At 64.2% G+C, this 222039-nt stretch carries 215 protein-coding genes, 10 tRNA genes, 1 other RNA gene and 2 pseudogenes (1 of these 228 cut by a window edge); 109 read left to right on the plus strand and 119 right to left on the minus strand.

The features are described 5' to 3' along the window. Positions 1-33: 33 nt before the first annotated feature. The 9 genes from ACXAED_RS19210 to ACXAED_RS19250 all read right to left on the minus strand — a co-directional run bounded on the left by ACXAED_RS19210 (position 34) and on the right by ACXAED_RS19250 (position 10092). Positions 34-123: transfer RNA gene (locus ACXAED_RS19210), tRNA-Ser, on the minus strand. Between the two features lie 80 nt (positions 124-203). After that, positions 204-929, minus strand: coding sequence for an alanyl-tRNA editing protein (locus tag ACXAED_RS19215; protein ID WP_475052440.1), 726 nt, complete (start codon positions 927-929; stop codon positions 204-206). Continuing rightward, on the minus strand, positions 916-3408 hold the full coding sequence (locus tag ACXAED_RS19220; RefSeq protein WP_475052442.1) for a DUF3772 domain-containing protein: 2493 nt from the start codon (positions 3406-3408) through the stop codon (positions 916-918). Before ACXAED_RS19220 ends, ACXAED_RS19215 begins: the two co-directional genes overlap by 14 nt. Continuing rightward, complete coding sequence (locus ACXAED_RS19225; RefSeq protein WP_475052444.1) at positions 3405-4439, minus strand: cysteine synthase A; 1035 nt, start codon at positions 4437-4439, stop codon at positions 3405-3407. The genes ACXAED_RS19220 and ACXAED_RS19225 overlap by 4 nt, the downstream gene beginning before the upstream one ends. A 68-nt stretch (positions 4440-4507) precedes the next feature. After that, on the minus strand, positions 4508-5632 hold the full coding sequence (locus ACXAED_RS19230; protein ID WP_475052446.1) for an NUDIX domain-containing protein: 1125 nt from the start codon (positions 5630-5632) through the stop codon (positions 4508-4510). A gap of 30 nt (positions 5633-5662) precedes the next feature. Then, positions 5663-6103, minus strand: coding sequence for a TrgA family protein (locus tag ACXAED_RS19235; RefSeq protein WP_475052448.1), 441 nt, complete (start codon positions 6101-6103; stop codon positions 5663-5665). 29 nt (positions 6104-6132) lie between these two features. Further along, the gene (locus tag ACXAED_RS19240) at positions 6133-7338 is read right to left on the minus strand and encodes a class I SAM-dependent methyltransferase (protein WP_475052450.1); all 1206 of its coding nucleotides are present in this window, start codon (positions 7336-7338) and stop codon (positions 6133-6135) included. An 81-nt stretch (positions 7339-7419) separates the two neighbouring features. Then, positions 7420-8844 carry a cryptochrome/photolyase family protein gene (locus ACXAED_RS19245; RefSeq protein WP_475052453.1) on the minus strand — a complete coding sequence of 475 codons (1425 nt, stop codon included), beginning with the start codon at positions 8842-8844 and terminating at the stop codon, positions 7420-7422. Positions 8845-8868: 24 nt separating this feature from the next. Further along, positions 8869-10092 carry an aminotransferase class V-fold PLP-dependent enzyme gene (locus ACXAED_RS19250; protein ID WP_475052455.1) on the minus strand — a complete coding sequence of 408 codons (1224 nt, stop codon included), beginning with the start codon at positions 10090-10092 and terminating at the stop codon, positions 8869-8871. A 264-nt stretch (positions 10093-10356) separates the two neighbouring features. On the opposite strand from ACXAED_RS19250, the gene ACXAED_RS19255 reads away from it, so the two are divergent. Further along, a complete protein-coding gene (locus ACXAED_RS19255) occupies positions 10357-10737 on the plus strand; it encodes a VOC family protein (RefSeq protein ID WP_475052457.1) in 381 nt (126 codons plus the stop codon). Between the two features lie 56 nt (positions 10738-10793). On the opposite strand, the gene ACXAED_RS19260 is transcribed toward ACXAED_RS19255, so the two are convergent. The 6 genes from ACXAED_RS19260 to ACXAED_RS19285 form a co-directional block, all read right to left on the minus strand. Beyond that, on the minus strand, positions 10794-12434 hold the full coding sequence (locus ACXAED_RS19260) for a BCCT family transporter (protein WP_475052460.1): 1641 nt from the start codon (positions 12432-12434) through the stop codon (positions 10794-10796). A gap of 83 nt (positions 12435-12517) precedes the next feature. Next, positions 12518-12937, minus strand: coding sequence for a universal stress protein (locus ACXAED_RS19265; RefSeq protein WP_475052462.1), 420 nt, complete (start codon positions 12935-12937; stop codon positions 12518-12520). Between the two features lie 194 nt (positions 12938-13131). Next, the gene (acuI, locus tag ACXAED_RS19270; RefSeq protein WP_475052464.1) at positions 13132-14124 is read right to left on the minus strand and encodes an acryloyl-CoA reductase; all 993 of its coding nucleotides are present in this window, start codon (positions 14122-14124) and stop codon (positions 13132-13134) included. An 11-nt stretch (positions 14125-14135) separates the two neighbouring features. Then, entirely contained in the window at positions 14136-15239 is a 1104-nt protein-coding gene (locus ACXAED_RS19275) for a dimethylsulfoniopropionate demethylase (protein ID WP_475052466.1), read from the minus strand. A 69-nt stretch (positions 15240-15308) separates the two neighbouring features. Continuing rightward, a complete protein-coding gene (locus ACXAED_RS19280; RefSeq protein ID WP_475052468.1) occupies positions 15309-15941 on the minus strand; it encodes a DUF1326 domain-containing protein in 633 nt (210 codons plus the stop codon). Positions 15942-15956: 15 nt separating this feature from the next. Further along, on the minus strand, positions 15957-16727 hold the full coding sequence (locus ACXAED_RS19285) for a DUF2182 domain-containing protein (protein WP_475052470.1): 771 nt from the start codon (positions 16725-16727) through the stop codon (positions 15957-15959). Positions 16728-16852: 125 nt separating this feature from the next. Here ACXAED_RS19285 and ACXAED_RS19290 point away from each other — a divergent pair, with 125 nt between their 5' ends. From ACXAED_RS19290 to ACXAED_RS19320, 7 genes are all read left to right on the plus strand, one after another. After that, the gene (locus tag ACXAED_RS19290; protein ID WP_475052472.1) at positions 16853-17581 is read left to right on the plus strand and encodes a FadR/GntR family transcriptional regulator; all 729 of its coding nucleotides are present in this window, start codon (positions 16853-16855) and stop codon (positions 17579-17581) included. A gap of 12 nt (positions 17582-17593) precedes the next feature. Next, the gene (locus ACXAED_RS19295) at positions 17594-17854 is read left to right on the plus strand and encodes an aspartate aminotransferase (RefSeq protein WP_475052474.1); all 261 of its coding nucleotides are present in this window, start codon (positions 17594-17596) and stop codon (positions 17852-17854) included. A 127-nt stretch (positions 17855-17981) separates the two neighbouring features. Then, positions 17982-18331, plus strand: a transfer-messenger RNA (tmRNA) gene (ssrA, locus tag ACXAED_RS19300). 433 nt (positions 18332-18764) lie between these two features. Next, entirely contained in the window at positions 18765-19190 is a 426-nt protein-coding gene (locus tag ACXAED_RS19305) for a nuclear transport factor 2 family protein (protein ID WP_475052476.1), read from the plus strand. Positions 19191-19340: 150 nt separating this feature from the next. Beyond that, a complete protein-coding gene (locus tag ACXAED_RS19310) occupies positions 19341-20156 on the plus strand; it encodes a chromate resistance protein ChrB domain-containing protein (RefSeq protein WP_475052477.1) in 816 nt (271 codons plus the stop codon). Then, positions 20153-21424: a chromate efflux transporter gene (gene chrA, locus ACXAED_RS19315; protein ID WP_475052480.1), complete on the plus strand. Its 1272-nt coding sequence runs from the start codon at positions 20153-20155 to the stop codon at positions 21422-21424. Before ACXAED_RS19310 ends, chrA begins: the two co-directional genes overlap by 4 nt. A 119-nt stretch (positions 21425-21543) precedes the next feature. Continuing rightward, a complete protein-coding gene (locus tag ACXAED_RS19320) occupies positions 21544-22017 on the plus strand; it encodes an SspB family protein (protein ID WP_475052482.1) in 474 nt (157 codons plus the stop codon). Between the two features lie 61 nt (positions 22018-22078). Here the strand turns inward: ACXAED_RS19320 and ACXAED_RS19325 are convergent, their stop codons facing one another. Beyond that, positions 22079-22639 (minus strand): hypothetical protein, encoded by a 561-nt coding sequence (locus ACXAED_RS19325; protein ID WP_475052484.1) that lies wholly within the window; start codon positions 22637-22639, stop codon positions 22079-22081. A 203-nt stretch (positions 22640-22842) separates the two neighbouring features. On the opposite strand from ACXAED_RS19325, the gene fumC reads away from it, so the two are divergent. From fumC to ACXAED_RS19345, 4 genes are read left to right on the plus strand one after another with little or no spacing between them, the layout of a single operon-like run. Next, entirely contained in the window at positions 22843-24237 is a 1395-nt protein-coding gene (gene fumC, locus ACXAED_RS19330; RefSeq protein ID WP_475052486.1) for a class II fumarate hydratase, read from the plus strand. Then, positions 24237-24425: a DUF4169 family protein gene (locus ACXAED_RS19335; RefSeq protein WP_475052489.1), complete on the plus strand. Its 189-nt coding sequence runs from the start codon at positions 24237-24239 to the stop codon at positions 24423-24425. Before fumC ends, ACXAED_RS19335 begins: the two co-directional genes overlap by 1 nt. After that, positions 24422-24640: a ribbon-helix-helix domain-containing protein gene (locus ACXAED_RS19340; RefSeq protein ID WP_475052492.1), complete on the plus strand. Its 219-nt coding sequence runs from the start codon at positions 24422-24424 to the stop codon at positions 24638-24640. Before ACXAED_RS19335 ends, ACXAED_RS19340 begins: the two co-directional genes overlap by 4 nt. A 23-nt stretch (positions 24641-24663) precedes the next feature. Beyond that, complete coding sequence (locus ACXAED_RS19345; protein WP_475052494.1) at positions 24664-24891, plus strand: N-(5'-phosphoribosyl)anthranilate isomerase; 228 nt, start codon at positions 24664-24666, stop codon at positions 24889-24891. Between the two features lie 48 nt (positions 24892-24939). Here the strand turns inward: ACXAED_RS19345 and ACXAED_RS19350 are convergent, their stop codons facing one another. The 3 genes from ACXAED_RS19350 to ACXAED_RS19360 all read right to left on the minus strand — a co-directional run bounded on the left by ACXAED_RS19350 (position 24940) and on the right by ACXAED_RS19360 (position 28404). Then, positions 24940-26295: a cytochrome P450 gene (locus ACXAED_RS19350; protein WP_475052496.1), complete on the minus strand. Its 1356-nt coding sequence runs from the start codon at positions 26293-26295 to the stop codon at positions 24940-24942. Continuing rightward, positions 26292-27560, minus strand: a complete 1269-nt coding sequence (locus tag ACXAED_RS19355; protein ID WP_475052498.1) for a hypothetical protein — start codon at positions 27558-27560, stop codon at positions 26292-26294. The genes ACXAED_RS19350 and ACXAED_RS19355 overlap by 4 nt, the downstream gene beginning before the upstream one ends. A gap of 91 nt (positions 27561-27651) precedes the next feature. Then, positions 27652-28404: a cytochrome c biogenesis CcdA family protein gene (locus ACXAED_RS19360; protein ID WP_475052501.1), complete on the minus strand. Its 753-nt coding sequence runs from the start codon at positions 28402-28404 to the stop codon at positions 27652-27654. Positions 28405-28497: 93 nt separating this feature from the next. On the opposite strand from ACXAED_RS19360, the gene ACXAED_RS19365 reads away from it, so the two are divergent. Continuing rightward, a complete protein-coding gene (locus ACXAED_RS19365) occupies positions 28498-28731 on the plus strand; it encodes a sulfurtransferase TusA family protein (RefSeq protein WP_475053152.1) in 234 nt (77 codons plus the stop codon). A 202-nt stretch (positions 28732-28933) separates the two neighbouring features. Here the strand turns inward: ACXAED_RS19365 and ACXAED_RS19370 are convergent, their stop codons facing one another. The 6 genes from ACXAED_RS19370 to purC form a co-directional block, all read right to left on the minus strand. Then, positions 28934-31930: an Rne/Rng family ribonuclease gene (locus tag ACXAED_RS19370; protein WP_475052503.1), complete on the minus strand. Its 2997-nt coding sequence runs from the start codon at positions 31928-31930 to the stop codon at positions 28934-28936. A 586-nt stretch (positions 31931-32516) separates the two neighbouring features. Then, entirely contained in the window at positions 32517-33854 is a 1338-nt protein-coding gene (locus ACXAED_RS19375) for a sigma-54-dependent transcriptional regulator (protein ID WP_475052505.1), read from the minus strand. Between the two features lie 31 nt (positions 33855-33885). Then, positions 33886-35658 (minus strand): ATP-binding protein, encoded by a 1773-nt coding sequence (locus ACXAED_RS19380; RefSeq protein WP_475052508.1) that lies wholly within the window; start codon positions 35656-35658, stop codon positions 33886-33888. A gap of 36 nt (positions 35659-35694) precedes the next feature. Further along, positions 35695-36363 carry a phosphoribosylformylglycinamidine synthase subunit PurQ gene (gene purQ, locus ACXAED_RS19385; protein WP_475052511.1) on the minus strand — a complete coding sequence of 223 codons (669 nt, stop codon included), beginning with the start codon at positions 36361-36363 and terminating at the stop codon, positions 35695-35697. Further along, the gene (gene purS, locus ACXAED_RS19390; protein ID WP_027243772.1) at positions 36363-36593 is read right to left on the minus strand and encodes a phosphoribosylformylglycinamidine synthase subunit PurS; all 231 of its coding nucleotides are present in this window, start codon (positions 36591-36593) and stop codon (positions 36363-36365) included. The genes purQ and purS overlap by 1 nt, the downstream gene beginning before the upstream one ends. Before the next feature lie 103 nt (positions 36594-36696). Continuing rightward, positions 36697-37458, minus strand: a complete 762-nt coding sequence (gene purC / locus ACXAED_RS19395) for a phosphoribosylaminoimidazolesuccinocarboxamide synthase (RefSeq protein WP_475052514.1) — start codon at positions 37456-37458, stop codon at positions 36697-36699. A 272-nt stretch (positions 37459-37730) separates the two neighbouring features. On the opposite strand from purC, the gene ACXAED_RS19400 reads away from it, so the two are divergent. Together ACXAED_RS19400 and bmt are read left to right on the plus strand one after the other, a co-directional pair. Further along, the gene (locus ACXAED_RS19400; RefSeq protein WP_475052517.1) at positions 37731-38048 is read left to right on the plus strand and encodes a DUF1476 domain-containing protein; all 318 of its coding nucleotides are present in this window, start codon (positions 37731-37733) and stop codon (positions 38046-38048) included. A 264-nt stretch (positions 38049-38312) separates the two neighbouring features. Beyond that, positions 38313-39335 carry a betaine--homocysteine S-methyltransferase gene (bmt, locus tag ACXAED_RS19405; RefSeq protein ID WP_475052520.1) on the plus strand — a complete coding sequence of 341 codons (1023 nt, stop codon included), beginning with the start codon at positions 38313-38315 and terminating at the stop codon, positions 39333-39335. 176 nt (positions 39336-39511) lie between these two features. On the opposite strand, the gene ACXAED_RS19410 is transcribed toward bmt, so the two are convergent. Together ACXAED_RS19410 and ACXAED_RS19415 are read right to left on the minus strand one after the other, a co-directional pair. Further along, on the minus strand, positions 39512-39790 hold the full coding sequence (locus ACXAED_RS19410) for an acylphosphatase (protein WP_475052523.1): 279 nt from the start codon (positions 39788-39790) through the stop codon (positions 39512-39514). 73 nt (positions 39791-39863) lie between these two features. After that, the gene (locus ACXAED_RS19415; protein ID WP_475052525.1) at positions 39864-40943 is read right to left on the minus strand and encodes a PA0069 family radical SAM protein; all 1080 of its coding nucleotides are present in this window, start codon (positions 40941-40943) and stop codon (positions 39864-39866) included. A 223-nt stretch (positions 40944-41166) separates the two neighbouring features. Here ACXAED_RS19415 and ACXAED_RS19420 point away from each other — a divergent pair, with 223 nt between their 5' ends. Both ACXAED_RS19420 and ACXAED_RS19425 read left to right on the plus strand, forming a co-directional pair. After that, a complete protein-coding gene (locus ACXAED_RS19420; protein WP_475052528.1) occupies positions 41167-41865 on the plus strand; it encodes a corrinoid protein in 699 nt (232 codons plus the stop codon). A gap of 1 nt (position 41866) precedes the next feature. Beyond that, complete coding sequence (locus ACXAED_RS19425; RefSeq protein ID WP_475052530.1) at positions 41867-42577, plus strand: DUF1638 domain-containing protein; 711 nt, start codon at positions 41867-41869, stop codon at positions 42575-42577. 60 nt (positions 42578-42637) lie between these two features. Here the strand turns inward: ACXAED_RS19425 and ACXAED_RS19430 are convergent, their stop codons facing one another. Continuing rightward, positions 42638-43048 (minus strand): SufE family protein, encoded by a 411-nt coding sequence (locus ACXAED_RS19430; RefSeq protein ID WP_475052532.1) that lies wholly within the window; start codon positions 43046-43048, stop codon positions 42638-42640. A gap of 135 nt (positions 43049-43183) precedes the next feature. On the opposite strand from ACXAED_RS19430, the gene ACXAED_RS19435 reads away from it, so the two are divergent. After that, positions 43184-43696, plus strand: coding sequence for a hypothetical protein (locus tag ACXAED_RS19435; RefSeq protein WP_475052535.1), 513 nt, complete (start codon positions 43184-43186; stop codon positions 43694-43696). Between the two features lie 81 nt (positions 43697-43777). Here ACXAED_RS19435 and rnd read toward each other — a convergent pair whose 3' ends face one another. Continuing rightward, positions 43778-44935, minus strand: a complete 1158-nt coding sequence (rnd, locus tag ACXAED_RS19440) for a ribonuclease D (RefSeq protein WP_475052538.1) — start codon at positions 44933-44935, stop codon at positions 43778-43780. Between the two features lie 229 nt (positions 44936-45164). Here rnd and ACXAED_RS19445 point away from each other — a divergent pair, with 229 nt between their 5' ends. Continuing rightward, positions 45165-45350: a hypothetical protein gene (locus tag ACXAED_RS19445; protein ID WP_475052540.1), complete on the plus strand. Its 186-nt coding sequence runs from the start codon at positions 45165-45167 to the stop codon at positions 45348-45350. On the opposite strand, the gene purN is transcribed toward ACXAED_RS19445, so the two are convergent. Next, positions 45347-45943, minus strand: coding sequence for a phosphoribosylglycinamide formyltransferase (gene purN / locus ACXAED_RS19450; RefSeq protein WP_475052542.1), 597 nt, complete (start codon positions 45941-45943; stop codon positions 45347-45349). The genes ACXAED_RS19445 and purN overlap by 4 nt on opposite strands. Continuing rightward, positions 45940-46986, minus strand: a complete 1047-nt coding sequence (gene purM / locus ACXAED_RS19455) for a phosphoribosylformylglycinamidine cyclo-ligase (protein ID WP_475052545.1) — start codon at positions 46984-46986, stop codon at positions 45940-45942. The genes purN and purM overlap by 4 nt, the downstream gene beginning before the upstream one ends. Before the next feature lie 159 nt (positions 46987-47145). On the opposite strand from purM, the gene ACXAED_RS19460 reads away from it, so the two are divergent. Then, positions 47146-47221: transfer RNA gene (locus ACXAED_RS19460), tRNA-Ile, on the plus strand. 125 nt (positions 47222-47346) lie between these two features. Here ACXAED_RS19460 and ACXAED_RS19465 read toward each other — a convergent pair. Both ACXAED_RS19465 and ACXAED_RS19470 read right to left on the minus strand, forming a co-directional pair. Further along, positions 47347-47610: a spike base protein, RCAP_Rcc01079 family gene (locus ACXAED_RS19465; RefSeq protein ID WP_475052547.1), complete on the minus strand. Its 264-nt coding sequence runs from the start codon at positions 47608-47610 to the stop codon at positions 47347-47349. A gap of 155 nt (positions 47611-47765) precedes the next feature. Continuing rightward, a complete protein-coding gene (locus ACXAED_RS19470; protein WP_475052549.1) occupies positions 47766-49085 on the minus strand; it encodes an ATP-binding protein in 1320 nt (439 codons plus the stop codon). Positions 49086-49169: 84 nt separating this feature from the next. Here ACXAED_RS19470 and ACXAED_RS19475 point away from each other — a divergent pair. From ACXAED_RS19475 to ACXAED_RS19485, 3 genes and pseudogenes are all read left to right on the plus strand, one after another. Then, a pseudogene (locus ACXAED_RS19475) lies at positions 49170-50088 on the plus strand (MBL fold metallo-hydrolase). A gap of 69 nt (positions 50089-50157) precedes the next feature. Next, a tRNA-Asn gene (locus ACXAED_RS19480) sits at positions 50158-50232 on the plus strand. A 279-nt stretch (positions 50233-50511) separates the two neighbouring features. Continuing rightward, positions 50512-50586 (plus strand) — tRNA-Asn (locus tag ACXAED_RS19485). A gap of 120 nt (positions 50587-50706) precedes the next feature. On the opposite strand, the gene ACXAED_RS19490 is transcribed toward ACXAED_RS19485, so the two are convergent. Beyond that, on the minus strand, positions 50707-53190 hold the full coding sequence (locus tag ACXAED_RS19490) for an ATP-binding protein (RefSeq protein ID WP_475052552.1): 2484 nt from the start codon (positions 53188-53190) through the stop codon (positions 50707-50709). 25 nt (positions 53191-53215) lie between these two features. Further along, on the minus strand, positions 53216-53704 hold the full coding sequence (locus tag ACXAED_RS19495) for a putative pterin-binding protein (RefSeq protein WP_475053154.1): 489 nt from the start codon (positions 53702-53704) through the stop codon (positions 53216-53218). A gap of 320 nt (positions 53705-54024) precedes the next feature. On the opposite strand from ACXAED_RS19495, the gene ACXAED_RS19500 reads away from it, so the two are divergent. Next, positions 54025-54639: a response regulator gene (locus ACXAED_RS19500; protein WP_475052554.1), complete on the plus strand. Its 615-nt coding sequence runs from the start codon at positions 54025-54027 to the stop codon at positions 54637-54639. A gap of 27 nt (positions 54640-54666) precedes the next feature. Here the strand turns inward: ACXAED_RS19500 and ACXAED_RS19505 are convergent, their stop codons facing one another. Then, the gene (locus tag ACXAED_RS19505) at positions 54667-55896 is read right to left on the minus strand and encodes a cytochrome P450 (protein ID WP_475052555.1); all 1230 of its coding nucleotides are present in this window, start codon (positions 55894-55896) and stop codon (positions 54667-54669) included. A 170-nt stretch (positions 55897-56066) separates the two neighbouring features. Between ACXAED_RS19505 and ACXAED_RS19510 the strand changes: the two genes are divergently transcribed. From ACXAED_RS19510 to ACXAED_RS19520, 3 genes are all read left to right on the plus strand, one after another. After that, on the plus strand, positions 56067-56414 hold the full coding sequence (locus tag ACXAED_RS19510) for a TfoX/Sxy family DNA transformation protein (protein ID WP_475052557.1): 348 nt from the start codon (positions 56067-56069) through the stop codon (positions 56412-56414). A 130-nt stretch (positions 56415-56544) separates the two neighbouring features. Then, entirely contained in the window at positions 56545-56715 is a 171-nt protein-coding gene (locus ACXAED_RS19515; protein ID WP_008553983.1) for a YqaE/Pmp3 family membrane protein, read from the plus strand. Continuing rightward, positions 56708-57229 (plus strand): DUF4112 domain-containing protein, encoded by a 522-nt coding sequence (locus ACXAED_RS19520; RefSeq protein ID WP_475052559.1) that lies wholly within the window; start codon positions 56708-56710, stop codon positions 57227-57229. The genes ACXAED_RS19515 and ACXAED_RS19520 overlap by 8 nt, the downstream gene beginning before the upstream one ends. 61 nt (positions 57230-57290) lie before the next feature. Here ACXAED_RS19520 and ndk read toward each other — a convergent pair whose 3' ends face one another. Next, positions 57291-57713 carry a nucleoside-diphosphate kinase gene (gene ndk / locus ACXAED_RS19525; protein WP_475052560.1) on the minus strand — a complete coding sequence of 141 codons (423 nt, stop codon included), beginning with the start codon at positions 57711-57713 and terminating at the stop codon, positions 57291-57293. Positions 57714-57913: 200 nt separating this feature from the next. Here ndk and ACXAED_RS19530 point away from each other — a divergent pair, with 200 nt between their 5' ends. The 4 genes from ACXAED_RS19530 to ACXAED_RS19545 all read left to right on the plus strand — a co-directional run bounded on the left by ACXAED_RS19530 (position 57914) and on the right by ACXAED_RS19545 (position 61547). Further along, positions 57914-59770, plus strand: coding sequence for an ABC-F family ATP-binding cassette domain-containing protein (locus tag ACXAED_RS19530; RefSeq protein ID WP_475053156.1), 1857 nt, complete (start codon positions 57914-57916; stop codon positions 59768-59770). Then, positions 59767-60387 carry a MarC family protein gene (locus ACXAED_RS19535; protein WP_475052561.1) on the plus strand — a complete coding sequence of 207 codons (621 nt, stop codon included), beginning with the start codon at positions 59767-59769 and terminating at the stop codon, positions 60385-60387. Before ACXAED_RS19530 ends, ACXAED_RS19535 begins: the two co-directional genes overlap by 4 nt. 44 nt (positions 60388-60431) lie before the next feature. Further along, entirely contained in the window at positions 60432-61013 is a 582-nt protein-coding gene (locus ACXAED_RS19540; protein WP_475052562.1) for a retropepsin-like aspartic protease family protein, read from the plus strand. Between the two features lie 117 nt (positions 61014-61130). Next, positions 61131-61547 carry a globin domain-containing protein gene (locus tag ACXAED_RS19545; RefSeq protein WP_475052564.1) on the plus strand — a complete coding sequence of 139 codons (417 nt, stop codon included), beginning with the start codon at positions 61131-61133 and terminating at the stop codon, positions 61545-61547. 19 nt (positions 61548-61566) lie between these two features. Here the strand turns inward: ACXAED_RS19545 and ACXAED_RS19550 are convergent, their stop codons facing one another. From ACXAED_RS19550 to ACXAED_RS19560, 3 genes are all read right to left on the minus strand, one after another. Beyond that, positions 61567-62118, minus strand: coding sequence for a CHAP domain-containing protein (locus ACXAED_RS19550; RefSeq protein ID WP_475052566.1), 552 nt, complete (start codon positions 62116-62118; stop codon positions 61567-61569). Positions 62119-62254: 136 nt separating this feature from the next. Beyond that, positions 62255-62713 carry a DNA polymerase III subunit chi gene (locus tag ACXAED_RS19555; protein ID WP_475052567.1) on the minus strand — a complete coding sequence of 153 codons (459 nt, stop codon included), beginning with the start codon at positions 62711-62713 and terminating at the stop codon, positions 62255-62257. 6 nt (positions 62714-62719) lie between these two features. After that, on the minus strand, positions 62720-64195 hold the full coding sequence (locus ACXAED_RS19560; RefSeq protein WP_475052569.1) for a leucyl aminopeptidase: 1476 nt from the start codon (positions 64193-64195) through the stop codon (positions 62720-62722). A gap of 202 nt (positions 64196-64397) precedes the next feature. Between ACXAED_RS19560 and lptF the strand changes: the two genes are divergently transcribed. From lptF to ACXAED_RS19600, 8 genes are all read left to right on the plus strand, one after another. Beyond that, complete coding sequence (gene lptF / locus ACXAED_RS19565; protein ID WP_475052570.1) at positions 64398-65516, plus strand: LPS export ABC transporter permease LptF; 1119 nt, start codon at positions 64398-64400, stop codon at positions 65514-65516. Then, entirely contained in the window at positions 65513-66616 is a 1104-nt protein-coding gene (gene lptG, locus ACXAED_RS19570) for an LPS export ABC transporter permease LptG (RefSeq protein WP_475052571.1), read from the plus strand. Before lptF ends, lptG begins: the two co-directional genes overlap by 4 nt. Next, complete coding sequence (locus ACXAED_RS19575; protein WP_475052572.1) at positions 66600-68780, plus strand: LPS-assembly protein LptD; 2181 nt, start codon at positions 66600-66602, stop codon at positions 68778-68780. Before lptG ends, ACXAED_RS19575 begins: the two co-directional genes overlap by 17 nt. Then, positions 68765-70024 (plus strand): peptidylprolyl isomerase, encoded by a 1260-nt coding sequence (locus tag ACXAED_RS19580; RefSeq protein WP_475052574.1) that lies wholly within the window; start codon positions 68765-68767, stop codon positions 70022-70024. Before ACXAED_RS19575 ends, ACXAED_RS19580 begins: the two co-directional genes overlap by 16 nt. Further along, entirely contained in the window at positions 70021-70992 is a 972-nt protein-coding gene (gene pdxA, locus ACXAED_RS19585) for a 4-hydroxythreonine-4-phosphate dehydrogenase PdxA (protein WP_475052576.1), read from the plus strand. Before ACXAED_RS19580 ends, pdxA begins: the two co-directional genes overlap by 4 nt. Before the next feature lie 84 nt (positions 70993-71076). Further along, positions 71077-71919, plus strand: coding sequence for a 16S rRNA (adenine(1518)-N(6)/adenine(1519)-N(6))-dimethyltransferase RsmA (gene rsmA, locus ACXAED_RS19590; RefSeq protein WP_475052578.1), 843 nt, complete (start codon positions 71077-71079; stop codon positions 71917-71919). A gap of 38 nt (positions 71920-71957) precedes the next feature. Beyond that, positions 71958-72743 (plus strand): pyridoxine 5'-phosphate synthase, encoded by a 786-nt coding sequence (locus ACXAED_RS19595; protein WP_475052579.1) that lies wholly within the window; start codon positions 71958-71960, stop codon positions 72741-72743. 96 nt (positions 72744-72839) lie between these two features. Continuing rightward, positions 72840-73379, plus strand: coding sequence for a GNAT family N-acetyltransferase (locus ACXAED_RS19600; RefSeq protein ID WP_475052581.1), 540 nt, complete (start codon positions 72840-72842; stop codon positions 73377-73379). A 122-nt stretch (positions 73380-73501) separates the two neighbouring features. On the opposite strand, the gene ACXAED_RS19605 is transcribed toward ACXAED_RS19600, so the two are convergent. The 3 genes from ACXAED_RS19605 to prfA form a co-directional block, all read right to left on the minus strand. Further along, positions 73502-74182 (minus strand): DUF4167 domain-containing protein, encoded by a 681-nt coding sequence (locus tag ACXAED_RS19605; RefSeq protein ID WP_475052583.1) that lies wholly within the window; start codon positions 74180-74182, stop codon positions 73502-73504. A gap of 213 nt (positions 74183-74395) precedes the next feature. Beyond that, positions 74396-75247, minus strand: coding sequence for a peptide chain release factor N(5)-glutamine methyltransferase (gene prmC / locus ACXAED_RS19610; RefSeq protein ID WP_475052585.1), 852 nt, complete (start codon positions 75245-75247; stop codon positions 74396-74398). A 2-nt stretch (positions 75248-75249) separates the two neighbouring features. Then, positions 75250-76305 (minus strand): peptide chain release factor 1, encoded by a 1056-nt coding sequence (gene prfA / locus ACXAED_RS19615; RefSeq protein WP_475052586.1) that lies wholly within the window; start codon positions 76303-76305, stop codon positions 75250-75252. A 60-nt stretch (positions 76306-76365) separates the two neighbouring features. Between prfA and ACXAED_RS19620 the strand changes: the two genes are divergently transcribed. Further along, positions 76366-76665 (plus strand): hypothetical protein, encoded by a 300-nt coding sequence (locus tag ACXAED_RS19620; protein WP_475052589.1) that lies wholly within the window; start codon positions 76366-76368, stop codon positions 76663-76665. 43 nt (positions 76666-76708) lie between these two features. On the opposite strand, the gene ACXAED_RS19625 is transcribed toward ACXAED_RS19620, so the two are convergent. From ACXAED_RS19625 to ACXAED_RS19645, 5 genes are all read right to left on the minus strand, one after another. Beyond that, entirely contained in the window at positions 76709-77113 is a 405-nt protein-coding gene (locus ACXAED_RS19625; protein ID WP_475052591.1) for a hypothetical protein, read from the minus strand. Between the two features lie 300 nt (positions 77114-77413). Then, a complete protein-coding gene (locus ACXAED_RS19630; protein WP_475052593.1) occupies positions 77414-77854 on the minus strand; it encodes a DUF1499 domain-containing protein in 441 nt (146 codons plus the stop codon). A gap of 73 nt (positions 77855-77927) precedes the next feature. Then, entirely contained in the window at positions 77928-78875 is a 948-nt protein-coding gene (gene speB, locus ACXAED_RS19635) for an agmatinase (RefSeq protein WP_475052594.1), read from the minus strand. Then, positions 78868-79836, minus strand: a complete 969-nt coding sequence (speB, locus tag ACXAED_RS19640; protein ID WP_475052597.1) for an agmatinase — start codon at positions 79834-79836, stop codon at positions 78868-78870. The genes speB (ACXAED_RS19635) and speB (ACXAED_RS19640) overlap by 8 nt, the downstream gene beginning before the upstream one ends. 78 nt (positions 79837-79914) lie before the next feature. Then, a complete protein-coding gene (locus tag ACXAED_RS19645; RefSeq protein ID WP_475052600.1) occupies positions 79915-81081 on the minus strand; it encodes a M20 aminoacylase family protein in 1167 nt (388 codons plus the stop codon). A gap of 63 nt (positions 81082-81144) precedes the next feature. On the opposite strand from ACXAED_RS19645, the gene mazG reads away from it, so the two are divergent. The 4 genes from mazG to ACXAED_RS19665 all read left to right on the plus strand — a co-directional run bounded on the left by mazG (position 81145) and on the right by ACXAED_RS19665 (position 84023). Beyond that, positions 81145-81960, plus strand: coding sequence for a nucleoside triphosphate pyrophosphohydrolase (gene mazG / locus ACXAED_RS19650; RefSeq protein ID WP_475052602.1), 816 nt, complete (start codon positions 81145-81147; stop codon positions 81958-81960). A gap of 177 nt (positions 81961-82137) precedes the next feature. Further along, complete coding sequence (locus ACXAED_RS19655) at positions 82138-83079, plus strand: nucleoside hydrolase (RefSeq protein ID WP_475052605.1); 942 nt, start codon at positions 82138-82140, stop codon at positions 83077-83079. Next, positions 83076-83525: a GNAT family N-acetyltransferase gene (locus ACXAED_RS19660; RefSeq protein ID WP_475052608.1), complete on the plus strand. Its 450-nt coding sequence runs from the start codon at positions 83076-83078 to the stop codon at positions 83523-83525. The genes ACXAED_RS19655 and ACXAED_RS19660 overlap by 4 nt, the downstream gene beginning before the upstream one ends. 222 nt (positions 83526-83747) lie before the next feature. Further along, a complete protein-coding gene (locus ACXAED_RS19665; RefSeq protein ID WP_475052610.1) occupies positions 83748-84023 on the plus strand; it encodes a glycine zipper 2TM domain-containing protein in 276 nt (91 codons plus the stop codon). Between the two features lie 439 nt (positions 84024-84462). Here the strand turns inward: ACXAED_RS19665 and ACXAED_RS19670 are convergent, their stop codons facing one another. The 4 genes from ACXAED_RS19670 to ACXAED_RS19685 all read right to left on the minus strand — a co-directional run bounded on the left by ACXAED_RS19670 (position 84463) and on the right by ACXAED_RS19685 (position 87790). After that, entirely contained in the window at positions 84463-84627 is a 165-nt protein-coding gene (locus ACXAED_RS19670) for a hypothetical protein (RefSeq protein ID WP_475052611.1), read from the minus strand. Positions 84628-84877: 250 nt separating this feature from the next. Further along, a complete protein-coding gene (gene eno / locus ACXAED_RS19675) occupies positions 84878-86152 on the minus strand; it encodes a phosphopyruvate hydratase (protein WP_475052613.1) in 1275 nt (424 codons plus the stop codon). A 173-nt stretch (positions 86153-86325) separates the two neighbouring features. Continuing rightward, positions 86326-87219 carry a DMT family transporter gene (locus tag ACXAED_RS19680; RefSeq protein ID WP_475052615.1) on the minus strand — a complete coding sequence of 298 codons (894 nt, stop codon included), beginning with the start codon at positions 87217-87219 and terminating at the stop codon, positions 86326-86328. A gap of 157 nt (positions 87220-87376) precedes the next feature. After that, on the minus strand, positions 87377-87790 hold the full coding sequence (locus ACXAED_RS19685) for a Fur family transcriptional regulator (RefSeq protein ID WP_174146276.1): 414 nt from the start codon (positions 87788-87790) through the stop codon (positions 87377-87379). 350 nt (positions 87791-88140) lie between these two features. Between ACXAED_RS19685 and ACXAED_RS19690 the strand changes: the two genes are divergently transcribed. Then, complete coding sequence (locus ACXAED_RS19690; protein ID WP_475052618.1) at positions 88141-89460, plus strand: DEAD/DEAH box helicase; 1320 nt, start codon at positions 88141-88143, stop codon at positions 89458-89460. A gap of 255 nt (positions 89461-89715) precedes the next feature. On the opposite strand, the gene ACXAED_RS19695 is transcribed toward ACXAED_RS19690, so the two are convergent. Beyond that, positions 89716-90420, minus strand: coding sequence for an endonuclease/exonuclease/phosphatase family protein (locus tag ACXAED_RS19695; RefSeq protein WP_475052620.1), 705 nt, complete (start codon positions 90418-90420; stop codon positions 89716-89718). A gap of 156 nt (positions 90421-90576) precedes the next feature. Beyond that, the gene (locus ACXAED_RS19700; protein ID WP_475052621.1) at positions 90577-91995 is read right to left on the minus strand and encodes a protein adenylyltransferase SelO; all 1419 of its coding nucleotides are present in this window, start codon (positions 91993-91995) and stop codon (positions 90577-90579) included. A 57-nt stretch (positions 91996-92052) separates the two neighbouring features. Between ACXAED_RS19700 and ACXAED_RS19705 the strand changes: the two genes are divergently transcribed. Continuing rightward, complete coding sequence (locus ACXAED_RS19705; protein WP_475052623.1) at positions 92053-92472, plus strand: cupin domain-containing protein; 420 nt, start codon at positions 92053-92055, stop codon at positions 92470-92472. A gap of 43 nt (positions 92473-92515) precedes the next feature. Next, positions 92516-93406 (plus strand): fatty acid desaturase, encoded by an 891-nt coding sequence (locus tag ACXAED_RS19710; protein WP_475052625.1) that lies wholly within the window; start codon positions 92516-92518, stop codon positions 93404-93406. A gap of 82 nt (positions 93407-93488) precedes the next feature. Here ACXAED_RS19710 and ACXAED_RS19715 read toward each other — a convergent pair whose 3' ends face one another. Continuing rightward, entirely contained in the window at positions 93489-94598 is a 1110-nt protein-coding gene (locus ACXAED_RS19715) for an anhydro-N-acetylmuramic acid kinase (protein WP_475052627.1), read from the minus strand. Positions 94599-94741: 143 nt separating this feature from the next. On the opposite strand from ACXAED_RS19715, the gene tyrS reads away from it, so the two are divergent. Then, a complete protein-coding gene (gene tyrS / locus ACXAED_RS19720) occupies positions 94742-95998 on the plus strand; it encodes a tyrosine--tRNA ligase (protein WP_475052629.1) in 1257 nt (418 codons plus the stop codon). A 401-nt stretch (positions 95999-96399) separates the two neighbouring features. On the opposite strand, the gene ACXAED_RS19725 is transcribed toward tyrS, so the two are convergent. Further along, on the minus strand, positions 96400-96537 hold the full coding sequence (locus tag ACXAED_RS19725; RefSeq protein WP_475052631.1) for a hypothetical protein: 138 nt from the start codon (positions 96535-96537) through the stop codon (positions 96400-96402). A 46-nt stretch (positions 96538-96583) separates the two neighbouring features. Here ACXAED_RS19725 and ACXAED_RS19730 point away from each other — a divergent pair, with 46 nt between their 5' ends. From ACXAED_RS19730 to ACXAED_RS19740, 3 genes are all read left to right on the plus strand, one after another. Then, the gene (locus tag ACXAED_RS19730) at positions 96584-97510 is read left to right on the plus strand and encodes a GNAT family N-acetyltransferase (RefSeq protein ID WP_475052633.1); all 927 of its coding nucleotides are present in this window, start codon (positions 96584-96586) and stop codon (positions 97508-97510) included. A gap of 101 nt (positions 97511-97611) precedes the next feature. Further along, positions 97612-98367 carry a 3-hydroxyacyl-CoA dehydrogenase gene (locus ACXAED_RS19735; protein ID WP_475052634.1) on the plus strand — a complete coding sequence of 252 codons (756 nt, stop codon included), beginning with the start codon at positions 97612-97614 and terminating at the stop codon, positions 98365-98367. Between the two features lie 281 nt (positions 98368-98648). Then, positions 98649-99203 carry a sugar O-acetyltransferase gene (locus tag ACXAED_RS19740; RefSeq protein WP_475052637.1) on the plus strand — a complete coding sequence of 185 codons (555 nt, stop codon included), beginning with the start codon at positions 98649-98651 and terminating at the stop codon, positions 99201-99203. Positions 99204-99347: 144 nt separating this feature from the next. On the opposite strand, the gene ACXAED_RS19745 is transcribed toward ACXAED_RS19740, so the two are convergent. The 3 genes from ACXAED_RS19745 to ACXAED_RS19755 form a co-directional block, all read right to left on the minus strand. Next, positions 99348-101156 (minus strand): ABC-F family ATP-binding cassette domain-containing protein, encoded by a 1809-nt coding sequence (locus ACXAED_RS19745; protein ID WP_475052639.1) that lies wholly within the window; start codon positions 101154-101156, stop codon positions 99348-99350. A 69-nt stretch (positions 101157-101225) separates the two neighbouring features. Then, positions 101226-101966 carry a GNAT family N-acetyltransferase gene (locus tag ACXAED_RS19750; RefSeq protein ID WP_475053158.1) on the minus strand — a complete coding sequence of 247 codons (741 nt, stop codon included), beginning with the start codon at positions 101964-101966 and terminating at the stop codon, positions 101226-101228. An 80-nt stretch (positions 101967-102046) separates the two neighbouring features. Next, positions 102047-102520, minus strand: coding sequence for an outer membrane protein assembly factor BamE (locus tag ACXAED_RS19755; protein ID WP_475052641.1), 474 nt, complete (start codon positions 102518-102520; stop codon positions 102047-102049). A 100-nt stretch (positions 102521-102620) separates the two neighbouring features. Between ACXAED_RS19755 and ACXAED_RS19760 the strand changes: the two genes are divergently transcribed. From ACXAED_RS19760 to ACXAED_RS19795, 8 genes are all read left to right on the plus strand, one after another. Further along, positions 102621-103157: a YceD family protein gene (locus ACXAED_RS19760; protein WP_475052642.1), complete on the plus strand. Its 537-nt coding sequence runs from the start codon at positions 102621-102623 to the stop codon at positions 103155-103157. Positions 103158-103382: 225 nt separating this feature from the next. Continuing rightward, complete coding sequence (gene rpmF / locus ACXAED_RS19765; protein ID WP_008558107.1) at positions 103383-103589, plus strand: 50S ribosomal protein L32; 207 nt, start codon at positions 103383-103385, stop codon at positions 103587-103589. Between the two features lie 37 nt (positions 103590-103626). Further along, the gene (gene plsX, locus ACXAED_RS19770; protein WP_475052644.1) at positions 103627-104739 is read left to right on the plus strand and encodes a phosphate acyltransferase PlsX; all 1113 of its coding nucleotides are present in this window, start codon (positions 103627-103629) and stop codon (positions 104737-104739) included. Between the two features lie 16 nt (positions 104740-104755). Beyond that, positions 104756-105730 (plus strand): beta-ketoacyl-ACP synthase III, encoded by a 975-nt coding sequence (locus ACXAED_RS19775; RefSeq protein ID WP_475052647.1) that lies wholly within the window; start codon positions 104756-104758, stop codon positions 105728-105730. Between the two features lie 101 nt (positions 105731-105831). After that, on the plus strand, positions 105832-106134 hold the full coding sequence (gene ihfA, locus ACXAED_RS19780; RefSeq protein WP_008207184.1) for an integration host factor subunit alpha: 303 nt from the start codon (positions 105832-105834) through the stop codon (positions 106132-106134). Between the two features lie 16 nt (positions 106135-106150). Continuing rightward, positions 106151-108265 carry a MerR family transcriptional regulator gene (locus ACXAED_RS19785; RefSeq protein WP_475052650.1) on the plus strand — a complete coding sequence of 705 codons (2115 nt, stop codon included), beginning with the start codon at positions 106151-106153 and terminating at the stop codon, positions 108263-108265. A 149-nt stretch (positions 108266-108414) separates the two neighbouring features. Continuing rightward, a tRNA-Pro gene (locus ACXAED_RS19790) sits at positions 108415-108491 on the plus strand. 123 nt (positions 108492-108614) lie between these two features. Continuing rightward, positions 108615-109694, plus strand: a complete 1080-nt coding sequence (locus ACXAED_RS19795) for a 2'-deoxycytidine 5'-triphosphate deaminase (protein ID WP_475052651.1) — start codon at positions 108615-108617, stop codon at positions 109692-109694. 39 nt (positions 109695-109733) lie between these two features. Here the strand turns inward: ACXAED_RS19795 and ACXAED_RS19800 are convergent, their stop codons facing one another. Next, positions 109734-110231, minus strand: a complete 498-nt coding sequence (locus ACXAED_RS19800; protein WP_475052653.1) for an Lrp/AsnC family transcriptional regulator — start codon at positions 110229-110231, stop codon at positions 109734-109736. 104 nt (positions 110232-110335) lie between these two features. Between ACXAED_RS19800 and ACXAED_RS19805 the strand changes: the two genes are divergently transcribed. Beyond that, on the plus strand, positions 110336-111487 hold the full coding sequence (locus tag ACXAED_RS19805; RefSeq protein WP_475052655.1) for an MFS transporter: 1152 nt from the start codon (positions 110336-110338) through the stop codon (positions 111485-111487). Here the strand turns inward: ACXAED_RS19805 and ACXAED_RS19810 are convergent. The 8 genes from ACXAED_RS19810 to ACXAED_RS19845 form a co-directional block, all read right to left on the minus strand. After that, entirely contained in the window at positions 111462-111668 is a 207-nt protein-coding gene (locus ACXAED_RS19810) for a hypothetical protein (RefSeq protein WP_475052657.1), read from the minus strand. The genes ACXAED_RS19805 and ACXAED_RS19810 overlap by 26 nt on opposite strands. 126 nt (positions 111669-111794) lie before the next feature. Then, positions 111795-112478: an SMC-Scp complex subunit ScpB gene (scpB, locus tag ACXAED_RS19815; RefSeq protein ID WP_475052660.1), complete on the minus strand. Its 684-nt coding sequence runs from the start codon at positions 112476-112478 to the stop codon at positions 111795-111797. Next, positions 112478-113272: a segregation and condensation protein A gene (locus ACXAED_RS19820; RefSeq protein WP_475052662.1), complete on the minus strand. Its 795-nt coding sequence runs from the start codon at positions 113270-113272 to the stop codon at positions 112478-112480. Before ACXAED_RS19820 ends, scpB begins: the two co-directional genes overlap by 1 nt. Next, positions 113265-114269 carry a beta-N-acetylhexosaminidase gene (nagZ, locus tag ACXAED_RS19825; protein WP_475052663.1) on the minus strand — a complete coding sequence of 335 codons (1005 nt, stop codon included), beginning with the start codon at positions 114267-114269 and terminating at the stop codon, positions 113265-113267. Before nagZ ends, ACXAED_RS19820 begins: the two co-directional genes overlap by 8 nt. Before the next feature lie 117 nt (positions 114270-114386). Beyond that, positions 114387-115586, minus strand: a complete 1200-nt coding sequence (locus tag ACXAED_RS19830; RefSeq protein WP_475052666.1) for an SPOR domain-containing protein — start codon at positions 115584-115586, stop codon at positions 114387-114389. Positions 115587-115702: 116 nt separating this feature from the next. After that, the gene (argS, locus tag ACXAED_RS19835; protein ID WP_475052669.1) at positions 115703-117448 is read right to left on the minus strand and encodes an arginine--tRNA ligase; all 1746 of its coding nucleotides are present in this window, start codon (positions 117446-117448) and stop codon (positions 115703-115705) included. Between the two features lie 176 nt (positions 117449-117624). Beyond that, positions 117625-117924 carry a YciI family protein gene (locus ACXAED_RS19840; RefSeq protein WP_475052670.1) on the minus strand — a complete coding sequence of 100 codons (300 nt, stop codon included), beginning with the start codon at positions 117922-117924 and terminating at the stop codon, positions 117625-117627. 166 nt (positions 117925-118090) lie between these two features. Next, on the minus strand, positions 118091-119242 hold the full coding sequence (locus tag ACXAED_RS19845) for a deoxyguanosinetriphosphate triphosphohydrolase (protein WP_475053161.1): 1152 nt from the start codon (positions 119240-119242) through the stop codon (positions 118091-118093). A 102-nt stretch (positions 119243-119344) separates the two neighbouring features. On the opposite strand from ACXAED_RS19845, the gene ACXAED_RS19850 reads away from it, so the two are divergent. Then, positions 119345-119668 (plus strand): HesB/IscA family protein, encoded by a 324-nt coding sequence (locus ACXAED_RS19850; RefSeq protein ID WP_475052673.1) that lies wholly within the window; start codon positions 119345-119347, stop codon positions 119666-119668. An 87-nt stretch (positions 119669-119755) separates the two neighbouring features. Here ACXAED_RS19850 and ACXAED_RS19855 read toward each other — a convergent pair whose 3' ends face one another. From ACXAED_RS19855 to ACXAED_RS19865, 3 genes are all read right to left on the minus strand, one after another. After that, on the minus strand, positions 119756-120667 hold the full coding sequence (locus tag ACXAED_RS19855; protein ID WP_475052675.1) for a DMT family transporter: 912 nt from the start codon (positions 120665-120667) through the stop codon (positions 119756-119758). Further along, positions 120667-121728 carry a DUF6902 family protein gene (locus ACXAED_RS19860; protein ID WP_475052677.1) on the minus strand — a complete coding sequence of 354 codons (1062 nt, stop codon included), beginning with the start codon at positions 121726-121728 and terminating at the stop codon, positions 120667-120669. The genes ACXAED_RS19855 and ACXAED_RS19860 overlap by 1 nt, the downstream gene beginning before the upstream one ends. Positions 121729-121824: 96 nt before the next feature. Next, positions 121825-122430 (minus strand): hypothetical protein, encoded by a 606-nt coding sequence (locus ACXAED_RS19865; protein ID WP_475052679.1) that lies wholly within the window; start codon positions 122428-122430, stop codon positions 121825-121827. A 362-nt stretch (positions 122431-122792) separates the two neighbouring features. Between ACXAED_RS19865 and xth the strand changes: the two genes are divergently transcribed. Beyond that, entirely contained in the window at positions 122793-123599 is an 807-nt protein-coding gene (gene xth / locus ACXAED_RS19870; RefSeq protein WP_475052682.1) for an exodeoxyribonuclease III, read from the plus strand. A gap of 88 nt (positions 123600-123687) precedes the next feature. On the opposite strand, the gene ACXAED_RS19875 is transcribed toward xth, so the two are convergent. Together ACXAED_RS19875 and dksA are read right to left on the minus strand one after the other, a co-directional pair. Further along, positions 123688-124854: an FAD-dependent monooxygenase gene (locus ACXAED_RS19875; protein WP_475052684.1), complete on the minus strand. Its 1167-nt coding sequence runs from the start codon at positions 124852-124854 to the stop codon at positions 123688-123690. 102 nt (positions 124855-124956) lie between these two features. Then, positions 124957-125379 carry an RNA polymerase-binding protein DksA gene (dksA, locus tag ACXAED_RS19880; RefSeq protein ID WP_421053780.1) on the minus strand — a complete coding sequence of 141 codons (423 nt, stop codon included), beginning with the start codon at positions 125377-125379 and terminating at the stop codon, positions 124957-124959. Positions 125380-125565: 186 nt separating this feature from the next. Here dksA and ACXAED_RS19885 point away from each other — a divergent pair, with 186 nt between their 5' ends. The 4 genes from ACXAED_RS19885 (at position 125566) to ACXAED_RS19900 (ending at position 129408) form a co-directional block, all read left to right on the plus strand. Further along, complete coding sequence (locus ACXAED_RS19885; protein ID WP_475052687.1) at positions 125566-126405, plus strand: AAA family ATPase; 840 nt, start codon at positions 125566-125568, stop codon at positions 126403-126405. 262 nt (positions 126406-126667) lie between these two features. Further along, a complete protein-coding gene (locus ACXAED_RS19890) occupies positions 126668-128002 on the plus strand; it encodes a DUF2927 domain-containing protein (RefSeq protein WP_475052688.1) in 1335 nt (444 codons plus the stop codon). Positions 128003-128035: 33 nt separating this feature from the next. Beyond that, positions 128036-128203, plus strand: coding sequence for a hypothetical protein (locus ACXAED_RS19895; RefSeq protein ID WP_421053625.1), 168 nt, complete (start codon positions 128036-128038; stop codon positions 128201-128203). Positions 128204-128223: 20 nt separating this feature from the next. Next, positions 128224-129408, plus strand: coding sequence for a vWA domain-containing protein (locus tag ACXAED_RS19900; protein WP_475052689.1), 1185 nt, complete (start codon positions 128224-128226; stop codon positions 129406-129408). 217 nt (positions 129409-129625) lie between these two features. Here ACXAED_RS19900 and ACXAED_RS19905 read toward each other — a convergent pair whose 3' ends face one another. Beyond that, the gene (locus ACXAED_RS19905; protein WP_475052691.1) at positions 129626-129994 is read right to left on the minus strand and encodes a hypothetical protein; all 369 of its coding nucleotides are present in this window, start codon (positions 129992-129994) and stop codon (positions 129626-129628) included. A gap of 185 nt (positions 129995-130179) precedes the next feature. On the opposite strand from ACXAED_RS19905, the gene ACXAED_RS19910 reads away from it, so the two are divergent. From ACXAED_RS19910 to ACXAED_RS19930, 5 genes are all read left to right on the plus strand, one after another. After that, the gene (locus ACXAED_RS19910; protein ID WP_475052692.1) at positions 130180-131634 is read left to right on the plus strand and encodes an alkaline phosphatase D family protein; all 1455 of its coding nucleotides are present in this window, start codon (positions 130180-130182) and stop codon (positions 131632-131634) included. A gap of 201 nt (positions 131635-131835) precedes the next feature. Next, complete coding sequence (gene minC, locus ACXAED_RS19915) at positions 131836-132600, plus strand: septum site-determining protein MinC (RefSeq protein ID WP_475052694.1); 765 nt, start codon at positions 131836-131838, stop codon at positions 132598-132600. 26 nt (positions 132601-132626) lie between these two features. After that, a complete protein-coding gene (gene minD / locus ACXAED_RS19920; protein WP_475052697.1) occupies positions 132627-133475 on the plus strand; it encodes a septum site-determining protein MinD in 849 nt (282 codons plus the stop codon). A 3-nt stretch (positions 133476-133478) separates the two neighbouring features. Further along, positions 133479-133742, plus strand: coding sequence for a cell division topological specificity factor MinE (minE, locus tag ACXAED_RS19925; RefSeq protein ID WP_475052699.1), 264 nt, complete (start codon positions 133479-133481; stop codon positions 133740-133742). Between the two features lie 186 nt (positions 133743-133928). After that, positions 133929-135380 (plus strand): HD-GYP domain-containing protein, encoded by a 1452-nt coding sequence (locus ACXAED_RS19930; RefSeq protein ID WP_475052700.1) that lies wholly within the window; start codon positions 133929-133931, stop codon positions 135378-135380. Here ACXAED_RS19930 and ACXAED_RS19935 read toward each other — a convergent pair. Continuing rightward, on the minus strand, positions 135377-136549 hold the full coding sequence (locus ACXAED_RS19935; RefSeq protein WP_475052703.1) for a threonine/serine exporter family protein: 1173 nt from the start codon (positions 136547-136549) through the stop codon (positions 135377-135379). The genes ACXAED_RS19930 and ACXAED_RS19935 overlap by 4 nt on opposite strands. A gap of 161 nt (positions 136550-136710) precedes the next feature. Between ACXAED_RS19935 and ACXAED_RS19940 the strand changes: the two genes are divergently transcribed. Beyond that, positions 136711-137397 carry a M48 family metallopeptidase gene (locus ACXAED_RS19940; protein WP_475052705.1) on the plus strand — a complete coding sequence of 229 codons (687 nt, stop codon included), beginning with the start codon at positions 136711-136713 and terminating at the stop codon, positions 137395-137397. 75 nt (positions 137398-137472) lie between these two features. On the opposite strand, the gene ACXAED_RS19945 is transcribed toward ACXAED_RS19940, so the two are convergent. The 4 genes from ACXAED_RS19945 to ACXAED_RS19960 all read right to left on the minus strand — a co-directional run bounded on the left by ACXAED_RS19945 (position 137473) and on the right by ACXAED_RS19960 (position 142397). Further along, a complete protein-coding gene (locus tag ACXAED_RS19945; RefSeq protein WP_475052707.1) occupies positions 137473-138015 on the minus strand; it encodes an RSP_2648 family PIN domain-containing protein in 543 nt (180 codons plus the stop codon). 5 nt (positions 138016-138020) lie between these two features. After that, the gene (locus ACXAED_RS19950; RefSeq protein ID WP_475052708.1) at positions 138021-139235 is read right to left on the minus strand and encodes an RSP_2647 family RNA methyltransferase; all 1215 of its coding nucleotides are present in this window, start codon (positions 139233-139235) and stop codon (positions 138021-138023) included. Between the two features lie 101 nt (positions 139236-139336). Then, entirely contained in the window at positions 139337-139609 is a 273-nt protein-coding gene (locus tag ACXAED_RS19955) for a hypothetical protein (RefSeq protein ID WP_475052711.1), read from the minus strand. Beyond that, positions 139590-142397, minus strand: a complete 2808-nt coding sequence (locus tag ACXAED_RS19960; RefSeq protein WP_475052712.1) for a [protein-PII] uridylyltransferase family protein — start codon at positions 142395-142397, stop codon at positions 139590-139592. Before ACXAED_RS19960 ends, ACXAED_RS19955 begins: the two co-directional genes overlap by 20 nt. Positions 142398-142743: 346 nt before the next feature. On the opposite strand from ACXAED_RS19960, the gene ACXAED_RS19965 reads away from it, so the two are divergent. From ACXAED_RS19965 to ACXAED_RS19980, 4 genes are all read left to right on the plus strand, one after another. Next, a complete protein-coding gene (locus tag ACXAED_RS19965) occupies positions 142744-143205 on the plus strand; it encodes a DUF2852 domain-containing protein (RefSeq protein WP_475052714.1) in 462 nt (153 codons plus the stop codon). Between the two features lie 84 nt (positions 143206-143289). Continuing rightward, the gene (locus ACXAED_RS19970) at positions 143290-143721 is read left to right on the plus strand and encodes an RDD family protein (protein WP_475052716.1); all 432 of its coding nucleotides are present in this window, start codon (positions 143290-143292) and stop codon (positions 143719-143721) included. Positions 143722-143864: 143 nt separating this feature from the next. Further along, positions 143865-144689: an arginyltransferase gene (locus ACXAED_RS19975; protein ID WP_475052718.1), complete on the plus strand. Its 825-nt coding sequence runs from the start codon at positions 143865-143867 to the stop codon at positions 144687-144689. Continuing rightward, positions 144689-145072: a VOC family protein gene (locus ACXAED_RS19980; protein ID WP_475052720.1), complete on the plus strand. Its 384-nt coding sequence runs from the start codon at positions 144689-144691 to the stop codon at positions 145070-145072. The genes ACXAED_RS19975 and ACXAED_RS19980 overlap by 1 nt, the downstream gene beginning before the upstream one ends. 148 nt (positions 145073-145220) lie before the next feature. Here the strand turns inward: ACXAED_RS19980 and ACXAED_RS19985 are convergent, their stop codons facing one another. The 3 genes from ACXAED_RS19985 to ACXAED_RS19995 form a co-directional block, all read right to left on the minus strand. After that, positions 145221-147575 carry a TRAP transporter large permease gene (locus tag ACXAED_RS19985; RefSeq protein WP_475052722.1) on the minus strand — a complete coding sequence of 785 codons (2355 nt, stop codon included), beginning with the start codon at positions 147573-147575 and terminating at the stop codon, positions 145221-145223. A 14-nt stretch (positions 147576-147589) separates the two neighbouring features. Next, complete coding sequence (locus tag ACXAED_RS19990; RefSeq protein WP_475052723.1) at positions 147590-148516, minus strand: TRAP transporter small permease subunit; 927 nt, start codon at positions 148514-148516, stop codon at positions 147590-147592. Between the two features lie 141 nt (positions 148517-148657). Next, complete coding sequence (locus ACXAED_RS19995) at positions 148658-149740, minus strand: TRAP transporter substrate-binding protein (protein ID WP_475052726.1); 1083 nt, start codon at positions 149738-149740, stop codon at positions 148658-148660. Between the two features lie 283 nt (positions 149741-150023). Between ACXAED_RS19995 and ACXAED_RS20000 the strand changes: the two genes are divergently transcribed. Both ACXAED_RS20000 and ACXAED_RS20005 read left to right on the plus strand, forming a co-directional pair. Continuing rightward, complete coding sequence (locus tag ACXAED_RS20000; protein WP_475052728.1) at positions 150024-151451, plus strand: cache domain-containing protein; 1428 nt, start codon at positions 150024-150026, stop codon at positions 151449-151451. 61 nt (positions 151452-151512) lie between these two features. Beyond that, positions 151513-152157 carry a response regulator transcription factor gene (locus ACXAED_RS20005; RefSeq protein WP_475052729.1) on the plus strand — a complete coding sequence of 215 codons (645 nt, stop codon included), beginning with the start codon at positions 151513-151515 and terminating at the stop codon, positions 152155-152157. 27 nt (positions 152158-152184) lie between these two features. Here the strand turns inward: ACXAED_RS20005 and ACXAED_RS20010 are convergent, their stop codons facing one another. The 3 genes from ACXAED_RS20010 to ACXAED_RS20020 form a co-directional block, all read right to left on the minus strand. Further along, on the minus strand, positions 152185-153330 hold the full coding sequence (locus ACXAED_RS20010; RefSeq protein WP_475052731.1) for a lytic murein transglycosylase: 1146 nt from the start codon (positions 153328-153330) through the stop codon (positions 152185-152187). A gap of 120 nt (positions 153331-153450) precedes the next feature. After that, positions 153451-154452, minus strand: a complete 1002-nt coding sequence (locus ACXAED_RS20015; RefSeq protein WP_475052733.1) for a hypothetical protein — start codon at positions 154450-154452, stop codon at positions 153451-153453. 77 nt (positions 154453-154529) lie between these two features. Next, complete coding sequence (locus ACXAED_RS20020) at positions 154530-155381, minus strand: HalD/BesD family halogenase (RefSeq protein WP_475052734.1); 852 nt, start codon at positions 155379-155381, stop codon at positions 154530-154532. A 405-nt stretch (positions 155382-155786) separates the two neighbouring features. Here ACXAED_RS20020 and ACXAED_RS20025 point away from each other — a divergent pair, with 405 nt between their 5' ends. After that, entirely contained in the window at positions 155787-157538 is a 1752-nt protein-coding gene (locus ACXAED_RS20025; protein ID WP_475052736.1) for an acetolactate synthase 3 large subunit, read from the plus strand. Positions 157539-157627: 89 nt separating this feature from the next. After that, on the plus strand, positions 157628-158188 hold the full coding sequence (gene ilvN, locus ACXAED_RS20030) for an acetolactate synthase small subunit (RefSeq protein ID WP_475052738.1): 561 nt from the start codon (positions 157628-157630) through the stop codon (positions 158186-158188). A gap of 32 nt (positions 158189-158220) precedes the next feature. On the opposite strand, the gene ACXAED_RS20035 is transcribed toward ilvN, so the two are convergent. Beyond that, a complete protein-coding gene (locus tag ACXAED_RS20035) occupies positions 158221-158715 on the minus strand; it encodes a hypothetical protein (protein ID WP_475052740.1) in 495 nt (164 codons plus the stop codon). Positions 158716-158852: 137 nt separating this feature from the next. Here ACXAED_RS20035 and ACXAED_RS20040 point away from each other — a divergent pair, with 137 nt between their 5' ends. Then, positions 158853-159611 (plus strand): helix-turn-helix domain-containing protein, encoded by a 759-nt coding sequence (locus tag ACXAED_RS20040; protein WP_475052741.1) that lies wholly within the window; start codon positions 158853-158855, stop codon positions 159609-159611. A gap of 2 nt (positions 159612-159613) precedes the next feature. On the opposite strand, the gene ACXAED_RS20045 is transcribed toward ACXAED_RS20040, so the two are convergent. The 3 genes from ACXAED_RS20045 to prfB all read right to left on the minus strand — a co-directional run bounded on the left by ACXAED_RS20045 (position 159614) and on the right by prfB (position 163299). Then, positions 159614-160384 (minus strand): DUF2189 domain-containing protein, encoded by a 771-nt coding sequence (locus ACXAED_RS20045; RefSeq protein WP_475052742.1) that lies wholly within the window; start codon positions 160382-160384, stop codon positions 159614-159616. Between the two features lie 184 nt (positions 160385-160568). Further along, a complete protein-coding gene (locus tag ACXAED_RS20050; protein ID WP_475052743.1) occupies positions 160569-161972 on the minus strand; it encodes a calcium-binding protein in 1404 nt (467 codons plus the stop codon). Between the two features lie 199 nt (positions 161973-162171). Next, complete coding sequence (gene prfB / locus ACXAED_RS20055; RefSeq protein ID WP_475052744.1) at positions 162172-163299, minus strand: peptide chain release factor 2; 1128 nt, start codon at positions 163297-163299, stop codon at positions 162172-162174. Between the two features lie 228 nt (positions 163300-163527). On the opposite strand from prfB, the gene ACXAED_RS20060 reads away from it, so the two are divergent. After that, positions 163528-165507 carry a Hint domain-containing protein gene (locus ACXAED_RS20060; RefSeq protein WP_475052745.1) on the plus strand — a complete coding sequence of 660 codons (1980 nt, stop codon included), beginning with the start codon at positions 163528-163530 and terminating at the stop codon, positions 165505-165507. Here ACXAED_RS20060 and ACXAED_RS20065 read toward each other — a convergent pair. Further along, positions 165504-168005, minus strand: coding sequence for a penicillin-binding protein 1A (locus tag ACXAED_RS20065; RefSeq protein WP_475052748.1), 2502 nt, complete (start codon positions 168003-168005; stop codon positions 165504-165506). The two genes, ACXAED_RS20060 and ACXAED_RS20065, sit on opposite strands and share 4 nt — an antisense overlap. A gap of 328 nt (positions 168006-168333) precedes the next feature. Here ACXAED_RS20065 and ACXAED_RS20070 point away from each other — a divergent pair, with 328 nt between their 5' ends. Further along, positions 168334-169731: a nucleotidyl cyclase domain-containing protein gene (locus ACXAED_RS20070; protein ID WP_475052749.1), complete on the plus strand. Its 1398-nt coding sequence runs from the start codon at positions 168334-168336 to the stop codon at positions 169729-169731. 30 nt (positions 169732-169761) lie between these two features. Here the strand turns inward: ACXAED_RS20070 and ACXAED_RS20075 are convergent, their stop codons facing one another. From ACXAED_RS20075 to ACXAED_RS20085, 3 genes are all read right to left on the minus strand, one after another. After that, on the minus strand, positions 169762-170550 hold the full coding sequence (locus tag ACXAED_RS20075; protein ID WP_475052750.1) for a phosphodiesterase: 789 nt from the start codon (positions 170548-170550) through the stop codon (positions 169762-169764). A gap of 8 nt (positions 170551-170558) precedes the next feature. Beyond that, positions 170559-171791, minus strand: coding sequence for an N-acetylmuramoyl-L-alanine amidase (locus ACXAED_RS20080; RefSeq protein WP_475052752.1), 1233 nt, complete (start codon positions 171789-171791; stop codon positions 170559-170561). A gap of 92 nt (positions 171792-171883) precedes the next feature. After that, entirely contained in the window at positions 171884-173029 is a 1146-nt protein-coding gene (locus ACXAED_RS20085; protein WP_475052754.1) for a pyridoxal phosphate-dependent aminotransferase, read from the minus strand. A 22-nt stretch (positions 173030-173051) separates the two neighbouring features. Here ACXAED_RS20085 and ACXAED_RS20090 point away from each other — a divergent pair, with 22 nt between their 5' ends. Beyond that, entirely contained in the window at positions 173052-174407 is a 1356-nt protein-coding gene (locus ACXAED_RS20090) for a M48 family metalloprotease (RefSeq protein WP_475052755.1), read from the plus strand. Beyond that, entirely contained in the window at positions 174404-175168 is a 765-nt protein-coding gene (locus ACXAED_RS20095) for a DsbA family protein (RefSeq protein WP_475052758.1), read from the plus strand. Before ACXAED_RS20090 ends, ACXAED_RS20095 begins: the two co-directional genes overlap by 4 nt. 78 nt (positions 175169-175246) lie before the next feature. Here the strand turns inward: ACXAED_RS20095 and ispG are convergent, their stop codons facing one another. From ispG to hemA, 3 genes are all read right to left on the minus strand, one after another. After that, positions 175247-176368, minus strand: coding sequence for a flavodoxin-dependent (E)-4-hydroxy-3-methylbut-2-enyl-diphosphate synthase (gene ispG / locus ACXAED_RS20100; protein WP_475052760.1), 1122 nt, complete (start codon positions 176366-176368; stop codon positions 175247-175249). Positions 176369-176471: 103 nt separating this feature from the next. Next, positions 176472-177683 (minus strand): helix-turn-helix domain-containing protein, encoded by a 1212-nt coding sequence (locus tag ACXAED_RS20105; RefSeq protein WP_475052762.1) that lies wholly within the window; start codon positions 177681-177683, stop codon positions 176472-176474. A gap of 128 nt (positions 177684-177811) precedes the next feature. Beyond that, positions 177812-179047 (minus strand): 5-aminolevulinate synthase, encoded by a 1236-nt coding sequence (gene hemA, locus ACXAED_RS20110; RefSeq protein WP_475052763.1) that lies wholly within the window; start codon positions 179045-179047, stop codon positions 177812-177814. A gap of 388 nt (positions 179048-179435) precedes the next feature. Between hemA and ACXAED_RS20115 the strand changes: the two genes are divergently transcribed. From ACXAED_RS20115 to ACXAED_RS20130, 4 genes are all read left to right on the plus strand, one after another. After that, complete coding sequence (locus tag ACXAED_RS20115) at positions 179436-180827, plus strand: M20/M25/M40 family metallo-hydrolase (protein WP_475052765.1); 1392 nt, start codon at positions 179436-179438, stop codon at positions 180825-180827. 310 nt (positions 180828-181137) lie between these two features. Then, positions 181138-182016: an alpha/beta fold hydrolase gene (locus ACXAED_RS20120; RefSeq protein WP_475052767.1), complete on the plus strand. Its 879-nt coding sequence runs from the start codon at positions 181138-181140 to the stop codon at positions 182014-182016. A 125-nt stretch (positions 182017-182141) separates the two neighbouring features. After that, positions 182142-182363, plus strand: coding sequence for a hypothetical protein (locus tag ACXAED_RS20125; protein ID WP_475052768.1), 222 nt, complete (start codon positions 182142-182144; stop codon positions 182361-182363). Between the two features lie 57 nt (positions 182364-182420). Next, positions 182421-182810: a nuclear transport factor 2 family protein gene (locus ACXAED_RS20130; protein ID WP_475052770.1), complete on the plus strand. Its 390-nt coding sequence runs from the start codon at positions 182421-182423 to the stop codon at positions 182808-182810. Positions 182811-182880: 70 nt separating this feature from the next. Here the strand turns inward: ACXAED_RS20130 and ACXAED_RS20135 are convergent. From ACXAED_RS20135 to ACXAED_RS20150, 4 genes are all read right to left on the minus strand, one after another. Further along, positions 182881-182957 (minus strand) — tRNA-Asp (locus ACXAED_RS20135). 66 nt (positions 182958-183023) lie between these two features. After that, positions 183024-183100: transfer RNA gene (locus tag ACXAED_RS20140), tRNA-Asp, on the minus strand. A gap of 82 nt (positions 183101-183182) precedes the next feature. Beyond that, a tRNA-Asp gene (locus ACXAED_RS20145) sits at positions 183183-183259 on the minus strand. Positions 183260-183458: 199 nt separating this feature from the next. Beyond that, a tRNA-Val gene (locus ACXAED_RS20150) sits at positions 183459-183534 on the minus strand. A gap of 208 nt (positions 183535-183742) precedes the next feature. Here ACXAED_RS20150 and ACXAED_RS20155 point away from each other — a divergent pair. After that, positions 183743-184447 carry a hypothetical protein gene (locus ACXAED_RS20155; protein WP_475052773.1) on the plus strand — a complete coding sequence of 235 codons (705 nt, stop codon included), beginning with the start codon at positions 183743-183745 and terminating at the stop codon, positions 184445-184447. Positions 184448-184465: 18 nt separating this feature from the next. Here the strand turns inward: ACXAED_RS20155 and ACXAED_RS20160 are convergent, their stop codons facing one another. The 3 genes from ACXAED_RS20160 to ACXAED_RS20170 form a co-directional block, all read right to left on the minus strand. After that, positions 184466-185035 carry a histidine phosphatase family protein gene (locus tag ACXAED_RS20160; RefSeq protein ID WP_475052774.1) on the minus strand — a complete coding sequence of 190 codons (570 nt, stop codon included), beginning with the start codon at positions 185033-185035 and terminating at the stop codon, positions 184466-184468. Positions 185036-185150: 115 nt separating this feature from the next. Continuing rightward, positions 185151-185225, minus strand: a tRNA-Val gene (locus ACXAED_RS20165). A gap of 122 nt (positions 185226-185347) precedes the next feature. Further along, the gene (locus ACXAED_RS20170; RefSeq protein WP_475052776.1) at positions 185348-185803 is read right to left on the minus strand and encodes an Lrp/AsnC family transcriptional regulator; all 456 of its coding nucleotides are present in this window, start codon (positions 185801-185803) and stop codon (positions 185348-185350) included. A 132-nt stretch (positions 185804-185935) separates the two neighbouring features. Here ACXAED_RS20170 and ACXAED_RS20175 point away from each other — a divergent pair, with 132 nt between their 5' ends. Continuing rightward, positions 185936-186991, plus strand: a complete 1056-nt coding sequence (locus ACXAED_RS20175; RefSeq protein ID WP_475052778.1) for a Glu/Leu/Phe/Val family dehydrogenase — start codon at positions 185936-185938, stop codon at positions 186989-186991. A gap of 327 nt (positions 186992-187318) precedes the next feature. Here ACXAED_RS20175 and lon read toward each other — a convergent pair whose 3' ends face one another. From lon to tgt, 4 genes are all read right to left on the minus strand, one after another. Next, positions 187319-189730, minus strand: a complete 2412-nt coding sequence (gene lon / locus ACXAED_RS20180; RefSeq protein WP_475052781.1) for an endopeptidase La — start codon at positions 189728-189730, stop codon at positions 187319-187321. A 244-nt stretch (positions 189731-189974) separates the two neighbouring features. Continuing rightward, positions 189975-190634, minus strand: a complete 660-nt coding sequence (locus tag ACXAED_RS20185; RefSeq protein ID WP_475052782.1) for a hypothetical protein — start codon at positions 190632-190634, stop codon at positions 189975-189977. A 139-nt stretch (positions 190635-190773) separates the two neighbouring features. Then, on the minus strand, positions 190774-191859 hold the full coding sequence (locus ACXAED_RS20190; protein WP_475052783.1) for an alkene reductase: 1086 nt from the start codon (positions 191857-191859) through the stop codon (positions 190774-190776). Positions 191860-191997: 138 nt separating this feature from the next. Next, entirely contained in the window at positions 191998-193128 is a 1131-nt protein-coding gene (tgt, locus tag ACXAED_RS20195) for a tRNA guanosine(34) transglycosylase Tgt (protein ID WP_475052786.1), read from the minus strand. A 69-nt stretch (positions 193129-193197) separates the two neighbouring features. On the opposite strand from tgt, the gene rimK reads away from it, so the two are divergent. From rimK to ACXAED_RS20210, 3 genes are all read left to right on the plus strand, one after another. Further along, entirely contained in the window at positions 193198-194604 is a 1407-nt protein-coding gene (rimK, locus tag ACXAED_RS20200) for a 30S ribosomal protein S6--L-glutamate ligase (RefSeq protein ID WP_475052787.1), read from the plus strand. A 245-nt stretch (positions 194605-194849) separates the two neighbouring features. Beyond that, positions 194850-195740, plus strand: coding sequence for an SPFH domain-containing protein (locus ACXAED_RS20205; RefSeq protein ID WP_475052789.1), 891 nt, complete (start codon positions 194850-194852; stop codon positions 195738-195740). After that, a complete protein-coding gene (locus ACXAED_RS20210) occupies positions 195740-196018 on the plus strand; it encodes an NfeD family protein (RefSeq protein ID WP_475052791.1) in 279 nt (92 codons plus the stop codon). The genes ACXAED_RS20205 and ACXAED_RS20210 overlap by 1 nt, the downstream gene beginning before the upstream one ends. 49 nt (positions 196019-196067) lie before the next feature. Here ACXAED_RS20210 and ACXAED_RS20215 read toward each other — a convergent pair whose 3' ends face one another. Continuing rightward, on the minus strand, positions 196068-196829 hold the full coding sequence (locus ACXAED_RS20215; protein ID WP_475052793.1) for a hypothetical protein: 762 nt from the start codon (positions 196827-196829) through the stop codon (positions 196068-196070). 255 nt (positions 196830-197084) lie between these two features. Between ACXAED_RS20215 and ACXAED_RS20220 the strand changes: the two genes are divergently transcribed. The 4 genes from ACXAED_RS20220 (at position 197085) to tpiA (ending at position 200147) form a co-directional block, all read left to right on the plus strand. Then, positions 197085-197447: an SUF system Fe-S cluster assembly protein gene (locus ACXAED_RS20220; protein ID WP_027237183.1), complete on the plus strand. Its 363-nt coding sequence runs from the start codon at positions 197085-197087 to the stop codon at positions 197445-197447. Between the two features lie 103 nt (positions 197448-197550). After that, the gene (locus tag ACXAED_RS20225) at positions 197551-198756 is read left to right on the plus strand and encodes a glycerophosphodiester phosphodiesterase family protein (RefSeq protein WP_475052794.1); all 1206 of its coding nucleotides are present in this window, start codon (positions 197551-197553) and stop codon (positions 198754-198756) included. A 142-nt stretch (positions 198757-198898) separates the two neighbouring features. Continuing rightward, positions 198899-199258 (plus strand): HesB/IscA family protein, encoded by a 360-nt coding sequence (locus ACXAED_RS20230; RefSeq protein ID WP_475052796.1) that lies wholly within the window; start codon positions 198899-198901, stop codon positions 199256-199258. Between the two features lie 139 nt (positions 199259-199397). Beyond that, complete coding sequence (tpiA, locus tag ACXAED_RS20235; protein ID WP_475052799.1) at positions 199398-200147, plus strand: triose-phosphate isomerase; 750 nt, start codon at positions 199398-199400, stop codon at positions 200145-200147. A gap of 107 nt (positions 200148-200254) precedes the next feature. Here the strand turns inward: tpiA and ACXAED_RS20240 are convergent, their stop codons facing one another. The 5 genes from ACXAED_RS20240 to ACXAED_RS20260 form a co-directional block, all read right to left on the minus strand. After that, positions 200255-201631: a TRAP transporter large permease gene (locus ACXAED_RS20240; RefSeq protein WP_475052801.1), complete on the minus strand. Its 1377-nt coding sequence runs from the start codon at positions 201629-201631 to the stop codon at positions 200255-200257. Then, complete coding sequence (locus tag ACXAED_RS20245) at positions 201631-202308, minus strand: TRAP transporter small permease (RefSeq protein ID WP_475052802.1); 678 nt, start codon at positions 202306-202308, stop codon at positions 201631-201633. Before ACXAED_RS20245 ends, ACXAED_RS20240 begins: the two co-directional genes overlap by 1 nt. 102 nt (positions 202309-202410) lie before the next feature. Next, positions 202411-203412, minus strand: coding sequence for a DctP family TRAP transporter solute-binding subunit (locus ACXAED_RS20250; RefSeq protein WP_475052804.1), 1002 nt, complete (start codon positions 203410-203412; stop codon positions 202411-202413). Between the two features lie 693 nt (positions 203413-204105). Continuing rightward, entirely contained in the window at positions 204106-205335 is a 1230-nt protein-coding gene (locus ACXAED_RS20255) for a sigma-54-dependent transcriptional regulator (RefSeq protein ID WP_475052806.1), read from the minus strand. Next, a complete protein-coding gene (locus ACXAED_RS20260; protein ID WP_475052808.1) occupies positions 205332-207077 on the minus strand; it encodes an ATP-binding protein in 1746 nt (581 codons plus the stop codon). Before ACXAED_RS20260 ends, ACXAED_RS20255 begins: the two co-directional genes overlap by 4 nt. 59 nt (positions 207078-207136) lie before the next feature. On the opposite strand from ACXAED_RS20260, the gene ACXAED_RS20265 reads away from it, so the two are divergent. Further along, positions 207137-208321 (plus strand): cytochrome P450, encoded by a 1185-nt coding sequence (locus tag ACXAED_RS20265; protein WP_475052809.1) that lies wholly within the window; start codon positions 207137-207139, stop codon positions 208319-208321. A 175-nt stretch (positions 208322-208496) separates the two neighbouring features. Here ACXAED_RS20265 and ACXAED_RS20270 read toward each other — a convergent pair whose 3' ends face one another. Continuing rightward, the gene (locus ACXAED_RS20270; RefSeq protein WP_475052810.1) at positions 208497-209405 is read right to left on the minus strand and encodes a LysR substrate-binding domain-containing protein; all 909 of its coding nucleotides are present in this window, start codon (positions 209403-209405) and stop codon (positions 208497-208499) included. Between the two features lie 104 nt (positions 209406-209509). Between ACXAED_RS20270 and ACXAED_RS20275 the strand changes: the two genes are divergently transcribed. Further along, entirely contained in the window at positions 209510-209791 is a 282-nt protein-coding gene (locus tag ACXAED_RS20275; protein ID WP_475052811.1) for a hypothetical protein, read from the plus strand. Between the two features lie 63 nt (positions 209792-209854). Here ACXAED_RS20275 and ACXAED_RS20280 read toward each other — a convergent pair whose 3' ends face one another. Beyond that, on the minus strand, positions 209855-210322 hold the full coding sequence (locus ACXAED_RS20280) for an Lrp/AsnC family transcriptional regulator (RefSeq protein WP_421053554.1): 468 nt from the start codon (positions 210320-210322) through the stop codon (positions 209855-209857). A gap of 203 nt (positions 210323-210525) precedes the next feature. Between ACXAED_RS20280 and cobA the strand changes: the two genes are divergently transcribed. The 7 genes and pseudogenes from cobA to ACXAED_RS20315 all read left to right on the plus strand — a co-directional run bounded on the left by cobA (position 210526) and on the right by ACXAED_RS20315 (position 216113). Next, positions 210526-211290 (plus strand): uroporphyrinogen-III C-methyltransferase, encoded by a 765-nt coding sequence (gene cobA / locus ACXAED_RS20285; protein WP_475053164.1) that lies wholly within the window; start codon positions 210526-210528, stop codon positions 211288-211290. Then, positions 211290-211598 (plus strand): DUF2849 domain-containing protein, encoded by a 309-nt coding sequence (locus ACXAED_RS20290; protein ID WP_475052812.1) that lies wholly within the window; start codon positions 211290-211292, stop codon positions 211596-211598. Before cobA ends, ACXAED_RS20290 begins: the two co-directional genes overlap by 1 nt. Next, positions 211591-213255: a nitrite/sulfite reductase gene (locus ACXAED_RS20295; protein ID WP_475052815.1), complete on the plus strand. Its 1665-nt coding sequence runs from the start codon at positions 211591-211593 to the stop codon at positions 213253-213255. Before ACXAED_RS20290 ends, ACXAED_RS20295 begins: the two co-directional genes overlap by 8 nt. Before the next feature lie 4 nt (positions 213256-213259). Next, the gene (locus ACXAED_RS20300) at positions 213260-214021 is read left to right on the plus strand and encodes a phosphoadenylyl-sulfate reductase (RefSeq protein ID WP_475052816.1); all 762 of its coding nucleotides are present in this window, start codon (positions 213260-213262) and stop codon (positions 214019-214021) included. A 3-nt stretch (positions 214022-214024) separates the two neighbouring features. Further along, positions 214025-214417, plus strand: a pseudogene (locus tag ACXAED_RS20305) (DUF934 domain-containing protein); the annotation flags it as partial. Positions 214418-214565: 148 nt separating this feature from the next. Next, entirely contained in the window at positions 214566-215432 is an 867-nt protein-coding gene (locus ACXAED_RS20310) for a ferredoxin--NADP reductase (protein WP_475052818.1), read from the plus strand. A gap of 135 nt (positions 215433-215567) precedes the next feature. Further along, complete coding sequence (locus ACXAED_RS20315) at positions 215568-216113, plus strand: hypothetical protein (RefSeq protein ID WP_475052820.1); 546 nt, start codon at positions 215568-215570, stop codon at positions 216111-216113. 68 nt (positions 216114-216181) lie between these two features. Here ACXAED_RS20315 and ACXAED_RS20320 read toward each other — a convergent pair whose 3' ends face one another. After that, on the minus strand, positions 216182-216751 hold the full coding sequence (locus ACXAED_RS20320; protein WP_475052823.1) for a hypothetical protein: 570 nt from the start codon (positions 216749-216751) through the stop codon (positions 216182-216184). Positions 216752-217197: 446 nt separating this feature from the next. Here ACXAED_RS20320 and infC point away from each other — a divergent pair, with 446 nt between their 5' ends. Beyond that, entirely contained in the window at positions 217198-217659 is a 462-nt protein-coding gene (gene infC, locus ACXAED_RS20325) for a translation initiation factor IF-3 (RefSeq protein ID WP_475053166.1), read from the plus strand. A 127-nt stretch (positions 217660-217786) separates the two neighbouring features. Next, complete coding sequence (locus ACXAED_RS20330) at positions 217787-218428, plus strand: methyl-accepting chemotaxis protein (RefSeq protein WP_475052825.1); 642 nt, start codon at positions 217787-217789, stop codon at positions 218426-218428. Positions 218429-218482: 54 nt separating this feature from the next. Here ACXAED_RS20330 and ACXAED_RS20335 read toward each other — a convergent pair whose 3' ends face one another. From ACXAED_RS20335 to ACXAED_RS20345, 3 genes are all read right to left on the minus strand, one after another. Then, a complete protein-coding gene (locus ACXAED_RS20335; protein ID WP_475052827.1) occupies positions 218483-219271 on the minus strand; it encodes an FAD binding domain-containing protein in 789 nt (262 codons plus the stop codon). Between the two features lie 86 nt (positions 219272-219357). After that, the gene (locus ACXAED_RS20340) at positions 219358-221721 is read right to left on the minus strand and encodes a xanthine dehydrogenase family protein molybdopterin-binding subunit (RefSeq protein ID WP_475052828.1); all 2364 of its coding nucleotides are present in this window, start codon (positions 221719-221721) and stop codon (positions 219358-219360) included. 101 nt (positions 221722-221822) lie between these two features. Continuing rightward, positions 221823-222039 carry the 3' portion of a (2Fe-2S)-binding protein gene (locus ACXAED_RS20345; protein ID WP_421053542.1) on the minus strand. The gene runs 269 nt beyond the window's last position, so the window shows 217 of its 486 coding nt (coding positions 270-486); its start codon lies off the right edge, out of view; the stop codon is at positions 221823-221825.

Consider the following 222039-nt stretch of genomic DNA (forward strand, 5'->3'; position numbering starts at 1 on the left):
CCAGCCTGTTATCCAAACCTATTTGCGGGGTTATGGCGGAGAGACAGGGATTCGAACCCTGGAGACGGTTTCCCGCCTACACACTTTCCAGGCGTGCGCCTTCGACCACTCGGCCACCTCTCCGTTGAGGGGGCTTTTGAAGGATTGGAGGGGGAATTGCAAGAGCCGAAATGGCAAAAAATGCACCTTCCCCCCAATCTTTTTCAGACCTCCAAATGCAGGTAGACGCGTCGGTTCTGCTTGCCCTTTTTTTCCACCTTACCGAGGCGGATTTTCCCGATCTCGCCGGTGCGTTTGACGTGGGTGCCGCCGCAGGGCTGGAGATCAATCTGCTCATCTGCGGTGCCGATGCGCACCAGCCGCACCTGACCTGCGCCGCGCGGCGGTGAGACCGACATGGTTTTTACAAGCTGCGGATTGGCGTCGAGTTCGGCGTCGGTGATCCAGTCCTCACTCACCTCCAGATCGCGGTCGATCAGCGCCTGCAGCTGGTCCTGCAGCGCCTGCTTGTCTTCCGGTGCTTCGGGCATGTTGAAATCGAGCCGGCCCTTGGCTTCGCTGATCGAGCCGCCGGTGACCTCCAGCGGGATCACCACAGACAAGAGATGCAGCGCCGTGTGCACTCGCATGTGGCCGTAGCGGCGGTCCCAGTCGAGCACCTGGGTCACTGTGGTGCCCGCGGGAGGCAGGGCGGAGCCGTCCTGTGGCACAAGCACCACCGCGCCCTCATCCCCTTTGACCGTGGTGGCGATGGTGCACTGCCCTTCGGCCCACAACAGTTTGCCGCTGTCGCCGGGCTGGCCGCCACCGGTGGCATAGAACAGCGTGCGGTCCAGGATGATGCCGCCCTGCTCCGTATGGGCCAGGACCTCGGCCTCTGTCATGCGGGCATAGGCATCCTTGCGGAACAGCAGGTCACTTGTCGGCATCTGAATCTCCATCTCCGTCTCCATCGGCATCCTCGCCGGGGTCTTGCTGCAGATCGTCCAGATCCGGCTTCGGCGGAGCCTTGACGGGAGCGGCCGCGGGGGCGGAGGCCGGGGTGCTTGCCGGCTCCTCTGCGCCAGGGGCTGCCGTGGCCTGGGCCAGCGCCTCCGGGTTGCGGATCCAGATGTCGCGCTGCATGAAGGGGATCTCGATCCCTTCTTCCTGGAACCGTTTGGCGATTTCGTAGTTCATGTCGGATTTCACCGACAGCACCCAGTTCACGTCGCGCAGGATGGCGCGGATCTCGAAATCGAGGGAATCGGCGCCGAAGCCCTGGAACACCACCGAGGGCGCGGGGTTCAGCAGCACCATCGGATGGCCCTTGGCGATCTCGGCCAAGATCGCCTCTACCTTGCGCGGGTCGGTGCCATAGGCGACGCCCACCGGCACGATCACCCGGCCCACTGTGTTGCCGCGGGTGTAGTTGGTGACAGTGCCGGAGATCAGGTCGGAGTTCGGCACGATCACATCGGTGCGGTCGAAGGTCTCAATCCGGGTGGAGCGCACCGAGATGTCGCGGACATAGCCCATCAGCCCGCCGACCTCGATCCAGTCGCCCTTGGAGACCGGGCGTTCGATCAGCAGGATGATGCCGGAGACGAAGTTGGACACGATCGTCTGCAGGCCGAAACCGATGCCGACCGACAGCGCACCGGCGACGATGGCGAGCGATGAGAGGTCGAGTCCCGCCATAGAGATTGCAACCACCGCCGCCAGGAAGATGCCGACGTAGCCAAGCCCCGAGGTGATCGCGTTCTGGCCGCCCGGGTCGATCTTGGTTTTGGGCAGCAGCGAGTTGCGCAAGCTCCCCTGCACCAGACGCGTCAGCGCATAGCCAACGGCAAAAACCAGGGCAAAGGTCAGAAAGGCCGTGGGTGAAATCCGGGTGCCGCCGATCTGGAAGCCTTCCAGAAAACGCGACCACAGCTCTGTCAGGTCGGCCACCCGCGCGCCCCAGATCAGCGCCAGCAGCGGCAGTGCCAGGGTTACCAGCAGGAAGCCGATGATCACGGCAAACAGCGAATCCCGTGCCTCTGACCCTTTGCCGGACAGCCAGCCGTAGACGTCGCCCAGGAAGCGCTGCAGCACCAAGAGGGCGGCCAGCAGCGCCAAGGTGGAAACCGCCGGATAGATCAGCGCCTCAGCCGCGTTCACGTAGCCAAAGGCCGCCAGCACCGGCGACACAAAGCCCAGCAGATAGACGGCGCGGCGCACCAGCGTCATCACCCGGTTGGCACCGGCTGCGATGGCGCCATCGTCGTCGGTGTCGTCGTCGCTTTGCTGCTGGCGGCGTTTGGCGCCGATCCGGTGCAGGCGCAGCAGCACCAGCGCCGCGGCCATAATCAGCGGGAAGCTGGCGACCGCATGGGCCTCTGCCGGGATGCTGTCGATGTTCTCCATCAGGGTCAGCGCATCCTGCAGAACCAGGATCACCGCCAGGATATCGACCATCAGCCGGGTTTCATTGAGGCGCCCCTCCTGCACCGGCACCAGATCGTTTTCGATCCGGCCGGAGAACAGCTGGTTGCCCAGCCAGTGAAAAGAGAGGATCAGCAGCGCCCAGCCCGGCAGATAGTCCAGCAGCACGGAGCCGCGGAACCCGAGGATGCCGGACAGGTCCACCGCCGCCACCAGCAAGAGGATGCCGATAAACGGCAGGATCACCTCAAGCAGCGAGACGACAAAGCCCCAGACGCCGCGGCCGCTGCTGCCGAACTGGCGCAGGTAGTCGCCTGCTGCATGGGCCCAGGGCCGGCCGCGCAGCAGCAGCAGCGCGGAAGTCGCCAGCAGCAGAATCAAGGCGGGCAAGCTGTTCTGCACCCGCTCGGCAGTGGTGGCGCTGCCGATGCGCGAGGCGGTTTCATTCAGCAGTGAGCCGGCAGACCGCGACAGAGTGCGCCACGCACCGGGCCAGTTTTCAGGATTGAGCGGCGACGGCCCGCGCTCCAGCAGCTTGCGGGTGCGGCGTTCGCGGATGATCTTGTCAATTTCGGCGATCAGGCCGTTGGCGCGGCTGAAGGCTTCCTCCGCCACAATACGCGGAACCTTGAGGTCCTTCAGCTGCTGTTCCAGCGAACTGCGCAGCTGTGCGATGTCCTCGGGCTCGCTCTCGCCCTCTGCGGGCGGCTCGCCCAGGGCGGCAAGCTGGCCTTCCAGCGTCTGGAGGCGGTCGCCGTTTTCGGTGCGCGCGTCCAGGAAGTTCTGGCGGTAGCGCGCCAGCTCCTGGCGCAGGGTCTCCAGCGCGGCGCTGGAGGCCCGCCTGGCGTCAATCACGTCTTCCGCACGGTTCGCGGTCTTGAGCCAGTCCTGGTAAACAGCCCGGGATTCAGCATTCAGCTGCGCGAGGGCAGGCATAGCGAGGCCGGCCACAAGGGCCAGCCCCAGCAAAACAGTCCGCAACGCGGTTATGAAAGGTGTCATACGTCCTCAAAAACGCCGGGGATCGACGCAGGCGTATGGGTCATCCATTCCGGCACCGGCAGGTCTTTCTCCCGCAGGAAATCCGGATTGAACAGCTTGGACTGGTAGCGGGTGCCATAGTCGCACAGAACGGTGACGATGGTTTTGCCCGGGCCCATGTCCTTGGCCATGCGCACAGCGCCTGCAATGTTAATGCCAGAGGAGCCGCCCAGCACCAGGCCTTCCTCATGCAGCAGGTCAAAGACATACGGCAGCGCCTCGCCATCCGGCACCTGATAGCTGTAATCAGGCGTGAAGCCTTCCAGGTTCTTGGTGATCCGGCCCTGGCCGATGCCCTCAGTGATCGAACTGCCCTCAGAGGCCAGCTCGCCAGTGGTGTAATAGGAGTAAAGCGCAGCCCCCAGCGGATCGGCCAGTCCGATTTTCACGCCCTTGGGCTGCAGCGCTTCGGCCACGCCTGCCAGGGTGCCGCCAGAGCCCACGGCGCAGACAAAGCCATCAACCTTGCCGCCGGTCTGCTCCCAGATTTCCGGGCCGGTGGTTTCCACGTGGGCCTGGCGGTTGGCGACATTGTCGAACTGGTTGGCCCAGATCGCGCCATTCGGCTCCGTCTGAGCCAGTTTTTCCGCGAGGCGCTGGGAATAACGCACGTAGTTGTTGGGATTTTTGTAGGGCGCCGCAGGCACCTGGACCAGCTGGGCGCCCGCCAGGCGCAGCATGTCCTTCTTTTCTTCGGACTGGGTTTCCGGGATCACGATCACTGTCTTGAAACCCATCGACGCGCCCACCAGGGCCAGGCCGATGCCGGTGTTGCCGGCGGTGCCTTCAACAATGGTCCCGCCGGGCTTGAGCTGGCCGCGGGCCACCGCATCCTTGATGATATAGAGCGCCGCGCGGTCCTTGACCGACTGGCCCGGGTTCATGAATTCAGCCTTGCCCAGGATCTCGCAGCCGGTCTCTTCGCTGACGCGGTTCAGGCGGATAAGAGGTGTGTGGCCGATGGCATCAGCCAGATCACGTGCAATGCGCATGGTATCCCTTTCGATCTGTTCCCCAAGATGTAACCAAGCGTCCCGGCGTTCACAAGGCGGGAAGCGGCTCAGGAGAATGCGTTGCGCAGCCGGGTGCGGTGGCGTGCCAGCCACAGCGCGGCGGTGACCAGCGGCATGTCCTGATAGATCTGGCCGTCCACGCCCAGCATCAGCTCCTCATAACTGAGGATCTTGCTGCGGATATCTTCGCCCTCGCCCGCAATTCCGCCGCCGCCATTGAGATCAGAAAGATCCGATATACCAATGAAAACATGGATCAATTCAGCGAGTGCGCCGCTGGATGGATAGACTTGGGCCACCGGCTCAAGCCGCTGCACGGTCACCCCCGCCTCCTCCTGCGCTTCGCGGACCGCAGTCTCCTCGGGCGTCTCGCCCGGGTCGATCACACCCGCCACCGGTTCCCACATCCAGGGATGCGCTTCACCCATCATGAAGGGGGGTGCGCGGAATTGCTCCACAAGAAGAACCTGATCGCGGACCGGGTCATAGGGCAGCACCACCGCCGCATGGCCCGCCATCGAGGCACAGCGGTGCACCACCGGACTCATGCTGCCGTCGTAGCGGCGGAACTGCAGCTCCATCTCTTCCATCGCAAAGAAGTTCAGATGAGCGCGGGTGTGGCTGTGGACGATCACGTCCTTTGACAGGTCATGTTCCGGATCGCCCGGGCGCGCCTGGGCTGCCAGCCAGGCAGCGGCGCGGCGGCGGACAGAGGGGAAGCAGCGGGCCACCTCCTCAGCGGTCATACGGCCGTGGTAGGCCATCACTTCCTCAGCGGCGCGCAAAGACAGCGCGCCCCACTCCTGCACCCAGGCCGCCAGGTCCCAGGGCTCCGCCGTCTGCCACAGGCCGGGTTCGGGGAAATAGACCTCTGCCGGGGCGGTGCTGCCATCCTCCAGCTGCACGGTGACCGGTTTCAGCGCATAGCCAAAGCCGCCCTCGTAAAAGTTAAGTGCGTCCTGATCGGCGGGCGAAAGGTCCTGCACCAGAACGCCGTTGGCGGTGGCATCCGCACGCTCCTCGATCGCCGGAAACGGCTGCCCTGCGACCTGGTAGACCCCGTGCCCGGGCAATTTCGCAGCCTGCGCGTTCAGCGCTGAGCCGCTGCGGCCGAGTACCAGTTCGAGCAAAGGAAGATGGCGCAGCGTGCCAAAGAAGAAGAGATTAGCCACGGTCGGTAACCTGTTGTTAATGAATTATTATCAGCGCCAGCGGCGGGAAGCGTTTTCGGTCGCAAGCCCCGCCAGCACTCCGCCCACGGCCAGGGGCACCAGCACGGATGGCACAGCGATAACAAAGAAATAATCCAGCGCAATGACAAAGATCGCCGACAGCGCCTCAAACGGTCCGTCGTAGCGGTGGCGCATGGCGAGGCGGAACATCTCCCAAGCGCCCTGGATGAACAGCGCCCACAGAACCATCACCGCCATGCCGGTGATGCCGTTATTGACAGCCGGGACCAGGCCGCGGCCTGCCCGGCTGCCCATGAAAATCCAGCCGCAGAGCAGGCCCAGCACCACATTCACGTGCACGAAATAGCCGAAATCGGTGCCCTCCGGCATCAGCGGCATGACCAGGAAGGACACGAAAAACGCCACCAGGCCCAGGCAGATTGCGGCGGTCAGTCGGGCTCCGGTGGGCATATGCGGTCAGGTTCCGTGCGGCAGTTCAGTCAGCGATGAGCAACTGTAATCTGCGTCACGTCGCAATTTCCAGTCTTAAAGGCGGCCGCGCAGGAAGTGAGGTAAAAGTTCCACATCTTGTGGAACCGCTCGTCAAAGCCCATGCCGGAAATCTGGTCCCAGCGGGTGTTGAAGGTATCGTGCCAGCGGCGCAGGGTCTGGTTGTAGCTGTCGCCGAACTCGATCGAGCGCACGACGCCGAGGCCCGCCTTCTCCACCTGCTCGCGCAGCACCTTCGGTGACGGCAGCATACCGCCCGGGAAGATGTGCTTTTGGATAAAATCGACACCCTTGCGGTAGACCTCCCAGCGGCGGTCGGCGACGGTGATGATCTGCAAGGTGGCCTGGCCGCCGGGCTTCAGCCGGTCGCGGATGGTGCTGAAATAGGCGGGCCAGTATTTTTCGCCCACCGCCTCGAACATTTCGATCGAGGCGATGCCGTCGAACTGGCCGCGGCAGTCGCGGTAATCCTGCAACCGCAGCTCAACGCGGTCCGAAAGCCCTGCCTTTTCAAGTCTTTCGCGGGCAAACTTTAACTGTTCCTCACTGATCGTCAGCCCCGTGACCCGCAGCCCGCGCTGACCGGCAGCATATTCGGCAAAGCCGCCCCAGCCGCAGCCGATCTCCAGCACGTGGTCGCCGGGCTCCACGCCCATCTGGTCCACCATAGAGGCGTATTTGGCGGTCTGCGCCTTTTCCAAGCTGTCCTGGCCGCTTTGGAACAGGGCGCTGGAGTAGGTCATCGTGTCGTCCAGCCACAGGCCATAGAAGTCATTGCCCAGGTCGTAGTGATAGGAGATGTTCTTTTTCGCCTGGCGGCGGTGGTTGCGGTGGAGCCAGAAGCGGAACCGTTCATAAGCGCGCGCCAGGCCGCTGCCCGGGAAGCCGTCATAAACTGTGTTGGCCCCCATATGGACCAGATCCATGAAGGCTTGCAGATCCGAGGTGCTCCACCATCCTTCCAGGTAGGCGTCTGAAAAGCCCAGATCGCCTTCGCGGATCAGCCGGGCAAAGCAGTCCGGGTTGTGGATGTGCAGATCAGCCACTGGGCCAGGGTTGCGCCCTTTTGCGGAGAATACGCGGCCGTCCGGCAAGTGGATATCCAGCTGCCCGACTTCCATTGCCTTTATCCTGGCAAACACCGCTGCAAAGTAGCGCGGCAGGTTTTCCTGTCCCTCAGCGGACGTGAACTTCATACGCTTCCCCCTGTACGAAATACGGAAGTGCTACAGGGAAAAGCTAGGCCGCAGGGGGCTTTCTGGCAAGAAAACTGTGCGTTAGCGGTTTTCACGCACTTCGTGATAGGCCGTGAGCGCGCGTTCCCGGCCGGCCTGCAGGCTGACAACAGGCTCCGCGCGGGCACCGTCAGGCGCGAGGCGCCAGGACAGCGGCGTGGCGTCGAAAAAATCCAGTGCGGTTTGCGGCGGCTGTCCCTGGCCTTCGGCAATCCAGCGGCGGGTGTAGGTGCCGTCGGGGTCGAATTTCTCCAGCTGCCCCGACGGGTTGAAGACGCGGAAAAAGGGGGATGCATCGGGACCGGAGCCTGCAACCCATTGCCATCCCATGGCATTGGACGCCGGGTCCCAGTCCACCAAAGTATCCGCAAACCAGTCCATGCCGATTTTCCAGTGCGCCATCAGATGCTTGGTGAGAAAACTTGCGGCGATCATCCGGGCCCGGTTGTGCATCTTGCCGGTGACGTACAGCTCCCGCATGGCAGCATCGACAAAGCCGTAACCTGTCTGCCCGCGCTGCCAGGCCTGCACCTGCGGGGTGATGTCCTGCGACCAGGGGAAGGCCTGCCATTCCTCGCGCCAGCTGTCCGTCAGGATGTGCGGCGAGTTGTACATCAGGTGATAGGCAAACTCGCGCCAGACGATCTCTTTCAGGAAGTGTTCAGCCCCCTGGCTGCCGCGTTCCAGCGCTGCGCGGCCCTGGTGCCACATGCGGTGCGGGCTGATCTCGCCCCAAGCGAGGTTTTCCGACAGGCCGGAGGTGGCGTCCTCGCCCGGGAAATCGCGGCGGGCCTTATAGGCGTCCACCTTGTGTTCCAGGAACGCGCCCAGCCGGTCCTGTGCTGCCGCCTCTCCCACCCGGCAGTAACGGGCCACCACATCCGCGCCGCGGCGCATTGCGGCACCCATCTGCCAATCGGCCAAATCCTCACTGGCGGGCCAGCTGTCCGGTGCCTGCATTTTTGCTGGCGCGGGCCGCAGGCTGTCCGCATCGCGGCCCCGCACTGCCTTCCAGAACGGGGTGTAGACCTTGAACATGCCGCCGGCCTTGGTCTCTGCCGTCCAAGGTTCAAACAGCAGCCGGCCGCCGTGGGATCTGACCTCGACGCCCTGCTCCTTGAGCTGCTGCTTGATTTCGCTGTCCCGGGCGATGGCCTGCGGGTCGTAGAGACGGGTCCAGTGCACGGCCCCTGCCCCGGTTTCTTCGATCAGATCCCGCAACACCTCCAGCGCCTTGCCGCGGCGCAGGATCAGGCGGGAGCCTGCCTTGGCCAGTTGCCGCCCGAAGTGCTCCAGCCCCAGGCCGAGACGGAATTTGGGGGCGGCGCCCAGCGCCTCGTCCTGCGCGTCCAGAATGTAGACAGGCAGGACCGGGGCGCCGCTGCTGACGGCAGCCGTCAGGGCCGGGTTGTCACACAGGCGGAGATCCCGCCTGATCCACCAAATCACCGGGGGACGGCTGGTCATGTCGTTTTCCTTGTCCAGTTCGCGTTACAGCACCCGGTCCAGCGCGTCGATCAGCTTGGCGACCTCGGCTTCGGACGTGTAGTGGGTGAAGCTGATACGCAGCACGCCTTGGGCTGGATCAATGCCCATCCCCTCCAGCGCGCCGACGGCATAGAAATCGCCGCCGCCGGCCATGATGCCAAATTCTGCCAGCTGGGCGGCCACCGGTTCCGCGGCACGGTTCAGTGCCAGGGCAACCGTCGGCGCGCGGTTTTCGGCAGTGGACGGCCCCAGCAGGCGCACATCATTGCGGTCCTTCAGAGCGTCCAGCAGCGGCTGCAGCAGCTTCACTTCATGCGCGCGCATGAGGTCGTGGACAAAGGCGCCGGTTTCCGCGGCGCTGCCTGAGTGGCCATGATGGGACGCCAGCGCCTCAGCGTAATCCGCCATACCGGCAGCGGCCGCCACCTGGGCGTGGTCCGGGCCTGCCGGGGTGAAGCGTTTGTAGAGGCTACCGGCGTTGAAGTAATGCGCCTGGTTCGGCAGCAGCTCGCCCAGCGCCTTGCGGATCACCATGACGCCCTGATGCGGCCCATAGGTTTTGTAGGCGGAGAACAGGTAGATGTCCGCGCCCAGTTCGTCCACATTCGGCAGCCCGTGCGGCGCGTAGGAGACACCGTCGACGCAGACAAAGGCGCCTGCGGCATGGGCCATTGCGGTGATCTCTGCCACCGGGTTGATCTCCCCTACCACGTTGGAGCAATGCGGGAAGCAGACCAGGCGGACGTTTTCGTCCAGCAGAGTTTCCAGCTGCGCTAGGTCCAGATGGCCGGTCTGCGGGTCGATCTGCCATTCGCGGACCTCGATCCCCTCCTCTGCCAGCCGCCGCCAGGGGCCGCTGTTGGCCTCGTGGTCCTGGTTGGTGACGATGATGGCCTCGCCCGGTTTCATGAACTTCCTGAACGCCTGAGCCAGCACATAGGTGTTCTGGGTGGTCGAGGGGCCAAAGCTCAGCTCCTCTGCGGCAACGCCCATCAGGGCAGCCAGGCGGGCGCGAGCCTCGTCCATCTCCTCGCCCGCCAGGCGCGAGGCCTCATAGGGCGCGTAGGGCTGCACCTTGCGCTGGGTGTAAAACCGGGTGAGCCGGTCAATCACCTGGCGGCAGGTGTAAGAGCCGCCCGCGTTTTCAAAAAACGCCTGGCCCTGGAGGCTGGGTTCGGCAAAGGCCGGAAACTGGGCCCGGACGAAATCAATATCCAATGCAGTCATTGCAAATCTCTCCTCAATCGCTGCGGTCCGATGGGAAGGCCGGCACATGCCAGGGATCTCCCCGAACATGGCAGGTCTTCCAGCCGAGCCGCTCTCCCGCACAAGGATTGAGGGATCGCAGGCAGCCCTGCAAGGCGCAAAAGGCCGGGCAGGACGCAAGGGTCGTAGCGTACCGCCGGCGGTTCGGTCAAGCGGCAAGGCTGATGCCGGAAACTGTCATCAGGGCATGAGACTTTGCCCCCAGGCAAACATGGAGGATTAGACATGGCCTTTACTCCCAAGGATTTCCTGGTCTGGGGCGAGCTGCCCGTGAGCGATTTGGACGCGGCGGTGACGTTTTATTCCAAGGTCACCGGTGCCGATCTCAGCATCGACAACAGCGGGCCGAACCCGATGGCAATGTTCAAAACGGCAGATGAGGCATCCGGCATTGCGCTGCACCTTTATCCCGGCAAGCCCGCTGGCGACGGCCGCGGCCCGACCCTGCATCTGACCGCTGAGGGTGAGCTGGAGGATGTGATGGAACGGGTGACGGATGCGGGCGGCAAGGTGGTTTCAGAGACCATCGCCATCCCGCCGGGACGGTTCTTTTATGCCACCGATCCGGACGGCAATTCGCTGGGGTTCTTCAAATACAACGACTGACAAAAAAAGCCCCGGCTGCGCGGCCGGGGCGTTCCTATTTCCAGTGGCCAGAAGCCTCAGCGGGCCTCAGTCAACAGCCCGCGGAAGATTGCCCAGCACATCAGCAGCAGAACCACGGTGAACGGCAATCCGGTGGAGATCACCATGGCCTGCAGTGCCGCCAGACCGCCGCCCAGCAGCAGCACGATGGCCACGGCGCCCTCGAAGATGCACCAGAACACCCGCTGCGGCACCGGCGCGTCGACCTTGCCGCCTGCGGTGATCGTGTCGATCACCAGCGAGCCGGAGTCGGAAGAGGTCACGAAGAACACGACCACCAGCACGATCCCCACAAAGGAGGTGATCCCGGCCAGCGGCAGCTCTCCCAGCATCTTGAACAGCTTGAGTTCAAGCGACGCGTCCTGCGCGCCGGTGAAACCATCGGAGATCACCTGATGAATTGCGGTGCCGCCAAAGACGCTCATCCACAGCACGCAGACAAGGCTGGGGATCAGCAGCACGCAGATCACGAACTCCCGCACCGTGCGGCCACGGCTGACGCGGGCGATGAACATGCCCACAAACGGCGACCAGCTGATCCACCAGGCCCAGTAGAAGGCGGTCCAGCCCTGGCTGAAGTTCACGTCCTCGCGCCCGATCGGGTTCGACAATGCGGGCAGGTATTCGATGTAGGCCACCAGGCTGGTGGCAAACCCAGTCAGGATCGCCACGGTGGGTCCGGCCAGCAGCACGAAGACCAGCAGCAGGAAAGCCAGCCCCATGTTGATCTCCGACAGCACCTTCACGCCGCCGTCCAGGCCGCGCAGCACCGAGATCAGGGCAACTGCGGTAATCGCAGAAATCAGGATCACCTCTGTGGTGGCACCCATCGGCACCCCGAACAGCTCATTCAGACCGGCATTCGCCTGCGTCGCCCCGAACCCCAGCGAGGTGGCAAGACCGAACAGCGTGGCAAAAACCGCCAGGATGTCGATGATATGGCCGGTCCAGCCCCAGACACGCTCCCCGAAGATCGGGTAAAAGGCTGAGCGGATGGTGAGCGGCAGGCCCTTGTTATAAGTGAACAGCGCCAGCGCCAGTGCCACGATGGCGTAGATCGCCCAAGGGTGCAGCCCCCAGTGGAAGATCGTTGCCGCCATGCCCAGGCGCACAGCCTCCGCCTCATTCCCGGCAGCCGCGCCCAGCGGAGCCCAGTCGGTGCGGGCACCGCCGCCCTCCGGCACGGCCGTGCCGCCAAACGCGGTGGAGAAGTGGCTCATCGGCTCGCTGACGCCATAGAACATCAGGCCAATGCCCATACCCGCCGCGAACAGCATCGCGAACCAGCCCATATAGGTGTAATCCGGCGTTGCCTCATTGCCGCCCAGCCGCACGCTGCCCCAAGGGGAGACGATCAGAAACAGGCAGAACAGCACGAACAGATCTGCAGCGCCGAAGAAGAACCAGTCAAAGGTGCTGGTCACCGCCGGGCGCAGCCAGTTGAAGAATGTGCCCGCCTGCTCCGGCAGCGCCAGCGCGTAGAACACGAAGGCCACGATGACGAGGCCTGAGACCAGGAACACCGGGTTGTGAATGTCGACACCGAACGGGCCGATCTGGGTTTCGATATTATCCTGCCCGATCTCGTATTCGGTATCGATGATATCCGCTTCGCCTTCCGGGGCGGGGATACCCTGATTTGTGGTTTCGTCAGCCATTGCGGCCTCCTTCCCTGTAAACTTCGGCCCAATACTCTTTGAACCCGCAGGCAAACGCTTGCGCTTTCAAAGGACCCCCACGGTCAGCTTTCACGAACGACCAGCACCGATACCGGTGCCTTCTCGGCCACGCGCCCGCCGTGGGCGTGGAACAGATAGTCGCTCACGCTGGGAACATGGCTTGCCATCACGATCAGCCCGGCCCCGGTATCGCTGCAGGCCTTAACCAGGGTGGCATCCAGGTCCACCGCCGGATCGTGGCTGACAATGGCATGGCCCGAAGCGGTAATGCTGTGCTTGGCTGCCTGGCCGGACGCGAACTCATCGAGTTTTGCCGCATATTCCTGCGGGTTATGCGCCACTTTGCTGGGCTGGGGGGAGGTTACCCCCACGAAAATCACTTCTGCGTTGTAGAGATGCGCGAGATCCGATGCCATTTTCAGCGCCCGCTCAAGGCGGTCGGCGTGGGCCAGATCGACGGGCACCATGATTTTGGAATACACGGTCTCCCTCCTCTTGCTTCAAATTATATACACCGCCGGCGCGGGGCCGGGAGAGCACCGGGCGGAGCGCTGCAGAGGCCGCGCAATTGCGGCAATGCTCCGTCCCTCTGGTCCGCGGAAGAGCCGCGGCACACATGAAAAACGCGCGGACAGCGCCGCGCGTTCATCCGGTAGATGCAATTTATTATAAGGATTTAGGCGTTGACGTCCACCACGACGCGGCCCTTGACCTGGCCTTTGAGGATATCCGCACCCAGTTGCGGCAAGTCGCTGAGGGTGGCGGGCTGGATCATCGCGTCCAGCTTGTCCATCGGCAGGTCCTCGGCAATCCGCTGCCAGGCGCGGACACGGTTGTCGTAGGGCTGCATGACCGAGTCGATGCCCAGCAGGTTCACGCCGCGCAGCAGGAAGGGGATGACGGTTGCCGGCAGCCCGGCACCGCCTGCCAGGCCGACCGCCGCCACCGAGGCACCGTATTTCATCTGCCCCAGCACCCGCGCCAGCATGGCGCCGCCGACGGCGTCCACGCAGCCCGCCCAGGATTTGCTTTCCAGCGGCCGCTTGGTGGTCTCGTTGATCTCCTCGCGGGCCACGATCTGGGTTGCGCCAAGCGATTTCAGGTAGTCAGCGGTTTCCGGGCGGCCGGTGACACCAGCGACCTCATAGCCGAGGTTCGCGAGAATTGCGGTGGCGACCGACCCCACGCCGCCCGCGGCACCTGTGACCAGAACCGGTCCGTGGCCCGGCTCGAGGCCGTGGTCCTCAAGCGCCATCACCGCCAGCATCGCGGTGAAGCCTGCAGTGCCCACCGCCATCGCGTGGCGGGTATCAAGACCCTCGGGCAGCGGCACCAGCCAGTCCGCGCGCACATTGGCCTTTTGGCTGTAGCCGCCCCAATGGGCCTCGCCCACGCGCCAGCCAGTAAGCACCACCTTATCGCCCGGTTTGTACCGGTCATCCGAGGAGGCCTCGACGGTGCCGGCAAAGTCGATGCCCGGCACATGCGGGTACTTGCGCACCAGCCCGCCGCCCGGACCGATGCAGAGCCCGTCCTTATAGTTCACGGTGGAGTATTCCACCGCCACGGTCACCTCGCCCTCGGGCAGCTGATCCAGGCTGATCTGCTCGACCGCGGCAGAGGTCTTGCCGCTCTCTTCGTCCTTGTTCACAACCAATGCGTTGAACATCTGCCTTCTCCTTAAATCCAGAATGTGTCGCGCACGGAGGCTGTGCGCATACCGTCAGGTGTTTCCACCTCAAGTTTCGTGCCCGCATCCCAATGGGTCATGCGGATCATGCCGATTGAGACGTTGGTCTCAAAGTCCGGCGACCAGGCGGCGGAAGTCACCTGCCCCACCCGCTTGCCATTCGCAAAGGCAGGCCATGGCCGGTCGCAGCCTGGCACGGCATCGCCGTCAATCGCAATCGGGCGGATCTGCTGCACCGGCCCCTCCTTGGCCACCCGCAGCAGGGCGTCGCGGCCAATGCAGCCAATTGCCGTATGGGTGTTGCAGAACTTGCCCAGGCCGCATTCATGCGGGGTATTGTCGTCGGTCATGTCGTTGCCGTAACTCAGCAGACCGCCTTCGATCCGTTCGATCAGGTTGGGGCAGCCGGCCCGGACCTGCAGGTCCTCGCCTGCCTCAAACAGGCGGTTCCACAGCGGCATCCCAAGATCGCCGCCTTCGAGGTAGATCTCATAGCCGCCCTGCTTGGAATAGCCGGAGCGCGCGATCACCATGTCGCGGCCCTCGAACTGGAAGATGCCGAAGCGGAAGAAGCGGATCTTGCGCACCTCCTCGCCAAAGACACGGGCCATCAGGTCGTCCGCGCGGGGGCCTTGGATTGCGAGCGGCGAGACATCCGGCTCATCCACCAGCACATCCAGCCGCCAGCCGTTGGCAATGCCCTTGACCCATAACAGCAGATCGCTGTCGGCAATCGAGATCCACCAGCGGTCGTCGCTCAGCTTGACCGCCACCGGATCGTTCAGCATGCCGCCGGTCTCGTCGACGATGGGCACGTAGAAACACTGGCCTGCCGTCATGCCGCGCAGGTCCCGCGGTGTCAGCATCTGCATCAGCCGCCCGGCGTCGGGGCCGCGCAGCTCCACCTGGCGCTCGCAGGCAACGTCCCAAACCTGCACGTGGCGCTTCAGGTGGCGGTAGTCCGCTTCAACGCTTTCAAAGACAGTGGGCAACAGCATCCGGTTGTAGACCGTATAGGCCTTGACGCCGGCGGCTTCGACGCCTTCGGAAAACGGGGTGCGCCGAAGGCGGCGCGACGGGGAAATCAGGGCCATGGCTATTCCTCCCAGAACCATGTGCAGTATGCCCGGCGGCCGCAGACGAGCCGCCGCCGGAAAAGCCGCTTATTTCGGGCCGTGCCAGTCGATCTGGCAGATCTCGGCAGAACGGCCATCGAAATCCCAAACCCGGCCAAAGGCGCGGACGCGGCCTTTGGTGGCGGTGGCGACGGTGATGTCGGGGCCCATCCAGTATTCGGTGTTGGTGACGACGATGTCCTTGCCGTCCTTACCCTCAACCGGGACCACAGCGCCCTGGATCTTCTTGCCGACCATCAGGCGGCGCTCCTTGCCTTCGGTCTCGAAGGTGACCGGCGCGCGTTCGGCGCCCAGGAATTCGCCCACCAGCATGGAGAACAGCCCGGTGGTGCCGCGCGCCGCGCCCGAGAAGATCGCGACCAGGGCGTCATAGGCGTCTTCCGAGGCGCGGTCGTCGATATAGGCCGCCGCCTTCCAGTTGCCGCGGCCCATGTTGCCGGGGATCTCCAGGAACAGGCCGACGTTCAGGCCCGACAGGTCAACCCCGCCGTAATCGCCCGCGTCGATGCGCACACCCGCCCAGGCCTGGCAGTGGCCCTCGGTCGGCGGGTGCTTGCCCAGCGACACCACGCAGGGGCAGAACACGGTGCAGTTGCAGTTGAGGATCAGTTCCCCTTTGATTGTCCAGGGCACGGTGCCCGTAGCGGCGTCCAAGGCCATGTCTTAGTCTCCCTCTCAGATAATTCCTGCCGCCAGCGCCAGCGCCGCAATCACCAGCCCCGCTCCCAGCGGTTTGGTGATGTAGCGGCCCAGGTCCGGCAGCTTTTCCAAAATCATGATCACGGTGGCGAGGCCCATGAAGGCGATGTTCATGGTGCCGCCCGCGAATGCCAGCAGCATCAGCGCCCAGCAGCAGCCCAGGCACACCAGCCCCAGCCGCAGGCCGTTGCGCAGCGGGCCCTCGTCCCAGTGCTGCATAAAGAACACCAGCGGGCGGCGGCATTTGCTGAGGCAGGCTTCCTTCACCGGCGAAAACTGGTAGCCGCCCGCGATCAGCAGCAGCGCCGCCGACAGGTAGCGCGAGTTGCTGTCGCCGAAGGCAGTGAGCAGCTCTGCCTGAAACAGTCCCAGCTGTAGCACCGCCGCCAGCGCCGAAAAGCCCAGCCATACAGCCAGATAACCGCCCACCAGACGTGTGAAGCTGGTGTCCGGCGCGGTGTGGGACAGGTCCTCATAGGTGGCAAAGGCGGGCAGCGCAGTCGGCGCCATCATTGCCGCCGACATCAGCGCCCACATCACCAGCATCTTGCCAAAGCCCGCCGCATCCGGCGTCAGAGTGCAGAAATCGCGCCAGAAATCGGGGCCGTAGATGGCCCCCGCTTCGCGCAGTTCTGCTGGCACCGACATCGCATAGAGAAGAACCCACGCCCCCAGGATCAGCCCGAACAGGCCCAGCCAATGCCAGCCTCCCATGGTTCTGATCCGTTGTGCCAGAATGGCTTTCATGGCGCGCTCCGGGTAAGAGGGTCTGCGACTTACGTCTTGAGTTTTAAATGTCAGACTTTTAAATGTCAGACAAATGATTTCTTGCCGGGCCAGCTCCGGCATTACGCAGCGTCAGGATACCGGGTATGAAGATTGATCCCAACAGCTCCGCCGATCTTTCGGTTCAGATAGCCCAGGCGATCAAGGATGCCATCATTTCCGGCGAGCTGATTGTCGATGAGCGGCTGCCGTCGGAGGCGGAGCTGTCGGATCACTTTCAGGTGTCCCGCCCGACGGTGCGCGAGGCGCTGAAACGGCTGGCTGCGCAATCGCTAATCCGCACCCAGCGCGGCGCGGCGGGCGGTGCGTTCGTGAACCGGCTGAGCTTTGAAGACGCCTATTCGCAGCAGATCACCACGTCGACCTTGCTCCTCAGCATGAATGCGGTGAGTTTCGATACCGCCTGCGAGGCGCGCTACGCGCTGGAGCGTGCCTGTGCACCGCTGTCAGCCGAGCGCCGCAGTGCCGACCACCTGGCTACTATGCGGGCGGAGATCTTCCGCCAGGGGCAGCCGGGCCTGACCGATGAGGCCTTCTGCGCCTCTGACGTGGCGTTTCACCGGGCACTGGTGGATGGCGCGGGCAACCCGGTGCTTTCCTACCAGCTGGCCGGCGCTGTGGAGGCAATGCAGCCCTTGATGAACATGATCACCTTCACCGCCCGCGACCGGGAGGCGATCACCGGCCTGCATTCCCGCATTGCCGATGCCATCGAGGCAGGCGACGGCAGCGCAGCCGTCTCCGGCCTGCAGGACCTGGAGAGCGAGACCCGCAAGCTGGCCTCCGACGTCTTTGCCGCGCGGGCGCAAAGATAGGCAGTCAACACTTTGTTAACCACGACCCGGGACACTGGCGGCATGGTCAAACCCGGCTCTGCCCTCTCCCCCGATATCTGGCTGCGCGATATCTTCGCCTGCAAGGCGGTGCAGAACGGCCAGGTGCTTCGCCGCAAGATCCGCGATATCGAGCGCTATGCCGGGATGGAGGCCTTTCTGGCCGAAGTCCGCGCCCGCGGGTTTCAGGCAGTGCTGAACCGCGAGCAGGTTGTCGTATTCTGCAACAGCGCCCCGATCCGCAGACTGGTGTGACGGCACCGTTTTCCGGCGCGGAAAACGGCCAGAAATCCTGCGAGGATTTCTGGCGGCGCCAGCGGCGGCACAGCACCAGTTTTCCGCGCCGGAAAACTGGCCGGAATCCTCGCAGGATTCCGGTTGCCCCCTTTGCAACCGCACAGAAGCGCATTATATAGCTGCTGTTCCCTTGTGGAACTATGGACATAAACGCGCTCGTAATAAGCGGATCGGACCCGGGGGCGGTACCCGGCGGCTCCACCAAAATCCTTCGTTTGGGGATCATGGGGCCGAAACAGGATCGACGGACGTCTAAAGGGGTTTGCTTTGTCTCGGCGGGGTGCCACCGTACCGGCCCAAACAGTACAATTGCAAACGACAATCGTGCTCCGGTTGCTCTGGCTGCGTAAGCAGTTCGAGGAATCGAAATCTAAGCCCTTGCGCCTAGCCGCGTAAGGCGGGGTTCGCAGGTACCTGGCAACAGAAACCTGCACTTCCTCCACCATTGCAGGGAAAGGGCTTCGGCTGGTCTGCGGTGAATGCCTAAAAACTTTATGTTAGAGCTGTAAATCCTGCAGCCACAGGCTAGGATGCCGGAGTATGTACCGGAACCGGCCTGCAAGAAAACTGCCCATGCCATTGCCTGCGCGATGTTGAAATCCCGAAACTGCAACACCAGCCCGGCGAACCCGGAGTGTTCCCCCCGACCTGCTCTGCCGCCCCGCCGCCAGAAACACTGCGGCCAGCTGCCCTGCCCCACTGATGCCTGCCTGACCAGGCACGGCTTTACGCGACGAAAAGAATGACTCAGCCCCTCACCGAACCTGCAACTGAAACTGAAACTGAAACCATAATTACCCGCCGGGCCGCTGCCTCCGCACCCCAGACAGCCATGGCGGCGCCATTTGATCCGGCCAGCATGGCAGATATGCCTTTGACCCGTGTGCTTCACTACTGGTTCGAAGAAGTCTGGGGCAAAGGAAACCTGAATGCCGTTCCCGAAATCATGGGCCGCAACACGCTGATCTCCGGGGCTGTTTCTGCCTTGGCAGAACCGGAAAGCGATTACGGCGAGGTGGTCGCAGCGCTGCGCAACCTGCTGGGCCCGATCAAGGTGACCTTTACCCATGTGATGGAAACAGACGAATGGGTCTCTGTCCGGATGCTGGCCGCAACCAGCAATCCCCGCGACGGCGAGCCGTTTGAAATCACCGGCCAGGTCATGGCCCGGGTACAGGACGGCAGGATCACCGAGATGCACTCCAACATGGATTATTTTCGAATGTTCGAGAAACTGGGGCAATTGCCGCCAGAGGCCATGGCCATCTGCCTGACCGGTGAGCGGCTCAGGTAGCGGGCGCTTACTCTCTGCCGGCGGCGGCTCCCGGGCTTGACAGGGCTGCCCCGGCTGGTCTTTTTTAAAGACAGGGGGACAACCGCGAACGCCCCGTGAGGCGACAGCCCAAGGTTCGCATGTTAACCTTGCTTGCGAGGAGACATGCCCATGGCTGCCCCGAATGAAATCACCCCCGCCCAGCTGCTGCGCCTGATTGGCACTCCCAATGCGCCTGCGCTGGCCGATATCTGCACCGACGAAGACTTTGCAGCGGATCCCTATCTGATCCCGGGGTCCTTCAAGCATCCGCATTCGGATATCGAGGGACTCAAGGCCCGCCTGAACGGGCGGCGCTGTGTGGTGATCTGCCAGAAGGGCCTCAAATTGTCGCAAGGCGTGGCGGCTTGGCTGCGCAATGACGGGATCGCAGCGGAATACCTGCAGGGCGGCATGCACGCCTGGCGCGACCTGAGAGGCGCGCCGCGCCTGCCCTTCGAGGCCCTGCCCGCTCCAGTGGGCGGCAGAACCCTGTGGGTGACCCGGCACCGGCCCAAGATCGACCGTATCGCCTGCCCCTGGCTGATCCGCCGCTTTGCGGACCCGGAGGCGCGCTTTATGTTTGTCACGCCGTCTGAGGTGACAGCCGTAGCCGAACGCTTTGGCGCCACGCCATTCGATACCGAGGATGTGTTCTGGTCGCACCGGGGCGAACACTGCACCTTTGACACCATGCTGGACGAATTCGGCCTGCGCACGCCTGCGCTTGACACCCTGGCTCGGGTTGTGAGAGGCGCCGATACCAACCGGCACGATCTGGCACCCGAGGCAGCAGGGCTTCTCGCCCTTTCGGTGGGACTTTCGCGCCAGTACAAGGACGACCATCAGCAGCTTGAGGCAGGCATGACCCTTTATGACGCGCTGTACCGCTGGGCCCGCGATGGCCAGGGCGAAGGCCACGACTGGCCCGCGGACCGCAAGGCATGAGCCATCCCGGCTGGGCGGAGATGTTCCGTGTGTTCGGGCGCATCGGGGTGCTGAGCTTTGGCGGCCCGGCGGCGCAGATCGCGGTGATGCACAAGGAGCTGGTCGAGGACCGCCCGTGGCTGAGCGAGGAGAGTTTCCTGCGCGGCCTGTCCTTTTGCATGCTGCTGCCGGGGCCGGAGGCGATGCAGCTGGCCACCTATACCGGCTGGAAGATGCGCGGCACCGCCGGCGGGCTGCTGGCGGGGCTTCTGTTCGTTTTGCCGGGCGCGGCGGTGATTGCCCTGCTGGCCTGGCTCTATGTGCAATACGGCACCCTCCCCGCGGTGCAGTCGGCCTTTCTGGGCATCAAGGCCGCTGTTGTCGTCATCATCCTGCAAGCGCTGCGGCGGCTGGCGGCCAAGGCGCTGCGCCACAGGGTGTACTGGATGCTGGCCGGGTTCGGCTTTGCCGCGCTGTTCCTGCTCAACTTGCCATTTCCGCTGGTGGTGCTGGCCGCGGCGGTTACCGGATATTTGCGCAAGGCAGAAGACCCGGATCTGCCCGCCTCCGCCGCACCGTTTCAGGCGGCCAGCACACTGCGGACCATTGCCGTCTGGGGCAGCCTTTGGCTGCTGCCGCTGATCGCGCTCAGCCTGTCCGGCGCGGGCTTTCTGGCCGATGTCGGATGGTTCTTCTCCAAACTCGCCGTGGTGACCTTTGGCGGGGCATACGCGGTGCTGGCCTATATCAGTCAGACGGTGGTGAGCCAGTTCGGCTGGATCACTGCCGGGCAGATGATCGACGCGCTGGGATTGGCCGAGACCACCCCCGGCCCGCTGATTTTGGTCACGCAGTTCGTTGCCATGCTGTCGGGGCTGCTGCAGGACGGGCTGGGGCTGTTCCTGGCGGCGGGTGCCGTGGCGCTGTGGGCGACCTTCATGCCCTGTTTTCTGTGGATCTTTGCCGCCGCGCCTTATGTGGAACGCATAGCCGCGCACCCGCGGCTGGGCATGGCGCTGAAGGCGGTGACCGCCACGGTCGCGGGCGTGATCCTGAACCTGTCGGTCTGGTTCCTGATGCATGTGGCTTTTGCCGGAACGCAGGTGTTTGAGGCAGGCATCCTGCATGTTCCCGTCCCCGTCTGGGACAGCATGGACACGCGGGCCGTGCTGCTGGTTTTGCTGGCGCCGCTGGCCGCCTGGATCGTGCGCGGCAATATGCTGCTGCTGCTTGCCGCGATGGCCTGCGCCGGTTTAGCCATTGCGGAATTCCCGTTTGCAATCAGCTGACTGCGGCGGCCATCGGAGAGCCGCGCGCTTCCAAGAATTTTTTCGCTGACCGAAAGGGCGGTCTTTTGTTTCCGCCAGAATCTCTTATGCTTGGGAACAAATGAACAAGGGGTGACTGCATGTCCCGTGAAATCGACTATGGCAACCTGATGCACACTGCCATGCGCGGCCTGATCCGGACCGTGCTGCAGGACATCGCTGAGAACGGCTTGCCCGGTAACCACCACTTTTTCATCACCTTCGACACGGCACATCCGGATGTGGAACTGGCCGATTGGCTGTCCGACCGGTACCCGGGTGAAATGACCGTGGTCATGCAGCACTGGTTCGACAATCTGACTGTGGATGACGAGGGGTTTGCCGTCACGCTCAATTTCGGTGACTCGCCCGAGCCGCTCTATATTCCTTATGACGCTATCCGCACCTTCGTGGACCCGTCGGTGGAATTCGGCCTGCGTTTCGAAAGCGCCGATGAGGAGCCGGAAAGCTATGCAGCGGTGCCGGACGCCGACGAGGAGCAGGACAATGTCCAAGCTCCGGCCGAAGAAAAGAAAAATGCCGATATCGTTTCACTGGACAGCTTCCGCAAATAACGCGGAAGATCATCCCGGTTAACGTCAGGCGGCCTCGCAGGCCGCCTTTTTCTTGTCCGGATTACTGCCGGGCCAGGAAAGTGCTCAACTGCCGCCGGGGCTCGCCGTTCAGGCGCGAGGTATACTCCAGATCCAGACCGCCTTCGGCCAAAGTCCGGTCGTACTGCTGCATCTCGTAGTCGCCGTTGGGGTGGATATACAGCGAGAACACCGTCAGCTTATCGCCAGTGATCCGGCCCCAGACAAACGGCTCGCCCTCCATTGGATTGAGCGGCACCGAATGGCCAAAGACGTTGCGCGTCATGGCTGCGGAGAAGACACCGTTGCGGCCGCTGGGCAGGAATTCGATCTCATAAGTCTTGGATTTCCGGCGGCCGTCATCCTTTTCAGTGGTGGAGGTCCATTTGATGGTGAACCCCTTCTTCATTTCGCGGATCACAACACTCATGTCCCGGGGATCGGTGTCACCGTCAGCCTTCACGATCTCGACGCTGCCGGCGTATTCGCCGACAAAACGGGAAATATCGGCGCGCGCCCAATGCGGCAGCAGCAAGAGGGCCCCCGCCACAAGCGTAGCAGCTAGGCCCAATGGGATTCTGAGAGTTCGCAAATGCGTCGGCACGTCGCAATTCCTTCCGGATGTCCAAGCCTGCCCTCGCACTGTAATCATAGCATGGTTTCAGGCAATGGCATGTCTTGGATTGCGCCAATTCGGCACTATACCTGACCGCGTGATTGGCTATGCTGCGCGCAACTGGCCAATTGCACTGCAGCAGCGCGCAGGCTAAACGGCATACAATCGCATACGCAACGGAGAGAAGACGGATGTCCGAAACCCGCACCGAAACCGACAGCTTTGGCCCGCTTGAGGTCCCCGCAGACAAGTACTGGGGCGCGCAGACCCAGCGCTCGATCATGAACTTCCCGATCGGCTGGGAAAAGCAGCCGGTTGCCATCGTGCGCGCGCTTGGCGTGATCAAGCAGGCCTGCGCCATGGCAAACAAAGAGTCGGGCAAGCTGGACGCAAAGATCGCAGATGCCGTCATCCAGGCCGCCAGCGAAGTGGTCGCGGGCAAGTTCGACGACAACTTCCCGCTGGTCGTCTGGCAGACCGGCTCCGGCACGCAGTCCAACATGAATTCCAACGAGGTGATCGCCAACCGCGCGATTGAGATCCTGGGCGGCGTGATCGGCTCCAAGGATCCGGTGCACCCGAACGATCACTGCAACATGGGCCAGTCCTCCAACGACACCTTCCCCACCGCGATGCATATCGCCACCGCGATGATGGTGCGCGACGTGCTGGTGCCGGGCCTGACCAAGCTGGCCGAAGGGCTGGAAAAGAAGTCCGAAGAGTTCAAGGACATCATCAAGATCGGCCGCACCCACACCCAGGACGCGACCCCGCTGACCCTGGGCCAGGAATTCGGCGGTTACGCCCATCAGATCCGTCAGGGTCTGGCGCGGGTCGAGGCGGCGATGCCCGGCATCTACGAGCTGGCGCAGGGCGGCACCGCTGTCGGCACCGGCCTGAACACCCAGAAGGGCTGGGGCGAGACCGTTGCCGCCAACATGGCCGAGATCACCGGCCTGCCCTTTGTCACCGCACCCAACAAGTTCGAGGCGCTGGCGGCGCATGACGCCATGGTGTTCCTGTCCGGCGCGCTCGCGACCATTGCAGGCAGCTGCTACAAGATCGCCAACGACATCCGCTTCCTCGGCTCCGGTCCGCGCTCCGGTCTGGGCGAGCTGATCCTGCCGGAGAACGAACCCGGCTCCTCGATCATGCCGGGCAAGGTGAACCCGACCCAGGCAGAGGCGCTGACCCAGGTGGCGGCGCATGTGATGGGCAACGACGCGGCGATCAAGTTTGCTGGCTCCCAGGGCCATTTCGAGCTGAACGTCTACAACCCGATGATGTCCTACAACCTGCTGCAGTCGATCCAGCTGCTGGGCGATGCCGCGGACAGCTTCACCGAGCGGATGCTGAACGGCATCAAGGCCAACGAGCCGCGCATCGACAAGCTGATGAAGGAAAGCCTGATGCTGGTCACCGCGCTGGCGCCGACCATCGGTTACGACAACGCCACAACCGTTGCCAAGACCGCGCACAAGAACGGCACCACCTTGAAGGAAGAAGCAGTCAAGCTGGGCTTTGTCGATGAAGCCACCTTTGACGCGGTGGTGCGGCCTGAGCAGATGATCGGGCCCAAGGACTGATGGCAGGTTCCGGTTCAGGGCCGGTCAATCTGAACCGGTACAGAAAAGAAAAGGCGCGGGCCGAGAAAAAGGCCCGCTCTGACCAGAACGCTGTGACGTTTGGGCGGACCAAGGCGGAAAAAGACCTGGACAAGGCGCGCAACGCACAAGAGGTCAAACGCCTGGACGAGCACAAGCGCGACGAATGAATTCCCGGCCCAAGAAGCATTCCTTGACCCTGCGCGGGCACCGGACCTCGGTGTCTCTGGAAGATGACTTCTGGGACGCCTTCCGCGAGATCGCAGCCACAGAAGACCGGGCAATCAACGACTTGGCAGCCGAAATTGACGAAAGCCGCGGCGAGGACTGCGGGCTGGCCTCCGCCATCCGGCTGTTTGTGCTCCGGCGGTTAAGAGCGCGTTAACCGCAAATTGCAATCATCGGTTCATGCCGGTACCTGCCCCTCTCTCTGCTGACGCTTGGCTGCAGCAATTGTTCCGTTCCCAGGCGGCGGCCAAGGGTGGTGTCATCCGGCGGCAGAAGCGCGATATAGAACGGCTGCTCGGCTGGGAACGGTTTCGGCAAGAGTTGAAACACCGCGGATTCCATGCCGTGGAAAACGCAGGTCAGGTCGTAATTTTCTGCAATCAGGACGCCGTGCGTATCATTCAGTGACGCAAATTTCTTCGAAGAAATTTGCCAAGAAAATTCGAATTTTCTTGGCTACCGTTCCGACAGCTGCAGCCATATCCCGTTTTTAGACCGCACCGTAAGATGCGCTACCGGCACCGGCGCCTTGCCCGCCACCGGTTCGACGCGGAACCGGCGCAGGATCATCGACAGGACCAGCGGCCCCTCCACCATCGCGAACCCCGCCCCGGTGCAAACACGGGACCCGGCCGAGAACGGGATGTACGCGTCACGCTGGCATTGCTTGCCGTTCTCGGTTCCCCAGCGCGCCGGGTCGAACCCGTCCGGGTTCTCCCACAGTCGTTCGTGCCGGTGCAGGTGCCAGGGACTGAGGACCATCTGCGCGCCCTTGGGCACGTCACGGTTGCGGAAATGCTCGGGACATGTGGCCTCGCGCACCATCATCGGCACCGGCGGATACAGCCGCAGGGTTTCGCGGAACACGTCGCGGCTGATCTTCAGCCTGGAGACAGCGGCAAAGCTCTCGTCGTCCAACGCCGAAGCCTCTGCCGCCACCTTCTCCTGCCACTCAGGGTACAGCGCCATCAGATAGAGCGCCCAGGCTAGGGCAGAAGCGCTGGTTTCATGGCCCGCGAGAAAGAAGATCGCCACCTGATCGACCATTTCGGCAGTATCAAACGTGCTTCCGGTCTCCGGGTCGCGGGTGGTCATGATTTTGGTCGCCAGATCATCCGGCGCGCTGCCCGCCTTGATCGCCGCCATCCGTTCAGCCGTCAGTTGGGCAATCAGCCTCCGGATCGTCTCAGCGTTCCGGCGGGTGCCGCGGCGGAAGAACCGCGGCATCCAACTCGGCAGCGGCACGAAGGCGGCCAGGTTCAGCAAGGGCTGGCTGCGCTGGTAATCGCGGAACCGAATGAAGACCTGTCCGGCCACCTCATGCTCGATCGGAATTGAAAACAGCGTGCGGAAAATCACATCCGCCGCCGCGTGGGAGGTTTCCTCCTCGATCTCCACCGGTCCCGTCCGCCCTTCCAGCCGCTTGACTGCCGCCTCTGCCGCGGCGCGCATCGCCGGATAGGTATCCTTGAGCCGTCCCCCCTCAAACGCAGGATCAATGATCCGCCGCTGCCGCTTCCAGGCCTCGCCGTTGGTTAAAAACACGGAATTGCCGAGCAAGGGCTTCAGACCCTCGGCAATGCGGTCCGACTTGGGGAAATCGTCCGGACGCTCTTTCAGCAAGAGCTTCACCAGATCCGGCTGGTTGACCAGGAAGGAGCGGAAAAACGGGGTGCGGAACTCGGCCATCCAGGCGCGGTAGAGGCGCGCGGGCTGGGCCGAGAGGATGTCCTGCCGGAACAGCCTCACATAGCGCCACAGAGACACCCGGTCGGGGCGCGCCGGCGGTTTCGGCGGCAGCACTTGCGTCATTCCGCGGCCACCGACGTAAATTTCGACACCGGCACGTCGATCCGAGACTGCGAGGGTTTGCGGTCCCGGTAGCGTTCTGCCAGGGTCAGCGGCCCGGCGGTAATGCGGAAATAATCATAGTCGCCCGGCCGGTCGAAGGCGCAGAGATACTGGAAATGCAGCCGGAAGAAGCGCCAGCGCAGCTGCTGCCAACGCTCCGGGCTGAGGGTCTGGGTGAATGCGGCGGAGAACACCAGCGGCCAGCGTTTGCCCGCTGGCGCAACGCCGCTGACCGCGACCGGGTCGCACAGCGCAAAGGCGCAGCCGTCGCCCGGGGCGGTGACATCCACCCAGGCAAGCTCCTCGCGCTGAGACAGGTATTTCAGGTCAGCCCGCAAACGTTTGGCCTGCGGCAGGAAGGAGACCATTGGCACCACCTGCCCCAGTGTCAGGAACCCCAACGCCGGGCGGGTGTCCGGAACGCCCTCCCGGATCAGGTCCGCCAGCACCGACACGCCCACATGCGCGCCGGAGGAATGGCCGACGACCAGCACCTCATCCAGACTTTTGTCCTGCAAGGCCTCGGCAATCACAGAGCGGAATTCCCTCATCCGCGTTTCCATCTCCGGCGGGATCGCACCGCCGGCGGCCGCCGAATGCGCGTAGTCGTGCATCAGGTAATAGGCGAAGAACTTGCCATCGCGTTCCTTGAACCAGCGCAGCAGCGCATATCCGGCGCCAAGGCCCAAGGCCCAGCCCGGCAGCCATGTGAAAGTACCGCCAACCCCGGCCGCGACTGCAGCAAGACCAAAAGCATGGGCAACACCCCAGGCCAGCAGCAGCGCCAGCAGCGCCTGTAAGAGCAGCATTCCCACCGGGTAAAGCGCGGCAATCACCGGCCCCTTGCGCAGCCGCATCAGCCGCCTGAGCGCCCCGGTTGAGATATAGATCCAGGCGGTGCGCAACAGCTGCCAGTAGGTGCCAGGGATCGTCGCCTCCATGCTGCCGCGCACGATGTCGGACCAGACCAGCACTTCGATATCCGCCTCGGTCCTTTGCCCGTCCATCTCAGCAGCCGTGTGCCAGCCGTAGGGGCCTCTGGTCCGTTTGGGGGACAGCGTCAGGCTGTAGCCGGAAATCTGGGCCTGCGCGGCACCCTCCTTGCGGTAGAGCTCGCGGTAGCGGCGCGGGTGAATCGGGTCATAGCCGGGGATGTAGAACACCCGGCGTTTGCGTACCTGCTGAGGGTTGGAACCGATTTGATCCACGCTGTCCTGCTCTGACATTTCGAACGCAGACTAGCAGCGCAATCCGGCAAGAGTAAGGCCGGGAGGGGCAAAGAAAAAGGGGCCCTGAGGCCCCTTGGAAATCCCGGGCTCAGCCCAGTGTTGCCAGCGCCGGGAAGGTCTCCAGCAGCCACCAGGAGAAGGTGGTGAACAGGCCGGTGACCAGCATGATGCCGACAAACAGCAACAGGCCGCCCATAGCTTTTTCAATCACACCCATGTGGCGCTTCATCTTGTTCATCAGCGTCATCGAACGGTTGAGGAACATCGCCGCCAGCAGAAAGGGCACGCCAAGGCCCGCGGCATAAACGCCCAGCAGGATGGTGCCGCGGCTGACCGAAGCCTCCGATGCGGCCAGCGACAGGATCGCGCCCAGCTGCGGGCCGATGCAGGGGGTCCAGCCAAAGGCAAAGGCCAGCCCCAGAACATAGGCGCCCAGAGCGGAGCCGCCGGACTCGCCGGCCTCCATCCGCGCCTCGCGGTCCAGCAGCGGAATGCGGAAGACCGACAGGAAGTGCAGCCCGAAAATGATCACCACGACACCTGAGACTTGCGCAAAAAGTTCCTGATTTTGCAGCACAAATGCGCCGAAAGCCGAGGCCGTGAAGCCCAGCAGAAGGAACACCGTGGACAGCCCCAGCACGAAAAACAGCGCCGCAATGATGGCCTTGCGCCGCGCGGCGACCGTGCCCTGCATCTCGCCGATGGTGACGCCGCTCATATAGGCCAGGTAGGGCGGCACGATCGGCAGCACGCAAGGCGACAGGAAACTGATCACGCCGCCCAGCAGCGCCACCAGCATGGCAGGGAGCAGCCCTGCGTCGATGATCTCGATTCCAAACATGATCCACACTTATGCCAGCAGGCGGCCAACGTCACGGGGACGGCTGGTCACATCCTTGTGGACAGCATGAAACATCCCCCTTATCTGAACACCATGAGCGAGATCAAAGAGACCCTTGATGCAATCGGGCTGCTGTGCCCCCTGCCCGTCCTGAAGGCGCGCAAGCGGCTGAAATCGCTGCAGCCCGGCCATGTGCTGCAACTGCTGGCGGACGACCCGGCGGCTGTGATCGACGTGCCGCATTTCTGCAATGAAGCAGGGCATGAGTTCCTCGGCCACAGCGAAGGCGCAGGCCATCAGATCTACCTGATCCGCAAAGGCAGCTAGGCCGCAATCCCCACAACCGCCCGTGACTGGGAGCGCCGGAATTCTGCGAGAATTCCGGCTCGGAAAACACGTGTTTTCCGGGCGGTTTCCCGCGCAGGTAAACGATGGCCCGCGTCCAGTCAGGAGATCCGGAATTGCCGACAGCCTTGAATGAAAAAGGCAGGCCTGGCGGCCTGCCTTTTCCCTTACTCTTGTGCCTGGCTCAGCCGCCCATCGACCACCAGCCGCGGCGTTTCGGCTTGGGCGGGGCTGCCGGTTCCGGCTCAGCCGCGGCGCCAGCCATGGCAGGCTCCGGCTGCTTTTCCTCTTCCGCAGCGACGGGCTCCGGCTGGGCTTCTTCAACAGCGGCAGGCTGATCCTCCGCGGCTTCCGCAGCGGGTTCTTCAGCAGGCTGCTCTTCAGCCGCTTCGGCTGCTTCCGCAGGCTCCTCAGACGGTGCGGCATCTTCCACAGCGGCCAATTCTTCGGCCGGAGCGGCCTGTTCAGCTTCCGCAACGGGTTCCGCGTCCTTGGCGGCGGAGTCCTCGGCGCTGTCAGCTGCCGCTTGTTCCGCGGTCTCTTCAGCCGGAGCCTCCGCAGCAGCCTCTGCCACAGGTGCTTCGGCAGTTTCAGCCGCGACCGGTGCTTCCTCTGCGGCGGCTTCGGAACCTTCACCAGCTGCCGCGGTCTCTTCGCTGGCCTCCACGGCTTCCGCCTCAGCCTGCTTTGACTTCGGCTTGCGCGAGCGTGTCCGGGTGCGGGAGCGTTTCTTCTCCTTCACCTCTTCCGCGGCAGTTTCCTGAGCCTCTGCGGCCTCTTCCTTCGGCTGATCCTGATCTTCGGAAGTCTCGTCGCCGTTCTCGCCCGCCTGGGCCTGATCGCCGTTTCCGGACTTGCGGCGGCGGCGGCGGCGGCGCTTGCGCTTGGGCTTGTCATCCTGCGGCGCGGCTTCTTCAGCGGCCTCCGCGGCGACGGGCACCTCTTCCTCGTCCTGCTGCGCCTCGTCCGCGTCCACCTGATCCATGATCGAGGTGTCAACCGACACCACCGGAGCCGTGGCCGCAGGCACAGTGCGTGACGCGGTCTTGAATTTCTCCAGAACAAAATCCGGGCTCACCAGATGCGCGTCGCCTTCGATGCGCACGGACAGGCCGTAACGCGCCTCGATCTGGGCGATATGCTCGCGCTTCTGGTTCATCAGGAAGTTGGCGATGGACACCGGACAGCGCACCAGCACCTCGCGGGAGCGGCGGCGGGTGCCCTCTTCCTCGATCTGGCGCAGGATCGACAGCGCCATCGAGTTGTCCGAGCGGATCAGGCCGGTGCCGTGGCAATGCGGGCACGGCGCGGTGGTGGCCTCGATCATGCCGGGGCGCAGGCGCTGGCGCGACATTTCCATGAGGCCGAAGCCGGAGATCCGGCCCACCTGGATGCGGGCGCGGTCGGTCTTCAGCTTGTCCTTCATGCGCTTTTCGACGGCGGCGTTGTTCTTGCGCTCGTCCATGTCGATGAAGTCGATCACGATCAGGCCCGCGAGGTCGCGCAGACGCAGCTGGCGCGCCACCTCTTCGGCAGCCTCCAGGTTGGTCTTGAGCGCGGTTTCCTCGATCGAGGCTTCCTTGGTCGCACGGCCGGAGTTCACGTCGATCGCCACCAGCGCCTCGGTCACGCCGATCACGATGTAGCCGCCGGACTTCAGCTGCACCACCGGGTTGAACATGGCGCCCAAGTAGCTTTCGACCTGGTAACGGGCGAACAGCGGCAGCGCGTCCTGGTAGTGCTTCACGTTCTTCGCATGGGACGGCATGATCATTTTCATGAAGTCCTTGGCGATGCGGTAGCCGCGGTCGCCTTCCACCAGAACCTCGTCGATCTCGCGGTTATACAGGTCGCGGATCGAGCGTTTGATCAGGTCGCCCTCTTCGTAGATCTTGGCGGGCGCGATGGATTTCAGCGTCAGTTCGCGGATCTGTTCCCACAGGCGCTGCAGGTATTCGTAGTCGCGCTTGATCTCCGCCTTGGTGCGCTTGGCCCCGGCGGTGCGCACGATCAGGCCCGCGCCGGTCGGCACGTCCAGTTCAGAGGCGATGTCCTTGAGTTTCTTGCGGTCGGCAGCGTTGGTGATCTTGCGGGAGATGCCGCCGCCACGGGCGGTGTTGGGCATCAGCACGCAGTAACGGCCAGCGAGCGAAAGGTAGGTGGTCAGCGCCGCGCCCTTGTTGCCGCGCTCTTCCTTGACGACTTGCACCAGCAGCACCTGGCGCACCTTGATCACTTCCTGGATCTTGTAGCGGCGCGGCCGCGGTTTGCGCGGCGGACGGATGTCCTCGCTGTCGTCTTCGTCAGCGACAAATTCGATGGTTTCATCCTTGGTGGCCGCGTCGGCCCGGCGGGAGCCGCCGTTTTCATCGCCCTCGTCACCAGCAGCATCATCGCTGGCAGGCTCTGCCTTGGATTCTCCGGCGTCCGCTTCGGCCTCAGCCGCCGCAGGCGCTTCTCCGGTCGCTTCCGCAGTCTCTTCCTCTTCTGCGGCTGCCTTTTCAGCAGGAGCAGCCTCTTCAGCGGTCTCTTCCACCGCTTCTGCAGGCTCTTCGCCCGCTTCGGCAGGCGCGTCCGCCTCGGCGGGGGCTTCGGCCTCGTCCTCCGGCTCTTCCACCGGTGTTTCCGCGACGCGTTCCACCGGCGAGGAGCCTTCGGGCACCTCAGCCAGTTCCGCCGGGACATCCTCGGCTGCGGCACTGTCGCTCAGGTCGATGGTTTCCATCCCGGCAATCTCGCCGGTTTTCCCCTCGGAGACGTCAACTTCCTTGGTCTCCACTGCATCATCAGAGGAGGCCTTGGCCGCCTTGGCGGAAGACTTGGACCGGCGCGACCGCTTGGGCTTGGAGGGCTTTTCTTCCTCGTCTTCGTCGCGGGCGCGCATCGCCTCGGCGTAGGCGCGCTCTTCCTCCATCAGGGCCTCACGGTCCGCGACGGGGATCTGGTAATAGTCCGGATGGATTTCCGAGAACGCCAGGAAGCCATGGCGGTTGCCGCCATAGTCCACAAACGCCGCCTGCAGCGACGGTTCGACCCGGGTTACTTTTGCGAGGTAGATGTTGCCAGCAAGCTGGCGTTTGTTTTCGGATTCAAAGTCGAACTCCTCAACCTTGTTTCCATCGACCACCACAACGCGGGTTTCTTCCGCGTGGGTGGCGTCAATAAGCATCTTCTTTGCCATGTTTCCTTGGTGCACCTGCCCTGTGCGCCCGCAAGCTGTCTGCTTCCAGGCGGCCGCGCGCGTTTCGGGTGGTGTCTTGTCAGGGCGATCTGGGACGGCGCGGTGCAGCAGGTGGTCCCGGGGTCTGTGCCCGGCCTTCCTGCCTCAGTGCTCTTCGCTCTCGCGCGCGTCATCGCGGTTCTTCTCCGGCAGGCTGGCCGCAGCCTTCCCTGCCCTATAATCCCTGCGCCGGCTGTAATTCCGGCTCGGGCGCTACACTGCCCCCTTGGTCAAGGGGGCCAATCGGTCTGGCTGCAGCTTTCTCGGATCGTGCCGGACAAAAGCCGAAGCCAGCGAAACTCATCAGTACGGGGGAAGCCAATTGCCGGTTTCCGGCCCGTTGGGACAGCATAAGGCCTGTGGATAGGTAATGACAATGGTCATTCGTCACCGCAAAACCTGAAAATGAAATCAGATTGCCGGTATCCGGAATGTCGTTAATTTTCCGTTTAAATTCAGCACAAAACCGGAATTCCGCAGAAACCCCGGCTGAAAAAACGTGCTTTCCGGGCCGCTTTCCGTACCGGGAAACGGCCCGGAAGAGAGATCAGGCCAGATAATCCGAGCGCTGCAGGCCGTATTTCGCCATTTTCTCGTTCAGCGTCCGGCGCGGCAGGCACAGCTCGTCCATCACGCTGGCGATAGAGCCCTTGTGGCGGCGCATGGTGTTGTCGATCAGCATCCGTTCGAAGGCTTCGACGTATTCCTTCAGCGGCTTGCCTTCGGTGGTCATCACCGGCTGCATCTCCTCGTGATCGGACATCAGGAGGGACGCGATGGTGCCGGAGCCGCGGCGCGATTGCAGGACCGCGCGTTCGGCGATGTTGATCAGCTGACGGACGTTGCCGGGCCATGGCGCCTGCAAGAGCTGCGCCGCTTCCTGGGCGCTGACCTGCGGTGCATCGCAGCCGTATTCTTCGGAGAATTGCTCGCTGAGGCGGGTGAACAGTGTCAGGATATCCTCGCCGCGCTGGCGCAGCGGCGGCACGGTGATGCGCAGCGCGGCCAGACGGTAGAACAGGTCCGGGCGCAGCGCGTCCTCGCAGGTTTTGCCGGCTTCCTGCAAGTTGGAGATTGCAATGATCCGGGTCTCGGCAGGTGTTCCCTGCTCGTTGATCACGCTCAGCAGCTTGGCCTGGAGGGTTTCGGACAGCGCGTCAATGTCTTCCAGCACCAGGGTGCCGCCGCGGGCTTCCTCAATTGCGGGCAGCATGCTGTCTTCTGGCTGCATCGGGCCAAACAGGCGTTTGGACAGCGCCTCCTCTTCCAGAGCCGCACAGGACACAAGCACGAACTTCTTGCCCGCCCGGCTGCCGACCGCGTGCAGCGCGTGGGCGACCAGTGTCTTGCCGGTGCCGGTTTCACCGTCGATCAGCACGTGGCCATCGGCCTGGCCCAGGTCGAGGATATCCTCGCGCAGGCGCTCCATCACCGGGCTCTGGCCGATCAGCTTCTTCATGATCTGGGAGCCGTCCGACAGCTCGCGCCGCAGCGCCCGGTTGTCCAATGTCAGGCGGCGGGCGCCGGTAGCGCGCTTGGCCAGCTCCGACATGCGGTCCGGGTTGAAGGGCTTTTCGAGGAAGTCGAAGGCACCCACGCGCATCGCCTCCACCGCCATCGGGACATCGCCGTGGCCGGTGATCATGATCACCGGCAGCGCGCTGTCGGTGCCCATCAGTTTCTTGAGGAACTGCATGCCGTCCATACCCGGCATCTTGATGTCAGAGATCACAATACCCGGGTAATCCGGCCCCAGAACCTTGAGCGCTTCCTCGGCGCTGGAAAAGGTCTCCGTGTCATAGCCTGACAGCGCCAGCCACTGGCTGATCGACTGCCGCATATCCTGTTCATCATCAACGATCGCGATTTTCATAGCCTGGGCCATGCGCGTTCTCTCCTAATCACTCCGGGCCGCTTCACTCAGCAGCCTCTATACCGTCCACCAGGACCGGCAATTGCATCTCAAAGACCGCGCCGCCATTCTGGCCATTGCGGGCGGTCAGCCGTCCCCCAAGGTCGTTGACGATCCCCGAGGAGATGGCAAGACCCAAACCGACCCCGTCGCCGGGCTGCTTGGTGGTGTAGAAAGGCTCGAACAGATTGTCGAAGTCCTTGATCCCCCCTCCATTGTCGCGCACCGACAGCGTTGCCGTCTCACCGGCCGCCAGCAGAATTTCCACCTCAGGGTCCGCCACGGATTTGGTGGCGTCCAGCGCATTGCGCAAGAGGTTGACCATAACTTGCTCCAGGCGCATCCGGTCGCCCATCACCATAACAGGTTCTTCGGGCAAAATCCGGGTGATTTTCACATGCCGCTGACGCAGCTGCGGCTCCATCATCGACAGGCTGGATGCCAGCGCATCACCCAAGTTTACAGGGCTGAACGCATCGCCACCCTTGCGCGCGTAGGATTTGAGCTGACGGGTGATCGCGCCCATCCGCTCGATCAAATCGTCAATGCGCCCGAAGGAGGCCAAAGCCTCGTCCGGGCGGTTGCGGTTCAAGAGCAGGCGGGCGCCGGCCAGGTAGGTTTTCATCGCCGCCAGCGGCTGGTTCAGCTCGTGGCTGACGGCGGCCGACATCTCGCCCAAGGCGGCCAGTTTGGAGCTCTGCGCCAGGCTCTGTTCGGCCACGGCGAGGGTCTTTTGCATCCGTTCGCGCTCGGCGATTTCCCGCTGCAAGCGCGCATTCAATACGCGAAGCTCTGCCGACTCCCGCTGGAACAGCGCCATCCGCAGCGCGGTCTTGCGGCTCAGCGCATAGAAGGCCAGCGCCAGAAGGATCGCGAATCCCATGATTTCCAGTGCCAGCACGGCATTTACCCGCTCCCGCACCGACGAATAGGTGGTGAAGGACGCCATCCGCCAGCCCTGGAACGGCACCCGGGTCTCCAGCCGCATCACCGCCTCGCCTTGCAAATACGCGTCGGGCGGCAGCGCGGTCCAATCGGTGGTGGCGCGGATCGCCCGCTGGATCGCGCCTTCGGGCGTCTGCAGCGTCAGCGCATCGCCTTCCTTGAGACCGCGCCAGCGCGCCTCGGTCGCCAGGATGATGGTGCCGGTGCTGTCGGTAACCAGCACCGCGTCGGAAATGCCCGCCCAGGCACGTTCGAACTTCTGCAGGTCTACCTCGACCACAATCGCGCCCAGGACGCCGGTCGCATCAATGATGCGGCGCGAATAGGTAAAACGGTAGCCGCCGACCTCGCGCGGGATCACCGAGAACACTGTCGACTTGGCCCGCACGGCATCGACGAAATAGGCGGCATTGCGGTGGCTCTCGCCCAGCCGGTTGCGGTCGGTGGCCGCCACCGTCCGCCCGTCCTGCGCCAACAGCATGATGGAGGCCGCGCCGATCTCGTCAACAAAGGAAATCAACCGCTGGGTGGACAGGGAGAAATCGCTGGACTGCAGCGCCGAGATCAAGGTCTGGTCGCGTGCCAGCAGCTGCGGCACGATGGCGTGCTGGCGCAGCTCGCTGAGCAGGTTGCCGGAATAAAGCGCCAGCCGCAGCTCAGCCCGGTTGCGGGTGCTTTCGGTGAACCGGTGGGTCAGCGCCCGGTTGGTGGTCCAGACGGTGATCGCCGCGACCACCATGAACAGGACAAGCGCCAGCCGCGCCCGCCATGAGATCGTGCGGGAACCAGCCTTGGCCTTGCCTTTGGTCGTTTCAGAGCGCGGGGCGGTCATAACCAATACCTATTGCGGCCGCCCCGCATCCTCAAGTCACGCAGCGGTGACCATCCCCGCCAATGCGCGGAACACTGCCGCACCATCGGTGCCGCCATGGCCCTCATCCGCGGCCCGCTCGGGGTGCGGCATCATGCCGAGAACACGGCGGTTTTCCGACAGGATGCCGGCAATGTCCGCGACCGAGCCATTGGGGTTCTCTTCATAGGTGAAGGCCACCCGGTCCTGATCCTGCAGCGCCTTGACGGTGTCTGCATCGGCAAAATAATTGCCGTCGTGGTGGGCAATCGGCACCCCGATCACATCGCCCGCGCTGTAGCCTTGGGTAAACACGCTGTCAGCGGTCGCCACCTTGAGGTCCACAGTGCGGCAGATGTATTTGAGGCCCGCATTGCGCAGCAGCGCGCCCGGCAGCACGCCGGTCTCAGTGAGGATCTGAAAGCCGTTGCAAATGCCGATGGCATAGCCGCCGCGGTCCGCATGCGCGACCACCGCCTTGCAAATCGGCGACTGCGCCGCGATGGCGCCGCAGCGCAGGTAATCGCCATAAGAGAAACCGCCCGGCACCCCGACGATATCGACGCCCTCGGGCAGCGCGCTGTCCTTGTGCCAGACCATCGACACATCAAAGCCGGCCTGCTCGAAGGCCACCGCCAGATCGCGGTCGCAGTTCGAGCCGGGGAAGACTACTACCGCCGCCTTCATCACTGCATCTCGATGCTGTAGGATTCGATCACGGTGTTGGCCAGCAGCTTCTCGCACATGGCGGTCACGTCTGCCTCGGTGGCGCCTTCGGCCAGATCCAGGTCAATCACCTTGCCCTGGCGCACGCCTTCGACCTTGTCAAAGCCCAAGGCTCCCAGCGCGTGGCGCACAGCCTCGCCCTGCGGATCCAGAACCCCGTTCTTCAGCATCACATGCACCCGTGCCTTCATCGCATCATCCCTCAGGTTTTCGATGGCGAAGCCCCATCCAGGCTTCATCTTTCCAAAAATACTCAAAGACCCGCGGCGCGGTCAGGCGCAGCGGGTCCCGTTTTCAGTTCACCAGCGTCGGTTTGCCCGGCGCAGGCGGATTGTTCGGCATCACGCCCAGACGGCGCGCCACTTCGCTGTAAGCGTCGGTCAGGCTGCCCAGGTCGCGGCGGAACACGTCCTTGTCCAGCTTCTGGCCGGTCTTGATGTCCCACAGGCGGCAGCTGTCCGGGCTGATCTCATCGGCGATCACCAGGCGCTGGAAGTCGCCTTCATAGATACGGCCGATCTCGATCTTGAAGTCGACCAGGCGGATGCCCACGGCCAGAAACACGCCAGACAGGAAATCGTTCACGCGCAGCGCCAGGCTCAGGATGTCGTCCATGTCCTGCTGGCTGGCCCAGCCAAAGGCGGCGATGTGCTCTTCGGTGACCAGCGGGTCGCCCAGGGAGTTGTCCTTGTAGCAGTATTCAACGATCGGGCGCGGCAGCTGGGTGCCCTCGTCGATCCCGAGGCGCTTGGAGATGCTGCCGGCCGCATAGTTGCGCACGATGACCTCCAGCGGAATGATCTCGCAGCTGCGCACCAGCTGCTCGCGCATGTTCAGCCGCTTCAGGAAATGGGTCGGCACGCCGATCTGCGCCAGCCCCAGCATGAAGAACTCGCTGAGGATGTTGTTCAGGACTCCCTTGCCCTCGATCACGTCGTGCTTTTCGGCGTTGAAGGCGGTGGCGTCGTCCTTGAAATACTGCACGATGGTGCCCGGCTCCGGGCCTTCGTACAGTGTCTTTGCCTTGCCTTCGTAGATTTTCTTGCGGCGCGCCATTGGGAACCTTTCGGGTCATTGCCGGGAATCCGGCCCTGCGATGTGCCGCTCTCATAGTGCAAGGGGACCCCAGCCGCAAGCTTGCTGCACGGGCCTGCCGCGCCATGGCTGCCGCGGCGGCAGCCCCCGGACCGGACCAAGGACCCAGCCGGCCGCTGCCATGCCTAGGACAAATCCGCCCAAAGGCTTTGTCAGGCACTGTTTTTTCTTGCCCTGAGGGGCAATCATACTCCTATCATATCTAAGGTGCACAAGGTTAATGAGGATCAGCCATGACGACATTCGACGAACGCGAGCAGGCCTTTGAGGCCAAGTTTGCGCATGATGAGGAAATGCAGTTCAAGGCGCGGGCGCGCCGCAACAAGCTGGTGGGCTTGTGGGCGGCGGACCTTCTGGGAAAAACCGGCTCCTCCGCCAATGATTACGCCCAGTCCATTGTGGCCGCGGACCTCGAGGAAGCAGGCCATGAGGATGTGGTGCGCAAGCTCACCGGTGACCTGGGCAGCCAGGCCAGCGAGGAGCAGATCCGCCTGAAACTGCGGGAGCTGATGGTGCAGGCGCAGGAAGAAGTCCTCAGCGAAACCAGCTGAAGAGCCGTTGTGCGGCAAACGGCCTGACCGGCTGCCGCCGCCGGGCATGCACCGCTGCGGCACCGGCAAAGCTTCATTCGCCCGGGCCGCGCTGCAGACGGCGCCTGCTGCCCCTCACGCCGGGGCTGCAAGCCGCCGCGCCGGAAACTCATAATGAAGATGAACAAAATGAAATTGCCCTTGCCCGCCCGGCGTGAGACAGGGGAAACAAACCACTTTGCCGCCCGCCCCGCCGGGGCGGCCTGCTGACACGGGACAAAACCGATGACAAATACTTTCAAACAGCTGCTGGACACCAAGGACGTGCTGCTGGCGGATGGCGCGACCGGCACCAATCTGTTTGCCATGGGACTGCAGTCCGGCGATGCGCCGGAACTGTGGAACGTGGACGAACCCAAGAAGATCATGGCGCTCTACCAGGGCTCTGTCGATGCGGGCAGCGACCTGTTTCTGACCAACAGCTTCGGCGGCACTGCCGCGCGCCTGAAACTGCACGACGCGCAGGGCCGTGTGCGCGAGCTGAACCGCATCGCCGCCGAATTGGGCCGCGAGGTGGCCGACAAGGCTGAGCGCAAGATTGCCGTGGCCGGCTCCGTCGGTCCGACCGGTGAGATTTTTGAACCCGTCGGCGACATGTCCCATGCGCTGGCGGTTGAGATGTTCCACGAGCAGGCCGACGCTCTGAAAGAAGGCGGCGCCGATGTGCTGTGGCTGGAAACCATTTCCGCACCGGAGGAATTCCGCGCCGCAGCTGAGGCCTTCAAACTGGCGGACATGCCCTGGTGCGGCACCATGAGCTTTGACACCGCAGGCCGCACCATGATGGGGGTGACCTCGGCGGATCTGGCCCAGCTAGTGGAAGAATTCGACAACGGGCCGCTCGCCTTTGGCGCCAACTGCGGCACCGGCGCCTCCGACATCCTGCGCACCGTGCTGGGCTTTGCCGCCCAAGGCACAGAGCGTCCGATCATCTCCAAGGGCAATGCCGGCATTCCGAAATATGTCGACGGCCACATCCACTATGACGGCACGCCGGAACTGATGGGCGAATATGCGGTGATGGCCCGCGATTCCGGCGCCAAGATCATCGGCGGCTGCTGCGGCACCATGCCCGACCACCTGCGCCACATGCGCGCGGCGCTCGACAGCCGCCCGCGCGGCGACCGTCCGGCACTGGAACAGATCGTAGAGGTGCTGGGCCCCTTCACATCCGACAGCGACGGAACTGGGGACGATGCGAATGCAGGCGGCGAGCGCCGCTCCCGCCGCGGCCGGCGCCGCGCCTGAAGGCAGCCGTTGGCGAACTCCTGAAAGAACGGCGCCGCATGTCCGCATGCGGCGCCTTTTTCCGTTCAGACCGTTTTCCCTTTCTGTTGCAGCGTCCCGCAAGCATCCGGGCGCAGGTTCCTCCTCCCGGCGGCAGGTCTGTCTGCGCCGGCCTGCAAATCCCTGCCCGCTCCAGCCTAGCCGACAATACTAAAGCCGCTGATACCCGGCTCGGGATCAGTTCTCTCCGTCAGGACGTCCTTGACCGAGGCAGCGCCGGGGCCGCGCCCCATTCTGCGCACCATATCGGCAACGCTGGCAGCCGGCCCAATCAGCAGCGCCCGCACCGAGCCGTCCGGCTCATTGCGGATCCATCCCGACAGCCCATGGCGCACTGCTTCCGCCCTGGCCCAGGTGCGGAAAGCCACGCCCTGCACGCGCCCGGTAACGCGCGCCTTCACAGCTATAGAAGCCATTGGACACCTTCCTTCCCGTCATGAAGGGGTTCACTATAGCACAAAAGCGCCAGGCCGACTGTTCAAGAATGGATCAGAACAGCGCCAGCTGATCCCCTGGCTGCGGCGGCCGGGCAAACAGGCCGCTGCGCAGCTCCGCCGTCCGCTCCCTCAAGCCCAGACGTTTACAGGCCGCCTTGAACCGCTGCGCGATCATCTCAGCATAACGTCCCTCACCCCGCATCCGGTGGCCCCAGCGCGGGTCGTAATCGCGCCCGCCGTGCATCTCCCGCAGCCGCGCCATCACCTTGGCGGCCCGGCCCGGCTCATGCTCCGCCAGCCACTCCTGCCACAGTTCCGACACCTCCCGCGGCAGCCGCAGCATGATCCAGCTGGCGGCGTCCGCCCCGGCCTCCGCACCGGCCGCCAGCAGCGCCTCCAGCTCATGATCGGTCAATCCCGGCACGATGGGAGAGGTCATAACCCGCACCGGCACACCTGCTGCCGTCAGCCGCCGGATGGCGGCCAAGCGCCGCGCAGGCAATGGCGCCCGCGGTTCCATCCGGCGCGAAAGATCCGGATCCAGCGTGGTGACGGAGATCCCCACCCGCACCAGGCCCTTGGCCGCCATCGGTGCCAGGATATCCAGGTCCCGCTCGACCATTGCCCCCTTGGTCACGATCGCCACCGGGTGATTAAATGCCTCCAGCACCTCCAGGCAGGCGCGGGTGATGCCATAATCCCGCTCACACGGCTGATAGGGGTCGGTGTTGGTGCCAAGCGCCATAGTGGCCACCCTATAGCGCGGCGCCGACAGTTCCTGGCGCAGCACCTCGGCCGCATTGGGCCGGGCCACCAGCCGGGTTTCGAAATCCAGCCCCGGCGACAGCCCCAGATAGGTATGGGTCGGGCGGGCAAAGCAGTAGATGCAGCCATGCTCGCAACCGCGGTAGGGGTTGATAGACCGGTCGAACGGCAGGTCCGGCGACCGGTTATAGGTGATCAGCGACCGCGCCGTCTCCTGCCGCACTTCGGTGGGAATCACCGCGTCCGGCGCCTCCTGAAACCAGCCGTCATCCACCGCATCGCGCGCCATTTCAAAGCGGCCTGCCGCATTGCTGAGGCTGGCGCGCGCTTTGCGGCGTAACGTATCTGGCGTGAATTCCGGCTGCATGGGCGCAAAGTAACCGCACGCGAGGAACAAATAAAGAACAAATGGGCAAATTCGAAGATTTCCATGCGGAATCTTCATTATTCTTGCACCGAAATTGTCTCTATACGTCGGTTAGAACAGCGGCAATGTCGCAAATAATGCAGTCGGCAGGCGGCATTCTGTCACAAAAGCTTCTGAAATAGGCCAACACCGGGGGCTCCCCCCGTCAGCAAGGATTAGGCGCATGTCGGACGAAGAAGACATCATCCTCTCGGAACTCGATGACGAGGAACTTGTTCAGCAGATGTTTGACGACCTCTACGATGGTCTCAAAGAGGAAATCGAAGAAGGCGTGAACATCCTTCTGGAGCGCGGCTGGGTTCCCTACGACATCCTGACCAAGGCTCTGGTGGGCGGCATGACCATCGTCGGCGCCGACTTCCGCGACGGCATCCTGTTCGTTCCCGAAGTTCTGCTGGCGGCAAACGCGATGAAGGGCGGCATGGCCATCCTGAAGCCGCTGCTGGCCGAAACCGGCGCACCGCGCGTCGGCTCGATGGTGATCGGCACCGTCAAGGGCGACATTCACGACATCGGCAAGAACCTGGTTTCCATGATGATGGAAGGCGCAGGTTTCGAAGTCGTCGACATCGGCATCAACAACCCGGTCGAGAACTACCTGGAATTGCTGGAAGAGCATAAGCCCGACATCCTCGGCATGTCCGCTCTGCTGACCACCACCATGCCCTACATGAAGGTGGTGATCGACACCATGGTCGAACAGGGCCTGCGCGACGACTACATCGTGCTGGTGGGCGGCGCGCCGCTGAACGAAGAATTTGGCAAGGCGATCGGCGCCGACGGCTATTGCCGTGACGCAGCCGTCGCCGTGGAAATGGCCAAGGACTTCGTTGCGCGCAAGCACAACTCGATGAGCGCCTGATTTGGCACGCAAAGGACGCGCAGCCCGCCTGACAGAGCGGGCTGCCTTCCGCCCGCCCACCGGGCGGACGCTTGAGGAAAGCTCCCTCACCGAACAGGGTCTGGCTGCCCCTGAAAAGAAATCCGGCCGCATCCTGCTGATCGCCTGCGGCGCGCTTGCGCGCGAGATCCTTGATATCAAGGAGAAAAACGGGCTGGATCACATCGACCTCACCTGTCTGCCCGCCAAGCTGCACCTGTATCCGGAGCAGATCACCGATGCCGTCGATGGTGCCGTCGCCAAGCATTCAGCGGTCTATGACAAGATCTACGTGGTGTATGCCGACTGCGGCACCGGCGGCGCGCTGGAGCGCAAATGCGCAGAGCTCGGTGTTGAAATGGTCGCAGGCCCGCATTGCTATTCGTTCTTCGAGGGCAATGACACCTTTGCCAGACATGCCGATGAGGGCGAAATCACCGCCTTCTACCTGACCGACTTCCTGGTCAAGCAATTCGACGCCTTCGTCTGGCGCCCGATGGGTCTCGACAAGAACCCGGAGCTGCGGGACATGGTGTTCGGCAACTACACCAAGCTGGTCTACCAGTCGCAGATCAGCGACCCCAAGCTGGTGGAAAAGGCCCGCGGCTGCGCAGACCGCATGGGCCTCGATTTCGAGCACCGCCACACCGGCTACGGCGATCTGGAAACCGCCATTTCCCGCTGGAGCAAGTAGCCTTCATCTTTCCCGAAATACTCCGGGGAGCGCGAGGGGCCGGCCCCTCGCCCGCTATCCTCAGGCCTGCGCCATCGCGGTTTCGCGGATCCGCTCGATCATCGCCCTGAGACCATTGGAGCGCTGCGAGGACAGGTGCTCATTCAGCTCCAGCCGCCCCAGTTCTGCCTTGGCGTCCACGGACGCCACCTGCTGCAGGGTCAGCCCGTTGTACAGCTTGCGCAGCACCGCGATCAGGCCGCGCACAATCATTGCGTCGCTGTCGCCATCGAAGCGGAACACCCCGCCCTCGACCGTGGCATGCAGCCACACCTGGCTGGCGCAGCCGTCGACCTTGGTGGCGGGCACCTTCAGCGCGTCGTCCAGGCGCTCCATCGCCTTGCCCAGGTCGATCACATGGCGGTAGCGGTCCTCCCAGTCCTCCATGAACTCGAAGTCCTCCACGATCTCTTCAAAGGCGGCTGTGGCCATCGTCCGTCTATCCTCAAAATCCATATTCCGGGGCTGATCAGCACCTAAGCCCCTGCCCGCCTCATTTCAACAGCTTTTCAAGCTTCGGCCAATCGGGTAATCCCTTGCAAAGACATTTTGAATGGGCGGGGACAGATGCACAAACCATTGGCTCTCACATTGGCCTCAGCGCTGGTGCTGGCCGGCTGCGGCGGCTGGAAGGACTCGCGGGTCAACCCGTCTAACTGGTTCGGCCGGTCGGCCCCAGCAGAGGCCCGGGTGCCGGAAGGCACCAACCCGCTGCTGCCGCAGGAGAGCAATGCGCGCGGGATTTTCGCCAAGAAGCCGCCAGAGGACAAAAGCGTCCTGATCAGCCAGGTCACCGGGCTTCAAATCGAACGGACCGCCTCCGGAGCCATCATCCACGCGTCCGGCGTTGCCGCGCGCCAGGGGGCGTTTGATGTCGAGCTGCGCAAGTCAGAGACGGCAGAGGACGGTGTTCTGGCCTATGATTTCCGGGTGGTCTACCCGGAGGAGGCGACCCTGAAGGGCAGCGAGTTCAGCCGCACTCTGCACGCGGCCCGTACGCTGTCGAAGCAGGATCTTGAGGCCGTCAGCCTCGTCCGTGTAAACGGCGCGGAGAACGCACGGGAAAGCCGCCGCCGCTGACGCCGAGAGCTGCAGAATACCTTTAAACGGAAAACGCCCGCATCTGCGGGCGTTTCTTTTTTCAGGCATCGGAGTGCTGGATTAAAGTTCCACCACCTGCACCGCCTGCCCCTTGGCGGCGAGGCCGATCTTTCCGTCGCACAGCCGCAGCGCATCTTCGCCGAACACTTCACGGCGCCAGCCGCTGAGCGCCGGCACATCGCGCAGCCCCGCGGCAATGGCATCCAGATCGGCGCTTGGCGCGATCAGCTTGGCCGCCACGCCTTCGGCCTCGGTCTTGGCTTTCAGCAGCACCCGCAGCAGGTCCGCCAGCGCCGGGTTCACCTGCAGCTTCTCTTTGCTGCGGTCCAGACGGGGAAATTTCTCCGGCGGGCAGTTCACGCCCTTGGCCACCGCTTCCAGGATGCCCTCGGCAATCGCGCCCTTGCGGGCCTCCCGCAGCAGCAGACGGGAGCCGCCAAGTTCCGCCGCGGTGCGCGGCTTGGTCGAGGCCAGCTCCACCAGCGCATCATCCTTGAACACCCGGTTGCGCGGCACGTTGTTTGACTGCGCATAGGTTTCCCGGAACGCCGCCAGCTCGCGCACCACCGCCAGGAATTTGCCCGAGTTGGTCCGGGTCTTCACGCGCTTCCACGCGTCCTGCGGCTGGATGTCATAGGTCGCCGGGTCGGTCAGCACCTGCAGCTCTTCCGCCACCCAATGGGAGCGGCCGCTCTTCTCCAGCTCGGCTGCGAGGAATTCGTAGATCTTGCGCAGATGGGTCACATCCGCCAGCGCATAGGTCTTCTGCGCTTCGCTCAGCGGACGGCGCGACCAGTCAGTAAAGCGCGAGGTCTTGTCCAGCCCCTGCTTGACGATCTTGCGCACCAGCGTTTCATAGCCCGCCTGCTCGCCAAATCCGCAGACCATCGCTGCCACCTGGGTGTCAAACAGCGGCTTCGGAAACACGCTTGCCTCGACCCAGAATATCTCCAGATCCTGACGCGCGGCATGGAACACCTTGACCACATTTTCGTCGCGGAACAGCGCGTAAAGCGGCTCCAGTGAGATGCCATTGGCAAGGGGATCGACCAGAACCGCGTCGTTTTCACCGTCGCCGTTAAAGGCCAGCTGAATCAGGCAGAGCTTGGAATAATAGGTCCGCTCGCGCAGAAATTCGGTATCCACCGTGACGTAGGGATGCTGTGCAGCGGCATCGCAGAAGGCCTGCAGTTCTTCGGTGGTGGTCAGGGTTTTCATCAATTACCGCTTTTCAATCTCACGTGGGCCGGGCCGTGATACGCGCTTGTTCCGGGCAATGCAAACAGGTGCACCGGACACCGTGAATTTGTGCCGCAAGCAGCACAGCCACTGGTGCAGCAGGGCTAAACGCTTCACCCTTTGTGATGATATCCGCGCCAAACATTCATTTTTATGATGCAAGACCAGCCCCTAGATTGGGTGTGTATCGCAAATAGGAGAACCACCGATGACTGCACTCGACCATTCCCCCGCAGAACCCGCAGGAGTCACACCTTTTCGCGGTATGATTCCGCTTTTGGCTGCCGCTGCTTTGCTCGTACTGCTTGGCCTGATCGCACTTCTGGCACCTGCCCCGCAGCAAGATCCGCTGGACTGGCACGGCAACAGTGCAACCGTTCAGGACAGACGCTAAGGCAGCAGGACCGGGGTTTTGTCGCCAGCGGCAAACCGGCGCAGTACAGCCGGGTATAGTTTGTGCTCCTGCACCAGCACCCGCGCCGCCAGCGTGTCCGGCGTATCGCCCGGCAGAACCGGCACCCGCGCCTGGCCCAGGACCGGGCCGTCGTCCAGGCGCGGCGTCACCTCATGCACGGTGCAGCCATGCTCAGAATCGCCGGCCTCCAGCGCGCGGGCGTGCGTGTGCAAGCCCTTGTATTTCGGCAGCAAAGACGGGTGGATGTTCAGCATCCGGCCTTCGAACTGCGAGACGAACCCGGCGGTCAGAACCCGCATGAACCCGGCCAGGCAGACGATGTTCGCGCCCGCGTCGAAGATGGGTTTCACCAGCTCGGCCTCAAAGGCTTCCCGGTCGCCCTTGAACGGGCGGTGATCCACCACGGCCGTGGACACGCCCGCGGCGGCAGCCTTGGCCAGCCCGCCGGCATCAGCGTTGTTTGACAACACCAGACAGGGCCGCGCCGGGTGATCGCCGGTCATGCTCTCCAGCAGCGACACCATGTTGGAGCCGCCGCCGGAAATCAGGATCGCGACGCGTCTGTGGCTCACAGCAGCTTGCCTGCGTAGCGCATGCCGGCGCCTGCGGTGACGGTGCCCAGGCGGGCGACGGTCTCGCCCTCGGCTTCCAGCACCTTCGCCAGCTCATCGGCGCGGTCCGCGGAGACGGACAGGATCATGCCGATGCCGCAGTTGAAGGTCTTCAGCATCTCCGCTTCGGCAATGCCGCCGGTCTCCGCCATCCACTTGAACACGGGCGGGAGCTCCCAAGCGTTCAGGTCGATGTCGGCCCCCAGATCTTCGGGCAGCACGCGCGGCAGGTTTTCGGTCAGGCCGCCGCCGGTGATGTGGGCCAGCGCATGCACGCCCCCTGCCCGCACCGCCGACAGGCACTGCTTCACATACAAGCGAGTCGGGGTCAGCAGCGCCTCGCCCAGGGAGCCTTCGCCAAACGGGCAATCCGCATCCCAGCCCAGACCCGAGACCTCGACCAGCTTGCGCACCAGGGAATAGCCGTTGGAGTGCACACCGTCCGAAGCCAGCCCCAGCAGCACATCGCCTTCCACCACGCCTTCGGGCAGCGCGGTGCCGCGCTCCATCGCGCCGACGGCAAAGCCTGCAAGGTCAAAATCGCCCTCGGGGTACATGCCCGGCATCTCCGCGGTCTCGCCGCCGATCAGCGCGCAGCCGGAGCGCACGCAGCCCTCGGCGATGCCTTCGATGATGCGTGCGGCCACGTCGGTTTCCAGCTTGCCGGTGGCGAAATAGTCGAGGAAGAACAGCGGCTCAGCCCCTTGGCAGACCAGATCGTTCACACACATCGCCACCAGGTCGATGCCGACGCCATCCACCACACCGGTGTCGATGGCGATCCGCAGCTTAGTGCCGACGCCATCGGTGGCCCCCACCAGGATCGGGTCGTTGTAACCGGCGGCTTTCAGATCAAACAGAGCGCCGAAACCGCCCAGCCCGCTGGCCACGCCGGGGCGGTTGGTGCGCTTGGCGGCCGGCTTGATCCGGTCGACCAGGGCGTTGCCCGCATCAATGTCCACACCTGCGTCTGCATAGGTCAGGCCGTTCTTGCCGCTGGTCATCACTTGGCTCCTTCCAACACGTTGCGGCAGCCTTTAGCGCAAGGCGGAACAGAAGGAAACAAGCGATTGCATCCCGGCACAGAAGGCCGCGGTTGCGGCGCTGCAGTGCAATCGCCGCTTGACCTCCCGCCCGCCATTTTCTAACCACGGGACTATGGCGGGCCTGTAGCTCAACGGTTAGAGCAGAGCGCTCATAACGCTTTGGTTGCAGGTTCGAATCCTGCCGGGCCTACCACATCAGCTGCCACAACAAAGTTTGCGGGATAACGACGCCGCAGCGCCGGCGTGTCCGGTCCAGCGGCAAGACGCCTTGGCAAAGAGGAGAGCCAGCGCCAGCGTGCTACCGGACCAGGCTCACTCTCAGTACCATCCTGCAACGGTTGCGGTGGTGTTTGAGGCTTCCACACCGACAGCAGAAAACACGAATGTCTCCCCGGCCGTCACAGAATAGGTAATGACCGTTCCAGCCTCGTCACGCAGGCTGAGATCCCCGGACGCAAGCACTCGCAGCACCCGTGGCCGGACAGGCAGATCCACCCCGTCCTGCGGGGTAATGGCCAGGTGATGCGTGGCCGGGCTTTCCAGACCGCGGCGATGGCTGGTGAACGGGTCGATCTGAGGCATGAGAGAACTCCAAACTAAGTTTCGCTCCGGGGCAGGTTGGCCCGGGTCCAGAGTGATACCTGCAAAACAACAACATCAGGGAAAGCCGGCGTGCGGTGCGCCGCGGTCTCGCGCAACACCCAGATAGTCAGAGTACTGCCAGGGCGGCCTCAGGATCAGCGGGCGATGACGATATCCGCCTTCAGCCCGCCAAGGTCGGCGCTTTCCCCCAGCCGAAGCGTCCCGCCGTGCGCGCGCGCAGTATCCGCTACGATCGCCAGTCCGAGGCCGACACCGGAACCCCGGTTCTGGTTGCGCGCCGGATCCAGCCGGGTAAAGGGCCGGACCGCATCGCCGCGCTGTCCCGCAGGGATGCCCGGGCCGTCGTCCTCGACCCGGATGCGCAGTGACCGCTCCGTCAGCGCCACCGAAACCCGGGCCTTGGTACCGTAACGCACGGCATTGGATATCAGGTTCTCCACCGCCCGCCGCACCGGCTGGCGCCGCAGCATCACCTCTCCTGCCCCGCTCATCTCGCCCAGCGACACCTGGTTCTCCTGGCGCTGCCAGTCGCTGATAATGGTGCGCACCAGCTCATGCGGGTCCACCGGTTCCGGCTCGCTCACAGCTGCCCCGCGGGAGAAATCCAGGAAAGCGTCCAGCAGAGCGTGCATCTCATCCACGTCACGCAGCATCGGCGCCGCGTCCTCCTCGTCCAGCATCGCCAGTTCCAGCTTCATCCGGGTCAGTGGAGTGCGCAAATCATGACTCACCCCCGACAGCATCAGGGTGCGCTGTTCGATCTGCCGTTCGATCCGCGCCCGCATATCCAAAAACGCACTGCCGGCAGCGCGCACCTCGGTTGCTCCGCCGGGCGAATAAGGCTCCACCCGGCCGCGGCCAAAGGCTTCGGCGGCATTTGCCAGACGCTTGATCGGGCGCAGCTGGTTGCGCATATAAAGAAAAGAGATCAGCATCATGAGGAAGCCGAATAGCATCATGGTGACGATCAACTGATGGGGCGCTGCCGCGGTCAGGCGGCGGCGGTCAAAGCTCAGCTCCACCAGCCCGTGCGCGGTGTTGAAATAGACCAGCACCTTACGATCAGCCGGAAAGCGTGCGGCCAGGAACCCTGGCAAAGTCTTCTCCAGCTCGTCACGGACCACCCGGCCGGAGAATTCGATCAGGCTGAACTGGTCCTCAGGCAGCGGCGCACCGGGCGCCAGGTAGCGGGCTTCCATTTTCAGCGGCTGCAGCAGCGGCGCCATTTTCGTCAGCGCCGTCTCTTGATCCGGCGCCGAATCCGCCACCTGGCGCAAAAGTTCAAACTCGCGCTGTATGGTGGCGGTCATCTGCACCGTCACATCTTCCAGATCGCGCTTGATGAACACGACCGAGACCACGATCTGCAGCGCCACGATCGGCACCACCAGGATCAGGGCCGCCCGGGCATATAGGCTGCGCGGCATATATTGTTTGAGCCAATTGAAGGACATGGGCTAAGCCTATAGGGCGCCAGGAAAAGAGGAAAGCCGATCCTCCGGCGCATCAGTGCAGGAAAACAGCAGCGGGGCAAGACCATGCAGGCATCAGACGATTTCAACCCGCAGCCTGGCCTCGCCGTTGAGCTGGAGCCGGGCCTGCGCCGCATTCTGGCGCCGAACCCCTCTCCGATGACCTACCGCGGCACCAACACCTATCTGATCGGAACCGGCAGCCTGGCGGTGATCGACCCGGGCCCCGAACTCCGCGCAGCATCTGGAGGCGATTCTCGCCGCGGTCCGGCCAGGCCAGCAGATCACCCATATCATCGTGACCCACTGCCATCTGGATCACTCCCCCCTTGCGCGCGGCCTGAGCCAAGCCACCGGCGCGCCGGTTTTTGCCTTCGGGGGCGCGGACGCGGGACGCAGCGAGGTGATGTCCCGGCTGGCAGGCAGCGGGCTGGCCGGCGGCGGCGAAGGCATCGACACGGGGTTTGCGCCGGATATCACCGTTGGCGACGGTGAGGTCATCACCGGCGACGGCTGGGCGCTGGAAGTGATTCACACGCCCGGTCACCTCGGCAACCACATCGCGCTGGCATGGGGGGACGCCTGCTTTACCGCCGATCACGTGATGGGCTGGGCCAGTTCGCTGGTGTCGCCGCCGGATGGCGACCTCACCGATTTCATGGCCTCCTGCCGCCGCTTGCGCCAGTGCAGCTGGCGGGTGTTCCACCCCGGCCACGGCGCCCCGGTAACGGACCCTGCTGGGCGGCTCGACTGGCTGATCGCCCACCGGGAATCGCGCGAGGCCGCGATTCTGCAAGCACTGGCCGAGACCCCTGCCACTGCCCGCACGCTGGCGGAGCAGATCTATACCGAGACACCGCCCGCCCTGCTGAACGCGGCTGAGCGCAACGTGTTTGCCCATCTCGTGGACCTGAGCGGCCGCGGCCTGGCGGCAGCGCAGGGGGCCCTGTCAGCAGCTGCCGTCTTCGAGCGGCGCGGCGGCTGAATTTTTTTCAAAAAATGCCCTGCGCCCTCTGGACGCCCAATACGGGGGGCGCTATACGGCACGAACCGTTCCGGCGTAGCTCAGCGGTAGAGCAGTTGACTGTTAATCAATTGGTCGTAGGTTCGATCCCTACCGCCGGAGCCATTTCCAAAAGCACCTGAAAACAGCCTCTTAGGCTGTGACGCGTCCAGAAGGCGCGGCTTGTGGCCCTTTCTTCCTCCGATCCATACCCACGGCCTTTCCGCCCCGTTTGACCTGCACTTCCGGCATCTGCATTGCCTCCGCTGGCGGTGCTGCCGCAGCCGGTTTCCCGCCTCCGGCCGCCAGGCGCAGCCCGCCAGAAATCAGGCGCAAAAAAATCAGCCCAAAAGCAAAATTTCCTCTGGACGCCACAGGTTGGAACTCTTATACGACGCCTCACATTCCGGCGTAGCTCAGCGGTAGAGCAGTTGACTGTTAATCAATTGGTCGTAGGTTCGATCCCTACCGCCGGAGCCAGATTTCCAGGGGTCAAAGCAGCAATGCTTTGACCCCTTTTGGCTTCCGCATTGGCGCAGCTGCGCCGTATAGGTTTCCGTCGCTGTCCCGCGATACCACAGCAGAGCGGTTGGACCAGTTTCAGGAATGCAGATGCGGTACCAGGATCATTGCAGCACTGGCCCAGGCCTGCTGGAATGGAGCCAGCGGAGGGTTTTCTCCCAGTTCGGTTTTCTCAATGGCCAGCATTGCCGAGCGCAGATCCGACAACCCCAGGACCGCGGCTGAACCTGCCAGCCGGTGTGCTTCCTTGCGCTGGAGATCCTCCATCTCCGCAAACTCCTGGAGAATGTCCTGAAACTGATTCACCTCCTCACAGAAGGACACCAGGAAACTGCGTGCGCGGTCCTGCCCCAAAGCCTCGAAGAACTGGTGAATATCAAACTCGGTTCTGGGGAGCGCCTTGACCCCGTCTCCAGCCCGGCGAGCAATCACATCGGAAAGCTCGGCCTTGTTGACCGGCTTGGTCAGCACCTCGGCAAAGCCGGCCTCCAGAATGCGGGTGTGATCCTCTGCTGCTGCATGGGCGGTCAGCGCCACGATGTCTGTGCCTTCGGCCAGCTGCCCGGCACGGATGCGGCGCAGCGCCTCTATCCCGTCGACCTCGGGCATGCTGATGTCCATCAGAACCAGGTCGAACCTGCCTTCACTGGCGGCTTGCACCGCCTCGGCACCGCCCGGCACTGCGGTGACTTGGTGCCCTTCCTGGCCGAGCATGGTGGCCAGCAGCTCGCGATTGATGTCATTGTCTTCCGCGACCAGCAGCCGGCAACCGCCTTTATGCTGCGGCTTGTCCTGTTCGGTCTGGCGCGGCAGCGCTTTGGCCGCTGGCAGTGCAAGGGAAATCGTGAACAGGCTGCCCTCTCCCGGCTCGCTTTCGCAGGTGACAGTTCCTCCCATCGCCTCCACCAGGCGCTTGGTGATCGACAGCCCCAGCCCGGTGCCCTCGCTGCCCCGGCCATAGCTGGCATCCAGCGTGATGAAATCCTCGAAGATCCGGTCAAGATCCTCCGCTGCGATGCCCTGGCCGGTGTCCGCCACACTGAATTCCACCGTTTCACCGTCCGGCAGGCGCATCACATCGACGCTGACCGCGCCTTCGCTGGTGAATTTCAAGGCGTTGCCGATCAGGTTCAGAAGCACTTGCTGCACGGCGCGGGGGCGGCCGGCGACCACCGGTTTACCGCGCAAGCTGCAATGCAGAGACAAGTCGATTCCCCGGCCCTTGGCACTGGCCTGCTGGCTTTCCACCAAACCGCCGACCAATTCTTCCAGATCAAAGATCCGCAGCTTTTCCGAGTTGGCTCCGGATTCCAGCCGCGACAATTCCAACACGTCGTTGACATGATGCAGCAGCAGTTCACCCGATACCCGCATGGCCTGGAGATAGCGGCGCTGCTCTTGCGTCGGGCCGGTCCCCTCGATCAGGTCGAGGGCCCCCAGCACACCGGTCAGCGGTGTCCGCATCTCGTGGCTCATCACTGTCAGCAAGTTGTGCTTGGCCCGTTCGCCTGCCAATGCGTCGTCACGAGCGCGCCGCAACTCTTCCTCCACCGCAATCCGCTCAGAGATATCCCGCAGGAAACTGACAAACACGATGTCGGTGCCCGATTGGCTGACCGAGACCGAAAGCTCCACCGGGAAGAGTTCGCCGGACTTGCGGCGCGCCTCCAGCTGCAGCCGGCCCTTGCCTACAACCCGCGCTTGGCCGGTTTGCAGTAACCGCCTCATCCCGGCCTCGTGCGCCTCTTGCAAGTGGTCCGGCACAATCAGATTTACCATCGGCTGGCCGACAGCCTCTTCTCTGCTGTAGCCGAACACCGACTCCGCGGCACCGTTGAAAGCCTGAATCCGGCCGTCGGCGCCAACAACCAGGATGGCGTCAAGCGACGAGGCAATCATCGCCTCCATCCGCGCTGCGGCGCGGCTGCGTTCGATCGCCATTTGGCGGCCCTTGCGGTACAATCGCCCAAGCAGCAACGCCGCCAGCGCCAAGGCCAGCACCAGGGCCAGCACAACCCAGCCCAAGCGGGACAGAATGGTGAAGAGTTTCAGCCGTTTGTCCTTGGAATCGTCCACCTGCAGGACAACGCCGAACAGAGCCAGTTCGCGCACGTCAGCGCTGTTATCCTCCAGTTCCTCCGCAAGGTCCGGCAGACCGCGTAAAAGCGCCTGATCGCCGCTGTCCACCACCGACGCCATCCTGTCCAGCCGGTCCTGCATCTGCTGCAGCAGGCCTGTCCCAGCGGGGCTGCGGCGAAGATCTTCGAACAACGGGCTTTCGCGAAAGGTGGAGATCCGGCTGTAGTATATATCGAACTGGCGCCGCAGCCGGGGCAAATCCTCGGGTGCGCTGGCGGTCAGTACCGCAGTCTGCAGCTTGAGATGCTCTATCTCGGCCTGCGACAGGTTCCACTGCATGTTGTCGGTGGCCGCGGTCGACAGGCCGTCCAGTTCCTGCAGCACCTGATGGCCCAGCCGCACCGATTGCGCCGCCAGCGCCGCGGCAATCGCCAGCACCAGAGCCAGCACCCAGCGCGGCACCGATGGAAACCCGTGCAGCATCAGCAGCTTGCCCCCCGCCTGCCGGTCATTGCCGGATTACGATACGGTCCAGCTGCCAGATACTGCGCGAAAATACTTCTTCGGTCCGGTAGTCCGGGTTGCTGTCATAGGGGTATACCAACCAAAGCGGCCCCTTGTTGCGCAGCGACATTTCCGCGCCATTGCGCTCAAAAGCAACAATAGGCCCGCCTTCAACCGCGTCCGACACCGGAATTTCCACCGAATAATCGTTCACCGCATGCGCCACCATCTGGCCGCCGCTGACCCCCATCCGCTCCATCAGAACCGCCAGCGGCACGCCGGTGAACTGCTGCGGGCCGGTGGTCCAGATGGTCTCCGTCTCAAAGGTGACGGGCTCCAGCGCGCGCAGGTCCTCGATTGTGTATTGCGCCGCATAGTCTGACTGGCCGTCCATGCGTACTGACAGCAGCACCTGCGGATCATCACCTGCGGAAACCGCAGCCGCAAAAGCCAAAACCAGCATGGCAGCAAGCGCACCTGCCCGCGATATCATCTCTCTCATCTGCAGCTCTCCTCTTGCCTCAACAGATCTGCCGGAAGCATGCCACATTGGCGCGGCCCCGAAACCGGCACCGGAGGATAGGAACCTGACCTTCCTTAAAGGGTGCCCAGCCTCAAGCGTAGCGCCAGCACCCTAATGTTGGCTTACCGGTCACCGCCCGGCTGGCCTAATATCAATAATATTCCGCCAAGTTCACAGGAGCTGCAGCACAGTCTCCATTTCAGGCGCCCCCGCGTTCCAAGGTTGACAGTTTTGAAACACTTGCGGCTGTAGACTGGGACCGTGAGTTGCAGAACAGGTCCAGGGGCTTCATGCGAATTTTGCTGGCAGACGATCACGACATGGTTCGGGAAACGATCTCCGCCTACCTCCGGTCAGAGGGCGGCGCCGAGGTCGCGCTGGCCACTGATCTGCCCGGTGCAATCGAACAGATCTCCGGCGAGGGTCCGTTCGACCTGGTGCTGCTTGACTACAATATGCCGGGTATGATGGGGCTCGACGGGCTGGCCAGGGCGCTGGCGGCTAACGGCGGCAAGGGCGTGGCCATTCTGTCTGGAAGCGCGCCCGCAAGAACCGCGCAAGAGGCGCTGGGCGCCGGGGCAATCGGCTTCATCCCCAAGACGATGGGGGCGCAATCGCTGCTGAATGCGGTCCGCTTCATGAGCGCCGGCGAAATCTATGTACCGGTCGACCTGATGCGCGAAGAATCCGCGGCAAGCACCCACCCACTGGCCCAGAAGCTCAGCCCGCGGGAGCTGGAGGTGCTGAACGGGCTATGCCGCGGCTTGTCCAACAAGGAAATCGCCCGCGAACTGGACCTGCAGGAAGTGACCATCAAGCTGCATGTGCGCACCCTGTGCCGCAAGCTGGATGCCAAGAACCGCACCCAGGCAGCGCTCACCGCCAAGGAGGCCGGGCTGTTCTGACCCAAGCCATCGCCTGCCGAACCGTATTCAGAGCAAACTGGCCGGCAGAGCCGCGTAGCCCCTGAACCGGATACGTCCGCCGGGCACGCGGCCAGGCAGCAGGCGATACTCCGGGAAACGGCGCAGGAACCGTTCGATTGCGACCTTCCCCTCCAGCCGCGCCAGTGTCAGGCCGACGCAGACATGCGGGCCGCCAGCAAAGGCAAGATGCCGGTTCGGGCTTCGGGAAATGTCGAAAGTTTCAGGGTTTACAAAAACTTCAGGGTCGCGGTTGGCAGCGCCGATCACCAGATGCAGGTTGGTGCCCGCAGGCACGCGGTGTCCGCCGATCTCAACTTCTGCGGTGGTTTCCCGGTTGCCCAACTGGTTAGGGGAGCGGAACCGCAGCATCTCTTCTATCGCGGGTTTGATCAACTCCGGCGCCTCCATCAGCCGCCGCTTCTGCTCCGGATTGTCATGCAGCAGTGCCAGCCCGTTGCCGATCAGGTTGGTGGTGGTCTCATGGCCGGCATTCAGGATAAAAATGCAATTCTGGATAAGTTCGATCTCGCTCAAGGTGCCCTCTGCCCCCTCGCCGCGGATCAGCCGAGTCAGCACATCGGTTTCGATATCGCCAGGGCGGGCCCGGCGCCGGGCAATCAGACCGCTGAGGTAGTCCTTGAACTCCTCCACCGCCCGGTGCCCCGCCGCCAGATGCTCCTCGCTCAGCACAGGCTCCAGCGCGCCGAGGATGGCCAGCGACCAGTCCCTGAGCGGCGCACGCTCCGACATCGGCACATCCAGCAGGTTGCCTATGATCTGGATCGGGATGGAGGCGGCAAAATCCTCAATGAGATCCGCCTGATCCCTTCCGGCCATCTCCTCCAGCAAGTGATCCACCGTGGCAATCAGCCCCGGCTCCATCTTCGCAATCGCCCGCGGGGTCAGGGCCGAGGTCATGATCTTGCGCACCCGTGTGTGCAGAGGCGGATCGGAGAACACCAGCGAGGTGGTGTGATGCTCAAACAGCGGCGAGCCTGCGCCGTACTTGGGGGCAAACACCTTCTTCTTGTCCGAAGAAAACAGCGTGGTATCGCGGTAAATCCGGTCCAGATCGGCATGGCGGCAAATCAGAAGCGACCCGTCCGGCTGCGGCAGCACCGGAGCGTCACGCAGCAAGGCGTCGTAGAAGGGAAACGGATCCTCCGCAAATCCGGCTGGCGGGGCCGCCAGATCAAAACCCTCCACGTTCACAGATGCTTGCTGGCTTTCCTTCATCGCCGTTCTCCCCCGGTTCCGCTTGCCCTGCCCGCAAGGCTTGCGGCGGGAAATGCGACTGTCAATCAGGCGCGTCACCAAGGGACCCAGCGTCAGACAAGTCCTGCGCGGTTAACGAACACCGCGCTTTCCATCGTGACAACGCGGCCCGCACCCGATAGAAACAAACCATGAACACAGCTATTTCCTCCATCCGCAATCTTGGCCCTGCCTACGAGGAAGCCTGCCGCCGCGCTGGAATCGCCTCTGCCGAAGAGCTGCGCGCTATCGGTCCCGATGCAGCCTATGCACGGCTGCTGCAATCCGGCACCCGGCCGCATTTCATCGGCTACTATGTTCTGGTGATGGCTCTGCAGGGACGCCCTTGGAACGACTGCAAGGGCAAGGAAAAGGAGGAGCTGCGCAAGCGCTTTGACGCGATCAAGGCCGACGCCCGGCCGCAGCACAGCTCGAAGCTTCTGGCGGAATTGGACGCCATTGGCGTGCGCGCTGTGCCTGCTGATCTGAAGCCCCTGTAAGCTGCGACGCCCCCATCCGGCCAGCCTCCAAGAGAGGCCACCTGTCTTGCCGCTCCCACCCTTCATGCAACTTTTTCCCGGGTTCAGCCGTTAACCATGCAGGAATGAGTGCAACAGAAGGAGTTCCGGCATGGACCTGATCCGCATCATCTTCGCAGTTCTGCTGCCGCCGCTTGGCGTTTTTCTCCAGGTTGGTCTTGGCAAGCACTTCTGGCTGAACATTCTGCTGACCCTCCTGGGCTACATCCCCGGCATCGTGCACGCGGTCTGGGTCATCGCAAGGACGCCGAGCCATGCCTGATCTGCCGCAACACCACGAACAAAAGCTGCAATCGCTTGAGCGCCTGGCGCAGCGCATGGACCGGGCGTTCCGGATCCCTGGGCTCGGGTTGAGGGTCGGCTGGGACAGCATTGCCGGCCTGGTTCCGGGCATCGGGGACGCTCTGGCGCTGGCGCCCGCCGGCTACATCATCTACTCGGGCTACCAGATGGGCGCCTCCACCGGCACATTGGCCCGGATGGCGGCGAACACCGGCGTCGATGCCTTGATCGGCTCCGTGCCGCTGGTGGGTGACCTGTTCGACGTCGCGTGGAAATCTAACACGCGCAACACTGACCTGCTCCGCCGCCACCTGGAGGACCGCTCATCAAAGGGTGAGCCCCTGCCCAAGCGCCTTGGTCGCCGGGCGTTTTCGAAACTGACCGCACCGCGGGAACTGGGCCGCTCGCTGTCTTACGTGAAGAGCAGGCCCGTGCCGCCGCAGGATCAGCCCGCGATACGGCAGCATCCGCTGAACCGCTACCTCGATCCATGAAAAAAGGGGCTGCAAGCCTGAAGCTGCAGCCCCTTCCGGTGTCAGACGGTGATCCGATAGATCAGCCGACCAGCTCGATGCCGGAGAAGAAGTAAGCGATTTCCACGGCGGCGGTTTCCGGAGCGTCGGAACCGTGCACGGAGTTTTCGCCAACCAATTCAGCGAACTCGGCGCGGATGGTGCCGGCGGCAGCGTCTGCCGGGTTGGTGGCACCCATCACTTCGCGGTTCTTGGCAATGGCGTTTTCGCCTTCCAGGACCTGCACAACCACCGGAGCGGAGGACATGAACTCGCACAGTTCGTCGTAGAACGGACGCTCGGCGTGCACTTCGTAGAACTTGCCTGCCTGCTCCTTGGTCATGTGGATGCGCTTCTGCGCCACGATGCGCAGGCCGGCTTCTTCAAACTTGGCGTTGATCTTGCCGGTCAGGTTGCGACGGGTTGCATCGGGCTTGATGATCGAGAAAGTGCGTTCCAGAGCCATTTGGCATTCTCCTGATTGATGGGCCGCGGGGCGTATCCCCGGGCCGGAAACTCCGCGCGCCGCGTAACATGGCTGGAGGCGCTTGGGAAGACGTTTTCAGACCGCGCGCAGGCGCGCGTGCCTCCGGCGGGGGTATTTTCGGCAAGAGGAAGGCGGCAGGCCGATTGACAGCCTCCGGCACCTGCGCCACACCGCTGATCATGTTACGCATTCAGGACATCACCTATTCGGTCGAAGGCCGCCCGCTGATCGACAGCGCATCCGCCACCATTCCCACCGGCCACAAGGTTGGCCTGGTCGGGCGCAATGGCACCGGCAAGACCACGCTTTTCCGGCTGATCCGGGGCGAACTGGCGCTGGAGGGCGGCAGCATTTCCCTGCCTTCCAAGGCCCGCATCGGCGGTGTCGCGCAGGAGGTGCCCTCCTCCAATGTCTCGCTGACCGACACCGTGCTGGCCGCCGATACCGAGCGTGCAGCCCTGCTGGCCGAAGCTGACAGCGCCACCGACCCTGCGCGGATCGCCGAGATCCAGACCCGGCTGTCGGACATCGACGCCTGGTCGGCTGAAGCGCGCGCTGCCTCGATCTTGAAGGGCCTCGGTTTTGACGACGCGGACCAGAAACGCCCCTGCTCGGACTTCTCCGGCGGCTGGCGGATGCGGGTGGCGCTGGCCGCGGTGCTGTTTGCCCAGCCTGACCTCCTGCTGCTGGACGAGCCGACCAACTACCTCGACCTCGAGGGCGCGCTTTGGCTGGAAAGCTACCTGGCGAAATACCCGCATACGGTGGTGATCGTCAGCCATGACCGCGGCCTCTTGAATCGGGCGGTGGGGGCGATCCTGCACCTGGAGGACAGGAAGCTCACGCTCTACCAAGGCAATTACGATACATTTGCGGAAACCCGCACCGCGCGCCTGGCGGTTGCTGCGGCAGAGGCCAAGAAGCAGGAGGCGCGCCGCGCCCATCTGCAAAGCTTTGTCGACCGCTTCCGCTACAAGGCGTCCAAGGCGGTGCAGGCCCAGTCACGGCTCAAGATGATCGCCAAGATGAAGCCGATCACCACGCCGCAGGAGGCGGCGCTGCGCGCCTTCACTTTCCCGGAGCCGGAGGAAATGTCTCCGCCGATCATCCAAATCGAGGGCGGCATCACCGGCTACGGCGATACCGAAGTGCTGAAACGGCTGAATCTGCGGATCGACCAGGACGACCGCATCGCGCTCTTGGGCAAGAACGGCCAGGGCAAGTCGACCCTGTCGAAACTGCTGGCCGACCGGCTTCCGCTGATGGCGGGCAAGCTGACCCGGTCCTCCAAGCTGCGCATCGGCTATTTCGCCCAGCATCAGGTGGATGAGCTTTACGTCGATGAAACCCCGTTGGACCACCTGCGCCGCCTGCGCCCGGATGAGGCGCCCGCAAAGTGGCGTGCGCGGCTGGCAGGGTTCGGCCTTGGCGCTGCGCAGGCGGAAACCGAGGTCGGGCGGCTGTCCGGCGGCCAGAAGGCGCGGCTCAGCCTGCTTATCGCCACTATCGACGCGCCGCATATGCTGATCCTCGACGAGCCGACCAACCACCTGGACATCGAAAGCCGCGAGGCGCTGGTGGAGGCGCTGACGGCCTATTCCGGCGCGGTCATCCTGGTCAGCCACGATATGCACCTGCTGAGCCTCGTGGCGGACCGGCTGTGGCTGGTCTCGGAGGGCACCGTGAAACCCTATGATGGCGACCTGGAAAGCTACCGCACGCTGCTGCTGGCGCGGGAGAAGCCGGCAGCAAAGACCGATACGTCAAAGCCCGCCAAGCCCAAACGCGCCCCCCGCGATGTGCTGATCGCACTGCGCGCAGACGTTCGAAAGTCCGAGGCGCGGGTGGAAAAGCTCAGCGAAATGCGTGAAAAGCTTGACGAAAAGCTTGCCGACCCTAGCCTGTACGAACCGGGAAAAGCGTCGGATATGGCGGTCTGGCAGAAAAAGCACGCTGAATGCATCGAGGCGCTGGAGCGGGCTGAGGGCCTGTGGATGGACGCACTGGAGAAACTGGAGCAGGCCGAGGCGCAATGATCGACACCGCATTCCTGATCACTTCATTCGTCACCCTGTTCGTCATCGTCGACCCGATCGGCCTGACCCCGGTATTCCTGGCCCTGACCCAGGGCATGTCCACGTCGCAGCGGCGCACCATTGCGATCCGTGCCACGATCGTCGCAGCGATCCTGCTGGCGCTGTTTGCCGCGCTGGGAGAAGCGGTGCTGGGTTTCATCGGCATTTCCATGCCCGCTTTCCGCATTGCCGGCGGCGTGCTGTTGTTCCTGACGGCGCTGGACATGCTGTTCGAACGCCGCAACAAACGCCGCGAGGACCGCAGCGAAGAGGATGACTTCGACGACCCGTCGGTCTTTCCGCTGGCGATCCCGCTGATGGCCGGACCCGGCTCGATCGCCACGGTGATCCTTCTGACCGGCCAGCAGCCCGGCTTCACCGGCTTTGCGATGGTCATGGGCACGGTGCTGGCGGTGCTGGCGATCCTTCTGGTGATGTGCCTGTTTTCCGGCCTGTTCGAACGGCTGCTGGGTAAGACCGGCATCACGGTCGTCACCCGTCTGCTGGGAATGCTGCTGGCGGCGCTTTCGGTTCAGTTCGTGCTCGATGGGCTGCGCGCCTTCGGCTTTGCCGCCTAGCATACCGCCCTGGACCGCCTACATTCTGTTCAGGAGGTGCGCACATGGGCGACTATGAAATCGGGCGGTTCATCTATCTGGCGATCCTGTTGGTGGCAGTGGGATCCTGGGTTTTCGTGCAGAACCGCCAAAGCCTTGGCAAGACGCTGCAGATGTTTGCCGTCTGGGGCTTCATTTTCCTTGGCGTGATCGCCTCTTACGGGCTGTGGCATGACATCCGCCAGACTGTGCGCCCCCAGCAGAACGTTGCGGTGGATGCCGGCCGTGTCGAGGTGCCACGCGCACCGGACGGGCACTATTACCTGACCCTGGATGTGAACGGCGCTGCCATCGAGTTTCTGGTGGACACTGGCGCCAGCCAGGTCGTTCTGAATGAACGAGACGCCCGGCGCGCTGGAATCGATACCGAAAACCTCGCCTATCTCGGCCGGGCGCAAACAGCAAATGGCGAGGTGCGGACCGCCTCAGTCTGGATTGATGAAATGTCCCTGGGGGGCATTACCGACACCGGCGTGCGGGTTTGGGTCAACCAGGGGGCGCTGGATCAATCGCTGCTTGGAATGGGCTATCTCCAGCGCTGGTCCAGCATCGAGATCCGCAACGGCGCCCTGGTCCTGACGCGGTAGCCGCAGCAGACAGTCCAGCCCCGCAATTCGGGTTATTGAGCCGGATCAAGGAATTCCGGCTGCTTAGCTTCTAAGCTGGAGGGGAACTTCGGCACCAGAAAGGAGCAAGATATCCCCGTGACAGAAGAAGAACTGGAACAACTGAGAAATAGTTACAGCAAGCTGAAAGACGAGGCCGTCAGGGACCCCGCGTTCTTCTACGACGCATTGTTCCGTCACGCGCCTGAGCTGCGGCAGCTCTTTCGGGAAGACCTCGAAGGCCAAGGCATGAAATTCATGACAACGCTGGGCGTCATTCTTGCCAAGCTTGACGATAAATCAGCGGTCGATCCGCATTTCCAGGAGCTCGGCAAAAGGCATGCAAGCCTGGGGGTTCATGTCTCACACTTTGCACCGATGGAGGAAGCACTGGTGGATTCCCTGCGCAACGCGCTGGAAGAGGACTTCACTCCGGAACTCGAAACCCTGTGGCGAAAAGCCTTTGAGAAAATTTCCGGCCGCATGATCCAGCGCGGCGGCATTCAGAACAGCTGACAGCAGTCCGCCCCTTGCCTCATCCGGCGTCAGGATCCGCCGAAATGAAGCCGAGGATAGGATAAACCCGCCCGAAAGCGCCTGGGTTGCTTTCCAGCCGCACGGCGGACCAGTCATTGGCCGCCGACACATCAATGACTGCCATTCCCAGCGAGACTTTGTTGCGGTGCCAATTCGCGTGGTTGACCTCGATCCTGCGGGAATCTTCGACCTTGGACACCACCGCGACATGGCCCAGCGGGTTGGAGCGGGTTGCCTGAAAGGCCATCACTGCACCGGTCTGCGGTTGCTTTCCGCGGCTGAATTGACCCTTGGCCTGTGACCACCAGGTCTTGGCATTGCCGTAAATCTCGATGCCGCTGGCGTTGCGCGCAAATGGAACGCACCAGACACGCTTGCCCTTGGACCGCAGGGACTTCACTTCCTGAACCGCAAAATCCAGGCGCTCGACATCAACTTCTGTCCGGCTTACGGCCCCGCCCTGAGGGCCACCGCAATTTGCCAGCACAAGCAGCGCCGCCCCAACAACAGGCAGCAGCCGCGGCCGCAGAAACACACGCTTGAAAGTCATCTGTCCCCCCAGTGTTCTGGTACTATTGACCGGGAGGATTACTGTGCCACCCGCGATCACGCGAGTATTTCCTGCACAAATGAAATAAAACTAAACAAAACTGGCGGAATCCCGCCGATCACTTGGGCGGGGCGGCCTATTTTTCGGCCTTCTTTTCCCAGCGCCCGCTTTCTTCGGACCAGTACTGGGCGGAGCAACCGGCGTCCGTCAGGCTTTTCCATTGGGTGCGGGCATGCTGGACGGCCTCCGGGTCGGTGCCGTCGAAAAGGATGCAGACGCGGCTCAGCGCCTGCACTTCTTCGGCGCTGACGGCGGCTCCATCCACCGCCATCACGCAATCAGGGGCGTTGGCCGCCTCCGGTCCCGCGGTCAGCAGAACCGGCTGCAACGCATCATGGGGGCCGCCCGCCAGGCCATGGGCCAGAAAGCTCTCCTCTGGCCCCAGCCACAGACGGTCATCCAGCCAGGCCATGCGCTCGGGATCGCGCCCGCGCACCGCAATGCGCCAGCCCGCCCCGCGCGCCTTTTCCAGGAGGACCGGAAGGGTCTCTTCCAGCGGCCTGCGGGTCAGATGATAGAAATAGGCAGCCCCCATCTGTGTTTATTCCGCCTCGAACTTATCCGCGACCAGCCGGTTCAGAGCCATCACGCCCCAGCCTGTCGCCCCTTTGGGCGCATAAGACGTGTCCGATTTGACCGAGGCCACGCCCGCAATGTCCAGATGGATCCACGGCATATCGTCCTTGATGAACCGCTGCAGGAACTGCGCCGCGGTAATCGACCCTGCGGGCCGTCCGCCCACGTTCTTCATGTCAGCGATACGCGACTTCAGCTGGTCGTCATAGGCCTTGCCCAAGGGCATCCGCCAGGCGCCCTCATCCTCAGCGCTGGCGGCCTTCAAGAAGGCACTGCACAGATCATCGTCATTGGAAAACACACCGGCATTCTCATGCCCCAGGCCGATGATGATGGCGCCGGTCAGCGTCGCGAGATCAATCACTCCCGCCGGTTTGAACTGTTCCTGCGCGTACCAAAGCACATCGCACAGCACCAAACGGCCTTCGGCGTCGGTGTTGATGATCTCCACCGTGTCGCCCTTCATAGACTTCACCACGTCGCCCGGACGGGTGGCATTGCCCGACGGCATGTTTTCCACCAAGCCCACCAGACCGACAACATTGGCCTTGGCCTTGCGCAGGGCCAGCGCTTTCATGGTGCCGGTCACCACGCCTGCGCCGCCCATGTCCATGGTCATCTCTTCCATGCCGCCGGCGGGCTTCAGGGAGATGCCGCCGGTGTCGAACACCACGCCCTTGCCGACCAGCGCCAGCGGTGCTGCGTCCTTGGCGCCGCCTTTCCACTGCATCACCGCCACCTTGGAGGGGCTGTCAGAGCCTTGCCCGACGCTCAAGAGCGTGCGCATGCCCAGTTTTTCCAGGTCCGCCTCTTCCAGAATCTCGACCTCCAGGCCGATCTCTTTCATCTCCTCGATACGGCGGGCGAACTCCGTAGTGGTCAGCACATTGGCCGGTTCATTGATCAGATCGCGGGTCATGTGCACGCCCTCGGCGACCGCCAGAAGCGGTGCAGAAGCGGCTTCCACATCCGCCGGCGCCTTGCAGGCAATCACCACCTCGCCTTCAGGCTTGTCGTCTTTCGGCGACTTGTGGTTGTCAAACTCATAGCCCCGCAGCGCGATCCCCTGGGTCAGGTCGGCAGCCTTGTTCATGCCGCCGGCCATTACCGTCAGACGCTTGCCTGCGGCTCCCTTGGCCAGATTGGCGCCTGCCTTGCGCGCCTCCACCGGCGTCAGCTTGCGCGGCAGCACCAGCACGTCCAGCGCTTCCGCCTGCATCCCCGCAGGCCAGCTCACAGAGATCACGTCGCCGTTCTTGGCCTTCTTGAACCCCTCGGACTCGATCAGCCGGGCAATGGCGCCTTTGCTCAGCCGGTTGGCGCTACGCGCCGCCTGATCCATGCTGCCCTCAGGCGTGACCATCACCGCCACACGGCCGGTCATCTCTGCCAGCGCCTTGGGATCGTATTCGGCAAAACGGATCGGGGTAAGACTGCTCATTTTTCGCGAACTCCTGCTGGTATAATCTGATTGTTGGCTCAAGAGGTATCCTGCGCAGCGGCGCTTGGCCAGACCCGGCCGTTCGGTCCGCTGGTCCGCAATCCGCCGCCGATCCTGACGCCCGGCGAGAATGCAGTTTTCCCCGCCACGCAAATCCACTAAGGTCCGGCAAAACAACAATGGCAAGATCTGGGGGGATCGGGTGTCACGCTACGACAGATATGTGCTGTCACAGTATCTGCTCTTCTTCGGCTTCTTTGCCCTGATTCTGGTTGCCGTGTTCTGGGTCAACCGGGCCGTGGTGCTGTTCGACCGGCTGATCGGCAACGGCCAATCTGCGCTGGTGTTTCTGGAATTCACCGCCCTGACCCTGCCGAACCTGATCCGCATGGTGCTGCCGATTGCCGCCTTCGGCGCCTCGGTCTGGGTCACCAACCGGCTCAACAGCGAGAGCGAACTGACCGTGCTGCGCGCCACTGGCACCAGTCCCTGGCAGATGGCGCGGCCCGCCCTGGCCTTTGGCATCATCACCGCATTGATGATGTCAGCACTGACCCATTACCTGCTGCCTGCCTCGATCAGCCAGCTCGAGGTGCGCGAAAGCGAGGTCTCCCGAAATATCACCGCCAAGCTGCTGAGCGAGGGCGACTTCCTGCACCCGGCGGATGGCGTCACCTTTTACATCCGTCAGATCGACCCGGATGGTACCCTGAACGATGTCTTCCTGTCGGACCGCCGCGATCCGGAACTGACGGTGACCTACACCGGCGCCCGCGCCTTTCTGGTGCGTGACGAGAGCAGCGCGCATCTGATCATGGTGGAAGGCATGGCGCAGCGGCTGGACCACACGACGCAGCGGCTGTCGACCACGTTCTTTTCGGATTTCTCTTACGATATCAGCACTCTAGCGCAGCAAGCTGAGAACCCGGCCCGCAACATCCGTGCCATCCCAAGCCTTGAGCTGATGACCGGCACAGAGGCCATCGCCCGCACCGATGGCTATTCCGCAGGCGCCCAGGCGGAGGAACTGCACCTGCGCTTTGCCCGCGCGCTGGTTTGCGTGGCGGTGGCGCTGATCGGGTTTTCAACCCTGATGCTGGGCACCTTCTCCCGCTTCGGCGTCTGGCGTCAGGCCTTCCTGGCCTTTGTCGTGCTAATCTTTGTCGAGGGCCTGCGCGGGGTGGTGTCGGAGCCTGTATTGGATAACCCCAGCCTGTGGCCGCTGATCTACCTGCCGACCTTTCTGGGGATCGCGGTGGCGCTGGTCTTCCTGATCCTGGCGTCCCGCCCCAAGCGCATCCGGCAGGAGGCCCCCGCATGAAGCTGGATCTCTACTACGCGCGCCGCTTCCTGCAATGGTTTCTGGTGATCTGCGCGGTTCTGATGACGCTGGTGGTGCTGATCGACCTGAACGAGCAGATCCGCCGCTTCGAAGGCGCAGAGCTCGGCCTGCCGCAACTGGTTGGCCTCAGCCTGCTGAACATCCCGGCCGCGCTCAGCGAGTTCCTGCCGCTGATCATGATCCTCACCACCATCGTGCTGTTTGTCGGCCTCGCCCGCAGCAGCGAGCTGGTGGTGACCCGTGCCATTGGCCGCTCCGGCATTCGGGCACTGGCGGCGCCGGTGCTGGCGGCAGCCGCGATCGGCGGACTGGCGGTCACCATGCTGAACCCCATCGCGGCAGCCACTGCCAACCGCTATCAGGATCTGGCTGAGACCTACCACAATGGCGGACCCTCGGCGCTGTCGCTCAGCGGCGAGGGCCTGTGGCTGCGACAGGGCGGCGCCCGCGGACAGTCGGTCATCCATGCAAAAGGATACAGCGGCGATGCCGCCGACATCACCCTGCATGACGTGTCTATCCACGCCTATACCAACGCCGGGGGCCCGGTGCGCCGCATCATTGCCGAAAGTGCCCGGCTGGATGGCAGCAACTGGGTTTTGTTCAACGCCAAATCCTGGCCGCTTGCCGCTGGCATCAACCCGGAATCCGGTGCCGCTGCGCATGACGAACTGCAGCTGCCGACCACGCTGACCACCGACCGCATCCGCGACACGCTGGGCACTTCCAGCGGTATTTCGATCTACGACCTGCCCGCCACCATCCGCGAACTCTCCGCCGCGGGCTTCACCACCAAACGCTATGAGGTCCGGTATCAGGCGGAACTGGCCCGGCCGCTGTTCCTGATCGCCATGGTGCTGGTCGGCGCGTCCTTCACGATGCGGCACGCCCGCTTTGGAGGCACCGGCCTGGCGGTTCTGATGGCGGTGCTGTTGGGATTCGGGCTTTATTTTATCCGCAATTTCGCGCAAATCCTTGGCGAGAACGGGCAAATTCCGGTGGCGCTGGCCGCTTGGGCGCCGCCTGCCGCTGCAATATTGTTGACCTTGGGACTGCTTCTCCATGCCGAAGACGGGTAACCTGCGCCGGGCGCTGCTTCTTTCCGCCGTGCTGCCCTGGCTGGCGCTGACAGCCCCTGACCTGCAGGCGCAGACAGCAACGCCCCCTGATCCGGCGCAGCCCGCGATGCTGGTGGCCGATCAGGTCTTCATCACTCCGGACCGCACCTTGGTGGCTGAGGGCAACGTCGAGGCGTTCCAGGGCAATATCCGGCTGCGCGCCCGCAAAATCACCTTTGACCAGAGCACTGGCGCCCTGCAGATCGAAGGCCCGATCCGCATCGACCAGGATGGCGACATCACCATCCTGGCCAACGCCGCCGAGCTGGACCGCGACCTGCGCAACGGCCTGCTGACCGGAGCCCGCATGGTGTTCCAGCAGCAGCTTCAGCTGGCCTCGCTGCAAATGACCCGGGTCAGCGGCCGCTACACCCAGCTGTATAAGACCGCTGTCACCTCCTGCCATGTCTGCGACGACGGCCGCCCGCCGCTGTGGCAGATCCGGGCCGAGCGGGTCATCCATGACCAGCAGGAACGCCAGCTCTATTTCGAGAGCGCTCAGCTCAGGGTGCTGGATGTGCCGGTGTTCTATTTCCCGGCCATCCGCCTGCCAGACCCGTCGCTGGAGCGCGCCAGCGGGTTTCTGGTGCCGTCTGTGCGCTCGACCTCGAACCTCGGGACCGGGGTTAAGGTGCCGTATTTCTTCACTCTCGGCCCGCACCGCGATCTGACACTGGCCCCCTATATCTCTTCCAGCACCCAGACGCTGGATGTGCGCTACCGCCAGGCCTTCCGCCGCGGCAGGATCGAGTTCAACGCTGCCTACACGCGAGACGACCTGTTCTCCGGGGAGGACCGCGGGTACATCTTTGGCGATGGCCAGTTCGACCTTCCGCGCGACTTCCGCTTTACCTTCGACGTCAAGGCGGTCTCGGACGACGCCTATGTCGCCGACTACGGCCTGCCCGATCTGGACCGCCTGCGGTCCGAGGCGGTGCTGACCCGGTCCAAGCGCGACAGTCTGTTCCGCACCTCGCTCACCCACTACAAAACACTGCGCGAGAGCGAAGAGCAAAGCGATATCCCCTCCGGCATCGCAGAAGCCTTCTACCAGACCCGCTATTTCCCGGCCCTCACTGGCGGTGAACTGCGGCTGACGCTGCAGGGCCACGGCCACCACCGCAGCTCCAGCATTGAAGGCACCGCCACCGACAGCAACGGCCGAGACCTGTCCCGGCTGACCGCCGATATCGACTGGCGCCGCAGCTGGCGTTTGGGCAACGGTGTCCTCGCGGAATGGGAAATCGGCGCCGCCGGCGATGCTTTCCGCGCCTACGACGACGCCTTCTTCACCGAAGAGGTCACCCGCCTCACCCCGCGCAGCGCGCTGACCCTGCGCCTGCCGATGATCCGCCGCGAAGCCAGCGGGGCCAGCCAGTACCTGGAGCCGATCCTGCAGCTGGGATGGCGTGACGAGGGCGGCGGCAACGTGGTCAGCGAGGAAAGCCGCTTTGTCGAATTCGACCAGGGCAACCTTCTTTCGCTGTCGCGCTTCCCCTCGACCGATGCCCGCGAAGACGGGCTGACCCTTGTCTACGGCGCCAACTGGGCCCGCTATGCGCCCACCGGCTGGCAGGCCTATGCCACCGCGGGCCAGGTACTGCGCAGCGACGCCGACGGCCGGTTCACAAAAAGCTCCGGCCTGGGCGGCACCACATCGGATATCCTGCTGGCGGGCCAGATCAAATACGGCGACAGCCTGGCCATCTCGACCCGCGGCCTGCTGAACGGGTCATTGAACTTCTCCAAGGCCGAATTCCGCGGCGAATGGCACACCAGCCGCTCCAGCCTCTCCGGCACCTATCTGTGGCTCGGCACCGACCCGGAGGAAGACCGGGCCGAGGAAAGCTCCGAACTGTGGGTTGACGGACGCTATGACATCAACCCCAACTGGTCCGCCAGTGCCCGGCTGCGCTATGACATCGCCGGTGCCCAAGCTACCCGCGCGGGCCTCGGCGTGGCGTACAGCAATGAATGCGTGACGGTCGACCTTTCGGTCAACCGCCGCTATACCTCAACAACAAGTGTTGAGCCGACAACGGATTTCGGCTTTACCATCTCGCTGAGCGGGTTTTCCGTAAAAAGCGGCAGCAAACAGTACAGGCGGTCATGCAGCAAGACGTGAATACCCGGTTCCCGGCTCCTTTCCTTTCCCGTGCTCTCAAAACTGCCGCCGCGCTGGCGCTGGCAGCAGGGCTGGCCTGGAGCGGCCTGCCCGCGGGCGCACAGAACCTCTTTGCCCCGGCGGTCACCGTGAATGATCAGGTCATCACCCGGTATGAGCTGGAACAGCGCGCCCGCTTCCAGGCCGCACTGCGAGTGCCGGGCGATCCGCTGGAAACCGCCCGCGAAGAACTGATCAACGACCGTCTCAAACTGGATGTGCTGGAACAAGCAGGGATCGAACTCAGCGACGAAGACATCACTGCAGGCATGGAAGAACTGGCAGGACGCGCCAACCTGTCGCTCAACGACTTCGTCACCGCGCTGCAGCAGCAGGGTGTTTCGCCGCAGACACTGCGCGATTTCACCAAGGTCGGGCTCGGCTGGCGCGAGTACACCCGCGCCCGCTTTCTGTCCCGCGCCCGCCCCACGCCGGAAGAGATCGACCGCGCCATGGGCACGGCAGGCAGTGGCAGTGTCCAGGTGCTGCTGAGCGAATTCATCGTGCCGGTCAACGACCAGAACGCCGCCCAGGTCGAGGAACTGGTGGAGCAGGTCGCCCAGCTCAAGGGCTATGACAGTTTCTCCGCCGCTGCCGCCCAGTATTCAGCCGCCGGCAGCCGCAGCGACGGCGGCCGCCTGCCTTGGATGCCGCTGACCAAGCTGCCGCCGCAGCTGCAGGAGGTTGTGCTGGCGCTGCAGCCCGGTGAAATCTCCGAGCCGCTGCCGCTGCAGGGCGCCGTGGCGCTGTTCCAGATGCGCGGCCTGCGAGAGGTGGAAGGCGCTGCCCCGCGCTACACCGCGATTGAATATGCCACCTATTTCCTGCCCGGCGGGCGCACACCCGAGACCCTGGCCGCCGCGCAGCGTGTGGTGAACAGCGTCGACACCTGCCAAGACTTCTATGGTCTTGCGCAAGGGCAGGATCCATCTGTTCTGGCGGTTGAAAGCCTGCCGCCCTCTGAGATCCCCAGCGATGTCGCACTGGAACTGGCCAAGCTGGACCCGGGTGAAACCTCCACCGCACTGACCCGCAACAACGGCCAGACCCTGATGGTGCTGATGCTCTGCGGCCGCACCGCCGACCTCGGTGAAGGCGCCAACCGTGAAACCGTAGCCAATGCGCTCGTAGCACAGCGGATGACCTCTCTGGTCGACAGCTATCTGGAACAGCTGCGCGCGGATGCGCGGATCGACATCAAATGAGCCGGCCCGGGCCCATTGCCCTGAGCTGCGGCGAGCCCGCAGGCATCGGCCCGGAAATTGCCGTCAAGGCCTGGGACGCCCTGCGCGCCGCCTGCCCGTTCTTCTGGATCGGCGACCCGCGCCACCTTCCCGCAGGCACCCCCGTTCAGGAAATCGCCGCCCCCGCAGAGGCCGCGGCAGTCTGCGCCGACCACTTTCCGGCGCTCCCGTTCTCCTTCGGCGGCAGCGCGGTCAAGGGCACTGCCGACCCGGCCAACGCCGCCGGAGTGATCCAATCCGTTGAGACCGCCGTGCGGCTGGTCCAGCAGGGGGAAGCCTCTGCCATCTGTACCGCCCCCATCCACAAAAAAGCGCTGATTGACGGCGCAGGCTTTGCCTACCCCGGCCATACCGAGTTCCTCGCGTCTCTTGCGGGCCGGGACCGCGTGGTGATGATGCTGGCCAGCGAGCAATTGCGTGTGGTGCCCGCCACCATCCACATCGCGCTTGCCGACGTGCCCAAGGTGCTGACCACGGGCCTGCTGCGCGAAACCGTTGAGATCACAGCCGCCGGGCTGCGCGATCAATTCGGCATCAACTCCCCCCGCATCGCTGTCGCGGGACTGAACCCGCACGCGGGTGAAGGCGGCGCCATGGGATCTGAGGAACTGGACTGGATCAACGGCCTGATCAGCGAGATGCAGGACGAGGGGCTGGCGGTCACCGGCCCGCACCCCGCCGACACGATGTTCCATGCCGCTGCCCGCGCGCGCTACGACGCGGCGGTCTGCATGTACCACGACCAGGCACTGATCCCGATCAAGACACTGGACTTCGACCGCGGCGTCAACGTGACGCTGGGCCTGCCTTTCATCCGCACCTCACCCGACCACGGCACCGCCTTCGACATCGCGGGCACCGGCCAGGCCAACCCCTCCAGCCTCATCGAGGCGCTGAAACTGGCACAGGACATGGCGGCCAGCTCTTGAACCTTCTTCTTGCTGCAAATATCCCCGCCGGAGGCATGAAATCTCTGGCGCGCCCGTTCCGCCATGCGCCACAGTGGAGCTGACATGAGCGCCATCGACAATCTACCCCCGCTGCGCGAAGTGATCGCGACGCATCAGCTTTCGGCCCGCAAGTCGCTGGGCCAGAACTTTCTGCTGGACCTGAACTTGACGGCCAAGATCGCCCGCCAGGCAGGCGACCTGACCGGCTGCGACGTGCTCGAGATCGGCCCCGGCCCCGGCGGCCTGACCCGCGGCCTGCTGGCCGAAGGCGCGCGCCGGGTGCTGGCGGTGGAAAAAGACAGCCGCTGCCTGCCCGCGCTGCAGGAGATCGCGGAGGCCTATCCGGGCCGCTTTGAGGTGATCAACGGCGACGCGTTGGAGATCGACCCGCTCGAACACCTGACACCGCCGATCCGCATCGCCGCCAACCTGCCCTATAACGTCGGCACCGAACTGCTGGTGCGCTGGCTCACGCCCAAGGAATGGCCGCCGTTCTGGCAAAGCCTCACCCTGATGTTCCAGCGCGAGGTGGCTGAGCGCATCGTGGCGCAGCCCGGCTCAAAGGCCTATGGCCGTCTGGCGATCCTGGCCCAGTGGCGGACGGATGCGAAGATCGTGCTGTCACTGCCGCCCGGCGCCTTCACCCCGCCGCCCAAGGTGTCCAGCGCCGTGGTGCATTTGGACGCCCTGCCGGAGCCGCGCTTCCCGGCCGATGCCGCGATCCTGTCGCGTGTTGTCGCCGCCGCCTTCAACCAGCGCCGCAAGATGCTGCGCGCATCGCTCAAGGGGATTTCCCCCGATATCGAGGCGCATCTGACCGCCGTCGGCATCCCGCCGACCGAGCGTGCCGAACAGGTGAGCCTTGAGGCCTTCTGCGCGCTGGCCCGCGAACTGGCCAAGGCCTGAGCCTCTTCCCGAATTCCTTGCCGGAGCCCGATTACCCGATGACCCAACCGGTTACGCCCCGCCCGACCTTGCTGTCCGTGAACGTCAATGCTGTTGCCTACCTGCGCAACCGACGCGAGGTGCCCTGGCCCAACCTGATCGACATCGCCCGCGCCATCCTGCAGGCCGGTGCCCATGGCATCACTGTGCATCCGCGCCCGGATGAGCGGCATATCCGGTTTTCCGACCTGCCGGACCTCGCCCGCCTGATCGCCGATGAATTCCCGCAGGCGGAGTTCAACATCGAGGGCTACCCGACCCGCCATTTCATTGACCTGGTGCTGGAAAACAAACCGCATCAGGTGACGCTGGTACCCGACACGCCCGAACAATCCACCTCTGATCACGGCTGGGACTTTGCCGCCGATGGCGAAATGCTTCTGCCCATAGCTGAGGAGTTCAAGGCCGCGGGCATCCGGGTTTCCTATTTCGTGGACGCCAACCCGGCTGACCCGGCGCTGGCGCAGCAGGCTGGCGCAGACCGGATCGAATTCTACACCGGGCCTTACGCCAACCAGATCGCGCCTGACGCCATTCAGCAGGAACTGGCCGGGATCAAGGCCACCGCAGACGCCGCCCGCCAGCTTGGCGCAGAGGGCAGCAGCCCTGCGCTGATGATGAACGCAGGCCACGACCTGACCGTGGACAACCTGCCCGCCCTGCGCCAGGCCATTCCTGATCTGGCCGAGGTGTCCATCGGACACGCCCTCACCGCCGATGCGCTGATGCTGGGTTTCCCGGAAGCAGTACGCCGCTACCTGCGGGTGCTGGGCCACGAAGCTTGACTGCCTGGCGATGCAGCCGGCCCGGCGCTTGACGGCCCGCCCCCCGGCTGCCCTATGTTGCGTGCACCAGCCAGCCAACAGGCACAGGAGCAGCGGATGGAGTTTTCATCAGAATACCGCGGCCATACATCTGAAATCATCAGCCTTTTCCGGGCGGTTTTCGCCGCCTCTGAGGGCGAGGCCGAAGGCGATCTGATCGCGGGCCTTGTCCGCGATATCTTCGCCAAAACGCCGGAACAGGACTTTTTCGTCTATTCGGCTTGGGACGGCCATACGCTCATCGGCTGCATCATCTTTTCTCGTCTGCGTTACGATCAGGACAGCCGCACGGTGTTCATCCTGTCGCCCGTTGCCGTTTCAACCAGCCGGCAAAGGCAGGGCACCGGTCAGGCGCTGCTTAGGCATGGGCTGGACGAGATCCGTAAACAGGGCGTCGACGTTGCCGTCACCTATGGCGACCCCGGCTATTACAGCAAGGTTGGCTTCCGCCAGATTACCGAAGCGCAGGCCGCCGCCCCGCTGTCCCTGAATTTCCCGGAAGGATGGCTGGCGCAGCCCCTCAACGGCGAAGAGCTTGCCCCGTTGCGCGGCCCTTCGGCCTGTATCGAAGCCTTGAACAACCCCGATTACTGGTAGCGTCAGGTAAAGGCCGCGTCCGACGTCAGCGTTAGCTGCTGCAAACAAAACGCCTCCCGAAAAGAAAAATCCCCCGGGGCATCGGCTCCGGGGGACTTCTATCAAATTTGGTTCTGAACCGCTTATTCAGCCGCTTCCGCCGGACCGTCTTCGGTCTTGGGTTTGGGCTTAGCGCGCGAGCGGGTGGTCTTCTTCGCCGCGGGCTTGGCTTCCGCATCGCCGCCGTCTCCAGCCGGTGCCGCATCTTCGGCCTTGGGTGCGGGCTTGCGGGTCCGCGGCTTGCGGGCCGGGGCCTTTTTCGGTGTGGCCTCAGCCGGAGTGTCCGCAGGTGCAGACTGGCTTTCCGGGGTTTCCACCAGACCGCTGTCCGCGCCATTGCCGTTTTCGCCGCGCGGGTCGATCACCTCAGGCTGCGGCGAGCCTGCCGGATCCGCTGCCGGAGCAGCCGCCGCAGCTTCACGCTCCTGGCGCTCCAGGCGTTCGGCCCGCTCACGGTCGCGCTCGGCCTGGCGTTCGCGGTTCTGGCGCTCCTGCTCCTCGCGGCGCGCCTCGATTTCGCGCTGTGCCTCGTTCAGCATGCGCAGATAATGCTCTGCGTGCTGCTGGAAATTCTCCGCGGCAACCCGATCATTGCTCAGCTGCGCATCGCGGGCCAGCTGATTGTATTTGTCGATGATCTGCTGCGGCGTTCCGCGCACCTTGCCTTCGGGACCGGAGCTGTCAAACACGCGGTTGACAACATTGGCGCCATTGGGACGGTTCCGGTTCGACTTGGAACGTGAACGTGATTTGGACGATCTCATCTGCCTAACGTCAGCCTTGAGTTAATGCGCCGTAGACCCATTCGTGCGCGCCTCAGCGCCGGATCATCAGCTTTTTTGGGCTTGATGCCGCGGGAAGGCTTGCAAAGCTTTCTCCTCAAGCGGCTCCCTCTGAGTAACCATTTTACGGAGCCCCAGACAAGGGGCACAATAGTATTTTCTGAGTTTTTTCTTTCGAAATCGCGAATTTCCGCGTCAAATGCTGCTCTTCATGCTGGAATGCGCCCGCACCACCCGGTCGCGGCCGTCCAGATCCTGCAGTACGGCAATGCCGCTCAGCCCCGCCGTTTCCAGCAGCGCGCTGACAGCCTGCCCCTGCGTCGGGCCTATTTCCAGCAGCACCCTGCCGCCCGGCGCCAGGTGTTCCCCCACCTGAGCCGCAATCTGCCGGTATGCTCCCAGCCCGTCGCCGCCATCGGTCAGCGCAATACCCGGCTCATGCCCGCGCACCTCTGCCGACAGGTCTTCCATCTCGTCCAGCGCAATATAAGGCGGGTTGGAAACGATCAGGTCGAACTGCCCCTCGACCCCCTCGAACCAGTCCGATTGCTGAATATCAGCCCGCGCCTGGACCCGGTGCAGCACCGCATTCGCACTGGCCTGCAGGCAGGCAGCCTCGCTGATGTCCACACCCAGCCCGGTCGCCTCCTGCCGTTCCGCCAGCAGCGTCACCAGAATGCAGCCGGAGCCGACGCCGAGATCCAGGACCCGGCTATAGGGCTCCGCCAGCGCCGCCTCGATCAGGATCTCGGTCTCGGGCCGCGGGTCCAGCACATCGCGCGACACCTTGAAGCGGCGTCCATAGAACTCCCGCTCACCTATCAGATGCGAGACCGGAACACGCACGGCCCGCAGCGCAATCAGCTGCTCATAGCGTTCGGCCACTTCCGGCGCCAGCTCCTCAGGCGCGATCAGCGTGACCCGGCTGGCCTCGATCCGGGCCGCATGGGCCAGCAATACCCGCGCATCCCGCGCCGGGTCCTGAACCCCTGCCGCCCGCAGCCGCGCCGTTGCTGCCGCCATCGCCTGTGCCGCCGTCTCTGCCATGCCTACTGCCCCATCTCGGCCAAGAGCCGCGCCTGATTGTCCGCTGTCAGCGCGTCGATAACCTCATCCAGATCGCCGCCCATCACCTGATCCAGCTTGTAAAGCGTCAGATTGATACGGTGATCGGTCATCCTGCCCTGCGGGAAGTTGTAGGTGCGGATCCGCTCCGACCGGTCGCCGGAGCCCACCTGGCTCGCCCGGTCCGCCGAGCGTTCGCTGTCGATCCGCTGCCGCTCCATGTCATAGAGCCGCGTTTTCAGCACCTGCATGGCAATCTCGCGGTTGCGGTGCTGGGACTTCTCCGAGCTTGTCACCACGATCCCGCTCGGCAGGTGGGTGATCCTGACCGCCGAGTCGGTGGTGTTCACATGCTGCCCGCCCGCGCCCGAGGCCCGCATGGTGTCGATGCGGATGTCATTGGCATCAATATGGATATCCACGTCCTCAGCTTCCGGCAGCACGGCCACCGTCGCCGCTGAGGTATGGATGCGCCCGCCGCTTTCGGTCGCCGGCACCCGCTGCACCCGGTGCACGCCGGATTCATACTTCAGCCGGGCAAAGACATCCTCGCCCTTGATATGGGCTACCACCTCCTTGATGCCGCCCAGCTCGGTCGCCTGTTCCTCGATGATGTCGAACTTCCAGCCCTGCCCTTCGGCATAGCGCTGGTACATGCGCAAAAGGTCACCCGCAAACAGCGCCGCCTCATCGCCCCCCGTACCGGGGCGTATTTCCAGCATCGCCGGACGGCTGTCAGCCGCATCCTTGGGCAGCAAGGCCAGCTGCAAAGCGTGCTCGGCCTCAGGGATCGCCGCCTTCAGCGCCGGGATCTCCTCCGCCGCAAGATCCTTCATATCCGGGTCCGCCAGCATCAGCTCAGCCTCCTCCAGATCGCTCAGCAGCTTACGGTAGGCCGTGACCTGCTCCGCCACGGGGCGCAGATCGGAATACTCCTTGGCCAGCGCCGCAATATCCCCGCCCCCGGCGCCATCCGCCATCGCGGCTTCAAGATACTGAAACCGCTGCAGGATCTGTTCCAGCCGTTCTTCGGGAACCATGGGCGCGCCTATTCTTGTTCATGTTTTGGCCAATTTGCCCCCATGTGATATGCTAGAGCCATGCGACATGCCAGAGTCCTTATTGCCACAATCCTCCTCACTCTGCCCTGCATGGCACTGGCGGATGTGAAGGGTCCAGGCGGCAAAACCATCGATTGCTACTGCACAGATAAGTCCGGCGCCCGGGTCGAGCTGGGTGAGCTTCGCTGCCTGCAGGTGGACGGGCGCATGTTCATGGCGCAATGCCAGATGTCGCTGAACGTGCCGATGTGGCGCGAGGTGCAAAGCAGCTGCCTGTCGGCGTCGCTGGGGGAAGTGCCGGGGCTGTCGAGCGCACCGACGCAGGTGCCGCAGCTCTGATCCGACGTGCCGCCGACAGGCCCCGCAAGCAAGACGTCCTCGATCAATCCACAAACGGCGTGGAGCCGTCCCAACCCGAGCTGTTCGCCGCCGGTGTCACCACCGGGCCCGCCGCGGCTGGCTGCGCGGCCACGGTGTAGCTCTGCCCGGCGCCTGCCACGGCGAAGCCATCCGCTGCGGCCCCGCAGGAGCCCGAGAATATCTTGTAGTCCGGCGCAGATGGCAACACCCTGACACTGAAGTCCACGACCGGCTCATTGCCGCAGAAGTTATCAGCGGCATGCGACCTGATCTCTTCTGCCGTCCAGCCGGAACCGGCACTACCGCTGAACCGGCCGTTTCCGTCATCGTCGAACTGCAGCTCGTTGCTGGCAGGCACACCGCCGCAAGCCGCAAGAAACGCAAAGCAGGACAGTGACAAAGCAGGTTTGGCAAATTTGATAATCATGGAAATCTCTTCCTTAGTAAAACCAGCGATGCCGGCCAGCGAACACGAAATCCACCGCCTTTGGAAGGCCTAAGATCTTGTTTTCACATGACACCCTTGATGCGGCATATACAAACACACTCGAACACGCACGAATTGGCGTCTTCACGGGCAGCCCAGCCCCTGAATCGCTTCGCGGAAAAACCACTGGCTCTGCCGCCCCAGGCGGAAGAGCCCGCGCCGCGCCCAGCGCGGCGCCCGGCCCAACTGCGGGGGGCTTTTTCCAAAAGCCCGTGAGCAGGCGGGAGAACGCCCTGCCGGTTACTCGCTGGCCGAAGCCTCTTGCGGGGCCTCTTCCATCTCCGCCAGCCAGCCATTGATCCGCTCCTTGTTGGCGCCCAGGTCTGAGCGGCCAAAGCGCAGCCGGGCATAGACCTTCAGCAGATCGCCGTCCTGCGCCGCGGTGGTGTAGTCAGGAAACCCCAGCAATTGGGTGCGGGTAATATAGGTGGCCATCCCGTCGTCCGGGCCGCCCGCCAGAACGCTGGTGCGCGGCGCGGTGCTGGCGATCTGATGGAACCGCTCCAGCCCGTCCGGGCCGGTGCGCACCACCCGGAAAACGCCGCCGCGGAACTCCTTGTCCTCGGTGAACTCCGGCTGGGTGTTCCAATCCAGCGGATCACTGGGCGCCAGCCGGATGAACCCCAGCCCGGCGACCACAGCGGCCAGCACCAGCCAGCCAAACAGCATCAGCCGCTTCATTGCGGTTTCAAGGTCAACCCTTGCCTCCTCCCTGCGCGGCCCTCCCCCGGCCTTTTGCTTGAGGCCGGACCGCTTATCTCGTTGCCACCCCCGGCAGTACGCACAGCAGCTCATAGAGCAGGTTTGCGCCCACCAAGGCGGTGTTGCCCGAGGGATCATAGGGCGGCGACACCTCCACCAGGTCGCAGCCCACGATATTGACCCCCTTCAGGGACCGGATCAGCTCCAGCGCCTGAGGTGTTGTCAGCCCGCCGATTTCAGGCGTGCCGGTACCCGGCGCATAGGCCGGGTCAAGGCTATCAATATCATAGCTGACATAGACCGGCCTATTGCCGATATCGCGGCGAATTTCCGCACCCATCTGATGCAGCTGCCGCCCCCACAGCTCCTGCGCCGGGAAGTGCTGAAAGCCCCAGCTTTGCGCCTCGGTAAAGTCCGTTGCCGCATAGCCGGTGCCGCGGATGCCGATCTGATAAGTCTTATCCGGAACAATCAGCCCTTCCTCGAAGGCGCGGCGGAACACGGTGCCGTGGGTTTCGCGCTCGCCGAACATCTCGTCGTTCACATCCGCGTGGGCATCCACGTGCACCAGCGCAACGGGGCCGTATTTTTTTGCGATGGCGCGCAGGATTGGCAGGGTGATCGAATGATCACCGCCCATCGCCACCGGGATCACCCCGCCCGACAGAATCGCCTCATAGCTCTCCTGGATGATCCTCAGCGAATCCGGCAGCGAGAAGGTGTTGATCGCCAGATCGCCGATATCGGCAATGTTCAGGCTGTCGAACGGCGCCGCGCCGGTGGCCATGTTATAGGGCCGCAGCATCGCGCTTTCGGCGCGGATCTGCTTGGGGCCGAACCGTGTGCCCGACCGCCAAGAGGTGCCGATATCCATCGGAACCCCCAGAACCGCAACATCCAGGCCGTCCAGCGAGGTTGCCTGCGGCAGCCGCATAAAAGTGTTCGGTCCCGAAAACCGGGCCAGGTCATTTCCGCTGATCGGTTGATTGAAGTCAGTCATTGTCTCTCATGTTCCAGCCCAGAAGGCAGATGATCTCCGTCGCCACATGTGCCCCGGCAATAGCAGTTGCGCCGGTTGTGTCAAAGGGGGGAGAGACTTCCACCACGTCACCGCCCTTGATATTGATGCCGGCAATCTCCCGCATAATGCGCGCGGCCTGGGCCGAGGTCAGCCCGCCCCAGACCGGCGTGCCGGTGCCGGGCGCATAGGCCGGATCCAGGCAGTCGATGTCAAAGGTCAGGTAAGCGGGGCGGTCCCCCAGGATCGACTTGATCCGCTTTGCGGTCTCCATCGGTCCAATCTCATGCACGGTGGGGGCGTCGATGATATTGACCCCCAGCGTATCCTCATTGGTGGTGCGGATCCCCACCTGAACTGAGGTCTCTGGGTCCACGATCCCGGTCTTCACCGCCTTATAGAACATGGTGCCATGATCCACCCGGTCCATGTTGTCATCGGGCCAGGTGTCTGTATGCGCATCGAACTGCAGCAGTGAAATCGGCCCGTATTTCTCGGCATAGGCTTTCAGGATCGGAAAGCTGATATAGTGATCCCCGCCCAAGACGACAGAGGCCGTATCCGCCGCCAGAATGCCCCGGATATGCTCCGTCAGCGCCGCCGGAAACTCCGGCACATTGGCATGGTCAAAGGCGAGATCTCCGTAATCCGCAATCGCCAGCGTGCTCAGCGGTTTATGGGGCCAGCCGTAGGGCTCATCCGGGCTTTGCAGGGCAGAGGCTTCGCGGATCGCCCGCGGCCCCAGCCGGGTGCCGGGCCGGTTGGTCACCGCCTGGTCAAAGGGCACACCAGTGACGGCAATATCCACTCCGGTCAGATCCTTGGTGTACTTTCGGCGCAGAAAGGACGTCGCGCCGCCAAAGGTGATCTCGAAACTCAACCCCTTCAGATCCTCGCGGGTGAAGGCGTGATCGATCATGTGCTTTGCGTCTTCCAGTGCCATGACGGTGCGTCCCTGTTGTGAGAGTTCTTTGTTTGATCAAATACCCGCTGCGCAAGCGGGTGTCATCTGGCCTGGGTTTTACCCGCTCACCGGCTGGGCCCGCTCCACCAGCCGGGCAAAGAAGGAGGCTCCCACCGGCGAAATCTCATCGTTGAAGTCGTATTTCGGATGATGCAGCCCGGCGGTATCCCCCTGCCCCAGGAACAGGTAGGAGCCGGGCCGCGCCTGCAGCATGTAGGCAAAATCCTCCGCCCCCATCTCACGCCCGCCGTCCGGCTCGACATTGGCCTCACCCGAAATCTCCCTGGCCACATCAACCGCAAAGGCAGTCTTCTCTGCGTCATTGTACGTGGCCGGATAGCCGATCTCATAATCCAGCTCCGCCTCGACGCCATAGCTGGCCGCTTGCCCCGCCACGATCTCCTTCATCCGCCGCATCACCATCTTCTGCACCTCCGGGTTAAAGGTACGCACGGTGCCGTTGATATAGGCGGTTTCCGGGATCACGTTGTCGGTGCTGCCAGTGTGGATCTGGGTGACGGAAACAACCAGATCTTCCAGCGTATGGTGATTGCGCGACACAATGGTCTGGATCGCCTGGGCAATGCCGCAGGCCGCCATCACCGGGTCGCGGGTCTCATGCGGCATGGCGCCATGGCCGCCAACCCCCTGAATATGAATGTGGAAAGTATCGACCGCGGCCATCAGCGCCCCCGGCGTGGTCAGGAAATTCCCTACAGGCAGGCCCGGCGCATTGTGCAGCGCATAGACCTCACCGATACCGAAGCGCTCCATGATGCCTTCCTCGACCATGATGCGCGCGCCGCCAATTGCCTCTTCCGCGGGCTGGAAGATCAGCGCCGCCCGGCCCTTGAAGTTCCGCGTCTCCGCCAGGTATTTCGCTGCCCCCAGCAGCATCGTGGTATGCCCGTCGTGACCGCAGGCGTGCATGTTGCCTTCATGGCCCGAGACATACTCCACCCCGGTCTCCTCCGGGATCGGCAGCGCGTCCATGTCGGCGCGCAATCCGATGGTCGGCCCGTCCCCCTGCCCGTTGATGATCGCCACCATACCCGTCTGCGCGATCCCTTCATGAAGTTCATCCACTCCGAACTCCCGCAGCCGCTCCGCCACAAACGCCGCTGTCTTGGGCAGATCCAGCGCCAGTTCCGGGATCTGATGCAGATGCCGCCGCCAGGCCTTCATCTCCTCGGCGTAATCGGCAATACGGTTCACAACGGGCATTGGGGTGGACTCCTGCTCCAAACTCGGGATGATGCATCTGACACCGGAAAATGAGCAGCCGCAATGCAAGAAACAGACCTGATCCACGACGAAACCGCGGGCATCGAAAGGCTCCTGGAGATCATGGCGCGCCTGCGTGACCCGCAGACCGGCTGCCCCTGGGATATCGAACAGGATTTTGCCAGCATCGCCCCCTATACCATTGAAGAGGCTTATGAAGTTGCCGACGCGATCGAGCGCGAGGCCTGGGATGAACTGAAAGGCGAACTGGGCGACCTGCTGTTCCAATCCGTCTTCCACGCCAGGATGGCACAGGAGGCCGGCCACTTCACTTTCCAGGATGTGGTCACCACCATGTCCAACAAGATGGTCTCCCGCCACCCGCACGTGTTCGGCGACGAAAGCCGCGAGAAATCAGCCGAACAGCAGACCCGCGACTGGGAGGCGATCAAGGCCGCGGAGCGCGCAGGCAAGGAGCAGAAAGGCACGCTGGACGGCGTCGCCGTCGGCCTGCCCGCCCTCTTGCGCGCCTACAAGCTGCAGAAACGCGCCGCCCGCGTCGGCTTTGACTGGCCCACCGCTGACAACGTCATCGCCAAGATCACCGAGGAATGCGCCGAACTGGTCGAGGCCCGCGACAGCCTCTCCCAGGCGGAAGTCGAAGAAGAATTCGGCGACCTCCTGTTTGTGATGGCAAACCTGGGCCGCCATCTGGGTGTCGAGCCCGAAGCCGCACTGCGCGCCGCCAACGCCAAGTTCACCCGCCGGTTCCAGGGCGTCGAGGCCAAGCTTGCCGCCCGCGGCAAACGCCCCGAGGACAGTGACCTGGCCGAGATGGACGCGCTTTGGGACGAAGTCAAAGCAGACGAGCGCGCCTGAGCAATCCCCTCAGCTTCACCTTTCCTCAAATACTCAATTTCCGGCCGCCAGCGGCCGGGCAAGCCGCAAATTGCTGCCGCAGAAAACCTTAGGAAATTCGCACTGCCCCGCCAGTCGGCGGTTCAATCCCGGCCGAACTGCGCGTAGTGTCGTGGCTCACGAATTGCGGAGACAGCGATGAGCGCCAGGAAAATCATCATCGACACCGACCCGGGGCAGGATGATGCCGTCGCCATCCTGCTCGCGCTGGCCAGCCCTGACGAGCTGGATCTGCTGGGCATCACCTGTGTCGCGGGCAATGTGCCGCTGCCGCTCACCAGCAAGAACGCCCGCATCGTCTGCGAGGCCGCAGGCCACACGGATGTACCCGTCTTTGCGGGCAGCAAGGCGCCGCTTTACCGCCCGCTGATCACCGCGGAACATGTGCACGGCCAGACCGGCCTCGACGGGCCAGAGCTGTGGGAGCCGCAGATGCCGCTGGCCGGGGACAATGGCGTCGATTTCATCATCGAAACCCTGCGGGCGCATGAACCGGGCACCGTCACCCTCTGCACCCTGGGTCCGCTCACCAATGTCGCCGCCGCCTTCAACACCGCACCCGACATCATCGAACGGGTGCTGGAGATCGTGATGATGGGCGGCGCCTATTTTGAGGTGGGCAACATCACCCCGGCAGCCGAATTCAACATTTATGTCGATCCGGAAGCCGCTGAAATCGTGTTCAGATCCGGCGCGCCGATCACCGTTATGCCGCTCGACGTGACGCACAAGGTTCTGGCCACCAAGCCGCGAGTGGAGGCGATTCGCGCCCTCGGTACCCGCGTCGGCCATTTCACCGCTGAAATGCTCGATTTCTTCGAGCGCTTCGATGTGGAGAAATACGGCTCCGAAGGCGGCCCGCTGCATGATCCCTGCGTCATCGCCTGGCTGCTCAGGCCTGAACTCTTCTCCGGCCGCCATGTGAATGTGGAAATCGAAACCGCCTCCGCCCTCACGCTCGGCATGACAGTCGCAGACTGGTGGGGTGTCACGGACCGTACGCCCAACGCCTTGTTCATCGGTGATGCCGACGCGGACGGCTTCTTTGATCTTCTAACCGAAAGGCTCGCCCGCCTATGAGCGCCGCCCTGCATCTCGCCAAGCCTGAGCATCTGGATACCGTGCTGCCGCTGGTCGCCGCCTTCCATACCGAATCCGGGCTGGAGAGCAGCGACGAGCACCGCCGCGCCGGGATCGAGCCCCTCTTGAACGGCCACCCCTATGGCGCCGTCTACCTGATTGGACCCACCCGGGCGCCGATCGGCTATATCGTGATCACTTTCGGCTGGTCAGTGGAGTTTGGCGGCATGGACGGATTTGTGGATGAGCTTTACATCCGTCCTGCGGTGCGCGGCCGCGGCATCGCCACCGAGGTTCTGACCGAGCTGCCGAAATCACTGGCCACTGCTGGAATGCGCGCCCTTCATCTTGAAGTCGACCGGGAAAATGAAACCGCTCAGCGGCTCTACTTGCGCACCCGCTTCCAGCCGCGCAAGAACTACATTCTGATGACCAAGAACCTGTAACTCTGCGGCAGCCAATACGTCTCCGGGCCGGACTTCGCGCTGAAATGCGGTCCCCCCCAGCCGTGCGGCGGAAGCTTGCCGCCTGGCACCCGGCGCGGGCGGATCGGCGCCGCAGCGGAAAATTCACCCAACAAACCGGAACCATCCGTCAGCAGCTGGCGTTATAGTGCCATCCGCGGCCCTCAAACAGGCCGTCCGGACCAACGAAATTGGAGGAAAATCATGAATTTCCGCTGGATTCCCGTTCTCGCCACCAGTGCCGCCCTGGGCCTGGGCGCCTGTACCAACTTGACCCCGGAACAGCGCACAGTCGCTGGCGTGGCAGGTGGTGCCGCAGCCGGCCTGATCGCTGCCGATGCGCTCAAGGCCGACGACGACTGGCGCCTGATCGCCGCACTGGGCGGCGCAGCAGCTGGCACTTTGGTTGCACAGAACAACCAGACCCAGCAGTGCGCCTATTCCCGCGGTGACGGCACCTATTACACTGCCCCCTGTTAATGCTGCCAACTGGCGCCCCGCCCCCGGTCAGGGCGCCAGTTGCAGGCGCTAGCCCCCCGGTCGCCTGACTATAGCCCGGCCAGCAACGGGTAATTGTCGGACATGTCCATCCGCATCACCGGATCGCCGGCCGACGCCGGCTGACCGCTGATCGGGTATGTCCCGGCCCCGCTGCACCCCACAAGTGCTGAAAGAACTGCACAGATCGCCACTGTGCGCATAAACCGCGTTTTCATGGCCTGTCCCCCCCTTTCCCGCAGCACCCGTGCGCCGCGCAAGATCAACCTAGCATGACGCCTGCGTGAGCGTCTGTGATCCGGGCCACACATGCAATTTCCGGAAGGTAACGCTCTGATAAAAGCGTGTTTTCTGACGGGTGCCAGCTCTTATGCTGCGGGCTTTCCAGCCCCAGCCGCGCCAAGGAAACGGGGCAAGCGGATCAGATTGCCGCCAATGACGGGCAATCGCTCGCGTCAAGTTCCAGCACCGGGTCGTCGGGCCCGCACTCCTCACCGCTGATTGGATAAGTGCCGGGCTCGGTGCACGCAGCAAGCAGCAGCGGCAGAGACAACAAGGCAAGGATGATGATGCGGACGGGGGTCATGTGAGGCTCCTGCATTGACGGTGACCGGGTACAGAATGCCCGTTTCCGGCAAAGCAGGCCTTGATGCGTGTTAAGGCCCGGCCATGACTGTCCCGGGCGCGCCGACGATGGCGCAGCGCCTCCAGAGTTTTTGCAGAGCCCGCCTTGCGTAAGACCGCCAGCATGCACGGCTGGACGTGACGTCCCCCCCAAAAAAAAGCGCCTCGAACAACCGTTCAAGGCGCTTTGCGGCTTCCAGCTGAAGACGCTCTTACTTCAGGATCGAACGGCCCGCGTATTCGGCCACTTCACCCAGCATTTCCTCGATGCGGATCAGCTGGTTGTACTTCGCGAGCCGGTCAGAACGCGCCAGCGAGCCGGTCTTGATCTGACCGCAGTTGGTGGCAACCGCCAGGTCGGCGATGGTGGCATCCTCGGTCTCGCCGGAGCGGTGCGACATCACGTTTGTGTAACGTGCGCGGTGGGCCATATCGACCGCCTTCAGGGTCTCGGTCAGCGAGCCGATCTGGTTCACCTTCACCAGCATCGAGTTGGCGCAGCCGCGCTCGATGCCCTCGGCCAGACGTGCCGGGTTGGTCACGAACAGGTCGTCGCCCACCAGCTGCACCTTGTCGCCGATCTCCTGGGTCAGCGCCTTCCAGCCGTCCCAGTCATCCTCGGACATGCCATCCTCGATGGAGATGATCGGGTAGTCGTTCACCAGCGCCGCCAGATAGGCCACGTTCTCTTCGGACGACAGGGTCTTGCCCTCGCCGGACAGAACGTATTTGCCGTCCTTGTAGTATTCGGTCGCCGCACAATCGAGCGCCAGGTAGATCTCCTCGCCCGGCTTGTAGCCAGCCTTTTCGATGGATTTCAGAACGAAATCCAGCGCTTCGCGGGTGGAGGCGATGTTGGGTGCAAAGCCGCCCTCGTCGCCGATCCCGGTGCTGAGGCCAGCCGCCGACAGTTCTTTCTTCAGAGTGTGGAACACCTCGGAGCCCATGCGCACGGCTTCGCGGATGTTGTCCGCAGCCACCGGCATGATCATGAATTCCTGAATGTCGATCGGGTTGTCGGCGTGCTCGCCGCCGTTGATGATGTTCATCATCGGCACCGGCAGGACGCGGGCGGAGGTGCCGCCGATATAGCGGTACAGCGGCTGGGTGGTGAAGTCAGCCGCGGCCTTGGCCACCGCCATCGACACGCCCAGAATTGCGTTGGCGCCCAGGCGGCCCTTGTTCTCGGTGCCGTCCAGCTCGATCATCGCGCTGTCCACGGCCACTTGCTCTGTTGCGTCAAAGCCGACCAGCTCCTCGGCAATCTCGCCATTCACCGCAGCAACCGCTTCCAGCACACCCTTGCCCATGTAACGGGACTTGTCGCCGTCGCGCTTCTCCACCGCCTCATAGGCGCCAGTCGACGCGCCGGAGGGCACGGCGGCGCGGCCCATGGTGCCGTCTTCCAGGATCACGTCGACCTCAACCGTCGGGTTGCCCCGGCTGTCGAGGATCTCACGGGCGTGAATGTCGATAATGGTGCTCATCTGTCCATCCTTGGTTGGGCCTGAAAGCGGCGCGTTCTGTTGCCAGCGTCATACCAGCCGCGGGGGAAATGTAAACCACGCTCGTTATCGCTAACACGTCTAAATCCGGCAGGTTAGGGCTAACAAAACGCTGTTTGCGCCAACAGGGCGGAGGATTTCTGCCAGGCGGGACCTCAGGCCGCAGCCGCTGCCGCACGGCGTGCCCGCCGCGCCAGCCGCTGCTCGCGGACAAAGGTATACAGCCCAGATCCGATAATCAGCGCCGCCCCGCTCAGGGTCAGCGTGTCGGGCCGCTCGCCAAAAACGATGACGCCCACCAGAATCGAAAACAGCAGCCGGGTATAGCGGAAGGGCGTCACCGCCGAGGCATCTCCCACCCGCATCGCAGTCACGATGCCGTAATAGCCCAGCACCCCGAACAGCACCCCGCCTGCCATCATCAGGTATTCGTTCTGCTCCATCACCTGCGCCTCGCCAGGGGTGAAGGCCAGCAGCAGCAGCCCCGCAGGGATAACTGCCAGGAAGGCCTGGAAGCTGACCACGGTTGACGGCACCGCGCTGTCCATCACCCGTGTCATCAGGTCCCGCGTGGCCACGCCCAGCACCGCAATCACAACCAGCAGGGCCGCCGGTTCAAAACTGTCGAGCCCCGGGCGGATGATCAGCAGAACCCCGGCAAAGCCGGTGCAAATTGCCAGCCAGCGCCGCCAGCCGACCTGCTCGCCCAGAAACAGCGCCGCGCCCATGGTGATCACCAGCGGCGTCGCCTGGAACACGGCAGCCACGACTGAGATATCGACCAGCGCCAGCGCCGAGGCAAACCCCATCGCCGACACCGCCTCGGTCCCCGCCCGCAGCACCGGCCGCAGCCGCCAGCTGCGCGGCGCGAACAGACGGTGCCCCTGCATCTTCGCCATCACAGCAAAGACCAGCCCGCTGCCGATACCGAGGAATATCAGGATCTGCCCCACAGGCAAGGTGCCTGACAGCTGCTTGATGAACATGTCTTCAAGCGTGAAAAATGCCATCGAGGCAATGACCAGCAGAATGCCGTGCAGGTTGTTCATGAGCGCGCGTCCATCGTTCCGCCCGGCGGGGCTGCCGGGTTCCGTGGGACAAAAGCGGCAAAATGCCCCGGCGGCAACTCCGTTTCCGACGCCCGCCGATGACAAGGCGTGAGCACACTCATCAATTTTCGTGATAGGTCGGGCGCCACCTGCCGCCTCAGTCCTGCTTGCGCGGCACCCCGTAAAGCTCCAGCTTGTGCCCGCGCAGCTCATAGCCCAGCTTGCGGGCGATCCGCTCCTGCAGCTCCTCGATCTCCGGGTCGCAGAACTCGATCACCTCGCCCGAATTCATGTCGATCAGGTGGTCGTGATGCTCGCGGTCGGCATCCTCATAGCGCGCGCGCCCGTCGCCGAACTCCAGCCGCTCCAGAATGCCCGCTTCCTCGAACAGCTTCACGGTGCGGTAGACAGTGGCGATCGAAATCCCCGCATCCATCGCGCTGGCACGGGCATATAGCTCCTCGACGTCAGGATGATCATCGCTGTCCTGCAGCACCTGGGCAATCACCCGGCGCTGGCCGGTCATGCGCAGGCCCTTGCGCTCGCAGCGGGCGATAATCGTCTTTGCCATTTGCGTCCTCGCGGTTTTCTGGGCTTCCTCTTTAACGGATGCAAACTGCGCCGAAAACAGGCTTTTCACGTGCATCTGCAGTTGACAAACCGCTTATCCACAGCCATTTGGCACCCAGGCATCCCTCCCTGCCGCGTGAGCAGAGACCAATACCGGCCGCACCGCATGTGCGTAACAGAACACCCGGGGTCTAGTGATATGCCGCCATTCCCAAAATCACGCGTGGGGATTGCAGAGGCCAGCGGCCTGGCATCCGGCCAGCGCGCGCCCGAGGTCCCTGCCCCGCATGAAACCGCTGCCGTGCAGCGGACCCGGCCAGTGCAGACCGCAGGGCCGTGAAAGGACGATACGTGACTGAATTTTCGACCATGGGGCTGCCTGAGAAGCTCCTCGCCCGCCTTCAGGACATGGGTCTGAACGACCCCACCCCGATCCAGGCCCGCGCTATTCCTCATGCCCTCAACGGCAAGGACGTGCTTGGGCTGGCGCAGACCGGCACCGGCAAGACGGCCGCCTTTGGCGTGCCGCTGATCGCGCAGATGATGCAATACGGCCGCAAGCCCGCCGCCAACACCGTGCGCGGTCTGGTGCTGGCCCCGACCCGCGAGCTGGCCAACCAGATCGCCGACACCCTCAGGGGCCTGACCGAAGGCACCCCGATGAAGGTCGGCCTGGTGGTCGGCGGCGTCTCCATCAACCCGCAGATCTCCCGCATCGCAAAGGGCACCGACATCCTGGTCGCCACCCCGGGCCGCCTGATCGACATCCTCGACCGCGGCGCGCTGGACCTCGGCTCCTGCGACTTCCTGGTGCTCGACGAGGCCGACCAGATGCTGGACCTCGGCTTCATCCACACCCTGCGCAAGATCGCGGCGCTACTGCCGACGGAACGCCAGACCATGCTGTTCTCGGCGACCATGCCCAAGCAGATGAACGAGATCGCCAACTCCTATCTGCAAAGCCCCGTCCGGATCGAAGTCTCGCCTCCGGGCAAGGCTGCCGACAAGATCACCCAGTCGGTGCATTTCATCGCCAAGGCGGAAAAGCTGAGCCTGCTGAAGGAGTTGCTGGCAGAGCACAAGGACGAGCGCGCGCTGGTCTTCGGCCGCACCAAATACGGCATGGAAAAGCTGATGAAGGTGCTGGATAAGGCAGGCTTTGCCGCCGCCGCCATCCACGGCAACAAAAGCCAGGGCCAGCGCGAACGCGCCCTGGCTGCCTTCAAGTCCGGCGACATCAAGGTGCTGGTTGCCACCGACGTGGCCGCCCGCGGCCTGGATATCCCGGACGTCAAGCACGTCTACAACTACGAGCTGCCGAATGTGCCCGACGCCTATGTGCACCGCATCGGCCGCACCGCGCGCGCAGGCAAGGATGGCGCCGCCATCGCCTTCTGCTCGCCGGATGAGATGGACGAGCTGAAGGCGATCCAGAAGGTGATGAAGATCACCATCCCCGTCGCCTCCGGCCGCGCCTGGGAAGCGATGCCCGATCCGGCCGCACCCGCCGGCAAGCCAGGCGGCCGTCCCGGCGGACGCCGCGGCGGCGGCAAACCCGGCGGTCAGCGCCGCCGAGGCGGTGGCGGCGGCGGCAACAGCGGCCAGGGCAAACCTCAGGGCAGCAAGCCCGGCAACGCCCAGCGCCGCGGCCAAAAGCAGCGCGCACGCTGAAGCTTCCCCGCCAGCGCCGGGTCAAGGGGCCTGCAGGGACCGCGCTGCACGCGCGGCCTGCCCTTGACGCGGCGCTGGCGGAATACACACTCGAAATGGCGCCTTAAGGGCAAACCTGCCCTTAAGCGCCTCTCAGCAGAAAAACTCTGCGCTGCACAGCAGCGCCCGGCCCAAGGCCGCCAAGGCGCGCCAGGCGCAGCCTGAAGCTCCTGCGGGCGCGGGAGCCCTCCCTTGCCAGCAGCAGTCAAACGGCAGTCAAACCGCCCGCAAATCCGCCCAGACCGGCAGATGGTCAGAGGCGATATGCGCCGGCCGCGCGCCATGGACCCCATGCGCCACCGCCTCCAGCCGCCTGCAATGGGCGATCCGGTCCAGCGCTCCCAAGGGCCGCAGCGCGGGAAAGCTGGCCTTCGGCGGCAAAAAGGTCAGCGCCGGGGCGATATGCTCCAGCACCGGAGAGCGCGACCATTCGTTGAAATCCCCCGCCAGGACCACTGCCGCGTCATCCGCTTCCGCCGCACGGGCCAGCGCATGCATCTGCTCGCGCCGGGCGCGCCCCGTCAGCCCCAGATGCGCGCCGATCACCCGGACCAGCCCGGCTTCTGTTTCCAGCAGCGCCCAGACCGCGCCGCGCGGCTCCAGCCCCGGCAGTGTGATATGGCCCTTGGCCCGCAGCCGCACGCCATTGCGGAACAGCACCGCATTGCCATGCCACCCCAAGGATCCCGCCCCGCCCAGATCCGCGGCCTGCCAGCCGGTTTCCTCGACCAGGAAATGCGGCAGCGCTGCGGGCCGCGGCGGCAGGCGCTTGTCGGCCTCCTGCAGCACCGCCACATCAGCGCCCAGGCCCGACAGCACCTGCAAGGTGCGCTCCGGCCGCCGGCGCAAGTCCATGCCGACGCATTTCTGAATGTTGTAAGTGGCAATCCGCAGGGTGTCCGGCGGCGGGGGCTTCGGCATCTGCTCTCTCTCCGGGGCTTGCAGGGAGTGTGGCGCAGAATGCGGCCCATGCACAACCGGCATCAGGCCGCAACCGGCGCAGGGGGCGGTCTGCCCCCTCTTGAGCCTTCAGCTCAATTCACCCCCGAGGATATTTTCAGCCAGATGAACAGGGGATCAGGTGCCGCAGAACGTCGCCTGCACCACTTCTTCCGGCAACGGCGGGCGCTGCAGATCCGCGTGGTCCGGCTGGTCATCATAAGGGCGGGCCAGCACATCGTTCAGCCGGTGGAACAGGGCGTAGTCGCCCGCCACCGCGCCGGCGATCATTTCCTCAATCCTGTGGTTGCGGGGGATGAAGGCCGGGTTTGCCCGGCGCATCACCGCCTGCGGGTCCGGCTCTCCCTCCAACCGCGCCTGCCAGCCTTCCGCCCAAGCATCAAAGGCCTCGGGACCGGTGAACTGGTCCCGCGCCGTGCCCTTGGCCAGCGCCCGGAAAGTGTTGGTGAAATCGCTCTGGTTCTCTGCCATCCGCCCCAGAAGGGAGGTGACAAGCTCCAGGTCATCCTCCTGCGACGAGGTGATCCCCAGCTTGGCCCGGAAGCGGCCGAGCCAGGCTGCTTCTGTCAGGTCCGGCATCGCGTGCACGATCTCCGTCGCCTCCTCCACGCCCTCCTGCGGGTCGTCCATTTGCTGGATCAGAGCAGTAGCCAGCTGCGCCAGGTTCCAGACAGCGATCGTGGGCTGGTTGGCATAGGCATAGCGCCGCCCGCGGTCGATCGAGGAAAACACCGTGTGCGGGTGGTACACATCCATGAAGGCGCAGGGCCCGTAGTCGATGGTCTCGCCCGAGATCGCGGAATTGTCGGTGTTCATCACACCGTGAATAAATCCCACCGCCATCCACGCGGCAATCAGCTCCGACTGGGCATCGCGCACGGCCTTCAACAGCCCCATCGGGCCTTCCGCTTCCGGGTAGTGGCGGGCAATTGCATAGTCCGTCAGCTGCCTGAGGCTCGCCTTGTCGCCGCGCGCGGCGAATACCTGGAATGTGCCCACCCGCAGATGGCTCGCCGCCACCCGGGTCAGCACCGCGCCCGGCAGCCCGCCTTCGCGCCAGACGGTCTCGCCCGTTTCCACCGCTGCCAGCGCACGGGTTGTGGGGATGCCTAAGCTGTGCATCGCCTCGCTCACGACATATTCACGCAGCACCGGCCCCAGCCAGGCGCGCCCGTCGCCGCCCCGCGAATACGGCGTCCGTCCCGATCCCTTCAGCTGGATATCCCGGCGCTTGCCGTCTGTTCCCACGGTCTCCCCCAGCAGGATCGCGCGTCCGTCGCCGAGCTGCGGATTGTAAGTGCCGAACTGATGCCCTGAGTAAAGCTGCGCCAGCGGGTCCGCACCGTCCGGTACCCTATTGCCGCCGAACACCTCCGCCATCTCCGCCGCCTCCCCGGGTGTGATCCCCATGATCCGGCCCAGATTTTCGTTAAACGCCACCAGACTGGGCGCCTTCACAGCCTGCGGCGCCAGTTTGGAGTAGAACTGCCCCGGCAGGGCAGCATAGGTGTTGTCAAAGGGGATCATGAGTGTCATGGCCCAAACATATGACTGGAATAGAGATTTACCAGCACCAATAGAGGGAGAGCAGCAATGGACGCAGACCGGATCATCCAGCACCTGGGCCTGCAGCAGCACCCGGAGGGCGGCTGGTACAAAGAAACCTGGCGGGCCGGGAATGAGGGCCGCCCGACAGGCAGCTGTATCTACTTCCTTTTGAAGGCCGGCGAGGCCAGCCACTGGCATCGGGTCGATGCTGCTGAGATCTGGCTCTACCACGCCGGCGCGCCGCTGGTGCTCTCGATGGCGGCAACGGACGAGGGTCCCGCGCAAGACCACCTGCTGACCCCGGACCTGACCCATGGCGCGCCCCAGCTGATCGTGCCGGAGGGCCACTGGCAGGCGGCGCGCAGCACCGGGGACTACACGCTGGTCAGCTGCACCGTCTCCCCCGGCTTCCGGTTCGAGGGTTTCGAGCTGGCCGCGCCCGGTTTCGACATTCCCCGCGCCTGACCCGCCCCTTGCAGCGAATTGCCGGGCGTCCAACACTGCCCGCATGGATCACTCCGCCCTGATCAAGTCGCTGCCGCCAGAGACCAAGGCCGCCCTGACGGCCCGTTCCGACGCAGCGGGCCTGCGCCACCTGGCCCTCTACCTGACCGCCCTCGCCGCCTGCACCGCAGGCATTGCCTTGCAAGTGCCGCTCTGGCCGCTGCTGATGCTGCCGCAGGGCATACTGCTGGTGTTCCTGTTCACGCTCAGCCACGAGTGCACCCACCAAACACCCTTCCGCAGCAAATGGCTGAACGAGGCCGCGGGACATGCCTGCGCCCTCGCCATCGCGCTGCCCTTCACCTGGTTCCGCTATTTCCACCTGGCGCATCACAAATACACCAACGATCCCGAACGCGACCCGGAACTGGAGCACGGGCCGCGCCCGGCCACCTTACCCCAGTGGTTCAAATACCTGAGCGGCTGGAGCTATTGGCGCGGCATGGCCGGGACCCTCTGGCGCAACGCCTTCGGCACGATCAGCGCGCCTTACCTGCCGGAACGCCGCCACTCGGATATGCGGCTGGAAGCACGGGTGCTGCTGGCCCTTTACGCCGCCGCGCTGCTGAGCCTGCTGGCGTCGCCGATGGTGCTGTGGATGTGGATCCTGCCGCTGCTGATCGGCCAGCCGGTCCTGCGCGCCTATCTTCTGGCAGAACACGGCCTCTGCCCGCCTGTTGCCAACATGCTGGAAAACTCCCGCACCACCTTCACAAACCGGCTGGTGCGCTTCCTGGCCTGGAACATGCCCTATCATGCCGAGCACCATTCATTCCCCAACGTGCCGTTCCACCAGCTGCCCGCCTTCCACGCCATTGCCCAAGAGTATCTGAGGTCCACGTCGGACGGCTATGCTGCGTTCACCGGAGACTACCTCCGCCAGCTTTCCCGCTGATCCGCGCGCCACAGGCGGCAAATTTCTTCAGAAGAAATTTGGCAAGAATTTTCTGAAAATTCTTGCTCCTGGACGCACCCGGTCACTCCCCCGGCACGCTCACCACGCCGCCGCCGACGCAAGCGCTGACGCCAGTGGTTCCAGGCGCCGAAGTCGGCATACCGCGCGCCACCCGCACCGCCAGATGGGCAAAGGCCTGCGCCTCCAGCATGTCGCCGTCCAGGCCTGCGTCCTCCACCGGCTTCACCGGGCAGTCCAGCGACACCCGCAGCATCTCCATCAGCACAGGGTTATGCCGCCCGCCGCCAGTGACCAGCACCATCTCCGGCGGCTCCGGGCAATGCTCCATTCCCTGCGCCACAGCGGCTGCGCACATGGCGATCAGGGTCGCCGCCGCATCCGCATCGCTCAGTTCGTTGACCAGTCCGACCATTTCCGCAAAATCGTTCCGGTCCAGAGACTTGGGCGGCATTCTTGCAAAATACGGCTCGGCCAGGAACAGCTCCAGCGCGCCGGTTTCCACAGTGCCCGACCGAGCAACCTTGCCGTCCGCATCCCAGGGAATGCCCAGCCGCTCCTGCACCAGATCATTGACCGGCGCGTTGGCGGGCCCGGTATCAAAGGCCAGGAGCGCGCCCGGCTCCTCTGGCCTGTCGAACCGCGGGTCCACATAGGTGAGGTTGCCCACCCCGCCCAGGTTCAGGAAACACAGGGGCTGTTCGGCACCGATGTATTTGGCACAGGCAAAGTGAAAGAACGGCGCCAGCGGCGCGCCCTCTCCGCCCATCGTCACATCGTCTGAGCGGAAGTCCCAGACCACCGGCTTGCCCAAGGTCTCAGCCAGCGCCGCCCCGTCACCCACCTGCAGCGTCCCCTGCCGCCGCGGCGCATGGGCCAGGGTCTGGCCGTGAAAGCCGATGATCTCCACATCCCCGAACGCCGCCAGCGCCGCGGCATGGGCTGCGTCACAGACCTCCGCAGCGGCGTCCACTTCCGGCCCGGTCCATTTCCCCAGGCCCGCGCGCAGCACGCTGCGCTCCTCTGCGGAATACTCGCGGTAGCTGCTCTCGCCGAACCCGTGAATGCGCGCGCCGTCGGTCACAACCACAGCCGCATCCACCCCGTCCAGCGAGGTGCCGCTCATCGCCCCCAGCGCCCTGACCGCACCTGTTTTCGCAATGGCCTTGCTCATCGCCCCTGCCCCTCTCACAGAACCGGGCCGTTCCGCCCGTTTGCGCGCCACACTACAGCGCATATTTTGCCGGGAAAACAGGTTCCAACCGGCGCCAATGCGATTTATAGGGCATGGTGCAAAACCATAGACCGAGGCATGTTATGACCTACACACCGAAATCGGATTTCGTCGCAGTCATGATGGAACGCGGGTTCCTCGCGGACTGCACCGATTATCAGGGGCTGGATGAGGCCCTGCTTCAAGGTGTGCGCCCGGCCTATATCGGCTTTGACGCGACAGCCAAGTCGCTGCACGTCGGCTCGCTGATCCAGATCATGATGCTGCGCTGGTTCCAGAAGACCGGCCACCAGCCGATCACCCTGATGGGCGGCGGCACCACCAAGGTGGGCGACCCCTCCTTCCGCGCGGACGAGCGCCCGCTGCTGACCGAAGCGCAGATCGACGACAATATCGCGGGCATCAAGAAGGTGTTCTCCGCCTACATCGACTATGACAGCGACGCGCCGAACAAGGCGCTGATGCTGAACAACGCCGAGTGGCTGGACGGCCTGAACTACCTGGAATTCCTGCGCGACATCGGCCGCCATTTCTCGGTGAACCGGATGCTGTCGTTCGAAAGCGTGAAGTCCCGCCTCGACCGCGAGCAGTCGCTCTCGTTCCTCGAGTTCAACTACATGATCCTGCAGGCCTATGACTTCATGGAGCTGAACCGCCGCTACGGCTGCATCCTGCAGATGGGCGGTTCCGACCAATGGGGCAATATCGTCAACGGCATCGACCTCACCCGCCGGGTGATCGACCACGAGGTCTATGGCCTCACCTCGCCGCTGCTGACCACCTCGGACGGCAAGAAGATGGGCAAGACCGCCGAAGGCGCAATCTGGCTCAACGCCGACATGCGCTCCCCGTATGAGTTCTGGCAGTTCTGGCGCAACACCACCGATGCGGACGTGGGCCGTTTCCTCAAGCTCTACACTGAGCTGCCGGTCGGGGAATGCGAGCGCCTGGGCGCGCTGGCTGGATCCGAGATCAACGCCGCCAAGGTGATCCTGGCCAATGAGGTGACCACCCTCTGCCACGGCGCCGAAGCGGCGGCGGCGGCGGAAGCCACTGCGCGCGAGGTGTTTGAAAAGGGTGGTGTGGGCGACGACCTGCCTACCCTCTCGCTGTCGTCGGCAGACTTGGGTGACGGCATCTCGATCGTGCAGCTGATCGTGAAATCCGGCCTTGCCAAATCCGGCAAGGATGCCAAGCGCCTGATTGCCGAGAACGGCGCCAGGATCGACGATCAGCCGCTGACGGATGCAGGCCTGATGATCGACGCGGGCGCCCTGTCCTCGCCGATCAAGCTGAGCGCTGGCAAGAAGCGCCATGCCCTGGTGCGGCTGGACGGCTGAACCGTCTGGCATGGAACGGAAAAAGGGAGCCTCTGCGCTCCCTTTTTTTGTTGCCACCAGGCTCCCCGCCCATTCCAGCCCCGTCAAAGATGAGCCTTCATGGTTGGCCCGGCACCGCGCGCCGCGCGGCGCGGCAGCGCCTCGCTGGCTACGGCTGCCATCAGGCCAGCACCGGGTCAAGGGCCGCTCCAGCGGCCGTGCGCAGCACGGTTTACCCTTGAGGCGGAGCTGGACGGGATAGACTGGAACAGGCGATTAAGGGCAGACTTGACCTTGAGCGCCTCTCAGCAACCTATCTGCTGTGCAGCAGCGCGCCGCGCAGCGGCGCCCGGCCCAAGGCCGCACAAAGGCGCAGTGGCGCAGCCAATGCGCCTGCGGGCGCGGGAGCTTGCCCGGCCGTTTCAGAACAGCAGCGCCTCCAGCAGCGTCAGCAGCACAAACACCGGCACCGACAGGCCGGTGGCAATCAGGAGCGCCGCCGCCTTGGTCATCCGCGGCGCAGCCGCCGCCTGCCCCATGATCTGGCTTGAATTTTTCATGCGCTCATTAACCCTGATTTAGGTTTCCAGCGCGTTAATGCGGGGCATGTATGATGCCGCACCAGACCTCTCCATGCCGCCAGCCCGGAGCGCCCTCAACCGCACTTGCGCACTCCAGCAAAGCCCTGAGTTCGCCCGGGCCCTGCGCGCCTGCGGCCAGGCGCCGGTCACCTTACCGCAATTGCAGGACACGCTGGTGCTGCTGCGGCGGCTGCCAGGCGGCCTGCAGCTGGCCATGGTAAACCGTGCAGTCATTGCGGAACCGGCATCCCTGCGGGAGGCGTTGCAGGCGCACGGCCTGGGCCGCACGCCCCTGATCCTGTCTCCGGAAACCCCGGCGCCGGAGCTGGCCCGCATCGGTGCGGTGCCGCTGATGAGCCCGGCCCATGCAGCGCTGCTGGACCTCTCCGCCCCCCCGGATCAGCGCCGCGCCGCGCTGCACCAGAAATGGCGCAACCGCTTGAAACACGGCGAATCCCAGGACCTGCGCCTCACCCGCCAGAACCTGCCGCATGACCCTGGCCACTGGCTGTTCGCAGCTGACGCCAAACAGCAGGGCAGCCGCGGCTACCGCAGCTGGCCCATCGGCCTCACCCTTGCCTATGCGCAGCAGAACAGGGGCCAGGCTAAGCTGTTCCAGGCTTTCGAGGGGAAGGGACCCGTGGCCGCCATCCTGATCCTGCTGCACGGCAGCACCGCCACCTATCACATCGCCCACACCACCGCCCGCGGCAAGCAGCTCAGCGCCCAAAACCGGCTGCTGTGGGAGGCCGCCAGCTGGCTCTCCGCCAAGGGCATCCGCCAGCTCGACCTCGGCCTGATCAACACCGAAGACACCCCCGGCCTGGCCCGGTTCAAACTCGGCACTGGTGCCAGGCTGCACCGCTTGGGCGGCACCTGGGGCTGGTGGCCGCCGCTCGGCCGCCTGCTGCGCCCGCTGGCAGCCCTCGACCGCCGCCTGATGGCCGGCTGACATCCGCACCCCCATTGCCGCGACGCCCCGTCCCGCTGGACAGGCAGGCGCAGCCTGCATTATATGAACACATGTTCAGATAACCGGGAGGAGCCCCGCTCATGAAACTTGCACAGACAGCAGCCGTCATCACCGGCGGCGCCTCCGGCCTCGGCGAGGCCACCGCGCGCTATTTCGCCGAACAAGGCGCCCAGGTAACCATCCTCGACCGCGACGCAGAGCGCGGCACCCAGGTGGCAGAGGAAATCGGCGGCCACTTCGCCCAGACCGACGTGACCAGCGAAGACTTTGTTTCCGCCGCCATCGCACACGCGGTGGAAAAGATGGGCAAGATCACCGCCTGCGTGAACTGCGCGGGCATCGCCATCGGCGCCAAGACAGTCAGCAAGGACGGCGCGCACCCCCTGGATGCCTACAAGCGCACCATCGACATCAACCTGGTCGGCACCTTCAACGTCGCCCGCTTGGCCGCTGTCGAGATCGCCAAGAATACGCCCGACGATGACGGCGCCCGCGGCGTGATCATCAACACCGCCTCCATCGCGGCCTTCGACGGCCAAAAGGGCCAGGCCGCCTATGCCGCTTCCAAGGGCGGCGTCGCGGGCATGTGCCTGCCGATGGCGCGGGATCTGGCATCTTCCGGCATCCGGGTGATGACCATCGCACCCGGCATCTTCATGACCCCGATGCTGGCCGGCCTGCCGGAAGAGGTGCAGCAGCAGCTGGCCGCAGACGTCCCCAACCCCGCCCGCCTGGGCGACCCGCGCGAATACGGCCGTCTGGCGGGTTTCATCGTCGAAATGGGCTACCTGAACGGCGAAGTCATCCGCATCGACGGCGCCCTGCGCATGCGCTGACGCCCCTGCCGGTGGGTGCGGGTCAAGGGCGGCAACGCCGCCGTGCGCAGCACGGTTCACCCTTGACGCGCAAACGGCGGATCAGACAATCGAAATGGCGTCTTGAGGGTCAAACCAGCCCCTCAAGCGGTTCTCAGCAGTTTCTTCTTCATTGCGCAGCGATGCGCGGCCCAAGGCCGCACGAAGGCGCCTTGGCGCAGCCAGGGCACCTGCGGGCGCGGGAGCATTGCCGCAATTGACAATCCCTGCGCTCCGCAATTCACTCCTGTCAGGAGGCCGCGATGAGCAAAACAGAACGGCAGAAAATGCAGGCGGGCGAGTGGTACTGTTGCCTGGACAGCGAACTCTCCGCGTTGCGCCATCAGGCCCGGGTTGCGGTGCACCAGCACAGCATGGCCCTCCCTGATCCGGCGGAACGGCTCAGCCCCCCGCTTGCCGCGCTCTTTGCCGCCCACGGCGAAAACTGCCTGATCGAGGCTCCGTTTCACTGCGCCTATGGCATCAACATCAGCCTCGGAAACAACGTCTATTTAAATGCGGGATGCACCATCCTGGACACCTCCGCCGTGACCATCGGCGACGGCACCATGCTGGGGCCGAATGTGCAAATTTACTGCGCCCAGCACCACAAGGACAGGGACTTGCGGGCGAAAGGCCTCGAAATCGCATACCCCGTCACCCTCGGGGCCGATGTCTGGATTGGCGGCGGCGCCATCATTCTGCCGGGCGTCACTATCGGCAATGGCGCCATTGTCGGCGCAGGCGCAGTTGTGACCAAGGATGTCGCAGCAGGTGAAACCGTGACCGGCAATCCCGCCCGCCCCCGGCACAGGTAAACGGACGATCAAGGCAGCGCCCGCCGCCTTAACCTGCGCTTAGCATTTCCTGATGAATTCCAACGCTTTACGGCAGCAACTTTGACCAAATGTTTCGCGCGCGAAACATTTGGTCAGCCTCGCTGCCCTAATTAAAAAGCCGCTTCAGCCTTCGGCCTTTTCCTCCAGCAGCAGCCATTCCTCCTCGGCCGCCGCCAGCTTTTCCTGACGCTCCACCAGAGCCTCGGTCGCTTTCTTGAACTTGACCGGCTCGCGAGTGAACAGCTCCGGATCTGCCATCAGTTCCTGCAGCTTGCCGATCTCCGCCTCCAGACGCTCGATCTCACCCGGCAACGCCTCCAGCCGGTGCTTTTCCTTGAAGCTGAGGCCGTCCTTGGGCTGGCTCTCCTGCTTGGGTTTGGCTTTCGCAGGCTTGACCTTCTCCGTCTTCTCAGAAACCTCCAGCGGCCCGCGCTGCGCGATGTAGTCGCTCCAGCCGCCGGCATAGGCCGTGGCCCGCCCGTTGCCTTCCATCGCAATCGTCGTGGTCGCCACCCGGTCCAGGAAATCCCGGTCGTGGCTCACCAGCAGCACGGTGCCGTCGTAATTGTCCAAGAGCTCCTGCAACAGATCCAGCGTCTCGACATCCAGATCGTTGGTCGGTTCGTCCAAGACCAAGAGGTTTGAGGACCGCGCCATCAGCCGCGCCAGCAGCAGCCTCGCCTTTTCCCCGCCCGACAAGGAGCGTACCGGCGCCCGCGCCTGGCGTTCGTCGAACAGGAATTCCTTGAGGTAGCCGACAACATGTTTGGGCTGGCCGCGCACCATCACCTGATCCGCCTTGCCTGAAATCCCCAGCAAGGGGTCGGCGGTCAGGTTCTCCCAAAGGGTCGAATTGCCGTCCAGCTGGTCGCGGGTCTGGTCGAAAAGCGCGATTTCCAGATTGGTGCCCAGCTGCACCTTGCCGGCATCCGGCTCTTCCATGCCCAGCAGCATCTTCAACAGCGTGGTTTTCCCCGCACCATTGGGACCGACGAAGGCCACCCGGTCACCGCGCTGGACCTTCAGAGAGAAATCCCTGACGATCTGCTTGCCGCCGAACGCCTTGCTGAGCCCCTCCGCCTCGATCACCTTGCGGCCAGACTTCGGCCCGGCTTCCAGCGCCATCTCGGCGGTGCCCTGGCGCTTGATCTGGGCAGAGCGCTCCGCCTTCAGATCCTGCAGCGCCCGCACCCGGCCCATGTTGCGCTTGCGCCGGGCAGAGATGCCCTCCACCGCCCAGCGGCTTTCCGACTTGATCAGCCGGTTCAGCTTGTGGCGCTGCATGTCTTCGTCTTCCCAGACCTTGTCGCGCCAGGCCTCGAAATGCTCGAACCCCTTTTCCTGCCGCCGCACCTCGCCGCGGTCCACCCACAGAGTGGCCCGGGTCAGCGCCCGCAGGAACGCCCGGTCGTGGGAGATCAGCACAAAGGCCGCCCGGGTGGCCTTCAGCTCGTTTTCCAGCCAGGTGATCGCTTCAATATCCAGGTGGTTGGTCGGCTCGTCCAGCAGCATCAGGTCCGGCGCTTCGGCCATCAGCTTGGCCAATGCGGCACGGCGGCGCTCCCCGCCCGAGGCCGTCCCGACGGGCCGCGCCGGGTCGAACTTCAGCCCCTCGCCCGCGCGTTCCACCTTGTACATCTCGCCGGGGTCCAGCTCGCTGGCGGCAAAATCGCCCAGCGTCGCAAACCCCTCCATCTTGGGGTCCTGCTCCATGTAGCCGACGGATTTGCCCGGCGGCACCACGATATCGCCCTGGTCGGCTTCAACAATCCCCGCCATCACCTTCATCAGCGTGGATTTTCCCGAACCGTTACGGCCCACCAGCGCCACCCGGTCGCCGGGCTGCACCACCAGATCGAGGTTGGCGAAAACCGGATCGCCCCCAAAGGTGAGGGAAATGCCGGACATCTGCAAAAGAGGAATACGTGCCATGCCAGCCAGCTACCCCGGCGGCAAAATCGCGTCAACGCTCCCTGTTCATCTTTCCATAAATACTCAATATCACCCGGCCACGGCACGCAGCAGCCGTTTGCGGGCCGCCGGGATAGCGCCGATCTCCAAGCCGGTGAAGACATGCAGCGTGTTCATCTGCCGGTCGACCACCGCATGGTCGCTGACCCAGCCGCCCATTGCCAGGTAGGTCCGCAGCAGGGGCGGCATCCCCCGCTGCGCTTTCTTCAGATCGGGCGCCTGCCGCAGCTCTGCCGCATAGCGGACGACCTCCGGCGCGTTCTCCTGCACCTGCCACTGGGGCGGCGCCAGATGCCGCTGCTTCAGCAGCGCAAATGCGTCCAGGTAAGGCGCAGCAGACGTGCCGGCAAAGGAGGAGCAGCCAAACAGCATCTGCACACCCTGCCCGTCAACCAGGCCTGTGATCGCCCCCCAGGCGATGCGCAGGATATCCGGGTCATGCCAGTCCGGGTGGATACAGAAGCGGCCCAGCTCGGCCATCCGGCCCGTGAAGCTCCGAAGCCCCGGCAAGTCATAGAATTGCGCCGCATAGCTGCGGCCAAGGTCCGCGCCGCGCTCCAGCACCAGCAGCCGGAAACAGCAGACCAGCTCACCGGTCGTGGCATGTTCGACCAGAACATGCGCGCAGATGCCGTCGAAGGCGTCGCAATCTGTTCCAACGGTCCGGAAACACAGGGCCCGGAGGTTTTGCGCCGCAGCGATATCCGCCGCTCCGCAGGCAAGACGGGCGCTGTATTGCCCTTTGCTCAGCAAAATCTCCGGCTCGGCCATGGCTGCCCCCTGCTGCAGGCCCGCGCTGGTGCGGCGCGCATATCCTGACATAGGCGCTGCAGCACGGCGGTAAAGCCGGCTTACTCGGTGTTCAGGATCTGACCGGGGCCGAAGTTGCCAAGGTTGCCCAGCAGCTGGCGCAGGAAGGTGCTGTCCTGCACGCCTGAGCTGGTCACCCGGCGCTCCAGCGGCACCACTTTGCCGTCTTCCAGGCTGTAGCGGCGGATCCCCTCCACCACGCCCTGGGTGTCAAAGCTGATTGCCACCAGGTCCCGCGCCACTGGTTCCGGCGCGGCGGCGCCATAGTGGCGGAAGCGGGTCGCGACATAATAATAGCCGCTGTCGTTTAGCACACCGGTCGAGGACGGCACGCCGATGGTTTCGGCCACCGAATCCCGGGTATCAATCCCCGGCACCACCTCGGCCAGTTGGCCGGGCGTCGGCACATAGCCATGCTTGCGGTAGACCGACGTGCAGGCCGCCAGCGCCAGCCCGGCGGCCGCAAATACCGCGCCGCGCAAAACGGACTTGTAATGAAACGCCTTTGCAAACATGAGGGCCCCCCGAGCCGCGCCGCACTGCGCGGCTTGAATACGTCTTTCAACCCGATTACCTAATGACCGCTTCCGGTTCAAGAAACGAAAGTCCCCTAACATGTCTGAGAGCACCGCTTTGCGGGTGGCGGACCTGCCGCAGAACACCCCGACCGCCTTTGAAATCACCCCGGGCAAGGAGGAGCTGGCCGCCCTGGCCGCAGAGCTGGGGGTCAATGCCCTGCGCAAGGTCCGCTTCACCGGAGAGGTCAAGGCCATGGGCAAGCGCGACTGGCAGCTGACCGGCAGCCTGGGCGCCACCGTGGTTCAGGACTGCGTTGTGACGCTGGAGCCGGTGACCACCCGGATTGAGGAAAAGGTCAGCCTCACCTATGTGGCCCGCTTCGAGACGCCGGAAGGCGCCGAAGTGGAAATGCCCGAGGACGACAGCATCGAGCCGCTGGGCAGCCACATTGATCCCGCCGCTGTGATGGCCGAGGCGCTGGCGCTGCATATCCCGCCCTACCCGCGCAAGGACGGCGCCGAACTGGGCGAAGCGGTCTATGCCGAAGATGGCGTGGCGCCGATGCGGGACGAGGACACCAAGCCCTTTGCCGGCCTCGCCGCGCTGCGCGGGCAGCTGAAAGATGAGGACTGAAGGCAGTTTTTTCGCACATGCGGAAATTGTTTCTGGCGCCGGGCGCGGCGCTGCCCTAAAAAACTCCTTGCGCCGCCGGAGATTCGCAGTATTTTCGCGCGCTCATCGGAATTTTTGGTTGGACAATGCTTAGGCAGACGCCTAAACGCACGTCACACCGATCGAACACGAATGCAATCGCGCCGCGGGGATGGCCCCAAGGCCCAAACAGACAAAGGTTGAGACATGGCCGTCCAACAGAACAAAGTATCCAAATCGCGCCGCAACAACCGCCGCGCGCACGATGCACTGGTTGCTGCGAACCCGAACGAATGCGGCAACTGCGGCGAACTGAAGCGCCCGCACCACGTGTGCCCGTCCTGCGGCCATTACGACGACAAGGAAATCGTCGCGGCAGCTGACGAAATCGAGATCGATGAGGACGCGGCGTAAGCCACGGACAGGATCCTGATGCCAGGCAGGCTTTCGCATGACGGGTAAACCCGCGAAAAATCAGGCAGAAGCCGGCCGCATCATCATTTCTGTTGACGCCATGGGCGGAGACGCCGGCCCCGCTGTTGTGGTGGCCGGCATTGACATGTCGGCACAGAAGAACCCGGATATCGGGTTCATCCTGCACGGTCCTGCCGAGCAGCTGAAACCTCTGGTCGCCAAAAAGCGCGCCCTCAAGGGCCGCGTCGAGATTCGCGATGCCCGCGACGTGGTGACGATGGAGGACAAGCCCTCCCAGGTGATGCGCAACGGCAAGGGCACCTCGATGTGGGCCGCCCTGGAGGCGGTCAAGCAAGGCGAGGCCGCCGGCGCGGTCTCCTGCGGCAACACCGGCGCGCTGATGGCGCTGTCGATGCTGCGCCTGCGCAAGCTTCCGGGCGTCAACCGCCCGGCCATCGCCATCCTGTGGCCGTCGCTGAATCCGCAAGGGTTCAATGTGATGCTGGATGTCGGCGCCGACGTGAAGGCGGATGCCGAGGATCTGCTGCAATACGCCCTGATGGGCACCTCTTACGTGCGCAACTCGATGGACATTTCACGCCCCCGCGTGGGCTTGCTGAATGTCGGCACCGAAGAGCACAAGGGCCGCGCCGAGCTGAAAGAGGCCTTTGGGCTGATCACCGACAATGCGGCGCAGGCCAGCTATGATTTTGTGGGCTTTGTCGAGGGCAGCGACATCCCCGGCGACGTGGCGGATGTGATCGTCACTGACGGGTTCACCGGCAATGTGGCGATCAAGACCGGCGAAGGCACCGCCCGCGTGATGCGCACTGCGCTGCGCGAGGCGTTCCAGTATTCCTTCCTGTCCAAGATCGCGGCGCTGCTGGCGATGACCTCGCTCAAGCGGCTGTCCAAGCGGATGGATCCGCGCCGGGTTAACGGCGGGGTGTTTCTGGGCCTCAACGGCACTGTGGTGAAATCCCACGGCGGCGCCGACGCCACCGGAGTCTCGGCTGCGGTGAAGCTCGCCTTCCGCCTGGCTCAGCACGGATTCGCCGAAAAACTGGCCGCGCGGGTTGCATCTGCCGGCGCGCATACCCAAGATAATACTGCCCCCCGCACCCTGCGGGCGGCCACCGATAAAGACTGAAATAGGCAGGCACCGGATGACGCGACGCGCGGTAGTTGTTGGCATAGGCCACTATCTCCCTGAACGGGTGGTTGAAAACGCGGAATTCGAGGCCTCGCTGGATACATCGGATGAATGGATCCGATCCCGGTCCGGCATCGAACGCCGCCATTTCGCCGCTGAGGGAGAGACCACATCGGATATGGCTGCCAAGGCTGCTGAGCGCGCTTTGGCTGACGCTGGCCTGACGTCTGAAGACGTGGACGCCATCGTGGTGGCAACCTCCACCGCCGACCTTACCTTCCCCTCTGCCGCCACAATGGTGCAATCCAAGCTGGGCATGACCAAGGGCTTTGCCTTTGACGTGCAGGCGGTCTGTGCCGGCTTTGTCTATGCGCTTAGCAACGCCAATGCGCTGATCGCCTCGGGCCAGGCGGAGCGGGTGCTGGTGATCGGCGCCGAGACCTTCAGCCGGATCATGGACTGGACCGACCGCTCCACCTGTGTGCTGTTCGGCGATGGCGCAGGCGCGCTGCTGCTGGAGGGCCAGGAGCTGGCAGGCACCAACAAGGACCGGGGCATTCTGGCCACCGACCTCAACTCGGACGGCCGCTACAAGGATTTGCTGTATGTTGACGGCGGCGTATCGTCGACCCAGTCGACCGGCCATCTGCGGATGCAGGGCAACCAGGTGTTCCGCCATGCAGTCGAAAAACTCGCCTCTACCGCGAACACCGCACTGGACCGCGCCGGGCTTTCGGCGGCAGATGTGGACTGGATCGTGCCGCATCAGGCCAACATCCGCATCATCCAGGGCACAGCCAAGAAAATGGGCCTGAGCATGGACAACGTGGTGGTAACCGTGCAGGATCACGGCAATACCTCCGCCGCCTCCATTCCGCTTGCCCTGTCTGTCGGCAAAGAGCGCGGCCAGATCAAAGAAGGCGACCTGATCGTGACCGAGGCCATCGGCGGCGGCCTGGCCTGGGGCGCTGTTGTGCTGCGCTGGTAACCTTTCCGCCCGGATTCCTGCCCGAAACACCCCGCGCAATTCATTGATATTGACAGGGAATTTCCCCGCGCCATATGCTTTGGCAAACAACGGGGATTGGTATGGGCGAAAAAACACTGACACGAATGGATTTGAGTGAAGCAGTTTTCCGGGAAGTTGGCCTGTCGCGCAACGAAAGCGCGCAGCTGGTGGAAAGCATGCTGCAGCATATGTCGGACGCCCTGGTGCGCGGTGAACAGGTGAAGATCTCCTCGTTCGGGACATTCAGCGTAAGGGACAAGTCTGCCAGGGTCGGGCGAAACCCGAAGACCGGCGAAGAAGTGCCAATTCAGCCGCGCCGCGTGCTGACCTTCCGGCCCTCCCACCTGATGAAAGACCGCGTGGCAGACGGCAACCGTAAATAACGGGACCAATTGAGCCATGTCAAAATCACCGGACGCCTTCCGCACCATCAGCGAAGTTGCGGATTGGCTGGGCGTGCAGGCGCATGTCCTGCGCTTCTGGGAGAGCAAGTTCACCCAGGTCAAACCTGTGAAGCGCGCCGGCGGGCGCCGCTATTACAGGCCTGCGGACATGCAGCTGCTGGGCGGCATCAAGAAACTGCTGCACGACGACGGTATGTCGATCAAGGAGGTGCAGGCACTGCTGCGCGAGCATGGCGTCGCCCATGTGGCGGAGTTTTCCCATTCCCTCGACGCCACCGCCGAGGACCGGGCTGCCGCGGCGCCGCCCGCAGACAAGCTGGGTGATGACTGGCAAAGCTCTCTGGACCTGAGCCACGAGCAGGCCTCGCAGGATGAGGCCGGTTCCGGCCTTGGCCCCAGCAATGTGGTTGGCTTCCCGCAACAGACCGCCGGCGGAGCGGCCCCGGACGCCGCGGCAAGCGGCACCTCGCAGGAGACCGCCGCCGCCGCCCCCGGAGAGATGAGCCCTGCGGCCCCGGAAAACGCTCTGGACACAGTTTCTGAGCCCGCCCCCGCAGAGCCGGAAGGCCCGGAAGCGGCGCAAGAGCCGCAGATGCGGATGGACCTGACCCACCCCGCCGACGAGGCAGAAACAGAGGAAGCGGCGGAGCCTGAGCTGGGCCAGCCCGGCTCAGGCACAGTGTCTGCCGACGAAGCGGCGGCGGATGACACTGCGCCTGCTGCGATGGCGGAGACCGGGGCCGCCTCACCGCGGAACGATACCAGCGCCGAGGATGCGCCCGAAGACGCGCCCTCGGCAGAGGCCGCCCGCGAGGAGGCCGGCGAGGCCGCAGTTGAACCGCCAGCAGCCCCGCAGGCGCCCGCAGCGGCAGAACACCCTGTGCAGCTTGAGATGTCAGCGGCTGCCGCAGATGAAGCGCCGCAAGACGCCGCACCACTAGAGTCCGAGGACGTCCAGGCTGCTGAGGCAGTGACCGCGCCGGATCACGTGGCTGCCCCCACTGACATGGTGGACCCGCTGCAAGGTGACATGGACGTTTCCCATGCAGAACCTGAAGCCGGCCAGGAGCAGGATCTGCCGGAAGACCCTGCTTCCGCAGCAGAGACGCCATCCGCGCAGTCAGCTCCGGCAGGGCTGACCGGGCGGGCTTCGTCCCGTGCGGCACCGCAAGCGCCGGTGCTGGATTCGCCGGTGGAACCCGCTGCGGCGGACGTGGCGGAGATGCCAGAGGAAGCCTCCGCCGGCACGGCCACTCTGCAGCCTGGCGAAGCCGGGCCGCAGGCGGAGCCGGAGCGGCTGGACAGCCCTGACCACACTGAACACTCCGGAGAAGGCATCGCCCCGGAACCCGCCGCAGACCCTGAGCCGGTGGCTGCTTCCGGGCCCGAGGAGGAATACCAGTCGGCTGCAGAGGCTGGCCAGGCGGAGGAAATGCCCCCGCTCGCGGCTGTTGAAGCCGAACCGGCGCCAGCAGAGGATACTCTGGTTGCTGCGGCCGGGCTGCAGCCTGATATGCCGCTGGAGTTTGGCAGCGGTGCCGAACCGGCCGCCGCCTCTCTGCCGGTGAGCGGCTCCGGGGAAAACGCGGATACGGAAGCTGACCCTGCGGCCGCCTTCCCCCCGCATGATCTGGACGAGGCCGCGCGGCAGGTGGATGCGATGGAATTCGCCTCTGGCTTTGACCCTGATGCCGACGTGTCCCCCGAGGCGGAAACGCCGCAAGACAGCCTGGCGGCAGAACAACTGCCAACGCCGGAAGCCGCGGAAACGCCTCTGCCAGAGATGGCGGAACCACCTGTGCCGGAAGCGGCGGAACTGTCTGCGCCAGTGGCGGCGGAACCGGCTGTGCCGGAGGCAGCAGAACCGCCTATGCCGGAGGCAGCAGAAACGCTTGAGCCAGAGGCAGCAGAACCGCCTTTGCAGGAGGCGGCGGATCCCTCCCCTGCCCCCGCTGCGCCGCATCATGCTGTTCTGGCCCATCTGGCGGCGATCCGGAGCCTGCCGCCGCAGACTTTGGAAGAGATTGCCGCCTGCGCCGAGAAACTGCGCGCATTGTCCGCACGGGAGGCGGTTTCAGGTGCACGGGAATCCAGCCGGGAAATCACTTGATTTCCGGGCTGTGCCCCGCGCCGGAAAACCGCAGTCTCAGGGCTGCGGCGCCGCAACTGCCTCAGCCGACTGAATTTCTTTGCGGGGACCGAAAAAATCTTGCCGCTCCCTCTTGCCCCTGCCGTGAAAACGGTTAGAAGGCTCTTCAACGGGCTATGGCGCAGCCTGGTAGCGCGTCCGTCTGGGGGACGGAAGGTCGCAGGTTCGAGTCCTGCTAGCCCGACCATTTGAAAAACGCCCGGGTGCTTCGGCATCCGGGCGTTTTCATATCCCGGCCCTTATTTGCGATTGCGCAGCAGGGACGATTGGGCCAGCATCGCCGCAAAGCCGGCACGGAGGGGGACAGGAAATGACAGGCGTTTTGCCCAGCCAAACCATTGAAAACATGCTGGAGCGCGGCGAGATCACCGTCAGCACGCCGCTGGTGGAGGGCCAGGTGCAGCCTGCCAGCCTCGACCTGCGGCTGGGCAATGTGGCCTACCGGGTGCGCGCGTCGTTTCTGGCGGGCCAGGGCCGCAGCGTCTCCGACCGTCTGACCGAATTTGAGATGCACCGGATCGACCTGAGTAATGGCGCGGTGCTGGAGAAAGGCTGCGTCTATGTAGTGCCCTTGATGGAAGGGCTAGCGCTGCCGCAGGATGTGTCCGCGGTGGCCAATGCCAAAAGCTCGACCGGGCGGCTGGACCTCCTGACCCGCACCATCACCGACGGCGGCGAGGAATTCGACCGGATCAAGCCGGGCTACACCGGGCCGCTTTATGCCGAGATCTGCCCGCGGTCGTTCTCGGTGCTGGTGCGGCCGGGCATGCGGCTGAACCAGATCCGGTTCCGCCGCGGCCAGGCGGTGCTGTCGGATGCGGAGCTGAAGATGCTGCACGCAGGGACCCCGCTGGTCGATGGCGAAGCGGTGATCGAGGACGGCTTGGGCTTCTCCGTTGATCTGAAGCTGCCGGGCACCGATCTGGTCGGCTACCGCGCCAAACCGCATACCGGGGTGATCGACCTGGACCGCATCGGTGAATACGACCCGCAGGAATACTGGGAAGAGGTTCGCACCAAGGATGGCCGCATCATCCTGGACCCCGGCGCGTTCTATATCCTGGTGAGCCGCGAGGCGGTGCATATACCGCCCGCCTTTGCCGCCGAGATGGCGCCCTACCTGGCAATGGTGGGCGAGTTCCGGGTGCATTACGCGGGCTTCTTCGACCCCGGATTCGGCCATGACGCCGCGGGTGGTGCCGGGTCGCGCGGAGTGCTGGAGGTGCGCTGCCACGAGGCGCCGTTTGTGCTGGAGCATGGCCAGGTGGTGGGCCGCCTGGTCTATGAGAAAATGGCCGAGGTTCCGGAGCAGCTGTATGGCGCCGGGATTGCGTCGAACTACCAGGGCCAGGGGCTGAAGCTGTCCAAGCATTTCAAGACGCCTGCCTGATCGCGGCTAACGCAGCACCCGATCTAGCGGCCCGGCGGTCTATTTCACTGGTCCGCCGTCTGCCAGCCCCTCTGTCGTGCCCGCCTGAACCGGCCGGTCCAGATGGGTGGACAGCACCGTGTAGGTGCGGGTGGCGCGCACGCAGCCGACCTCATAGATCCGCGCAAGCAGCCCCTCCAGCGCCTTGGGAGAGGCGACGCGGACCTTGAGGATCAGGTTGGTGTCGCCTGCGGAGCTGTGCACCTCCTCCAGCTCCGGCATGTCTTGCAGCGCCAGCAGATCCGTGGTCACGCCCCAGCCCTCGGTATCCACGTGGATGAAGGCCAGCAGCGGCTTGCCCACCGCGGCGCCGTCGAGCCGTGCAATGGTCGCCTCGATCGCGCCGGACGCCCGCAGCCGCTTGACCCGTTCATGCACCGCGGGCGCCGACAGGCCGACCTCCTGGCCGATGGCGGCGTAGGAGAGTGTCGCGTCTTGGCTCAGCGCACCTAATATTCTTCGGTCCAAAGCGTCCAGCGCACGGGTGTTCCCAGCCATTTTCCGAACTCCATCTGTTTTTTCTCCCGCCTTAACTGCCCGCTCTTCACAGAACCAGATTCAGCACATAGCAACGTTACCTGAACAATTTTCAAGGTAAACCCATGCGAACCCCGATTCTGATCCTGATGAGCGCAATTGGCGTGATTGGCGCAAACTCGCTGCTGCTGTCGCCGGTGGTGACGGCTGTCAGCCAAACCCTGAATGCCACCACCGCAGAGGTGATGCGGGCGGCCAGCGCCTATGGGCTGGGGGTGGCGGCGGCGGCGCTGCTGCTGGCGCCGCTGGGGGACCGCATCGGCGCCGGGCGGCTGTTGCGCGCCGCGCTGTTGCTGCTGGGGGCCGGGCTGGGTGCCAGCGCGGCGGCGCCGGATGTCTGGACGCTGATCGCGGCGCAGGCGGTCTGCGGGCTGGCGGCGGGGGCTGCCCTGCCCTCAATCTACACGCTGGCGATGGTGATTGCCCCCAAGGGGCGCGAGGCGCGGGTGCTGGGTTATGTCCTGGCGGGCTGGACCGTGTCGATGGTGCTGGGCGTCAGTGTCAGCGCCTGGGCCACCGACCTGGCGGGCTGGCGCGTAGTCTATGGCACGCTTTCGGGCGTGGCGCTGCTGTTGTGGGCCGCCTCCGCCTCTTTGCGCGCCGCGGGCAGCCCCAGCGGCCAGGCGACCTCGCCGCTGACGGCGCTGCGGGTGCCGGGGATCTTCCGCGGCCTTTTGGCAACCGCGCTGCTGATGCTGGGATTCTACGGCAGCTATTTCTTCACTGGGGCGCATATCACGCTAGAACTGGGGAAGAGCACCACCCAGGCCGGCCTTCTGCCGCTGTTCTACGGCATCGGCTTTGGCCTTGCGGTGCTGCTGGATCCGCTGCTGGACCGGCTGGGGCTGGCGCGCGCCACCGCGCCGGTGCTGCTGGCGGTCACAGCCAGCTATCTGCTGATGATGGCTGTGGCGCCGCACTATGTGCTGCTCTTGGGCGCGGCCCTGCTCTGGGGCGTGTTTCAGCATCTGGGCCTCAACCTGCTGGTGGCGCGGCTCACCGCCCTGGACCCGTCCCAGCGCGGCGCCATCATGGGGCTCTATAGCACCGTCACCTACCTTTGCGTCTTTGCTGCGCCCTTTGCCGGCGGGCTGCTGTTTGCCGCCTGGGGGCTGGCAGGCTGCCTGGCGCTGTCGGCGCTGCTGGCGCTCAGCGGCGCGGCAGAGGCCCTGGGCCTGCGCCGCAAGGATCTCAGCCCTGGCGGCGCCCCTGCTTGACGGAAGGAATGCGCGAGCGCCCGGCTTGGAGGTCGGGCGGAGCACTCTGCCTAGACCCCTGGCCGCGGCCCTGCTGTTTGCTGCGCTTGGCAACGGCGTTGATCCCGGCATTCACACCGGCCCCCACCGCGCGGCTGACCAGCCGCCGCAGCACCATGTTGATGATCCAGTTGATATTCATGCCGTTGCCCGCCGTGTTTTGTCCTGCGGAGCATCCTAGGGGCAGATTAAGACGATTTCGGGGCGCCTGGTCAGGTGCCTGTCGGGGCGGCGGCGGTGACGATTGCTCCAGCCCCCGCCGGCGCCGTCACTCCTCGAACAATTCGGCCTGTTCTTCGGGCTCGTCGTCCTCGTCGCCGCCCTGGCCCATCGGCAGGCTGCCCGGCGGCGGGCGGTTTTCCAGAAGGCCCGCGGCGCGCAGTTCCTTGAGGCCCGGCAGGTCGCGGGCGCTTTCCAGGCCGAAGTGATCCAGAAACTCCGGTGTCACCACGAATGTTACCGGCCGGCCCGGTGTCATCCGGCGGCGGCCGAGGCGGATCCAGTTCATCTCCATCAGCTGGTCGATGGTGCCGCGCGACACGGAGACACCGCGGATCTCCTCGATTTCGGTGCGGGTCACCGGCTGGTGGTATGCGACAATCGCAAGCGTCTCGATGGCGGCGCGGCTGAGCTTGCGCAGCTCGGTGGTTTCCTTCTGCATCAGGAAGCCCAGGTCCGGCGCGGTGCGGATCGCCCAGGCATCGCCCAGACGCACCACCCGCACGCCGCGCCCCTCGTAGCGCTTGCGCAGATGCTCGACCGCCTCGCGCGGGTTGCAGCCATGCGGCATGCGGCCTTCGAGGTCGCGCAGGGTCACCGGTTCGGCGCTGGCAAACAGCACCGCTTCCACCATCCGCTCCTGCTCTGCCATCGGCGGCGCGTCGAACAGCGTGTCGTTGTCTTCGCGGATGGGAGCGCCCTGGCTCTGACCATCCATGATCTGGTCTTCCATCAGGTATCCTCGTTCAGGCTGCGCAGCTGGATCGGCGCAAATGTTTCGCTCTGGCGCAGCTCGGCCTTGCCTTCCTTGACCAACTGCAGCGAGGCGGCAAAGGTCGCCGCGGTGGCGGACCGGCGCTTCACCGGGTCGCTGTGCCAGCCGTCCGGCAGGTAGCTGATCAGGTCGGTCCAGTCGCCAGTAAAGCCCAAGAGGTGACGCATCCGGTCCAGCGCCTCCTCCATGGTGAAGACCGAGTCGCGGTCCATCACGAAGGGGCGGAAATCCTCCTTGGTGCGGATGCGGGCATAGGCCTGCATCAGATCCAGCAGGTTGGCGGTATAGGTGACGGTCTTGATCCGGGCGACGGTCTCCACCTCTCCGCGGGCGAAGAAGTCGCGGCCCAGCCGGTCGCGGCCCATCAGCCGGGCGGAGGCATCACGCATCGCCTGCAGACGCTCCAGCTGGAACGCCAGGTGGGCGGCCAGTTCCTCGCCCGAGGGGCCCTCCTCCTCCGGGTCGGGGGGCAGCAGCAGGCGGGACTTCAGGAAGGCGAGCCAGGCCGCCATCACCAGGTAGTCGGCGGCCAGCTCGATCCGCAGCTCCTTGGCCTTTTCGACAAAGGCCAGGTACTGCCGCGCCAGCTCCAGCACGGAGATCTTTCGCAGGTCCACCTTCTGGGTGCGCGACAGCGTCAAGAGCAGGTCGAGCGGGCCTTCGAACCCGTCGACGTCCACGATCAGCGACTCGGCTGCGAGCCGTTCCTCCACGCTCGTGTCCGCATCTGAAAAGAGTGTCTGTTCAGCCATACACCTGCCCGCCCATGAGGGCGGCAAGTTCGTCTTCAGCGGCCTGAATGTCAAGATCCGCAGGGGGTTTGCGGGCTGCCAGCGCGCGGTCTGCGCGGGTTTGCGCTGCCTCTGTCATGCGGCCTGCGGCCTCTGCCACCGCGATCCGGTCGGCCAGCGGGGCGTTGCACAGGAGAACCACATCGCAGCCGGCCGCCAGCGAGTCACGCGTGATGTCCGTGAGCGCCCCCTTGAGCGCCTTCATCGAGATGTCGTCAGTCATGATTAGCCCGTCAAAGCCGATCTGCTCGCGGATCAGCTGCATCATAACCGGCGAAGTGGTGGCCGGGCGGCTGTCGTAAGCGTCATAGACCAGATGCGCGGTCATCCCCAGCGGGATGCCGTTCAGCGCCTTGAATGCGGCGAAGTCGGTCTGCTCCAGAGTGCGCGGTTCAGCACCCACATGCGGCAGGTCCATGTGGCTGTCGGCGGTGGCGCGGCCATGGCCTGGGATATGCTTGAGCACCGGCAGCACGCCGCCGTCGAGATGGCCCTGCGCCACCGCGCGGCCGATCGCGGCCACGCTCGGCGCGTCTTCGCCGTAGCAGCGGTTTTTCAGGAATTCATGGGTGTCCGCGCAGGCCACATCGGCAATCGGGGCGCAGTTGCTGTCGATGCCGAGGCTGTGCAGCTCATGTGCGATCAAGCGGTAGCGCAGGTACATGGCGCGCTCGGCGTCCGTGCCGGCCCGCTGCACATGCTCCAGCGGCGGCAGCCACTCGCGCCCGAGCGGGCTGCGCAGGCGCTGCACCCGGCCGCCCTCCTGGTCGATGGTGATCGGGCAGTCGCGTCCCACCGCCTCGCGGAAATCGTTGCACAGGGCGCGGACCTGATCGGCGTCTTGGATGTTGCGGGCAAACAGGATGAAGCCGAAGGGATCGGCATCGCGGAAAAACGCCTTTTCATCTGCGCTCAGGCGCAGGCCGTCGGCGTCAAGGATGGTGGCTCCAAAAGTCATGAGTGTGCCCTATCGCCCCCTGAGTTGCGGGAGGGCAGCGCCCGCCCCGGGGTGGGTGCTATGCGCCCGCCCTGGGGGCGGGTCGGGCGCTGCCCGGCCTAGCGGCCGGGCGGTTCGTTACCGCGTGGTTACCGGAATGCAGTCGGCATTGCCAGCCACCAGCGCCGAGCAGAAGCGGCGGGCATCCGACAGCCCCGCAAAGCCCATCGCCCGCAGGCGGTAGAAGGTGCGGCCGCCGCTTTCGGCGCGCTGGATCACCCGCTGCTTGCCTTCCAGATAGTCGGCAAAGCGGGCATGGATGCGGTCCCATTCGGCGCGGGCGACTTCGGGGCTCTCATAGGCGCCCAGCTGCGCCAGCCTGGTGCCGGCCGGAAGGGTGGCCGGGTCGACATCGACGGCCGCGGCACGTGCCGCCGGTGCGGTTGCGGCCGGAGCGGGGCTGAACCTCGCGGGCCGGGCCGATGGCCGCAGCGATAGTTTGACGCCGGGCGCGTTCAGGATTGCCGGCGATGCGGCAGCAGCGGCAAGTGCCGGCTGCAGCGGTTCCGGCTGCACGATGGCGGGTGCCTGTGCCGAGGCGGGTACCGCAGCCGACAGCGTTTCCGCCTCGCGGGCGAGTTCCGCAACCAATGCGTCGATATCGCCGTTCTGGAAGGAGGCCACCGCGTCGTCGCTGACGCCCGGCCCTTCGGACGCCCCTGGCTCTGCCGGAACAGCCGGAAGCTCTGCCGGGGCGGATTCCGCGGCCAGCTGCGGCAGCGGTTTGTCATCTTCGGTCAGCCGGATCGCGGGCGGCGCCAGGGTCAAACGGTCGGCCGGGGCTTCGGCGCTGCCGCTGGCGGCAACCGCATTGACCGCAAGCCCCTGGTGATCCGCCTGGGAGCCGCCCGGATTCGCGGGCTGTTCGCGCATCGGCCCCTCCGCCGCGCGCACCACCGGCACGCCGCTGACGTCCCGCATCACCAGCTTGTAGCCCCAGAAACCAACCCCCGCGACAAACGCAATCGAGGCCGCGGCGCCCAGCAGGCTCAACGTCTTGGAGAATCGCGCCCTCACCCCGGCAGGAGCAGCGGCATAGGCGGTGTAGCCATCGTCGTCATAACCCTGCCCGTCCGGCTGGTAGCCGTAGGAAGGGTCGGCGTAGCCATAGTCCGGTTCAGCGCCCGGCCCGGTGTACTGCTGCCCTGCATACTGCTGCCCTGCATACTGCTGATCGGAGTACTGCTGCCCGTAGGGGCCGCCAGTTGCGGTGTCCTGCTGCCGGCCACTGCCCTGTGTATAGGCGTGCTCCTGGCCCGCCTGCGCAAAATACGCCATTTTCCGCCTCACTGCCCAGGTGGCAGCGCATGTGCTGCGCTGCGCCCAAGTCTCTTGAACTGCCTCACTCCGGCGGATGTGCAATTTTCACCGCAAAGGCTGACGCCCTTTTTGGTTTATCGCATCTCTTCTGCCGGTTTCACGCCAAGAATACCAAGACCTGCCGAAATGACAACGGAAACGGCTTTGGCCAGGGCCAAATTCGCATGTGTTGCCGATTGGCTGCTCTCGTTAACAAATCGTAAACCTTCTTGCGATTTTCCGAGGTGGTACAGCCCGTGCAGCTCCGACGCGAGGTCGTAGAGATAGAAGGCCACCCGGTGCGGCTCATGTGTGCGGGCGGCGATTTCCACCTGGCGCGGCCATTCGGCCAGCTTCTTGGCCACCGCCAGCTGAGCGGGGTCAGCAACCAGGCTCAGGTCGGCGGCGTTCAGCGCGGCGTCATCTGCCGAAATCCCCTGCTCCGCTGCCTTGCGCAGGGTCGAGCAGATCCGCGCGTTGGCGTATTGAACGTAGAACACCGGGTTGTCCTTGGACTGCTCCAGCGCCTTGTCGAGGTCGAAGTCGAAGCCTTGGTCGTTCTTGCGGGTCAGCAGCATGAAGCGGGTGACGTCAGGGCCCACCGCATCGACCACGTCACGCAGGGTGACAAAGGTCCCTGCCCGCTTGGACATCTTGAATTCCTGGCCGTCCTTGAACAACTTCACCAGCTGGCAGAGCTTGATGTCCAGCGGCACCTTGCCGTCGGACAGCGCCGAAACCGCCGCCTTCATCCGTTTGACATAGCCGCCGTGGTCGGCGCCGAAGATGTCGATCAGCTCGTCAAAGCCGCGCTCCACCTTGTCGTAGTGATAGGCGATATCCGGCGCGAAATAGGTCCAGGAGCCATCGGATTTCTTCACCGCCCGGTCGACGTCGTCGCCGTGGTCGGTGGATTTGAACAGGGTCTGTTCGCGCGGCTCCCAATCGTCGGGCTTCTTGCCTTTCGGCGGCTCCAGGACGCCCTGGTAGATCAGGCCCTTGGCCTCCAGCGCCTCCAGCGCGGCCTCGATCTTGCCGGTGCCGTAGAGGGATTTTTCGGAATAGAACACGTCCATTTCGATGCCAAGCTGGGCCAGATCCTCGCGGATCAGCTCCATCATCGCATCGGTGGAGAACTCGCGCACGTCGGCCAGCCAGACGTCCTCGGGCTGATCCAGATAGGCATCGCCGACCTTCTCTTTCAGCGCCTGCCCGACGGGGACCAGATAGTCGCCGGGATAGGTGCCGTCGGCAAAGGCGATCTCCTGGCCGTGCGCCTCCAGGTAGCGCAAGTAGACCGAGCGCGCCAGCACGTCGACCTGGCCGCCGCCGTCGTTGATGTAATACTCGCGCGTGACGTCATAACCGGCATAGGCCAGCAGTGCCGCCAGCGCGTCGCCGAACACAGCGCCGCGGGTGTGGCCCACATGCAGCGGGCCGGTCGGGTTGGCGGAGACGTATTCGACGTTCACGCGCTTGCCCGCGCCCATGTCCGAACGGCCGAAATCCGTGCCTGCGTCCAGGACGGATTTCAGCACCCCCTGCCAGATGCCCGGCGCAAGCCGCAGGTTGAGGAAGCCGGGGCCTGCAACTTCCGCGCTCGTGATCCGTTCGTCTGCGGCCAGTTTGGCCGCCAGCGCCTCGGCAATGTCGCGCGGCTTCATCTTGGCGGGCTTGGCCAACACCATCGCTGCGTTGGTCGCCATGTCGCCATGGGCGGCGTCGCGCGGCGGTTCTACCGCGACGTTGGCAAAATCGAGGCCCTCGGGCAGCGCGCCTTCGCCAGTCATGGCGGTCAGGCTGTCAATCACAAGCGAGCGGATATCGGTAAAGAGGTTCATATCTGGCGTCCCAACTGTTCAGAACTGCGGATACCGAGGCCCGCAGGCAGGGTCAACAGGATTGCAGGGGCAGCCCGTGGCCTCAGGCGGAGCGCGCCGGAAAATTCGAATTTTCCGGCCAATTTTCTTCCTCAAGAAAATTGCGCCGCTGCCGCGGCGCGGCGCCCGCCCGGCGGTTAGGAGAGCATTCCCTGGACGGCGGAAGCGGTGCCCCATTGGGTGATGGTGTAACGGCGCAGAGAGGCGACGTAATAAGGGTCCTGCAGGATCAGCCGCTCCACGTCCTGGCGGGTTTCGGCCTCCACGTTCCAGATCGCGCCGGGAAAATCCTGCATCGGCCGCATCGCAAGCGCGCCACCGATCTGCAGCTCCGGGTGAGCGCGCACAAAGGCGATATGGGCGTCGCGCCGTTTCCTGTCGCCGCGCACCCGGTTCATCTCCGGTTTGTCTGTGAATGTGACGGTCCAGCGTGCCATGGCTTTCCCCTTGCTGCCTCTCCCGCGGATACCGCCGATGCGCCGCGCGATCATAGGGCCAGATGATAGCACGGCTTACGGCCAATTCCCGAATCCGGCGTCGGGCCCCATCAGGCAGGCAAGGCGCCTCCGGACCTGTTTCCCGTCTTGTTTCGCGGGTCTGAGCTCAGACCTCGACCTTCACCCCGATCAGCCGCTCATGCTGCTGCAAGGCGAAGCGGTCGGTCATGCCGGCAATATAGTCCGACACGATACGGGCCAGCGCAGTGCGGTCCTGGGCTGCGGCGATGTCGGCGTGCCAGCGCTCGGGCATCTCCAGCGGGTTGTCCAGGAAGTAGGGAAACAGCGCCTCCACCACCTTGGCGACCTTGGCGCGCTTTTCCATTACCGAGGGCGCGCGGTACATACGGGTGAACAGAAAGGCGCGGATTTCCTTCAGGTCGCGCCACAGCGGATCGGAGAATTTCACCACCGGCCGCCCCAGGGCGCGGACCTCCTCGACGCTTTCCACGCCGCTTTCCGCCAGCAGGAGCCGGGCGGTGTCGATCACATCGCTCACCATCACCCCGAAGAAGCGGCGCAGCGCCTCGTGGCGGCGGCGGTTGGGGTCGAGCCCGGGGTAGAGGCGGTCCACCTCGCCATAGGCCTTGTCCAGCAGCGGCAGCCGGGCCAGATCATCGTCGCTGAACAGACCGGCGCGCAGGGCGTCGTGCAGATCATGGTTGTTGTAGGCGATGTCATCCGACAGCGCTGCCACCTGCGCCTCGGCGCTGGCGTGGGTGTGCAGCTCCAGATCCACCGCGGCATTGCATTCGGCCAGCGCCCAAGGCAGCTCACCCACCACAGGGCCGTTGTGTTTGGCAATCGCTTCAAGGGTTTCCCAGGTGAGGTTCAAGCCGTCGAACTCGGCATAATGCCGTTCCAGCCGGGTCACGATGCGGATTGCCTGGGCGTTATGGTCAAAACCGCCGTAGGGTGCCATCAGCGCGTGCAGCGCGTCTTCGCCGGTGTGGCCAAAAGGGGTGTGGCCCAGATCATGCGCCAGTGCCACCGCCTCAGTCAGTTCCTGGTTCAACCCCAGCGCGCCAGCGATAGTGCGGCCCACCTGCCCCACCTCGATCGAGTGTGTCAGCCGCGTGCGGTAGTTGTCGCCCTCATGCTCCACAAACACCTGCGTCTTGTGCTTGAGCCTGCGGAAGGCGCTGGCATGGATGATGCGGTCGCGGTCGCGCTGGTAGGGCGAGCGGAAGGAGCTTTCCTCCTCCGGCACCTGCCGCCCGCGGCTGCGGTCCGGCATTGTGGCATAAGGTGCGTGCAATTCAAATCTTTTGGCCAAAGCTGGGGCTCCACATCTTGCCGCGTGAATTGCACCTTTCTATATAAAGCTTTGCGCTGCAACCTACGCCCGTGGAGAAAGCTGATGAACCTGCCCCCGAAAGTCACTGACCGCGCCTTTGCCCGGCTTGCCGAGATCGGCGCCGCGGACCAGGGCCAGGCGCTGCGCGTCGCGGTCGAAGGCGGCGGCTGCTCCGGCTTCCAGTATGAGATCGCGCTGGACGAGGCAAAAGATGACGATCTGGTGCTTGAGGGCCAGGGCGAGAAAGTGGTGGTCGACGCCGTCTCGCTGCCGTTCCTGGAGAACGCCGTGATCGATTTCACCGAAGAGCTGATCGGCGCGCGGTTCACCATCGAGAACCCGAACGCCACCTCCAGCTGCGGCTGCGGCACCTCGTTCTCAATGTAATCCCAGCCTTGCCGGCATGTTTCCCGGGTCGGAATCACTGCATAAGTCCGGTGCCCCTTGCAGGGCACAGGCACCCGGTTTCAGACGTCAAGGATCAGTCTGCAACCGTCCCGCCCCGCGCAGCCGCGGCATCGCCGGGGCGAGCTGGTCCCAGACCAGGTAGAGGCCGGAGGCAATCACAATGGCGCCGCCGGCATAGGTTGTAAGGGGCGGAAACTCTCCAAAGAACACCGCGCCGATCACCGCCATCCAGATGAATTGCAGGTTCATCAGCGGGGTGACGGCATAAGACGCCAGCAGCCGCAGCGCCACCACCAATAGCCAGCGCGCCCCGAACAAGAGAAACGCATATGCGCCGGCCCAGGCCACATCCGCAAGCGGCATCGGCAGCCAGACAAAAGGCAGCAGCAGCAGCATCACCAGGCAGATGGTCAGGTTGGGATAGAAAACCTGAGCCAGGGAATTGCTTTCATAACGGCCTATAAACCGCGCCAGTGTCATGGAAAACGTGCCGGAGACCGCTGCGCCCAACGCCACGAGATGACCCAGGGAGGCAGAAGCGAACCCGCCCGGAAACAGGAACAGCACCCCGGCAAAACCAGCGCCGAGGGCTGCCCAGGCCGCCGGGCGCACCGGCTCCTTCAGCACCAGACCGGACATGGCGCCGGCCAGCAGCGGCATCAAACCGATAAAGACGAACACCTCGGCAAAGGGCAGCAGCCGGAACGCATAGAAGAAGCAGACCGCCGCAACCAGCGTCGCGCCGGAGCGCAAGGCCATGGCGCGGGGGCACATGGTCCGGAAGCCTCCGCGCATTGCGGGCAGCCGGTCCGCCAACAGGCAGAAGCCAGCGACCATCGCGCCGGACAGCGCATAGAGCTGGGCGGCTGCGTATTGGCCTGCAAGCAGCTTGGTGATCCCGTCGGCAGAAGCAATCAGCCCGGTATAGGCGACCACCAGCAGCGCCCCGGCCAGGGCTTGGTTGCGGGACCAGCGCATCACGCCGCCCCTGCGCTGCCCGCGCGCGCAAAACCTTCGAAAAATCCGGCAAATCCCTCGCAGCTGCGTTCGGCCGCCAGCAGGATGCCATGTTCCTCTTCGCTCAGCGCCGCCTCCGCGCGCGCTTTCACGACGCTCCAGCTGGCCCGGGCCATTCCGGCCTCAAATACGGCTTCAGACAGGCTCCTCAAGATGCTCCCTCCCTGCTGCGCCGACACATGCACCGCCCCTACGGGAACCGGCTGCCGGAAAGCCGGGCGACCGGACAGCAGCATGAGCCAGTTGACTACAAAATACTCGTGATACGCATCATGAAGTCCACAAAATTCACCCCTAGCGAGTGAATAGGCAGAAACCTGCGCATCAAGCCAGGCCTCCCACGCGGCCGGCGGCTGCTGCCCGGCGTAGCGCATGGCGATGCAAATCTCGGCCAGCAGGTCGGCATTCTGATCAAGGAACGCCGCCAGCCCGGCGAACTCCAGGCTGGTGATTGCGGCCTGTGGCAGGCCAGGGTCCCGGCGTCCGTACCCGGACAGGTAAAACACGATATGTGTTAGCTCGTAGGCGGCTTTTTTGTTGGGAATAGCAAAGGTTTGCGGGCGCGAGATAAAGCTGCGGAGCCGGTCATCCAGCCCGTCATCCCGCACAGTGACGCCGCGCCGCGCCAGCAGGCGGCGGGCCTCGGCGCGCTGCAGGTCCGAAAGCTCGGCCGCTACCAGCCCTTGGGCGCAAACCCACTCGGCAATCTGCGCCCCGGTCTGGCCCGGCAGGCCCAGATCCTCCAGATCCAGGCAGATCGACAGGATGAAGCGGTAGTACTGGCGGAAGAAACTGATGCGGCGCGCCGCACCCTCGTAAAACGGCTGCAAGGGCGCCAGGGCCTCAGCAGTCACATCCGCCCCGGTGCATTCGAGAATGTTCAGAAGCTCTGCATTTTCCTTGAGCCAGAACACGTCTTCCTGACTGCGCCGGTGCGATGCGAAGCTGGCGATCAGCGCCTCCTGAGCGGCGGCCCGGGACTGGCGGGCGGCGGGAGAGAAAAACGGGAGGATCTTGGTCATGGAAACCTCTTGCAGTTGGATGCGGTGCGGCGGCGGCCCCGAATACTGGCGCCGCCCCGGGGCATAAGGCCGGGAGGTTCCCCGGCCCCGCCAGGATCAGCTGCCCGAAGAGAACAGCCGGGTGGCATCGCCGGTGCTGGTGCGCGCCTCAGACGCGGGAGCGGAGCCCGAAGAGAACAGATGGGTCCCCTCCCCGCGGCCTGCCGCCGCCGTCGCGGCCGGTGCAGAGCCGGAAGAGAACATTTCCGTCAGGTCGCCCGCACGGGTTTCGGACTGCGGCGCCGGCGCAGAGCCAGACGAAAACATTTCCGTCAATTCGCCCTCTGCTGAACCGCTGCGCAGAGCCGGCGCGGAGCCGGACGAGAACATCCCGGTCTGATCCCCGGCCTCAACCCTTGCGTGCGAAGCGGGTGCGGAACCGGATGAAAAAAGCTGCACCAAATCGCCCGCAGTGCTTTCCGCTGCGGCCGAAGGTGCAGATCCAGACGAGAAAAGACCGGTTTCATCACCAGCCCAGCTTTCGGTCTTCTGCGGCACTGAACCGGACGAAAACAGCGACACACCATCCCCCACGGTGGGATCTGCCGCGTATCCGGGTGCGGAACCGGAGGAGAACATCTCAGTGGCACCGCCTGTGAACAGACTGTCGTCTGCGCCCGGACGGGTTGCGCGGAAGGCATTGATTTTTTGCTGAGCAGTCATTTTGGAACCCCATTCGTTGAAGACAAAAGGCTCCTCGACGCTGGCACGCCCGCTGCACGGCGCAAAGATAAAATGCAATTTCACATTGTATTTTTATCAAATTTAAACTTTAACTTCTGCGCGTTATTTTTTGCTGAATTTAATTTAATTCAATTAATCCACAGAATATTCACCGCGTTATTCACACGGGTGTTTTTGCAAAATAATCCAAATCAACCTGGCGGGCTATTTTTCAGGAACGCAAAACCGGGTGAGCCAGCCGCGATGCAGTGATTCGCTGGCCGCGCAAGCAGGCTTGCCCCGCGGCGCTGATTCAGCGATAGATCAGCCTCAAATACCGCAACCTGCGCCGGAGACAAGCCATGAAAATCGCCACCTTCAACATCAATGGCATCAAGGCCCGGGCGCAGGCGCTGCCGGTCTGGCTGGACGAGGCTCAGCCCGACGTGGTGGTGCTGCAGGAAATCAAATCGGTGGACGAGGCGTTCCCGCGCGAAATCTTCGAAGAGCGCGGGTATAACGTGGAAACCCACGGGCAGAAGAGCTTTAACGGGGTGGCGATCCTGTCGAAACTGCCGCTGGAGGATGTGCGCCGCGGTCTGCCCGGCGATGACAGCGACGAACAGGCGCGCTGGATCGAGGCCACCGTTGTAGGCAAGCAGGCGATCCGGATCTGCGGCCTCTACCTGCCCAATGGCAACCCGGTGGAGCTGGAAGCGGACGGCAGCCCGGTGGCGGGCGGCAAATATGCCTATAAACTCGCCTGGATGGAGCGGCTGAAGGCGCGGGCGCAGGCGCTGATGGCCGGCGAGATGCCCGCGCTGATGGCGGGCGATTACAATATCATCCCGCAGGCGGAAGATGCCAAACGGCCGGAGGTCTGGGTGGAGGATGCGCTGTTCCGCCCGGAAAGCCGCGCCGCCTTCCAGCGGATCGTCAACCTGGGCTTTACCGAGGCGTTCCGCGCGCGGCACCAGGGGCCTGGGCATTACTCCTTCTGGGATTACCAGGCCGGCGCCTGGAACCGCGATGACGGCATCCGCATCGACCATTTCCTGCTGACCCCGCAAGCCGCGGACCTGCTGCTGGACTGCCAGATCGACAAGGACGTGCGCGGGCGCGAGAAGCCCTCCGACCACGTGCCGGTCTGGGTCGAACTGGACATCTAGGCACAGCCAGCGCGGCGCCCGGCCCAACGGGCGCGGCTCATTTCGAAAATAAGCCTGCGACGGGCGGGAGGCCTCCGCCAGCTCTGCCTCAGGCGGTGACGTCGTGGCGGTAGATCCAGTCAAACTGGCTGACCATCCTGTCCGGCACAAAACGGCCGCCCAGTTTCAGCACCTGATGCGCCGGCCAGCTGAGCGGCGCCCGCAGATGGTATTTCCAGGCGTTGCGGCTCGCTGCCCGCACCACTTTCTGCGCGCGCTCGCGGCGGCGGGCCTGATAGAGCGCGAGGCCTGCGCCGGTATCTTCCGCCTCGTGCAGCGCGCGGGCCAGAACCCAGGCATCCTCAAGCGCCAGATTGGCGCCCTGCGCCATAAACGGCAGCGTGGGATGCGCGGCATCACCCAGGATCGCGGTGTTGCGGCCGTGCCAGCGGTCCGCCACCGGATGCCGGAACAGCCCCCACAGCAGCACTTCCTCGACCGCTTGCAGCAGGGCCGCAGCATTGCCGCCGAAGCCTGCGAAGGCAGCCCGCAGGTTGGCGGGGTCGTCCTTGAAATGCCAGCCCTCCTCAGCCCAGGCGCGGCGCTCCTGCACCGCCACCAGGTTGACCAGGCTGCCATCGCGCAAGGGGTAAGCGACCAGATGCCGTCCCGGCCCCATGAACAGCTGCGCTTCGGCCGGCAGGTTCAGATGGTTCGGAACGGTCGCGCGCCAGGCCACCTGGCCGGTAAAGACCGGCTTATCCGCGCTATTGAGCGCAGCGCGGGCTTTCGAGTGCAGCCCGTCGGCACCGATCACCAGGTCGCCGCCGCATTGAGCGCCATTGCCCAGATGCACCACAGGCTGCGGTCCGGGCTCCACCCGCTCAACCTTCTGCAGCAGCCGCACCTGCACACCCTCACGCCGGGCAGCGCCGGCCAGGATGCCGATCAGATCCGAGCGGTGCACGAAGTAATAGTTCAGGCCATGGGCGTATTCGTCGAGGTCCAGCCGCAGCACCTCATTGCCGCGCCGGTGGCCGCGCAGCACCACCGCGCGCGCGCGCTGTGAGCACCAGGCCAGGTCATCGGCCAGCCCCAGCGCCTTGAGCACCGCGACACCGTTGGGAGTGATCTGAAGGCCCGCGCCAACCTCGGAGATTGCCTCGGCCTGTTCCAGCACGGTCACGCTGGCGCCTTGGCGCCGCAGCGCCAGCGCTGCGGTCAGACCGCCGATCCCGGCGCCGATGACGGTTATTTTCAGGCCTTTGAGTTCCATGGGCTCCTGCAGATTCTCCGCCCGCCCCCAATGAAACAAAAAACGCCGGAGCAAAAGACCCCGGCGTCATCTAATTGTCGGTTTGTCCGCTGCAGACAGCGGTCAGTCGTCGCGGTGGACTTTTTCGCGGCGCTCGTGGCGCTCCTGGGCTTCCAGGCTCATCGTGGCGATGGGACGCGCATCCAGGCGCTTGAGCGAAATCGGATCGCCGGTCACCTCGCAATAGCCGTATTCGCCTTCGTCAATGCGGCGCAGCGCAGAGTCGATCTTGGCGACCAGCTTGCGCTGGCGGTCGCGGGTGCGCAGTTCAAGCGCGCGGTCGGTCTCTTCACTGGCGCGGTCGGCAACATCGGGGATGTTGCGGGTGTTGCCCTGCAGCCCTTCGATGGTATCGCGGCTGTCGGACAGTAGTTCCTGCTTCCAATTCAATAGCTTGCGTCGGAAATACTCAAGCTGCCGTTCATTCATGAACGGCTCATCTTCGGCCGGTCGGTAGTCGTCCGGCAGAAACACTTCTTGCTTCATTTCGGCTCCTTCGGTCTGGCCCATAATGTTGGTCATAATTTGCACCTGAACATTTTGGCTCCCCCTCTGCCGCAGCGTTTATCCCTATCGGGAAGGAATGTCACTACACAATAGTGGCGTGGTTTGGTTAAAAGCGTGATAAGAACTTGGCGCTGCGGCACCGATTATGACTGGAACAGGAAAGATATGCAATTTCAGGGCACTAAGGAATATGTCGCAACGGATGACTTGAAGGTTGCGGTGAATGCGGCGGTGACACTGGAGCGGCCGCTGCTGGTCAAGGGCGAACCGGGCACCGGCAAGACCGAGCTGGCCAAGCAGGTGGCAGACGCCCTCGGGCTCAGGATGATCGAGTGGAACGTGAAGTCCACCACCCGCGCCCAGCAGGGCCTGTATGAATATGACGCCGTCAGCCGCCTGCGCGACAGCCAGCTGGGCGACGAGCGCGTCCATGACGTGAAGAACTACATTAAGAAGGGCAAGCTGTGGGAAGCGTTTGAGGCGGATGAGAAGGTCGTCCTGCTGATCGACGAGATCGACAAAGCCGATATCGAGTTCCCCAACGACCTTTTGCAGGAACTCGACAAGATGGAGTTCCACGTCTACGAGACCGGCGAGACGATCAAGGCCAAGCACCGGCCGATCATGATCATCACTTCTAACAACGAGAAAGAGCTGCCGGACGCCTTCCTGCGGCGCTGCTTCTTTCACTACATCCGCTTCCCGGACGCGGAGACTATGAAGAAGATCGTCGAGGTGCATCACCCTGGCATCAAGGACGCGCTGCTGACGGCCGCGCTGACCCAGTTCTACGAGATCCGGGAAACGCAGGGTTTGAAAAAGAAGCCTTCGACCTCCGAGGTGATCGACTGGCTGAAACTGCTGCTGGCCGAGGATCTGAGCCCCGAGGACATCGCCCGCAACGGCGCGGACGCGCTGCCCAAACTGCATGGGGCGCTCCTGAAGAACGAACAGGACGTGCATCTGTTCGAGCGGCTTGCCTTCATGGCCCGCGGGCGGCGCTGAGGCCCAGCCTTCCGCGCGTGATCCGCGCTTAACGGTTCCGCGGCCCTGTCCGCGGGACCATTTGGAAGGCGCCCTTTTCCGCCAGTTGAGCCTGTCCCTTCTAATCACCGCCGAATTCCACTATCAGAAGAGAAATAGCCGGGCGTCCAGGTCCGGGCTGATAGGAGACGCCTGATTGCCTGCTGACGCTGCCCCGGTTTCACACCTCCTGGCCTGCCGCGAGGGCCTGAGGCTGCTTCAGAGAGCTGCTGCAGGCGCTGCCTTGCTGGCGCTTTCGGCCTGCGCGGTCCCGTCTGCGCGGGTGGAGGCCCCGACACGGGCCGTGGCGGCTCCGGCAGCGCTGCCTCCGGTCAAGGTGTTCACCCGCCAGCGGCCGCAGCCTCCGCAGCGGTCCAACGCCGACATCGCCCGCGATTTTCTGGACCTGCATTTCCGGCTGGAAGGCGGCAGCACCCTGCCCCAGTTCACCCGGTTCGAAACCCCGATCACCCTGCGGGTGACGGGCACCCCTGCGCCGGGTTTCAGCCGTGATCTGAACACGCTTCTGGCGCGGCTGCAGGACGAGGCCGGCATTCCGATCCGCCGCGTCTCCGGCGACAATGCGAGCATTACAATCCAGTCTGTCTCCCGCGCCGAGATCCGCCGGGCGCTGCCCAAGGCGGCCTGTTTCGTGGTGCCCAATGTCTCGTCTCTGGCGGAATACCGGCGCAACCGGCGCAGCCCGCGCACCAACTGGTCGCTGCTGCGCAGCCGTGAGCGGCTGGCAGTGTTCATCCCCAACGATGTGAGCCCGCAGGAAGTGCGCGATTGCCTGCATGAGGAGCTGGCCCAGGCGCTCGGACCGCTGAACGATCTGTACAGGCTGCCGGATTCGATCTTCAACGACGACAATATCCACGCGGTGCTGACCGGCTTTGACATGCTGATCCTGCGCGCCACCTATGCGCCCGAGCTGCGCACCGGCATGAGCCGGGCGGAAGTGGCGCAGCGGCTGCCCGCGATCCTGGCGCGGCTCAATCCCGGCGGCGCCCGGTCTGCAGCCACCTGGCTGCCGGAAACCCCGCGGGCCTGGATCAACGCCTATGAGCAGGCTCTGGGGCCCGGCACCGGGCTGCGCGAGCGGCTGCGCGCCGCCAACCGCGCCGCGGCGATTGCCCGCGACCTGGGCTGGCAGGACCACCGCCGCGCCCTGAGCCACTACACGCTGGGCCGGATGCTGCATGTGCGCGAGCCGGAACTGGCGCTGCAGCACTTCCAGACCGCGATGAGCTATTTGCAAGGCCAGCCGGGCACCAGGATGCACCAGGCCAAGCTGACGGTGCAGCTGGCCGCCTATGAGGTTGCGACCGGCAACGGTGCGGCGGCGCTGGCGCGGCTTGGCCCGGCAGTGGAAACCGCCTCGGCGCATGAAAACGCAGCGCTGTTGTCCACCCTGCTGATGCTGCAAGCGGAAGCCCTGGAACTGGAGGACCGCACTGCCGAAGCCCGCCGGGTCAGGCTGGACAGCCTGGGATGGGCAAGGTACGGCTTTGGCCCGGATTGGGTGGTCGAGGCGCGGCTGGAGGAAATTGCCGCGCTGCGCCCGGCCGGGTCCTGATCCTGCAACAAAAGACAACGGACGGAAAAGACCATGATCGTAATCGCAGGCGTGCTGCTGGGCGCCCTCATCGGCGCGCTGAAGGCCCGCAAACGTGGCGGCAACACCCTGGACATGCTGCAATACGGGGCTGTCTATGCCATCGTTTTTGGTATTCTCGGCCTGCTGGCAACCATCCTGACGCACCGGGTGCTGGCGTAACCAAGTCCTGAGGCTCCGCGATGTTCCAGCCCTTCTTTGAAAACCTGCGCAAAGCAGCCATTCCGGTCAGCTTGCGCGAATACCTGACATTCCTGGAAGGGATGAAGGCGGGGCTGGCGACCTATGACATTGAGGCCTTCTACTTCCTCGCCCGCGCGGCGATGGTGAAGGATGAGCGCAACATCGACAAGTTCGACCGCGCCTTTGCCGCCACCTTCGAAGGTCTGGAGGCGATCCCCGTCGAGGCGGTGATGGAGGCGGTGGACATTCCCGAGGAATGGCTGCGCAAGATGGCCGAGAAGCATCTGAGCGCGGAGGAAAAGGCCGAGATCGAGGCGTTAGGCGGGTTCGACAAGCTGATGGAGACGCTGAAGGAGCGGCTGAAGGAACAGCAGGGCCGCCACCAGGGCGGAAACAAGTGGATCGGGACAGCGGGCACCTCGCCGTTCGGGGCATATGGCTATAACCCGGAGGGCGTGCGGATCGGGCAGGACAAGAGCCGCCACCAGCGCGCGGTCAAGGTCTGGGACAAGCGCGAGTTCAAGAACCTGGACGGCGATGTCGAGCTGGGCACCCGCAACATCAAGGTGGCGCTGAAACGCCTGCGCCGCTGGGTCCGCGAAGGCGCGCAGGAAGAGCTGGATCTGGACGGCACCATCCGCTCCACCGCCGAGCACGGCTATCTGGACGTGAAGACCCGGCCGGAGCGGCATAATGCGGTCAAGGTGCTGCTGTTTCTGGACGTGGGCGGCTCGATGGATCCGCATATCCAGGTGGTGGAGGAGCTGTTTTCGGCAGCGCGGGCCGAGTTCAAGCATCTGGAATACTACTACTTTCACAATTGCCTGTATGAAGGCGTCTGGCGCGACAACCGGCGGCGCTGGAACGAAAAGATCCCAACCCACGAGGTGCTGCGCACTTACGGGCCGGACTACAAATGCATCTTCGTCGGCGACGCCTCGATGTCACCGTATGAGATCGCCTATCCCGGCGGCGCCAATGAGCATTGGAACGAGGAAGCAGGCCAGGTCTGGCTGCAACGCGCGCGTGAAGCCTGGGCCTCGAACCTGTGGATCAACCCGGTGCCGGAGAAATACTGGGACTACACCCATTCTATCGGCATGATCCGCGAGATCTTTGAAGACCGCATGGTGCCGATGACGCTGGACGGTTTGGAATGCGGCATGCGCGAGCTGAGCCGCTAGCCCCGGAACAAGCGGACCCTCAGGCCAATCAGCTCTCCCGCCCCCGCAGGTGCGCTGGCTGGTGCCAGAACCCCTTGGCGGTCTTGGGCATGGCATCCTGCCCTGCGGGCAGGATGCGCGTTGGAGCCGCGGCTCCGGCGCCGGGCCCAACCGGGAGGTCGGCATTTCCAATGCTGGCCGGACGGGCGGGAGGGCCGCCTTTGTGTTCGACCTTGCGCTAACCGCCCCACAGCCCCCAAGCGCCCAGAGCGGCCACCGGCACGAACAGCCAGCCCTGCGGCAGCAGCCCGTAACCCGCCCGGCGCAACGGCGGCAGCACCAGGCCGACCGCCGCCATCATTGCGGCCATTGCGGTTCCGGCCAGCGCCAACCCCTCCGATCCGCGGGCGCCGAGGAACAGGAACAGCGCCATCAGCCCCAGGCAGCCGGTGACCAGATGCCAGCACAAGAGCGTGGTCTCGCGCACGACATCCGGCAGCTGCCGGTCCTGCGCCAGGGGACGGGCGCATTCACGGCCTCCAGCAAAAGCATGAACAAGCATCCAAAGGGCGGCCAGAAGGGCTGCGGCCAAAAAACTCCATTGCATGTCAAATCTCCTGAAAAATCCGCGCCTGCGGACGGGCCGGAGGCCATTGGGCAATATGCAGGCAGTCTGACCACACCCGCCCGTGTATCGCCACCGGCTTTTCTGCCGCAGACCCGGGCAACCGCACAAAGTAATGCCGCCAGCGGTTGATTGCGCCGCCGCCCGCACCTAGGTGCTGTGACGGCATGAGCAGCAGCACCCATACTACAGGCCCGAAAACTGGCGAAGTAACCGGCCCGATCCTGATCCTTGATGATCTGCGCGATGGCCGGATGCATCTGGCCGCTATGTTCATTGCGCCCTATGGCGCGGCCCTGCCGCCTGTTCAGCTGGACGGCGGTGAAGCGCAGCCCGAACCGCTGGCGGAATACGGCACCCATACGGTGCTGCGGGCGCGGTTCAGCCTGCCGGCGGACTGCCCTTCCGCTTACCAATGGAACGGCACGCGCTATGAGCTCGCAGGCGGGTTTGGCGGCGATCTGCGGATCGCCTATGCTTCCTGCAACGGCGAGGAGCACGGCGACCTGGACCGCGACGGGGACGAGCGCAACGCCATGTGGGCGAGGATGGGGGCGGAGCACCGCTCGCGGCCCTTCTCGCTGCTGCTGCATGGCGGGGATCAGATCTATGCCGACGAGGTCACGGACGGCCACCGGCTCAGCAATGGCTGGCCGGACAAACTGCCGAGCGACCCCTCGCGGGAGGACCTTGCCAGTCTGCGCAGGCATCTGCGGGAAGGTTTTCTGCGCCGCTACCTGGCAGTCTACAGCGCGCCGGAGCTGGCGTGGATTGCGGCCCGCGTCCCCTCGCTGATGCAGTGGGATGATCACGATATCTGCGACGGCTGGGGCAGCTTGCGCCGCTCCAGCACCTATTCGCCGGTCGGGCAGACCCTGTTTGCAGCGGCCCGCGAGGCGGCGCTGCTGTTCCAGCACGGCTGCTGCGACGGAGACCTGCCCGCACGGTTTCCCGACCCCGAGGGTACACATCTGGGCTGGCGTATCGAGGCGCCGGGGCTGCGGCTGCTGGCGCCCGACCTGCGCTCCGAGCGCAGCCGCCGCCGTGTGATGGCACGGGGCGGCTGGAGGATGATGAAGGCAGAGGTGAAACGTGCTGCGCCGGGGCAGACCTTTCTGCTGTCCAGCGTGCCCCTGCTGGGGCCGCGATTGTCGCTGCTGGAGCTGCTGATGGTGCTGACGCCACGGATGCAGAAATATGAGGATGACCTGCGCGACCAGTGGCAGAGCCGGGCGCATCGTGCCTCTTGGCGGCGGATGCTGCGCATGATGCGGGACGTGGCCGCCAAGGACGGCCAGCGGGTCACGGCGGTGTCCGGCGAAATCCACCTGGCCACGCGGGGCGAGATGGCCCTGGGCGGCGGCAAGGTTCTGCACCAGCTGGTGGCCTCCGGCATTTCCCACCGCGCCCCGCCCAAGGCTTGGGCGCGGGCACTGGGCGTTCTGTCCTGGCTGGGCGATGCGCCCCTGCCCGGCCACCCCATCCGTATCCGCAAGATCCCTGGCCAGGCCGGCCGCTATGCGGCGGAGCGGAACTATCTGATCCTCCAGCGCCAGGGGGCAGATTGGAAAGCGGTCTGGGACCTCGAGACCTCAGGACAGTCCGCCCCCCTTCAGCTTTAGCCGCAGCCGCATCTGGCCGGGGCAATGGTTTTCTTCGCAACCTGAAGCAGTTTGCCTGCGGAAATCCGCCGGTGCGCACGGCATCCGGCGCATGTCCGCCGAGGCCGCCATGCGACGGTTGAACGGCCCATTGCCCAAACGGTACCCAAGTTAAAAAGAAACAGCGGGCCAAAGCCGCAATCCCCCGAGCAGGAGCATCGCGTGAGCGTGCCGCATCAAGACATAGCCCCCCGCGGGGTCTCCCCCGCCGCCGCCATAAAGCCCTTTCAAATCCGCGGGCGGTACTTCACCGCCGTAGCGCTGCGCCCGGAGGACGGGCCGCTGGACAAGGCCTTTTATGCGGCACTGGATGCACAGCTGCGCTGGAGCCCGCATTTCTTTGACGGCGCGCCGCTGATTCTGGATCTGGCCCAGGCTCCCGGCCTGTCGCGCCCGGCTGAGCTGCGGGCGCTGACCGACAGTTTGCGCAGCCGCGGCCTGGCGGTGTTTGGGGTGCAGAATGCTTCGCCGGAACAGATCTCTGCGGCTGAGGACGCCGGGCTGATCAGCATCGCCAGCGGCAAGGATGCACCGCTGAACATGGACAGCGGCACCAAGCCGGGCACCCGCCGCGGGCTCCCCAAGAAACTGCGGCCGCCGGAAAACAGGCTGATCACTCAACCGGTGCGCTCGGGCCAGACGGTGGTGGCCGAAGGCGGCGACCTGGTGGTGGTCGGGCCGGTCAGTTCGGGCGCGGAGCTGATCGCGCGCGGCAGCATTCATGTCTACGGGCGGCTGAGAGGCCGTGCCATGGCGGGGGCCGAAGGTGACGAGAGCGCCCGGATCTTCTGCCGCGACCTGGACGCGGAGCTGCTGGCAGTCGCCGGGCTGTACCGGACAAGCGAGAATTTGGAGCCGGATCTGCTGAACCGTCCGGTGCAGGTATTCCTGCAGGACGAACGGCTGTGTGTAGAAGCCCTGGGATGAAGGCTGGGATGAGAGAGGCAGGACGAATGAGTAAAGACCTGAAACTGGAAGAGCCGCTTGGCCGGGTGATCGTGGTCACCTCGGGCAAAGGCGGCGTTGGTAAGACCACAACCTCGGCGGCAGTGGGTGCCGAACTGGCGCGGCGCGGACACAAAACGGTTGTAATCGATTTCGACGTCGGATTGCGCAACCTGGACATGATCATGGGCTGCGAGCGCCGGGTGGTGTTCGACTTCATCAACGTGATCCAGGGCGATGCCAAGCTGAAGCAAGCGCTGATCCGCGACCGGCGGCTGGAGAACCTGTCAGTGCTGCCCACGTCGCAGACACGCGACAAGGATGCGCTGACCAAAGAAGGTGTTGAGAAAGTTCTGGACGAGCTGCGCCAGGAGTTCGACTATATCATCTGCGACAGCCCTGCCGGGATTGAGCGCGGCGCCCAAATGGCGATGCATTTTGCCGATGAGGCGATTGTCGTCACCAACCCCGAAGTATCCTCTGTCCGTGACAGCGACCGGGTTCTTGGGCTGCTGAACAGCATCACCGAACGCGCCAGCAAAACCGGTGCCGAGCCGGTCAAGGCGCAGGTGCTGATCACCCGCCACGACAAGTCCCGCATCGACAGCGGCGAGATGATGCCGGTGGAGGATGTGCTGGAAATCCTGGCGGTGCCGCTCTTGGGCATCATCCCGGAAAGCACTGCGGTTCTGCGCGCCTCTAACCTGGGTGTGCCGGTGGTGATGGATGAACCGTCTGCAGCGGCAACCGCTTATGAGGACGCGGTGGGCCGGCTGATCGGCGAGCAGATCGAGATGCGGATTGCAGCCGACCCGAGGCGCGGGCTGCTGCAGCGGCTGTTCCGCCGGGCGGTGTAAGCGATGTTCGGATTTTCCCTCCGCCCCCGCAAAGCTTCTGCCAGCACCGCCAAGGAACGGCTGCAGATCCTGCTGGCGCATGAGCGCAGCGGCAGCGGCGGCGCCCGCCCCGACTGCCTGCCCCAGCTTCAGCGCGAGATTCTCGAAGTGATCCGCCGCCACATGCAGCTCGGCGACGAGGCGATCGACATCCGCATGGAGCGCGGCGACGAACTGTCGAGCCTTGAGATCAACATAGAATTCCCAGGCAAGCTGGGTGTGAATTAGGGCCGGGGCCCTGGGGGCTGCCAAGCGGCGGCCCCTGAATTATGACCGCGGGGCTGCCAAACGGCGGCCCCGGACATTTTACGAAAATCGGGCGCAGTGTTCCCACCCCTATCCTGCGCCGGGTAAGGCCAGGTTAATCCTGTCCGTGCTGTGATTGGCCTTCCGCATTTTAACTGCCGAAGGCCAATGACCTATACCTTTTCCTCCTCCAGTCCCGGCCAGGCCGGCGGTTCCGCACCGCAGGGCATCCTGCGGCTGGGGGAGCTGCTTGGCGCGCTCAGCCATGCGCTGGATCTTACCGAAGGCCAGCCCAAGGGCCATTGCGTCCGCTGCTGCTGGATCGGTATGCAGGCCGCGCGGGAGCTGGAACTGCCGCCGCAGGCGCTCTCCGACCTCTATTTCACGCTGCTGCTGAAGGATCTGGGGTGCAGCTCCAACGCGGCCCGCATCTGCCAGCTGTACCTGACCGATGATCTGTCCTTCAAACAGAACTTCAAGACGGTGAGCGGCTCACGGCAGGGCATCGAATTCCTGCTGCGCAACACCGCGCTGGGGGCCAGCCCGCTGCAGAAGCTGAAAACGCTGGGCCACGTGATTGCCAGAAACGGCCAGCTGGCGGGCGAGCTGATCGAGACCCGCTGCAACCGCGGCGCCGGTATTGCCCGGCAGATGCGCTTTTCCGAGGATGTGGCAGAGGGCATCGCCAGCCTGGATGAGCACTGGGACGGCGGCGGCCAGCCGCAGGGCCTGGAAGGCGCCGCAATCCCGTTGTTTGCGCGCATCGCGCTGATGGCGCAGGTAGCAGACGTCTTTGCCGCTAGCGCAGGGGCAGAGGCCGCCGCGGCGGAGCTGGAAGCCCGCGCAGGCAGCTGGTTCGACCCGGACCTTGTGCCGGTATTCACCGCGGTGATCCGCCGCCCCGGCTTCCTGGCGGATTTGCAGGACCCCGCGCTGGAGGCAGAGGTCTTTGCCACCCCGCAGGCGCAGCATATCCATGCCTTGGATGAAGATTACCTGGATGAGATCGCCCGGGCGTTTTCGCTGGTGATCGACGCCAAGAGCCCCTTTACCCACGGCCATTCGCAGCGGGTGGCGCGTTATACCGGGCTGATCTGCGACCAGCTGGGCTACTCCCCCGGACGCCGCCGCTGGATGGTGCGGGGGGCCCTGTTGCATGACATCGGGAAACTTGGTGTCTCCAACACCATCCTGGACAAGCCCGGCAAGCTGACGGATGAGGAGTTCGCCCTGATGAAACGGCACCCGGTACTGGGCCATGAGGTGCTGAGCAGGATTGCCGCCTTCCGGGAGCTTGCCGATGTGAGCGCGGCGCATCATGAGCGGCTGGACGGCAAGGGCTACCCGTATGGTATGGATGCCAGCCAGCTGACGCAGGATATGCGGGTGATGGCAGTGGCCGATATCTTTGACGCGCTGACCGCCGAACGCCCCTACCGGTCAGCGCTGCCGCTGGAGAAGACCTATGCCATCATGGATGACCTTGCAGGCCCCGGCATCGACCCGGACTGCTATGCTGCGCTGCAGGATGCGGTGACCGCCAGCGGCTGGCCCTCGGCCTCGGACGCGGGGCTGCCCGAAAGCACGTGGGAACTTCCGGCCGCTGAACGCAGCGCCTAGCTGGCGAGGTTGCGGTTCTTCTGAGAATATAGCGCCAGCGCCGTCACCTGCCCCGCCACGATGGCCGAGAACATCAGCAGCGCCGACAGGCCGATGCTGGCGTCTGCCATCAGTGTCTCATTGAACAGCGACTGCGTCGCACTCATCAGCACCCGGCTGCCGGGAACCAGGATCAGGATGCCCTGCACGATGTAGATGGCACCGGTGAGGTTCAGCGTCTTGGCCAGCCAGGTGCCGTACAGCGTGATGCACATGGCGGTGACCCAGGTGCCGACGATCCAGCCGCCGCCAAAGCCCAGATAGAGCGGCCCCCACATACCCAGCACGGTGACCGGCAGCGCCCGCAGGATGTCCACCATCCGCGCGTTGAAGATTATCCCGATGGAAAACGACAGCGCCGGCAGCGCCAGATATGGCATCCACCACAAGACCCCGTTCACGTTCTCCACTTGCGGCGTTGCCCCCCACAGCGCGGCGCCGATGCTGACGCCGATGTAAATGCCGATGAACAGTTTCATCAGCACAAAAATCGACTGGGCAAACAGGCTGGAACCTGAGATCACGTCATTGAAGGCGAGGCATTCCAGCGAGTTGGCAATCGACAGCCCCGGCACGAACAGCACAATGGCGGCGATGCAGGTGCCCCAGACCGGCACCTCTACCCCCATGCTGCTGACCAGCGAGACCGCCAGCCCCGCGACCAGCGCCGACAGGAATTCAACCAGGATCACCCGGTCGCCGCGGCAGAACAGCTGGCAGAGCCAGACCAAGAAGCCCAGCACCGCCGACAGCGCGATTGTCGTCAGCGCGCTGCCGATGAGGGTCAGGAAGGCGGGCGGGATGGCGATGTTGGCCAGCATGATCAGCCAGCCGGGATAGCGGCCCGGCTCCTCGATCCCCGGGTCCTCCACCGCGTTGATGCGGATGATGGTGCGCGCCAGCAGGCTGAGGTTGATTTGTGCGGGCTCCAGGCGGCGGATGATGAACTGGTTGTCCTCGTCCGGGAACTGGCAGGAGATCGAGGTGGGGGTGGCCTGCACGATCACGTTGATGCCTTGCTTCCTGGCATAGAACTGCAGGTATTTCTCGATCTTGTAGGGCGCGCAGCCGCTGCGGTGCAGGGTCTCGCCGGTGTCGGCGATGTTGCGGAGCTGAGAGAGCGGTGCCATGTGCCGGAAGCCGTTGTTATCTGGAGCCTTTGGGTCGCACCCCCTTAATGGATGCGGGGCGCGGCGGCGAGTGCGGATTTTGCATGGCGGCCTGCGCTGGGTGCAAGGCTTCCTGACTGCTGCCTCTTGCTGGCGGCGCGGTTTCGGCCCATATCTGAAGCATGCTGCGCCTTCTGCCGATCCTGCTGGCCGTTGCCTATGGCCTTGTGATGTACCGGATTTCGATCTGGCGCACCCACCGGGAGCTTGACCAGCGCTCGACTGAGCTGGCCGACCCCAGGCTCAAACAGCTGACTGACCGGCTGGCGGCGGCGCTGAACATTGCCCGCATCCCGGTGCATATCTACGAGGTCGACCCGGTGAACGGGCTGGCAGCGCCGGACGGCAGGATCTTCATTACCCGCGGATTCTACCGCAAGTACCAGAACGGTGAGGTCAGCGCCGAGGAAATGGCCTCCGTGATTGCGCACGAGCTGGGCCATGTGGCGCTGGGGCATGCGAAGAAGCGGATGATTGATTTCTCCGGCCAGAACGCGCTGCGCACCGCGCTGATGATCATTCTCGGGCGCTACATTCCCTTTGTCGGGCCGTGGATTGCCGGGGTGCTGACATCGTTGCTCGCGGCGCGGCTGTCGCGCGGCGATGAGTATGAAGCCGATGAATACGCCGCTGCACTGCTGACAAAGGCAGGCATCGGCCTCGCCCCGCAGAAAAGCCTGTTTGCCAAGCTGGAAGAGCTGACGCAATCGCGCGCGGGCATGGCACCGGCCTGGCTGATGAGCCATCCCAAAACCGAAGAGCGCATCGCCGCGCTGGAGCGGCTGGAAGCGAAATGGTCCAGGGGCTGAGCCTGCGGCACGGGCGGGATTGAGGGGCCGGCCCCTCAAACTCCCCGGAGTATTTCAGGAAAGATGAAATCGCGGTCAGGCTGACAATGCCTTGGCGAGCCGTGGCAATCGGGCCTTCTTGAGCAGCGGGCGGATCTCCCAGCTGCCGCCAGAGAGGCGGTTTGCCTCCGCGAGCACCTGGTTGCCAAGCGCCTCCAATCCGGTGCTGTCCTCAAGCCAAAAACGGTAGAGGAGTTCATCCGGGCCAATGCGCTCCAGGCCTTCCTCTGCCAATGTGTGGCGGGGGAAGTCCTTGTTGTTCACTGTCACGATACCGTCGGCATGCCCTGCGATAGCAGCGGCCAGCACATGGGTGTCTGCGCTGTCAGGAAGCCAGAGGCGGGCCTCAGTACCTGGGGCCGGAGCAACTTCGGCCTTGGGCCAATGAGCCCGGACCAGGGCGATTTCCGCCTTCGCTTGCGCTGCGCCCTCAGGGCCGAGTTTCAGCGCCGCGCGTCCCCACTCGCCCAGAATGCGGGCAGACCAGAGCGGGGTGAAATGGCCCAGCCCCGCCGCGCCCAGCAACATCTCCCGCATCACGGTCGGGTAGAGCACGCAAGTGTCGAGGAGCAGCTTCACCCGTTTCAATCCAGCCGGAAAAACACGGCCTTCAGATAGCCGCTTTCGGCCAGCTGCGGCAGCTGCGGGTGGTCTGGGCCGGCGTAGCCGGTGTGGATCAGCGCAGCCCGGCGGCCTGCCTTGCCAATGCCGCGGGCCGAAGCGTTGCGGAACCTGGTGAGATCGGCGGCGTGCGAGCAGGAACAGAGGCCCAGGTAGCCACCGGGTTTCACCAGTGGTGCGGCCAGCTTGGCGACGCGCTCATAGGCGCGCAGGCCAGCCTCAAGCGCCTGTTTCGACGGTGCAAAGGCGGGCGGGTCGCAGATCACCACGTCAAAGCTCTCGCCTTCCTCAGCCAGCGCGACCAGCACTTCGAAGGCATCGCCCTGGCGGGAGGTGAACTTTTCCTGGTGGCCGCTGGAGGCGGCGCCCTGCACAGCCAGTTCGAGTGCTGCTGCCGAGCCGTCGACGCAGGTCGCATGCCCTGCCCCGCCTGCCAGCATCGCAAGGCCAAAGCCGCCGACGTGGGAGAACACGTCCAGCACCTTGGCGCCCGGCGCAGTCAGGCGGGCGGCAAAGGCGTGGTTTTCCCGCTGGTCGAAGAACAGCCCGGTCTTCTGGCCGCCGGTGAGGTCGGCCATATAGGTGGCGCCGTTCATTTGAACCGGCACCGGCGCGGCAGGGGCCTCGCCCCGCAGGGTCAGGTTCACGTCGTCCAGCCCCTCCAGGGAGCGGGTGCGGCCGGAAGCGTTTTTCAGGATCACCTCGGCGCCGGTCACCTCCGCCAGCGCGGCGGAGAGCATGTCCAGATGCGCCTCGGCCCAGGCGGCGTTGGGCTGGACCACGCAAGCCGCACCAAAGCGGTCGATCACCACACCGGGAAGCCCGTCGGATTCTGCGTGCACCAGCCGGTAGAAGGGCGCGTCATAGAGCTGTTCGCGCATTTCCAGTGCACGGGAGAGGCGAGCGGCGAACCAGGCCTGATCAATCACCGCCTCCGGGTCGCGGTCAAGCATCCGGGCGATGATCTTGCTTTCCGGGTTCACGGAGACCAGTCCCAGAGGGCGCTGTGCCTCATCCTCCAGCACCGCCAGGGTGCCGGGCGCCAGCTTGCGGGTACGCCGGTCGGTCACCAGCTCGTTGGCATAAACCCAGGGAAACCCGTGCCGGATGGCGCGGGCGTTGGACTTGGGTTTCATTTTCACACGGGGGCGCTGCGGCGCATCGGAGGAGGCTGTCATGGCCCCCTCATATCCTTAAGCCAGGTACAGGAAAAGGGGCCGCTTCACCTCTGCCTTCAGAACATTAGCCCGGAGTTGGGTCTGTGTGCCCAGCAAGCTTGTCACCGTTCGCGCGAGCGCCAGCCGCCGCGGCGGCGCGGCTTTTCCGCGCCAGCCAAACCGTCGCGCAGCACAGCCGTCATCGGGTGATCCGGCTGTTCGCTGCCGTAGCGCTCCAGCAGCGCCTGGATATCGGCGCGGCTGTCGCGAGCGGCGTCCATGCCCAGCGCCCAGTCAAAGAAGATGCTGCGGCATTGCGCGCCGGTAATGCCGTCGATCCGGTAGGATTCGTAGATCAGACCGCGCGGGTCCTGTTCAATGCTGCCCTTCTTCATCCGCCCCTTCCTCTTGCAAGGCTTCCCCTATGATCGCAGCACAGCGTGAGTAGCGGGCCTGCAGTTCCTGCTCCAGCTCTTCCAGCCGGGCATAGCCGGTGGTGCGGCAAAGGAACTGCGCCCCGCCCTCCCCTATACCATCGGAGTCGATGGCTTTGCCGGAGAGCAGCCGCGCTGCGCATTGCACGGACCAGAATAGACGGTAACTGGCGCCGAGGTATTCTGCATCCGCGTCACTCAGCCATCCGGCAGCGACAGCACCGGCCAGGCCCGCGGCCACATCGCGCGCGCCGGAGCCGGACGTCAACGCGCCTGCTTGGGAAATCAGCTCCACATCCATCATCCGGCCGGGCCCGTTCTTGGCGTCCCAAACGCCCGCCGGCGCCTTGGCGGCAGCAAGCCGCGTGCGCATCTGCGCTACCTCTTGCAGCACCTTGCCGCGTTCCCGCGGCTGCGCCAGGAAGCCTGCCCGGAAATCCTCGATTTCCGCAGCCAGGCTGTCCTCCCCGGCCACCACCCGCGCGCGGGTCAATGCCAGATGCTCCCAGACCCAGGCCTCGTTCTGCTGGTAGAGGGTAAACCCCGCCAGGCTGACCGCCACCGGGCCCTGCGTGCCGGAGGGGCGCAACCGCATGTCGACCTCATAAAGGCGGCCTTGGGACATCGGGGCGGAAAGCGCCGTGACAAAGGCCTGGGTCAAACGGGCGTAGTAGGGGCGCGTTGCCAGCGGGCGTTTGCCTTCGGACATCTCCTCCGTGCCGGGATCATAGATCACGATGATGTCGAGATCGGATTGCGCGTGGATCTGCCCGGCACCGAGCGAGCCCATCGCCAGCACCGCTGCGCCCCGGCCCGGCGGCGGACCGTGCTTGCGGGAGAAGTGATCCACCACTTCCGGAGTGATCCCGGCGATCACCACCTCGGCCAATTCGGCGTATTGCGCCCCAGCCTGGCGGCCGTCGATCAGCCCGCGCAGGTGGTGCACCCCGATGCGGAAGTGCCATTCCTTGCACCAGCGCCGGGTGGCGTCGAGGCGGGATTCATAATCGCCTTCCAGGGCCAGGCGGCGATCCAGTTCTTCCCGCAGCTTGGCGCTCCCCGGCCAGGGGTCGAAGAACGAACCGCCGATCACGGCGTCGAACACGGCAGAGTTTCGGGACAGGAAGCTGGCCAGCTCGCGGGAAGTGCCGGCGATGTCGATCAGCAGGTCGATGAGCTGCGGATTTGCGCCGAACAGCGAGAACAGCTGCACCCCGGCAGGCAGCCCCGCCAGGAAACCGTCGAGCGCCAGCAGCGTCTCCGCCGGTTTGGCGGTCTTGGCGACCCGGGCCAGCAGTTCCGGCTTCAACCGTTCAAAGATCTGCGCACCGCGGGCCGAGCGCAGCGCCGGGTAAGTCGGCCAGCGGGCGATTACGGCGCCGTCGAGTTCGGCCGTATCCGCCGGCACGGCAGCAGGCGGCGGAGCGGCGCCCGGGGAAAAGAATCCCTCGGTCAGCGTATGCACCTCTTCCAGGCGCTCCTTTATTTCCGCCATCAGCTCGGCCGGGTCACGGTCCATCAGGCAAGCGACCCGGGCGATCCCGTCCTCGGATTTCGGCATCCGGTGGGTCTGGGCGTCATGCACCATCTGGATGCGGTGCTCGACCTCGCGGTGGGCGCGGTAATGGGCAGTCAGGGTGTCTGCCACCTCTGGCGGCACCCAGCCTTTGTCCGCCAGCGCCGCCAGCCCCTCGGCTGTGCCGCGCAGGCGCAGGCTCTCGTCGCGCCCGCCTGCAATCAGCTGCCGGGTCTGGGTGAAGAACTCGATCTCGCGGATGCCGCCGCGGCCCAGCTTCATATCGTGGCCCGGAACATGCAGGGCACCGCCGGTGCCCTTGTTCTCGCGGATGCGCAGGCGGATGTCGTGGGCGTCCTGAATGGCGGCAAAATCCAGGTGCCGCCGCCACACAAAGGGGCGCAGGGTGCTGAGGAAACGCTCCCCTGCCTTGATGTCGCCGGCACAGGGGCGGGCTTTGATATAGGCGGCACGTTCCCAGGTTCGGCCCAGGCTTTCATAATAGCGTTCGGCCGCTTCCATCGCCAGGCAGACGGGTGTCACCGCCGGGTCCGGCCGCAGCCGCAGGTCGGTGCGGAACACATAGCCGTCGCCGGTGCGGTCGCTGAGCGCCGCGCACATGTTCTTGGTCGCGCGCACCATGCCCTGGCGTGCCTCATAGAAATCATCCGGGTCGAAACGTGTTTCGTCGAACAGGCAGATCAGGTCGATGTCAGAGCTGTAGTTCAGCTCATGTGCGCCCATCTTGCCCATTGCCAGAATTGTGAGCCCGCCTGCGGTCTCCACGTCATCTTCCGTCAGCCCCGGCAGTTTTTTACGCCGGATCAGCGTCGCGATCTCCGCCTTGATGGCAACATCTGCGCTCAGCCCGCCGAATTCCGTCAGCGCACCGGTCACCTGCTCCAGGCTCCAGCCGCCGCTGAGGTCGCACAGCGCGGTCAGCAGCGCCAGCCGCCGCTTGGCCTGACGCAGGCCGGGTTTGAGCTGTGTGCCTTCCAGCGCGCGGCAGTCCGCCAGCACGCTGCGCAGCGCCGCATCCGGGTCCTGCAGCGCTTCCGGCAGCCAGCCCGCCTCCCGCGCTGTCAGCTCCTTGAGATAGGGGCTGGAGCCGCAGGCTCCGGCCACCAGATCCGCCAGATCGCCGTTCAGCGCCGGTACAAGCGCGCGCGCTTCGGCGCCAAGTTCGGGGTCAAAGGGGCGGGGAATGCGGGTGATCTGCAGGGCGGTCGTCATGCTCCCGACACTGTTCCCGCTGCACCGCCGCGTCAATGGCCGAATTGCCGCTCCGCACTAAGCGAGGCCCGGTGCCGGCGCGCGTTTTAAAGGTTGCCATGGCCCCACTTTAGCATCTGCGTCTAGCCGCAGAGGACGCAGGATTGCGCCAACCGCTGACGGTCCGGCGTCTGAAGAACTAGTAATTGCCTTATCAGCAAGACAATTGCCCCTTGCGCATCTGAGGACCTGGCCGCAGCAGAAGATGTGAAAAAGATTTACATGAAGCCTTGAAACCTCTGCGGCGGCTTCCGATATGCAGTAATGTGAAAGGGATTTACATACACCCGAAACCTGGAGGACCCTGATGACGAGTTTCACCCCAACCGCCCCCCATGCACCGGTGCAGGGCTGGTTTTCCCGCAGCGAAGCCTGGCTGGACAGCAAGGGCAAAGGCGCCTGGATAGCCGCCATGGTGCTTGGCTTTGTTTTCTTCTGGCCAGTGGGCCTGGCCCTTCTTTTCTACATGATCTGGAGCAAACGAATGTTCAGCAAATCCTCCTGCCGCCACAAAGGCAAAACCTGGGCACGTCACGGCTTCTCTGCGATGAAACCTTCAGGCAACAGCGCCTTTGACGCCTACAAAGCCGACACGCTGCGCCGCCTGGAACAGGAGCAGCATGATTTCGAAGCTTTCCTGGAACGCCTGCGCGAAGCCAAGGACAAAGCCGAATTCGACCAGTTCATGGATGAGCGCGCCCGCGCCGCCGATCATGGCGATGACGCGGAGGACGAGGACCAAGACGGCGGCGAACCCAAGCGCCATTAAGCTGCCCTCCTCCTCCGGCTGCCCCGCCCCGTCCGGGCGGGGCTTCCTCTACCTGCTTCTTCCTCCTCGCAAAGGACCCCATACATGACCGCCCTGCCCGATCCCGACTACCAGGCAGAATTCTATGCGTCTGTTCCGGCCAAGCGGCTGATCGCCTGGATCATCGACAGCATCCTGATCTTTACCCTCAGCGCTGTTGCGGTGGTGCTGACCGCCTTTACCGGCCTGCTGATCTGGCCGCTTTTGTATCTGGCGGTGGGCTTTGCCTACCGGACCGTGACAATCGCCAACGGCTCCGCCACCTGGGGGATGCGCTTTGCCGGGATCGAGCTGCGCGACAGCACCGGCCGGCGGCTCGACAGCGGCCTGGCAGCACTGCACACCGCGGGCTACTCCATCTCGCTGGGCTTTCCGGTCCTGCAAGTGATCTCGATTATTCTGATGCTGACCTCGCCGCGCGGCCAGGGGCTGACCGACCATTTCCTCGGCACCGTAATGCTGAACCGCCGGGTTTGAGCGAAATCCGCAAGAGCCCGTTAAACCATTTTCCACAAGGCTACTTGGCGCATCGGAACCGCATTGCTATCATCAGCTGGAGTATCTGCCGCCCGTTGCAGGCGTCCGTTCCATCTGCCCCGCAAAACCGCTGAAGAGTTCCGATGCGCCATACCCTTCCCATTGCTCCTCAGTTCTACGTGACAGCCCCGCAGCCCTGCCCCTATCTGGCGGGCAGGATGGAGCGGAAGCTGTTTACCGCGCTGCAGGGCGACGGGGTGGAGCAGCTTAATAACAGCCTCAGCCAACAGGGCTTCCGGCGCTCGCAGAACGTGCTTTACCGGCCCTCCTGCTCGGAGTGTTCGGCCTGCCTGTCCGCGCGGATCGATGTTTCGGCCTTCACCCCAACCCGCAGCCAGAAACGCACGCTCAAGCGCAACGCCCGTCTGGAGCGGCGGGCGACATCGCCCTGGGCGACCGAGGATCAGTTCGCCCTGTTCCGCCGCTATCTGGACAGCCGCCATGCCGATGGCGGCATGGCTGACATGGACGTCTTCGAATACGCCGCGATGATTGAGGAAACCCCGGTCCGCAGCCGGGTGGTGGAATATGCCGAAGAAGGCAGCAACCAGCTGACCGCTGTATCGCTCACCGATGTGCTGGAGGACGGGCTCAGCATGGTCTATTCTTTCTACGCGCCGGACCAGCCGCAGAACTCGCTCGGCACCTTCATGATCCTCGACCACATCAGCATCGCGCGCGAGGCGGGCCTTCCTTACGTCTACCTCGGCTATTGGGTGCCCGGCAGCCAGAAGATGGGCTACAAGGCCAAATTCTCAGGCCTTGAGATCTATCATCAGAGCGAATGGAAGAAGATGACCGACCCGGCGGAATTCGAGGCGGCCAGCCACCCGCTGTCGACCGATCCGATCGCCGAACAGGTCGCCAACATCCAGCTGCCTGAACATCCCATACACCGCAGCCGCTGATGCAATACCTCCACGCAATTTCCTTGGTGGTGCCCGATTACGACGCCGCCATCGCCTTCTACTGCGGCCAGCTCGGCTGGCAACTGGCCGAGGACATCGATCAGGGCGGCAAACGCTGGGTGCGCATTCTGCCACCGGGTGCTTCGCAGGGCAGCCTGGTGTTGGCCCGTGCCGAAGGCCCTGAGCAGCAGGCCGCCATCGGCAACCAGTTCGGCGGCCGCGTCGGGCTGTTCCTCGCCACAGACAGCTTTGAGCGCGACTATTCCGCCATGCTGGCCCAGGGCGTGACCTTCGAGGAAGACCCGCGGCACGAGCCTTACGGCACCGTCGCTGTCTGGCGCGATCCCTTCGGCAACCGCTGGGATCTGATCCAGTTCACCTGAGACCTGCGCCGCTCCATTTCATCTTTCAAGAAGCACTCCAGGGTGAATTGGCCCTCGGCCAAGAGGGGCAGCGCCCCTCCCCCCTGCAGGAAAAGCAAAGGGGCCCGCTTGGGGCCCCTTTTTCCGTTTTCCTGTCCTGCGTCCCGGATCAGTTCGGGATCAGCGCCGGCACGATGGTCACGATCGACGGGAAGGCCCACAGGATGGCGATGCCCACCACCTGGATCAGCACGAAGGGCACGATCCCGCGGTAGATATGGGCTGTCGTCACCTCCTTGGGGGCAACCCCGCGCAGGTAGAACAGCGCGAACCCGAAGGGCGGTGTCAGGAACGAGGTCTGCAGGTTCACCGCCACCATGATGGTCACCCACTTCGGATCGAAAGACCCGCCATAGATCACCGGCCCCACGATCGGGATCACGATGTAGATGATTTCCAGGAAGTCGAGCACGAAGCCCAGGAAGAACAGCACCAGCATCACGATCAGGAAGACCGTCATCTCGTTGTCAAAGCTCTTCAAGAACTGCTGGATATAGTGCTCGCCCCCAAAGGAGATCACCACCAGGTTCAGAAGCTGCGAGCCGATCAGGATGGTGAAGACCATCGAGGTCACCTTGGCAGTTTCCCGCACCACCGGGGTCAGGACGCCCGATTTGAACAGCACCCAGCAGCCGAACAGCAGCCCGAACAGCGCATAGAGATACGCGGCATAGGCGACAATGAAGGCAATCCAGGTTTCAACCGAGACCCCGCCCTGGTTCACCCGCAGGTCGAAGTTCATGCCGACCAGGATGCACAGCATCACCGCAAAGGTGGACCAGATGATGATCTTGCCGGAGCGCCCCTCGTCCTGCAGCTTGCGGTAGGCCGCCAGCATGATGGCGCCGCCAGCCCCCAGCGCCGCAGCCGGCGTCGGGTTGGTGATGCCGCCCAGGATCGAGCCCAGCACCGCAACAATCAGAACCAGCGGCGGGAATACCACCCGGATCAGATCGTTCCTGGCGCAACGGGCAGCCGCCTCGCGGCAGCCCCATAGCGCTAGCAGCAGCGGCAGCGCGATCCACAGCACCGTTACGCCCGCCGATGTGGTCGGCGCAATCGCCACCAGATCCACCAGCGCAATCAGCAGGATGCCGATAGCCCCCAGGATCAGCGGCTTGGCATCGCGCGAAGGCGCCACGCCGCGGCCGAACGCCAGCACCAAGCCCAGCACAATCATGATCACGCTGATGCCGGTGCCGATCGGCGCCGCAGCGGCGATCTTGGCTTCGCGGGCAGCGGCGATTTCCTCTTCGCTCAGCTTCGCAGCCAAAGCCACGCCGCCAGCTGCGTCGATGGCTTCCTGTTCCGCAACGGCGGCGTCCCAGGCCTCCTGCCCGTGCAGGTCGATCATGGCCTCCTGGCACTGCGGTCCGACATTGGTGCGCAGCGAAGCGGTCTCACCGGCGTCCGAGAAGGTCGAGACGGTGATGTTCTGGCTGCCGATCACATTGAAGCTCGACAACAGAATCGCGCCGCCGATCAGTGCCGCCGGAACCGCCAGGAACCAGGTCAGGCCTTCATTGCGGGTGATCACCTCGCCGGTGCCGCCTTCGATGGTCACCGCGGGCGCCTTGTGCGGGTTCAGCAGCGCATAGCCAAAGGCGTAAGTTGCATACAGAAGCGCCAGCAGGATGCCCGGCAGCAGCGCCGCCTGGAACAGGGTCCCGACCGAGACCACCGCCGGCTCACCCAGGTAGGTGAGCGCGTCGGAGCAGCCTGCCTCCATCGCGCGGGTCTCCTGCGCGGTCGAGTAAAGGTCGCCCGCCAGCGTGCCCAGGAGAACGATCACGATCGACGGCGGAATGATCTGGCCCAGCGTGCCCGACGCCGCGATCACACCGGTCGCCAGTTCCGGCGAGTAGTTGTTGCGCAGCATGGTGGGCAGCGCCAGCAGGCCCATGGTCACCACAGTCGCGCCAACGATACCGGTGGAGGCCGCCAGGAAGGCGCCCACAACCACGATCGACACCGCCAAACCGCCCGGCAGCGGCCCGAAGACGCGCGCCATGGTGGTCAGAAGGTCGTTGGCGATCTTGGACCGCTCCAGGGTGATGCCCATCAGAACGAACATCAGCACTGCCAGCAGGGTTTCAATCGACGCGCCCGCCAGCACCCGTTCGTTCATGCGGTTGACGATGAAGGAGATGTTGCGGTCCAGCGCCACTTCCCAGCCCTGGATGAACACGGGCTCGGCGATCCTTGGCAGGTCCGGATAGCGGAAGGTGGATATTTTGTCGGGCCTGATGCCCGTACTCACCAGATCACGGTAGGCCTGCGACGAGGTGTCGATGGCCTGGTGGATCAGGATGCCGGCACTGTCCAGCGCGGCGATGATCCCGAAGGAGATGATCCCGGCACCGCCGATGGCAAAGGCCACCGGAAAGCCGGAGAGGATGCCCCCGAAGAGGCAGAAAAATACGATGAGCAGGCCGATCTCGACGCCATCAAGTCCAAATAGCATGTTTCCGACGTCCCTTAATGCGTGCCTTCGTAGGCTTCTTCACCCTCTCCAAGGCTGTCCTTGTCGAGGTATTTGTTTTCACTGCCCTGGCCTTCGACGAACTCCAGGAAGGAGCGGTAGAAGAAGGCTATGGCGTGCAGGAAGACGAGACCGGCGAAGGCGATCAGCAGGATCTTGAACAGGAAGTAGGCGTTGAACCCGTTCGGGCTGAAGCCAATGGTTTCCACGTTCCAGCGCAGCGCGCGGGATTTCATTACCAGCCGCTCAAGCGTGTCCGAGGCCGAGGGGTTCGGCACAATGAGGTGCCGCCACAGGAAGAACCAGCCGTACATCCACGTCAGGACCGCAGCAGGCATCATGAAGATCAGCGAGCCGATCATGTCCACGACCTTCTTGGCGCGGAAACTGATGCCGGAATAGATCAGGTCCACCCGCACGTGGCCGCCCTGAACAAAAGTGTAGGTCACACAAAGGCAGACCACCAAGGCGTTGTAAAACTTCAGTTCTTCGGCAAACCAGCTGATGTCCTGGCTGAACGGGATACCAAAGCCGAAGCTGATGTCCGGCCGCGCGAACACACGCTGCATGAAGACGATGATGATTTGCTGCAGCACCATCAGAAGGCCTGCCCAGGCAAAGAAACGGCCGACGGTGTTGGCCAGCCCCTCCAGGCCCCGCACCATGCCCCACATGAAGCCGCGGAAGTAGAGGCCGATGCCTGTCAGCACCAGGAAGGTGGTGAAGACGACAAAGAAAAACTCGACCGAGCCGCCATAGTAGACGAAGCGCATGATCGAGGCCTTGTCGGACCAGTCGAGCCAGAGCTGCGGATGGGTGACGGCGTAGCCGAGATTATAAAAGGCGCCGGCGATGTTCTGGATCAGCCAGACAAGTCCGCCCCAGATTGCGCCAAAGAAGGTGATGCCACTCTCTTCCTGCATGTTTCCCCCGGGAAGATTGCTGCGAAGCTGCGGTGGCAGGCTGGGCTCACGGCTCTGATGGCCGGCCCGTCTGCACTGCGTGCAACTGCATGTGGATCCCCCGCCTGCGGCGGAGGATCCGGTTAATGCCAGTCAGGCGGATCAGCCCAGGACGCGGTCGCGCTGTACGCGGTAGGCGCCTTCGGATTTGGTGATCCAGCCGGAGGAGGCTTTCATCGAGGATTCCACGCTGTTGCGGATCTTGGCAAACAGCTCGTCGCCCATGAACTCGTCCAGGGTGTCCTTGGTGGCCTGGCCGAAAGCGTCCCAGACGCTGTCCGGGAATTCCAGGGTCTTCACGCCGCCGGACTGCAGGCGCTGCAGCGCTGCACCGTTGTTGTTCATGAACTGCGCCAGGCTCCACTGGTGGCCGGCAGCGGCCGCCATTTCGATGATCTTCTGGTGCGCAGGCGAAAGGCTTTCGAAGACTTCGCGGTTGGTGGCAACCGACAGCGCCGCGCCCGGCTCGTGGAAGCCCGCAGTGTAGTAGGTCTTGGTGATTTCCTGGAAACCGGCCTTCTCATCCGCCCAGGGGCCGATCCACTCGGTGCCGTCGATGGCGCCGGAGGAGAGCGCCTGATACACTTCGGAGCCCGGAATGTTCTGCACCGAGGCGCCCAGCTTGCCCAGCGCCTTGCCGCCCAGGCCCGGCATCCGGAATTTGAGACCGTTGAAGTCTTCAGGGCCAGAGATTTCCTTGTTGTACCAGCCGCCGGACTGCGGGCCGGTGTTGCCGCCGATGAAGGACTTCAGGCCGAAAATCTGGCCCAGCTCATCATGCAGCGCCATGCCTTCGCCGTGGTAGTACCAGTTGGTCAGTTCCTGCGGGGTCATGCCAAAGGGCACGGCGGTGAAATAGGCGTAGCCCGGGTGCTGGCTGACGAAGTAATAGTCGGCCGCGTGATACATGTCGGCCTGGCCTGCGGTCACGGCGTCGAAAACTTCGAACGCGCCAACCAGCTCGCCTGCGGCTTTCAGGTCGATGGTCAGCGAGCCATCGGACATAGCGGTAATGGCGTCGGCAACATACTGCGCAGAATCATGCACACCTGCCAGACCGCGGCCCCAGGTGGTAACCATGGTCAGGGTGCGGTTGCCCTGGGCATAGGCCGGCGCAGCCAGGGTGCTGGCTGCTGCGGCGGAGCCGCCCAGTGCGGACGTTTTCAAGAAAGAACGGCGATCCATTAATTATTCCTCCCATTAGCATTCGGATTGCCCGGAAGGTCCCCCCCGGGCGGATCGGTTCGAGTGCGGCCAGCCTAGCGGCGGCGAACTTTATGTGAATACCTAGTACTGCGTAGAACGGCACGTTTTTCGCGGTTGCGAGGGAGAAGTTGACGCATTTCTTGCGCGAATTGGCAGGGTTAAGCACATGCAAAGGGTGCGAACGTGCCCCGCCTCTTTGATTCCTCTGGGCGGCTGCGCAATGATTCGGTACAAGAATCTGACCAATTCCAGGACCCCGCTTATGCGCCTGTTCGAAACACTTTTGCGCCCTACCTACGCGCAGAAACTGTCGCTTCTGATGACCCTGCCGCTGATCGTGGCGGGCACAGCGATTGCGGTTCTGGTGGGCTACCAGTCGCGCGCTCTGGCGGAGCGCGAGATACAGGCGCTGGAGGTGCAGCTCCTGGAGGCCAAGAAGGCGGAACTGCGCAACTACGTGACCCAGGCCCGCAACGGCTTTGCCCATATCTATGGCCTGGCGGCACCGGACGATACGCAGGCCAAGGAACAGGTGGCGCAGATCCTCAGCGCGATGATCTACGGCAAGGACGGGTTCTTCTTTGTCTACGACTACGACGGCACCAATCTGGTCAGCCCGCGGCAGACCGAGTTCATCAACCGAAACTGGGCAGGCCTGACCGACAGCGCGGGCGTGCCGGTAGTGGATGAGTTCATCCGCCTGGCCCGCGACGGCGCCGGCTGGCACAGCTTCACTTGGGAGAAGCCCTCGACAGGGGAAGAAGCGCAGATGATCGCCTATGTGCTGGGCCTGCAGGACTGGCAATGGGCCATTGGCACCGGCGTGTTCATCGACGATGTGCTGGCCACGGTGGCCGCCTCGCGCGCCGAGGTGGAGGCGCGCGTGCGGCGCACGTTCATTTATATTGGTGCCATCACCCTGATTTCGCTGATGCTGGTTTTTGGCTCCGGCATGTTCCTGAACATCCGCGAGCGGCGGCTGGCCGATGCCAAGCTCAAGGAACTGACCCAGCGGGTGTTCGACGCCCAGGAGGAAGAGCGCGGCCGCGTGGCGCGGGAGCTTCATGACGGGATCAGCCAGCTGCTGGTGGGGGTGCGCTATGCCTTGGACAACACCCGCCGCCGCCTGACCCGCGGCGATGGCGAGGGCGCGGTGGCGCCGCTCGAAAAGGGCACGGAAAACCTGCTGACCGCCATCACCGAAGTGCGCCGTATCAGCCGCGACCTGCGCCCGGGTGTGCTGGACGATCTGGGGCTCGGTCCCGCGCTGAAAGCGCTGACCGATGACTTTGCAGCGCGAACGGGGATCGAGACGGCATTCTCTACCGTGGTCTTCCGCAACCGGCTGGACCAGGACTCCAAGATCGCGCTCTACCGTATCGCCCAGGAAGCGCTGACCAATATCGAGCGCCATGCGGAGGCCACTAAGGTCAGCATCGACCTGCGCGGCCATACCAAAGGCGCCACCATGCGGATCACCGATAATGGCCGCGGCTTGCCGCCCAGGGACGCGCGCACCGGCCCCGGGATCGGGCTGCGCAACATGCAGGAACGGATCGAGCAGCTTGACGGCACCTTGCGCATTCTGTCATCACGGGGCACCCAAAGCGGCACGGTGATTGAGGCAAGCCTGCCTCTCAGCCATTTGCTGCCGCCGGGCGAGGAGGGAACGTCTGCACAACTGCCGTGACCGGGGAGGATACGGCGAGGTGCAAGGCACCTGGTTAACGGAAAGCTGCATTGGGGGAAGGATGGCTGATCCGGTGAAGGTTCTGATCGTGGATGACCACCCGATGGTGGCCGAAGGCATCCAGTCGATCCTGGAAAGCTATGATGACATCGAGGTGGTCGGCTCGCTGACGGACGGCCGCGATGCGGTCGAGCAGATGGGCCGGCTGGCGCCGGATGTGGTGCTGATGGACCTGAATATGCCCAAGCTGGGCGGTCTCAGCGCCACTGAGATTATCCTGGAACAGCACCCGGGCACCCGCATCCTGATCTTGTCGATGCACGACAGCACCGAATATATCTCAACCGCGCTCAGCCACGGCGCGATGGGGTACGTGCTGAAGGACGTGCCCACCGAGGAAATCAAGCAGGCCATCGACGCGGTGATGGAGGGGCAGACCTATCTCTGCACCGGCGCAGCCGGATCCTTGAAGCCCAAGGGCGACGACACCCGCGAGGCGCTGACCGGGCGGGAGCAGACCATCCTCTTGGAGCTGGCGCAGGGCAAGTCCAACAAGGAAGTCGCCCAAGCGCTTGATATCTCCGTCAGAACCGTCGAGACACACCGCAAGAACATCAAGCGCAAGCTGGGCATATCCTCAACCGCCGGGCTGACCCGCTATGCGCTGGAGCACGGGGTGCTGCAAGGCACCGGCGCCGGGTTCTGAACCGTCACCTCAGATCTCAGACTGCTCCTATCTCAAACTCGCCAGCAGCGCCTGTGACGGCTCCCCGGTTGCGGGAAGGCCCCGGCTTGACTGATATCCGCTGATCGCTGCGCGGCTTTTCGGCCCAAGCACCCCGTCTGCGCCACCGGTGTCAAAACCTCTGGCGGTCAGGCGCTTCTGCAGCAGAATGCGGTCGTCCTTGGTCAGCCCGTATTTGTCCGGCGGGAAGCTGGCGCGCAATGGGGCGCCCCCGGCGATGCGGTCTGCCAGATGCCCCACCCCGATCGCGTAGGCATCTGAGTTGTTGTAGCGCTTGATGGCGTTGAAGTTGCTGGTGACCGCAAACTTCGGCCCGCCTGCCTGCGGCTGGATGATGCGGCCTGCGGGGGCGCCGGACGCCCCGGCCTCTCCGCCCCACTTCAGCCCGCGGGTCCAGCCGTTCCTTTGCAGATAGGCAGCCGTAGACGCCAGTGCGTCGCTGGGATCCTCCGACCAGATGTCGCGGCGCCCGTCGCCGGTGAAGTCCACCGCAAAAGCCTGGTAAGAGGTCGGGATGAATTGGGTATGCCCCATGGCGCCTGCCCAGCTGCCGGTCATCCGGGCGGGTGTGATATCACCGTTCTGCAGGATCCTGAGCGCGGCCAGCAGCTGTTTCTCAAAGAACGACCCGCGCCGCCCGTCATAGGCCAGCGTCGAGGTAGCTGAGATCACCGGCACATCACCGCGGCGCTCGCCAAAGAAGCTCTCCAGCCCCCAGATGGCGCAGATGATTTCCGCATCGACACCGTAAGTCCGCTCCAGCGCCCGCAGGGTAGCACCATACCGGGCAAAGGCGGCGCGGCCCTTGGACAGCCGCTCGTCCGAGACGGCGATGGAGAGGTAATCCTCCAGCGAGCGCTTGAATTCGGTCTGGTTGCGGTCGCGCTTGATGACCCCCGGCAGATACCCTGCCCCGCGGAAGGCGGCGCGCAGGGTGGACGGGGCAATGCCCCTGGCTTCAGCCCGGGACCGGAAGGCGGCCACCCACCGGTCATAACCCGCGTTGGGCACGGGCCGCAGATCCGCTGGCAGGCCGGAGACGCGGGAACTGCCCGCGGAAGGCACTGTGCTGCTGCAAGCCGTCAGCCCAAAGGCTGCAAGACCAAACCCGAAATGACGCCGTGTGATGTTCATGCTGTCTGCCCGTTCTGGTGAATGCCGCGCCCCTTGCTTCAGGGCTTTTGCATCACAGGCTGCCAGAAACCTGCCGGGCCGCCAAGGTCCGGAATTGCGCCAGGGCGGAGACCTGCCGCCCTATTGTCCCGCTGTCAGCTCCGGCGCCTCCCCCGCTGCAAGCCGCTCCCGCGGGAAGCCTGCGCGGGCAAAAATCTCCCATATCCTCTGTTCCAAGTCCGGAGCGCCGATTTCGAGGCAATTGTTCCGGAAGTACCAGGTCATGAATTGCGCGTAGCCGCCGGTACGGGTCTGCGCCCGCTGCAGCGCTTCGGCAAACTGCCCCGGCCCGGTGACAGTTTCTGCCATGTGGTGAAAGTCGGACTTGCCATAGAGAATGGCCGGCGTACGGTGCAGAAACCCTTCGATCGCCACGGAAGAGTTGACCGAAACCGTCGCGCAGCTGGCGGCGAGAATGTCGTGGATGTTGGCGCCAGATATCATCACCCGGCTGTCCCTGGCCGCAATCTCTGCCAGTTCTGCCATGGTTCCGATATCCGCCAGCCTGGGGTGCGGCTTGACCAGCACGGTCCGGCCGTCCGCTCCCTGCAGCACATCCTGCAGCATGGCGATATCGGTAAAACCGGTTGTCCCGGCCTTGAAAGGGTAAGACCCCTGAAAGAAGACAGAGATACACCCCAACGGAATGTCCTGCCGCTCTCGCGGAGCACTGTAACGGGTCCGGCGCGTGTCTTTCCACGTCCTCTGGAGCCGCCCGTAGAACCGCTTGGCGTATTGGTACGGGATCATGTCCTCGCGGAACTCCCTGGAAGCGGCCGGGCTGAATTCGCGGGTGCCGTGCGGATCCAGGTGCCAGAAGCCGTCAAAATACGCCAAGGCGGCATTCAGCACATTGGGCATCTGCACCTGCCGGTCATTCAGTATGTGCAGATTACCGTCCTCGAAGCGGCGGTCTGGAACATGCCTGGAACGGCTTGTGATATCGGACGAAATGGCCCGGAACTCACAACCGGTGCCCTCTGCCGCCAGCATGTTCTGGATCACACCGAAAAGCTGCAGGAAACCGCGCGAGAGATCCTGCTCCAGATACGTTCTGCGCAAATGGATTATAACTCGGGGCACCGGCGGCTTCCTTGCAAGAAACTGAAATGAGTATCCAGAACCCGCCTTGCAGGTCCAGTCCTCCGAAGCATTTGCAGTTAATCCCGCAGCGCGTCGGCACGCAGCCCTTCGCGCTCATAGTGACGCGGCAGCACCCGCCCATATAGCTGCCGGGTGCGCTCAACCCCGCCGCACATTCCCTCCTGCTCGACAAAGGAGAAGATGCCGACATAGCGTTTGCGCGGACCTTCGACCGGAGCAACGCGGTGAAGGGAGTAGCGGCCCCGGAAGATCTGCAGATCGCCTGGCTGCAGTTCCAGCTTTCGCACCAGCGGCGAGCCGCCCGCCAGAACTCGCGCAACCCCATCGTAATTCTCATCCGCCGGGGTGCGCAGCATCGGCGCATATTCGAACCCGCCGCCGCCCTCACCGTTTTGAATCGCCAGCGTCACAGTGTAATTGTTGGTGTCGAAGTGCCAGGGGAAGCCCTGCCCCGCCTCGACCATGTTGATGATCACATCGGCCAGCGGATCGTCATAGCGGAAGAACCGGTCCTCCGGTTCTCCCAGCGCCTCGCGGATAAAGGGCATGAAGCCGGGAAATTCGTAGATCGCGCGCAGCGGGCTTTCCGCACCGAAATTGTCGGCCGGGATAAAGGCGTTAGAGCGGTCATAGAACTGCCGTACCGGGTGGGTCTCCGGCAAGGTGCTGTCGTCCTTGGAGAAATAGGCATTGGTGCGGCTGAAGGACTTGTGCCCGTTGTCTGCCACCGCATCGGCCTCTGCCGCCAGCCTTGAAATCCCTGCCTCATGCACAAAACCGGGCAGCACCGCGCAGCCGTCCGCTGCGAGATCGCGCTGCAGGTCCGCGATCAGCCGGTCATAGGCGCTGGAGCCGGGCCGGTCGATCGGATACCGCCCAAGATCCACCAGATCGGAGAGTTGAACCATGTCCGCGTCCTTTTCCTTTACCTCAAGCTGAAATTGAGCTTGCCTGCTGCCGGGGCAGCGTTCTGGCACAAACGGGACACTGGCGTGCCGGATTTGAACGATTTGACGCCTCAGCGCGCGGCTGCTTTCGCGGATATTTCGCCGCACCCAGGGTCACAAGCAAGAAAATGTCCCCGCGCAGGGCCTTTTTGACACGTTTGCCGGTTGACGCCCCTGTCCGGCGCCCATAATGTCCGCTGCAACGCAACGAGGAGCCTGTGGACGTGACCACCCTAGTCGTAATCGTAGGAACCAAGCGCATGGGCCGGTGACGGTTGACCATAATCGAACCCATGCGCCTCCGACTTGAAATCGGGGGCTTTTTTTATGCGTAATGACGATGCCGCCAATTGGAGCAAAAAGCAGATGACACGTGAGATGACCGGCGCGAAAATGGTTGTTCAGGCCCTGAAGGATCAGGGTGTGGACGTAGTCTTCGGATACCCTGGCGGCGCCGTGCTGCCGATCTATGACGAGATCTTTCTGCAAAATGACATCCGCCACGTCCTGGTGCGGCACGAACAGGGCGCGGTCCACGCGGCTGAGGGCTATGCCCGCTCCACCGGCAAGCCCGGCGTTGTCCTGGTGACCTCCGGTCCGGGTGCCACAAACGCGGTGACCGGCCTTACCGATGCGCTCTTGGACTCGATCCCGATCGTGGTTCTGACCGGCCAGGTGCCGACTTTCATGATCGGCTCGGACGCCTTCCAGGAAGCTGACACCGTGGGCATCACCCGCCCCTGCACCAAGCACAACTGGCTGGTCAAAGATACCGACGCGCTGGCCGGCACCCTGCACGAAGCCTTCCATGTTGCCAAGTCCGGCCGTCCCGGCCCGGTTCTGGTCGACATCCCCAAGGACGTGCAGTTCGCCAACGGCAAATACCAGGCGCCGAAACCGGCAGCCTCGCATTACCAGCCGCAGCTCAAGGGCGACATGGAGGCTATCACCGAACTGGTCGAAGCGCTGGAAACCGCCAAGCGCCCGGTCTTCTATACTGGCGGCGGTGTGATCAACTCCGGCACCGCGGCCAGCCAGCTGCTGCGTGAGCTGGTGGATGGCACCGGCATTCCCGTCACCTCGACGCTGATGGGCCTGGGTGCCTACCCCGCGTCCGGCAAGAACTGGCTGGGCATGCTGGGGATGCACGGTCTTTACGAGGCCAACATGGCGATGCACGGCTGCGACCTGATGATCAACATCGGCGCGCGGTTCGACGACCGGATCACCGGCCGCATCGACGCCTTCAGCCCCAAGTCGAAAAAGGCGCATATCGACATTGACCCTTCCTCGATCAACAAGGTGATCCGGGTCGACATTCCGATCGTCGGCGATGTGGCGCACGTGCTGGAAGACATTCTGAAAGTCTGGAAGTCGCGCGGCCGCAAGGTGAACCGCGAGGCGCTGGCCAAATGGCACAAGCAGATCGACGAGTGGCGCGCGGTCAACTGCTTGTCGTTTAAGAACTCCGAAAAAACCATCAAGCCGCAATATGCGCTGCAGCGGCTGGAGGAGCTCACCAAGGGCCGTGACCGCTATGTCACCACCGAGGTCGGCCAGCACCAGATGTGGGCGGCGCAGTACCTGGGTTTCGAGGATCCCAACCGCTGGATGACCTCCGGCGGCCTCGGCACCATGGGTTACGGCTTCCCCGCCTCGATCGGCGCCCAGATGGCGCATCCGGATGCGCTGGTGATCAACGTCGCGGGTGAGGCGTCATGGCTGATGAACATGCAGGAAATGGGCACCGCGGTGCAGTTCCGCCTGCCGGTCAAGCAGTTCATCCTGAACAACGAGCGCCTGGGCATGGTGCGCCAGTGGCAGGAACTGCTGCACGGCGAGCGTTACAGCCACAGCTGGTCCGAGGCGCTGCCCGACTTCGTTAAACTCGCGGAGGCCTTTGGTGCCAAGGGCATCTGTGTCAGCGATCCCAAGGACCTGGATGATGCGATCATGGAAATGATCGACTACGACGGTCCGGTGATCTTTGACTGCCTGGTGGAAAAGCACGAGAACTGCTTCCCGATGATCCCGTCGGGCAAGGCGCATAACGAGATGCTGCTGGGCGAAGCCGAGACGCAAGGCGTCATCCAGGCCGGCGGCGCAGTGCTGGTGTAACCGCGGCCGGGCCGCAAAATTCTTATGAAGAATTTTGCCAAAAGTTTTCTGAAAGCTTTTGGCAGCGACAAACGAAAGGACGGCGACTGATGTCTGCCCTGCATATCAAAAAAGGCTCCACCCGCCATTCTGCCTATAACCTGCGCCCGACGTTTTCGGACGTGCAGGAACGCCATACCATCGCGGTGCTGGTGGAAAACGAGCCGGGCGTTCTGGCCCGTGTCATCGGCCTGTTTTCCGGCCGCGGCTACAACATCGAAAGCCTGACGGTGGCCGAGGTGGACCACACCGGGCACCTAAGCCGCATCACCATTGTCACCACCGGCACCCCGCAAGTGATCGAGCAGATCAAGGCGCAGCTGGGCCGCATTGTGTCCGTCCGGGACGTGCACGACCTGACGGTCGAAGGCGTCGCGGTGGAGCGGGAACTGGCGATCCTGAAAGTGACAGGCGAAGGCGACAAGCGGGTCGAGGCGTTGCGCCTCGCGGATATCTTTCGCGCCAATGTGGTCGACAGCACGCTGAACAGCTTTGTTTTTGAGATCACCGGCGCGCCGGACAAGATCGACGCCTTTGCAGAGCTTATGCGGCCGCTTGGCCTGGCCGAGATCGCCCGCACCGGCGTTGCCGCGCTGCTGCGCGGGAACTAACCCTGCCGCCGGCCTGGGGCCAGCGCCGGCCTTCAGCCCTGGCTGGCCTGAAGCGGTGCGGAAGCGCTCCGCTTCTTTTCTGTTTTCAGCGGAAAGGGAACCACGCTGCCAAAGCCCTTGTCCGCGGTGCCGGCGTCAGAACCGCAAGCCTCCGCTGCTGACAGCCGGTCCGCCAGGTCCGGGCTGCCTTGTTCGATCAGGACCGTAAGGTTTTCGGCAATCCTGACATTCCCGCTAATGGACAGATCGAATTCAACCCAGTCCCCCGGGTTATATTCCGGAATCTCTGCCCCAGCTACATTTGAAAAGAACGCGAGGTCCCCCTGATCTTCACACCAGATTACGGCTTTCGTCAGGGGTTCATCCCGCCATAAAACGACTCCAATCATACCAGTCCTCGCATTGCCGCTCACTGATTTTGAAACAATTGAGGTGACGCCAACATGGTAAAATCCGCACTGAGCCATTTCATTTTGTGTCGGCTTGACACACGTTATGACGTGAATTAGCAACAGGCGTGACGCCAACGGGGAACGACTGCTGACGCCTCACAGCCGGAGTGTGGCATACTCAGCCTGGAAGCGCCGCAAATGCATCGCAAAAATTCGAACCGTCAGGGCCAGAAATGAACAACCAGAACCGTTCGCCAGCTGATTTGAGGAACATGTTCGGGGCCAATTTGCGCCAATTGTCGCGGCAATACCCGTCGGTTTCCGAACTTTCCCGCCAGCTTGGCATCAACCGCACTCAATTCAACCGTTACCTTTCCGGAGAGAGCTTTCCGCGCCCGGATGTGCTGGACCGTATCTGCCGCTTCTTTGAAGTTGATGCCCGGATTCTTCTGGACCCGGTGGAAAAACTCTCCAAAGCCGGCCAGGTGGTGAATGGAGCTTTTCTTGCGGATTTCCTGGGCCGTGGCGTGCAGCGGCTGAGCGAGGAGTTATTCCCGTCCGGGTTTTACCGTTTTACCCGCCGCAGCTTCATTAATGACGATAAGTTCGTGATCGGTCTGGCCTATGTGTTCCGCGACGGGGGCGTAACCTACATCAAGGGGTTCGAAGCCAAAGAGGCGATGTACAGCCAGGGGCTTCCGGCGACACCGGCAGTGCGCGAATTCCGCGGTTATATCAGCCGCCACGAGGATGGCGTGGCCTTCGTGATCGCGCGGCGCAGGGCGATGACGTATTCCTTCAACTATCTGGCCCGCGAGGCCTCTCTGGAGAACAATTTCTGGTCCGGCTACGTTGCCCGCACCGTCCGCGAAAGCCAGACCGGAGAGCGGGTAACGCGGATGGTTTACGAACACTTGGGCCGCGACACCGGACAGGTGCTGGCCGCTGCGCGCAGTTCCGGCTTTGCCGACGAGGCGGATCTGCTCCCCTTCCACCGCCGCTTGCTGAACACCGGCCAGCCCTTCCGCTGACGCTATTGCGCAACTGCCTGGCGGTAGATGTGCCAGGTGGCGTGGCCCAGAAGCGGCAGCACCAGGAACAGACCCAGGAACCAAGGCAGCAGCGCGGCAAAAGTAACGGCGGCAATCAGCGCGGCCCAGATCATCATCACCGTGAAATTCTGCTGCACATATTGAAAGCTGGTGATCATCGCGGTGACAAAGTCCACCTCTCTGTCCAGCAGCAGCGGCAGGGAAATCACCGTGATCATAAACAGCAGCAGTGCAAACAGTGCCCCGACAACAGTTCCGACTGCCAGCATGGTCAGCCCGTTCACGGTCATGAGCACTTCTGCTGAGCTGGAGACATTGGTCATGGTCGCGTGCCCCATGAACAGAGCAAAGATCATATGGCCGAGAAAGAACCAGAACAGGAATACCACAACGATGATGGCGCAGATTGAGGGCAGCTGACGGCGGCTTTGCTGCAGAACCACACCAAGGATCCCGCCAAAGGCAATCGGCTGCCCCTGCTCAAGCCTATGAGACACCTCATAAAGCCCCACCGCGGCAAAGGGGCCGATCAGCGGAAAGCCGATGGCTGCCAGGACCAGCCAGTAGGTGGTCCCCGTCTGTACGGTGATCCAGGCCATTGCCCAGCCTGCCAGCACGTAAAATCCGGCAAAGAACAGCCCGTAAAGCGGCTTGGCCCGGAAATCAGCCCAGCCCCGCCGCAGCGCCTCGAACAGCATCGGCATGGCAGCGGGCCGCAGCTCCGGCACCCCAAAGGGCTTTTCTGTGGTCATCGCGGTTTATCCTCCCGGTTTCCTATGCCTTTTAGCCTAGCCGCGAAGCCCGCTGTAAAAAATACTTTCCAGATATATATTTAGAATGCAGTTGCCGGTCCTGCCGAACAGCCGGTCCGTGCCGCCTCGGGAAAAAGACGGGCTGTTACGCCCGTCTTTCCGGCTGGCACAAATCAGCCCGCGCTTAGACAAAGACAAAATCGTCCGCCGTCAGCGCAAGACCCGCGCCGCCTTCCAGCCGCACCGTCCCGCCGTCGTGAGTGATCAGGCGGTCGCCGCCGCTGTCTGCGATGCCAAGGCTGCCAAAGCCGCCGCTGTGACCGCGGATCTGCAGGATGTCGGTGCCATCCGCGAAGTCCCGGACCAAGTCGTCCCCGGCTCTAAAGGCAAATGTGTCAGCGCCGCTGCCGCCGGTCAGCGTGTCGTTGCCCCCGCCGCCATTGAGGGTGTCTTTGCCGCGGCCGCCCGCGAGCCTGTCGTCACCGCCTCCGCCTGCCAGCGTGTCCGCGCCAGCCAGCCCAGCCAGCCGGTCATTGCCCCCTTTCCCAGCAAGTAGGTTCGCGCCGCCGTCCCCCGTCAGCTTGTCCCCTTTTACTGTGCCGGTCAGGTTCTCGATGGATGTAGCCTGGACATACCCGGTCCCTTCTGCGTCCAGCTTGCCGCCCGGTGCGCCAGGGTTCTGCCACGCCCCGGACAGGTTTAGGGAAAACACCACTCCGCTTGAGACGTTCGAAAAGTCCAATGTGTCTCTGCCGCCGCCGCCATTGATCTGAACGCCCGTGCTGGGATCGGCCTCGGAGACTTTGACGAGGTCCCTGCCGCTCCCCAGCCGGACCAAGCCCGCGCCCCCGGCCCCGATTTCCGCCGTATCACGCCCATTGCCGGTGGATATCAGCTCGACAAAGGCATTGCCGGTTCTGACACTGTCCTTGCCGTCGCCCGTGCGGACCACGGCAGCGCCGCTTTGGCCGATCACAACTGTATCGCTGCCATCGCCGGTGCTGACGAAGTCCGCAAACCCATCGCGGACCACAACCCGGTCATCACCAGCACTGGTGCGAACGGTACCCGCGCCGCCGGTACCAATGGTGATCACATCCCCCTTGGCCCTGTCCGCTGTGCTGCCGCCAAGGCCGGTCTCGATGTTGAACACAAACGCATTGCCGGTGGTGACGATATTCTCCTCTGCAAAGAGATGGATGGAAAACGTGCTGCCTTCCTGGTTTTCACCCAGTTTGACTTCGTGCTTTTTCCCGTCCCAGCCGTTGATTTGCCGCGCGCGGGTCGAATCCAGATCCACTCTGGAGTTGTAGCCCAGCTCCAGATAATCGATCCGGCGGCCAGTTCCGCCGTCCAAATCGGTGATCTTGGTCAGGTTATTCTCCGCAGCGCCGCCGAACCGGACGATCTTGGCCGTCCAGTCTTGCCCGGTGAGGCCGGCATCAGCCACCAGCCTGTTGTCTGCATTGCTCTCAAAGACATTGTAGGTGTTCAAAAAGCGGTCGAACCACGTAACACTGTCCTGGCCATCAAGCCGGGGAATGGCGGTTTCACCGTCAAACAGCAAGTTCAGATCAACCCGTGCCATGATACCCCCCCTCGAACCACGAACACCAACCTTGGCATTCTCCAGCAAAATGCTTCTGGCCCGGACGGACAAGGTGGCGATTTCGATAGCTTGCGAGCGGTTTCGCCAACGAAATAAGCTCCGGCTGGTCAGCCGGAGCTTGCAGTGCACTCAGCAGGTGCCGCCTCCTTTTGCCGCCAGATCAAACCGGCGGCCAGGATCACTCTTCGCCCTGGGCCTCGGAACGGCTTTTACCGGAGACATTCATCGCCAGTGTCGCCGCCATAAACCCATCCAGATCACCATCCAGAACCCCTTTGGTGTCAGAGGTCTCATGCTGGGTGCGCAAGTCCTTCACCATCTGGTACGGCTGCAGCACGTAGGAGCGGATCTGGTTGCCCCAGCCGGCATCGCCCTTGGCCTCATGCGCCTCGTTAATGGCAGCGTTGCGGCGGTCCAGTTCCTGCTGATACAGGCGCGATTTCAGCGCCTTCATGGCGATGTCGCGGTTCTGGTGCTGCGACTTCTCGGACGAAGTCACGACGATGCCAGTCGGGATGTGGGTGATCCGCACCGCCGAGTTGGTGGTGTTGACGTGCTGGCCGCCCGCGCCCGAGGAGCGGTAGGTGTCGACACGGATATCGGCCGGGTTCACCTCGATCTCGATATTGTCGTCCACCACCGGGTAGACCCAGACAGAGCTGAAGGAAGTGTGCCGCTTGGCCGCCGAGTCATAGGGTGAGATCCGCACCAGCCGGTGCACACCGCTCTCGGATTTCAGCCAGCCATAAGCGTTGTGGCCGGAAATCTTGTAGGCGGCGGATTTGATGCCCGCCTCGTCGCCCGCGCTCTCGGACTGAAGCTCGACCTTGTAGCCCTTCTTCTCGGCCCAGCGGACATACATCCGCGCCAGCATCGAGGCCCAGTCGCAGCTTTCGGTGCCGCCAGCGCCTGCGTTGATCTCCAGGAAAGTGTCGTTGGCGTCGGCCTCACCGTCCAAGAGCGCTTCCAGCTCCTTCTCGGCAGCCTTTTCCCTAAGAGCGCCCAACGCCGCCTCGGCATCTTTGACGACGTCTTCGTCCTCCTCCATCTCTCCCAGCTCGATGAGCTCGATATTGTCGGAGAGATCCTGTTTGATCCCCTTGTAGGTATCGATTGAATCCACCAGTGCCTGGCGCTCGCGCATCAGCTTTTGTGCGGCTTCAGGGTCGTCCCACAGGTTCGGATCCTCGACCCGTGCGTTGAATTCCTCCAGGCGGAATTCGGCGGTTTCCCAATTCATCCGCTGAGCCAGCAGCTCCAGCGACTTCTCGATCTCCGCCACGATGTTCTGGGTTTCCGCGCGCATGGGGTGTCCTTGCAATATCCGGGCAATCTCAGGTCAGGCCTGCGTGATAAACCACCCTTGCGCCGCTCGCAAGCCGCCACGCCCTGCCCCGCCGGCGCTGCGGAAAAACATCCTAAAATACCACGCAGAATCCGGCGCGCTAAAACGCGGCCTTAACACAGACCAGTTAACGCTTGTTCCCGCATTGTTTTCCGGCGGGCGGCCGCCACTGCACTGGGGACTTGGATTATGCCTAGCGGATATCTTGTCCAACTCGGTAACGGCTCGCTTGATCAGGGCGATACGATCACCACCAGCTATGCCGCCTTTACTGCTGACCAGACGCTTGGAGCCAGCAACTGGAGCTGGACAGGCTCGCACGCAGGCACGCCCTACACCAATGAGATTGAGCCGGGGGTCTATTATCTGGCCACAAACGGCAACGTCTACTTTGTTCCGGACTACGGTCCGCCGGACTCCGTCAGTTCGGCCAGCGCAGACACTCCGCCCGCTTACACCGACATGGATGGCCCGGTGGAGGGCACCAGCGGCGGCGATATGATCGGCAGCAGCTACACCGACGGCGATGGCGACCAGATCGACAACGGCAGCGGCGGCGGTGTCTCAGGCAACCAGGATACGGTGGAGGCTGGCGCAGGGGACGACACCGTGGATGCGGGCGCGGACAACGACCTCGTGCTGGGCGGCGCAGGCGGCGACAGCCTTGAGGGCGGCAGCGGCGATGACACGATTTATGGCGACAGCAGCACCGAGGCCGGGCTCAGCAGTTCGCAGCAAGGCATCGACGATGCAAACGTAACAGACACGTCCAGCGGATTCACCGTAACTGCCAAGGATGTCTCGGGCACCGCCAGCGCCGCCAACATCTCTTACTACAGCAACGCCTTTGGTGTTGCCGGGGCGGTCTCGGATTCCGACAGCGGCGTCCACGCGCAGATCGGCTACGACAAAGCTTCTGGCGTCTCAGAAGAGCTGATCATCGATTTTGATCAGGACACCACGGACGCCAGCTTCTCCTTCAAGCATCTCTATACTGACAGCTACGGGGAGGAAGGGCACTGGGCCATCTACAACGACGGTGTTCTGGTTGCCCAAGGCGATTTCACAGAGGACGGCGCAGGCACCGGCACCGGGACTGTGGATATCAACGGGTACGGTCCATTCGACCAGCTGGTATTGTCTGCGAACCTGCAAACCGATGGCACCGACGGTTCCGACTATATGGTCTCGAACATCACGTTCACGGTGCCCCCGGAAGACCCGGCAGACGGCAACGACAATATCTCCGGCGGTTCCGGGGATGATCTGATCTATGGCCAAGGCGGCGATGACACCCTGCAGGGCGGCAGTGGTGCCGACACTCTGGATGGCGGGGCCGGCGATGACAGCCTCATCACCGGTGAAGGCGATTCCGCCACCGGCGGCGACGGCGATGACTATTTCACCATCGTCGATACAGGCGACAGCGGCAGCAATAATATCACCATATCGGGCGGCGATGACGGGCAGACAACCGGCGACACACTGGATTTCAACGGCCAGCTCAACAAAGGCACGCTGAACATTACCGACGACAGCGGCGGCAGCCTCTCCGGCACCGCGACGCTGCTGGATGGCAGCGTGGTCAGTTTCTCCGGCATCGAGCAGATCATTTGCTTCACCGCCGGCACCAGGATTGCCACGGCGACAGGCCTGCGGGCCATCGAAACGCTGCAGCCGGGCGATCAGGTGATCACGCGGGACAACGGGATGCAGCCGGTGCGCTGGATCAGCCAGTCAACCGTGCCCGCAAAAGGTAACCTGGCTCCGGTGCGCTTGCCTGCGGGCCTGTTCGGATCGGAACGGGACCTGCTGGTCTCCCCGCAGCACCGGATGCTCTACACCGGTTCAAGCGCAACACTGCTGTGCGGCGAGCGCGAGGTTCTAGTTTCCGCCCTGCATCTGGTCAATGGCAGCAGCATCCGCCAGCAGCACGGCGGCATGGTGACCTATGTCCACCTGCTTTTTGACCGGCATGAGATCATCTATGCCGAAGGCGCCCCGTCCGAGAGCTTCCACCCCGGCAGACAGGCGGTGTCTGCCCTGGACGAACCAGTGCAGGAGGAACTGTTCAGCATCATGCCGGACTTGCGCTGGTGCCCCGGCACCTATGGCAACACGGCGCGCCAGTGCATGACGCGCCACGAGGCGGTGCTGCTTGGCCCCTAGTACAACCCGCCAGAACTGACGGTGCCAAAGGTGGCCTTGGGCCCCAGCACCGCGGTGCCGCCGCTGGAGGTGGTGACTTTGCGGCCGGACTGCTGCACTTCCTCGACCAGCGGCAGGTTGGATCCCATGGCAAAGCCGCCGTCATAGGTCAGGCCGAAGATCGGCTCGGCACCATCCCGGAAATACTCCGCAACCACATACGGACCGGAGGCATCGTCCGGCAGCCGCGCGCCGGTGTAGCGGTCGATCTTGATGAAGTGGCCGCCTTCCGGAACGTCAAACGGGCCGCCGCCGAATTTCTCCACCGCCTTGGTCATGAACTGCTGGAACACCGGTCCGCACATGGTGCCGCCATAGGCGCCGCGGCCCATCGGGCGGGGCTGGTCAAAGCCCATGTAGCAGCCCGCCACGATGTTGGAGGTGAAGCCGACGAACCAGACATCACGCGAATCGTTGGTGGTACCGGTCTTGCCCGCTGTGGGCACCGGCAGGTTGATCACGCTGGACGCGGTGCCGCGGTCAACAACACCCTTCATCATCGAGGTAAGCTGATAGGCGGTCACCGGGTCCATCACCCGCTCGCGGTCGGTGACGATGCGCGGCGGCTGACCTGCAGCCAGTGCCGGATCGGAACAATCCACGCAGTCGCGGTCGTCATGGCGGTAGATGGTGCGTCCAAAGCGGTCCTGCACCCGGTCCACCAGCGTCGGCTGCACGCGCTCGCCGCCGTTGGCGAACATCGCATAGGCTGCCACCATCTTGTAGAGCGTGGTTTCCTCCGCACCCAGCGAGTTGGCGAGGAAAGCGCCCATGTTGTCATAGACGCCAAAGCGTTCGGCATAGCCCGCAACCACCGGCATCCCGACCTCCTGCGCCAGGCGGATGGTCATCAGGTTCCGGCTCATCTCGATACCGGTGCGCAATGGCGTGGGTCCGTAGAACTTGTTGGTGGAGTTCTTGGGCCGCCACAACCCTTGCGGCGTGTTGATCTCGATCGGGGCGTCAACCACGATGGTCGCCGGGCTGTAGCCGCTGTCCAGCGCCGCCGCATAGACAAACGGCTTAAAGCTGGAGCCCGGCTGGCGCAGTGCCTGGGTCGCGCGGTTGAACACCGAGTGCTGGTAGGAGAAGCCGCCCTGCATCGCCAGAACCCGGCCCGAGTTCACGTCCATCGCAACAAAGCCGCCCTGCACTTCCGGCACCTGGCGCAGCGACCAATGGCTGAATTCCCCGTCCTTCTTTTCGGCCCGCACCAGCACCACGTCGCCGCGGGTGAAGTTGTCTGCAAAGCTGCCCTTCATCCACTTGATGTCTGAGCGCGGCACCGACCCGGTGCCCTTGCTCTGTTCGACACCCACCGTCATCAACTCGCTGCCGACCTCCAGCACTACCGCCGGATGCCATCTGCCGCCCAAAGCGATATCGCGCGGGACGTCGGCATCTGCCAGCGCCGCGCGCCAAGCCGTCTCATCACCCAGCTGGGCTTCGTCCAGCTGCACGCCGGTGCCCCGCCACTTGCCGCGGGAGCGGTCGTATTTCTCCAGGCCGCCGCGCAGCGCCAGCGCCGCTTCGGCCTGCATTTCATGGTCGAGGGTGGCGCGCACGGTAAAGCCGCCGGTAAAGAACTCGCCCTCGCCAAAGTCCTGGGTCAGCTGGCGGCGGATTTCATCAGTGAAGTAATCCCGCGGCGGCAGCGCGGTTCGGAACGCCTCAAAATCGCCGTTCTGCACCGAACGCAGCGGCTGGGCGACCTCCACCTCATAGACATCGGCGGAGATGTATCCGTTCTCGCGCATTTCCCGCAGCACATAGTTGCGCCGCGCCAGCAGACGGTCCTTCTGGCGCACCGGATGGTAATCCGACGGAGCCTTGGGCATCGACGCAAGCGTCGCCGCCTCATGCGGTTCCAGCTCGCTCAGCGTCTTGTTGAAATAGGTCTGCGCGGCGGCGGTCACGCCATAGGAATTCTGGCCCAGGAAGATCTCGTTCAGATACAGTTCCAGGATCCGCTCCTTGTCCAGCGTCTCCTCCAGCCGGGTGGCGAGGATGATCTCCTTGATCTTGCGCTCGGCCCGGCGGTCACCGGACAACAGGAAGTTCTTCATCACCTGCTGCGTGATGGTCGAGGCGCCGCGCACGTTCTGCCCGCGCGAGCGCACCGCCTCGATCGCGGCGGCCGCGATGCCGCGGGCGTCATAGCCCGAATGGCTGTAGAAGTTCTTGTCCTCGGCCGAGATGAACGCCTGTTTCACCAGGTCCGGGATCTCATGCGACGGGGTGAACAGGCGGCGTTCCTTGGCGAACTCGTCGATCAGATAGCCCTCGCCCGAATAGATCCGGCTGATGGTCGGCGGCTGGTACTGGGCCAGCAATTCATGGCTCGGCAGGTCGCGCCCGTAGATCCAGAACACCGCCCCGATTGTCAGCGCCACCATCGCCACGCCGAGGGTGATGGTACTGAAGATGGAGCCGAAGAAGGAGAGTATGAACCTGAGCACGGGGTTGGGCCTTTCTCGCGAGGTGCCGCCTATATAGGCGCGGCGGTGTCCGGGGTCAAAGCATGCGGCGGCGAAAGTGTGCTGTCCTGATATCTGCCGCCCGAAGAATTGGTTTTGAGCCGTCTGTGATGTATCCTGACAGGACAATACTAACAGCGGCTGCCCCATTTTCCCAATGCTTGCCGCGGTTCGGCGCAGGCGGCGGGCAGGCTGAACGCATGTGCACGCAATCGCCTTCTTGGCCTGCCTCCCCATCCACCGCCCGCCTTCCGCGGCGCGCACCCAATTCAGGTTTCACCCGGCAGCCCGAAAGGTGGAGGAGACTGCTATGGCCAAACTCGGAGCTCCGGTCGGCGGCGGCAAGACTGCCGTGAACGACCCCAAGGACGTTGTGCTGGTCCAGAAAATGCTCAACGAACATGCGGCGACTGTCGGCTACAAACGGGTGCCCACCAATGGCAAAGTGGGCCAGCCGACGATCCTCGCCATCGGCCAGTTCCAGCAGCAGGTCGTGAAAACCAAGGTGACCAGCCTGGTCGAACCCGGCTCCAAGACCTTCAAGATGCTGGACAGCTCCCCGGTCAAGGTCGCCGAACAATTCGCCAAGGCGCAGGGCGGCAGGCCGCTGCCCGCCAAGGGCAAGGTCTATGAGGTAAAATGGCGGGGCAAGACCCACTGGTTCACCGAGGACGACATGGGCGACGCCGTCGGCGCCATCCAGAGCCGCCTGCACACCGAAACCATGGCGTTCATGAGCACGCTGAACAACTACCGCGACCAGTACCGCGAAATGCAAAAAGGGTTCTGGACCTTTTTCGTCAAGATGGTGACCCCCAACGCCGACATCGAACGTCCTGCGAAGTCGCTCAAGAAGGCAGATGCCGCAGTCGGCAAGCTGGTGGACATGACCTATGGCAAGAACAAGAAAAGCCTGCTGGAATCGTTCAAGCAAATGAAAAAGACCAAGATCCTGCTCGACGCGGTGGCGATGGATCTGAACATGCTCTCCAAGGAGCTGGGGCAAAGCGCCAAGATCTGCGAAGAAATCTCGGTCGATCTGCGCGACGGCGCCGCAGACATTGTGCAGCTGATCCTGGTCACCAACGGGGTGAATCCCGCCACCGCGGGCGCCGTTGTCGCCGCCAGCAAGAACACCGTCCAGGAAATCGCCAACGGCTGCATTCTCAAGGGGCAATGGGTCAAGGCCGGCGGTGTGGCAGGCTCCTTCAAGCGCGTCACCTTTGCTGCGGTGGCGGGCGGCTTTTCGGGATGGCTCGGGGCCAAGGCCGGGCAGCTTGTCATGAAGGGGGTTGGCGAGCGGCTGGCCAGCCGGATGGTCAACTCCCGCTGGATCAACAAATACCTGTGGAGCACAGCGGCCCGCTGGGGCGGCAAGGAGATCGAGATCATCCTGGGCCGCTTCACCGGCATCCCGCGCAAGATCGGCGCCGAGATTGTTCTGCAGACCGTCCTGCGGATGGCGCACAAGTTCTTCACCGGCCGGGCAATTGCCAAGGCTTTGACCAACCACATGAACGCTTTGGAGAAAATCGTCAGCTCCTGCATGGAGAAGAGCAAGGCCGAAGGGCAGCTGATGGATTGCATCGCCGCCAAGCTGGAAAAACAGGGGCTGATGGCAAAAGTTGCCAATGACATTCTTGCCCCGCACAAGCAGGCGCTTGAACGCGAAATCGAAAAGGCGCTGGCCGAGGCGGAAGCCGCCTGACGCCAGCACACCCTTGCCCGCCTTGGCGCTTTACAGTTTGGGGCCGCCCAGGCCGTAGTCGCAGAACTGGCAAGTCTGCAGCGTGAGATCGCCGCCCTCGAATTGCAGCACCGTCAGCGCAGGTGCTTCAGCGGCGGGTTGAAAGGTGCTCCAGTCCCAGGCTGGGCGGGGCGGCGGCGCCTGGTACAGAACCGCTTTTGCGGTAGCAAAGGGAATGCCCTGCGCGACGCCGGAACAGGGCCGATGCACGTGGCCCGCCAGCAGGTGCAGCACATTGGGATAGCGGGTAAGCAGCGCCAGCAGCTCCGCCCCGTTTTGGAGATTGTCCGGGTCCTGCATCGGCAGCCCCAGTTTCACGGGCGGGTGATGCATCGCCACGATGGCGGGCCGCCCGTCCAGCGCTGCCAGCTCCGCTGCCAGCCAATCCATGCGCTCCGGGCACAGGATGCCCGCCGCCTGACCGGGGATCAGTGTGTCGAGGCACAGCACAGATAGCTCCCCGATATCCGCCCTATACTGCACAAAGCCGGGCATCGCCCCGGCTGGCAAAGGCAGCGCACTCCGCAATGCCTCCCTATCGTCGTGATTGCCGGTCAACGGCAGGACCGGCATTGGCAGGACATTGAACAGCTCGTTCAAGCGCGTGTAATTCCGCTCTGATCCGGTTTCCACCAGGTCACCGGTGATCAGGCAGGCGTCAGCATCGCAATGGTGTTCAGCGGCAAATTCCACCGCCGCCCGCAGCCGCAGCCGCGGGTCGTGGCCCAGTACCGGACCTTCAGCCTCGAAATGCAGATCGGACATCCAGATCAGTTTCATGGCAGCCTCTACTTCCGCACCAGTGCGCGGCGGGTGTCATCCTGGGCGCGCCAGGTGATCAGCCCGTTCAGGATGCCGCGGGCGGCCTTGGCGCGCCAGTCCGCGTCCACCAGGTTTTTCAGGTCGCGCTTGCTGGACAGAAAACCGATCTCCACCAGCACCGAGGGGATATCCGCCGACTTCAGCACCGAAAACCCGGCGGAGCGCAGCGGACGGTTGTTGATCGGCTTTCCTTGCGCCCGCAGCCCGTCAATCAGCGCCGCCGCCAGCGCGTCGCTGCGCGGCTGGGTTTCCTGCCGCGCCAGATCCAGCATCACTCCTGTCACCCGGTCGTCCGCCTGGCTGAGGTCGGTGCCCGACAGCAGGTCGCCGCGCAGATGGCGCTCCGCCAGTTTGGCCGACGCCAGGTCGGAAGCCTCTTTGGACAATGTGTAAACGGTGGAGCCATGCGCGCGGCCTTCCGAGATCGTGTCCGCATGCAGCGAAATGAACACATCGGCACCTGCCTGATGCGCCATTGCGATGCGCCGTTCTAGCGAAACAAAAAAATCGTCGTCACGAGTTATCATCACGGTGAACTGGCCTGAGCGCACCAGCGCCTCCCCCAGCTCCCGGGCGAATTGCAGCATCAGGTGTTTCTCGATGATGCCATCTTCGGTCTCTGCACCCGGGTCTATGCCGCCGTGTCCCGGATCAAGCATCACCAACAGCGGCGCGTTCTCGTCCCGCGCTGCCCGGCCCTGCATCACCTCAGGTGCGGGAAGATCCCAGCGCGGATCCTGCGGGGCACCGGCGCCGGCGGCAAACTCCTGCGCGGAAGCAGGTTCCAGCGACACCGCCAGCCGGGCCGCCGCAGTTACTTGATCGACACTCATTGCAGCCGAAGAAACCTTCATCGGCTCCGCCAGCTGCAGCACCAGCCGCGACCAGCCCGGCACATAGGTGCCGAACTGCGCGGCGGTGATCTGATCCCCCTGCACCAGCTTGTCTGCCGTCAGCCCGGTCCAGTCGACCTCCTGGAAATCCAGCACCAGCCGCGGCGGGCCGTCCAGGGTGAACAGCCGGTAGGGCACCCCCTGGCTGAGGCCCAGGGTGATCTCCGCGCCCCGCCCGGCATCCCGGACACGGCTTCCGCTGGCGTCAATGCGCGCCAGACCCCCAAAGCCGCTGTTGCCGGATTGCGCCCAGGCACCCGCCGCCAAAGCCCATATCAGTGCGGTGAGTGTAATCAGTCTGCCCATGCTCGCCTCTTGCCCGGCCTCTTGGCCTTTTGGCGGGCAGACTAGGCAATTTGGGCGGGCTTGGAAATCCGCCTTGTGCAGTTATCCCCGGCTCAGTCTCTGGACGCCATGTACAGCGCCAGACGCGCCAGCCCCTCCTCGATGTCCGCGGTAGAGCGGGCATAGGAGAAGCGCAGCGTGGTGGCCCCGCGCACGGGGTCGAAATCCAGCCCCGGCGTCACCGCAACGCCCGCCTTTTCAAGGATTTCCGCGGCAAAGCTGCGGCTGTCATCTGTCAGGTCCGACACATCGGCATAGACATAAAATGCCCCGTCCGGCGGTGCGATTTTGGTAAATCCGGCCTTGGGCAGCCCCTCCAGCATCAACTGGCGGTTCTTTGCGTAGACGGCCAGGTTCTCGCGCATTTCGTCTTCGCAATCGAGTGCGGCCAGCGCCGCAACCTGGCTGGCATGCGGGGCGCAGATGAACATGTTCTGGGCAATCCTCTCAACCACCCGCACATGATCTTCCGGCACGACCATCCAGCCAACACGCCAGCCGGTCATCGAGAAGAACTTGGAGAAGGAGTTGATGACGTAGCATTCATCCGTCAGTTCCAGCGCTGTCACTGCCTTCGCTTCATACTCCAGCCCGTGATAGATCTCGTCGGAAATGAAGCTGGCGCCCTCCGCCTGTGCCGCGTCGATCAGCGCCCCCATCGCCGCGTGGTCCAGCATGGTGCCGGTGGGGTTGGCGGGCGAAGCCACCATCAGCCCGGCTAGGTCCTGCCCGGCAAGGTCTGCCGCCACCGGCTGCAGCCGGTTTTCCGGTGCGGTCTGGATGTCCACCGGCGTCAGCCCCAGCGCCTTGAGGATCTGCCGGTAGGACGGATACCCCGGCGCGCCGATGCCAACCCGGTCGCCGCTGTCGAAGAGCGCGGTGAAGCTGAGCAGAAAGGCGCCGGAGGAGCCCGGCGTCACGATCACCCGGTCCGGGTTCAGATCGACGTTATACCAGTCGCCGTAAAGCTGCGCGATCCGTTTGCGCAGTTCCGGCAGGCCAAGCGCAACAGTGTAACCCAAGGCGTTGTTTTCCAGCGCATTCCCCAGCGCCTTCAGCGCTCCGGCAGGCGCCCCGGTGGAGGGCTGGCCCACCTCCATATGGATAATGTGGCGGCCGGCTTCTTCAGCTTTGCGGGCGGCCTCCATCACGTCCATCACAATAAACGGATCAACGCTGGAGCGGCTTGAGTTTCGCATTCTGATCTCCCATGGTGCGCGTATGAGTTTTGACCGTTTCTTCCGGCTGGCGTCAATCCCGGCTCTTGTGGTTTGCGCCCTGCTTCAGTTTGCGGCAGCGGCGCAGGCGGCATCAATCTCGCTGCTGCGCGATCCGGATATCGAACACGGTCTGAACCGGCTGGCTGCCCCCGTTCTGCGCGCGGCCGGGCTGAACGCCAAGCGGATGCGGATTCTGCTGGTCAACGACTCCTCCTTCAATGCATTCGTTTTGGATTCGCGAACGATTTTCGTGCATTACGGGCTGGTCCTAAAGGTCACCTCCCCGGAGATGCTGCAAGCTGTGATCGCCCACGAAGCCGCCCATATCACCAATGGCCACCTGGCGCGGCGGATGCAGAACCTGCGCTCAGCCAACAGCGCCGCAGGGCTTGGCCTGGCCTTATCTGTTCTGGCAGCCGCAGCCGGCGCCGGTGAAGCGGCGGGCGGTATCGCCATCGGCACCCGGAACTCGGCCCTGCGCAGTTTTCTGGCCCATACCCGAGCCGAGGAAAGCTCCGCCGACCGCTCCGCTGCCGACTACCTGAACCGCGCCGGCATCAGCCCGCAGGGCCTTGTCGACCTGCACAAAGCCTTTGCCGGCCAGGAAGTGCTCAGCGTCAGGAGCCAGGACCCCTACACCCGATCCCACCCGCTCAGCCGCGACCGCATCCGCGCCGCCCAGGCCTATCTGGCGGCGCATGGCGACAAGGGTCAGGCCAGCGCTGAGGCCCAGTACTGGTTTGCGCGTGTGCGCGGCAAGCTGTCGGCCTTTACCCGCGCCCCGAAATGGACCCTGCGCCGGGTGCGCGAAGAACAGTTCAAGGACGTCCGCCTGATGCGCGAGGCCGCCGCCTATCACCGGCAGAACAATCTGAAAAAAGCACTGAAGGCGGTGAACGGCGCGCTGGCCATGCGGCCCTCCGACCCCTTCTATCACGAACTGAAGGGCCAGATCCTGATCGAGAACCGGCAGTGGAACGCTGCCCTGGCCGCCTATGGCACCGCAGTCAAGCTTGCTCCCAGGGACCCGCTGACCCTGACCGGCTACGGCCGCGCCCAGCTGGCCGCGGGCCGGCCCAAGGCGGCGCTCAAAAGCATGGAACGCGCCCGGGCTATCGACTTCCGCAACCCGGTTTTGCTGCGCGACATGTCGCTGGCCTATGCCAAGACCGGCCAGACCGGCATGGCTGCCCTGGTCACCGCCGAACGCTATGCCTTGCAAGGGCGTCTGGATGACGCCGGCATTCACGCCAAACGGGCCGTGGCCCAGCTGCCAGCAGGATCCCCCGCCGCCCGGCGGGCGCAGGATGTGCTGTCAGCCTTTGAACAAGCTCAGAAGAGAAAGAGAAGAAAATGACCCCTTTCACCCGCACAGCCACCGCAGCGGCCACGGCCCTCGCCCTGCTGGGCGCACCGGCCCAAGCCTTTGACATCAGCGCTATGTCCGATGCCGAGCGCGTAGCCTTTGGCGAGCAGGTTCGCGAATACATTCTGGAAAACCCGGATCTGATTCTGGAGGCCATCGACCTCCTGGAACAGCAGCAGCAGCAGGCCGAAGCGGCCCGCGACGATGTGCTGGTTGCCGAGAACCTGGAGGAGTTGCAGAACGACGGCTATTCCTGGGTGGGTGGCAACCCCGATGGCGACATCACCCTGGTGGAATTCATGGACTACCGCTGCGGCTACTGCCGCCGCGCCGCGCCAGAGGTGGAAAAGCTCCTGGAGAGCGACGGCAACATCCGCCTGGTGATCAAGGAGTTCCCGATCCTGGGTGAGGCCTCGGTGCTGTCCTCACGCTTTGCCGTCGCCACCAAACAGGTTGCAGGCGACGACGCCTACAAGCAGGTGCATGACTCGCTGATCGCGTTCGGCGGCGAACCGAACGAGGTCGCGCTGCGCCGCCTGGCCGAGGGGCTGTCGCTGGATGCCGATGCAATCTTTGCCAAAATGGACAGCGAGGAAGTGACGGCCGAACTGCGCCAGACCCGCGCGCTGGCGCAGAAGATGGCGATCTCCGGCACTCCGACGTTCGTGCTGGGCAATGAGCTGTTGCGCGGCTACCTGCCCGCCGACCAAATGGAAATCATGGTGGCGGAGATCCGCGAGAAGCGCAGCTGATACTTACAACTGAACCGGCGGAACCGGGGCTCTGCCCCGGACCCCGGAGTTTTTTGGAAAGATGAAAGGGCAGGATCCCTATTCTGCCGCCTCTTGGGCCGCCTCGATCAGGGCGGCCTTTTTCTCGACCTCTTCGACGATGTGGTCGACCATCTGCTCGTTCGACATCTTGTGGCTGGCCTTGCCCGCCAGATAGACCATGCCGGAGCCCGCGCCGCCTCCGGTGAAACCGACATCGGTCATCAGCGCCTCGCCGGGGCCGTTCACCACGCAGCCGATGATCGAGAGGCTCATCGGGGTGTGGATATGGGCCAGCCGTTCCTCCAGCGTTTCCACCGTCTTGATCACGTCAAAGCCTTGGCGCGCGCAGGACGGGCAGGAGATGATGTTGACGCCGCGGTGGCGCAGGCCCAGGGACTTGAGGATCTCGAAGCCGACCTTCACCTCCTCCACCGGATCCGCGGAGAGGCTGACGCGCAGCGTGTCGCCGATGCCCATCCACAAAAGCTGGCCAAGGCCGATCGCCGATTTGATGGTTCCGGAGACAAAACCGCCCGCCTCGGTGATCCCGAGGTGGATCGGCGCATCGGTGGCCTCTGCCAGCTGCTGATACGCCGCGGCGGACATGAAGACGTCGGACGCCTTCACCGAGATCTTGAATTCGTGAAAATCATGATCCTGAAGGATGCGGATGTGGTCCAGGCCGCTCTCAACCATCGCCTCCGGGCAAGGCTCGCCGTATTTGTCCAGAAGGTGCTTTTCGAGGCTCCCTGCATTCACCCCGATCCGGATCGAGCAATTGTGGTCGCGGGCGGCCTTGATCACTTCGGCCACGCGCTTCTCGTCGCCGATGTTGCCCGGGTTGATACGCAGGCAGGCCGCACCGGCCTCTGCCGCCTCGATGCCGCGTTTGTAGTGGAAGTGGATATCCGCAACTATCGGAACCGGGCTTTCCCGGACGATCTCCTTCAGCGCTTTTGACGACGCCTCATCCGGCACTGAGACCCGCACCAGGTCCGCCCCGGCTTCGGCTGCGGCCTGCACCTGGGCCACCGTCGCCGCCACATCAGTCGTCAGCGTGTTGGTCATGGTCTGTACCGCAATCGGGGCATCGCCGCCGACGGGCACATTGCCGACGTGGATCTGGCGGCTCTTGCGGCGCTCGATATGGCGCCAGGGGCGGATATGGTTGATCGACATATGGCTCGTGTCCCGGCTGGGTGCTGTTAGCGTCTAGATACGTGCAGACGCCCGGCGCTGCAATGGCGGCACCGGGCGTCTTTTGCGGATTCCTGCGAAGGGATTATTCGGACGGCTGCTGGTCTTCCACCTGCAGCTGCGCCACCAATGTCGCCAGCGCCTCGTTCCGGCCATCCTGCAGATCGGCCAGTTCGAACCGGCCGGTGATTGCCTCCATCGACAGTTCGATATTTTTGGACACCTGTCCGCGCGCGCCGACCGGGCCGAAATGCTCGCCGTTGACTGCGAAATAAATAGCGCTGCTTTCACCGGTGCGCAGGCGCGGCGCATCCTCGGTCAAGGGCACCTCAAAGCGCTGGCCCGCATCCATGATGGTTTCCAGGATCACGCTGCCATCGGCTGCGGTGACCTGCACCCAGGACGGGCGCACCGCCACCATTTCGACCCCCGGTTCGACTTCGGCGACCACCTGCGGAACCGGCTGCGACAGCGCGTCTTCCTCATAGGCCATGCTGGCCTCCGCCAGGATGACGCTGGGCAGTTCCGGCGCGGCAAAGTTGCCGACGGTGGACGGATCCAGGGTAGAGATCGGCGCGTCGCGTGCCACCAGAACCGGCACATCCAGCGCCTGCGGGCGGTAGAGCCGGTCCAGCGCCTCAGCCGCCGGATCCTGGCCGCCATCTGCGGTTTCCAGCACCGCACTGCTGAGCGGGTCGAGATCGGCCAGCACCGCCGGGGTCTGATCTACAGGTGCAAACTGCACCTGCTGCACTTCTTTCAAAACAGCCCAGCCGCCATAGGTGATGCCGCCGATCAGCGCCGTCAGCACCATCAGCGAACCGACCGCGCGCGGTTCGACCTGGCTGAGGATGCTGCTGGGCGCGGGGATAAACGGCGTGTTCGGGGAGGCAAAGGCGTCGCCACCCAGGCCAGTGGATTTGGCGGCTGGCGCCGCGCCTGTCTTGCTGCGGCTGGACGCCTCGGCCGACATGCCATGGGCCACGGAAAAGCCGCTTTCCCGGCAGAAATCCTGAAACGCCTGCTCGGCATCCATGTTGAGGTAGCGCGCGTAGGAGCGCACGTAGCCCGCGATAAAGCCGGGTGTGTCAAAGGCGGAAGGATCGGAATTTTCGATGGCAGCGATGTAGGACGCCTTGATCCGCAGCTCTCGTTGGACGTCGAGCAAGGACTTGCCCATTGTCGCCCGTTCGCCGCGCATAACGTCGCCAAGCTTCAGTTCGAAATCATCAAAACCCTTGGGCTCTGCTGTTTCGCCATGCTCTTCTTGCTTGCGCTGGGTGAAGCGCCCGATCATGCCTGCCGTCCCATAAATGCCTGCCGCCTCGTTTCAGAGTGGTGAAAGAATCACAGACGCGACTCGGATCCACTCATTGGTTGACAGCAGCGTAACACACTCAGCGTTAATTTACACTGATCAGTATGTTAACCGGCAAGTTCGGCACAATTCAGCGCACAATGCGACCACAATGCGTCCATTGCGTGGACCAGCGCATCGATCTCCTTGGGGCCGTGCACAGGCGACGGCGTGAAGCGCAAGCGCTCTGTGCCGCGCGGCACGGTCGGGAAATTGATCGGCTGCACGTAGATGCCGTAATCTTCCAGCAAGTGGTCGGACAGGACCTTGGTGTGGACCGGGTTGCCCACGATCACCGGCACAATGTGGCTGCCATGGTCGATGATCGGCAGGCCCAGCCCCTTGAGGCGCAGCTTCAGAACCTTGGCCTGGTCCTGATGCTTGTCGCGCAGATCCTGCGCGCCCTTCAGGTAAGCGACCGAGGCCGCCGCCCCTGCCGCCACAGCAGGCGCCAGCGAGGTAGTGAAGATAAAGCCCGGCGCATAAGAGCGGATGGCGTCGCACATCTTTTCAGACGCCGCGATATAGCCGCCCATCACGCCGTACGCCTTCGCCAGGGTGCCGTTGATGATGTCGATCCGGTGAGCCAGGCGGTCCCGCTCGGTCACGCCGCCGCCGCGGGGGCCGTACATGCCGACCGCGTGCACCTCGTCGATATAGGTGAGCGCGCCGAATTCCTCGGCCAAGTCGCAGATTTCTTCAATCGGGCCAAAGTCGCCATCCATCGAGTAGACCGACTCGAAGGCAATCAGCTTGGGCGCCTTGGGATCGTCGGCTTCCAGCAGCTCACGCAGGTGTGCAACATCGTTGTGGCGGAAGATGCGCTTTGCACCGCCGTTGCGGCGCACGCCCTCGATCATCGAGGCATGGTTCAGCGCGTCGGAATAGATGATCAGCCCCGGGAACAGCTTGGGAAAAGTCGACAGCGTCGCGTCATTGGCGATGTAGGCAGAGGTGAACAGCAGCGCCGCTTCCTTGCCGTGCAGGTCGGCCAGCTCGGCCTCCAGCTGCTTGTGATAGACCGTGGTGCCGGAAATGTTGCGGGTGCCGCCGGAGCCCGCGCCTGTGGAGTCGATCGCATCATGCATCGCCTGCAGCACAACCGGGTTCTGGCCCATGCCGAGGTAGTCGTTGCCGCACCAGACGGTGATGTTCTGCTTGGTGCCGTCCGGCCGGGTCCAGACCGCATGCGGGAAATGGCCCTTCTTGCGCTCGATGTCGATGAAGGTCCGGTAGCGTCCCTCTTGGTGCAGGCTGGCAATTGCAGCGTCCAGTTTCGCGGTATAGTCCACCGGCATCTCCATAGCTAATTGTGCTCCCTCGAAGCACGCGGGCTGTGTAAAGGGCTCGGCCGTCCGGCAGTATAACCACATTCACGTTCAGGAATGGTTACCGCAGGCGTCCCTTTTGATCAACTGCATACGCCCCGCCAAGGGTGCGCAACATTGATGCAGGTCAAATAAAACTTAAACAGCAGCCCGGCAAGGACAGTAACGGCCAAGCTGTGGCCGTTTACGTCATGTTCCCTGCGCGCTCCAAGCCGCAATGCGCAGGTCCGGAAACGGCGGCCCGCGGCAAGACAGTGCATATCCTGGCCTGCCCCCTCTGGCCCCTCCCCGGGGGCACTGCTAGGGTCCGCGGCAAATTGGCCCAAATCCCGGGCCTTCCCCCGGACAAACAGGAGAGCAAGAGATGGCACTGAATGATGTTCTGGACCGGATCGACGCAGAGCTGGACGCCGCAACGGAGCGGCTGATGGAGCTGCTGCGCATCCAGTCGATTTCCACCGACCCGGCCTATAAGGCGGAGTGCGACCAGGCCGCCGACTGGCTGGTGGCAGACCTGAACTCCATCGGCATCAAGGCGGAGAAACGCGCCACGCCCGGCCACCCGATGGTGGTGGGCCATGTGGGCGAGGAGAACACAGACGTCCCGCATGTGCTGTTTTACGGCCACTATGATGTGCAGCCGGTTGACCCGCTGGAACTGTGGAACACGCCGCCGTTTGAACCGCAGCTGGAGGAAACCCCGAACGGCACAGTGATCCGCGGCCGCGGGGCGTCTGACGACAAGGGCCAGCTGATGACCTTTGTCGAGGCCTGCCGCGCCTGGAAGGCCGTGAACGGCTCCCTGCCCTGCCGCATCACATTCTTCTTTGAAGGCGAGGAAGAATCCGGCTCCCCCTCGCTCATTCCCTTCATGGAGACCAACGCCGGCGAGCTGAAGGCCGATCTGGCGCTGATCTGCGACACCTCGATGGTGTCGCGCGGGGTGCCCTCGATCTCCTCGCAGCTGCGCGGCATGCTCAAGGATGAGTTCACCATCGTCGGGCCCCGCATCGACCTGCACTCCGGCCACTACGGCGGCCCCGGCCTGAACCCGTTGCGGGTGCTGTCGGAAGTCGTCGCGTCCTTCTACGACAACGAGACCGGGCGCGTCGCGGTCGAAGGCTTTTATGAAGGCGTGCATGAGGTGCCGGAGGACCAGCTGCGCCAGTGGCAGAATTGCGGCTTTGACGAAGCCGAATACCTGAACTCGGTCGGCTACACCCGCCCGCACGGCGAAAAGGCCTATTCCACCCTGGAACAGCAGTGGGCCCGCCCGACGCTGGAGGTGAACGGCCTCTGGGGCGGCTACAACGGGGCCGGCTCCAAGACCGTTATCCCGTCAGAGGCGCACTGCAAGATCACCTGCCGCCTGGTTGGCGACATGGACCCCGACGCGCTGCGCAGCAAGATCCGCAAACACGTCGAGGACCGCCTGCCGGTGGACGCCTCGGTGCGCTGGGACAACGACCTGGAAGGCTCGCCTGCCTCAGTGATGAACATCTCCCGCCCCGAGTTCGAGGCCGCCCGCGGCGCGCTGTCGGATGAGTGGCAGCGCGAGGCGGTGTTCTGCGGCATGGGCGGTTCGATCCCGATCGCAGGCTATTTCAAGTCGATCCTGGATATGGACGCGATGCTGATCGGCTTTGCCAATGATGACGACGCCATCCATTCGCCAAACGAGAAGTACGACCTCAAGAGCTTCCACAAGGGCATCCGGTCCTGGGCCCGTGTGCTGGACGCCCTGACCGCGAAGTGACGTACGGCGGGCGGCCGCACCTCAAGGCACCGCCCGTTCAGCAACCGCCGCGTTGAAGACGCGCAATGGCGCTCTCCCGCCCGTCATCGGCGCTCTTACGAGCCCCTCTTCCCGTTGGGTACAGCGCCGCCAAAGGCGGCGCGCGCCGTGCGCCAGCACGGCGCCGGGCCCAAGTTTCTGGATGGCATCCTTGATGCCCGCCAGAAGGCGCGGGAGCCCCTCCCCTCAATGCAAACGCAGCGGCAGGCTTGATCCTGTGCCGCCCTCAGGGTCCAATCCCGGAAAGACGCCGCCGCGAAGGGAGAAGCCCATGCCAGCGCCAAGTCAATCCGGCACCCTGCAGGTGAACGGCCAGCAGATCGCCTATACCCGGCGCGGCGAGGGCCCGCCGCTCCTCCTGCTGCACGGCTTCCCGCAGACCAAGGAGATGTGGCCAGAGACCGCCCCTCTCCTCGCCCGGAAATTCACCGTGGTGACCGCCGACCTGCGCGGCTATGGCGCCAGCTCCAAGCCCGAAGGCGTGGAGGCGATGAGCTTTCGCAGCATGGCTGCCGATCAGCTTGCGCTGATGCGCGCGCTCGGGTTCCCCCGTTTCCACCTGGCGGGCCATGATCGCGGCGGCCGCACCGCGCACCGGCTGGCGCTCGATGCGCCAGAGGCGGTTGCCAGCCTAACCGTGATGGACATCATCCCGACGCACACATTGCTGGACCAGCTGACGCAACAGGTGGCACGCGCCTATTACCACTGGTTCTTCCTCGCTCAGCCCGCGCCGCTGCCGGAGCGGATGATCGGCGCCGATCCGCAGGCCTACTTCGAAAGCTGCCTTCTGGGTTGGGGCGGCGCCTCGCTTTCTGATTTCCCGCCCGCCGCACTGGCCGCCTACCGTCGCGCCTGGGCAGACCCGGCCTGCGTCCACGCCATGTGCAACGACTACCGTGCCGCGATCGAGGTCGATTTTCACGACGACGCCCGCGATCTGGACCGCCAAGTCCAGTGCCCGGCGCTGGTGCTTTACGGTGCCGATGGCGCCATGGCCCGGGCCTATGACGTCGCCGCGGCCTGGGCGCCGCACCTCCAGGACATGACCGCAGGAAGCATCCCCGGCGGGCATTTCTTCATCGACAGCGCACCGCGCGAAACCGCCGCTGCTCTGCTGGACTTTCTCACCCCGCTGCCGCCTTTGTGACTGCCGCGCAGCCCTCAGGACCGCACCCGCTTACGTTCGTTTTACGCACGCAAGTTAAGACTCGGTTATCGCTCTTGCCCTAGCCTGCCCCGGACCGCATGAGATCAAACAGACGGAGACAGCAAATGCTGCAAAGCAGGTTCAAACGGCCGCCCGGATTCGAAGGCACCCAGACCGACCCTGAGGAAAGCTACCGTGCCGGGTATCAGCATGGCACCCGCGTGCTGCTGCGCTACCTGGAAGCCAACCCCAAGCCCGATATCGACCACCTCCGGAAATGGATTGATTCCGATCTGACCGGATGGCGCCACGACACCAGCGCAGAACCAATACCGCCGTCTCTGTAACGGCCGCACGTGTGCGCATGGCTTGCCACGCGGACGCCGGAGCGCCACGCTTGCGCCATGACCACAGAGATTCTGACTGACGGCCCCCTGCTCGCCGAAATTCTCGCCTTGGAAACCAAGGTTTGGGAAGCGTTGAAGGCGGGCGACCCTGAGGCAGACGGGCGGATGCTGACGGAGGATTTCCTCGGCGTCTATCCCAGCGGATTTTCGGACAAAGCAGGCCATTGCGCGCAGCTGCAGGACGGGCCGGTGATGGCAGGCTACCGCCTGAGCGATGCACAGCTGCGCGTCCTCTCGCCGGAGGCTGTTCTGCTGTCCTACCGCGCGGCCTATCAGCCAGCCGGCAGCAGCGGCTGGAGACGGATGCTGATCTCGTCGCTTTGGGAAAAGGGCAAAGACGGCTGGCTCAACAGTTTCAGTCAGGACACGCCTGAGCCAGAGGACTGACCGCAAAACGCATGGCGTTCCAACGCGCGTCGCGAAGCGGGTCAGCAATTTTCGCTATCGGAGAGGAAAGTGGCGCGGTTGACGGGGCTCGAACCCGCGACCCCCGGCGTGACAGGCCGGTACTCTAACCAACTGAGCTACAACCGCGCATGGGCCTTTCGGCTATGTTCCCCTCCGGGGCGGACCCTGAAACGTCAGGGCGGCGGGCGAAAGTGGCGCGGTTGACGGGGCTCGAACCCGCGACCCCCGGCGTGACAGGCCGGTACTCTAACCAACTGAGCTACAACCGCATTTTCGCCTTGCGGCGGACCGTCTCCGGTCCAGATCCCCTCCGGGGCGGTCCCTGTTAAACCCCGGGAAGGGGTGCAGCAGTGGCGCGGTTGACGGGGCTCGAACCCGCGACCCCCGGCGTGACAGGCCGGTACTCTAACCAACTGAGCTACAACCGCCCGCTGCACATCCAGCATCGCTGCTGAATGTTGGGCTGTAATATTCCCAGCCCCCCAAGCCGTCAAGCCGTGTTTTGCCTTTTTCGGAACTTTCCCGGAAAAAAATGACCCACGCCCCACAACGCATTGAAACAGTTGGAAAAACACTGCAGCCACGCCGCGGCACAGGTAATCTTCCAGGCAGAACAGGGAGGGGGGATGGTGGGTCGTGAGAGGCTCGAACTCCCGACATCTTCGGTGTAAACGAAGCGCTCTACCAACTGAGCTAACGACCCGATGAGCGGGGATTTAGACAAAGCCGCCGGGCAGTTCAAGAGGCTTTTGCCAAAAATTTTTGACCGGCGGGCCGCCCGGTGTTGCGGCCCGCCAACACCGCCTCCTCCGCCTCCCGGCAAGGGCCGGCCGATGCTTGCCCCTGCCGCTGCCGCAACCTTACAGAAGCCGGACAGCCGGCAGGCTATTAATTCATTGAGGCAAATCAGCATGAAGCATTTGATGGCTGCAATCATGGCGGTTCCGGTGCTGGCCGCCACGGCCCAGGCGGCGGAAGTCGCGGGCGGCACTGCGGATCTGTCCTGGTCCGGCTTCACCGAAGACACTGGCATCTCCCGCGCCACCCTGCGCGGCAGCCTTGAAGCCGGGTTCGGTTCCAGCCTGGGCACCCAGCTGGACCTCAGCCTCTATGACTTCAACGAGAGCAATCTCAGCGCTTACAACGCTACCCTGCACGGTATCTACCATGTGAACGCGACCACGTCGCTGGGCGCATTCCTGGGCAATGAGGAACTGGAAGACAGCAGCCTCGATTTCTACGGGCTGGAAGCCCGGCACGGCTTCGGCAGCCTGAGCAGCGAGGCCTATGCCGCGCTCGGCGATGAAGACGGCCGGTCCGCAACGCTGCTTGGCTTCGCCCTGCACAAGGACGCCGGTGCGAAGTATAATATGGGCGCCGAAATCGACTTTCTCGACCTGGACAGCGCCCAAGTCGCCCGGCTGGCGCTGAACATCGGCTATAAATTGAACGAAAGCGCGAGCTTCTATGGCGAAGCAGGCCTGCTCGATTACGAGGCCGGCCCTCTGGCAGACAGCCGGGCTTTTGTTGGTGCCGGTCTCAAGGTTGGATTCGGCCCCAGCGGCGGAACCACCTTCGGCTGGCGCGGATTGCTTGCCAAGGTGCCGGGCCTCTGACCGCCCGGCAGCCTCTCCCTATTGCAAAACGGTCTCCACCCCGTTTTCAAGAACATAGACACAGCCCTGCCCGTTCGGCAGCGCCGCCATCCGGTCGCGGCTGAGCCCGCAGACGATGCCGCGCATCACCTGCCCTAAAAGTCCGTGCGCCACCACCACCGACGGCCCGCTCAGCGACTGCATGAAGTCCAGAATGCGGCCATGGAAACTGTCATAGCCCTCGCCGCCTGGCGCTTCACAGAACAGGTCCAGATTGTGCGGGTTTACACCGTGGATCTCCGGGTATTGCGCCGCAACTTCCCCGAGCGTCATGCCCTGAAAATCTCCGGCAAATGCTTCGGCCAGACGCGGATCAGTCACAAACGGCGCGCCGCCCAGGGCAATATCCGCCGTCTGCTGCGCCCGCCCCAGCGGCGAAGCATAGCAAGCCGGGCTCTGCGCCATCACCGGCACCATCAGCTCTGCCTGCCGGCGGGCATGCTGAACCCCCAGCGGCGTCAGCGGTGATTCCAGCTGCCCCTGGATACGCCGCTCAGCGTTCCACTCGGTCTGCCCGTGCCGAAGCAGCCAGATTTTCGGAAATTGCATCACACGCCCCCTGCCCGGTTCCTCAGGCAAATTGGTAGCCGCAAGCTGCAACCAGCGGAACCCCGGAAACGAGAAAAGGCGCTCAACCTTTGCAGGGAGCGCCTTTCCTAAAAAATGGTGGGTGATAAGAGATTTGAACTCCTGACATCTTCGATGTGAACGAAGCGCTCTACCACTGAGCTAATCACCCGTGAGGCAGGCTTTTAACGGCCGGATGCGGGCTCTGCAAGAGGGCCGGCAGAAGAATTTTGCCCCTCCCCGCATTTTCTTTGTGCGCGGCCGCGGCTGAACGCGGACGGCTCCGTGAACCGCTCAGCAGGCCGGCAGCGCGTCCCGCTGGATCATCGTGCGCAGGGTAAAGCTGGAGCGGGTGTTACGGATGCCCGGCACCCGCATCAGCTTATCCTCCAGAAAGCGGTCGAAATCCGGCAGGTCTTCGGCAACCACCCGCAGCAGTATATCCCGCGTGCCGGTCATCAGATAGCACTCCATCACCTGATCGAAACGGCGCACCGCGTTTTCAAAGGCGCTCAGCGCTTCGGTGGACTGCTTGTCCAGTTCCACCGCCACAAAGATGGTAACCGGCAGCCCCAGTTTGGCCTGGTCGACCCGGGCCGAATAGCCGCTGATAACCCCGCTCTCCTCCAGGCTGGCCACCCGGCGTGCGCAGGGCGTCGGCGACAGCCCGACCATGCCGGAGAGTTCCGAGATCTTCAGCCGCCCGTTTCGCTGAAGCGCGGCGACAATCTTGCGGTCTATCGAATCCATGGAGGTTTTCCCTAAATGTGACACCCTTGATGGAGGTTACCACCAAAATGGCAGAATCCCGCACAGCTTTTTGGTGAAAACCGGCGCTACCGGCCCGCTATTATCCGGGTAGGTTTAGGAGGATCAAACCAAATGACAGTGACTGCCGTCGCATCCAGCAGCCATGAAGAGATTTACCGCGTCGAGGAGCCGTCCGTTGGCCTCCTGGGCTTCATTGCCGTGCACTCCACCCAGTTGGGCCCGGCAGCCGGGGGCCTGCGCATGCGCCCCTACGCCAGCGAAGAGGAAGCGCTGACCGACGTCAAACGCCTCAGCGAAGGCATGACCTACAAGAACGCCGCGGCAGGTCTGACCCTGGGCGGCGGCAAGGCAGTGATCATCGGCGATCCCGCCAAGGACAAGACGCCGGACCTGCTGCGCGCCTTTGCCCGCGCCATCGAAGGTCTGGACGGCCGTTACATCACCGCCGAGGACATGGGCATGAGCCCGGCCGACATGGCGATCCTTGCAGAGGAAACCCGCTTTGTGGCCGGTCTGGCAGATGGCGAGTTCGCCAGCGGCGACCCCTCGCCGATCACCGCACGCGGCATCTTCAACGCGATCCGCACCACCCGTGCCCACAAGCACGGCAGCCGCGACCTGGCGGGTGTCACCGTATCTGTCCAGGGACTCGGGCACGTCGGCTGGTACCTCTGCCAGTTCCTGCATGAAGCCGGCGCCAAGCTGGTCGTCACCGACATCGACGAGGCCCGCGTGGAGCAGGCGATCGCAGAGTTCGGCGCCAAGGCCGTTCCGCTGGCAGATATCTATGGCGCCGAGGCAGATGTTTTTGCCCCCTGCGCCATCGGCGGCATCCTGAACGCTCAGACCATCCCCCTGCTGAAGGCGGATATCGTCGCAGGCGGCGCCAACAACCAGCTTGCAACGGCTGAGGACGGCGCAGCGCTGCACGCCCGCGGCATCCTCTATGCACCTGATTTCGTAGCCAACGGCGGCGGCATCATCAACGTCGCAACCGAGATCCAGAAGATCAAGGACCGCGAGGGCTTTGTCGCTGAGAAGCTGACGGCGCTGGATGAGACAATGGCGGCGATCCTGACCCAAGCAAAAGCGGCGGACGTGAGCCCGGCGGAAATGGCCATTGCCACCGTGCAAGCCAAGATGGAGAAGGCCAGCAAAGCCGCCTGACCGGCCCTGCCGTTACCTAAGCTGCCGGGCACTCCCGCGACTGAACGGGCCCCGGCCTGCGGCCGGATCCCGTCCTGCCTTTGGGCCCGGCAGCCTGCCCCTTCCGGGGCAGGCTGCGCGCCGCACCGCAGGTGCGGCGCCACGCCCAACGGGAGCGGGTGCGCCCTGGTGCATCCGGCGACGGGCGGGAGGACCGCCCAAGCTCCCTGGCTTGTGCAGCAGCGAACAAAAAGCCCCGGACAGAAGGGCCAGAACGGAAGAGAACACTAAAAAAGGGCGGCCCCCTCGGACCGCCCTTTTCCTTTGTCTTGCTCGCAGATCAGCGGATCAGTGCGCGGTGGCGCCTGCCCCCTCGCCGGATCCTTTCAGAGCCGCTTTCGCCGCGGCGGCCTCTTCGGCCTCCTCATCCCACTCGATGGGTTCAGGCTTGGACACCAGCGCGTGCTCAAGAACCTCGGACACATGGCTGACGGGAATGATCTCCAGACCTTCCTTCACGTTGTCCGGGATCTCCGGCAGGTCCTTTTCATTCTCCTGCGGGATCAGCACCGTCTTGATGCCGCCGCGCAGCGCCGCCAGCAGCTTCTCCTTGAGGCCGCCGATCGCCAGCGCATTGCCACGCAAGGTCACCTCGCCGGTCATCGCAATGTCCTTGCGCACCGGGATCTGCGTCAGCACCGACACGATGGAGGTCACCATGGCCAGGCCCGCCGACGGGCCATCCTTGGGCGTCGCGCCTTCCGGCACGTGCACGTGGATATCCCAATGGTCGAACTTCGGCGGCTTGATGCCCAGTTTCGGCGAGACGGAGCGCACGTAGGACGACGCCGCCTCGATCGATTCCTTCATCACATCGCCCAGCTTGCCGGTGGTCTTCATCCGGCCCTTGCCCGGCAGGCGCAGCGCCTCGATCGACAGCAGCTCGCCGCCGACGGATGTGTAGGCAAGGCCCGTGACAACGCCGATCTGATCCTCTTTCTCGGCCAGACCGAAGCGGTACTTCGGCACACCCAGGAAATCGTCGAGGTTGTCCGGCGTGACAGTCACGCTATCGGTCTCCTTCTTGACGATCTTGGTCAGCGATTTCCGCGCCACCTTGGCGATCTCGCGTTCCAGGTTCCGCACCCCCGCCTCGCGGGTGTAGGTACGGATCATCGCGGTTACCGCATCCTCGGTCAGCTCGAACTCCTTGGCCTTCAGGCCGTGGTTCTTCACCTGCTTGGAAATCAGGTGCTGCTTGGCGATCTCGCGCTTTTCATCCTCGGTGTAGCCCGACAGCGGAATGATCTCCATCCGGTCCAGCAGCGGCCCCGGCATGTTGTAGCTGTTCGAGGTGGTCAGGAACATCACGTTCGAGAGGTCATATTCGACCTCCAGATAGTGATCCATGAAGGTGTTGTTCTGTTCCGGATCCAGCACCTCCAGCATCGCCGAGGCCGGGTCGCCGCGGAAATCCTGGCCCATCTTGTCGATTTCATCGAGCAGGATCAGCGGGTTGGTGGTCTTCGCCTTCTTCAGCGCCTGGATGATCTTGCCGGGCATCGAGCCGATGTAGGTGCGGCGGTGGCCGCGGATCTCGGACTCGTCACGCACGCCGCCCAGCGAAATGCGGATGAACTCACGGCCCGTCGCCTTGGCCACGGATTTACCCAGCGAGGTCTTACCCACGCCCGGAGGCCCGACGAGGCAGAGGATCGGCCCCTTCAGCTTGGCCGAGCGCTGCTGCACCGCCAGGTACTCGACGATCCGCTCCTTGACCTTCTCCAGGCCATAGTGATCCGCATCGAGGATCTCCTGCGCCTTCATCAGGTCCTTCTTCACGCGCGACTTGGTGCCCCACGGGATCGACAGCATCCAGTCGAGATAGTTGCGCACGACGGTCGCTTCCGCCGACATCGGCGACATGTTCTTGAGCTTCTTCAGCTCCGCATCGGCCTTTTCGCGCGCCTCTTTCGACAGCTTGGTGGCGGCGATCTTCTCTTCCAGCTCGGCGATTTCGCCGGCCCCTTCCTCACCGTCGCCCAGCTCCTTCTGAATGGCCTTCATCTGCTCATTCAGATAGTACTCGCGCTGGGTTTTCTCCATCTGGGATTTGACGCGGGTCTTGATCTTCTTCTCGACCTGCAGAACCGACAGTTCGCCCTGCATCAGGCCATAGACCTTCTCCAGCCGCTCGCTGACAGAGAGCGTCTCCAACAGCTCCTGCTTGCGGTCCACGTCAATACCCAGGTGGCCCGCCACCAGATCGGCAAGCTTGGCCGGCTCGGCGGTCTCGCCCACGGCAGACAGCGCCTCCTCGGGGATGTTTTTGCGCACCTTGGCATAGCGCTCGAACTCGTCGCCCACAGTGCGCACCAGCGCCTCGGTGGTAGTGACGTCGCCGGGCATTTCCGCCAGCTCTTCAGCCTTGGCCTCGAAATAGTCGTCGTTTTCCAGGAACTCGGTGATCTTCACCCGGGTCTGGCCCTCGACCAGCACCTTGACGGTGCCATCGGGCAGCTTCAGCAGCTGCAGCACATTGGCCAGCACGCCGGTTGTGTAGATGCTATCGGTTTCGGGATCGTCCTCGGAGGGGTCGATCTGGCTGGACAGCAGGATCTGCTTGTCGTCCGCCATCACCTCTTCCAGGGCGCGCACCGATTTTTCCCGGCCCACGAACAGCGGCACGATCATGTGAGGGAAAACCACAATGTCGCGCAGCGGCAGCACGGGATAGGAGGAATTGAGTGGCTCTTGCATACTCGGTCCTTTGCTTGGCAAGACGGCCCGGCCCCGGTCCCGGCAGCACTTGGCGCGTCTCCTCATTGGATGTCTTTATCTGGGGGGATGGTTAAGGATTTTCAACCTGCCCGCCGCTTGGTTGGCCCCACCTTGCCCGCACCGCGGCCGGACCACAAGGCGCAAATGACCGAAGGGTGAGCAAAGCGCTAACACGCACTGAGATGCGTCCGGAACGGATCGTGGGCGTGGCGCAAACCGGCATTCAGCGCCGCTCCAGCGTCACCAGGCCGCGCTCAATGCGGCCCGCCGCGCCGGTCTCGCTGTAGGTGCCGCTCAACCGCGACTGATCAATCAGAAACAGCCGGTAGGACTGGCGCAGCACATGCCCCGTCCCGCTGTCCTGCGCGCCTTCGATGTTCAGCCGCAAGAGCTGGTCCGGGCCGCAGGCCAAGGGTCCCAGGGCAATTTCATCGAAAAACACCTCCGCGTCATCCGGCAGATCGCCGCGGCCCGCGCTTTCGGCCCGCAGGCCGCTGCCCGGCGCAGGCGGCGCACGGTCCTCGACCGCAACAGGCATGAAGCCCAGCGCAGGCGAACCCGCCATCAGCCGGCCGTTCCTGAAATCCAGCGACAAGACCTCGCCGCTGCGCTGCGGCACCGGCAGCATTTCGACACGCCCTGCGGAGACCAGCCCCATTTCTCCCGGCCCCTTGCGCAGGATCCAGCGCCCGCGCAGCGCGCTGGACTTGCCCTTTACCAGTTCCTCCAGCGTAATGGTGCAGCCATCAATTGGCGGCGCCTTGAAGAAACCCGATGCCTCGGCCAGCGATCCGGGAGACTTCACGCTGCCCTCGGTCTGTGCCTGAGCCGCCAAAGGGCTGCCCAGCAAAACCGCCAGAGCCGCTGCGCGCAAACAGGTCATGCTATCCTCCCCGCTTTTGCGCGAGGGTAGCGGGCAGGTCTTCACAACCGGTGAACAGCCGCGCGAAACCCGCAGGATTGGCAACGGCGGCCGGGGGCTTGCTGCCCGGCCGCCGGCCTCTGATCAAAGCGGAAGCGGTCTACTCAGCCGCCGCCCGCTCCATCGCAGGGTAGTCGGTATAGCCTTCTTCTCCGCCGCCATAGAAGGTGTCCGGATTGCCTTCGTTCAGCGGCGCGTCTGCTGCCAGCCGCTCAACCAGATCCGGGTTGGCGATGAAGGGGCGGCCGAAGGCCACCAGGTCAGCCTCGCCCGAGGCCGTCCGCGCCAGCGCGGTTTCGCGGTCATAGCCGTTGTTGGCCATGTAGGTACCGGTATAGAGCTTGCGCAGGGCGTCGAAATCCCCGTCCCGGCCGCCGCCGGTTTCGCCCTCAACCATGTGCAGATAGGCAAGGCCATAGCCGTTCAGACGCTCGATGAGCGGTGTGTAATGGCCCACGGGATCGCTGTCGGACACATCGTTGAAGGTGGCAAACGGCGACAGGCGCAGGCCAATGCGGCCGGCCTCCCAAACCGTCTGCAGCGCGTCGAGGATCTCGAAAACGATGCGGGCGCGGTTTTCCGGGGATCCGCCATAGGCGTCCGTGCGGGTGTTCACACCGTCCTTCAGGAACTGCTCAAGAAGATAGCCGTTGGCCGCATGCAGCTCGACACCGTCAAACCCCGCGTCCTTGGCGTATTTCGCGGCCTGCACAAAGTCGGCGATCACACGCTGGATGTCTTCCGCGCTCAGCGCCTGCGGCTTGGCCGTCGGCACAAAGCCTTCATGGGTAAAGGTCTGAGCTTCTGCCGCGGTATCGGTGGAGGACACTGCTGTGGTGCCCTCTGGCAGCAGGGAGTCATGGGTGATCCGCCCGACATGCCACAGCTGGATAACGATCTTGCCGCCCTTGGCGTGAACGGCATCCGTGACCTTGCGCCAGGCCGCGGCCTGCGCCGCCGTGTGAATGCCCGGAGTTTGAATATACCCTTTGCCCTCAGGGCTGATCTGGCTGCCTTCGGTGATGATCAGACCGGCACCAGCCCGCTGGGCATAGTATTCTGCGTGCATGTCCAGCACCTCGCCGGTTTCATCGTCGGCCCGGTTGCGGGTCAGCGGCGCCATGACAACGCGGTTACGCAGCTCGATTGCACCAGCAGTGCTGGCGGAAAACAATTCTTGGCTCACGGGGATGTCCCTCCGGTCAAAGTGTCCAGCAACAGGAACGTTGCCGGAATGACCTGAGCACTCCGCCTCGTGCTTTCAACGGTGCATCAGCCGGAACAGCTGCTCAACAGCGCACAGTGACTGTTCAACTGTACCCGTTCACAAACGCTCGATATCGCCTTGCGCGCGGGTGTCGTGAAAGTCCTTCTGCCAGGCCTCAAAGGTTCCGGCGGCAATCGCCTCCCGCATTCCTCCCATGATTTCCTGGAAGTAATGCAGATTGTGCCAGGTCAGCAGCATGCCCGAAATCATCTCGTTGCTGCGGAAAACATGGTGCAGATAGGCGCGGGAGTAATTGGAACACGCCGGGCAGCTGCAATGCTCGTCCAGCGGGCGCGGGTCGTCCTGGTGGCGGGCGTTCTTGATGTTCACAACGCCGTAGCGGGTGAACGCCTGCCCGGTGCGGCCAGAGCGCGAGGGCAGCACGCAGTCCATCATGTCGATGCCGCGGGCCACGGCGCCGACAATGTCGTCGGGCTTGCCCACGCCCATCAAATAGCGCGGCTTGTCCTGCGGCAGCATGTCCGGCGCAAAGTCCAGGCAGCCGAACATCGCCTCCTGCCCCTCGCCGACCGCCAGACCGCCCACCGCGTAGCCGTCAAAGCCGATGTTCTTCAGCGCCTCGGCGCTTTCCTCGCGGAAATCCTTTTCAAGACCGCCCTGCTGGATGCCGAACAGCGCATGGCCGGGACGGTCGCCGAAGGCCTCGCGCGAGCGCTCTGCCCAGCGCATCGACAGGCGCATCGACTCGGCAATCCGGTCGCGGTCCGCAGGCAGCGCCGGGCATTCGTCGAAACACATCACGATGTCGGAACCCAGCAGCCGCTGGATTTCCATAGACCGTTCCGGCGTCAGTTCGTGCCGGGAGCCGTCGATGTGGGATTTGAACGTCACGCCCTTCTCGGTCAGCTTGCGTAAACCGGCCAGCGACATCACCTGAAACCCGCCGGAGTCGGTCAGGATCGGCCGCTCCCAGTTCATGAACTTGTGCAGGCCGCCCAGGCGGTCGATCCGCTCTGCCGTCGGACGCAGCATCAGGTGATAGGTATTGCCCAAAAGGATGTCGGCGCCGGTCGCGCGCACGCTCTCCGGCATCATTGCCTTGACCGTAGCGGCAGTGCCAACCGGCATGAAGGCAGGCGTGCGGATCTCGCCGCGCGGCGTGTCGATCACCCCCGTGCGCGCTTTGCCGTCGGTTGCCTTCAGTTCAAAGTTGAAAAGCTCTGCCATCTCGTATTCCTGCCGTTACTATCAAACCGGCCCACCGGTGATTCCCCCTAATGCCAAGGAGCCAAGCCCATGTCCACAGCCGACCCTGCACCGCAATTGAAACTCGGCTGGGAGGAATGGGTCAGCCTGCCGGACCTCGGCCTGCCAGCCCTGCGCGTGAAGGTCGACACCGGCGCCCGCACCTCTTCGCTGCACGCCACCGGGATTGAGACATTCGGCCCGGCCAGTGCCCCTAAGGTGCGCTTTATGGTGCATCCGATCCCCGGCCAGTACGACCTGGAAATCCCCTGCTCTGCCCTGATCAAGGACCGGCGCGAGGTGACGTCCTCCAATGGCGAAAGCGAAATGCGCTTCGTGATCGAGACCGCGCTGGAAATCGCAGGCCAGTCCTGGCCGGTGGAACTGACCCTGACCGACCGGCGCGGCATGGCGAAACACATGCTGCTGGGCCGTCAAGCGCTGACCGAGAACGTGACCGTGGTCCCCGGCGAGCGCATGTGCCAGCCTGCTCTGGACTATTCCGTCTATACCTCTGCCAACATCCGCAAATCCGCCCCCAAGCGCGCCCTGCGCATTGCCGTGCTCAGCCGCGAGGACAATTACTCCACCCGCCGCCTGGTGGCAGAAGGCGAAAGCCGCGGCCACACGGTGGAGGTCATCAACACCACCCGCTGCTACATGGCGCTGAACGCGCTGGCGCCGGAAATCCATTACGACGGCAAGCGCCTGCCCCGCTATGACGCGGTGATCCCCCGCATCGGCGCCTCTGTCACCCAGTACGGCACCGCGCTGCTGCGCCAGTTCGAGACGCTGGGAACCTTCTGCGTCAACGGCTCCGAAGGCATCACCGCCAGCCGCGACAAGCTGCACGCGCACCAGATCCTGGCGCGCCACAAGATCGGCATGCCCGCCACCGCCTTTGCCGCCTCTCCCAAGGACACCGGCAGCCTGATCCAGATTGTCGGAGGCGCGCCCCTGATCGTTAAACTGCTGGAAAGCACCCAGGGCAAGGGCGTGGTGCTGGCGGAAACCAAGAAGGCTGCTGAAAGCGTCATCACCGCCTTCCGCGGCCTCAAGGCCAATTTCCTGGTGCAGCAGTTCGTCAAAGAGGCCGCGGGCGTGGATATCCGCTGTCTGGTGGTCGGCTCCAAGGTGGTGGCGTCTATGAAACGCTCCGGGGCGGATGGGGACTTCCGCTCCAACCTGCACCTGGGCGGCAGCGCCGAGACGGTCCGCATCAGCAAAGAGGAACGCGCCACCGCGGTGCGCGCGGCCAAAGCTTTCGGCCTCAACGTCGCGGGCGTCGATCTGTTGCGCTCGGAAACCGGCCCCAAGGTGCTGGAGGTGAACTCCTCCCCCGGGCTGGAAGGGATCGAGAAGACGTCCTCCAAGAACATCGCCGGGCTGATCTATGCGGAGATCGAGAACCGGGTCCGCCCCGCTCCGCTGCGGCGCCTGAAACCCACCAGCAGCTAAGGACCGCAAGGCAGGCCCATCCGGGCTTGCCAGCCTGCGCCGCAAGGCGTCATATGCACCTGAAAGCTCTTGAATACGGGACTGGCGGAACCCACTTGTATACCATTGCACACAACAGTTCATATCATTGAACACGGCCAAGGCATCCGGCGCACGGCTCCTGCCCGGCAGGCCGCCGGAACCGGCTGCGCACTCCGCGCCCAACCCCCTTGCGGCCCCCCGCTGACCAACCAAAGGAATTTTTCATGAACGAAGATCTGATCCTCGACCTTTTGTCCGGCAATCTCCTTTATCTGCTGGGCGCCCTCCTGCTGGTCATCATTGCGCTCAAGGGCATCCGCATCGTGCCGCAGTCGCAGAAGTTCGTGGTCGAACGCTTCGGCCGGCTGCATTCGGTGCTGGGTCCGGGCATCAACTTCATCGTGCCGCTGCTGGATGCGGTGCGCCACAAGATCTCGATCCTGGAGCGCCAGCTCCCGAACGCCACCCAGGACGCGATCACCAAGGACAACGTGCTGGTGCAGATCGACACCTCGGTGTTTTACCGCATTCTTGAGCCGGAAAAGACCGTCTACCGGATCCGCGACGTGGATGGCGCCATCGCCACCACCGTGGCCGGCATCGTGCGCGCCGAGATCGGCAAGATGGATCTGGACGAGGTGCAATCGAACCGCGCCCAGCTGATCTCCCGCATTCAGGAAAGCGTCGAAAGCGCGGTGGATGACTGGGGCATCGAAGTGACCCGCGCTGAAATCCTGGATGTGAACCTCGATCAGGCCACCCGCGACGCCATGCTGCAGCAGTTGAACGCCGAGCGCGCCCGCCGCGCCCAGGTGACTGAGGCCGAGGGCCAGAAGCGCGCCGTTGAACTGGCCGCCGACGCCGAGCTTTACGCCGCCGAGCAGACCGCCAAGGCCCGCCGCATCCAGGCCGACGCCGAAGCCTATGCCACCGGTGTCGTGGCCCAGGCGATCCGCGACAACGGGCTGGAGGCAGCGCAGTACCAGGTCGCCCTGAAACAGGTCGAGGCGCTGAATGCGCTGGGGAACGGTGACGGCAAGCAGACCATCGTCGTGCCGGCCCACGCGCTGGAGGCGTTTGGCGATGCCTTCAAGCTGCTGAAAGGAAGCAAGTGATGGCAGACGGCTTCTGGACTCTCTGGTGGGTTTGGGGGGCGGCAGCGCTGGTGCTGGGCATCCTCGAAATCCTCGCCCCGGGCTTTGTCTTCCTGGGCTTTGCCATCGGCGCCGCCGCGGTTGCGCTGCTGCTGCTCGTTTCCGGCGGCAGTTGGGGCCTGCCCTTGCTGCTGCTGATCTTTGCAGGTCTGTCTCTGGCCGCGTGGCTGCTGCTGAAACGGCTGTTTGCACTGCCCAAAGGCCAGGTCAAAACCTTCGACCACGACATCAACGACTGAACGGTCACGCAAAGCCTGAACGGTCTGGCCGCAACGCTGCGGCCCGGCCTCAGAACCTGAACCCGATGCCCGCCAGCAGGCCATGGGTCACCGCATCATGGCGGAAAAAACTGCCGGTGCCGCGGGTGCCTTCCTCATAGTCCACCCCCAGGCCGCGGTACATCACATAGATCGACGCGCGCTCCCAGCGGTCATAGACCAGCCCGCCCATCGCCGACCAGCTCTGATCCGACCCGGCACCGAACCCGCCGATGTCGCCTTCCAGCAGGATGCTGAACTCCGGCGACACACGGCGCTGCCAGCGCAGCCCGGCAACCGGATCGGTCCACTCCGCGCCCCGGCGCAGGGTGCCGCCCGCCGGCAGGCTGGCAATCACGTCCACATCCCAATGGCGCGCGCCCGCGTACAGCTCGAAACTGTCCCGCCCGCGCCCGAAGCTATAGGTCACCACCGCTTCCGCCACGTTCTGATCATAGGTCACCGGCAGATCGCCTCCGGCGCTGCTGCCGATGGCGTCAGAATCCAGCAGAGCATACCGCAGCCGGAACCCGAACCGGCTGCTGTGGACCCCTTCGAACTGCAGCATTCCGCCCGCCTGCAGCTGATCGAACACATCGCTTGCATCAAACGACACATCCCCGGCAGCCCGGCCCAGCTCCGTCGTGCTCTCCACCGAAGGCGCCAGCACAAAGGGCGTCAGCTGCCACCGCCAGCCGCTCAGGTCCTGGGCCGCGGCGGCGGTCCCCAGCAGCGCGGCAAGCACCAGCGCAGCAGTCACGGCGGCCCGTGCGGGCGCGGTCGGCTTCGGCATCGCTCTCCCTCCCCCGTTCCTGCCAAACTCCACCGTACGGCCGGCACGCGGGATCCGGCCGCTGCGTCCAGGCAGCTGTCAAAAATCATTATGGGGGAGCAACGATTTAGCGCAGAATCCCGTCAAATCAAACGTTCCCGCGCAAAGGCGGGCAAAGGGGACGGGCAGAACATTCCCGCGGCGGCGCGCGCCGCCTCTGGACGCCGGGCCGCACATTTCCTATATAAATCGTCGGAAAATCAGACCGGGACCATCATGACCAATCCTTCCGAACCGCTCGAAGGCGCACCGCTGATCGCGCCCTCCTCTGTCAGCCACCCGCTGTACGAGGCCGTGGCCGAGGCCTGCCGCACCGTCTATGACCCGGAAATCCCGGTGAACATCTACGAGCTGGGCCTGATCTACACGATCGACATCAATGACGAGAACGACGTCAAGATCATCATGACCCTGACCGCGCCGGGCTGCCCGGTGGCGGGCGAGATGCCCGGCTGGATTGTCGATGCGGTGTCGCCGGTGCCAGGCGTCAAAAGCGTCGACGTGCAGCTCACCTGGGAGCCGCCCTGGGGCATGGAGATGATGTCCGATGAAGCCCGGCTGGAACTGGGCTTCATGTAAGCCTCAAGCCCGAACCCGGATCCGGCCCCTGCACAGGCGGGGGCCTTTTCATTTCCCCGCAAGCGGCCCTAAAGTGCGGCAGCCCTTGAACCGGAGCCGCCCCATGCGCCTTGCCCTGCTGCTCGCCGCAGCCCTGTTCCTGCCGCCCGCCGCAAGCCCGGCAGAGCCCCCGGCGCTCAGCTATGGCCCGCGCCCGGATTACCTCATCACCCAGCTGCCCGATGGCGCGCTCAAGGACAAGCTCAGGTCCTGTGCAGGCCAGACACCCAAGCGCACGGATTTCTCCATCGGCCACCGCGGCGCACCGCTGATGTTCCCCGAACACACTGCCGAAAGCTACCGCGCCGCCGCTGCCATGGGCGCGGGCATCCTCGAATGCGACGTGACCTTCACCCGCGATCTGGAACTGGTCTGCCGCCACGCGCAAAACGACCTGCACCGCACCACCGACATCCTGACCTCCCCGCTGGCAGACCGCTGTATCCAGCCCTTTACACCGGCAGCAGGCACCGCGCCCGCCCGCGCTGAATGCCGCACCTCCGAACTGACCCTGGAGGAGTTCCGCACCCTGACCCCCAAAATGGACAGCGCCAATCCCTCGGCGGTCACGGCAGAAGGCTACAGGGGCGGCCTGCCCGCCTGGCGCAGCACTCTTTACGCCGGCGGTGCCCGGCCCCTGACCCATGCGGACTCAATCGCCCTGTTCCAGCGCCTCGGCACCAAATTCATGCCCGAGCTCAAGGCCCCGGCGGTGCCGATGCCCTTCAACGGCTTCACGCAGCAGGATTTCGCCCAGAAGCTGGTGGATGAATACAAGGCCGCCGGCATCCCGCCCCAGGACGTCTGGCTGCAAAGCTTCCGTCTGGAGGATGTTCTTTACTGGATCGAACACGCGCCGGAGTTCGGACGCCAGGCGGTGCTGCTGGACGCCAGCTACCGGCTGGAGCGCTTCGACCACACAGATCCGGGCACCTTCCAGTATGACTTCGCTGCGCTGAAGGCCCAGGGTGTCACCTATCTGGCACCGCCGCTCTGGATGCTGGTCACGGTCAGGGACGGCCAAATCGTCCCCTCCCCCTATGCCCTTGCCGCCAAATCGGCGGGTCTGCGGCTGATCACCTGGACGCTGGAACGCTCCGGCCCGGTACAGGACGGCGATTGGTACTTCCAATCCCTCAGCGCCCTGCCTCTCAATGATGGCCTCTATTACCAGCTGCTGCATGTGCTGGCGCAGGACGCAGGCGTCGAGGGCGTGTTCTCCGACTGGCCCGCCACCGTCACCTATTACGCCAATTGCATGGGGCTGTAATGGCTGGCTGCGCACGGAACCGCCGCTCCGTCCCTTTTAAATCCGCACCCGGGATATATGTTATGCCTCTGCCAGGACGTTTGCGGGGTTGAGCCGCCGCAGCACCGGCCCTAGATAGGGAATAAGTCTCAAGGAGAAACCCATGTTCGGCATTCCCGGTAAGCAGGCCGTGACCATGACCCCCAAGGCGGCGGCGCAGATCGCCAGGCTGATGGCCAAGGACGGCCACGCAGGCCTGCGCATCGGCGTCAAGAAAGGCGGCTGTGCGGGCATGGAATACACCATGGAATATGTCGACGAGCCGGAACCCAACGACGAGGTTGTGGAACAGGACGGCGCCCGCATCCTCATCGCGCCGATGGCGCAGATGTTCCTGTTCGGCACCGAAATCGACTATGAGGTGACGCTGCTGGAAAGCGGTTTCAAATTCAACAATCCCAATGTCGCCGAGGCCTGCGGCTGCGGCGAGTCGATCTCCTTCAAGGAAGTGCCCGGCAGCTGAACCGGCGCAGTCCAGGCGAAACCAGCGGGCGGGGTCTTCCCCGCCCTTTTTGCATCGCAGCTCACCCTCCAAGCGAATTGCGCCGCTGCGCTGCCGGTGCTACCACTCACGCCCAAACAGGACATTCGGAGGCACCCCCATGCGGCGGAAACTGGCAGCAGGCAACTGGAAGATGAATGGCACCGGCGCAAGCCTGGCTGAACTGGCGGCCCTGGCCGAAAGCCACCCGGCACCGGCCGCAGACATCCTGATCTGCCCCCCGGCAACCCTGCTGTCGCGCGCCGCGGACGCTGCCCGGGGCAGCGCTGTCGCCATCGGCGGCCAGGATTGCCACGCAAATGCCTCCGGCGCCCACACCGGCGACCTCAGCGCCGCCATGCTCAAAGACGCAGGCGCCTCCGCCGTGATCCTCGGCCACTCCGAACGCCGCGCCGACCACGGCGAGACCGATGCGCAGGTCTGCACCAAGGCGGAGGCCGCCATCACCGAAGGCCTCACCGCCGTCATCTGCATCGGCGAAACCCTGGCAGAGCGCGAGGCCGGTGACACTCTGAAGGTTGCCGGCACCCAGCTGGACGGCTCCGTCCCTGCGAACGCTACCGGCGTCAACACTGTGATCGCCTATGAACCGGTCTGGGCCATCGGCACCGGCAAGGTGCCGACCCTGGAACAGATTGCAGAAGTCCACGATTTCCTGCGCGCCGAGCTGACCGCCCGCTTCGGCGCGGAGACCGCAGACGGCTTCCGCCTGCTCTACGGCGGCTCGGTCAAGCCTTCGAACGCTGCGGAAATCTTTGCCGTCTCCAACGTCGACGGCGCGCTTGTGGGCGGTGCCAGCCTCAAGGCCGCGGATTTCTCCCCGATCATCGCCGCGCTTGAGGCGGCCTGAGCCAAGAAAATTTGAATTTTCTTGGCAAAATTCTTCGAAGAATTTTGCCAGAGACGCAAAACGGCGCCCGGAAATCCAGGCGCCGTTTTCTTTCGTCGGGTGCGACCCTAGTTCGTTATGATCTCCGGCCCCATCACCGCATTTGGCAGCACGGTGGACAGCCAGGGCACATAGGTGATCAGGATCAGGAACACGAACAGCACGGCGAGGAACGGCAGCGCCGCTTTGACCACGCCCATCATCGGCATCCCCGCCACGCCCGAGGTCACGAACAGGTTCAGGCCGACCGGCGGGGTGATCATGCCGATCTCCATGTTCACCACCATGATGATGCCCAGGTGGATCGGATCAATGCCCAGCTCGATGGCAATCGGGAACACCAGCGGCGCCACGATGACCAAGAGGCCCGACGGCTCCATGAACTGGCCGCCGATCAGCAGGATCACATTGACGACGATCAGGAACATCACCGGGCCGAAGCCCGCCGACAGCATCGCATTGGCGATATGCTGCGGCACCTGCTCATCGGTCAGCACATGCTTCAGGATCAGCGCGTTGGCGATCACGAACAGAAGCGTCACGGTCAGTTTGCCCGCCTCGAACAGCGTGTGCTTGGTATCGCTGTGGAAGAAGGCCGTGACCAGCGCATAGGGCTTCTTGATCAGCGGCGTCTTGGCCGCGCCCTCGCCGTTCGACAGCGGCCCCATGTCCTTGTAGACGAAGGAGGCGATCAGGAAGGCATAGACCGCCGCAACCGCCGCCGCCTCGGTCGGGGTGAAGATACCGCCATAGATGCCGCCCAGGATGATCACGATCAGGAACAGCCCCCAGCCCGCTTCACGGCCCGAGGTGATGATCTCGCCCCAGCCCTTCCACTCGCCCTTGGGCAGGTTCTTGACCTTGGCCATCACGTAGATGGTGACCATCAGGAACAGACCGGCCAGCAGGCCCGGAATGACACCGGCCAGGAACATCCGGCCCACGGACACCTCAACCGCCGCCGCATAGACCACCATCACGATGGAGGGCGGGATCAGGATGCCCAGCGTGCCTGCGTTACAGATCACACCGGCCGCGAACTCCTTGGTGTAGCCCACCTGCCGCATGCCTGCGATCACGATGGAGCCGATGGCCACCACGGTTGCGGGCGACGACCCGGACAGCGCCGCAAACAGCATACAGGCAAACACACCCGCAATCGCCAGACCGCCCGGCAGATGGCCCACGCAGGCGATGGAGAAGCGGATGATCCGCCGCGCCACGCCGCCCGTGGTCATGAAGGACGACGCCAGGATAAAGAACGGGATCGCCAGCAGGGTGAAATGCCCCTCAAAGGCTTCAAACAGCGTGCCTGCGACCGACGCCAGCGAGCTGTCGGAGTAGATCAGCAGGAAGATGGTCGAGCTGAGGCCCAGCGACACCGCAATCGGCACCCCGATCAGCAGCAGGCCGATCACCATCGCAAAGAGGATTACCACTTCCATCAGTCATGCTCCCCGCGCTGCGCCTGCACTTCTGCAATTTCGTCTTCAACTTCGTGGCTGGCGACCAGCCGGTCCGCGTCGCCGCGGGCAATCTGGAACGCCGCCTGGATGAAGCGGAACACCAAGAGCAGCATCGACACCGGCAGCACCACATACGGCACCACCTTCGGCAGTTTTTCGTAGGAGTCGCCGTAGTTGATCAGGTCTTCCAGAAACTTGAAGACCGCCACCATCGGCACGTCCTGCACCTCATAGAAACTCTGGCTGCGGGCCTTCATGTCGAACCCGGTCGGGAACCAGCGGCCCGAGGTCGGCGGCAGGTCGGCAAACACCGCCCAATAGTCATAGGCGCCCTTCAACAGCAGCAGCGAAAACACGATGCAGCAGCCGGCGGCAAACAGGCCAACCGCCCGGCGCGCGCCGGGCGCCAGCATGTTGACGATGGCGTCCACCCCCAGATGCGCATGGGTCTTCACCGCATATGCCGCGCCCAGAAGCACCAGCCAGGCAAACAGGAACACCGTCAGCTCCAGCGCCCACAGAATGTTGGAATTGAACACAAACCGCGCGATCACATTGGCAAACGTAATCGCCGTCATCAGCCCCAGGAGGAGCGCGATCAGGGTTTCTTCGAGTGAGTTGATAAGCCCGCTCGGGCCGGTTCTGGACCCCGCCATGGCTGCCTCCCAAGTTTTGCGGAAAGTAAGGGTGCAGGCGGCGGATCCCCGCGCCGCCTGCGGATACGGGGCGCCCGCGCGGGCACCCCGGAAAGGCGCTGATTACAGGCCGGTGTTGATGGCTTGCGCCGCGTCGATCTTTTCCTGGCCGACGTCGCCTGCGAATTTCTCCCAGACCGGCTTCATCGCTTCGACCCAGGCCGCGCGCTGCTCAGGGGTCAGCTCGCGCACCACGCCGCCGGCGTCGATGATCGCCTGCTTGGCTTCGCCGTTCACCTTGGTGGATTCAGCGTTCCGCACCGCGGTCACTTCCTTGAGGATGGTCAGGAACTGATCGCGCACTTCCGGCTCCAGGCTGTCCAGCCAGTCAACCGAGGTCACCACCAGATAGTCCAGCGCGCCGTGGTTGGTCTCGGTCACACCGTCCTGCACCTCAAAGAACTTCTTGCCGTAGATGTTGGACCAGGTGTTTTCCTGGCCGTCCACAACACCCTGTTGCAGCGCGCCGTAAACTTCCGAAAACGCCATCTTCTGGGGCGAGCCGCCGATCGCTTCCATCTGCGCCACCAGCACGTCAGAGGACTGCACGCGGAACTTCAGCCCGTTGGCATCCGACGGCTCCACCAGCGGCTTGTTGGCCGACATCTGCTTCATGCCGTTGTGCCAGTAGGCCAGACCCTGCAGGCCGCGGCGCTGCATCGAATTCAGCATCTCCTGGCCGGTCTCGGACGCCTGGAAGGCATCCACGGCTTCGATGTTCTTGAACATGAACGGCAGGTCAAACAGGCGGAACTGCTTGGTGAACTTCTCGAACTTCGACAAGGACGGCGCCGCCAGCTGCACGTCGCCCTGAAGCATCGCTTCCAGCACCTTGTTGTCGTTGTACAGCGTGGAGTTCGGGTAGACCTCCATGCACATGGTGCCGTTCATTTCCTCGTTCACGCGCTTTTCCAGCAGCGACGCGGCAATCCCCTTGGGGTGCTTGTCGGTGTTGGTGACGTGGCTGAATTTCACCACGATCTCGCCGTCGTCACAGGCCGCGCTTGCGGCGCCTGCGGAAACGGCCAGTGCCAGTGCGGTTGCAGCAGTGGTCAGGAATTTCATGTCTTTCCTCCCAGAAAAATCATCAGAAAATTCTATGTTGCCCTCAGCGCATGGCTGAAGCCCGCTCAGAGCATCACAAGTTGCGGAAAGCCGCTCAAGATTTGATTCGGGAATCACCCGCCGTCCGGGATTTCCGCGATTTGACAGTCGGTTACACCGGCCTCTGGATGCAGCTTGGCGAAGCGGATCAAAAGCTGTGCGAAATCCCGCACAAGGTGCTTCCGGCTTTGTGCGGAAATCCGCACAAATGTTAGCGCCCGACAGAACTGCAAGGGAATCGCCACCCTTTCATCTTTCCCGAAATACTCCCGTCCCGCTGCCCGGCAGGCGGCTTTGCCGCCGAAAGGGGAGGCGTCCAGCCTGACCCAGGAACGCCACAGCCGGGGTGTTGCACACCCGGCGCACGCCCCGCTTTCCGGTCCTTAACACCGCCCTGCAATACTGCCACCCGTCGCGACATTGGTGCGGACTGACACCCCGCACCGACCAGGAGATCACAGGGCCCCCAAGACCACCTCCTCATTGGGTGCAGGGGCGTCCCGCACCGAAGGCTTCAGCGGACATGGGGGCTTGCGACCCCCGTCCTCCCTCCGCCCATGGCCCCCTTGGGGCTTTCCGGCGGCGCCGCCTCCTTCAATACCCCGGCATCACCGCCGGAGCAGACGACCCGCAAACCCCCGGCCCCCAGCGCCCTCAGCGGCGGTAATCCTCGGGCCGGATGCCATAGCGGGCCAGCTTATCGTAGAATGTCTTGCGCGGCAGTTTCAGGGCTTCGGCGGCCGCAGCCGCGCGCCCGTTGGCCCGTCCCAGCGCCGCGATCAGCAGCGAGCGCTCCACCTGCGCCATCTGCTCCGCCAGCCCCAGCCCCGCCGCCGCGGCGGCCTCCTCCGGCATCCCCAGCACAAACCGCATCGCCGCCGACATCAGCGAGCGCGCGTTGCCCGGCCAGTCCTGTGCCATCAGCGCTGCCAGATGCTCCTGGCCGATCTCCGGCGGCTCGATCCCCGCCTGCTCCGCCGCCTGCGCCACATAATGGCGGAACAGCACCGGAATATCGCCGGGGCGTTCGGCCAGCGACGGGATCCGCACCCGCATCACATCCAGACGGTAGAACAGATCCGGGCTGAAACCGCCCGCCGCCACCTTGCCCGCCAGATCGGCGCTGGAGCCCGCGATGATCCGCACCCCGCTGCCCTGCTCCAGCTGCGCGAGCAGCGCATATTGCGCCGCCTCCGGCAGCGCCTGCACCTCGTCCAGAAACAAGGACCCGCCCGCCGCCTCCTGGCACAGCTCCGCCACCGTCTCTGCCGCCAGCCCGGCGGCAGGGCGCTTCACGAACGGTCCTTGACCCGCGGGCGACATCAGGTGAATGACCTCCGCCACTTTGGAGATACCGCTGCCCGGCGCGCCGGTGACCAGCACCTCCGCCCCCGTCGGCGCCACCGCCCGCACCCGCTGCCGCATCTCCCCGGCCTGCGGCGAGGTGCCGAACAGCAGCCGCGAAGCCGGATCGCCAGTTTCCAGCTGCCGCTTCAGGCGCCGGTTCTCCAGCACCAGCGCCCGGGTCTTCAGCGCGCGCTCCAGCACCGGCAGGAAATCGGCGGCGGCACAGGGCTTCTCCAGGAAATCAAACGCCCCCTGCGACATCGCCTTCACCGCCATCGGAATGTCGCCCTCGCCGGTCAGCAGCACCACCGGCAGCTCCTCATCCATGCTGCGGGCATAGTCCAGCAGATGAAACCCGTCCCGCCCCGGCATCCGCAGGTCGGAGACGATAACCCCCTCGAATTCGCGGGTGATAAGGTCCTTGGCCGCCACAAAGGAGCCCGCGGTGACAGCCTCCAGATCGTTCAAGTCCAGTGTCTGCGCCAGCGCCTCCCGCACCGCGGCATCGTCATCCACCAAGAGCACCTTGCGGATCATGCGGCATCATCCTGCTGCCCGGCATCGCTCCACGGCTCCAGCTCGACGGTGAACACCGCGCCGCCGCCAGTATTGGTGCCGCGGATATTGCCGCCAAAGCTCTGCACCAGACCATAAGAGATCGACAGCCCCAGCCCCATCCCTTCGGAGCTGCCAACCACCTTGGTGGAATAGAACGGTTCGAACATCTTCTCCGGCTCCTTGATGCCGGGGCCGCTGTCCTGCACCCGCACCTGCAGCCGCGGGCCGTCGTCGACCGAAATCGAGATCACCTTCTCCACCTGCCCCTGCATCGCATCCGCCGCGTTGTTGATCAGGTTCACGAAGACTTGCGTCAGCCGCACCTCGCCGCCCCAGGCATAGACCGGCGCGGGGTAGTCGGCAGGCTGCCAGCGCAGATCCACCTGCTCCGCCTTCAGCCGCGGCGCCGTCAGCTCCGCCGCGGCGCTGATCACCTGCACCAGATCGACCTGCCCCATCGGCTCGCTTTCGTTGCGGGCAAAGGCGCGCAGGTTCTTGATAATTCGCGCCATCCGCACCGCCATGTCCGAAATCCGCCCCAGATTCTCCGCCGTGCGCTCTGCCTTGCCGCGCTCCAGAAAGGCGGCGCCGTTCTCTGAATACTGCTGGATCGCCATCAGGGGCTGATTCAGCTCGTGGCTGATCCCCGCCGACATCTGCCCCAGCGCCGTAAGCTTGCCCGCCTGCACCAGCTCCTCCTGCGCGCGTTTCAGGGCCGCCTCGGCCTCCTCGCGCTCGCGCACCTCGCGGCGCAGCTGGTCATTGGCGAGGGACAAGGCCTTGGTCCGCTTTGCCACCCGGCTTTCCAGCACCGCGTTGGCTTCCGCCAGGGTGCGGCGGCGCTCCATCACGATGAACAGCATGGCGCCAAAAGCCAGGCAAACCGCCGCCAGCGCCGCCGCCTGCAGCATGGCAATCCGCCGCGCCGGGGCCACGTCCACCAGAATTTCGCCAGTCATGCCGATCACCGGCAGCGCAACCGAAAGGTGCAGAGCGCGGGCGGGCAGATACGGGCTGCCCTCCAGGCTCCAGACCTCGTGGCCCGCATGAAACTCGGTGGCCGTCACCCGGGGGGTATCCCCGTCCGCGCTGCGCCGCCAGAACAGCAGCTCCGAGCGGTTTGCAATGAACACCTCGCCGGTCTCATCAGTAAAGAACACCGCCGGCAGCGAGCCGCGCCATGTCTGCTCCACATCCGCCACATCGGCCACCACCACCAGTGCCCCGCGCACCCCGCCATCAACGGCAAAGGCAGGAGCGGCATAGAAATAGGCCCGCTGGCCGTCCGGCTGCAGAACCCCGTGGCCGGTGCCCAGGGCCCCCTGCATGGCGCGGGTAAAATAGTCCTGCTGCGCCACGCTGCCCCCCGTGACCCCTTCAGCCGCGGCCAGCACCTGCCCGTCCGGGGCGGCAAAGAACACATCCAGCGCCGCTGTCTTGTCCGCCACCGAGCGCAGCAGTTCCGCGGCGTCCAGCCGCTGGGCCCCGGTGGCAAGATCTGCCAGCACCGGGTGTCCGGCGGTCAGCACCGCCAGCTCCTGATAAACCTGCAATTGCGTGCTCACCCGGTCCGAGGCCAGGGCCAGATCGGCGGCGCTGCGTTCGGCCAGGCTGTCCAGCGCCTGCCGGTAGCCGTACGACCAGACCGCCAGCGCCAGCGCCACGACGGCCAACAGGAATCCGGCAGGCAGGCTCCAGCGAAGAAAGTTCTGTGTTTTCATAGCGGCACGTTAGCAGCGCGCCCCTTGCATTGACCAGATGCAGCGGCAAAAACCGGTGTATGAAGACTTTACTCCAATCCCCGACCGATCCCGCCTTTGTGCAGGACCCCTATCCTTTCTACGCCGCCGCCCGGACGGAGGGCCAGCTGCACTTCTGGCAGGACTACGGCATGATGGCGGCCTTCGGCCATTCCGCCGTGCACATGCTGCTGCGCGACCGCCGTTTCGGCCGCGAAGTACCGGAAGAGCTGCGCACCGAAGGCCCTGCCCATCTGGCCCCCTTCCTGGCGGTGGAGGCGCATTCGATGCTCGACGCCGAGCCGCCCCGCCACACCCGCCTGCGCCGGCTGGTGCTGCGCGCCTTCACCTCGCGCGAGATCGCGGCGCTGGAACCGGGTATCAAGGACCTGTGCCGCCAGCTGATTGATACCTTCCCGGACCAGCCCTTCGACCTGCTGGACGCCTATTGCACCCAGGTGCCGGTGATCACCATCTGCCGCCTTTTGGGCGTGCCCGAGGAGATGGCGCCGCAGCTTCTGGACTGGTCGCACAAAATGGTGGCGATGTATCAGGCCGCGCGCACGGAAGAAACCGAACACGCCGCGGCCCAGGCCTCGCAAGAGTTCACAGACTTTCTGCGCAGCTACATTGACGAACGCCGCAACGATCCCCGCGACGACCTGATCACCCGGCTGATCGCGGCGGAGGAGGAAGGCGACAAGCTCTCCACCGATGAGCTGATCGGCACCTGCATCCTGCTGTTGAATGCGGGACACGAGGCCACCGTGCATTCGCTGGGCAACGGCTCGAAGACGATGCTGCAGCAGGGCTGGCAGCCCGAATGGCTGGCGCCGGACGGCATCGAGGGGCTGGTGGAGGAAATCCTGCGCTTTGACCCGCCGCTGCACATGTTCACCCGCTACGCCTATGAGGAGGCAGAGGTTTTCGGCCACACCTTCCAGCGCGGCGATCAGGTGGCGCTGCTCTTGGGCGCTGCCAACCGCGACCCGGCGGCGCTGGACGATCCGGAGCGTTTTGACCCGTCCCGGCCGCCCAAGGTGAACAAGAGCTTTGGCGGCGGCCTGCACTTCTGTGTCGGCGCACCGCTGGCGCGGCTGGAGATGCAGATCGCCCTGCCGGTCCTGTTCGAGCGCTGCCCGGACCTGAAGCTGGCCGCAGAGCCGGAATACAGCAACACCTACCACTTCCACGGCCTGACCCGGCTGATGGTGACCCGCAGCTGAGGACCGGGGGCGCTCCCGCCCGCGCTGCAGGGATCACAGATCCCCTTGCCCGGTTGGGCCAAGCGCCGCTGACGCGGCGCGGCGCCCCCATTTCACCTTTGGCAAAATACTCCGGGGGTGAGGCGCATCCGCGCCGAGGGGGCAGCGCCCCCTTTCCGTCCCCCTTGCCGGGATATCATTCCGGCAAGGCAGAGACCGCCGCCATGCAGGGGCCGCTCAGCAGCCAGTCCCGGAAGGCGGCGACCTTGGGGTCGTTCCATTTCTGCCGCTCGCCGATCAGCGCGTAAGCGCCGTCCGGGGTGCCGCAGGTCATCTCCGGGAACGGCAGCACCAGATCCCCGCGCGCCAGTTCCTCATGGCACAGGACCAGATCCGCCATCACCACGCCGGCCCCTATCACTGCGGCGCGGGTAGCCATGTCGAGGTTCGGAAACGCCTCGCCGCTGGCAGGGTCCACCTGCTCCACCCCGAAATGCTGCACCCAGGTCGCCCAGTCAAAGCGGCGCGGGCTTTCGTGCAGCAGCCGCTGGCCCGCCAGCGCTGCCGGGCCATCCGCCAGCGCCGGCAGCAGCGACGGGGCGCAGGCCGGGGCGAGGACCATTTCGAACAGCGGCAGCACCTCGATGTCCGGCGGCCGCCCCACGCGGTTCTCAACGGAAATGCCAAGATCGTATTCCGCCCCCCTGAACCCCTTGCTGCTGTAGAAATCCGTGGTCAGCTGCAGCTTGATCTCCGGATGCGCGGCCCGGAACTGCTCCAGCTGCGGCAGCAGCCAGCGGATCGACAGAGTCGGCGGGCAGATCACCCGCAGCTCCGCCGCATCCGCCGCGACCTGCTCCACCTCGCGCTGCATCATCGCAAAGGCCTCTGTCAGCACCGGGTAGAGCCGCCGCCCCGCCGCCGTCAGCTCCACCCCGCGGGCATTGCGGTGGAACAGCTGCACGCCGATGTGGTCCTCCAGGATCTTCACCTGGCGGCTGATCGCGCCCCGGGTCACGAACAGCTCGTCTGCGGCAGCGATGAAGCCCTCGTGGCGGGCAGCGGCCTCGAAGGCGCGCAGGGCATTGAGGGGCGGCAGGCGCATGCATTCACCATGGGTCAGTTTTCCTGATCCATGGTGGAGTTTAACTGGTTTGCGCGCAAGCCCCTCCGGCCCTAACTCTCGAAGGCCAGAACGGAGGATTAGCTATGACCGCATATTGCGATAACGCAGGCGCCCGGCACCACGGAACTCCAGCCCGCAGCGTGCTTGGCTGGATTGCAGGCCTGACGGGTCTCAGAAAAGCTGAGCCTCATGCTGCGGTGTCCCAGGACGCGGTCCGGGTGCCTTGCCGCGAACTTGAGCGGCTGGCCGGGACATCGCCGCATCTGCTGGCCGACATCGGCGTTATGCCGGAGGCTGCCACTGGCGAGACATCGCCGTGGCGGCTGCAGGACGGGCGGCATCTGCTGCTGCGCCCGCCCCTGTGACAGCGGCACGCTGCCGTGCTGCCGCGGCCCCGGCCTGACGCGGCAGGGGCCGGGCGCGCGCTCTCAGGCGCCCAGCGGCAGCATAGTGGTCGATTTGATCTCTTCCATCGACAGAAGCGCGGTCACGTTGTGCACCTTCACCTCTGAAATCAGCGCCTGATAGAACACGTCATAGGCGCGCGCGTTCTGGACCCGGACTTTCAGGATATAGTCGATGTCACCCGCCAGCCGGTGCGCCTCCTGCACCTCGGGGCGGTCGCGCAGGGCCTGCAGGAACTTGGCCTGCCATTCCGCCTCATGCTCCGAGGTGCGGATGAGGACAAAGAAACACGCCTCGAACCCCAGCGCCTCCGGATCCAGCAGCACCGTCTGCTGGCCGATCACCCCGGCCTCGCGCAGCTTGCGGATCCGATTCCAAACCGGGGTCTTGGATGACCCCACCCGGCGGGCTATTTCGTCCAGCGACTGGCTGGCGTCCCGCTGCAGTTCAGCCAGAATTTTCCGGTCCGTGCCGTCGATCCGCACCGTCATCCCTGTTTTCTCCTATTGTGAGGACCAATCGGCCCGGCATCCCGCCTCAGCAAAACCAACGTTCTTATTTCAGCGCCCATATGGCGCAATACCGGGAATATTTCCTATATCTACCCTCAAGTCAAACACACCGCACAGAGGGTACAGGGATGTCCGCACACACGACACATGCTGCCAATGCCACCGCTCACGTCCGCGGCGGCATGTGTTGCCTGGTACCGGGGCAGGTTGCCTTTGCAGGCTCCGGCCCCGGCGACCCGGAGCTGCTGACCCTGAAAGCCCTGCGCGCGCTGCAAGAGGCGGACGTGATCCTTTATGACCGTCTTGTCAGCGCAGAGATCATGGCGCTGGCCGGGGCGCAAGCGGTTCTGGAAAACGTCGGCAAGGAGGGCTTTGGCCCGCAGGTCAGCCAGGAGGAGATCTGCGCGCGCCTGGTGGCCCATGCCAAGGCAGGCAAGAAGGTGCTGCGGCTGAAGGCCGGCGATCCCACCGTCTTTGCCCGCTTGGATGAAGAGCTGACCGCGCTGGAAAACGCCGGCATTGCCAGCCAGATCATCCCCGGCATCACCGCCGCGTCTGCCGCCGTGGCGGGCATCGGCCAAAGCCTGACCCAGCGCGGCCGCAACTCTTCGGTGCGGTTCCTGACCGGGCACGACATGAAGGGTTTTGCCGATCACGACTGGGCCGCACTGGCGCGCCCGGGCGAGGTTGCCGCGGTCTACATGGGCAAAAAATCCGCCCGTTTCGTGCAGGGCCGCCTGATCATGCACGGAGCGGACCGCGCCATGCCGGTGACCATTGTCGAAAACGCCTCCCGCCCTGAACAGCGGGTGCTGGAAACCACGCTGGACCGCCTGCCTGCCGATCTCGACGCGGCCGGGTTCGACGGCCCCGCCCTCACCTTCCTGGGACTTGCGCCGCGCAAAGCGGCGGCCGCCCTGAACGACCTCAAGACGGAGCTTGCATAATGCCTCGCCCCTTTACACCCAAAGTCATCACCGCCAACGACCTGCTGGAAGGCGACGTGATCTATTTCACCGCCCAGGACACCTGGACCCGCGAGCTGTCGGAGGCCGAGCTGATCACCGATGAGGCCGAAGCCCAGCTGCGCCTGATCGAGGCGGAGAAGCAGAACATCAAGATCGTCGGCGCCTATCTGGCCGACGCCAAGGCAGGCCCGAACGGCCCCGAGCCGACCCACTTCCGCGAGGAATTCCGCCGCACCGGCCCCTCGAACTACTTCCACGGCAAGCAGGAGGCTGACGCCAATGTATAAGTACAATGAGTTCGACGAAGCCTTCCTGGCAGAACGCAACGCCCAGTTCCGCGCCCAGGTCGAGCGCCGCATCGACGGCTCCCTCACCGAGGACGAATTCAAGCCGCTGCGGCTGATGAACGGCGTTTACCTGCAGCTGCACGCCTACATGCTGCGGGTCGCGGTGCCCTATGGCACCCTGAACCCGAACCAGATGCGCGCATTGGCGCTGCTGGCGGAGAAGTGGGACAAGGGTTACGGCCATTTCACCACCCGCCAGAACATCCAGTACAACTGGCCCAAGCTGCGCGACATTCCGGACATGCTGGATGCGCTGGGTGAGGTCGGGCTGCACGCCATCCAGACCTCGGGCAACACCATCCGCAACACCACTGCCGACCATTTCGCCGGTGCCGCCGCGGATGAGCTGACCGACCCGCGCCCCTATGCCGAGCTGATCCGCCAGTGGTCCACCGACCACCCGGAATTCCAGTTCCTGGGCCGCAAGTTCAAGATCGCCATCACCGGCAGCAGCGCCGACCGCGCCGTGATCAAGGCGCATGACGTGGGCCTGCAGGTGGTGGAGCAAGACGGCAAGATTGGCTTCAAAGTCATCGTCGGCGGCGGCCTGGGCCGTACCCCGATGATCGGCCAGGTGCTTCGCGAGTTCCTGCCGCAGGCGGATCTGCTGCCCTATCTGGAAGCGGTTCTGACCGTCTATAACGTGCTGGGCCGCCGCGACAACAAGTACAAGGCGCGCATCAAGATCACCGTCTCCGAGAACGGCATCGACACCTACCGCGCGATGACCGAGGAAGCTTTCCTTGCGATCCGCGGCCAGTACGATGGCACCGACCAGGCGCTGCTGGAAGAGATCAAGACGCATTTCCAGGCGCCGGAGTTCCGTTCGGGTCCGGCCGATGTGTTCGATGCTGCCTATGCCAACGACCCGGTGTTCCGCGCCTGGGCCGACACCAACCTGCACGCGCACCGCGCCGAGGGCCACGCCATCGCCACCATCTCGATCAAGGCGCATGGGGCAACCCCGGGCGACGCGACCGCCGAACAGATGCGCCTGATGGCCGATCTGGCGGAGCAGTACGGCTACAACGAGCTGCGCATCAGCCACCAGCAGAACGTAATCCTGCCGCATGTCCACAAGAACGACCTGCCCGCGATCCACACCAAGCTGAAAGAGCACGGCCTGGCCACCGCCAACATCGGCCTGATCTCGGACATCATCGCCTGCCCGGGCATGGACTATTGCGCGCTGGCAACCGCCCGCTCGATCCCGGTCGCGCAGGAGATCGCAACCCGCTTTGACGAGCTGAAGATGGAGCACGACATCGGCCATCTGCAGATCAAGATCTCGGGCTGCATCAACGCCTGCGGCCATCACCACGTGGGCCATATCGGCATCCTGGGCCTGGACCGCGCAGGGGTGGAGAACTACCAGATCACCCTGGGCGGCGACGCCACCGAGACGGCTGCCATCGGCACCCGCACCGGCCCCGGTTTTGCCTATGACGAGATCGTTCCGGCCGTGGAGCGGATCGTCGAAGTCTACATGGCGCAGCGTGAAAGCGCAGAGGAAACCTTCCTCGAAACCTACCGCCGGATCGGCATGGAGCCGTTCAAGGCCGCGCTCTATCCCGAGGCTCAGAAAAAGGTCGCCTGATCTGATGTTCCATTCAGCCGGAAACAAGCCCGCCGAGGAGCCCATCGGCCCTCGGGACCGGGAGCTGGCCGCCAAGGCGGAAGCGCTCAATGCGCGCTACCGCCACCATTCGGCCACCTCGGTGATGGAGGGCGCTTTGCGGGACGCAGGGCATATCGCCCTGGTCTCCTCTTTCGGCGCGGAATCCGTGGTGCTTTTGCACATGGCCGCGGTCATCGACCCGATGACGCCGGTTGTGTTTGTGGACACCGAACTGCTGTTCACCGAAACCCTGCTCTATCAGCAGGAGGTGAGCGAGCGGCTGGGCCTGCGCAATGTGCGCATCATCCGCGCCGACGACATCGCCGAGAAGGACCCCTACGGGGCGCTGCGGTTCAGCGACAAGGACGCCTGCTGCACCCTGCGCAAGACGATCCCGCTGCAAAAGGCGCTGGACGGCTACGAAGGCTGGATCACCGGCCGCAAGCGGTTCCAGTCCGGCTCCCGCGCTGCTCTGGACTTCTTTGAAGTCGAGGACGGCACCGGACGGCTCAAGATCAACCCGCTGGCCCATTGGGCGCCCGAGGACGTGCGCGCCTATATGGACGAAAACCGCCTGCCCCGCCATCCGCTGGTGGCCAAGGGCTACCCGTCGATCGGCTGCGCGCCCTGCACCAGCCCGGTCAAGGAAGGCGAAGACCCCCGTGCCGGGCGCTGGCGCGGCGAAAACAAAGAAGAATGCGGCATCCATGTGGTGGATGGCAAATTCGTGCGAACAGGAGCTTGAACGATGAGCGTTATCGTGACGGACACGGGCTTTGCCCAGGATGACTGGACCGGCGGCTTTGACGGCGCCAATGTGCTGGAACTGGCCTCGGATGCCAGCCTGAATGACGTGCCGCTGGACGGCGTCGAACTGGTGCGGGTGCAATTCCCCAGCTTTGCCGATGGCCGCGGCTTCACCCTGGCCCGCCAGCTGCGGCTGAAGGGTTATGAGGGCCGCCTGCGCGCCTTTGGCCATGTGCTGGCCGACCAGTACGCGATGGCCCGCCGCTCCGGCTTTGACGAGGTGGAGATCAGCGATGAGCTGGCCGCCCGCCAGCCCGAGGAACAGTGGCTTGCCCGCGCCGACTGGAAGGCGCATAGCTACCAGGCCCGCCTGCGCGGCAGCACCGCTGCCCGCTGCGCCGGCCCTCTGCGAACCCGGGAAACACCCCTGAAACCGGTTCCGTTGCGTCACGCGCGGGGCCGGTTTTCCAAAACCGGGGCTTTTCCTGACCTGTATCAAAGATTAATCATAGGTGCCGGTTATTCCTCCGGCAGTGCAACCGATGAATGAGATGACAACCGTGACCGACACTGCAACCGACCCGAAACCGGCCAAAGCGGTGCCGGCCCTGCCCGACGCCCAGACCGTCACCGAGGTGAAACACTGGACCGACCGGCTGTTTTCCTTCCGCTGCACCCGGCCCGCGTCGCTGCGCTTCCGCTCCGGCGAGTTCGTGATGATCGGTCTGATGAACGATCCGGACCCCAAGACCGGCAAGCAGAAGCCGCTGTTGCGCGCCTATTCCATCGCGTCGCCCAGCTGGGACGAGGAAATGGAGTTCTACTCGATCAAGGTGCAGGACGGCCCGCTGACCTCCAAGCTGCAGCACATCAAGCCGGGCGACGAGATCATCCTGCGGCCCAAGCCCGTCGGCACCCTGGTGCATGACGCGCTGCTGCCCGGCAAGCGGATCTGGTTCTTTGCCACCGGCACCGGCTTTGCGCCCTTTGCCTCGCTCCTGCGCGAGCCGCAGACCTATGAGGACTACGACGAGGTGATCATCACCCACACCTGCCGCGAGGTCGGTGAGCTGGAGTACGGCAAGCGCCTGATCGACAGCCTGAAGGACGATGAACTGCTGAACGAGGTGATCGGCGAAGGCTTCTGGAAGAAGATCAAATACTACCCGACCACCACCCGCGAGGAGAGCCCCAAGATGGGCCGCATCACCGACCTGATGCGCTCTGGCGAGGCGTTTGCGGAACTCGGCGTGCCGCCGCTGAACCCGGAAAGCGACCGCGCGATGATCTGCGGCAACCTGGCGTTCAACCTGGAGCTCAAGGACCTGTTTGAGAACACCTATGGTCTTGAGGAGGGCGCCAACTCCAAGCCCGCCCATTTCGTGGTGGAAAAGGCGTTCCTGGACTGATCCCGGGCCGGGCTGCCCCCGCGGGCTGCCCGATTTTTGACACTGTTTTGACGGGAGGCCGCCGCCTCCCGTTTATCATTTGTTGGGGATGATTCTGTATTCCTGAGCCAAGTATCCAGAATGGAGAAGCTCGAAATGCAGAATGAACTGGCCTCAGGGCAGGCGCCCGTCTTCACGTCCGTGCGCACAGAGGCAGGCAAGGCGCGCGTCAAGTCCGCGGTGGCAGGGTTTCAGGCCCGTCCGGATCAAGTGCAGCCCTCGATCCCCGAAAGAATTGCCAGCGTCAAGGAACGCTATGACCCGCGCGCCATCAGCCCGCAGGACATCGACCAGATGTTCGACGCGCTGGTGCAGGCCGGCCACCCGGTGACCGCGCAGATGCTGCTGCTAAACTCGATGGGCGAGAAATTCCGCAGCCGCCTGGCCGGCATCACCGGCAGCGCCTACGACGGCTCCAAACCGCTGGACCTGGTCGGCGTGGCACAGCTGCAGATCCAGCGGGCCCGCAAACAAGGCAGCAGCGCCGGCGGCTGGGAGACGTTTCTGGCCTTCCTGGCGCCTCAGGCCCCGACCCAGGCTCAGCCTCAAGCCCAGGCTCAAGCCCAGGCTCAGGCGGGCGGCCAGACCCCGCTGGACCAGATGGCCAGGATCGCGCAGCAGGCGCAGGCCCGGCCCCACTGATCCCCGCCGGCATCCGGCGGCCGGGAGGAGCCGGCCGCGCGGGGTCATGCAGGGGGTTGCAGCAGCGCTTAGTTGCTGCCGGCAGTGCCTTCGGTTTCCACGGCCGCGCCGCCTTCAACCGCTCCGGCCGCGCTGTTCAGCTCCTCGGTGGCGGCATCGGCTGCCGAGTCCTGTGCCGCATCTGCCGCGCCTGCGGCTGTATCGGCAGCGGCATCCGCGGCCTGACCCGCTTGATCCGCAGCCTCATCGGCCGCATCCGCGGCTTCACCCGCCAGGTCTGCGACGCCGCCAGCGGTCTCACCGGCGGACTCCTGTACCGCGTCGACAGCATCGCCTGCCGCCTCGGCCGCAGCGCCCGCCGCTTCGTTCAGCGTGTCCTGCACAGCCTCGACAGCCGACCCGGCAGCTTCGGCGCCGGATTCGATGGCCCCTTCCACCGCTTCTGCCGCGTCTTGCACAGCCTGCTCAGCCGGGGCAGCGCTCTCTTCAGCCGTTTCCGGTACCGTGCTGCTCTGCTCCTCTTCGGCCTGCGGAACGGTCTCCAGCGGCGCTGTCTCCTGCGGCTCCGGGCCTGTCAGCATCATGTAGCCGGCCACCGCGGCAACACCGAGGGCAATCACGATCAACAACTGTTTCATAATGGACTCCTTCCATGACCCGGCCCCGCTGGCCGGTCTCTCGCCATCTGCTCTGCCAAATGGGGCGGCACCTGGCCCCGCTCAAGGGGAAAGTTCCCCGCAGCCCGCGCACGGGCGGCCGCGCGCCGCTGCGCCGGTCCAACCGGCGGAACCCCGCCGCAATTGAGCCTTTTCAGGAGCTTGCACGGCGCAGCTTCCGGCCGGCCGCAGCCGGAAAAGACGCCTGTTTTAAGGGCCATTTGCAATATGCGGCCTTGAAAAGCGGCTTTCCTGCCGCCATACCGCGCATAAGCCTTAAATCACATGCGCGGGGGCAGTAGCGTTCCCGCACTTTTTGCAATGACAGAAGGATCGCAGTCATAGCCCGCAGACCTCATAACGCGCCGCCTCAACGTGATACCGGCCCGCGCGTCAACGAAAAAATCCGCGCCCCCGAAATCCGCCTGATCGGCGCCGATGGCGAAAACGTCGGTGTTGTGCATCCGGCCAAGGCCATGGACATGGCCGCCGAAGCCGGACTTGATCTGGTTGAAATCTCGCCCAACGCCAACCCGCCCGTGTGCAAGATCATGGACTTTGGCAAGTTCAAGTACGAACAGCAAAAGCGCGAGAGCGAAGCCCGCAAGAAGCAGAAGATCATCGAGGTCAAAGAGGTCAAGTTCCGTCCCAACACGGACACTCATGACTATGACGTGAAGATGCGCAACGTCGTCAAGTTCCTGGAGAACGGCGACAAGGTGAAGGTCACCCTGCGCTTCCGCGGCCGCGAAATGGCGCACCAGAACCTTGGCCGCGAACTGCTGGAGCGGGTCGCCGAGGACACCAAGGAAATCGGCAAGGTCGAGAACATGCCGAAGATGGAAGGCCGCCAGATGATCATGATGATCGGTCCGCTGGCCAAGAAATAAGCCGCGCGCCGCAGGTGCATGGCACAGCCCCGCAGGTTCCGCCTGCGGGGCTTTTTGTTTGCTGCGGTTAGCGGTGCCTTAATGCCTGCCCGGTTATACCTATGCCATCCTCAGTGAAAGCAGACGCATGACCAGTTTGACCGATGTTCAGAACACCGCCTTCATGGCCATCGGCCCCAGCCGCATCGCCGCCCTGTCGCTGCTGGCACTGGCGCAGGCGCCGGCCGGGGCGGACAGCAGCGGTGCGGAGGATGTCTTGGCCTTGTCGGTGCAGCGCATCCGCGCGGCGCATGATATGCTGGGCAGCGGGCTGCAAGGGCTGCTGGACGCCTGCGGCTACACACTCCCTGCTGAGCTTGAGGCCAAGCGCGGGACCTGCCTTGAGCTGCTGACGCCGCTCCACCGCGCAGCGGTCCAGGCGGATGGCGGCGCAGCGCTGGATCATGTGCGCGCGGTGCCGGAACTGGGCGCCCTCTGCCTCTACCGGCTGGAACCAGCGGTGTCGGCCTTCCTCAAAGACCTGGTGCATTGCCTGAGCGAGGCGCAGCAGCTCCGCGAGGCGGAGCGTGATGAGCAGATGCGCGCGACCATCGCCACCGCCGAAGGGGTCGGGAAAAACATCAAGTTCATTTCCTTCAACGCCTCGATCGAGGCCGCGCGGATCGGCGATATGGGCAAGGGCTTTGCCGTCATTGCCACCGAGATCCGGGAGCTATCCGGCAAGACGCAGAGCCTGCTGGAAGAAATGTCGGGCTATCTGAAGCACTGACACGGGAACAGGCACCGGAGACCGGTGCATGCGCATTTAGCTGGCCATGGCCGATCAGCCCGCCGCGGCCACGGCCCGCTTGGCCATCACTCCAACCAGATGGGCGCGGTATTCCTTGGTGCCATGCAGGTCCCCGATCATGCCGCCGGCATCCACGCTCAGCCCGTCCAGCGCGTCCGGCGCGAAATCGGCATCCAGCGCCGCCTCGGCCTCGTTCCAGCGGAACACGCCCTCCTCCGAAGCACCAGTCACCGCCACCCGCACCCCGGCGGCGTATTTGGCAACAAACACGCCCACCAGCGCAAAGCGCGAGGCGGGTTGCAGGAATTTCTGGTAATTGGCCTTTTCCGGCACCGGGAACCGCACCGCGGTGATGATCTCGCCCTCCTCCAGCGCCGTCTCGAACAGGCCGCGGAAATAGTCGTCAGAGGTGATCTCGCGGGTGTTGGTCACGATGGTGGCGCCGCTGCCCAGCGCCGCCGCCGGATAGCAGGCGGCCGGGTCGTTGTTGGCCAGCGAGCCGCCGATGGTGCCGCGGTTGCGGACCGCCGGGTCGCCGATGTGGCTGGCCAGATCAGCCAGCGCCGGATAGCTGCCCGCCGCGGCCTCTGCCACTTCGCCATGGGTGACGGCGCCGCCGATGGTCAGCATGCCGCCGTTGTCGCTCAGCTCCTTCAGCTGCGGAATGCCGCTGAGGCTCACCAGTTTCGACGGCATCGCCAGCCGCTGCTTCAGCGTCGGGATCAGCGTCTGCCCGCCGCCGAGCGCCTGCGCGTCCTCATCCGCCAGCGCGGCCACGGCCTCAGCGACGGTCGAGGGTTTCTCGAATTCGAATTCATACATCGCGTATCCTTTCCGAAAACCGGCTGACCGGCTTTCATCTTTCCGAAAATACTCCGGGGGTATGGGGGCAGAGCCCCCATGAACCCTTACCCATTCATCGCCGCCCAAACACGCGCGGGCGACAGCGGCATGTCGATATGGGTGACGTTCTTGCCGCCCGATTGCAGCGCGTCGATCACCGCGTTGACCACCGCCGGCGGCGAGCCAATCGCACCGGCCTCGCCGCAGCCCTTCACGCCCAGAGGATTGTGGGTGCAGGGGGTCTGGCAGGAGTGGTCCACCTGGTAGAACGGCACGTCGTCAGCCCGGGGCATCGCGTAATCCATGAAGGAGGCCGACAGCAGCTGGCCGTCCTCGTCATAGGCCGCATTCTCCAGCAGCGCCTGGCCGATGCCCTGCCCCAGCCCGCCGTGGACCTGGCCGTCGACGATCATCGGGTTGATGATATTGCCGAAGTCATCGGCCGCTGCGAAGCGTTCGATGGTGACCTTGCCGGTGTCGGGATCAACCTCCACCTCGCAGGCATAGGCGCCGGCCGGATAGGTGAAGTTGGCCGGATCATAGAACGCGGTCTCCTCCAGCCCCGGCTCCAGCTCTTCCAGCGGGTAGTTGTGGGGGACATAGGCCGTCAGACAGACATCGCCCCAGGCGACGGACTTGTCGGTGCCCGCAACGGTGAACTGGCCGTCCTTCAGCTCGATATCGGCGTCGGAGGCCTCCATCAGGTGGGCGGCGATCTTCTTGGCCTTGGCGATGATCTTCTCGGTCGCGCGCACCATGGCCGAGCCGCAGACCGCGATGGAGCGCGAGCCGTAAGTGCCCATGCCGAACGGCACCCGCCCGGTGTCGCCATGCACGATGTCGACCATGCTCTCATCAATGCCGATCATGTCGGCGACGACCTGCGGGAAGGTGGTTTCATGCCCCTGCCCGTGCGCATGCGCCCCGACCATCACGCTGATGGAGCCGGTGGCATTGACCCGCACCGTGGCGGCATCGTAAAGCCCCGCACGGGCGCCCAGCATGCCGACGATGTTGGAGGGCGCGATGCCGCAGGCCTCGATATAGCAGTTGACGCCAAAGCCGCGCAGCTTGCCGTTCTTCTCGCTTTCCGCACGCCGGGCGGCGAAGCCTGCCACGTCGGCGACCTGTTCCAGCTTGTCCATGGTCGCCACGTAATCGCCGGTGTCATAAGTGAGCGCCACCGGGGTTTCATAGGGAAACTCGGTGATGAAGTTCTGGCGGCGCAGCGCAATCGGGTCGGCGCCCAGCTCGCGCGCGGCCTTGTCGATGACGCGCTCCAGCTGATAGGTCGCCTCCGGCCGGCCGGCGCCGCGGTAGGCATCGACGGGCACCGTGTTGGTGAACACGGTCTTGACGTTCACTTGCACGATCGGCGTCTTGTAGTTCCCGGCCATCAGGGTGCCATGCAGGTAGCTGGGCACCGAGGTGGAGAAGGTGGACAGATATGCGCCCATGTTGGCCATCGTATTGGTGCGCAGCGCGGTGAAGTTATTGTCGCCGTCCAGCGCCAGCTCGATCTTGGTCACATGATCGCGGCCGTGGGCGTCGGAGATGAACGCCTCGGCCCTTGTCGAGGTCCATTTGACCGCCCGCCCGCAGGCCTTGGCGGCGAAGGTGCAGAAGGCTTCCTCGGCATAGTGGAAGATCTTGGAGCCGAAACCGCCGCCCACATCCGGCGCGATCACCCGCACCTTGTGCTCCGGCAGGCCCAGCACGAAGGCACACATCAGGAGGCGGATCACATGCGGGTTCTGGCTGGTGGTGTGGAGCGTGTATTCATCCGCCCCGCGGTTGTAGTCGCCGATGGCCACACGCGGCTCCATCGGGTTGGCGACCAGGCGGTTGTTGACCAGCTCCAGCGTGGTCACATGGGCGGCGCTGTCAAAGGCCGCCTGCACCGCGTCGTCGTCGTCGTTCCCGAACACCCAGTCATAACAGAGGTTTGAGGTCAGATCCTCATGCACCTTGGTGGCATCCTCGGCCAGCGCAGCGGCCATGTTGACCACGGCGGGCTTGTCGCTCAGGTCCAGCTCGATGGCCTCGGCCGCGTCGCGGGCCTGCTCAAGCGTGTCGGCGACCACGGCGGCGACGATCTCGCCCACGTGGCGGATGGTGCCGTGCGCAATGATCGGGTGGCGCGGCTCCTGCTGCGGGTTGCCGTGGCGGTCGGTGACGCCCCAGCCGCAGGGGATGCCGCCGACCTCGGCGAAATCGGCGCCGGTGAAGATCTTCACCACACCGGGCATCTCGGCCGCTGCTGATGTGTCGATGGAATTGATGGTCGCATGGGCCACATCCGCGCGCAGGAAATGCACGTAGGCCTGGCCGTTCACGTTGATGTCGTCGGTGTAATTCCCGGCTCCTGTCAGGAACCGCACGTCCTCGCGCCGCTTGGGGCTGGCGCCGATGCCGTTATCCTTGGGCATGTCTGGTCTTTCCTCCCTGGAGGGTGCTGCCTGTCCGGCGCACCTCTTGGTAACTCACTCCTTGTTCAGCTCAGGCCGGGTGCCGGCCTGGGGTCTTCCTGTCACTCCGCCGCGATGGAGGACACGTCCTGCCCCGAGGCCGCCATGATCGCCTTGACGATGTTGTGGTAGCCGGTGCAGCGGCACAGGTTGCCCTCGAGATAGTCGCGGATTTCCTGTTCGCTGGGCTTGGGGTTGTCCTTCAGCAGCGCTGCCGCCGACATCACCATGCCCGGCGTGCAGAAACCGCATTGCAGACCGTGATGGTCCTGGAACGCC

Source organism: Leisingera sp. ABM4_103 (assembly GCF_056158685.1).

Bases quoted from the DNA above. Each gene is read 5' to 3' on its own strand.
- ACXAED_RS19700 (WP_475052621.1), bottom strand. From the start codon at position 91,995: ATGACACTCATGATCCCCTTTGACAACACCTATGCTGCCCTGCCGGGG.
- ACXAED_RS19745 (WP_475052639.1), bottom strand. From the start codon at position 101,156: ATGGCACGTATTCCTCTTTTGCAGATGTCCGGCATTTCCCTCACCTTT.
- ACXAED_RS19305 (WP_475052476.1), top strand. From the start codon at position 18,765: ATGCCTTTGACCCGTGTGCTTCACTACTGGTTCGAAGAAGTCTGGGGC.
- ACXAED_RS20185 (WP_475052782.1), bottom strand. From the start codon at position 190,634: ATGACCTGTTTGCGCGCAGCGGCTCTGGCGGTTTTGCTGGGCAGCCCT.
- ACXAED_RS19420 (WP_475052528.1), top strand. From the start codon at position 41,167: ATGTCGGACGAAGAAGACATCATCCTCTCGGAACTCGATGACGAGGAA.
- ACXAED_RS20160 (WP_475052774.1), bottom strand. From the start codon at position 185,035: ATGCAATTTCCGAAAATCTGGCTGCTTCGGCACGGGCAGACCGAGTGG.
- ACXAED_RS20155 (WP_475052773.1), top strand. From the start codon at position 183,743: ATGAAGCATTTGATGGCTGCAATCATGGCGGTTCCGGTGCTGGCCGCC.
- ACXAED_RS19320 (WP_475052482.1), top strand. From the start codon at position 21,544: ATGTCCCGTGAAATCGACTATGGCAACCTGATGCACACTGCCATGCGC.
- ACXAED_RS19245 (WP_475052453.1), bottom strand. From the start codon at position 8,844: ATGACCAGCCGTCCCCCGGTGATTTGGTGGATCAGGCGGGATCTCCGC.
- ACXAED_RS20060 (WP_475052745.1), top strand. From the start codon at position 163,528: ATGCCTAGCGGATATCTTGTCCAACTCGGTAACGGCTCGCTTGATCAG.
- ACXAED_RS20130 (WP_475052770.1), top strand. From the start codon at position 182,421: ATGACCACAGAGATTCTGACTGACGGCCCCCTGCTCGCCGAAATTCTC.
- ACXAED_RS20205 (WP_475052789.1), top strand. From the start codon at position 194,850: ATGAACGAAGATCTGATCCTCGACCTTTTGTCCGGCAATCTCCTTTAT.
- ACXAED_RS19735 (WP_475052634.1), top strand. From the start codon at position 97,612: ATGAAACTTGCACAGACAGCAGCCGTCATCACCGGCGGCGCCTCCGGC.
- ACXAED_RS19995 (WP_475052726.1), bottom strand. From the start codon at position 149,740: ATGGATCGCCGTTCTTTCTTGAAAACGTCCGCACTGGGCGGCTCCGCC.
- ACXAED_RS19840 (WP_475052670.1), bottom strand. From the start codon at position 117,924: ATGGCACGCTGGACCGTCACATTCACAGACAAACCGGAGATGAACCGG.
- pdxA (WP_475052576.1), top strand. From the start codon at position 70,021: ATGAGCCGGCCCGGGCCCATTGCCCTGAGCTGCGGCGAGCCCGCAGGC.
- rsmA (WP_475052578.1), top strand. From the start codon at position 71,077: ATGAGCGCCATCGACAATCTACCCCCGCTGCGCGAAGTGATCGCGACG.
- hemA (WP_475052763.1), bottom strand. From the start codon at position 179,047: ATGGAGATGCCGGTGGACTATACCGCGAAACTGGACGCTGCAATTGCC.
- ACXAED_RS20000 (WP_475052728.1), top strand. From the start codon at position 150,024: ATGCGCCTGTTCGAAACACTTTTGCGCCCTACCTACGCGCAGAAACTG.
- ACXAED_RS19950 (WP_475052708.1), bottom strand. From the start codon at position 139,235: ATGACAGCCTCCTCCGATGCGCCGCAGCGCCCCCGTGTGAAAATGAAA.
- ACXAED_RS19775 (WP_475052647.1), top strand. From the start codon at position 104,756: ATGACGCGACGCGCGGTAGTTGTTGGCATAGGCCACTATCTCCCTGAA.
- ACXAED_RS19875 (WP_475052684.1), bottom strand. From the start codon at position 124,854: ATGGAACTCAAAGGCCTGAAAATAACCGTCATCGGCGCCGGGATCGGC.
- ACXAED_RS19725 (WP_475052631.1), bottom strand. From the start codon at position 96,537: ATGAAAAATTCAAGCCAGATCATGGGGCAGGCGGCGGCTGCGCCGCGG.
- ACXAED_RS19695 (WP_475052620.1), bottom strand. From the start codon at position 90,420: ATGCCGAAGCCCCCGCCGCCGGACACCCTGCGGATTGCCACTTACAAC.
- ACXAED_RS19645 (WP_475052600.1), bottom strand. From the start codon at position 81,081: ATGCCCGTTGTGAACCGTATTGCCGATTACGCCGAGGAGATGAAGGCC.
- ACXAED_RS19785 (WP_475052650.1), top strand. From the start codon at position 106,151: ATGTCAAAATCACCGGACGCCTTCCGCACCATCAGCGAAGTTGCGGAT.
- xth (WP_475052682.1), top strand. From the start codon at position 122,793: ATGAAAATCGCCACCTTCAACATCAATGGCATCAAGGCCCGGGCGCAG.
- ACXAED_RS19715 (WP_475052627.1), bottom strand. From the start codon at position 94,598: ATGAGCAAGGCCATTGCGAAAACAGGTGCGGTCAGGGCGCTGGGGGCG.
- ACXAED_RS19730 (WP_475052633.1), top strand. From the start codon at position 96,584: ATGTATGATGCCGCACCAGACCTCTCCATGCCGCCAGCCCGGAGCGCC.
- ACXAED_RS19970 (WP_475052716.1), top strand. From the start codon at position 143,290: ATGACCGCCCTGCCCGATCCCGACTACCAGGCAGAATTCTATGCGTCT.
- ACXAED_RS19575 (WP_475052572.1), top strand. From the start codon at position 66,600: ATGCCGAAGACGGGTAACCTGCGCCGGGCGCTGCTTCTTTCCGCCGTG.
- ACXAED_RS20075 (WP_475052750.1), bottom strand. From the start codon at position 170,550: ATGAAACTGATCTGGATGTCCGATCTGCATTTCGAGGCTGAAGGTCCG.
- ACXAED_RS19410 (WP_475052523.1), bottom strand. From the start codon at position 39,790: ATGGCTTCTATAGCTGTGAAGGCGCGCGTTACCGGGCGCGTGCAGGGC.
- prmC (WP_475052585.1), bottom strand. From the start codon at position 75,247: ATGGCAGAGACGGCGGCACAGGCGATGGCGGCAGCAACGGCGCGGCTG.
- ACXAED_RS19250 (WP_475052455.1), bottom strand. From the start codon at position 10,092: ATGACTGCATTGGATATTGATTTCGTCCGGGCCCAGTTTCCGGCCTTT.
- ACXAED_RS19795 (WP_475052651.1), top strand. From the start codon at position 108,615: ATGACAGGCGTTTTGCCCAGCCAAACCATTGAAAACATGCTGGAGCGC.
- ACXAED_RS19965 (WP_475052714.1), top strand. From the start codon at position 142,744: ATGACGAGTTTCACCCCAACCGCCCCCCATGCACCGGTGCAGGGCTGG.
- ACXAED_RS20265 (WP_475052809.1), top strand. From the start codon at position 207,137: ATGAAGACTTTACTCCAATCCCCGACCGATCCCGCCTTTGTGCAGGAC.
- ACXAED_RS20025 (WP_475052736.1), top strand. From the start codon at position 155,787: ATGACACGTGAGATGACCGGCGCGAAAATGGTTGTTCAGGCCCTGAAG.
- ACXAED_RS19465 (WP_475052547.1), bottom strand. From the start codon at position 47,610: ATGCCTCAGATCGACCCGTTCACCAGCCATCGCCGCGGTCTGGAAAGC.
- ACXAED_RS19220 (WP_475052442.1), bottom strand. From the start codon at position 3,408: ATGACACCTTTCATAACCGCGTTGCGGACTGTTTTGCTGGGGCTGGCC.
- ACXAED_RS20315 (WP_475052820.1), top strand. From the start codon at position 215,568: ATGCAGAATGAACTGGCCTCAGGGCAGGCGCCCGTCTTCACGTCCGTG.
- ACXAED_RS20050 (WP_475052743.1), bottom strand. From the start codon at position 161,972: ATGGCACGGGTTGATCTGAACTTGCTGTTTGACGGTGAAACCGCCATT.
- ACXAED_RS19275 (WP_475052466.1), bottom strand. From the start codon at position 15,239: ATGGCCCTGATTTCCCCGTCGCGCCGCCTTCGGCGCACCCCGTTTTCC.
- lptG (WP_475052571.1), top strand. From the start codon at position 65,513: ATGAAGCTGGATCTCTACTACGCGCGCCGCTTCCTGCAATGGTTTCTG.
- ACXAED_RS20295 (WP_475052815.1), top strand. From the start codon at position 211,591: ATGTATAAGTACAATGAGTTCGACGAAGCCTTCCTGGCAGAACGCAAC.
- ACXAED_RS20170 (WP_475052776.1), bottom strand. From the start codon at position 185,803: ATGGATTCGATAGACCGCAAGATTGTCGCCGCGCTTCAGCGAAACGGG.
- ACXAED_RS20220 (WP_027237183.1), top strand. From the start codon at position 197,085: ATGACCAATCCTTCCGAACCGCTCGAAGGCGCACCGCTGATCGCGCCC.
- eno (WP_475052613.1), bottom strand. From the start codon at position 86,152: ATGAGCACCATTATCGACATTCACGCCCGTGAGATCCTCGACAGCCGG.
- ACXAED_RS20320 (WP_475052823.1), bottom strand. From the start codon at position 216,751: ATGAAACAGTTGTTGATCGTGATTGCCCTCGGTGTTGCCGCGGTGGCC.
- ACXAED_RS19445 (WP_475052540.1), top strand. From the start codon at position 45,165: ATGACTGCACTCGACCATTCCCCCGCAGAACCCGCAGGAGTCACACCT.
- ACXAED_RS19505 (WP_475052555.1), bottom strand. From the start codon at position 55,896: ATGAAGGAAAGCCAGCAAGCATCTGTGAACGTGGAGGGTTTTGATCTG.
- ACXAED_RS20290 (WP_475052812.1), top strand. From the start codon at position 211,290: ATGCCTCGCCCCTTTACACCCAAAGTCATCACCGCCAACGACCTGCTG.
- ACXAED_RS19555 (WP_475052567.1), bottom strand. From the start codon at position 62,713: ATGGGGGCTGCCTATTTCTATCATCTGACCCGCAGGCCGCTGGAAGAG.
- ACXAED_RS20275 (WP_475052811.1), top strand. From the start codon at position 209,510: ATGACCGCATATTGCGATAACGCAGGCGCCCGGCACCACGGAACTCCA.
- ACXAED_RS19470 (WP_475052549.1), bottom strand. From the start codon at position 49,085: ATGTCCTTCAATTGGCTCAAACAATATATGCCGCGCAGCCTATATGCC.
- ACXAED_RS19955 (WP_475052711.1), bottom strand. From the start codon at position 139,609: ATGAAGAAGGGCAGCATTGAACAGGACCCGCGCGGTCTGATCTACGAA.
- ACXAED_RS20255 (WP_475052806.1), bottom strand. From the start codon at position 205,335: ATGATCCGCAAGGTGCTCTTGGTGGATGACGATGCCGCGGTGCGGGAG.
- ACXAED_RS20175 (WP_475052778.1), top strand. From the start codon at position 185,936: ATGACAGTGACTGCCGTCGCATCCAGCAGCCATGAAGAGATTTACCGC.
- ACXAED_RS19515 (WP_008553983.1), top strand. From the start codon at position 56,545: ATGGACCTGATCCGCATCATCTTCGCAGTTCTGCTGCCGCCGCTTGGC.
- ACXAED_RS19535 (WP_475052561.1), top strand. From the start codon at position 59,767: ATGATCGACACCGCATTCCTGATCACTTCATTCGTCACCCTGTTCGTC.
- ACXAED_RS19365 (WP_475053152.1), top strand. From the start codon at position 28,498: ATGAGCGAGATCAAAGAGACCCTTGATGCAATCGGGCTGCTGTGCCCC.
- ACXAED_RS20280 (WP_421053554.1), bottom strand. From the start codon at position 210,322: ATGACGGTGCGGATCGACGGCACGGACCGGAAAATTCTGGCTGAACTG.
- ACXAED_RS19985 (WP_475052722.1), bottom strand. From the start codon at position 147,575: ATGCTATTTGGACTTGATGGCGTCGAGATCGGCCTGCTCATCGTATTT.
- rimK (WP_475052787.1), top strand. From the start codon at position 193,198: ATGTCCACAGCCGACCCTGCACCGCAATTGAAACTCGGCTGGGAGGAA.
- dksA (WP_421053780.1), bottom strand. From the start codon at position 125,379: ATGAAGCAAGAAGTGTTTCTGCCGGACGACTACCGACCGGCCGAAGAT.
- ndk (WP_475052560.1), bottom strand. From the start codon at position 57,713: ATGGCTCTGGAACGCACTTTCTCGATCATCAAGCCCGATGCAACCCGT.
- ACXAED_RS20230 (WP_475052796.1), top strand. From the start codon at position 198,899: ATGTTCGGCATTCCCGGTAAGCAGGCCGTGACCATGACCCCCAAGGCG.
- ACXAED_RS20085 (WP_475052754.1), bottom strand. From the start codon at position 173,029: ATGCGAAACTCAAGCCGCTCCAGCGTTGATCCGTTTATTGTGATGGAC.
- ACXAED_RS19360 (WP_475052501.1), bottom strand. From the start codon at position 28,404: ATGTTTGGAATCGAGATCATCGACGCAGGGCTGCTCCCTGCCATGCTG.
- rpmF (WP_008558107.1), top strand. From the start codon at position 103,383: ATGGCCGTCCAACAGAACAAAGTATCCAAATCGCGCCGCAACAACCGC.
- ACXAED_RS19885 (WP_475052687.1), top strand. From the start codon at position 125,566: ATGCAATTTCAGGGCACTAAGGAATATGTCGCAACGGATGACTTGAAG.
- ACXAED_RS19400 (WP_475052517.1), top strand. From the start codon at position 37,731: ATGACGACATTCGACGAACGCGAGCAGGCCTTTGAGGCCAAGTTTGCG.
- speB (WP_475052594.1), bottom strand. From the start codon at position 78,875: ATGACTGACTTCAATCAACCGATCAGCGGAAATGACCTGGCCCGGTTT.
- rnd (WP_475052538.1), bottom strand. From the start codon at position 44,935: ATGAAAACCCTGACCACCACCGAAGAACTGCAGGCCTTCTGCGATGCC.
- ACXAED_RS19335 (WP_475052489.1), top strand. From the start codon at position 24,237: ATGGCAGGTTCCGGTTCAGGGCCGGTCAATCTGAACCGGTACAGAAAA.
- ACXAED_RS19895 (WP_421053625.1), top strand. From the start codon at position 128,036: ATGATCGTAATCGCAGGCGTGCTGCTGGGCGCCCTCATCGGCGCGCTG.
- ACXAED_RS19800 (WP_475052653.1), bottom strand. From the start codon at position 110,231: ATGGCTGGGAACACCCGTGCGCTGGACGCTTTGGACCGAAGAATATTA.
- ACXAED_RS19375 (WP_475052505.1), bottom strand. From the start codon at position 33,854: ATGGCCCAGGCTATGAAAATCGCGATCGTTGATGATGAACAGGATATG.
- ACXAED_RS19990 (WP_475052723.1), bottom strand. From the start codon at position 148,516: ATGCAGGAAGAGAGTGGCATCACCTTCTTTGGCGCAATCTGGGGCGGA.
- ACXAED_RS20225 (WP_475052794.1), top strand. From the start codon at position 197,551: ATGCGCCTTGCCCTGCTGCTCGCCGCAGCCCTGTTCCTGCCGCCCGCC.
- ACXAED_RS19910 (WP_475052692.1), top strand. From the start codon at position 130,180: ATGAGCAGCAGCACCCATACTACAGGCCCGAAAACTGGCGAAGTAACC.
- ACXAED_RS19850 (WP_475052673.1), top strand. From the start codon at position 119,345: ATGAACCTGCCCCCGAAAGTCACTGACCGCGCCTTTGCCCGGCTTGCC.
- bmt (WP_475052520.1), top strand. From the start codon at position 38,313: ATGACAAATACTTTCAAACAGCTGCTGGACACCAAGGACGTGCTGCTG.
- ACXAED_RS19655 (WP_475052605.1), top strand. From the start codon at position 82,138: ATGAGCGCCAGGAAAATCATCATCGACACCGACCCGGGGCAGGATGAT.
- ACXAED_RS19430 (WP_475052532.1), bottom strand. From the start codon at position 43,048: ATGGCCACAGCCGCCTTTGAAGAGATCGTGGAGGACTTCGAGTTCATG.
- ACXAED_RS20125 (WP_475052768.1), top strand. From the start codon at position 182,142: ATGCTGCAAAGCAGGTTCAAACGGCCGCCCGGATTCGAAGGCACCCAG.
- minE (WP_475052699.1), top strand. From the start codon at position 133,479: ATGTTCGGATTTTCCCTCCGCCCCCGCAAAGCTTCTGCCAGCACCGCC.
- ACXAED_RS20020 (WP_475052734.1), bottom strand. From the start codon at position 155,381: ATGGTTCAACTCTCCGATCTGGTGGATCTTGGGCGGTATCCGATCGAC.
- ACXAED_RS19520 (WP_475052559.1), top strand. From the start codon at position 56,708: ATGCCTGATCTGCCGCAACACCACGAACAAAAGCTGCAATCGCTTGAG.
- ACXAED_RS20250 (WP_475052804.1), bottom strand. From the start codon at position 203,412: ATGAAATTCCTGACCACTGCTGCAACCGCACTGGCACTGGCCGTTTCC.
- ACXAED_RS20105 (WP_475052762.1), bottom strand. From the start codon at position 177,683: ATGATCGGGCGCTTCACCCAGCGCAAGCAAGAAGAGCATGGCGAAACA.
- nagZ (WP_475052663.1), bottom strand. From the start codon at position 114,269: ATGACTTTTGGAGCCACCATCCTTGACGCCGACGGCCTGCGCCTGAGC.
- chrA (WP_475052480.1), top strand. From the start codon at position 20,153: ATGAGCCATCCCGGCTGGGCGGAGATGTTCCGTGTGTTCGGGCGCATC.
- ACXAED_RS20120 (WP_475052767.1), top strand. From the start codon at position 181,138: ATGCCAGCGCCAAGTCAATCCGGCACCCTGCAGGTGAACGGCCAGCAG.
- ACXAED_RS20215 (WP_475052793.1), bottom strand. From the start codon at position 196,829: ATGCCGAAGCCGACCGCGCCCGCACGGGCCGCCGTGACTGCTGCGCTG.
- ACXAED_RS19500 (WP_475052554.1), top strand. From the start codon at position 54,025: ATGCGAATTTTGCTGGCAGACGATCACGACATGGTTCGGGAAACGATC.
- ACXAED_RS20005 (WP_475052729.1), top strand. From the start codon at position 151,513: ATGGCTGATCCGGTGAAGGTTCTGATCGTGGATGACCACCCGATGGTG.
- ACXAED_RS19830 (WP_475052666.1), bottom strand. From the start codon at position 115,586: ATGGCGTATTTTGCGCAGGCGGGCCAGGAGCACGCCTATACACAGGGC.
- ACXAED_RS19860 (WP_475052677.1), bottom strand. From the start codon at position 121,728: ATGACCAAGATCCTCCCGTTTTTCTCTCCCGCCGCCCGCCAGTCCCGG.
- ACXAED_RS19560 (WP_475052569.1), bottom strand. From the start codon at position 64,195: ATGAGCAGTCTTACCCCGATCCGTTTTGCCGAATACGATCCCAAGGCG.
- ACXAED_RS20090 (WP_475052755.1), top strand. From the start codon at position 173,052: ATGAGTTTTGACCGTTTCTTCCGGCTGGCGTCAATCCCGGCTCTTGTG.
- ACXAED_RS20260 (WP_475052808.1), bottom strand. From the start codon at position 207,077: ATGAAAACACAGAACTTTCTTCGCTGGAGCCTGCCTGCCGGATTCCTG.
- purC (WP_475052514.1), bottom strand. From the start codon at position 37,458: ATGGCGCGCCGCAAGAAAATCTACGAAGGCAAGGCAAAGACACTGTAC.
- ACXAED_RS20210 (WP_475052791.1), top strand. From the start codon at position 195,740: ATGGCAGACGGCTTCTGGACTCTCTGGTGGGTTTGGGGGGCGGCAGCG.
- purQ (WP_475052511.1), bottom strand. From the start codon at position 36,363: ATGAAGGCGGCGGTAGTAGTCTTCCCCGGCTCGAACTGCGACCGCGAT.
- ACXAED_RS19810 (WP_475052657.1), bottom strand. From the start codon at position 111,668: ATGAATATCAACTGGATCATCAACATGGTGCTGCGGCGGCTGGTCAGC.
- ACXAED_RS19235 (WP_475052448.1), bottom strand. From the start codon at position 6,103: ATGCCCACCGGAGCCCGACTGACCGCCGCAATCTGCCTGGGCCTGGTG.
- ACXAED_RS19550 (WP_475052566.1), bottom strand. From the start codon at position 62,118: ATGACTTTCAAGCGTGTGTTTCTGCGGCCGCGGCTGCTGCCTGTTGTT.
- ACXAED_RS19370 (WP_475052503.1), bottom strand. From the start codon at position 31,930: ATGGCAAAGAAGATGCTTATTGACGCCACCCACGCGGAAGAAACCCGC.
- ACXAED_RS19340 (WP_475052492.1), top strand. From the start codon at position 24,422: ATGAATTCCCGGCCCAAGAAGCATTCCTTGACCCTGCGCGGGCACCGG.
- lon (WP_475052781.1), bottom strand. From the start codon at position 189,730: ATGCAAGAGCCACTCAATTCCTCCTATCCCGTGCTGCCGCTGCGCGAC.
- ACXAED_RS20045 (WP_475052742.1), bottom strand. From the start codon at position 160,384: ATGACCACAGAAAAGCCCTTTGGGGTGCCGGAGCTGCGGCCCGCTGCC.
- ACXAED_RS19740 (WP_475052637.1), top strand. From the start codon at position 98,649: ATGAGCAAAACAGAACGGCAGAAAATGCAGGCGGGCGAGTGGTACTGT.
- cobA (WP_475053164.1), top strand. From the start codon at position 210,526: ATGTGTTGCCTGGTACCGGGGCAGGTTGCCTTTGCAGGCTCCGGCCCC.
- ACXAED_RS19490 (WP_475052552.1), bottom strand. From the start codon at position 53,190: ATGCTGCACGGGTTTCCATCGGTGCCGCGCTGGGTGCTGGCTCTGGTG.
- ACXAED_RS20310 (WP_475052818.1), top strand. From the start codon at position 214,566: ATGAATGAGATGACAACCGTGACCGACACTGCAACCGACCCGAAACCG.
- ACXAED_RS19530 (WP_475053156.1), top strand. From the start codon at position 57,914: ATGTTACGCATTCAGGACATCACCTATTCGGTCGAAGGCCGCCCGCTG.
- acuI (WP_475052464.1), bottom strand. From the start codon at position 14,124: ATGTTCAACGCATTGGTTGTGAACAAGGACGAAGAGAGCGGCAAGACC.
- argS (WP_475052669.1), bottom strand. From the start codon at position 117,448: ATGAACCTCTTTACCGATATCCGCTCGCTTGTGATTGACAGCCTGACC.
- ACXAED_RS19215 (WP_475052440.1), bottom strand. From the start codon at position 929: ATGCCGACAAGTGACCTGCTGTTCCGCAAGGATGCCTATGCCCGCATG.
- ACXAED_RS19435 (WP_475052535.1), top strand. From the start codon at position 43,184: ATGCACAAACCATTGGCTCTCACATTGGCCTCAGCGCTGGTGCTGGCC.
- ACXAED_RS20095 (WP_475052758.1), top strand. From the start codon at position 174,404: ATGACCCCTTTCACCCGCACAGCCACCGCAGCGGCCACGGCCCTCGCC.
- speB (WP_475052597.1), bottom strand. From the start codon at position 79,836: ATGGCACTGGAAGACGCAAAGCACATGATCGATCACGCCTTCACCCGC.
- ACXAED_RS19750 (WP_475053158.1), bottom strand. From the start codon at position 101,966: ATGGCCGAGCCGGAGATTTTGCTGAGCAAAGGGCAATACAGCGCCCGT.
- ACXAED_RS19905 (WP_475052691.1), bottom strand. From the start codon at position 129,994: ATGCAATGGAGTTTTTTGGCCGCAGCCCTTCTGGCCGCCCTTTGGATG.
- ACXAED_RS19355 (WP_475052498.1), bottom strand. From the start codon at position 27,560: ATGTCAGAGCAGGACAGCGTGGATCAAATCGGTTCCAACCCTCAGCAG.
- ACXAED_RS19510 (WP_475052557.1), top strand. From the start codon at position 56,067: ATGAACACAGCTATTTCCTCCATCCGCAATCTTGGCCCTGCCTACGAG.
- ACXAED_RS19760 (WP_475052642.1), top strand. From the start codon at position 102,621: ATGTCTGAGAGCACCGCTTTGCGGGTGGCGGACCTGCCGCAGAACACC.
- ACXAED_RS19680 (WP_475052615.1), bottom strand. From the start codon at position 87,219: ATGAACAACCTGCACGGCATTCTGCTGGTCATTGCCTCGATGGCATTT.
- ACXAED_RS19940 (WP_475052705.1), top strand. From the start codon at position 136,711: ATGCTGCGCCTTCTGCCGATCCTGCTGGCCGTTGCCTATGGCCTTGTG.
- ACXAED_RS19280 (WP_475052468.1), bottom strand. From the start codon at position 15,941: ATGGCCTTGGACGCCGCTACGGGCACCGTGCCCTGGACAATCAAAGGG.
- scpB (WP_475052660.1), bottom strand. From the start codon at position 112,478: ATGGAAGACCAGATCATGGATGGTCAGAGCCAGGGCGCTCCCATCCGC.
- ACXAED_RS20330 (WP_475052825.1), top strand. From the start codon at position 217,787: ATGACCAGTTTGACCGATGTTCAGAACACCGCCTTCATGGCCATCGGC.
- prfA (WP_475052586.1), bottom strand. From the start codon at position 76,305: ATGGTTCCCGAAGAACGGCTGGAACAGATCCTGCAGCGGTTTCAGTAT.
- ACXAED_RS20080 (WP_475052752.1), bottom strand. From the start codon at position 171,791: ATGGGCAGACTGATTACACTCACCGCACTGATATGGGCTTTGGCGGCG.
- ACXAED_RS19540 (WP_475052562.1), top strand. From the start codon at position 60,432: ATGGGCGACTATGAAATCGGGCGGTTCATCTATCTGGCGATCCTGTTG.
- ACXAED_RS19705 (WP_475052623.1), top strand. From the start codon at position 92,053: ATGGACGCAGACCGGATCATCCAGCACCTGGGCCTGCAGCAGCACCCG.
- ACXAED_RS20335 (WP_475052827.1), bottom strand. From the start codon at position 219,271: ATGTATGAATTCGAATTCGAGAAACCCTCGACCGTCGCTGAGGCCGTG.
- ilvN (WP_475052738.1), top strand. From the start codon at position 157,628: ATGTCTGCCCTGCATATCAAAAAAGGCTCCACCCGCCATTCTGCCTAT.
- ACXAED_RS20240 (WP_475052801.1), bottom strand. From the start codon at position 201,631: ATGGAAGTGGTAATCCTCTTTGCGATGGTGATCGGCCTGCTGCTGATC.
- ACXAED_RS20300 (WP_475052816.1), top strand. From the start codon at position 213,260: ATGTTCCATTCAGCCGGAAACAAGCCCGCCGAGGAGCCCATCGGCCCT.
- ACXAED_RS19685 (WP_174146276.1), bottom strand. From the start codon at position 87,790: ATGGCAAAGACGATTATCGCCCGCTGCGAGCGCAAGGGCCTGCGCATG.
- mazG (WP_475052602.1), top strand. From the start codon at position 81,145: ATGCAAGAAACAGACCTGATCCACGACGAAACCGCGGGCATCGAAAGG.
- ACXAED_RS19900 (WP_475052689.1), top strand. From the start codon at position 128,224: ATGTTCCAGCCCTTCTTTGAAAACCTGCGCAAAGCAGCCATTCCGGTC.
- tgt (WP_475052786.1), bottom strand. From the start codon at position 193,128: ATGGCAGAGCTTTTCAACTTTGAACTGAAGGCAACCGACGGCAAAGCG.
- minD (WP_475052697.1), top strand. From the start codon at position 132,627: ATGAGTAAAGACCTGAAACTGGAAGAGCCGCTTGGCCGGGTGATCGTG.
- ACXAED_RS20010 (WP_475052731.1), bottom strand. From the start codon at position 153,330: ATGAACATCACACGGCGTCATTTCGGGTTTGGTCTTGCAGCCTTTGGG.
- plsX (WP_475052644.1), top strand. From the start codon at position 103,627: ATGACGGGTAAACCCGCGAAAAATCAGGCAGAAGCCGGCCGCATCATC.
- ACXAED_RS20115 (WP_475052765.1), top strand. From the start codon at position 179,436: ATGGCACTGAATGATGTTCTGGACCGGATCGACGCAGAGCTGGACGCC.
- ispG (WP_475052760.1), bottom strand. From the start codon at position 176,368: ATGTCGATCAACCATATCCGCCCCTGGCGCCATATCGAGCGCCGCAAG.
- ACXAED_RS19980 (WP_475052720.1), top strand. From the start codon at position 144,689: ATGCAATACCTCCACGCAATTTCCTTGGTGGTGCCCGATTACGACGCC.
- fumC (WP_475052486.1), top strand. From the start codon at position 22,843: ATGTCCGAAACCCGCACCGAAACCGACAGCTTTGGCCCGCTTGAGGTC.
- ACXAED_RS19415 (WP_475052525.1), bottom strand. From the start codon at position 40,943: ATGCAGCCGGAATTCACGCCAGATACGTTACGCCGCAAAGCGCGCGCC.
- ACXAED_RS20040 (WP_475052741.1), top strand. From the start codon at position 158,853: ATGTTCGGGGCCAATTTGCGCCAATTGTCGCGGCAATACCCGTCGGTT.
- ACXAED_RS19975 (WP_475052718.1), top strand. From the start codon at position 143,865: ATGCGCCATACCCTTCCCATTGCTCCTCAGTTCTACGTGACAGCCCCG.
- ACXAED_RS19255 (WP_475052457.1), top strand. From the start codon at position 10,357: ATGGCCTTTACTCCCAAGGATTTCCTGGTCTGGGGCGAGCTGCCCGTG.
- tpiA (WP_475052799.1), top strand. From the start codon at position 199,398: ATGCGGCGGAAACTGGCAGCAGGCAACTGGAAGATGAATGGCACCGGC.
- ACXAED_RS20070 (WP_475052749.1), top strand. From the start codon at position 168,334: ATGGCCAAACTCGGAGCTCCGGTCGGCGGCGGCAAGACTGCCGTGAAC.
- ACXAED_RS19670 (WP_475052611.1), bottom strand. From the start codon at position 84,627: ATGACCCCCGTCCGCATCATCATCCTTGCCTTGTTGTCTCTGCCGCTG.
- ACXAED_RS19225 (WP_475052444.1), bottom strand. From the start codon at position 4,439: ATGCGCATTGCACGTGATCTGGCTGATGCCATCGGCCACACACCTCTT.
- ACXAED_RS19855 (WP_475052675.1), bottom strand. From the start codon at position 120,667: ATGCGCTGGTCCCGCAACCAAGCCCTGGCCGGGGCGCTGCTGGTGGTC.
- ACXAED_RS19630 (WP_475052593.1), bottom strand. From the start codon at position 77,854: ATGAAGCGGCTGATGCTGTTTGGCTGGCTGGTGCTGGCCGCTGTGGTC.
- ACXAED_RS19930 (WP_475052700.1), top strand. From the start codon at position 133,929: ATGACCTATACCTTTTCCTCCTCCAGTCCCGGCCAGGCCGGCGGTTCC.
- purM (WP_475052545.1), bottom strand. From the start codon at position 46,986: ATGACCAGCGGCAAGAACGGCCTGACCTATGCAGACGCAGGTGTGGAC.
- purS (WP_027243772.1), bottom strand. From the start codon at position 36,593: ATGAAGGCACGGGTGCATGTGATGCTGAAGAACGGGGTTCTGGATCCG.
- ACXAED_RS20340 (WP_475052828.1), bottom strand. From the start codon at position 221,721: ATGCCCAAGGATAACGGCATCGGCGCCAGCCCCAAGCGGCGCGAGGAC.
- ACXAED_RS19625 (WP_475052591.1), bottom strand. From the start codon at position 77,113: ATGATTATCAAATTTGCCAAACCTGCTTTGTCACTGTCCTGCTTTGCG.
- ACXAED_RS19595 (WP_475052579.1), top strand. From the start codon at position 71,958: ATGACCCAACCGGTTACGCCCCGCCCGACCTTGCTGTCCGTGAACGTC.
- ACXAED_RS19660 (WP_475052608.1), top strand. From the start codon at position 83,076: ATGAGCGCCGCCCTGCATCTCGCCAAGCCTGAGCATCTGGATACCGTG.
- ACXAED_RS19495 (WP_475053154.1), bottom strand. From the start codon at position 53,704: ATGATATCGCGGGCAGGTGCGCTTGCTGCCATGCTGGTTTTGGCTTTT.
- ACXAED_RS19310 (WP_475052477.1), top strand. From the start codon at position 19,341: ATGGCTGCCCCGAATGAAATCACCCCCGCCCAGCTGCTGCGCCTGATT.
- ACXAED_RS19820 (WP_475052662.1), bottom strand. From the start codon at position 113,272: ATGGCTGAACAGACACTCTTTTCAGATGCGGACACGAGCGTGGAGGAA.
- ACXAED_RS19240 (WP_475052450.1), bottom strand. From the start codon at position 7,338: ATGAAGTTCACGTCCGCTGAGGGACAGGAAAACCTGCCGCGCTACTTT.
- ACXAED_RS19285 (WP_475052470.1), bottom strand. From the start codon at position 16,727: ATGAAAGCCATTCTGGCACAACGGATCAGAACCATGGGAGGCTGGCAT.
- prfB (WP_475052744.1), bottom strand. From the start codon at position 163,299: ATGCGCGCGGAAACCCAGAACATCGTGGCGGAGATCGAGAAGTCGCTG.
- ACXAED_RS19260 (WP_475052460.1), bottom strand. From the start codon at position 12,434: ATGGCTGACGAAACCACAAATCAGGGTATCCCCGCCCCGGAAGGCGAA.
- ACXAED_RS19290 (WP_475052472.1), top strand. From the start codon at position 16,853: ATGAAGATTGATCCCAACAGCTCCGCCGATCTTTCGGTTCAGATAGCC.
- ACXAED_RS19865 (WP_475052679.1), bottom strand. From the start codon at position 122,430: ATGACTGCTCAGCAAAAAATCAATGCCTTCCGCGCAACCCGTCCGGGC.
- ACXAED_RS20245 (WP_475052802.1), bottom strand. From the start codon at position 202,308: ATGGCGGGGTCCAGAACCGGCCCGAGCGGGCTTATCAACTCACTCGAA.
- tyrS (WP_475052629.1), top strand. From the start codon at position 94,742: ATGACCTACACACCGAAATCGGATTTCGTCGCAGTCATGATGGAACGC.
- ACXAED_RS19755 (WP_475052641.1), bottom strand. From the start codon at position 102,520: ATGTTTGCAAAGGCGTTTCATTACAAGTCCGTTTTGCGCGGCGCGGTA.
- ACXAED_RS19805 (WP_475052655.1), top strand. From the start codon at position 110,336: ATGCGAACCCCGATTCTGATCCTGATGAGCGCAATTGGCGTGATTGGC.
- ACXAED_RS19345 (WP_475052494.1), top strand. From the start codon at position 24,664: ATGCCGGTACCTGCCCCTCTCTCTGCTGACGCTTGGCTGCAGCAATTG.
- ACXAED_RS19600 (WP_475052581.1), top strand. From the start codon at position 72,840: ATGGAGTTTTCATCAGAATACCGCGGCCATACATCTGAAATCATCAGC.
- ACXAED_RS19605 (WP_475052583.1), bottom strand. From the start codon at position 74,182: ATGAGATCGTCCAAATCACGTTCACGTTCCAAGTCGAACCGGAACCGT.
- ACXAED_RS19710 (WP_475052625.1), top strand. From the start codon at position 92,516: ATGGATCACTCCGCCCTGATCAAGTCGCTGCCGCCAGAGACCAAGGCC.
- ACXAED_RS19960 (WP_475052712.1), bottom strand. From the start codon at position 142,397: ATGACGACCGCCCTGCAGATCACCCGCATTCCCCGCCCCTTTGACCCC.
- ACXAED_RS19665 (WP_475052610.1), top strand. From the start codon at position 83,748: ATGAATTTCCGCTGGATTCCCGTTCTCGCCACCAGTGCCGCCCTGGGC.
- ihfA (WP_008207184.1), top strand. From the start codon at position 105,832: ATGGGCGAAAAAACACTGACACGAATGGATTTGAGTGAAGCAGTTTTC.
- ACXAED_RS19580 (WP_475052574.1), top strand. From the start codon at position 68,765: ATGCAGCAAGACGTGAATACCCGGTTCCCGGCTCCTTTCCTTTCCCGT.
- ACXAED_RS19935 (WP_475052703.1), bottom strand. From the start codon at position 136,549: ATGGCACCGCTCTCTCAGCTCCGCAACATCGCCGACACCGGCGAGACC.
- ACXAED_RS19620 (WP_475052589.1), top strand. From the start codon at position 76,366: ATGCGACATGCCAGAGTCCTTATTGCCACAATCCTCCTCACTCTGCCC.
- ACXAED_RS19380 (WP_475052508.1), bottom strand. From the start codon at position 35,658: ATGACCGCCCCGCGCTCTGAAACGACCAAAGGCAAGGCCAAGGCTGGT.
- ACXAED_RS19350 (WP_475052496.1), bottom strand. From the start codon at position 26,295: ATGACGCAAGTGCTGCCGCCGAAACCGCCGGCGCGCCCCGACCGGGTG.
- ACXAED_RS20270 (WP_475052810.1), bottom strand. From the start codon at position 209,405: ATGCGCCTGCCGCCCCTCAATGCCCTGCGCGCCTTCGAGGCCGCTGCC.